This is a genomic window from Pontibacter ummariensis, assembly GCF_900188175.1.
Taxonomy (GTDB): domain Bacteria; phylum Bacteroidota; class Bacteroidia; order Cytophagales; family Hymenobacteraceae; genus Pontibacter; species Pontibacter ummariensis.
Map to the genome: position 1 here is coordinate 285,968 of NZ_FZOQ01000001.1, position 179,541 is coordinate 465,508.

Sequence of the window (179,541 nt, forward strand, 5' to 3'; positions counted from 1 at the left end):
ACTCATAGGTAAACTGCTTGATCCCCGTCAGGTCGATGTCCTTTAAGAGAATGTAGGACTTGTGGTCGCCTCCGCTCAGGCTGTTGCCCCACCTTGGGAAACCAACATGGGCATCGGCAAAAGCGGTTTGTACCTTCGCGTTGCGCAGGGTGATCACATCCGAGTTCGTCAATGGGCCAACCACTTCCCCGCCCTTGTCGGTGTATGTGGCTGCCAGGGTGTAACGGCCGGCAGGCTCGCCTTTTTTATGCTCGTTAAAGGAGACAGTGCCTTGTGCCGGCAGGGTTGTCTTTTCCTTTTTCTGATCGCCCAGGGAGAGGATGTACTTGACCATTTCCTGTGCGTCCTCGTTGGATATCTGCGGGTGGGCACTCATAACATAGGTTTCGCCCCAGTTACCGCCACCGCCGTCTATGATCTTCTTAGCCAGTGTGGCTACTGCATCTTTCTTCCCTTTGTAGCGCTGTGCGACGGATGTGTACGATGGGCCAACCGAAACCTTGTCCAGCGTGTGACAGGCTTTGCAGTCGCTGCTGGCAATCAGGCTTTCGCCGAGCGAGAAGGAGCCTGCGTCCGTAATCGCCTGATGCCCCATGGCAGGTTCTGTTGTCCTGTTGCCCTGCTGCGGGTTATAGCTGAAATACACTTTCAGGTTTTTGGGGTCTATTTTGCTGTCTTCCTTATCAGATACCACCACCGAATACGGGAGGGGCTTGTTTTCCCAGAAGAAAGACTTGTTGCCGGCCGTGTTGATCGTAACCTGTGGCATGGCATTCCCTACGCTCACTTTCACAGTGTCCGTTGCTACCTGTCCTTTTGTATCGGTTACCCGCAGGATCGCGTTATAGATGCCGTTCTGGGTGTAGGTGTAGGCGGGGCTTGGCTTGGTAGAACCAACAGTCTTGCCGTCGAACAGCCACTCATAGGTCAGTTGATCGTTGTCGTCATAGTCCTGCGAACCACGGCTGCTGAACAGCACTCGCAGTGGTGCCTGCCCCGCTACCTCGCGTATCTCCGGCAAGTCTCTTTCGGAGGTCAGGAACACCCGCTTGTTTATCTCAGCTACGGCAGCGGAATCCGTTATAGTAGCCTTCGCGATGGGGGCTCTGTTGCCTCTGTTGTACGCAATCTTAACAAGGCGGGCATCCTCATTATCTGCGCCGTATACAGAGCCGTACTCCAGCATGTACATCACGCCATCCTTGCCAAAGGCCATGTCGATCGGCCGCCTGAAATCACCGTTCGCTGCCATAAAGGGCTCGGTGCGTACAAAGTTCTCGTTCTCGTCAAAACGGGCCACCATGATCCAGTTGCGCATCCACTCCATCAGGAATAGCGAGCCGTCATAGTATTCGGGGAATTTGTTTTTAGAGGGTGAGTTGGGATCAAAAGTATAAAAGGCACCGGCCATGGCACTTCGTCCGCCCTGTCCCAGTTCCGGGAACTCCTCAGAGGCCGCATAGGGGTACCAGATCATGGCTGGCTCAGCAGGAGGCAGGCTGGTAAGGCCTGTGTTGTTAGGCGAGTTGTTTACCGGAGCCGTTGGGTTGAAGCGCGGACCAGCTGTGCTGGTCGCAAAATCCCATTCCGTATAGGCGTAGTTGTTCCCGATAAAATAAGGCCAGCCATAATTGCCTGGCTTCTTTGCCTGGTTAAACTCGTCATACCCCCTAGGCCCCTGAATGCTGTCCTTGCCTGCATCTGGCCCGATCTCACCCCAGTAGAGCACGGAGGTTTTAGGGTTCACAGCGATGCGATAAGGATTGCGGGTGCCCATCACATAGATCTCCGGGCGGGTTTTCTCCATTCCTTTCGGGAATAGGTTGCCTTCCGGAATGGTGTAAGTGCCATCCGGCTCCGGATGAATGCGCAGGATTTTGCCTTTCAGGTCGTTTGTATTAGAAGCAGCCCGTTGCGCATCCATGCTATAATACTCTTTTCCCGGACGCTCGTCAATCGGCGCATAGCCCTCCGACGGAAAAGGAGTTGTGCTGTCGCCGGTAGAAAGGTACAGGTTGCCTTCTTTGTCCCAGGCAAGGGAGCCGCCATGGTGGGAACCACTGTTTTCCTGTACCGGCACCTGCAACAGTACTTTCTCTGAGGCTAAGTCCAAGGTGTTGTCAGGGTTTACCTTAAAGCGGGAGAGGTTGAAAATGTAAGGCTCTTCCTTTTTAGGAGGGGAGTAGTAGAGGTATATATAGTTGTTGGTGGCGAAATTCGGGTCCAGCGTCACGCCTATTAGCCCGGTGCCTCCTTTTTTTACGACCGGAAACTTATGCATCAGCTTGTTCTGCCCTGTTTTGGTGTTATACACGAACAGGTTGCCGTCCAGCTCAGAATAAAAGATGCGGCCATCATCGGACACAGCCAGTTCCATTGGCACGTTCAGGTCGTTTACCAGAACTGTTTTTACGAAGCGGTTTTGCTCCGGCACTACCTTCGCATAGGCTTTGCTGTAATCCAACGGCTTGCCGTCGCCCATGGCATACTGTATGCCGCCCAGCAAGTGCTTTACAAAAAGCGGCTCGCTGTAGTTCTCGTCCATGTGCCCGCCTCCGGTGTAAAAGGCGCGCCCTCCATCAAACTCGTGGTACCAGGCAATCGGGTGGAAGGCACCGTTTGTACCGCCCTCATAGGTGTTCTCGTCCAGGTTAGCCAGTACTTTCAGGCCCGGGTAGAAGGACCTGTAGCTGTACCACTCGTCCTTGCGTTCCCATTTCTCAGGCAAATCCTTGGTGGCAGGGTGGTCTTTGTCGAGTACCTCCACGGTAGCCGTGCGCTCGCCCGGGTTGAGCGGATGGCTCGAGAAATGCGCTCCCATCAGCTTGTTGTACCATGGCCAGTCATACTCTGTGTCGGCTGCCGCATGCACGCCCATGTAGCCACCGCCGGCCTGAATGTAGCGCTCGAATGCAGCCTCCTGCTCGGGGTTTAACACGTTGCCGGTCGTGCTCAGGAAAATCACCGCCTGGTAGTTGCGTAGGCTGTCATCCACAAAGTAGCTGGCGTTCTTGGTGGTGTCTACCCGGAAGCCGTGCTCTTGCCCTAACTTCTGAATGGCATCGATGCCATAGGGAATGGAGGTATGTTTCCAGCCTTTTGTTTTTGAGAAGACCAGCACCCGTGGTGCTTCGGGTTCGGGAGAAGCTTGCTGTTTAGGGTTAAGGCAGGAGTACGCTCCAAGTGTGATGCCGGAGAGGCACAGCATAGGAAGCACACGCCGCAGCGCTTGTTGTAAATGTATCATAAGGCTCAATTATACTGCTGTTATGAGTGAGTACGCAAGCACAATATAGGAAAGAATAAACTAAAAGGCACAACATGCTTCTGAATTAGTTGCTTGTTTAAGTAGGTTTCTTTATACTTGGTATAGCTTCCTGAACCTTAGATGAAAGGGTTCGTTACAGGTTCTACTTTTGGTTTGAGTAGATACTTACCACGCCTTCTGTTACAAATAAAAAAGCCTCATTAGTTTTTTATGGAAAGACGCATCGCTATTCGAAACATGGCCCTGGTGATGGCTGGCCTTGTCATACTCCCAGGGTGCGACCTTGGCAGCAAAAGAGCAAAGGCACAGACCGTTCAACCCGGTTTCTCACCTGAACAGAATGCTCTTCTGGCAGAGGTCGTTGAAACGATCATCCCCGCTACCGACACACCCGGGGCGAAGGAACTGGGCCTGCATACCTTTGTGCAGCTGATGTTAGTAGACTGCTACGAACAGGAGGTACGGGACAATTTTGTGAAAGGACTGGATACTGTCGGGGCTACCGCCAACAAAGAATTTGGGAAGCCTTTCGCGGCATGCACTGAAGCACAAAGAACCGATATACTGCTCACGTTAGAGCAGTCGGATAAGGAGGAGCAGAAGGCGTTTTATGAGCTAGTAAAAGACCTGACCATTCTCGGTTACACTACTTCCGAGTATGTGATGACGAACCTGACGGAGTACACCCCGATCCCGGGGCATTACTACGGCTGTGTACCAGTTCCCTCTAAAAAAACTGCTTAACCCCATTTCTGTTACTTATGGCCAATTTATCAATAGACGCAGTAAAAGGAATGACCTATGATGCCATCGTGATCGGATCGGGCATCAGTGGGGGCTGGGCAGCCAAAGAGCTGAGCGAAAAAGGCTTGAAGACCTTGGTACTGGAGCGGGGACGTGATGTGCAGCATATCAAAGACTATCCTACCGCCACCAAACACCCCTGGGAACTGGAGCACCGCGGACGGCCATCGCTGGAAGTGCAAAAGGAGTTTATTACCCGGAAAGGCCGGGTAGATGAGGCCACGATGCATTTCTTCGTGAAGGACGCGGAGCAACCCATTGTGCAGGAAAAGCCCTTTATGTGGACGCGGGGCTACCAGGTGGGAGGCAAGTCGCTGACCTGGGCGCGGCAGACCCAGCGCTGGAGCGACTTTGACTTTGAGGGACCTGCCCGGGATGGTTTTGCTATTGACTGGCCTATCCGTTACGCAGACTTGGCACCCTGGTACAGCTATGTCGAAAAGTTTGCCGGTATCTCCGGCAACAGAGATGGTTTGCCGCACCTGCCTGACGGGGAGTTTCTGCCTGCCACAGAGTTGAGTTGCATCGAAACGCACCTCCAGAGCACCATCGCTAAAAACTATAAAGACCGCCAACTAATACAGGGGCGGTGTGCCCATATTACCAGTCCCCAACCTATTCACCTGGAGCAGGGGAGGGCAAAGTGTCAGCACCGCACGCTTTGCAACCGGGGTTGTCCCTTTGGCGGCTACTTCAGCAGCAATGCCTCTACCTTGCCCTGGGCGGCCAAAACAGGCAACATGACGCTGCGCCCCCACTCGGTCGTGCATTCCATTATTTATGATGAGCAGAAAGGAAAGGCAACCGGCGCCCGGGTGGTAGACGCCAACACAAAGGAAATGCTGGAGTTTTATGCGAAGGTGATCTTTGTGAACGGATCTGCACTAAACTCTAACCTGATCTTGCTCAATTCTACCTCCAGTCGCTTTCCGAATGGTCTGGGGAATGACAGTGGCCTGCTGGGCAAGTATATCTCCTGGCATAACTACCGGGGCAAGATTTCTGCCTCTTATGAAGGGCTGCAGGAGATGACCATAGACGGACGTACCCCTAACAATAGCTACATCCCACGCTTCCGAAACTTGTACAAACAGGATACAGATTTCCTGCGCGGCTATGCCACGGGAGTAGGCGGCGGGCGCGGGCCTGCCAGGAGCCGTGACGGCATTGGCGCGAGCCTGAAGGAGAGCCTACTGAACAAGGAGCTGGGCAACTGGTACATCAGTGCCTGGATGCAGGGAGAGGTGATCCCGCGGGAAAGCAACCATGTGCGACTGCATACGACAGAAAAAGATCCGTATGGCATTCCGCAACTCATTACCTCCTGCGACTGGACAGAGAATGACGATAAGATGGTGAAAGATTACCTGGAGCAACTTACTGAGATGTTCACACTAGCTGGCTTCACCAACATTAATGCCGTTGACACGCATTCAGCTCCCGGGGCTGACATACACGAAATGGGGGGTGTACGCATGGGTAAAAGCCCGAAAGATTCTCTGCTGAACAAATGGAACCAGCTGCATGCCTGCGAAAATGTTTTCGTAACAGACGGAGCCTGCATGACCTCCACCTCTACACAAAACCCTTCGCTGACCTACATGGCGCTTACAGCCCGTGCTGCGGATCATTCTGTAAACGAGCTGAATAAGCGCAATATTTGACGTACGCTTCTGCCGGATTTAATGTACTAAAAGAGGTAAATGTTCGGGAGACAGTCCCCTTTGAGGGCAGGGGCCGTATCGTTCTCTTTCTTGTCATCCTATAAAGGAACCTGTTAATTACCTGTAGTCAGCGTATAAGAGCTTTTGTAGGATAACAGGGCAGAGAACCAAGCTAGCCATCAAAGGAAGGAAAGTAGAATCAAGGCAGTACTTAACTTAACTGAATCTATATGAAAAGACTATTGCGCCCACTGTGCTTACTTGGCCTTTCCCTCTTGGGGTTAAACACTACTTTTGCCCAGTCTGGGAAACCGCTTTTTCCGCAAACTCCGGGAATGGCCGCTTATACCTATCGCTTCAGCTTTCCGAAAGGGGTGGAGGCTACCCTGGATACGATTCAGGCGCTGGGCATCACGGAGTTGGAGGTAGGCGTGAATGCCTTTGGCTTAGCACCAGAATCCTTGCGCCAGCTTTTGGATGCACGCGGTATGACAGCTCCTTCGGTAGGGGTAGGCTATGAGCAGATCGTGGAAAACCCGGAAGAGGTAGCGCGTGTAGCCAGGATTCTGGGTGCCAAGTATGTGCAGGTGGCCTGGATACCCCATGAGAAAGATAACTTCACGTTTGAGGATGCGCAGAAAGCCGTGGCAGACTTTAACCGTGTGGGCAAGGTGCTGAAAGAAAACGGGCTCACCTTCAACTACCACACCCACGGCTATGAGATGAAGCCCTACAAGAGAGGAACCCTCTTCGATTACATCGCAGAAAATACCGATCCGAGGTACGTGTCTTTTACCATGGATATGCTGTGGGCTTACCATGGCGGCCAGGACCCTGCAAAACTGCTGCTGAAATACCCGAACCGCTGGACCACGATGCACCTGAAAGACCTGAAGAAAGGCGTGAAAGGAGACTTTACCGGGCTTACCCCGGTTGAGAATGACGTAGCGCTGGGAGAAGGGCAGCTGGATGTGCCGGCAATACTGAAGGCGGCCAAGAAGGTAGGCATCAAGCATTATTTTATCGAAGATGAAAGCCCACGGGTAAACACCCAGGTACCCCGCACCATGGCATACCTGAAAAGCCTGAAGGAATAGGTGCAGCTGGTTGCTGACGGGTAAGTAGAACCTCGATGACCAGAAGGAGTAGTGCAGAGGCACGTGCTTGTTCTTAAACAGATAAGTCCTCACCGAAAAGAAAGGCTCTTTGGTGAAGACTTACCTGTTTTTGGCAAAGAACTGTACAAGCCCTTTTGATAGCGTATGCAGTCGCACCGTGCTATGATTTCTGCCTCTCAGCAGTGGAGGCTGGGGATGCTAAAATTTAAGGTAGCTCTTCGCGTCCTAGCTTGGATGCTGTGGGTTTTGCCCCCTGTCGCCTGGCAGCGGAGCGCCTTCGTGTATCCAGGACCATGCCTTTGATCTGTCGCTGAAATCGTAGTACTTCACTTCGGCGGAAGTAAAGGGCTTGGCAAGGTTCGTGAGCCAGTTGGTCCACCTGCGGCCACCGACAATAGCGACTCTGCTAAAGTCCGTGGCATGGCTGATATCATACCTTATCTCATCCCAAAGGGCCTCAAGGCTGTACTCTTCTACGTCCTGCATTTCGGCATAGACCCTCACTTTGCCATGCTGCCTGATCTTCTCTTCCAGCACAGGCAGCATCACCTGGTAGTCGTTCTTATCTACTTTTCCGGAAATGCGGAACGCAACGATGTCTTCTTTTGATTCTTCTAACACTTGTATCATGGCAGGTAGCGGTATAACTTTTGTTTTATTAGCCATACGCAGCCAGGTTCTATGTGTTCAGGCTATGGTTGCTCCTCTAATCGCTCCAGTTCCTGCGTCAGCACCTGATTAGTGGTCAGGGTAGTGCCATCCTGAAAGCGTATCCGGTAGGCAATACCCGTCAGGCCAGAACGGGAGGCAAGTTCCTCTACAAACCCTTTTGCGGACTTCACTTTTTTTCGATGTTTTCGCCATTTAGACTGCAGGTGGTCTGCCGCCTCCTGTGCCGTATGCTCAAAACCGTTGCGGATAAAGGTTGCCCCTTTCATGTCCCGTACAAACTCAATCAGTCGCTCTACCTTGTCGGCCTCTGAAAGAGAAGCGCTAGAGACGCTACTGCTAACATGGCTTGTATGATGTTGGACCATAGATTTCTGCACAGCCCCCAAGCCGGCTACAAGTAGCACTCCTAGCATCACATATTTTCTCATATCAGCTCTTAATCTTATATACTTTATGGTATGTTTGTACCGTTTTATGATCAAATTTCGCACGCAAGCCTTACCTTGAGCGTTAAAAAGCTCTAACGCCTTTCCTTTACCTCTTAATACGGCACAAGACGACAACATACTTTATGAAAAGAATAGTTTACGCACTTTTCCTGTTGATGCTATGCCAGCAAGCTGTTGCACAGCGCAACATCGAGACCCGCTTAGGGTACAGCTACAATGACCCCTACGAGTTCTCGGACGAGTGGCAATACCTCTCCACGGATATCTACTTATACAATGGCAACCGCTTTACGCGTGTGCTGAATGAATTGGAGCGGGGCGTGAAGCGCAGGAAAAAGAACTATGGCAGTGGACTGGAGCATCTCTTCATTACGGCGCAGCTCAAGAACATGAAGCTTTTTGGGAACGATGAGCTCGTTTACCCCCTCTTTAATTTTTCTATTAACAACGACCGGAAAGAGTATAAGACGCATGTAAGCGATCACCTGGAGGTAGTGCGTGTAATAGACAAAATGCCCTTGGCTTCCTCACAGAGGAGTATTGATGCCGTTATTAGTGCCAAGGCCATCACCAACAGCGAGAGCGACCAGGTCTTTAGCCTGGTGGCTAACCAGTTGGTTAACATCTCTAAGCTGGCCAATCCTTCTACGGCTGTACTGTCGTTGGTTGGGGAGTTCGGGAACCTGCTTAATGCCCGGAGCGGAAAGCGGGAGTATAAGTTCAGTTCCACGATCCGGCTGTACGAGGGGCAGGACTTTGACACGCGCCTGCATTCGGTACGCATATATGTCTTTGTGCCCAGCGATGTGAAGGCCGTGAGCATTAAGCCGGTAAAGCTGGCAGATTACCTGCAGAAGCACCCGAACAGGCTCGACAGAAAGCAGCTGGAGGAGGTGATCGGCTATAAGGACTACCCTTTTATGGTGGTGGCCAACTATAAATCGCTGTATAAGATGGACGTGCTGACAGGCGATGAGGTAACGCAGGAGCTGATCGAGAAGCGAAAGCAGAAGATACAGAATGCCTATGAGCACAAGCTCGTGAACGATGAGACGTATCGGCAGGAGAAGCTGTATGTTGAGTTTCTGCGTGTGTTCGCGGATATGAAGCAAAACCTGAACATCTATCGCCTGAATTACCGCAACAACAGCCCTGAGGTGAACGCCAAGAACCTGTTTGCCATTGTACAGGAGTACAAGCGCCTGAAGGCCACGTGGGATGCCCGCGAGATGGAGTTTAAGGACAACAGCACCTACCAGCACATCTTCAGACCTGAGTATCTAAGTATTTTGAACAATGCAGACCTGTACCTGGAGGGAGACCACAACCTGAAGAACGGAAAGCTGCTGGTAAACACCCTGCGCGACCTGGAAAGCGACTCCAGATCATGGAACACGCCCGAGAAGCGGGAAGCTGCCCTGACGCGGCTTTATGCTGTAGAGCTCCCTAAACCAGAGTTCCTGTCAGCCTCTGTAGAGGGGGAGGCTATCATAAGGCTTATTAAACGGCTGGAGGACCAGCAGTACAATGAGGTATTCGCACCTGAGGTAAAACGGCTGGAAGAGACCGTGGCCACTGATGAAACGCTGTTGCATCGTAACGCTTTGATGGAGAAGGCGACCACCAGCAAGTGCCAGTCCTGCCGCGATAAGGTGCGCGAAACCATTGCAGATTATAACAAACGCTACGAAAGCTTTAAGTTGAAGCAGGCCCTCAAGAAAAAGGAGGAGTTGAACCAGGAGGCAGAACAGACAGTGCTTAAGTACCTGAAGCAGCAGGTGTGCATTCAGAATAACCTGCAAGCCGTTGCCGCCAAGCAGGGCACAGACGCCTACATGAATCGCGTGCACGAGAAGAGCAAGGAGTTCGCCACGACCATCAAAGCGCTGGATGAACTCAACAAGCAGGAACCAGAAGAGGTAAGGCTCCAGAAAGTGCAGGAGTATAATACGAGGCTTGAGCGCCTGATGGGCGAGGTGGCGGGCAACTTTGAGCTGCTCTACAGCCTGGATAAGAGCATCTGCGACTGCGGGGAGGCAAGCTAAAACAGGTGCTACAACCCTCCTGAAACGGCTTTCGTTTCAGGAGGGTATGCAGGAATATATAGATACTTTCCTAGGAAGCGGTGAGGATATAAACTGGTGGCAAATGGCCCTGCGCGCCATCATTGTTTTCTTTGCGGCGCTGTTTATTGTGCGCACCGGGAGCCCCCGCATTTTTGGTAAGAACACTATTTTTGATATTGTCCTGGGTATTATCTATGGTTCTGTGCTGAGCCGGGCCATTACAGGCAATGCTCCTTTCGTGCCTACACTCGTGGCGGCACTTACCCTCGTATTGCTGCACAAAGGCCTGGCAGCTATTTCCTATCACAGCAGTTTTGGGATTGGGAACATGATCAAAGGGCGCCCTATGGTGCTGGTAAAGGATGGGGAAATGCAGAAGAAGGCCATGCGCAGTTCCAGCGTTACCGAAGAAGACCTCCGGGAGGCGCTGCGCAATTCCGGTTGCAGCCCTGATTTAGACTTAATCGAAGTAGCCTACCTGGAGCGAAACGGGGACATCAGCATTGTCACGAAGTCTGATAAGTGAGTTAAAACAAAGCTTTTTCGTAAACCCACTTTTTTAGTTCGTGACGGCCATTCCGGCGCCTTTCCATTGTCAGGATATAATGTTACTTTCACAGTATGAAATACTGCTTAACCTGGCTTCTGTTCTTTATGGGCTTGTATTGCTTCGGGCAGAATAAGACAAACCTGAAGGAGGTAGTGGTGAGACCGGACCATGCGAAAGTAGTATTGGGAACCCACAAGCAGAAGGCAGACTATGGTCATGGAGGAAGCAGGGCATACCCTAACTACCAAACCGCTTTCCTGGTACCCTCGAGCGGGGTAGAGGGGTTTATCGATAGGGTTGGCATCTATATCTACCACAAACATACTTTTCTGGAGCTTTTCAAAAAGCCGAACAAGCTACGGATTTACTTGTATGCAGTAAACGCAAAAGGGCTCCCCGGGGAGTTGCTTTTGCCCCAGCCCATTGTGATACAGCCGGAAAAAAACTCCTACTGGCACTGGGTGGATGTGTCCGGCTACCATCTGACACTGCCGAAAGAAGGCATTTTTGCGGCGGTAGGCTGGCCGCAGGCCCGAAAAGAAGACACGGGGCCTTACGTTGGCATGACAAACGAGTGTGATAACTGCCCTTTTTATGTGTACCGCTTCCTGACAGATGAGCCAACCTGGTTTAAAGTGGAGCCCAGCCAGCACAAGGGGAGAAATGAGGAAGAGAAGTATAACCAGAACCTGATGGTGCGGCTGGAGGTTTCCGTCAAGCAAAAGCCATAGACAGCACCTCTCTATAAACAGAGAAGCCTTTCCCTGCTATAAGGAAAGGCTTCTCTGTTTATGCTATACGGTATAGCTTAGGCCAGTTGCGACTCTAGCTTCTGAGACAGCACATTTTTAGGCACAGCGCCTACTTGCTTGTCTACTACCTCGCCGTTTTTGAAAACAAGCAGGGTAGGGATGCTGCGGATGCCGAACTTGGCGGAGGTATTGGGGTTAGCGTCTACGTCTACTTTACCCACAACAGCTTTCCCTTCGTATTCACCAGCCAATTCTTCTACGATCGGGCCTACCATGCGGCAAGGTCCGCACCACTCTGCCCAAAAGTCTACTAGTACGGGTTTATCTGAATTGATGATCTCATCAAAATTCGCGTCTGTAATTTCTATTGCTTTGTTAGCCATAACTTTAACGATTTGGTTGTGTTAAATTCTGTTTTTAAATATAGTAACAATTATAGGTTTGGCAAATATCTGCCCAAACTCTCCTCTCCTGACAAGCTGTCGTGTAAAAGCCGTTTGTACCTCTAATCATAAACTTATACTTCATACGGCATATCTGCCTACTAGGTGCAAGTTGTTTGTACAAACAAATGTTGTCAATAAAAGTTTCCGAAGCAAGCTGCAGCTTGAAAACTTGGCGAGGGGAGTGGCTGAGCAGGTAAAAGGAAAGGGACAGGGGAAGGGTAGCGTTTCGCCTACTATACTTTGAATAACTCTGTGCTGTTTCGGATTTCTGAGTCCGAAGCCAACCTGAAGCGGACTTCCTAGTCCGGAAGAGCGAAACACGATAAGCAAAAAGAGGTACGCCGCAGCATACCTCTTTTCATACTTTAATCAGCTATAGGACCTAAATCCTGTGTATTCAATAATCCTGTAAATCCTGATCTAGATCAATTTACACTCGCCGAGCCCCAGGTCTTTGATCGAGGTCAGGAACACCTTCGGATCGATTCGGTACTTACGGGAATAGGTGGGCAGGGCTAGCTTCTCTTCCGGCACGTGCAGGGTGATCTCCAGTCTCTTTTGGCCTGGGCTTCCGGCGATAGCTGTTTCCAGTGCATCGGCCAGGTTTGGCGTAAAGTGCTGCAGGTTAATGTTTAGCTGTACCCCCTGCGCCATTTTGTCGGTAATGTCGCCTAATAGCTGTATGTTCTGTGGCTTCAGTTCCCACTGGTCTTCGGACTTATAGCGCAGCTGTACCTTGCCGCGGATAAACAGGTACAAACCGTTCTTCAGGTAGGGAGAGAACTTCACGTAGTCTTCCCCGAAAAGCGCCATCTGCATGGAGGTGTCATAGTCCTCAATGGTAAACAGCGCAAAAGGGTTTCCATTCCGGGCAGTCCGGATCACTACATCCGTCACCATGCCCGCCACATTTACGTCACGGTTCTTATACTCTTCGATCCTGTTTAACGGGCAGGTGCAGTAAGAGTCTATCTCCAGCTTAAACTGGTCGAGCGGGTGACCGGACATGTAGAAGCCTACCACTTCTTTCTCCCGGCGGAGCATTTCGGCCTGTGTCCACACAGGAACCTCTGGAATCTTAGGCAAGGGGGCTGCTACGGCAGCGCTCCCTCCAAACAAGGATTGCTGTGCAGCCTGCTGCTCTGCCTGGTAGTTGTTTCCGTAGCGCACCGCTTTCTCCAGCAAGCTCATGTTTTCGCCTTCTGGTATCTCTATCAGCTGGGCACGGTGATACAACTCCCAGGAATCGAAGGCACCGGCCAGGGCCATGCTTTCAAAAGTCTTCTTGTTTACAGCCCGCAGGTTAATGCGCTTGGCGAAGTCAAAGATATCCTGGTACAGGCCGTTCGCCTCGCGCTCTGAGATGATCGCCTCTACAGCTGCTTCTCCCGTACCTTTTATGGCACCTAAACCAAATCGGATCTGGCCTTTTTCGTTTACGTTAAACTTGAGCAAAGACTCGTTCACGTCCGGCCCTAGTACTTCCACGCTCTGCTTGCGCGCCTCCTCAATAAAGAACGTCACCTTTTTGATGTCGTTCATGTTGTTCGTAAGCACGGCGGCCATGTATTCGGCCGGGTAGTGGGCCTTCAGGTAACCCGTCTGGTAAGCTACTACCGAATAAGCGGCAGAGTGGGAGCGGTTGAAGCCGTACTGGGCAAACTTCTCCATCACGTCGAACACCTCGGAGGCCTTCTTTGCCGGAATGTTGTGCTTTTCAGCGGCACCGGCAATAAACTTCTCGCGCTCCTCGGCCATCTTCTTCATGTCCTTCTTACCCATAGCGCGGCGCAGCAAGTCGGCACCACCCAGCGAGTAACCGGCCAGGATCTGTGCCGTCTGCATGATCTGCTCCTGGTACACCATAATCCCGTAGGAGTACTCCAGGATCGGTTTCAGCAGCTCGTGCGGGTATTCCACTTCCTCTTTCCCGTGCTTTCGGTTAATAAAGTTCGGGATGAACTGCATCGGGCCCGGGCGGTAAAGGGCGTTCATGGCAATCAGGTCTTCGATGTTGGTCGGCTGCAGGTCCTTGAGGTACATGCGCATCCCCTCCGACTCGAACTGGAACGTACCGATGGTGTCCCCGCGCTGGTACAGCTGGTAGGTCTTTTCATCGTCGATCGGAATCTCATCGATGTTGATGTCAATGCCGTGGTTCTTCTTGATCAGCTCCAGCGCATCTTTGATGATGGTCAGGGTCTTCAGGCCCAGAAAGTCCATCTTCAGCATGCCAGCGCTCTCGATCACCTTGCCATCGAACTGCGTTACCAGCAGGTCAGCGTCCTTGGAAGTCGAAACCGGGATGTAGTTGGTGATATCATCCGGAGCAATGATCACACCTGCCGCGTGAATACCGGTGTTTCGTACCGAACCTTCCAGCTTCTCGGCCAGCTTCAGTACAGCAGCCCGGTGGTCGTCTCCTTCCCGGATGGCGGCCAGGTCCAGGTTCTCCATAAACGCTTTGGCCAGCGTAGTGCCCGGCGTATCCGGCACCATCTTGGCCAGCTCGTTGGCATCGGCCAATGGCAAAGAAGTAGAGCGGGCTACGTCTTTAATAGAGGACTTAGCCGCCATGGTACCGAAGGTAATGATCTGGGCTACCTGGGTCTTGCCATACTTCTCCACCACGTAATCGATCACGCGCTGGCGGTTCACGTCGTCGAAGTCAATATCAATATCGGGCATCGACACACGCTCCGGGTTCAGGAATCGCTCGAACAGCAGGTTGTACTTGATCGGGTCGATGTTGGTGATACCGATGCAGTAAGCAACCGCCGAACCGGCTGCTGAACCACGCCCCGGGCCCACGAACACGCCAATGTCGCGGCCACGGTTAATGAAATCCTGCACAATAAGAAAGTAACCGGCAAAGCCCATCGTCTCGATAATGCGCAGCTCGTAGTCCAGGCGTTCCTCTACATCAGGTGTTATTTCGGTGTAGCGCTTTTTGGCTCCCTCGTACGTGAGGTGGCGCAGGAAAGCATCGGGGCCTGCGTGCTCCGGCGGTATCGGGAAGTTAGGCAGCAGGATATCGCGCTTCAGCTTGGGTGGCGTGATCTTGTCTACAATCTCGTTGGTGTTGTCCACTGACTCCGGCACATCCTTGAACAGTTCGTTCATCTCGGCCTGCGTCTTGAAATAGAACTGGTCGTTCGGGAAGCCAAAGCGGGTCTTCGGGCCAGCCTCGTCTATTCGTTGCAGCATCTGGCGCACGCTGGCCTGGTTGCTGTACTTCTGCCGCACGTTCTCCACGGTGTCATAGATCACCTTCTGGTCATCAGACAGGAAGCGGTAATACTTTGTCTGGAAATCCCCCACCGGGGTAGACTGGTCCTCGCCGGTGTTCACACACAACAGGATGTCATGGGCGTTCCAATCGTCCTGGTCCACGTAGTGGGAGTCGTTGGTGCAGATCACCTTCACATCATACTTCTTCGCCCACTTCAGCAGTACCTGGTTGATGTCTTCCTGGCTTTTGCCGGTGCCATCGATGTTTTGCAGGCCGTGGCGCTGTATCTCGATATAGTAGTCCTCTCCGAATACATCCAGCCACCATTTGAAGATCTCCTCAGCCTCTTCCTCGCTTTTCCAGAGAATGGCTTGCGGTACCTCGGCACCTATACAGCAGCTGGTCGCGATCAGCCCCTTGTTATATTTCAGCAACAATTCCTTGTCAATGCGTGGCCATTTGCTGTACATGCCCTCGATGTAGGACATGGAGCAAAGCTTGGCCAGGTTCTGATAGCCTTCCTGGTCCTTGGCAAGCAGCAGCTGGTGATGGCGCACATCTTTTACCTCCTTGCTGAAAGTTTTCTGATGGCGGTCGTTCACCAGGTAAAACTCGCAGCCCACAATCGGCTTCACGTTATACTTGTTCGCTTCGGCCACGAAGTTGAAGGCGGCAAACATGTTCCCGTGGTCGGTCATGGCAACGGCAGGCATGCCATCCGCCTGCGCCTTTTTCATCAAGGCGCTGATGCTGGCTTGCCCGTCGAGCAGGGAGTATTGGGTATGGGTATGTAAATGCGAATAAACAGGCATTTAGGAGAATTATGAATGACGAATGATGAATTTTAGATGACCTTTAAAGTATCAAAGCACTAGCCTTAATAGGTCTTATTGGGATGTTAAAAGTACGCAAATTCAGACGGCTGCCCAAACGAAAAGCAGCTACTGGCATAACAAAAGTATAGGCTGATTAGTCCCTTGCCTGTCGCTGTTTCTGTTGGATAAACTAAAACTCTTAAACTTGAAGCTTACGTAAGTAGGAAGCAGGCGGCGCAGGTGCAGCGAAGAAAGAAAAATGGGAGAAGAAAACGCAGGAAGTAAGTTAAGCAATATGTTCCGGGCCTTGAGCTCGCGCAACTACAAGCTTTTTTTCGTGGGGCAGGGCATCTCCCTGATCGGCACCTGGATGCAACAGGTAGCCCTAAGCTGGCTGGTGTACCGCCTGACGGACTCCGTCTTCCTGCTCGGGGCGGTGACCTTCTCCAGCCAGATCCCTTCTTTCTTACTCGGCCCCTTTGCCGGCGTGCTGGCCGATAAGTTCAACCGTCACAAAGTGCTGCTCGTGACGCAGGCCCTTTCTATGTTGCAGGCAACTACGCTGGCCATATTAGTGCTCACCAACACCATTGCTATCTGGCATGTGCTGGCGCTAAGCGCCTTTCTGGGCATCATCAATGCCTTCGATATTGCCACCCGCCAGGCTTTTGTGATAGAGTTGGTAGAGAAGCGGGACAACATCAGCAATGCCATCGCTCTGAACTCCTCCATGTTCAACATGGCCCGCCTGGTTGGCCCGACCATTGCCGGACTAATCATTGCAGCAGTAGGGGAGGGCATGTGTATCCTGATAAACGCTATTAGCTATCTGGCTGTGATAGGCTCCCTACTGCTCATGCGCCTGAAGCCTTTTGAGCGGGTAGCCCAGGAACGGAAGGTGTGGGAGTCCTTGAAAGACGGCTTTCAGTATGCCTTTGGCTTTCCGCCCATCCGTGCACTGATTATTATTGTTGGCTTGCTGAGCCTTTTTGGGATGCCGTTTACCGTGCTGCTGCCCGTTTTTGCCCGCGATATCCTGCAGGGAGGCGCTAACACATTGGGCTATTTGATGGGGGCCTCGGGGCTGGGTGCCTTGAGCGGAGCTCTCTTTCTGGCCCAGCGGAAGTCGGTGGAGGGGCTGGGCAAAGTGATCATCTTTACGATGCTTTTATTCGGTTTCGCGCTTATCGCTTTTTCCTTTTCCGAAGTGTTGCTGCTGTCGCTGGTGCTCATGCTGTTCAGTGGGTTTGGCATGATCGTAACGATGGCCTCCTGCAATACGCTCTTACAAACGATCGTGGACGATGATAAAAGAGGGCGGGTCATGAGCCTGTATGCGACAGCCTTTATGGGAACAGCGCCCATAGGTAGTATGCTGGCTGGCTCTGTTGCCGAGTACATTGGAGTTGCCTATACCCTGGCGGGCTGTGGCCTGCTCTGTGCTGTAAGCATCATCCCCTTTGCCGTTAACAGGCCGAAGCTGCGCCGCATGGTACAGCCTATCTACGAGCGCCTCGGCATAGTACCCGAGATTGCCACCGGTCTGCAGGCAGCCTCCAGCCTCACAAACCCGAATGAAGAGGAGTAGGAAAAGCAAGCGGGGAAGCGATCACATGTCGCTTCCCCGCTTGTTCCTTGTTCTGATTCAGAGTGTTCGTAAGCTACTTCTTTCTGATCAACAGCTTTTCGCCCACGCTCACAGAAAAGTCAGACTTGTTGTTCCACTCCATGATGTCCTTGATGGTAACACCGTACTTGCGGGAGATCTGGTACATGCTCTCACCTCCAGCTACCGTATGATAGGCGGAACTATTGGCAGGAGATGCGCCAGCCTTGGGTGTGGCGGTTGTTTCAGTGCTTTTTACAGGGGCCGCAGTACCAGCAGGGGCTTTTACGCGCAACTCCTGGCCGAGCTTAATGTTGTTATCCACCAGGCTGTTCCAGGTACGCAGGTCGTCCAGCGTTACATTGTATTTTTTTGAAATCTGGTAGAGGGTTTCGCCTGCAGTAACGGTATGATAAGAGCTGTTTGCGCTGGAGGTAGCAGGAGTTTCTGTTTCCTCCTTTTCTTCCGGCTCCTTCAGCGGTGCTGCAATCACTAACTCCTGTCCCATCTTCAGCGACGCATCGCCCAGGTTATTCCATGCTACCAAATCGTTGATTGTCACGGCGTACATGCGAGAAATACCGTACAGGGTCTCGCCCTGCTTTACCACATGGGTAGTTGCTTTGGTATCGGAAGCCGGTACAGAGCCAGCGGCAGTTGAAGACTTTGCCGTAGAAGTTGGATTGCCGTTAACAGCCGGCCACACATCGTCCTCATACGCTGGCTCCTTTTCTGGTTGTGCCACAGCAGGGGCTTGTTCAGGCTGTGCTTGCTGCGCAGCAGAGGGCTGTGTTTTAGAATCAGGGTAAAGAACGGTCTCTTTCGTTGCTTTAGGAGCAGGCCGTGCAGCAGGTGCCGTTTCGGTTTCTTCGGTTGTTTCCGCTCCTGCTTTTGCTGCTACTACTGTCGTCTCTTTTGGAGTGCTTGTAGCATTAGGTGCTGTACGCGCGGCAGGTGCCGGCGCTGCGGCGGCTGTCTCTTCTTCCTCCTCCTGGTGCTTCAGCTCGCCTTGCCTGTCCCGTTTCAAGCTGTTGATGAACCTGGTAAAGATGTTCTCGCGTGGGGCTTCCTCTTTGTGCTCGTCAGCAGGCTGGCTTTCCTGTGCAGGACTGGCAGAGGTTTTGTTGCTGGCAACACCTTGCTTTTGGCTTAAGTCGCGCACCTCCACCGGCGTAGTGGACGGCCTTCGCTTTTGCAGCCACAGAACGCGTCCTGGCACAGGTACTTCGGAACGGCTCATGCGGTTCTTAAAGAGCAGGTAACCTAGCCGGATGCCATAGTGCTGCGAGATCATTTGCATCGTTTCTCCCGGTTGTACCACATGGTACTCTACCTCGGCACTGGTGTTCTTCTTCTCGATATAATAAGCTGAGCCGGCTACTATCGGATCAAAGTTATGCATGTCGTTGTAGTTCAGGAACCGTCGTGTTGAGATCCCGGCCTGCAAGGCTAACTTATCCTTTGTGTCTCCTTCCCGGGCAATCAGGGCATTAAGCCCGTTCCGCTTCACAAGGGCAGCAGACGCACTTTGTCGGGCTTTAGAGCTGGCAATGGGGCTGCTTGTCGTCTGGGAGGCAAGCAAATCGCCGTCGCTGTTGCCTCTTCGCACAGGTACCAGCACGTAGTAATCCTTATCGGAGGGGATGGAGTTGCCCAGTAACCATTTGTTGTAGCGCTCCAGCTCTGCGTAATCTGTCTTAGTTGCCAGGGCGATATCGGCCAGGCTCTGACCCGGGGTAGCGCGCATCTCCCGGAGTGAAGTAGCCGGAGGAGAGGCCTTTCCTACAAAGCTGTCATAGGCAATCTTGTGGGCAAGGAAGGTCAGCACGTATTCGTGGGACTTTTCCGTCACGTCCATCTTCTTCCCTCCGTTATCCGAGGGCTTCGCATAGCTCTTGGCGCCAGTGTAACCAAGGTAGTAGGAAAGGAGCGAGTTAAACCAGTTGTTATAATAGTTGTTGCTGCGCTTAAAGTAGCGGGCAGCCGCGCGGCTGGCTTCAATAATGTGCCGGCGTTCGTCCACCACGTGGTCCATGCGCAGGCTAAAATCAGAAGCGGCCTCCCGCTTAAACTGCCAGTAGCCCACGGCATTGGAGGTAGACACGGCATCGCCGATCAGGCCGCTTTCCTGCAGGGCAAGGTACTTGTAATCGTCTGGCACGCCTTCTTCCTTAAAAACACGCTCAATTATCGGAAAATAGGCATCCGCCAGGTCTACCTTGATCTTAAAATAGGTCTGGTTGCGGTGCAGGGCATCCACCTTTTTCTGTATTTCCTGCTGAGCCCTGTCTGATATCCGCAAATGGATGTCAGCAAAGTAAATATTATTGGGCACCGTAATGGCCTGTGCAAAAGCCAGCAAGGGTAAAAGCAGGAGGGTAAAAAGGCTTGTAAGGGATTTCCTCATGGGTAAGGGTATTAAGTTTGGCTAACTCAAGTCAGATTGCTCTACTACCTGTTAAATGGAAGACAGGTAAATAGCTCTATGCTAATCAGTTTAAGATAGAATATAGCAGATGCAAAATTAACGCAATTTGCCTCGTATTATAAAACGCTTCGCCAAGTTCCTGCATTATTTTTTACGAGGGAAAAGTCAGCGTAAACTGGCGGAGGGTGGCGTACGCTTAGTATGAGGCGGAGTAGAGTAGGTGTAGTGAAGGAGGCGAGGGCTCCAAGCAAAAAGGAGAGCCTTTTATCGGGCTCTCCTTTTCCTCTGTTATTTCTTGCGGGCTATCATCAGGCCATCGCGCACTGGTAGCAGGATATTCTCTACCCGTTCATCGGCATGTACCTTTTGGTTGAAGTCCAGCACCGCCTGCGTGTCTTCGTCCAACTTACGGCGGTACTTCGCCAGCACCTTGCCGCTCCACAGCACATTGTCGGCAATAAGGTAGCCGCCCGGGTTAATTTTGTCGATCACCAGGTCATAGTAGGCGCCGTAGTTTATCTTATCCGCATCCAAGAATACCAGGTCGAAGCTTGCGGCTATGGTTGGGATAATTTCCAGGGCATTGCCTATATAATATTGAATGCGATCGCCATAACCGGATTCCTGAAAATAGCCCCGCACCCGCTCTTCAAGCTCTTCGTTGATATCAATAGTGTGCAGGGTGCCATCAGGCCGTAGCCCCTCCGCCATGCACAGGGCAGAATAGCCGGTGTATGTACCTACCTCGAGGATCTGTTTTGGCTGGATCATTTTGGCATATAACGATAGCAGCCTGCCCTGCAGGTGGCCGGAGAGCATCCGTGGCTTCAGCACGTTGAGGTGTGTCTGGCGGTTTACCTTGTGCAGCAGCTCGCTTTCGGGGGAGGTGTGCTCTTCGGCGTATTGCAGCAACTCGTCGTCTATAAAGTCCATAAGGTAAATTTAAAATTTGGAGATGAGGAGATTTAAAGAAGATGGCCTTTGTCCTCCTCATTCATAATTCCTGGTTTTTATTTCTTCATTGCGTAGCGCTACGCGGGGACATAATTCAGGAAGCTCAGGTTGTCCTCGCGCAGGGCGTCATTCGCTATGTCCATCAGGTCGCTGGCTGTAATGCTACGGATCTGGTCGAATATCTCATTCAGCGACTCAACTTTTTCCTGGTCCAGGATGCTCTTCCCAATCATCATCATCAGGCCCATGTTGCTTTCCTCGGCCATGGCTAGCTGGCCCATCAGCTGTTCTTTCGCTGTGTGGAGCTGCATGGTGCCCAGGGGCTTCTCACGTAGTTTCTTCAGTTCTTTCAGAACGAGTGAGGTGGTGCGTTTGAGCTGCTTTTTCTCGGTGCCGAAGTAAATGCTCAGCAGTCCGGTATCAATATAGGTGGCGTAATTAGCGTCGATGGTATACACCAGGCCGTGTTTCTCACGCACGGCTAGGTTCAGCCTGGAGTTCATGCCGGGGCCGCCTAGCAGGTTCACCAGCATAAAGAAGGGGATGCGGCGCTCATCCGAAAGGGCATAGGCCGGGCAACCCAGCACACAGTGTGCCTGTGAAATAGGCTTCTCGATCGTCACTGTCTTGGGCGCGTAGTTGCTGAACGTGATACGGCTCCTGTTGCTTTGGATGGGTGGTACATCGCTCAGGTACTTCTCGGCCAGTTTCAGGACCATCTCGAAGGGCAGGTTACTGACAGAGCAGAAAAGCAGGGAGTCGGTCCCTAAGTTACGGTCAATAAAGCTCAGGAAGTTTTGCTTCGTAAAGCTTGATACGCTCTCTTTCGTGCCCAGTATGTTGTTGCCCAGGGGATGACCGTCGAACACCACCGCGTCGAACTCGTCCACGATGGCCTCCTCTGGTGTATCCAGGTACATCGACATTTCTTCCAGAATCACCCCGCGCTCTTTCTCAATCTCCCGTTCCGGGAAAACAGAGCGGAAGGTAATGTCAGTCAGTAATTCAAAGGACTTATCGAAATGCTTGTCCAGCACCGAGCTGTAAAAGCAGACCTTTTCTTTCGTGGTATAAGCATTTAACTCTCCACCCACCGATTCCAGCCTGTTCAGGATATGAAAAGACTTGCGTTTCTCGGTGCCTTTAAAGGCCATGTGCTCCCAGAAGTGGGCCAGGCCCTGCTCCTGTGGCAACTCGTCGCGGCTGCCAATATCCATGATAAAACCACTGTGGGCTATCTTGGTGTGCAGCACCTGCTTGTGTACAATGCGTATTCCGTTAGGTAAAGTATGGATATGATAATCAGGCATTCAATTCTAAAATTAGCCTGCAAAGGTACGGAAAAAGTAGCGGATTATAGCGGAATAGCGTCTGTAGTTGCTACCAGTGGTGTGAGCCGCACAAGGCAGGAGGGAGGCATGTTAGGATTACTGGCCAGCGCTCTCCGGGTTTACCTTCTTGTAATAGAGAATCCCCCATCGTACACGTCCATGCCAAGGATTAAGGTGTCGTTCGCTGTGCTAACAGACTGTGGGAGGGTGTGGGCTGGCTCATTGCCCTCGTAGAAGACAATGTAGGTGGTGGGGCGTTTCGTTAAATCTGAAACAGCCGCTTTCAGCCTGTACTTACCGGCCTGTTTCTTTCCTTCAAAATTACGCACATACCTGTTTTGGCTAAACGTGAGCTTGTTCCCATTGCCTGCCTGGTACACTTGGCTGCTTCCCCAGCCGTTGGAACTGGCTCTCAACTCCCAGGTGCCATAGAGGGCATCGGCAGGCAAAACGTCAAGTTTGTCTCTCTCGCATCCGGTTCCTAAAAGCAGAATAACGGCAAGCAGCGCCAGGTAGAAGTTTCGCATAGGATAAAGCTCTTCTTGTTCTCTACCAGGCCGACCCGCTCCAACAGCAAAGGGTTGCAAGGGTAACTATTTAGCCTTGACGGAGTTGCTTGGGAGTCTGTCTTTTGGCCTTCCGCCTACGTTGATTACAAAGCCCAGTGAGAAGACAGAGTACGCGGCTGTCAGGTTCTCCCGGTTTTTCAGGCCAATGGTAGTGCCGCTCGTGTATTGTAGCTGCACCGAAGGATTAAGGGTGAGGCGGGTATAAAAGATAGGCTCCAGAAAGATGTTGTCCTCTGCCTCCCCCGCTATGTTATTCAGCGTGTAGTCGTGCATGTCTACGTAGCTGGCACGAAGGGCCGTGCCGTAGTTAAGCGGAAACTCCCGACCAAGCAGCGCTAAAGACTTCTTACGCTTGGAGCTAAAATTAACCTGCACAAAGTATTTGTTGAAGTTGGCCTCGTGGCGCATGTAGGTCATCTGGCCGGTTTCCCCGTCTTCCTCCTTATCTGTACGGTCGCTGCTCCCCCCGCCAAAACCAGCATAGACCTCGAGTACACGGTTATCATTTGCACCAAAGGTAGTGAAGTAGCCGCCACCTGCTTCGAGTTGGTTATAGCGCATGTCTCGTTTTCTACGCTCACTGCTCAGCATAGACCCATTCAGCAGTACGCCAAAGTGGTCTGACACGGCATAGGCTGTGTTAAAGGTAATGTTCCCTTTTGGGGTTACGTGGCCCCCGGCGCTTAACTCTCCCTTCTGGGTGAACATCGGCACGTTGGGTACAGCGGGCATGTACATAGAGGTGCCGCAACCTGTCAGGATCAGTGCCAGCAGCAGACTATAATATGTTAAGTTTGAGGGGGGAAAGAAGGAGGTAAAGGGGGTCGTCATAGAGAGGTTCCGGTTCAGCACGGCGCCAACTTAGGGAATGATGGCCCCATTCGCAAGAAAGGGGAGCCTCTTTTTACTAAATTTAAGCCGCAGGACGGACAGGAAAGCGGCGGCATCCGGGAAGCGGCTTTTAACTATCAAGGCTTTGGTGTAATTTTGCATGTTGGAAGAAACAGGGGCATGAACAAAATACTGATCATACAAACGGCTTTTCTGGGCGATGTGGTGCTGGCTACAGCTCTTATCGAAAAGCTGCATGCCTTTTATCCGGAGGCACGCCTGGACTTCCTGCTACGCAAAGGCAATGAGGGGCTGCTAAAGGAGCATCCGCTACTACGGCAGGTGCTCGTCTGGAACAAGCAGGAAGGCAAGTATAAAAGCTTGCTGCGCCTGCTCTCGCAGATACGCGCAGAGAAGTATGACCTGGTGGTGAACGTGCAGCGCTTTGGGGCCACCGGCTTTCTCACTGCCCTCTCCGGTGCCAAAGAAACAGTAGGCTTCGATAAGAACCCTTTCTCCCGTTTGTTTACCCGCCGTTACCCTCACAACATAGAATCAGGTACACACGAGGTAGAGCGCAACGACCTGCTCATCCAAAGTGTAACCAATGCCATTCCTTCCAGGCCAAAGCTTTACCCTGGCCAGACAGACTTTGCCAAAGTAGAGGAACTGAAAAAGGAGCCCTTTATTTGTATGGCACCCACTTCGGTGTGGTTTACAAAGCAGTACCCCCAGGAACAGTGGGTAACCCTGCTCGACAGCCTTGATCCCAAGTATAAGGTCTACCTGATTGGCTCACCGGCGGATAAGGTGTACTGTGATGAGATCATCAGCCTGAGTCAAAACCAAGGGGTAAAGAACCTCTGTGGGCAGCTGAGCCTGTTGCAGTCGGCGGCGCTGATGCGTGATGCTGTACTGAATTATGTCAACGACTCAGGGCCAATGCACCTGGCCTCTGCCCTGAATGCGCCCACCGCTGCTGTTTACTGCTCCACCATCCCTCGCTTTGGTTTTGGCCCGCTGTCTGATTTTGCGCGGATCGTGGAGCGGGAAGAGCCTTTATACTGCCGCCCCTGCGGCTTGCACGGCTATCAGGAATGCCCGGAGGGCCACTTTAAGTGTGCCCGTGATATCCGGAACGAGCAGTTGCTGGAGGTGTTGGAGTTGGCGGAGCGCCGTTAGTTCTGTTGGATGTGGGACTGGTCGCGCTCCATGGATCAAGGTGAAAGGGTGGCGCGCAGGAATAAAAGCTTTGTAGGGCGCTTTTCCGGCAAGGGGCGGTGACGCTGTACTTGCGCAGGCAAGAGGCAGGTAACAAAGATTGTCGAAGTTGCTTATAGCAGCCGCCGGGGCAACACCTGAAGCAGGTTACTAGGTTATGCACACTCCACCGACTGGCTAAGGAGGTTCGAAAGCAAGACCTCCCGCCATTTTAGGATTGAGCAGAGACATAGCTATACCCTCAGTCTTGTAAATGCCTGAATACGAAATGCTGTCCCTTTAGTGCTCCCAGGAGTTTAAACCTCCGGCCAGGTTATAAAACTGCACTTCCGGGTAGCGCTCCTGCAATATCGCTATGGCTTTCTGGCTTCGCACTCCCGACTGACAGTGTACGACCACTTTAGGCTGTAGTTGCAGTGTCGCTAGCTTGTCGCTAAGCTTAGAAAGCGGTACCAGTTCTCCGCCAATATTAAAGTTCTCATACTCCTGCAACTCGCGCACGTCCAGCACCTGTACCTGCTTGTCCTGTGCAAGCCACGCCTTTAGCTCATCTGCCGATATTGTCTGCACCACGGCACAGGTCGCCCCATAACTTGACTGAAGAGCGGTTACTTTATCAGCTTGCGCTGTTCTGGGGAACTTGAAGGATGAGAAGCTAAGCGACAGGGCATCAAACAGCAGCAGTTTGCCAGAGGCCACCTCTCCTATTTCACAGACGATCTTGATTACCTCGTTAGCCTGCAAGGTGCCGACAACGCCCGGAAGCACGCCCAGCACGCCCGCCTCTGCACAATTCGGTATTTCACCAGCACCCGGAGGTTCTGGGAACAGGCAGCGATAGCTTGGGCCGTTCTTATGGTTGAATACAGATAACTGCCCCTCAAAGCGGGAGATGGCCCCAAACACCAGCGGCTTTTGCAATATGGTGCAGGCATCGCTCACGAGGTAGCGCGTTGGGAAGTTGTCCGAACCATCTACGAGCACATCATACAGCTTTACCATGTCCAGCGCATTCTCCGTCGTTATCCCTTCTGGGTGCGCTTTAAAATGTATGTGCGGGTTCTGTTGCGTTAGCTTCTGGATGGCGACCCTTACCTTGGGCTTGCCTACATCTTCCGATGTATATAATATCTGCCGGTGCAGGTTACTCTCGCTCACCACGTCCATGTCGGCGATGCCAATGGTACCTACACCCGCTGCCGTCAGGTACTGCAGGATCGGACATCCCAGCCCGCCGGCCCCAATTACCAGCACCTTTGCCTGCTTCAGCTTTTCCTGCCCTGCCACACCTAGTTCTGGTAATATGACTTGCCTGTTGTAACGCTCCTTTTCTGCTTTGTTTAACATGGACGTTTATTGGTAACTACTTGAATAAAAGAATTAGACTACACACCCTCCGGGATCTGCCTTAGAACCTGTGATAGCCGATGTATTCCCCCAAGTTAACAACATTATTGCGAAAGCGTTCTAGCCCTCCGCCTGTGGTTTGGCGAGATAACGCCTCCTCTTAGAGTCTGAGCGCAAGTATGTAGGTTATGGTTTATACTACTCAGGCCTGCATCCCGCTGTTTGCAAATTGTAAACATTGCACCTGCTACGGTTGTTCGTAGCGGCGAGCCATGCAGCTTAAGACAAGCCCATTGCTGAAGCTGCGTTTTTATGCTATTTTTAAAAACGAAGCAATTAACGAGTCTAACCCAAAATAAAACTACATGAAATACCTCCCCATAAGGCAGGAACTGTTCGTGCGCAACCGCCGCAACTTTATTAAGCACCTCAAGCCTTGCTCTGTTGCCATCTTCAACTCCAACGACGTCATGCCGACAAATGCGGACGGCACCCTGCCTTTCCGGCAGAACAGCGACCTGTTTTACTTATCGGGCATTGATCAGGAGGAGAGTGTACTGGTGCTTTTTCCCCAAGCTAAAGACCAGCGCATGCAGGAGATCCTTTTTGTGCGCGAAACCAACGAGCATGTCCTGACCTGGGAGGGCTATAAGCTCACAAATGAGCAGGCCCGGGAGGTATCCGGGGTACAGACTGTTTACTGGACGCATCAATTTGAGTCGGTGCTTAACGCGCTCATGCTAGAGGCAGAGCACGTGTACCTGAACAGCAATGAGCATCTGCGGGCAGCCACGGAGGTAGAGACCCGCGATTCCCGTTTTATCAAATGGTGCAAAGATCGCTACCCCCTGCATCGGTATGAGCGGAGTGCTCCCATCATGCACCAACTGCGGGCAGTAAAGTCAGCAGAGGAAATTGCCTTGATCCAGCAGGCTTGTGACATTACAGAGAAAGCCTTCCGGCGATTGCTGGGCTTTATCAGGCCGGGGGTGATGGAGTACGAGATTGAGGCGGAACTGTACCATGAATTTCTGAGAAACCGCTCCCGGGGACCTGCTTATGAACCCATCATTGCCTCTGGGGCCAGTGCCTGTATTCTACATTATGTCGAAAACAGCCGGGAATGCAAAGAAGGAGACCTGGTGCTGATGGACTTCGGGGCCGAGTACGCGAACTACGCCTCAGACTTAACACGTACCGTGCCTGTGAACGGCAAGTTCTCCAAACGCCAGCGCGAGGTATACGATTCGGTGCTGCGGGTGATGAAAGCGGCTACCCAAATGCTGGTACCCGGCAACACCCTAGACCAATACCACAAGTTTGTGGGCACCGTGATGGAAAATGAGCTGATCCGGCTCGGCTTACTAAACGAAGGCGATGTGCACAACCAGGATCCGGAGAAGCCACTATACAGGAAGTACTTTATGCACGGCACTTCACATCATCTTGGTTTGGACGTGCACGACGTTGGCAACAAGTACCGCCCTTTTGAGGAGGGCATGGTCTTTACCTGTGAGCCGGGTATCTACATAAAGGAAGAGGGCATCGGTGTGCGCCTGGAGAATGATATCCTGGTGACCAAGAACGGGCCCAAGGACCTGATGCAGCACATCCCCCTTGAAGCAGAGGACATAGAGCGCCTGATGAGGAAGTAGCCAAGCGTCAAGAATGCCGGGCTTCAGACTGCTTCAAAAATTGCCGACAACCTTTTTTGTTGTACTTACTCCAAAAAAGAGGTCTTTGCATCAAAATGTTTTTTCCGTAACAACTTTGTGCTATAGAATCAGTTTGAAATAGGGGAATTTGTACTTCTGCGCCTTGTAGTGCTGTACAAGCAGGTAAAAGTAGTGCAATTTCTGCGGTGGTAACTTTGGTTTAATAGACATAAAGACAAAAGAACTGCCTATGCGTAAACTTTTCCTCCTTTCTCCGCTGTGTGCTCAACATAGTCCCATTCGAGCGGGTATGCCTTTACTTTATGAACATCTAAAAAACTCGATACGAGACATGCCCGTATTGTCATATCAAAATATATTAGGAAGAATCATGCAAACACAATTTACAAAACTTAGTTCAATAGCTTATGCGCTGGCGTTCTTGCTTTTAGCAAGCACGAACCTGTTTGCGCAGAGCTCTGACCAACGCACGAACGTGCAGATATACGGAAGTGCTATACAGTACAGAGGAGACATAAACGACGAAGAGTACGGCGACCTGGAGTGGGGTGGCGGTATCGGGATCAACCGCTACCTGAGCCCTACTTTTGATGCTGGCTTGCACGTTACCTACGGTAGTACAGAAGCGAGCGAGGGCGGGAACATGTTTGATGCCCAGATAGGTACCGCCATGCTGGCCCTTCGATTAAAAATGTATGGTAACATCCTCAAAGAAGATGCCTTTATTGGACCTTACCTGCAAATTGCCGGTGGCGGTGCCTGGGCTAAAACAGATGCCACCCGTATGGATGGCAGCCGGCAGGAAGACTATAAGTTCTTTACGGCAGCGGCAAGAGGTGGTGCGGGCATCCGCTTCCGCTTCTCTGACGCGGTAAGTGCTTTTGTGGAAACGAACTACATGATCATCGGCCAGGATAAGATCGATGGCTATGACACAGGTGACAACGACCGCTTCCTGATGCACAATGTAGGCCTTGGCTTTAATTTAGGTCGAGCTGCTGACGCTGACGGGGACGGTGTTCCGGACCGTCGGGACGACTGCCCGAACACGCCGACGGGCGTGCAGGTGGACAAGCGGGGCTGCCCGATTGACACGGACACGGACGGGGTGCCGGACTACCAGGACGAGTGCCCTACCGAAGCTGGCACGGCGGCGACCAAAGGCTGCCCTGACCGCGACAACGACGGGGTGGCCGACAAGGACGACCGCTGTCCGGACGAGGCGGGCTTAGTGGCCCTGCAGGGATGCCCTGACGCCGACGGCGACGGCGTTGCCGACAACGAGGACCGCTGCCCTGACACCCCTGCCGGTGTGCAGGTGGGGGCCGACGGCTGCCCGCTGGACGCTGACGGCGACGGGGTGCCGGACTACCAGGACATCTGCCCTAACTCGCCGGGCACGCTGGCTACCAAGGGCTGCCCTGAGCTGGACGCCGAGACGCTTCGCCTGATAGACGAGAAGGTGCGCTTCGAGTTCGACCAGGCCCGCGTGCAGGACGCCTACAAGCAGCTGCTCGACAGCATCGTGGTGGCGCTTCAGAAGTACCCGGACCACGTGCTGCTGATCCAGGGGCACGCCGACTACATCGGCTCTGAGGAGTACAACCAGGCCCTGTCGGAGGCCCGCGCCGAGAACGTGAAGGAGTACCTGGTGTCGCAGGGGGTGCAGAACCCAGAGCGCCTGGTGACCCGGGGCTACGGGGAGTCGCGTCCGCTGGTGGAGGTGAACGAGCGGCTGCCCAAGCGCAGGACCGAGCTGCAGCGCAGGATAAACCGAAGGGTGGGCTTCCAGCTCAACACCCCGGACCTGCAGCTGGACATGGAGTAGGCCCGACAAGGGGGAAGATAAGCAGGGGGAGGCGCCCCGGAGAGATCCGGGGCGCCTCTTCCTGTTTTTGAAGGTACTAGCTATGCCGGCAGGACTGCGTCCTTGTAAAAGCAGGACAGTAAGTGTGCCCTTTCTTTTAATTGCTCTAAAAGAGAGTAGCATAAGGAGAGGTAGTTCTGATGGGAGTGATAAGCCAGTAGCACGGCCGGAATGAGCCTTCCTGCAGGACGTTTGAAGTTGCCGGCTAACCTTAGAACTAGGATGAGAGGTGTGGAGGCTATAGAGCGAATTACTTTTTTCTGTTCCCTTATTAGGTGCTGTTGTTGGCTAAACTGTAGCCCTTGTTCAGGTTAAGGTAAAGATGTAAATAAACTCCTATGTTAATATCAGCGTAAGTAAACCACAAGGCGGAAGCTTGCTTCTGGCCAGGCAGTTAAGCCTGTAAAGGGGCGTTTTACAGGCATATTAGAACAAAACGATAGAGCTATGCATACAAAACTACTACGCAACATTGCATTCATGACTGTGCTACTTCTTATGGTAAGTACAGCTTTACGAGCGCAGAATGCAGATCTGCGCAACAACATCCAGGTATTTGGGTCCGCTATTTCCTACAAGGGAGATTTTGGCAGCCAATTTTGGGATAGTTCTGAGAAGGGGGGAGGGGTAGCCTATAACCGTTACCTAAGCCCTGCTTTCGACTTGAGTTTGCAGTTGAGCTATAACTCTCCAGAGCGCAACTATCAGAAGTCCGACTATTTTGAGCATCAGAGCGTAACAGGGCTATTACTCCTTCGGCTTAAAGCTTATGGTCCTATTTTGAAGGAGGACGCTTTTTTCGGACCGTACTTAACTGCTGGTGTAGGCGGTATGTATGCTGATGCGGAGGGGCAGGTCAGCAGACAGCCCTTTAGTGAAAGCTTTGTGACCGCTGTGCTGGCAGGCGGCGCCGGTATACGTCTTAGATTTACGGACAGACTTAGCATCTTTGGAGAAACGAAGTACCTCTTAACCGGTAATGATAAGTTTGACGGCCTAGAAGAAGGCGATAACGAGCAATTCCTGCTGCATGAAGCAGGTATAGGCTATAACCTGGGCCGCGCTGCTGACGCTGACGCTGATGGTGTTCCTGATCGCCGGGACGACTGCCCTAACACGCCGACGGGCGTGCAGGTGGACAAGCGGGGCTGCCCGATTGACACGGACGCAGACGGGGTGCCGGACTACCAGGACGAGTGCCCTACCGAAGCTGGCACGGCGGCCACCAGAGGCTGCCCTGACCGCGACAACGACGGGGTGGCCGACAAGGACGACCGCTGTCCGGACGAGGCGGGCTTAGTGGCCCTGCAGGGATGCCCTGACGCCGACGGCGACGGCGTTGCCGACAACGAGGACCGCTGCCCTGACACCCCTGCCGGCGTGCAGGTGGGGGCCGACGGCTGCCCGCTGGACGCTGACGGCGACGGGGTGCCGGACTACCAGGACATCTGCCCTAACTCGCCGGGCACGCTGGCTACCAAGGGCTGCCCTGAGCTGGACGCCGAGACGCTTCGCCTGATAGACGAGAAGGTGCGCTTCGAGTTCGATCAGGCCCGCGTGCAGGACGCCTACAAGCAGCTGCTCGACAGCATCGTGGTGGCGCTTCAGAAGTACCCGGACCACGTGCTGCTGATCCAGGGGCACGCCGACTACATCGGCTCTGAGGAGTACAACCAGGCCCTGTCGGAGGCCCGCGCCGAGAACGTGAAGGAGTACCTGGTGTCGCAGGGGGTGCAGAACCCAGAGCGCCTGGTGACCCGGGGCTACGGGGAGTCCCGTCCGCTGGTAGAAGTGAACGAGCGGCTGCCCAAGCGCAGAACCGAGCTGCAGCGCAGGATAAACCGAAGGGTGGGCTTCCAGCTCAACACCCCGGACCTGCAGCTGGACATGGAGTAGGCCCGACAAGGGGGAAGATAAGCAGGAAGAGGCGCCTCGGATCTCTCCGGGGCGCCTCTTCCTGTTTTTAGAAAGGCTATGTAGAGATAATCAAAAGGCCTGTTTTCAGTTAAGAAAACAGGCCTTAAATATATGCTCGCTTCGCTAAGAGCTTATCCTTTCTGTGCTAATAAATACAGGACAGCCATGCGTATGGCCACCCCGTTCTCCACTTGGTTGAGGATAATGGAGTGGTGCGAGTCAGCGGCATCCGAGCTTAGCTCTACGCCCCGGTTAATCGGGCCCGGGTGCATCAGCACGATCTCCTTGTCCAGGCTGTCGAGCATTTTCTTGTCGATGCCGTAATATAGCGTGTACTCCCGCAACGATGGGAAGTATTTCATCTGCTGGCGCTCCAGTTGTATGCGCAGCACGTTAGCCACATCGCACCAAGCCAGGGCTTTCCGCACATCTAGTTCCACCTTCACCCCCAACTGCTTGATGTACTTCGGCAGCAAGGTGCTCGGGCCACACACCATCACTTCGGCCCCCTGCTTTTGCAAGGCAAAAATGTTGGATAGGGCCACCCGTGAGTGCAGGATGTCTCCGATGATTACCACCTTCTTGCCCGCTACTTCCCCCAGTCTTTCCCGGATTGAAAAAGAGTCCAGCAGGGCCTGGGTAGGGTGTTCATGGGTCCCGTCTCCGGCATTTACAATATTGGCGGGGATGTGCTTGCTTAAAAAGTGAGGAGCACCCGGGCTGGAATGGCGCATCACGATCATGTCCACCTTCATGGCCAGGATGTTGTTCACCGTGTCGAGCAGGGTTTCCCCTTTCTTCACAGAACTGCTGCTGCTGCTGAAGTTGATCACATCGGCCGAGAGCCGCTTCTCCGCCAGCTCAAATGAGAGCCGTGTGCGGGTGGAGTTCTCGAAGAAAACGTTGGCAATGGTAATGTCGCGCAGCGAGGGCACTTTCTTGATCGGCCTGTTCAGCACGTCTTTAAAATTGTCGGCAGTCTCAAAGATGAGTTGGATGTCCTGCGGGGTAATGTCTTTGATGCCTAACAGGTGCCGGACGCTGAGCTCTTGCATGGGTGAGGTTTATTCTTCGTTTTTGGTAATCAGCCAGATATTGTCTTCCGGGGCTTGCTCTCCTTTCCACTCTACCAGCACGCGCTGGCTTTGCAGGGAGTTTACATGGCGGCCTACATAGGTGGGCTGTATCGGCAGGTGGCGTGAGTACAACCTGTCTATTAGCACCAGTAATTCTACATTGGCTGGCCGGCCATAGGCAATCATGGCATCCAGGGCAGCCCTAACAGAGCGGCCTGTGTATAACACGTCGTCTACCAGAATCACTTTCTTGCCCTCGATCAGAAAATCAATCTTGGTGGCATTGGCCGTTAGCGGCGTGTCTCTTCTGCGAAAATCATCGCGGTGAAACGTGGTGTCGAGGTAGCCGGTAGGAACTTGTTTGCCCAGGATGGAAGCCAGCGTGCTTTGGATGCGTTGCGCCACGAATTTGCCGCGCGGTTGCAGGCCCAGTATAACAGAATCAGAAAAATCGTCGTGGTTCTCGATGAGCTGGTGGGAAAGGCGCATCACCATGATATCGAGGAGCTGGTGGTTTACGATGAGTCTTTTCTGCATAGCCGGAAGTATTAAGTGCAAATATAGAGAGTACTTTGGAAGATGCGAAAATTAAAGTTTAGATGTTAGACGAACTTTTAGGGTCCGTTTCACTGCTGGGCCTTTAGGTGTGGCTGCTGATAAACTGGCTTTAATAAGGTGCGAGTAAATCTTCTCGGGCAGCTAAAAGTGGATCTTGTTCAGGTAAAAGATATTGCGGGTGTCGAGGTTGCTAAACCTAACCCTGTTAAAGCCAAAGGCTACGAAGGTGCCGTCGTACCACTTTATAATGCCGGGGTACTCAGTAGACACAATCTTCCCGCTTTCTTTATAGGGCTGTATCTCCAGTTCTGTTTCCTCGTCGTCAAACTTTTCTTCGTCCATTATGCGGTAGATGATCTTGTCTTCGTCAGGGTAAGCCATTATTACCCTGCCGTCGCGGGTGCGGCCTACCTCCAGGGTATGCACCAGTTCGTAGCTCATCACGTCCTTTAACGGAAAGGTGTTATCCCATAGTAGGATGCCATTCTTGTCGAAACCAAGCGCGACAGCGTGTGTGCGTTTGTAGCCTTCCTCCGGGTTCCTTATGGTTCCCATACGGCCCAGCAGCCTGTGCGTAGCCGCACCGCTTCGGTATTGAGGGTAGTAGGCTTCTGCAGCTAATACGTAGCCGTTAGGCGTGCTGATGAGGTCGTGCAGCAGCAGCCGGTAGTGGTAGCGGGGCTCCTTGCCTGCTTTTAACCGGTCGGCCTCCCGTCGGCGGATGCGGGCTTCCCGGCGCGGTTTCATGTACTTGAGGAAGTTCTGGAGCTGGAGAACGTTATAGAACTCTGCGTCTACCACACGCGAAGCAAGGGGGGCTGTAAAGAAGCCCCGGTTATAGCGAAGGTCCCTTGTGCCGTAGGTGCCAACCAGTAGCTTATCAAGGCTATCGCCGCGGGTAATTTCCGCGTTCAGCAGGCTTTTGTCGTCTTTCTGCAAAATAAAGTAGTTATTCAGCAGTTCTCCGTTCCTGTCGAAGGACTTTACCTGCAGCCTGGAGACCCTGCCGTTTGACTCTGTAAGCACAGCGTCTATCCGGTCATGGGCCGGGTCTGCCAAGAGGTCAGAGAAATAGGACTTATCCCCATAAATGCCGGGCAGGAGTTTCACTTTGCCCGTGGTAGGGTTTAGATGCATCAGTAGCAGCTTGCCGTCGTCCTTGCTTCTCGTGATGAGGAAGTAATTGCCCTGCAGGACCTGAAATTCGTAAAGGGCATCTACGGTCTCTATCTCAAACTCCTTGAACTCCGTCTGGCCTGTTTCCAGGTTAATTCGCACCACGTTATACTCCTGCAGGTCGTCCTTCCCGAAGACCAGGTAGGTGAATGGCTTTTCCGTAAAGTAGCGGAGGTACTCACTGTCCGGCGGGAGGGAGGCGGAGTCGGCCCAGACTTCCTTTAGGACATGATTGTATTTGGTGAAGTAAAAAGTGGCCTGGGTGTCCCAGAGGTTACTGGTTTTGTGGTACACCAGCAGACTGCTGTCGGGGAGGGCCAGCACTTCCACATCATTTTCTTCCGGGTCAAAAGGAAGCTCCAGGCGAACAGGTTGGGAGGGCTCCTGGGCGAGTACCCGGAGCAATATCAACGAAAGAAGGCATGTGAAGAGGTAACGGAATAGGACCATACAATAACAGGGTGTTTTGTTATCGGGTACGGGAAAAAGTAAAATAGCAGCTAAACCTTGTACTTGTTTTAGCTGCTATTCGTTGTTATGGGCGCCTGTTTTTTTGCTTGCCCTTGCTTAGTTGCCAAGGGCAAGCAAAACGTCGAACTCCTCTGCCTTTAAAGGCATTACCGAGAGGCGTGACTGGCGCAACAGGGCTATGTCCTGCAGGCGCTTGTCCTCTTTGATCTGCTGCAGTGTAACAGGCTCTTTAAAGGCGCGGTACGGCACCAGGTCCACGACCACCCATTTGGGGTCATCGGTCGTGGGGTCGGGGTAGGCTGCTTTTTCCACTTTGGCTATGCCAACCACTGCCTTTTCCGACACGCTGTGGTAATACAGTACCAGGTCGCCTGGCTGCATTTGCTGCATGTTGTTGCGCGCCTGGTAGTTGCGTACCCCGTCCCACATCGTGCGGCCGTCCCGCACTAAATCGGCCCAGGCATATTTTTCAGGTTCTGATTTTACTAACCAGTGTTGCATGTAATGTTCTTGTTGTATTGAAAGATAATATGGAGATGCAGGCCTTAACGAAAGCAGGACAGCCTTATTTGTGCTGTCTCTTTTCTGGCTGTTATGCGTACAGGGGATCCTGAAACCAACTCCCTGCCAGCTGTTTCTGTTACGTCTGTGTTACCGGTCCTCCTCCTGGCGTGGCTGAACGCGCTTTACTTTTAGTACGTTATCTCTGATAGAGACAATCTCCACGACAAAGTGCTGCGGAGGATTGCTGCCCGGGTTCATCTGTACCTGAAAACGGTCGTCGTCGAGCTGCTTCCATTGCCCGAATTGTTCTTCTAGCCCATCAGTTGGGGCTATTTCGTAACGCCTGATCACGCCGTTAGGATCCAAGGAGAAGCCGGTACGGCCCCGGGAAGGGGGGAAGTCGAAGGTGTTGGGGCGGTAAACCAGTACACTGTCCTCATCTTCCTCATAGGAGTGCAACCATGTTTTGCCAACTAACTCTGCCTGCAGTTTACTGCTTTTCTTACAGGTGCTGGCCAGCAGCACCAGGCATAGGAGGCAAAGCAACGACGCGTATTTCATACTTACAGATGATTTGTAAGGCTAAGGTAAGCATTTCTTCTCTTATATAGAAACCAGTGAATATAAATGCGGGGCGGCAAGGTTCGGCGGCATTTCCTATCTTTGTAGGTATACGACGCAGAGCTTTGGAAAATAAGAAGATCATAAAACTGTTTAAGCTCTCAGCCGAGCTGATGGAGCTGCACGATGAAAATGCTTTTAAGGTTCGCTCCTACATTAACGCTGTGGGGGCCCTGGAGCAGGTAGAGGAGCCATTGGAAGACATGGAGCAGGCCCAGCTGGAAGGCTTAACGGGGGTCGGAAAGGGAATTGCCTCCAAGATTGTGGCTATCAATACCACAGGTTCGTTTGAGGAGCTGGACCAGTTGTTGGCTGCCACACCGCCAGGCGTGGTAGAAATGCTGCGCATCAAGGGGATAGGCCCTAAAAAAGTGCGTGCTATCTGGAAAGAGCTGGGCACCGAGACGGTGGAGGAGCTACTGGAGGCTTGTGAACAGAACAGGCTCAGCAAGCTGAAGGGCTTTGGCGCGAAAACACAGGAGAACATCAAACAGGCACTGCTCTTTACCCAGCAAAACCGGGGAAAGCTGCTCTTTGCAGAAGCGGAGAGCAGTGCCGCAGAGTTGTTACAGGAGATAAAAAAGGCTTTGCCAGCGGCACCTGTTGAACTGACAGGAGACGTCCGCCGCCTGATGGAGATAGTAGAAGCGCTGCAGCTTGTACTGGGAACAGACAGCCCGGTGGAGGCGCAGGAAGCGCTGAACAAGCTAGAGGTGCTACAGGAAGACGAGAAAGCGGCAGGTCCCTTTGCATGGCGTGGAGTGCACACGCCCAGTGGCCTGAAAACAGAGATCAAACTGGTGCCAACGGCGCGCTTTGCCAATGAGGTGCTGCTGTGTTCTTCAGCACCGGAGCACCTGGCTTTAGCTTACAAAGATAACAAGAGCCTGCTCTCCCTGGCTTGTGGAAAGGGCTATGCCTCCGAAGAGGAGCTGTATAAGGCTGCTGGCATGGCTTACGTGTTGCCGGAGCTGCGCGAGGGTACCACGGAGGTACAGCTGGCCCTGGAGAACAAACTCCCCACTTTACTCGAGCTCTCTGACCTGAAAGGCTCCCTGCATAACCACAGCACCTACTCCGACGGGGCGCATACACTCGAGCAAATGGCCACTTTCTGCCGCGACATGGGCTATCAGTACCTGGGCATCTCCGATCATTCCAAAACGGCCTCCTATGCCGGCGGCTTGCGCGAAGGGGATGTGCTGCGGCAGCAAAAAGAAGTTGATGAGCTAAACAAACAGCTGGCCCCTTTCAGAATATTTAAGGGAATTGAGTCGGATATCCTGGGCGACGGCTCACTGGACTACGATGCCGATATTCTCGCTACTTTCGATTTCATTGTCGCCTCTATCCACAGCAGCCTGAACATGGACGAGAAAAAGGCCACTACCCGCCTGATCACCGCCATCGAGAACCCCTACACCACCATGTTGGGTCACCCGACAGGACGTCTGCTCTTGCGCCGGGAGGGTTACCCAATCAACCACCGGATGGTGATAGACGCCTGTGCGGCCAACAATGTCATTATCGAGATCAATGCTAACCCCTGGCGCCTGGACCTGGACTGGCGTTGGGTGCAATATGCTCTGGAAAAGGGCGTGATGCTGAGTATCAACCCGGATGCGCACCATACCAGTGGTTATGATGACATGCGCTATGGGGTACTGGTAGGCCGAAAGGGGGGGCTGACAAAGGAGATGACCTTTAATGCCAAACCGGTGGAGGAGGTTGAAAAGTACTTCAGGGAGCGAAAGGAAAAGATCTAACAGGAAAGCCGCTCCGAACAAGTACAGGCCGCCACCGTAGCACAAGCAGGCACCCACGGAAGAATAGAAAGATGTAATGCCCAAAATTCTCATAATCCGATTCTCCTCTATAGGGGACATCGTCTTAACAACGCCTGTGATACGCTGCATTAAGCAGCAGCTAGCTGATGCCACCGTGCATTACGTCACCAAGCCAGCGTTCCGGAGCATATTGGAACAAAACCCTTATGTAGACAAGGTACACGTGCTGAGCGGTAGCCTGAAGACCTTGATACAGGAACTCAAGGATGAGCAGTTCGACTATGTGGTGGACCTGCATAATAACCTGCGCTCGCGTGTAATCAGGGCCCGTGTAGGCAGCCCCGGCAAAAGCTTTTACAAGCTGAACTACGAGAAGTGGCTGATGGTGAACTTTAAGTTGAACCGCCTGCCGGACGTGCACATTGTGCAGCGCTACCTGGACGCCGCTGTCAGCCTGGGGGTAAAGGACGACGGAGAGGGCCTGGACTATTTTATCCCTGCCCGAGACGAAGTAGACCTGCAGACCCTGCCAGCGCCTTTCCGACAGGGCTATGCAGCCTTTGCGATTGGTGCCCAGCACTACACGAAACGCCTTCCTACAGAGCGCATTATCGAACTCTGTGAGCGCCTCCAGCAGCCGGTTATCCTGCTGGGAGGGAAGGAGGATATTGCCACCGGAGCGGAAATAGCGGCTCACTTTGAGGCCCGTACAACGAGCAACGAACAACGAATGACGGTCTACAACGCCTGCGGGAAGTACAACTTAAACGGTTCTGCCTCCCTGGTACGGCAGGCCGACTTTGTTGTGAGCCATGATACAGGGCTGATGCATATTGCCGCTGCCTTTCAAAAAGATGTTATCAGCATCTGGGGCAACACTATTCCGGAGTTTGGCATGTACCCCTTCCGCACAAACTATAAGGTGTTGGAGGTGCATGGGCTAAGCTGCAGGCCTTGCTCTAAGATCGGGTATAAGAAGTGCCCGAAAGGCCATTTTAAATGCATGCGTGATATACCGTTTATAAACCTGACTTTCGAAAATGCCAAAGTATAACCTGACATGGGAGCCCAGCGATGCAGCCCTTTTAGAGGCCCTGGTGCTAGCTACTGGAGGAGAGGGCGGAGCACCGCTACTGGAAGTGCTGTTGATGGCTGACGCCCTGGATGGGAACGTCCTGACGCAAAAAGAAGTGGAGCAGGGCCTGGAAAAGCTGATGGCCATACAGTATGTGCAAATAACAAAGAACAAACTGTTGCTTTCGCCGCAGTTCATGCAAGACTACACGGCCATAGAGGGAGCCGAAAACGAACAGGAAGCCTTGTTTAAGCTGCTGAAGACAAAGCCGCTGGCACCCGAAAGCCTGGACGAGCCCAAGATCCTGCTCAAGAAGTATAAACTCAAGAACTATTACCAACAGTACCTGGAACAGTTTGGCGGAAATAATTGATCCGGAGATTAGTTAACCTGGAGATAAAGGAGTGGGTCTTTTATAAAGCACAAATGCCGCTGATGATCAGCGGCATTTGTGCTTTATAGTCTCAGCCAAGCTATTTCGCTTGGCTCATCTCCACCTTAAGAAATCTTCTCAAACCCCAGATAAGGGTGCAGTACCTTTGGCATGTTAATGCCGTCAAGAGTTTGGTTGTTCTCCAAAATGGCGGCTACAATGCGCGGTAAAGCCAAAGCACTGCCATTCAGCGTATGCAGCAGCTGCGTTTTTCCTGACTCGTTCTTGTAACGGAGCTTCAGGCGATTAGCCTGGTAGGTCTCAAAGTTAGAGGCAGAGCTTACCTCCAGCCAGCGGCCCTGTGCAGCGGAGTATACTTCCATGTCAAAAGTAAGGGAGGCTGTAAAGCTCATATCGCCACCGCAGAGGCGCAGCACACGGTAAGGGAGCTCTAGCTTTTGCAGCAGGCCCTGTATGTGGTCGCTCATTTCCTCCAGCGCCTGGTAAGACTTCTCCGGTAGCGTTACCTGTACAATTTCCACCTTATCGAACTGGTGCAGGCGGTTTAGGCCCCTAACATCAGCCCCCCACGAGCCAGCCTCTCTCCTAAAGCAAGGCGTGTGGCCCGTGTTTTTAATCGGCAGCTGCTCTACGGGTACAATGGTATCGCGGTAAATGTTCGTGATGGGCACCTCCGCTGTAGGGATCAGGTACAGGTTATCGGCTGTGGCATGATACATCTGCCCGTCTTTGTCGGGGAGCTGCCCGGTACCATAGCCAGAGGTCTCGTTTACCAAGATCGGCGGCTGCACTTCCATGTATCCGGCGGCAATGGCCTCGTCCAAAAAGAAGTTAATGAGGGCGCGCTGTAGCCGGGCGCCCTGCTTTTTGTACACAGGAAAACCAGCACCGGTAATTTTATTGCCCAACTCAAAGTCGATGATGTCGTACTTCTGGATCAGTTCCCAGTGAGGCAGGGCGCCTTCGTGCAAATCCGGAATTTCACCGTTTTGGAGTACTACTTCGTTGTCTTCCGCCGTTCTGCCTGCGGGTACGCTCTCGTGCGGCAGGTTCGGGAGTTTGTATAAAGCTTGCTGTATCTGGGCCTCGGTAGTGGATAATAGCTCAGCTAATGCCTTTGTTTTCTGCTTCAGTTCGGCTGTTTCAGTCTTGTATGCTTCGGCCTTCTCTCTTTCTCCGCTTTTCATCAAGGAGCCAATAGCTTTGGCCATTGTGTTGGCCTGGCGCTGCAATTCGTCGTGCTCGTTTTGTACCTGGCGGCGCTGCTGGTCGAGCTCCAGCAGAGCGGCTACTTCTTCGGCCGCATTTTTGTAGTTTTTCTTGTTCAAACCGGCAATTACCTGATCGGTTTGCTCTCTTAAAACTGTTAGCTGTAGCATAGTTAGGTGTTAAGTATACCTACAAAAATATACTTTTTTGAGTAGTTAGACCCATTTACGAAATATTTTGGCCAAATACTGAAACTTTTTTTATAAAATGCTCCGTAATATTTGTTAATTAATGGGCATTGCAATAACATTGCGGTACAATTGAAGAGGAAGCCTTTCCTATGCTTCTCTGACTCTTTCGCAACCTATTCTATTTTTCCTGATTTACTAAGTCTCTCGCTGCGTTCGCTTAAGCGCAACCTGGCAAATGTAATAAAACTACCATACCACCATTTATGTACAACATTGAAGAATTGAAAGATAAACTTCTTTCAGAGCTCAAGGAAATTGCTGAAAACCTGGGAGTTAAGAATTTTAAGAAACTCAGCAAGCAAGACCTTGTCTACAAGATACTTGACCAGCAAGCTGTTACCCCTCCTGAGAAATTACCTAGAAAATCCAAATCAACTGCCCGAGAAGCGATAAGTAGCGACGCTGCTACTTCTGATAGTACAACTGTGATGGAAGAGAAGACGACAGCGGCCCCTGCCAAAGCAGACAGAAAATCTTCCCGCGAAGCTGGTCGCAACGAAGATCGCGCTAAAACTACTGTTGAAACACCAATCAAAGAAGCTTCTCCGGTAAAGGACCATGGTCCGCAGTCGCAACCACGCGAGCGCACGCGCCGCAGCAACGACAACCGCGAGAGCAGAGACGACAGAAGCTACAGCCGTAACGACCGTAGTGACCGCAGCGAAGCCAGAGAGCGAAGCAGCGAAGTCAGAGAACGAAATGAGAGCCGGGAAGACAACAGAGAAAGCCGCCAGGACCGCAGCGATAGCAGCCGAAACGACAATAACAACGCGCGTCGTAGCAATCAGCAGCAGGTTAGTAGCAATAATTTCAAAGAGTTTGACGGCATTATCCTAAACGAGGGAGTGTTGGAGCTAATGCAGGATGGGTATGGTTTCTTGCGCTCTACACACTATAACTACCTCGCCAGTCCGGATGATATTTATGTGTCACCATCGCAAATCAAGCTTTTTGGCTTAAAGACAGGCGACACCGTGAAAGGGCAGATCCGTCCTCCAAAAGAAGGAGAGAAATATTTTGCCCTCTTAAAAGTAGAAACCGTAAACGGCCGTACCACAGAGGAAATACGTGACCGTATTCCGTTCCAGCACCTGACGCCACTCTTCCCGGAAGAGCGCCTGAAACTGACCACAAGACCCAGCCAACTGTCAACCCGTATTTTGGACCTGTTTGCCCCTATCGGTAAAGGGCAGCGTGGTATGATTGTGGCGCAGCCGAAAACAGGTAAAACTGTGCTGTTGAAGGAGATCGCGAATGCTATCACCGAAAACCACCCGGAGGTATACCTGATGATCCTGCTGATCGATGAACGCCCGGAGGAGGTAACGGACATGGCCCGCAGCGTAAAAGCAGAGGTAATTGCCTCTACCTTCGACGAAACGGCTGATCGCCACGTGAAGGTGTCCAGCATTGTACTGGATAAGGCGAAGCGCATGGTGGAGTGCGGACATGACGTTGTGATCCTGCTGGACTCCATTACCCGTCTGGCCCGTGCCTATAACACGGTGGTGCCGTCTTCTGGTAAGATCTTGTCTGGTGGTGTGGATGCCAACGCCCTGCACAAGCCGAAGCGTTTCTTCGGTGCAGCCCGTAACGTGGAGAACGGCGGTTCCCTTACCATCATCGCCACTGCTTTGATTGACACTGGTTCTAAGATGGACGAAGTGATTTTCGAGGAATTTAAGGGTACAGGTAACATGGAGCTTCAGCTGGATCGTAAGCTGGCGAACAGACGCACCTATCCAGCGATTGACGTGCCTGCTTCTGGTACGCGTCGCGAGGACCTGCTGATGGACAGAGACGAACTGAACCGTATCTGGATCCTGCGCAAGTTCATGTCCGATATGAACTCGATCGAGGCGATGGAGTTCCTGAAAGACAAGATGAAGGGCACCAAGAGCAACGAGGAGTTCCTGATCTCGATGAATGGTTAACACATTCAGATATCTTAAAAAAGGGGAGCCTGCCGGAACAAGTGTTCGGCAGGCTCCCCTTTTTTTATAACAAGCTGTTTTAACTGCTTATTGCCAAAAGCTGTATGCGGGCTGGGTAAAGAGGTAAAAGGTATAGGTCGTGACAAAGCCGAATAGGATATGGGCAAAGATCAGGGTAACCAGGTAGGTCTTTAGTTTGATAAGCGGCGGCTTGGGATGCACCATAAAAAACAAGTACCAGGCAAACATGCCGATAATACTATGGCCTACTCCGAAAAGGAGGGCCCAGGAGGCGGTGAGGGCACCCACACCCGAGTCCCACAAGGCCAGGTACATGGTGGCGAAGAAAACACCCACGGCATAATGTGCAACAGTACCTACGGCTTTGGTACTGACGGCGTCGGAGAGGCTACCATTGGGCTGTGTGCGGAAGAGTAGCATGGTACCCAGTATTTTGATGGCCTTCATCACACGGTGTGTGGCGTAGGAGAGTAAGTATAGGAAAGCGGACATGGCGGCAGTGCCGGCAATTCCTGCTAGTACGGCAATAAGAAATTTCATAGGCTACTTTAAAGTTTACCCTATATACGATAGCTGGCATATTGGTTTTTAACAAGTGCCGTCCGGAGGCTGCATGAAGCCGTTACAGAAATGCTTGCACGACGATCATCAGCACAAAGGCCAGACTGATACAGAGGGACGAGACCCTGTTCATTAGCATGGTATTATCGTAATTCACTGCCCGCAGGTCTTTCTGTGCCCTCAGCACCCAACGGATGAAAAAGTATAGAATTGGAGCCGTGCATACCAAAAAGATAAAGACGTTACGTGCCTGGCCATTTGCCAGGTACAGCCAAAGCAGCAGGGCAGTACCGGCACCAAGACTGGCGGCAGCAAAAAAGTAGGTGCCCTTTATCCCCAGTAACAGGCTAAGGGTGCGGTCGCCCCGTCGGCTGTCCTCCTGGTGCTGGTAGATCTGTGTAAGAGGGTAGGAGCCGCACAGCAAAAGCGTGCTCACCAGGGCAAACCAAACGTTAGGGGCTCGTAGTACCTGGGCTAAGCTTAGCCCCAGGCCCACCTGCACCATAAAGTAGGTAAAAGCCCCCTGGAAAAAGGTGACGACAAAAGTGCTCGGCAAGGGGTACTTCTTCAGGCGGATGCCATCATAGCTATAGGCTTTTGAGATGAGCAGGTAAATGGCCACCAGTGCACCAAACAAGGGCGACAGCAGCAGGCCCAGGGCTACCGCCAGCGTATCAAAAAGCAGGACCAGGTGCATGAGCTGCCGTGTGACTCTGGGAGGATGCTTCAGCCCTCCAATGCTTCCCTCGTCCCGGTCGTAATAAGAGTTATACCCATTGCTGGCGGGGTATACCAAGAGGTGCAGGATCAGAAAGGTAAGCACTGCCCGCCACATTCCAAAGCCGGTTACCGTACTTAAGGCAAACCAGAACACAGGCATCAGGTAGAGCGAGAAGGGAATTCGCATTAGCACAAGAGCGCTCCGGTAGCTCTTTGCTTTGTCTGTTAGGATAGTATGGGGTGCTGTTTGTTGCATGGTTCCGTGTTAAGATGTTCCCTTTTCCGGGTAACCAATGAGATAAATAACATGCTTCCCAAACCGGCTTCCTGCTTTCCCGGCGCGCCAGGTGTAATTAGGCGCCTTTACGTTCTCTGCCATTTGTTGGAGCATTCGTGGAGGGTATATGCGCAGCAAGGAAACCGAGCCGTCCCAGATGATACCGATCGGAATCAAAGGTATGAGGTAGGTGAAAAAGAGCCGACTGGGCTTAAAAGGCCGGATAAAGGGCGTAACCAGGATGATGACTACCGGGAAGGAAAGCCATAGCATCAGTAACTCAAGCCAGCTCTTGCTGCTCCCCTCGAAAATGCCAATAGCCGCCCTTTTGTCTGCAGTGTCTTGTAGGATGGCTTGGGCTGTTCTTGGCGGGAAATGGTGAAAGGAGGAGAAAATAGTGCGCACGCCTTTTAGCGAATCAGGAGCAGCGGTGGCATCTACAGATACAGGCAGGTAGTCAATCATCCCTTTCGACTTTGCCTGCAGGTACTGGTAAGCTTCCAGATTGGGATATAGGTCAGTAAGCGTCACCTGAACTGGGGTGCCCACGCGTTTGCTAAGGTCTTCCCGGACCTTAGCAATGCCTCCCCCAGCCCCGGAGCACAGGTCCGTGATCTGATATTGCTGCGTACGCTCCAGCAGTTCCTGTAACAGGGGAAGGGCCGCTTCATAGGCCTCCAGCTTCGTGATCATGAACCGCAGAAAATCCAGCATGCCCTGTCGGATAACATGGGGGAACCATCGCTGGTCTTCTAGCTCAAAAAGTTGGAGACGGATGTTCAATGGCGGCTTTTTTTGACTCTTACTATGCCGCAGCTCCAAAGGTTGTCGCAGGTGTTTGTGCGCCTGATGTTTACACCATAGCGCCAGCTCCCACTTTAAACCCGTCCCCGGCATTGCTGAACAGCTGCCAATACGCTGCCGGATTCCCTGGATCGGGGGTGACGTGTAGCACGCTGTGGTTTGCAAAACGTATAACAAAGCCCTGGTCTGGCAGCAAGTCAACCTGCTCTACGACTAAGGCTGCCCCCTCGTTAATCAATTCCATCAGGCGCTGGTCGCGTAGGTTAGCGCCGGGCACCTTCCAGTCGAACTTAGGGGAGGGGAGGCCTGCTTCCCGCTTGCGCATAAAAACCTCGTTGTGCTTGATAGCAGTGCCATCTGCTTGCGCCAATTGCCAGGGGCAGTTCACGGCCAGGGTCAGCTCTCCTACATCCAGGATCAGTCCCTGCGGGGTTCTGTAATGCGTTTTACCGAAGTGGAAGTACTGTGTCTGCTCGTTTCGGGTGGTCTTGGTAAGGGGCAAACCTTTAATTCTGTCGAATGCCTGCTGTTGTGTGTCTTGCATCTGTAAAAGGCCGGTTGCTTGTACAAAAAACAAAGATAGGCAGGGCTGCGGACAGTTTGTGCTTTCGGAGAGCCCTTCCCGATTTTTATACCTGATAATCTTGGAAGTTGTGCACAAAAAGTATCTTTGTAATCGTTTTGTTTGAACCGTGAACGGGAATTTAAAGGAGAAGTCCGTTGTTTGATGGCAATGCTAAAAGAGCAAGAGAAAATACAGGAGCCAAAGAATACAGTCTATAAAAGCATCGCACGCTTTGTATGGAAAGGGTTCTTTCTGGGTGTCGCGCTGGTGATGGGCTACCTACTGAGCGTGGAGTACAATGTGCTGTACCTTTTTGGAGCCTCCCCGAGCTTAGACAAGCTGGAGAACCCGCGTAACGACCAGGCTTCCGAGCTGTACACCTCGGACGGGGTACAGATTGGCAAGTACTTCCGTGAGAACCGTAGCCCTGTATCCTATGCCAACATGTCGCCCATGCTAGTCAAAGCCTTGGTGGCAACAGAAGACATTCGTTTTTACGAACACGCCGGTATTGACCCGGAAGCCATTATGTCGGCTGTTTACGGTAGCCTGCAGGGCGATGCCCGCGGCGCGAGCACCATTACACAGCAGCTAGCCAAAAACCTTTACAAAACCCGCACAAACGAGTCTAAAGGAGTGTTGGGCCATGTGCCGGGTGTCAACATTGTCATTTCTAAAACAAAGGAGTGGCTCACGGCCATTAAGCTGGAGCAGCGTTACACCAAAGAGGAGATACTGGCCATGTACCTGAACACGGTGGACTTCGGGTCCAACTCCTTCGGCATAAAGGTAGCTGCCAAAACTTTCTTCAACACCTCCCCGGATAGTCTTAAAACAGAACAGGCAGCCGTGTTGGTGGGCCTGCTAAAAGCCCCCACCTATTACAGCCCCCGGTTTAACCCGGAAAACGCCACGCGCCGCCGTAATACCGTGCTGTCACAAATGGCCAAGTATAACTACCTGACGGCTGCCCAGGCCGACTCTCTGAGCCAGATTCCTCTGGTATTGGACTACAAGGTGGAAAACCACTACGACGGCCCTGCTACCTATTTCAGGGGGGCTGTGGCCGAGTACCTGGAGGAGTGGTGTAAGCAGAACGGCTACGACCTGTATCGCGATGGCCTGAAAATCTATACCACCATCGACTCCAGGATGCAGCGCCATGCCGAGGAGGCCATGGAGGAGCAGATGCGCGCACTGCAGCGCCGCTTTAATGCGCATTGGGAGGGCAAGAACCCCTGGGTGGATGAGAAAGACCAGGAGATACCGGGCTTTATTGAGGAAACCATCAAGCGCACGGCCTATTACCAGCGCCTGAAGGAAAAGTACGGGGAGGATACCAAAGCCATTAACCGCGAGCTGAACACCCCGCGTGAGATGATGGTGTTTACCTGGGACAACGACTCGCTGGAGAAGAAAGTGACGATGACTCCTCTGGATTCCCTGGCTTATTACAAGCACTTTCTGCATGGCGGCATGATGACGATGGACCCTTTCTCCGGCCATATCAAGGCATGGGTGGGAGGCATCAACTTCAAGTACTTTAAGTATGACCACGTAAAGCAGGCGCGCCGGCAGCCAGGCTCTACCTTTAAGCCTTTTGTATATGTGGCTGCCATCGATAACGGCTACGCCCCCTGTGATAAGATCGTGGACAAGCGCATTACGATCAACTATGTAGAGAAAGGGGAAAAGAAGAGCTGGTCGCCTACCAATGCCGATTGGGAGTATACGGGAGCCCCAATGACGCTGCGCCGTGCCATGGGTAAATCCGTGAACTCTGTAACGGCACAACTCACAGAGCGCATCGGCTGGGAGACCGTAGTGGACTATGCACACAAGCTGGGGATAGAAAGTCCTTTACAGGCTGTGCCTTCTATAGGCTTAGGGCCAAGCGATGTCTCTATTTTTGAGATGGTAGGCGCTTATAGCACGTTTCCGAATCATGGCTTCCATACCGAGCCGATGTTCATCACCCGTATTGAGGACCGCAACGGAAACCTGATTCACCTGTTCGTGCCGAAGCAAAAGAAAGTACTGAGCGAAGAAACGGCTTTCCTGATGGTGCATATGCTAAAGGGAGGAATGGAAGAGCCAGGAGGCACGTCGCAGGCGCTTTGGGAGTATGACCTGTGGAAGAACGGGAACGAGATAGGCGGTAAGACAGGAACTACCTCCAATCACTCTGATGGCTGGTATGTGGGGGTGACAAAAGACCTGGTAACGGGGGTTTGGGTAGGGGGTGAGGACCGTAGCATTCACTTCCGTAACTCCCAGCTAGGGGAGGGCTCTAAGACGGCCCTGCCCATGTACGGCATTTACATGGAGAAGATCTACCAGGACAAGTCCCTGGGCTACACGATGGGCCGCTTTCCAGGGCCAAGTGTAGACATTAGCAAAGAGTACAAGTGCACGACTGTGCTTCCCAGATCAACCATGCCGGACTCAACAGAAATAGACTCTGTGCTGGAACTTCTGAATATGGGAGATATCCTGTAGCTTTTACACGTTAATAAAAAGAGAGGCGCTTGCTGAAACAGCAAGGGCCTCTCTTTTTATTAATTTAGATTTTGCCTAATCTTCTTTTTCGTAAAAGGATTCCAGGGCCTCTTCCAGGTAGTTGTATTCAAAGGTAAAGCCCGTATGGATGAGCTTATTGGCACTAACACGTTGGCTGGCTAGTATGACCTCGCTCATTTCCCCCATCATCCAGTTAATAGCAAAGGCGGGTACCTTGGGTAATACTAGGGGTCTTTTCATCGCTTCCGCGAGTTCCCTGGTAAACTCCTTGTTTGTAACGGGATGCGGTGAAACTGCATTATACACACCTTCAAACTGTGGGTCTTCAATAGCTTTAACAAAGAGGCGGCACACGTCATCAATGTGTATCCAGGACATGTACTGCTTTCCGGAGCCAAGCGGTGCGCCAGCCATCATCTTAACGGGTTTGGCCATTTGTGGCAGTGCTCCTCCCTTGTCGCTGAGCACTATGCCGAGGCGAAAGATTACGGTGCGGATATTTAGGTCGTGTACTTGCCAGACAGCTGCTTCCCAGGCTTTGCAGACCTCTGCCAGAAAATCATCAGCATAGGTACTCTCTTCAGACATCAGCTGGTCACCGGAGTCACCGTAAATGCCAATGGCAGACGCCGAAATAAAGCCTTTTACGTGGTGGTTAGCATCTTTCAGGGATCTATAAAGAAGCGAGGCCGTCTCTACACGGCTGTTGATGATTTCTTTCTTGCGTTCATCTGTCCACTTCTCCTCTGCCACGCTGGCCCCCGCCAGGTTAATGACATAATCTGCATAGGTGATGGCGTTCTCATCGATGCTGCCCTCTTTTACATCCCACTTAAAGGTCTTATAAGTAGAAACTTTATCGGGATTGCGACTCAGGTGCGCCACCTCGTACCCTTGGTCTATGAGCATCTCGGAGAGACGCATTCCAATCAGTCCTGACCCACCTGTGATAAGTATTTTGCTTGACATAGTGATTCTTAAGCATTTAGCGCAATAAGGTCCCCTATACGTAATCTTTATATATTATAGTTTCTTAATATTACGCAGGAGCCAGTTAAGCAGGTTTTCAGGTAAAGGTGGTGTGGTTGCGAGGGGTGTTACTTTGTGCGGATATGGCCGAGAAACTCACTGCGGAAGTGCTCCTGCTCAAAAAGACCGCTATACTCTGCTGTTACGGTGCTGCTGCTAACATCGTTGACGCCACGGCTCATAACACACAGGTGATCAGCCTCAATCAGTACGGCAACATTCTCTGTTTTAAGAGCTTGCTTCAGTTCGTTTGCGATCTGCATCGTCATACGCTCCTGCACTTGCGGCCGGCGTGCGAAGTACTGCACAATACGGTTCAGTTTGGATAGCCCAATCACGTGCTCGTTCGGGATATAGGCTACATGGGCTTTCCCGATAATAGGGACAAAGTGATGCTCGCAGGAGGAGTAGATGGTGATGTCCCGCTCCACAAGCATTTTATGGTACTTGTACTTGTTCTCAAAGCGACGCGCCACAGGCTTGTTGTCCGGGTGCAGGCCGTTGAAGATTTCTTTCACGTACATTTTGGCCACCCGGTGCGGTGTCCCCTTCAGGCTGTCGTCTGTCAGGTCAAGACCCAGGGTATGCATGATCTCATGAAAGTGCCCTTCAATTATCTTTATCTTTTCCTCGTCTGTCAGGTCGAAGGCATCAGCACGCAGGGGCGTTTCCAGTGAGCTCATCACATGGTCGTCCATTGCTTCTTCCTCGTTGTCTATGTTGTGGTTATCCATTGTATTCCACGAAGTTTCTCTCAGTTTCATAAAGTGTTACAGCTAGTTCGTAGTCGGGGCTTACTTTTGCACGGAGCTTTTCCCATATAACGACGGCAATATTCTCGGCAGTAGGGTTCAGGTTTCGGAACTCCTCTGTATCGAGGTTCAGGTTCTTATGGTCAAACTTGCCGATGACCTCCTCTTTTACCAGGTCACTGAGCTTTTTCATGTCGTACACGTAGCCGGTCTCCGGGTCCACGCGGCCAGTGAGCTTCACAACCAGCTCATAGTTGTGGCCGTGGTAGTTCGGGTTGTTGCAGAGGCCAAACACCTGTTGGTTCCGTTCATCAGTCCAGGCAGCGTGATGTAACCTATGTGCGGCATTAAAGTGCTCCTTTCGGCAAACAGTTACTCTCATAGTGTTTTCAACAACTACTGTTGTACAAATGTTCGCTAAGCAAAACCATCCGGAACTGCGAAAGCTATAAGTTTGCAAAGTTAGCGGAGCAAGTCCTAAAGCCAAACCAATTCTGCGGTAAATTAATTCGTCCGCAGGCTGTCTTTCTCAACGCTAACCCTTATTTTAGTACTTGTCTTGTATTATAATAGTACAATAAATAATTATAAATGCCAAATTTTATATTTGAATCTGCCAAAAGGTTAGTGCTCGTTTTGTTTTTGTTGTTTACTGGCGTCTGCCAAGCGCAATCCATCGAAATAAGAGAGAAAGAGCAGGAGGTAAATGGAGTAAAAAGACGGGGGCAGCAACTCGTGGTACAGCTTGACCATAAGACAGTAGAAAAGGCGTGGAAAGAGCACTTGCAGGGGATGGGGAAGGTCAAGACCAGCCGTGGGGTTTTTACGGTAGAAGGGGCGGCTATCAGCGCAGTTTCTGAAGAGCCACTGCAGATAATTTCCACCGTAAACAGCGATGCCTTAGGCAGCTATGTATGGTGGAGCTTGGATACAGGCTTAACCTATGTGGGCAAGAGTACCACGCCTGCCGCTTATGCCGCCGCTGAGGACTTGCTGAGGGGCTTTGCCAAAAAGCTGTACCGGGACGATGTGCTGCGCCAGATAAATGAAGCAGAAGAGGTGTTGCGTGCCACTAAAGCCGAGCAGGAGCGTGTGGTAAAAGAGGCGAACAGTATTCAGGCAAGCATAGAGAAGAACAGGCAGCACAAACTGGAACTGGAGGCAGCGCTACAGCGAAATGCGGAGGAATTAAAGCAACTGGAGCAAAACGTGCAGCACAATGCCAGGCAGCAGGAGCTAAGCCGCCAGCGGGTGCAGGAAATGGAGCAAGCTGTGGAGGCCGTGAGGGCGAAGCTGTCAGAGATAAAGTAGTGCCTTCGTCATACACAAGCAGAAGGCCACTGCATCAAGAGTGCGGTGGCCTTTTGCTTGTAGAGCCTTTTATAGCTTCATCCAGCGTTGTATCTCTTTATCGGCAAACCTCTCATCGCGCCACCCCACAAACTTCGTGCTGGCACCAGGAGAGGAATGGGTAAACCAGGTCGCCAGGATAGTCTTTACGCCAGAGTAATCAGCCGATAAGCTGGCATAGTTCGTTGCCTGGATCTGCCGTTCGCTTGGGCGTGCCGGTACAGCCACAACAATATGCTGCAACTCCCCGGCAGTTTCGAGCTGCAACAGGCCAACCGGTACAACTTCTACCACCGCCCCTGTCTCTAGTCGCTCCGAGAGTACCAGTATTTCCAGGCCTTTCCCGCTTTTGTTTATTTCCGTGGAAGGGATAAAACCAAGGTTAGCGGGGTAGGGTAGGAAAGGCACTACCCGGTCCAGTCCAGCGTCCTGGTCTCGTACAAACTCCTGTTTCTCCTGGTTGTACACCAGCTTGTGGTTGTTGCCAGCCGGCGTCTCAATCACGGCCTGGAGTTGCTTAGTGGGGGTATAGGTGGGTAATGCTGTGTAGTCTGTTTTGCAGGCATAGAGCAGGACTGCCAGCAGGAGCAAGCATAAGGATTTTAAGAGGTGCATGGGCTCTGGTTGTTGCTGAGTTACAAAGATAAACAGCTGGTGCCGACAGGAAAAATAAGGAACAGCTTGTGTTAAGGAGAAAGCATAAAAAAAGGAGCCAATGGTGTCGGCTCCTTTTTTTATAAAAACTATGGAAAATTTATGAAAACAGGTATTCTTATCTTCTTTCTTTGATACGAGCAGCCTTACCCTGCAGTCCTCTCAGATAGTACAGTCTGGCTCTTCTTACTCTACCTTTTCTCACTAGCTCAATTTTCTCGATAGATGGAGAAAGAAGCGGGAAGATACGCTCTAAGCCGATTTGGTTAGATACTTTTCTTACAGTGAAAGTCTCACCGTTAGTGTTCACGTTTTTACGCTGAATCACTACGCCCTGGAACTGCTGAACACGCTCTTTGTTACCCTCACGGATTCTTACGTGTACGTTGATCGTGTCGCCTGCCTGGAAAGCTGGGATTCCAGCGCGCTTGTCAGTGGTTTCCTGCTCTATGAATTTAATTAGTTCGCTCATGATGGCTATGTTTCTAAAGTATCTTCTTCAAATTTCGGACTGCAAAGATATGTAAATATTTATTACATAAGAACATTTGAAGAAAAAAAATATAAAATTCAGTTACGTGCTCCTCTCTGTTCCAGGAGGAAAAAATACTTTGTTTTGCTTACTCGTCTAACAGGTCAGGACGCCGTTGCCGGGTGCGTTCCACCGCCTGCTCAAAACGCCACTCCTCTATCTTCGGGTTGTTCCCCGAAAGCAGGATGTCAGGCACCTTCATGCCCTTATACTCTGCCGGCCGCGTGTACACCGGGGGCGCCAATAGTCCATCCTGAAAGGAGTCCGTTAGGGCTGAGGACTCATCGTTCAGCACCCCGGGGATGATCCGGATAATAGCGTCTGCCAATACCGCTGCGCCTAGTTCGCCTCCCGAGAGCACATAATCGCCGATGCTGATCTCGTGCGTCACGAAATGTTGCCGTACGCGCTCATCCACCCCTTTATAATGGCCGCAGAGAATGATCACATTCTGCAGCAGGGAGAACTGGTTCGCTATCTTCTGGTTCAGGGTTTGCCCATCCGGCGTCATGTAAATGATTGCATCGTATGCCCGGTCGGCCCTTAGCTCTGTAATCAACTTATCGATCGGCTCAATCATCATCACCATGCCAGCACCTCCGCCAAAGGCATAGTCGTCTATCTGACCGTGCTTGTTGATCGCGTACTTGCGCAGGTCGTGGATGTGTACCTCCACCAGGCCTTTTTGCTGGGCACGCTTTAAAATGGAATGGCTGAATGGGCTGGTCAGAAGTTCCGGCTGGCAGCTGATAATGTCAAAACGCATTACTGGTCCTCCTCCGAGTTATCCTCGTCATCGGCTTCGTCGGGGCTGGTAGGTTGGGTGTATACGTCAAGCAGACCCTCTGGCAGGTTGACATGCAGTTGCTTTGCCTCGTGGTCGGCGCGTAGAAAGATCTCGTCAATTACAGGTATCAACATCTCCTGGTCCATGTAGTCCATGGCCATAAGCTGTTGTTGCGGCAGGTCGTAGAACTCTTTCACAGTGCCAAGCTGGCCGTGGTGCTCATCTACTACCGTATAGCCGATCACCTCATGGAAGTAGAACTGATCTTCCTCCAGTTCCGGTAACTCGTCTAGTGGCAGGTACAGGGAAACACCGCGCAGGGCCTCGGCCTGTTCGATCGTTTTAACGTCCTCAAAGGTAATGATGAACCTACTCTCCTTAATAGGAGTCATAGACGTTATAAAAAAAGGAACCAGTCTCCCTTTTTGCTCAAGGAAAACTGATTCCAGTTCTTCATAATCTTCGGGATAGTCTACGTCAAAGAACGCAACAACTTGCCCCCTGGTGCCATGGGTCTTGACGATATAGCCTAATAAGAAGCTGTCATCAATTGTCATGGCCAAAAGATTTAGGCTTGTTCTTCAGTAGACTCGCCACCTTCAGCCGTAGCCTCAGGAGCCTCCTCTGCAGGAGCGTTAGCGGCAGCTAAAGCAGCATCACGCTGGCGGATTGCCTCAGCACGCGCCTCTCTTACTTTTGTCTCAGCCTCAAAAGCAGCTTTACGCTTCGCTTCTTTGTCTGTAGCCAGGCTCTGACGCTTGCTCTCGATCTTCGCCTCTTTTGCCTGCTTCCACTCTGCGAAACGGGCATCAGCAGTCTCCTGAGAGATAGCGCCTTTGTTAACGCCTACCTGCAGGTGCTTCTTGTAAAGCACGCCTTTGTAAGTAAGCATCGCCTTTACAGTATCAGTTGGCTGAGCGCCGTTCATTACCCACTGGAATGCCTTCTCTTCGTCGAAGTAGATAGACGCCGGGTTCGTGTTCGGGTTGTAAGTACCCAGTTTCTCGATGAACTTACCATCACGTGGTGCTCTTGCATCAGCTACTACGATATCATAGATAGCTGCTTTCTTGCGGCCTCTGCGGGCCAGTCGGATTTTTACTGCCATTTTATATAAAGTAAATTAAGTCGGTGGATCCCGTCCACCAGTTTAGAACCGCAAAGGTACGGTTATTATTTGTGTTATTACAAAACTTTGTGAGAATAAGTTTGCGCTACGCGCCAGTATCTCAGTACGGTAGGCTGCAAGCGCTTGTGGTGCAAAAGCTGCAGCAGGCCAAAAAGAAAAAGCCCTCCGCGGCGGGAGGGCTTTTTTTGTTATTTAGGCGGCAGCCTTTGCTCTATGCTTCGGTTCGGCCTTTGCTTCTTTCAGCTTGATGATGCTGAGTTTGTTCAGCGTCCAGATCACGGGCCAGGTAGGGTCTACTTCCCACCACTTCACGCCGAAGTTCACGCGGTTCGGGAGTTTGTGGTGGTTATTCTGGAACAGTTCTCCGCCTGTCAGGAAATCAAAGAACAGGGAGTTTCTGGACTTGTCGTTGTTATCGAAGTTCTGGTAGCCGTACTTATGGCCGCTCCAGTTCACGATAGCCCCGTGTACCGGACCCATCAGGAAGTGAATAGGCAACAGCAGGAACATCCACCACTGGGTAGCGAAGGCAATGTAGAACAGCACATAGAAAACGCCCCATCCGATTCTGGAGTAATAAGAATCGCCTACCTTTTCGATTGTTTCCCATACCGGGTAATTGCCTTCGAAACGGCTCTCTGTTTCCACGCGCTTGTTCAGCACGTCGTTGTAAATTTCTTTGGTCTTCCACATCATCGTGAAAGCGTTGTTGGAGAAGTGCGGTGAATGCGGATCTTTCTCTGTGTCTGAGAAAGCGTGGTGCATGCGGTGCAAAATGGCATAAGCACGTGGCGACAGGAAGGAAGAGCCTTGTGCGATGTAAGTGAGCAGGTAAAATGCCTTTTCCCAGAAAGGGTTCATGGTGAACATTTTGTGGGCGGCATAACGGTGCAGGTAAAATGTCTGTACGAAAAGCGACAGGTACCAGTGCACTACGAAAAAGATTAGAATTGCCATTAACGTAAGTAAAGATGATTATTAGTTGAGCCTCTTTTGTGGGGTATTGGCTATAACCGTACCACGGATTTCGCAAAGCTACAATACGAATTGTAAGTAAAATAGAGAAGCAGGGGTAAAAGTTCAGAAAAATGACAAAAATCATTTTTCTGCTATACTAATGGGAGAGCCGCAACGAGCATGGCTAGAGCTGTTAAGGCCCAGGCTGCTAACCCTCTCCCGGGCTTCTTTTCTACTGTCAGGCGAGATAGCCAGCTCCCAGCGAATCGAGCAGAGGGATAGAGCCGACGGGGAAGAATTCATCCAGTTACTTTAGACCCGAAACCAAAAGGTATTGGTAGGTTCTTGTGCAGTGGTTGCTAATGATAAGCCGGCCGGACCCGACGCATCACCCATCTTCAGTGCGTAGCGCAGCAGGACGTAGATCGGCAGGCTAGCGGATAAAAAGAAACAGGACCGGTACTACAGCCTTTTGGGGCAGCCATAGCAACGTGACTACTGCTCCCGGAAGAAGCGAAGCTCTATCTGAACGGAGCCCAAACGGCGGTGTCTGGCGGAAGGGCGCTTACTGTTACCGGGGTCTTAAGGGTGGGGTGCTCAAACTGCAGTTGCCGTGCATGCAGGGCGATGCTCTTATCGGGTAGGGGCTGTGCGGCGCCATACTTGAGGTCGCCCAGGATCGGGCAACGCATAGAAGCCAATTGTACGCGTATCTGGTGCGAACGTCCGGTGATTGGGTTTACCTCCAGGAGGTATTTGCCCGCGTGCTTGTTCAGGAGCCTGTAATGCAACTCAGAGCGCTGCCCGCTTTTGTTCTCTTTGGCAAAGGCCTTGGTCTGGTTCTTGGCACTGTCCTTTACGAGCCAGTGTACGAGTGTGCCCTGCTCTTGCTGTGGCTGGTTCTGTACCACAGCCCAGTAAGTCTTTTTTGTTTTCTTGCTTCGGAAGAGTTCATTCAAACGGCGCAGTGCCTTAGAGGTCTTGGCGAGTAACACTACCCCGCTGACGGGGCGGTCTAGCCGGTGCACAACGCCTATGAATACGTTGCCCGGCTTGTTGTACTTCTGTTTGAGGTAGGCTTTGGCCAGGTCTGCCAATGTGGTGTCACCTGTCTCGTCGCCATGCACCAGCAGTCCGGCAGGTTTGTTAACGGCCAGTATATGGTTATCCTCAAACAGAACATCTAACATGGGAAGGATGAAAGCTACATTAAGAAGGATGAGTTAACAGAAATCGCAGTGTGCCTATCTGTAACTCATCCTCCACAACGGATTGTAAAAATTAGTAGGCTTCTTTGTCGTTGGGGAAATCCTGGCTTTTGACGTCCTTCACGTAGTTTGTGACCGCATCGGTCATCACGCTGTGCAGGTCGGCATAGCGGCGCAGGAAGCGGGGCTTAAACTCTTTGTTGATCCCCAGCATGTCGTGTACCACCAATACCTGCCCGTCCACGTGTGGGCCGGCGCCAATACCGATAATGGGGATGTGCAGCTTTTCTGCCACCTGTTTGGCCAGGTCCGAGGGAATCTTTTCCAGGACGATGGCAAAACAGCCGAGTTCCTGCAGGAGTTGGGCGTCGTCCAGCAGCTTCTGGGCTTCGGCTTCTTCCTTGGCGCGCACCGTATAGGTGCCGAACTTGTAGATAGACTGTGGTGTAAGGCCCAGGTGGCCCATTACCGGCACACCAGCACTCAGGATGCGGGTAACAGACTCTTTGATCTCTGCTCCTCCCTCCAATTTTACCCCATGTGCCCCGGATTCTTTCATGATGCGGATAGCCGAGCGAATTGCTTCAGAAGAGTTGCCCTGGTAGGAGCCAAAAGGCAGGTCCACGACTACAAAGGCCCTGTTTACGCCGCGCACCACCGAAGAGGCGTGGTAGATCATCTGGTCGAGGGTAATAGGCAGGGTGGTTTCGTGTCCGGCCATTACGTTAGAGGCAGAGTCTCCCACCAGCAACACATCCACACCTGCGGCATCCAGAATCGTGGCCATGGAGTAATCGTAGGCAGTAAGCATTGATATCTTCTCCCCGCGGTCCTTCATGTTCTGCAACTGGTGCGTGGTTATCTTTTTTACGTCGCTTTTATGAACAGACATAGTTGAATCAATGGTTAGGATGTAAAGCTATAAAATCTGAAACAAAAACAGCCACATTTTACTGTGGCTGCTCTTTTAGTATCTGTTAAACCCGGATCTGTTCCTGGTCAGGCGCAGGTCACGCAACAGGGCCGATCTGGCGTTGATGGTGATGTTGTAGCCCCGCTGGAAACCGAACGGAATCCAGCCGATGCTCATGTCCCAGCAGTGTAAATCGCGGTAGATGTTTATACTGGCGTAGGATATGTTGTTGGCCGTAACGTTATAAGTACCGTTGTAGGTAAGCTTCCACTTTTCGGTAAGGCTCAGGGAGCCGTTTATGCCAAAGGTGTTGTCGAATCTATCCGGCTGTAGCCCTTCCCCGCGTGTATAGTACATCGTGTAATCCAGGGACAGGGTCCACGGAATTTTAAAGTCCACGTACTCGGGTAGTAAAGGGTCCAGGTCTGGTCCTAAGTCTGGTAAATTACTTGGGAGTGAGTTTTCGGTACGTCGGGCTTCCGGGTTAAGGCTGGTGCGCAGGTTCAGGTTCGCGTTTGTGAGCCTGGCCACCTTTAGTTTCGAAAAGTCAAACATGTACTCGTCTATTCTCTTGCCCTCAGCGTCTACCTTATAAGGGTCAAAAGTGGAGCTGAACGTTACCCCCACTATTTTAAAGAGCTGGGTGTTCATGCTCAGTCGGATGGGAGCCAGCTTAAAGCTTTCTGCCGCAAAGTTGTACCCGGAGCTGATCCTGAGGTTATCGATCAGGCTGATTTTTTCAAACTTATTTTCGGCTGAGTCGGCTTTCGAGCGTACTTTCATCTCCAGGTTGTTGTCGATGCTAAAGTTGAGAGAACTGCTCAGGCCTGTGCCGGGCAATCCTGTCCTAAAGCGCCCTAGTCGTTGATATATGGGTCTGTTCTCCAGGTCTATCCCTGTTAGTACGTCCTGGTACAGCCCGAATCTGGCATCCCCGAAGTCTGGGCGGTAGCTATAGGAAATGCTTGGCCGCATCAGGTGACGGATCGCCTCTATCTTTTTGCCTTTAAAGTACATGGTACCATAAATGGTGGTGTTTAGAGAGGCACTGGCACTGTACTGGTACACCCGGCCAAAGTTCGTCGTGTCCACGTCCACCCGTTGCGAGTCCGGGTTAAAACTGTAAGAGAACTTCTCATCGTACCAGGCCTCGCTGTAGTTAACCCCCGGCGTAAAGTTAAAGTAGCGGAACAGCTTGTAATTACCGAGGCCAATGCTGAAGTTATGGTCTGCCGTCCGGCGTCCGTTTTCCCAAAGTTCCTGCAAGTTGTCCAGGTTCAGCGCCAGGGTGTCGCCTGTGGTTTCACCGATGATGTTTACGCCGGAGAGCCGGCGTGCTGACACCAGGTTGGATATCTCGTTGCGGGCGCGCAGGTTATACCCCACGGTAAAGTTCTCGTACCATTTCCCGGTGGACGGAGCATCTGAAAAGAGCTCGTAGAGGCTCACGGTGGTCATGGAGAAGTTCAGGTCGGGCAACACAAAGTTCATTACCCCGGTTTGCGTACTCTGGGCCTGGCTTGCCTTTAGGGTGTAGCTAAAAGGCGAGTTTGGGATCGTTTTCTGGTAGGTAACGTTGGAGTTGAACGTAGGCGACAGATAGTTGGCCGAATTGGTATAGTTCAAACGTTGGTGCAATTGGCTACCGGCGTTTACGCTCGCAGAGAAAGTGCCTCTGCCCGGTTTCCTCACCGGCGTATGCGACCAGTTAATCCAGAAAGTCCTTCTCGAAGGTGGCAGCTCGAAGCCGCTCTCAGTAGACCTGGCCCGGGCTACGTCTGCCTCATCGTTCTTAAAGTAGTCATAGGTAAGGCCCAGGCGGCCCCGGTAGGCATAGCGCTTTACGTAGTCAGTGCTGGCATCTATGTTATAACCACCCAAAGAGTAAATGTCCCCCTGGATCAGGGTGCCCATGTAGTCGTTCCAGGCAAAATAGTATCCTATGTCGTTCAGGTAAAAACCCCGAGAGTTCTCCCCGAAGCTCGGCACTTTTATACCTGATGCCCTTTTACTCATAGGCGTGGGGAAGAGGCCGAACAGGAAGCCTACCGGCAGGGGGATGTCCCCGATCACCAGGTTAAAAGGCCCGGACAGTACTTTGTCGTTCGGGATGGCCTTAATCCTGTCGGCGTTGATATAAAAGTGTGGGTGCTCCAGGTTACAGGTGGTGTACTTGTTATGGAGCCCGAAGAACTCATTCTCCTCGTTTCTTTTTACGATGGCTGAGTGTATAAAACCTTCTCCCTGTTGCGTTACTACTTCGGAGATACGCCCTCTTTTCGTTTTATAGTTGTAGGCAATATTCTTGGCGGCATAGTTTTGGCCTCCGTCCGCAAAGACCGGCACACCGATCTCCTTTCCGGTTGAGTCCGTGCGTGAGGCAGCCGTTAGGGTGTTTTTGTCATAATCGATCTCGATATAGGCGGCCTCTAAGGACATGGTGCCATAATTGATTTTGGCGTCCCCGTACAGGTGCACCACCTTCCGGTCCACCTCAAATTGGATGGAATCTTTGGCAGAATACTTAATAGTTGTCTCGATATCGCCTTTGGGTGCAGCAAGTGTGATAGAATCAGGTGCCGCGGCGGCAGTGTCTTGCGCAGTGCCAGGGGCACGAGAAAAGCCTTGGCCGGTTGCTAGCAACGGTGAGAAAACAACGATCTGCAGGAGCAGTAAAAAAATGAAAATGTGGCGCAAATCTTCAGACTTCCCTAAAAGTTTACTTATTTTGTACAAAGTTATCGTTTAACTTTTAACTAACGAAAGTTGTGAAAAATATTGTTGCTGTTTCGTTTCTGGCTGTCGTTTTGTTGCTATGCTCCTCCAGTAAACTGGAGCTTAAGAAGGAGTACAGGGTACGCACAGTAGTAATTGATGCCGGGCATGGTGGAAAGGATGTAGGGTGTAACGGTAAGTTTTCGCATGAAGCTGACGTGGCCCTGAAACTCGCCCTGCAGGTAGGGTCGCTCATTGAGCAGAACCTGCCCGACGTAAAGGTGGTCTACACCCGTAAAGACGACCACTTTGTGGAATTGATAGACCGGGCCGGAATCGCCAACAAGAACAACGCAGACCTTTTTATTTCCATACACCTTAATGCCGGCCCTGCCGCAGCAGCCGGCACTGAGACTTACACGATGGGCTTGCACACTTCGGAGGGCAACCTGCGCGTAGCCAAGCGTGAAAACGCGGTTATCCTGCACGAAGACAACTACCAGGATAAGTACAACGGCTTTGACCCTAACTCCCCGCAGAGCCACATTCTGTTTGCCCTGCACCAGAGCGCTTACCTCGACAACAGCTTGCGCTTTGCCGACAAGGTTGAAAAAGAGTTCAAAAACCGTGTGGGCCGTCACAGTCGCGGCGTCAAGCAGGCTGGCTTCCTGGTACTCTGGAAGTCCTACATGCCCAGCGTGCTGATCGAGTGCGGGTTCTTGACAAATCCTGCGGAAGAGAAATTTCTTAACGATAAAACCGGCCAAACGTATATGGCATCAGGTATATATCGCGCCTTCAAAGAGTACAAGCAAGAGTTGGAGGCCATGAACTAATGCAATCAGACCTTCTTACGTGACGATTTCCAAAGAAATTAAAGTAGCCCTGCTGGGTATTGTAGCGGCCGTTGTTCTCTACTTCGGCTTTATGTTTCTGAAAGGGTCGGATATCTTCTCCGACACCGACACTTACTATGTGCTTTATGATGATGTAGACGGGCTTACCATTTCTAACCCTGTCATTCTAAACGGTATACAGGTAGGCGCGGTGCAGGACGTACGGCTGCTGCCGGAGGAGGGCAACCAAATCATGGTGGAACTAAGCGTGATGGAAGACCTACTTGTCGGCGATTCCACGATTGCCGCCCTGGCAAACTCCGACCTGTTGGGGGGAAAGGCCATTACGCTTTACCTGGGTAACAACACAGAACTGTACGACGGAGGAGAAACCCTCATACCCTATAAAGAGAGCAGTATTACAGAACTTATCTCAAGCAAGTCTGTGCCTGTGATCGACAAGGTAGACACGACACTGGCCCGGGTTAATAACCTGCTGGATAACGAATCCAGGGAAGACATACATGCCATTCTGGAGAACTCTAGGCAGACCACTGCGGCCGTGGCTGAAATATTGCAAAATAACCAGCGTGAAATCAGACTGATTACAAGTAACCTAGCTGCCCTGACGGCCTCGCTGCAACAAACGCAGCGTAATGTAAACAGGTTAACGCAGAACCTGGCACAGATCACCGATACCCTCAAGGCAGCGGAAATCAATCAGTTAATTGCCAACGCAAACGATGCGGCGGCAGAATTAGAGGCAGCAGCTACGAAAATCAACGCCGGGCAGGGATCTTTGGGAATGCTCCTGAACGACGAGGGGCTGTATGAGAACCTCAACCGCTCCACCCGTTCTTTAGACCTGCTGCTGCGCGACATACAGGCCTATCCAAAGCGCTATGTACAGTTCTCGCTGTTTGGCCGCAAAGACAAGTACAAAGTAGATGAGACCGGGCGCGTGGTGTCGCTGGAGGAAGTGAAGGAGATACAGGAAGAGCATCCGGGGGAGTTTCGCACGGTGCCGGACACGGTATATGTGCCCGTGCCAGAAACGCGCCTTCAGCAGGGTACGCCGCGTGCCAAAGCAAGGGCCGTCCCGGTAAAAGCAAACTAAGCCTATGTAATTAGAACTATGTTAATCCGCTTATCTGGCGGATTTTCTTTTGTCTGACTATACTACAAATCAAATTAGCCTGCATGGATATCGAATTCAACAAAAATGAAGACGCATTAAAGCAGCTAACGTACCAGCTGGAAACAAGATTAAAGAAAGTGCACCAGGGAGGAGGCCAGAAGCGCATCCAGAAGGAGCACGACAAGGGTAAGATGACGGCGCGTGAGCGCATCGACTACCTGCTGGACGAAGGCACAGAGTTTCTGGAGATAGGAGCCTTTGCCGGGGAGGGCATGTACGAGGAAGTGGGCGGTTGCCCGAGTGGCGGTGTGGTAACTGGCATCGGCTACATTAAGGGGCGCCAATGTGTGGTGGTTGCCAACGATGCCACCGTGAAGGCCGGCGCCTGGTTTCCGATCACCGCCAAGAAGAACCTGCGCGCCCAGGAGATCTCCATCGAGAACAAGCTGCCGATCGTGTACCTGGTCGACAGCGCGGGCGTGTTCCTGCCCATGCAGGACGAGATCTTCCCGGACAAGGAGCACTTCGGCCGCATGTTTCGCAACAACGCCGTGATGAGTTCCATGGGCATTGTGCAGATTGCCGCGATCATGGGGAGTTGCGTGGCGGGTGGTGCTTACCTGCCTATCATGAGCGATGAGGCCCTGATCGTGGAAGGAACAGGCTCTGTTTTCCTGGCCGGCTCGTACCTGGTAAAGTCCGCCATCGGCGAGACGATCGACAACGAGACCTTAGGAGGTGCCACCACCCATTCCGAGATTTCCGGTGTGACGGACTACAAGTGCAAAGACGATAAAGAGGCGCTGGACCACATACGCAACATGTTTGATAAGATGGGCGACAAGCCGAAAGCGGGCTTTAACCGTGCGGCCCCAACAGCCCCTAAATTAAACGAGAAGGAAATCTACGGGCTCTTACCGGCTGACAGGGTGAAGCCCTACGACATGATGGACCTTATCTTGCGCCTTGTGGATAACTCAGAGTTTGAGCCTTACAAAGACCTGTACGGGCAGACCCTTATCTGTGGCCTTGCCCGCATCGATGGCTGGTCAGTAGGCATTGTGGCCAACCAGCGCAAGATCGTGAAAAGCAAGAAAGGCGAAATGCAGATGGGCGGGGTGATCTACTCCGACTCTGCCGATAAGGCTGCCCGCTTTATCATGAACTGCAACCAAAAGAAAATTCCGCTGGTGTTCCTGCAGGACGTATCTGGCTTTATGGTGGGCAGTAAGTCGGAGCATGGGGGCATTATAAAGGACGGAGCCAAAATGGTGAGTGCCATGTCAAACTCTGTGGTTCCTAAATTCACCGTTATTGTGGGTAACAGTTATGGGGCGGGTAATTACGCCATGTGTGGCAAAGCTTATGACCCGCGCCTGATTTATGCCTGGCCAACAGCGCAACTCGCTGTAATGAGTGGGGCTGCGGCTGCCAAAACCCTGCTGCAGATACAAGTGTCCTCACTTAAAGCCAAAGGGGAGGAGATAACTCCGGAGGCAGAGGCAGAATTGCTGGAGCGCATCACCAACAAATATAACGAAGAACTCTCCCCTTACTATGCGGCGGCACGTTTATGGGTAGATGGCATCATCGACCCACTGGAAACACGCAAGGTTATTTCGATGGGGATAGAGGCGGCAAACCATGCGCCTATCGAAAAGCCTTATAACGTAGGGGTAATACAGACGTAAGAAAATAAAGGATAGGAAGTTAAGCCAGAGCACACAAGTTGCTGCGCGTGCTGCTGGTTAAGTGAAGCACTGGCTGTGCTGGCTTAGAACTCCTGATGACAGATATACGAGGAATATCGTGACGAAGAAAGAAATAAAGGCGCTGATCTCTCTTCTGGAGGACGAGGATCGGGAGGTAGCGTCGCATATAGAGCAGAAGATCGTATCGTTAGGGGAGGGAATTATTCCTTTCCTAGAGGAGGAATGGGAAGAAACACTGGATTCTGACCTGCAGAAAAAGATTGAGGACCTGATACACAACCTGCAGTTTGAGGGGCTGATGTCCAGGCTGGTTGCCTGGAAAGAGAATGGCGCAGAGAACTTGCTGGAAGGCATGTGGCTGGTAAACTCTTACCTGTACCCCGACGTGGAGTTCAGCACCATTACGAAGGAAATAGACCAGCTGTACTTTGAGGCCTGGCGGCACATGAAGACGGAGATGCACCCTTATGACCAGGTTAAGTCGCTGAATAACGTGCTTTTCCGGGAGAAGCGCTTCTCGGCTAACACCAAGAACTTCCACTCCCCGGCTAACTCTATGCTGCACCTGGTGCTGGAAAGCAAGCGCGGTAACCCGCTAACCCTTTGCGTTATTTACCTGATCCTGGCGCAACGTCTGGAGATGCCGGTATATGGCGTGAACCTGCCCAACCTGTTTATCCTGACGTACAAGCTGGACGGGCTGCAATTCTACATCAACGTGTATAACAAAGGGCTTATTCTCTCCAAAGCTGATATCGACAACTACATTCTGCAGCTTAACCTTAACCCGATTGATATCTTTTATGAGCCTTGCTCTAATCTGGATATAATAAAACGGGCACTCCGGAACCTGGCTTTCTCTTTTGAGAAAATGGATGATATGGAAAAGTCCACAGAAGTGATAAAGTTGCTGACCGCTATCTCGGATGATGATATCCCGCTGACGCGGTAAGCAATCAAGGAAAACAAATAGGGCGGCTCTTCAGAGCCGCCCTATTTGTTTTCCTTGATTGCTTATGCTTGCTTAATATCTTTTGATCAAGCAACCGGTAGCCCGCTTATCCATGGGGGTAACGGCTTTGTTGGCCAGCATCTCGTCGATCACGTTCTTCAGGTAGTAATTCTTCACGCTGCTCTCTACCTGCGGATTATCGTCTATGGCACCCTTGTATTTAAGGATAAACTCACCGTTGTTATTGTGCAGTACAAATACTTCCGGTGTTTTCGTAGCACCGAACTTTGCGCTTAGTTTCTGCCCCTGGTCTGCCAGGTACGGGAAGCTGTAGTTCTTGGATGCCATTCCCTCCAACGTTTCGCTGCCGTCTCCCAGGCCTGGGTTTATAAAAATAAACTGCACGCCTCTATTGGCGTAATTGCTTGCCAGGGTTACCAGGCGGTTTTCATACAGCTTAGCATAGGGGCAATGGTTATTGGTAAACACCAGCACCACGGTTTTGGCATTAGCAAAATCGCTGAGGGAGGTACTGGCGTTATTGCTGCCCTGTAAAGAGAAGTCCGCTACTTTGTCGCCCAACTGGTAACCGCCGGTTTGGGCAAAAGCGCTGGCCGTGAGTAAGAAAGCTGTGGCAAGAGAAGCTAAATATTTCATATAGCTATAGTTTGTTGTCTTAAGGGTTAAGAGGCGCTGTCGATACAGTAGGTGAGTACGTGCCCTTGTACCGTTTCGTGATGAATCTGGTACAATTTAGAAAAATTTTCCGTGTGCACTTGCCCTTGCAGGATATCTAGGCCTACCAGGGGCTTTACGGAGAGGTTTTCCTTGAGCGCCAGTTGCTTCCGGCTATACATCTTATACAACGTTTCCTTAGCGCTCCAGTACAGGCAGGTTGTCGCTTCTTCGGAGGCGGTATACCCTTTTTCCTCTTCTGTTAAAAACCGGTCGGCTACACGGAGAGCCTTTGGAGATATTTGTTCAATATCTATGCCAACCTCATGCGTATCGGAGAGGATAACAGCGGCAAGTTGCGGGGCATGCGAAATAGAGACAAAGAGATTGTGACCGGGGAAGAAGGGCTTGCCGAGCTCATCCCGGTCGAGCAAAACGGGGGCTTCCGTAAAATGCTGCAGCAGTTGGTATACCAGTACCCTGCTTCCCAGCCATTCCTGCTGCCGCTTGGGGTGCATCTTGCCCATGACCTGCAGGCGAGTGGCTACATGTGAGGGCAAGCGTTGCAGCAGCTCGTCTGGGGGCTCCTGCAACTGCCATAAACCGAGCACGGTATGAGGGGACAGGTGTCGTACGTGAAGCAGTGGCATAGGCAGTTGTTCGGGCTAGGTGGGGTTTTACGGGTAAAGGCAGCGCTTTTAGCTGTGTTTGTTGTAAATTTAGCTAAAATTTAAAATATAGTTGAAGCGTGGCGTATGGCCAGTAAAGTACAAGTACAAAAAGTAGCAACCCTCACCGGTCATCGGGACAGCGTGTACAGCTTGTCTCCCTCGGCAGAAGAGCAGGTGGTGTTGTCCGCTGCCGGCGATGGCATGGTGGTAGCCTGGAATCTGCAGGACCCGGAGAATGGTGAACTGGTGGCACGCGTCACCACCTCCGTCTATGCCTTGTGCTATGTCCCGGACCGCAAGCTGTTGCTGATTGGCCAGAACCAGGAAGGACTGCAGGTGATCGACTTGCAGAGCAAACAGATACGGAAGTCGGTGCCCCTGCCAAAAACAGCTGTTTTCGACATTGCCTATGCCGCAGCGTTGCAGAAAGTGTTTGTCGCGCTGGGAAGCGGTGCTATCTGTGTTCTGGACGGAGAAAACTTCGAACTGCAAACCATTATCCGGAAGACGGACCAAAGTGCCCGTTGCCTGGCCTATAACCAGGCGAGTGGGGAGTTAGCCGTGGGCTACAGCGATAATACCATCCGCATTTTTGACGCGGGCACCCTTCAGCTGAAGCACGAGTTGCAGTCCCACACAAACTCGGTATTTACCGTGGTTTATTCCCCAGACGGAAAGCTGCTGTTATCCGGCGGACGCGATGCGCACCTGCGGGTATGGGAAGTAGAGAAAGACTACCACGAGCGGGGCTATCTGATCGCCCACATGTACACCATCAACCACATCACCTATAGCCCCGACGGAAATTACTTTGCTACCTGTAGCATGGATAAGTCCATTAAAATCTGGGACGCCAGCACCTTTAAATTGCTGAAAGTGATCGACAAAGTACGCAATGCCAGCCACGGTACTTCGGTGAACAAATTATTTTGGTCGGCTCATCAGAATCAGTTAGTTTCGTGTAGTGATGACCGCACCATTTCGGTATGGGATATTAATTTAGGTTAGTTATGAAGATTACACCATTAGAGATCAGGCAAAAAACGTTTGAGAAAGCTTTCAGGGGACTAGACAAGGATGAGGTAAACGCATTTTTGCTGACCCTCTCACAGCAGTGGGAAAAGCTATTGGACGAGAATAAGGATCTGCGCATGAAGCTGGACGCTGCCCACCGGGAAACCCAGAAGTTGCGTGAGGTGGAGTCTTCTTTATACAAAACCCTGAAAACCGCCGAGGACACAGGTAGCAGCATCGTAGAGCAAGCCAATAAGTCGGCTGAGTTGAAGGTGCGCGAAGCCGAATTAAAGGCAGAGCAGGTATTGAACCAGGCACGTAACGAGGCCCGCCAGGTGCTGGAAGAGGCCATGAAGCAGTCTGAGAAAGTGGTAGCCCAAATGCAGCAGGAAGTGAAAGTGCTGGAGCAGGACTACCAGCGCATGGAAAGCTACCTCGATACCATGGTGCGCGACCTGCGGAACCTGGCAAATGAGGCACTGGAAAAAGCGGAAAAGACCTCTGCAAAACCTAAAGCCGGTACAAAGAGTATCCTTTCAAGAGCAGCCGATGTAAAAGTGGAAAGCGGCGAGCTGCTAAAAAGCTTGAAAGATATGACGACAACAACAAACAACCATACAAGCCCTCAGCTACCTGAGCCAACTATTGCCAGCGCTCCTGCTGTGGCGGCAATTAGCCCGGACCCTTTTGGTGATCCTGCGCCAGATGTAACACAGCCGCAGCCAGAGGTACCAAGCCCAGCAGAACCGATGGTGCCTGGCGTTCCCTCACCAGAGATAGAGCAACCAGAGCCGGATTATCCCGGACGCATCCCCGGGCCGGGTATTGAGCAACCAATTCCCGATGTAGAGCCAGTGCAGCCGGACAAGCCAGAAATTCAGCCACCGCTTACAGAGCCGTCGCGTAACAGTTATGCAAACAACGGCGCTGCCGTGAAGCAGGGCAGCGGTTCTTTCTTTGACGAGATAAGCTAAAGGCAGATGGGGCAGATTGCACTGGAAGGCCTGGAGTTTTTCGCCTTCCATGGCTATTACGACGAAGAGCAGAAGATCGGGAATAAGTACGGCATTGATCTGTTCATCAACACAGACTTGCGCCGGGCCGCCGAAAGCGACGACCTGCACGAGACCGTAAACTATGAGGTGCTGTACGACCTGGTGCTGCGGGAAATGAAGGAGCCTGCCCGCCTGTTGGAGCACCTGGGGCACCGCATCATCGATAAGGTGTATGAGAAATTTCCGTTTGTGCAATCTGTGAAGGTGAAAGTGTACAAGTACAACCCGCCACTAGGGGGCATTTGTAAATGGGCAAAGGTTACCTTGGAAGAAGCGAGGTAGTGAACATATATTGTTATAACAAAAGCAGCTGGTTCTGATAGAAGGGCCAGCTGCTTTTGTTTAACGTTACCCCGAACTTAGGAAACTGTTACTATACTCCTGGCTAGCGCAAGCATCCGCTTTTGTCAGGGGCTGAAATTTATAAAGGCAAAACAAAGCACAAGCGGACAATTGCGCCAGGGAAGCGCAGAGAAAACAAGTCCGGCTTATACCAATTTCAACAGCTCAGTGGCGGCGGCGAAAGCTGATTTTTGGCCTCCCTTTACTTCCTCGGCTATATCGGATAGATGTTGTTTTACTTGTGGGTGGGCATAAAAGTGCTCTTCCAGTCCCTGGCGGACGGCCTCATACATCCACTGCAGGTTTTGGTCGCGGCGCTTCTTCTCAAAATAACCGTTGCCCTGGGTGAGCTTCAGGTAATCAGCAATCGTTTTCCAAATGGTATCGAGGCCGCTGTGCTGCAGCGCAGAGCAAATGCTGACCCGGGGTACCCATCCAGAAGCAGATAAAGGGTATAGATGCAAGGCGTTCTGGTATTCGGCTCGGGCTGCTTTAGCCTTGTCAATGTTACTGCTATCAGCCTTCGTGATGGCGATGGCATCGGCCATTTCCATGATACCGCGCTTAATGCCCTGCAATTCATCGCCTGCACCAGCCAGCATCAGCAACAGAAAGAAATCTACCATGGCATGCACCGCTGTTTCCGATTGTCCTACGCCCACCGTTTCCACAAAAATGACATCGAAGCCGGCCGCCTCACACAGGATAATGCTCTCGCGGGTGCTACGGGTAACACCGCCTAAAGACCTGCCTGCCGGAGAAGGACGGATAAAGGCCTGAGGGTTGGTAGAGAGGAGCTCCATGCGTGTTTTATCGCCGAGTATGCTCCCACCGGAACGCTGGCTGGTGGGGTCAATGGCAAGCACCGCCAGTTTCTTTCCTGCTTCCTGGATCAGGTAATTTCCGAAGGCTTCGATAAACGTGCTTTTGCCAACGCCCGGTACACCCGTAATGCCGATGCGTACAGACTTGCCAGCATGAGGTAAGATCCGGTTTATCACCTCTTGTGCCAGTTCCTGGTCAGCAGGCAGGCGGCTCTCCACAAGGGTAATGGTCCGGCTGAGCATGACGCGATCGCCAGCCAGTATGCCTTCTACGTACTTCTCAGGACTAAATCGCTTGGCCAATGGGGTATAGGGGTTAGCTTTGGAACTGTTCTCTCCTACAAAATTAAGACTTATAGGTTGCCATGCTAACTTCTATTATCAGCAGGTAAAATGCATTCGTGCATACAGAAGAGCTCCAGCCCTTGAATCAGGGGTGGAGCTATCCAGGTATTGGGTGTGCTTCTGCTACTGGCCAAGGCCCTGCGGGAAGTTCGGAAGGCCTAAGTCGCTTCGCTGCTTGCCTAGGTGGAAGCCATCATCTACATAATTAACAGCCGCCCCCTTCGCATTCGGATTGTTGATAACGCCCAGGTAGTAGTTATCCTGGCGGGCAACGTAGATCTTACCGTCTGGCCCTAACTGCAGTGCGCCTATTCGTGGGCTTTTGGAGGTGCCAATCACGGTCGCCGACTTGGCGATGGCATCGGCATTGCCCGCCTTTAAATCGAACTGAACAATTTGGGCCTTCCCGCCGCCAGTGCCGTTGGCGGTACCGTATAGCTTGGTGCCATCCGGGGAGAACAGAACACCATAAGCCTCCTCAAAGCCTTTTAGCAGGACAGGGTCAGAAACTTTACCGGTGCTGCGGTCAAAGTTCAGGATCTCAAAGTTACTGTCGGCATCCCACAGCGCAGCGGCCAGCCTCGTGCCATCCGGAGAAGGAACAAGGTAACCGATGGCTTTGCGGTTGGCCCCCCCATGCACCGTCCCGACCATACTCAAAACAGGTCTTACTTCCACACCCTGCTCATTCACCAGAAAGGCCATGTAGCCATTGCTGTTCCAGCGATGGGCAAGCACCCACCAGTCCCGGCCATTGCTGTGGCGCACGGCTGTGAGCTTTTCAGTGGCAGGGGCAATCATAAAGTTATTGCGCGAGACAATATCCCCTTTACCTTCCTGCTTGCCCATGTCCACCACGGAATAGCGCAGCCCATTCGACTGTGCCTGAATATCTGTGGTAAAGATGTAGTAGATGTTATTGCTACCGGGCTTGGGAAGTATAAGTGCTGACTGTGTGGAAGACTTGCCCCCCATCAGGCCATTGCCGTTTGGCATTACCCGGTGGTCCCCGTTCCAGACGGTAATGCCGTTTGTGTAAAGCAGCAGGTTGCCCGCCGCATCAGACATGGTGGCGCTTCCTTCCTCGGTGAACAGCCGGCTGTTGGCGGCAACAGCGCTATCACCTTTAAAGATGATACCAGCACCTTTGCCAAAGTACCAGTTGCTTTTCTCGCCTTGCGCCTGGGCTGCGATACTGCTAAAGGTAAGGAGAACTACTGCCGCTAAGTGTCTTAGTTTGGTCATAGGGTGTACGATTTTTGCTACTAACGGAACTTTTACAAACCTAGTGCCAAGGAGAAGGACGGGAATTTATTTCTGCATAGAAAGGGAGAAGACAGCTAACGGAGAGATACTAATATAACCGGCCTTTGCTCTGGTTTGGTGCAGGTGCAAAAAAAGAGGCGCAACCACATGCGCCTCTGCAATTCCGTTGGGGGATATAATAAGGGGTTATTCCTGCACTTCCAGTTCCAGCTCTTCCAAGGACATGTCGAGCAGTTCGGGGTGCAGGGAAATCAGTTTCAGGAGTACACCATTGGTCCATCCAAAACCGTCCTGGTTCGGGTACTCGCCGCCACCAGCCTCCAAGTCCATGTTTACTACATTATACTTCTCCATCAGCTTGCCGGTATTGTGGAATACCTCCTCGTTCTTCTCTACCCAGCGCTGGGTGATTTCATCGGCTAGTTGGTCGTACTTATAGTTGCGCAGGGCCTGAATACTCATCCACTGCAGGGGAGCCCAACCATTGGGAGCATCCCATTGCTGCCCTGTGCGGTTGAGGGTGGTAACCAGGCCTCCTGGTTTTAGAAAGTCTTCCTCCAGCTTACGGGCTACGGCAGCAGCCTGCTTCTTCTTGGCCATGTTAAAATACAGCGGGAAAACCGAGGCCAGCGTAGGGATGTTCGTTGTTGTGCCTTTTACAAAATTATAATCATAGAAAAAGTCTTCTTCCTCATTCCAGTTATATTTCAGCAGGGCCTTGCGGCGGGCTTTTGCCAGCTTTTTATACCGTTTTGCCTCAGCCTCGTTGCCTTCCAGCGCTGCCATCTCCGCTAAGGTAAGTTCCACGTGATAGAGCAGCGCGTTCAGATCTACCGGGATGAGATCAGTAGTTTGGATAGTGCTCAGGTTTTCTTCGTCAGCAAACCAGCGACTACTAAAGTCCCAGCCAGACTCTGCGGCTGCCCGAATATTACGGTACACGTCCTCTGGCTTTCGTCCCGATGCCTCTGCCAGTTCCACGTCCTCCCGGTACGACTCCGGTCTGGGCTCCGGCTGGTCGTCCCAGTAGCGGTTCAGAATGCTGCCGTCCGGCAGGCGTACCACGCGGCGGTGTGTGGGGTTCGCAGCCGACACCTGCTCGGCTCCGTCCATCCAAAAGGCATATTCCTTGCGCAGGGCAGGGGCGTAGGTTTTAAGTACCTCTTTACCCTTTTGCTGTGCGAGTATCTGGAGCATGAGGGCATAGAAAGGCGGTTGTGAGCGGCTGAGGTAATAGGTCCGGTTGCCATTGGGAATATGGCCCGTCGTGTTGATCAGGTGCGTGAAGTTATCGACCATGCTTTGGATCAGGTCTGTCTCACCGCTTGCCTGCAGGCCGAGCATCGTGAAGAAGCTGTCCCAGTAGTAGATCTCCCGGAAACGCCCTCCCGGTACAATATACTGCTTCGGCAACGGGATCAGCGATCCGCCACCGGCACCGGGGTCCCTAGTAAGCAGGGGCCACAAGCGCTCTACGTGCTGTATTACGGAGAGAGAGGTATCGGTGGTAAAACCGGAGGCAGGCTCTGGAGGCAATTTAAAGTTGGCCGTCACAAAGGCCTTTAATTCAAAGCCAGGCTGGTTTCGCTGTTGCCTGTATGCCTGTAGGATCTCTTGGGGTGGTGCCAGTGGTGTGGCATCCGGAAACGTTTTGGAGTCAGGGAAAATCCGCTGCATCTGTACTTGTTCAAACAGCTCTCCTAAATCCTGTTCCGGCCGGTACAGCTCCTGTGCCCGCAGTGGCTGTATAACGAAGGTAAAAGGTAAAAGTAGCAGAAGGAAAAATGTTAGGGTACTAAAGGTATTTTTGTTCTGTCGCCTCATATAGCATTGCTTTTGGTGTTAACTCACCTATGCAATACGGAAGCCAAGCGACAAGTATACTACCTGTAGGGGAAGCGCACAAACGAAACCTGCCCCATGGCATCCTTTTCGTATTTGGCTACAGTATAATCTTGAAATTCTGCTTCGTAGTTTGTTTCACCGGGGTATACCTGTGTAGGGGCTGGGCCACTCTTCAGAAAGAAAAACACTTTGGTATTACCGTACTTCGTGTGAGGCATGTAATCCCCGTAAGCCTGCATCTGCTGCCACAGGGTATCCTCCACGGTAACGGCATAGACACGGGTAATGGGTCCTGTGTTATTCTCGTTGCGATACATGGCTACTTCCTTGAAGTTCCCATCCAGGTCATCTACGCTGGGTAAAGAAAAGGTGTCATAGATGAACCAGGCGACAAGGGCAATGGAGAGGGCGATAAGGAGGTGTTTTAGTTTCATAAATAGGGTGAAGAAAAAAGCATTAGCGCGTATAAAACCACTTGGAGAACGCAAAGTTTAAGATGTCTCGCTAACTTGGGTGTCAAAGCAGGACTGGAGCCACGCCACTCACCGCTTTTGCTGATTGCATACTGGTGCCAGAAAGCGAAAAGCTACAGCTTATCTGGTTCAGCTATAGCTTTTCGCTTGGTTCTGATTCTTAACTGCGCTACGCCTCCACCTGCTTGATCAGCTTCTCCAGGATATTTTGGGCGGCCACAGAGATGATGGTACCGGGACCGAAGACGCCCACCGCGCCGGCTTTGAACAGGAAGTCATAGTCTTGTGCCGGAATCACACCACCGACAATTACCAGGATGTCTTCCCGGTCTAACTTACGTAGTTCTTCGATCAGTTGCGGGACCAGCGTTTTGTGGCCGGCAGCCAATGAGGATACCCCTACCACGTGCACGTCGTTCTCGGCGGCCTGCATGGCTACTTCGGCAGGTGTCTGGAACAGCGGGCCAATGTCCACGTCAAAGCCGAGGTCGGCGAAGGAGGTGGCAATTACCTTGGAACCGCGGTCGTGCCCGTCCTGCCCCATTTTGGCAACCATGATACGGGGCCTGCGGCCCTCCAGTTCTTCGAACTTGTCGGCCAGCGCTTTGGCCTGCCTGAAATTCTCGTCGTCGGTTAGTTCTGCGGAATACACACCTGATATGGCTCTAATGGTTGCTCTATGTCTGCCGTACACCTTTTCCAGGGCATCGGATATTTCACCTAGCGTGGCTCTTCTGCGCGCTGCCTCTACCGCCAGTTCCAGCAGGTTACCTACGCCAGACTCAGCTGCGTCGGACAGGGCCTGCAGGGCATTCCGTACGCTGCCTTCGTCCCTGCTCGACCTGATACTTGCCAGGCGGCGCAGCTGAGCCTCTCGAACAGCCGTGTTATCAATGTCCAGGATCTCAATTTCCTGCTCCTGTGCCGGCTTATACTTGTTCACCCCGACGATAATGTCCTTGCCGGAGTCGATACGGGCCTGCTTGCGGGCAGCGGCTTCTTCGATGCGCATTTTGGGCAGGCCAGTCTCAATGGCCTTGGCCATCCCGCCTAACTCTTCTACTTCCTGTATCAGTGTCCAGGCTTTGTGCGCAAGCTCATGCGTTAGCGCCTCTACATAGTAGGAGCCTCCCCAGGGGTCTACCACTTTGGTGATGTTCGTTTCCTGTTGCAGGTAGATTTGCGTGTTGCGCGCTATACGTGCCGAGAAGTCAGTAGGCAAGGCAATGGCCTCGTCCAGCGCATTGGTGTGTAAGCTTTGGCTGCCACCCAAGGCGGCAGCCAAGGCCTCTACGCAGGTTCGGGTCACGTTGTTGAACGGGTCCTGCTCCGTTAAGCTCCAGCCCGAGGTCTGGCAGTGTGTGCGCAGCGCCAGCGACTTTGGGTTCTTCGGGTTGAACTGCTTTATCAGCTTGGCCCACAGCATACGGGCGGCGCGCATCTTGGCGATCTCCATAAAGTGGTTCATGCCGATGGCCCAGAAGAAGGAGAGGCGTGGCGCAAAATCGTCAATGTCCATCCCTGCCTTCAAGCCAGTCCGCACATACTCCAGACCGTCTGCCAAAGTGTAGGCCAACTCAATGTCAGCGGTGGCACCAGCCTCCTGCATGTGATAGCCTGAGATAGAGATGGAGTTGAAGCGCGGCATGTTACGAGACGTGAACTCGAAGATGTCGGCGATGATCTTCATGCTCGGTTCCGGCGGGTAGATATAAGTGTTGCGCACCATGAACTCCTTCAGGATGTCGTTCTGGATGGTGCCACTCAGTTGCTCTGGCATTACACCCTGTTCTTCGGCCGCCACAATATAAAAGGCCATGACCGGCAGTACAGCCCCGTTCATCGTCATAGACACCGACATCTGGTCCAGCGGGATCTGGTCAAAGAGGATCTTCATGTCCTCCACCGAGTCGATGGCTACCCCGGCTTTGCCTACATCACCCACTACCCGTGGGTGGTCGGAATCGTAGCCGCGGTGGGTAGCAAGGTCAAAAGCCACAGAAAGGCCTTTCTGCCCGCCTGCCAGGTTGCGACGGTAGAAAGCATTCGATTCCTCCGCTGTAGAGAAACCGGCGTATTGGCGGATGGTCCACGGCTTTTGCACATACATGGTGCTGTAGGGGCCCCGCAGGTAAGGAGGCAAGCCAGCCGCAAAATCCAGGTGCTCGAAGTTCCAGGCATCCGCGGCGGTGTAAAAGCTTTTTACTTTTATCTGTTCCGGTGTCTTCCACACCTTCGCATCCGCAGGGGCTTTGGGGCCCTTGTCTGCCGCGGCTACTTTGTTTATGTCTATTTTAGAAAAGTCAGGCTTCATAATTTAACTTTGAATGGCTGAATGATAAAATAACTGAATCAGGATAAAGGACGAAAGTGCTATATTCAGTTATTGTTGCCCCTTTCCTCCTGTGTCAGTCGTTTATGCACAAGCTTAAGCAGCGCATTAACATCGCAGTCCTCGAACAGGAATTCGTCATAGCCATGCGTGATCATTTCCTCCTTCAGGTCTTGCGGGTCTTCAGCCAGGATAATCGTCGGCTTGCCTTCGTGGTGACGCAGCTTGGGAGCAAACTCTTTGACATAGGCTCCCTCCGAGGCAGACACCACGACTACTTCTGCAGCGGCATGGGTTAACCTGTCTGCGGCAGTAGCGGCAGACTCATACTGCTGCACCTCTGTTTCGAAACCGGCACAGCTGAAAAACTCCTGTGCAAAGGTGGTCTGTACCTGGCGTTGGGTTGCATCGCCAATAATGGCCACTACCGCGCGTGGGCGACGCTGGCGCTTCCGCAGATGTAACTCTGTGGCCATGCGCATTACCTCGGTTGGGTAAGCAGCACGGGTGGTATTAAAGGAAGAGCTCTGAATCAGTTCTTCCGGGTCAAAGTCCAGCTGCTCGTTAGGGTTCGGGTACTTGTTGGTGCCTACCAGCACATCCTTGCCGGTAGCTACGTTCTTGAACTTCCTGCGGCTCACCTCTGTAATTGAGCTTAGGATAAAGCCACTCGCATAGGCCTTTTCAAATCCACCTTTCGCTTCCACTTCTTTAAACAGGGCCCATGCCTTCTGCGCCAGCTCGTTTGTCAGCGATTCCAGGTAATAGGAACCGGCAGCCGGGTCAATGGCTTTGTCAAGGTAGGCTTCTTCTTTCAGAATAACGGATACATTGCGGGCGATGCGTTCTGAGAATTCATCAGATGGCCGGAAGGTGTTATCAAAAGGGGCAACAGAGAGCGAGTCGCAACCGGCAATAGCTGCTGCCATGGCCTCTGTGGTAGCCCGCAGCATGTTCACGTAAGGGTCCAGCGTAGTTTCATACCAACTGGACGTCGTGCTGTGGATGCGCAACCACGCGGCTAGCTCTGGCTCTGCCTGATACGCCTCTACAATAGTAGCCCAGAGGAGGCGGATGGCCCGCAGCTTAACGATTTCGAAGAAGTAATTGGTGCCGGAGGCCATGTAAAACTGCATGTTGCGCAGCACAGACTCCAACTGCTCCCCAGCTGTAGTCAACCTGTCTGCATAAGCCACAGCTGCGCTCAGTGTATAAGCTACTTCCTGTACAACAGAAGCCCCAATACTGCTGAAGTTGGTGCCGCATACTGTAATGCCGCAAAACGCGGAGCTGTCCTTCGTGAGGTCCAGGAGGCTTGCAACAGCCTTGTTCTCTTCCTTGGTAAGGGCACCTTTGCCCGTCATGGGATCGTAGTTCAGGAAGCCTTTCAGGTTACGGTGTGATGCCTGTTGGGCTTTTAGCTTGTCGTACAACTGCTTTAGGAAAATGTCCGGCTTTTCCTGTAGCGTATAACTGGTCGGGTAGTTTTTTAGGTTTACCTCGCGGACAAGATAGCTGAGGTCAAAAAGATCGACATCCTCTATCACGAAATGAATTCCATCTGCCCCTCTTTTTAGGGCGTCAGTGGCTTTCTCGACGGCATCGTGCCCTTTACCAACTGCCTTAATGCGCTGTACATTCAGCCAACTGTTATTACCTGTTTTCCGGCCTCTTAAAAAAGGAAAGTTGCCCGGCTGTTGCTGTGTGAAGGGAAGGTTGGTAATGTCCTGCCTTATGTAATAAGGCTTTACGTCAATGCCTTCGTAGGTATGCCACGTCAGTTGTTCGAGCGGAGTATCGCGCAGGTCTTTGCGTGCTTTCTGCTCCCATTCAGAGCCGGAGGCAGGGCTGAATTCTGCAAACAGGCGCTGTTGGTTTTGCTGCTCGTCTGTCATCATGCGTTTGTTCTGGTTTCATGTAAAGATAGAGTTTTTAAAGCTTACGATGTAAGCATGGGCAAGGGAGACATCTGCTAAGCTTAATATTTAGTCAATACGGTCCATGTATGCCTGGTACACCCAATACCCAACCATCAGCCAAATAATAACGATAAACGCAGCCATCACATAGTTTGGCTTACGCTTACGTAATTGTTCTCTGGCTTTTTGGCGGTAAAGGCGTAAGACTGGCTCCGGAATAAGTTTGAGCGACAGCCAGATGCCCAGGGGGAGCAGCACCAGGTCATCGAGATAGCCCAGCAACGGAATAAAGTCCGGGATCAGATCGATGGGGCTGAAGGCATAGGCGACCGTTATCACTATGACCACCTTGGCTGCAAAAGGTACACGGGGATCCTTAGAGGCAAGGTACAGCGCATAGATGTCCTCTTTTAGTTTTCGAGCCGTCTCTTTCCATTTCCGAAGCATAGTTTCTTCTACGGAAGAAGGGGAGGGGAAGTAGGGGAGGGACAGGAGCCTTTAAACAGGGCATGTATCTTCATTGTGCAGGAAAATGCCGGCTTGGTGGAAGTAAGGGTGCTCCTTTAATTGGTGACATAACTTATGCTATCTGAGCAACGGACCTAAAAAAGGCGCTGTTAAACAGCGCCTTTTTGTGAATCGTGGTTAAGTTCTCTTAAAGCGGCCCATTCTCTTTTGCTTTCTCCATGGCCTCATACACTACCTGCAGCACGTTCGTACGGGTGTTAAGCTTGCTGAGCTTGTTATTCTCACGCGTAGGATTCACTCGGTTTGAGAGAAAAACATAAACCAAGTTATTCGTCGGGTCGACCCAAGTGTAGGTACCGGTAAAGCCGGAGTGGCCAAAGCTTTCGGCAGGAGCGCTTGGCGCGGAATTACTGTTCTGAGCGCCCGGCTTAGACGGCCGGTCGAAGCCGATGGCGCGGTAGTTGCCCTGGTCACAGTGCTGGCACTTACTGAACTGATGCACGGTATTACCCGCGATATAAAGCTGATTGGCGTAGGTGCCATCATTCAGGTACATTTGCATGAGCTTCGCCAGGTCATTTGCATTGCCAAACAAACCAGCATGCCCGCTTATACCGCCCAGCATGGCCGCGCCTTCGTCATGAACGGTGCCATGTAGCAGTTGCTTGCGGAAATGAGGTTCATGCTCCGTGGGCACAACGCGGGAAAGCGGGTAACGCTTGTAAGGGTTAAAGGTAAGGGTGGTGGCCCCGATCGGCCTGTAGATTTTCTCCTGCAGATAGCTTTCGAAGTCCTGGCCAGTGATGTTGCGCACAACAAGCGGGGCCAGGATGAAGGACAAGTCGCTGTACACGTAGCTTGGCTTTTCGTTTAGTGGAGACTCGGCAATCTGCTTGTAAATTTTGCAGGCATACTTGCGGTGGATGTAGAGGTTGTCCGCCACTTTGATAGGGAAGCGGGCGGAAGAGTCGGCCTTGAAGGTACGCCACTTAAACTTCCCATTCTTGCGGACCGTCTCTTTCCAAAAAGGGATCCAGGCTTTCAGGCGAGCCTGGTGGGTGAGGATATCCCGGTAGTTCAGGTGCTCTTTGTTGGTGCCTTCCATCATGGGCAGGTACTCGCCCAGGGTTTTGTCTACATCAAAACGGCCTTCGCCTGCCAGCTTCATAAAGGCAGCCAGCGAGGTACTGATCTTGGTAACTGAGGCCAGGTCGTAGAGGTCAGTGTTCTGTACCGGCACTTGCGCATCGTAGGTATGGTTGCCGAAAGACTTATAGTAGATTACCTTGCCGTCTTTGGCTACTAGTACCTGTGCCCCTGGCGTGGCCTTTTCCGCAATCGCCTGCGCTATGAGCGAGTCAATGCCCCTCAAATCCTGCGTTTTAAGCCCTACTGCCTCTGGTACCGAGTAGGCCAGGCGCAAACCGCCATGTGTGACTAAGCCATCGCCTATCTTGAACGCATTGCTCACCGTAACCGGTAGCTTCCCTTTCGCACTAAGGCCGCCAAAGATTATCTGGGAGGCTACGTCCTGCGTCAGGTCTGTTTCCTGGTAAGCAGCAATAACGGCATCTGCTTTATCAATGCCTTGGAACTCAGCCAGGCTGTATACATTGCCAAACACACTTACAATAGTAGGCTTGGAGCGGATAAGGTCCTTGATAAAGAGGTTCATCTCCGGCGTTATGCCAAAGGAGGCGCTGCCAGCCTTCAGCTGCAGCTTGTGTACGCCAGCAATCACCAGGTTGTAGCCCTGCAGTTGCTCTTTTAGTTGAAACAGCTCGGCAATGGAAGCATTGGCAGGCAGGTAAAAGTTATCGACTTGGGTATAGCGGGCCAGGTCCTGCTGAAAGGCTGTTTCCTCCTTTGTGCCGATTGCCAGGGCCGCTACCCGTAATGTGTCTAATGTGCGGATGGGCAGTATTTGGTCTTTATTGCGTAGCAGGGTTAGTGAGGCTTCCACCAACTGGCGATTAAGGTAGGCGGCATGCGGGTTATTCAGGTCCTCTACCAGGTGTTCCGTCTCAATGGGCTGCCATTGGTCCAGGCCCACCCATTGTTTGGCAGCCAGTACCTTACGGGCCCGGGCATCTATCTCCTCCTGGGTGATCTCCCCATTTTGTATTGCTTTCTTTACCTCCTCGATGGTGGTCTTCACATCCATCGTGTTCAGCAGGATATCATTCCCGGCCAGCAGCGCTTTCACGTCCACAATGCCCGGCGGGTAAAACTTAGCCACTCCCTGCATGTTCAGTGCGTCCGTAAACACCAGCCCTTTGAAGCCAAGCTCCTTTTTGAGCAGGTCTTCCACGATAGGCTTGGATAAGGTAGAGGCAAGATTCGGCGTATTATCCAGCACAGGGATATTCATGTGGGCCACCATCACACTTCCCAGCCCCCTGTCCATTAGCTCTCTGAAGGGGTAGAGTTCTGTAGAGTCGAGGCGAATGCGGGAGAAGTCGATTAGCGGCAAGCCCAGGTGCGAGTCAACGTTCGTATCGCCGTGGCCGGGGAAGTGTTTGGCGCTCGCCAGCACATGCTGGTCCTGCATACCCCGCATGTAAGCCAGTGATTTGCGGCTTACGTTGTACTTGTTTTCTCCAAAGGAGCGGAAGCCAATAACGGGGTTGTTCGCGTTGTTGTTAATGTCTACGGTAGGGGCAAAGTTTACGTGTACCCCCAGGCGCTTGCACTGGCGGGCTATCTCGGCGCCCATCTCGTAAATCAGCGCTTCATTTTCGATGCCACCTATCGCCATTTGATAAGGAAAGCGCACGGTGCTGTCCAGGCGCATGGCCAGGCCCCACTCTCCGTCGATGGATACCAGCAGGGGTACTTTGCTCTCCCGTTGATAGCGGTTGGTCATCTTTGCCTGCCGTACAGGGCCTCCCTGGAAAAAGATCAAACCACCCACTTTGTAGGTCCGGATCAGGTGACTGATCGAGTCGATGTGCGCCTGGTCCTTGTTGGAGTAGACGGGAATCATGATCAGCTGCGCAATCCGCTCCTCCGGTGTTAGCGTGCTGAATACCGAATCTACCCATTGCTGGTTCGCATTCAGGAAGGGTGGATCTGTAGCAGGATGAAAGGCTTCTGCAGGCTTAGTTGTTGGCTGGTGCCGTTTGGCTTTACCACCCTGTGCCTGCAGGTTGCTGATACTAAATGACATCAGAAGGCTGAACGCGAGGAAGAAGAGGCAATATCTTTTCAAAACAGTCAAGGGTTTGGAAGTAGCAGATAAAGGGTAAGTTAAAAGAAACAGAATATATATCTTTTTATATGCAGGATATTTTTGAATACATGCAAATAAATGCAATATTGTTAAGGCAACCAGAACTACAATAAAAGTAACACTTTATTTTGTGTCTCGCGCTGTTCAGCAACTGCTTTTCAGTGAAGGGGACACGCCTGGTGATCCTCCTGTGGTCTCTGTAGTACAGGGACTTACCGTGTCTTTTAGTCGAAACGTTATTTTCATGAAACGCCTCACTGCTTCTTTTCTTTTACTGACTGGCCTGCTGGCAGCCTCCTGCTCTTCTAACCCCTATGCCTCTACCAACAGGGTGTATAAGAAGCAGGTAAAAGCCTATGCCCGTTCTTTAAAAACACTGCCAGCAAATGGAAAGGGAGAAGAGACAGCACAGCCGGGAGATTATTGGGTAGGCACCACCAACTTTAACATGCGGAAACCGAACTTTGTGATCATTCACCACACGGCGCAGCATTCTACGGGGCAGACCTTAAAGACCTTTACGGAACGCAGAACCCAGGTAAGCGCCCATTACGTGATTGGGCGGGATGGGAAGGTTTACCACATGCTAAGCGATTACCTGCGGGCCTGGCACGGGGGCGCAGGTAAGTGGGGAAACAACACCGACTTAAACTCCTCTTCCATCGGCATAGAGCTGGACAACAACGGAAACGAGCCTTTCTCTGAGGCACAGATAGCAAGCTTGCTGAAGGTCCTGGCCAAGTTAAAAAAGGACCATGGCATCCCAACGGCTAACTTTATCGGGCATGCGGACATTGCGCCCGAGCGTAAAGTAGACCCGAACCCTACCTTCCCCTGGAAAAAGCTGGCGGAGAATGGCTTTGGCCTGTGGTATGATGAAGAGGCGTTGCTGGATAGCGCTGTGGCTTCCAATACAGCTTTTACCCCTGACAGCACGGTATCTACGGCAAATCTTACTATATTAGACAGTACGCTTGTTTCCGGTGTCGTTTCTCCGGATAGCCTTTTCGTTCCTGTTCCTGTGCCTGATCCCATTAAGCCGCAGGAAGCCTTGCGCATTATCGGGTACGACACGCGAAACATGGGGGCAGCTATCCGGGCGTTTAAGCTGCATTTTGTACAGAGCGACACCAGCACCACCTTAACGGCGCGAGACAAGAAAATCCTGTTTAACCTGTATAAGAAATACCTGTAACCTTGCTGAAGATGCGATTAGATGCGCTTGGCAGTAGCCTGATCCGAAAGAGTAACTTCTCATGCTTGCTGCTAAGCCTGGGCCTCTTACTGGTCCTGGGCTGCAGTACACAGCGCCAGGGTTTGGTTGCCACCTCTGCTACCAAGCCCACTCCATTTGGCCCTGCCGACATCGAGCGTAGTGTACAGGCATCGGAAACCTTGCCGCAGCGATTTGTCGGCTTTGCCCTGTATGACCCTGAACTGGGGAAAATGGTCGTGGCGCATAATGCCGATAAGTATTTTGTGCCGGCCTCCAATACCAAACTCTTCACGTTTTATGCCTGCCTCAAAATGCTGGGCGACTCTATCCCGGCTTTGAAGTATGCTGTGCAGGGTGACTCGCTGCTGTTCTGGGGGACTGGCGACCCTACTTTTACCCACATGGACCTGAAGAACTCTTTGGCCTATGATTTCCTGAAGAACAGGCCGGAGAAGCTTTATTATATCGAGGCCCCTTTTGCCAGTACTCCTTTTGCTAAGAACTGGGGCTGGGACGATTATAACTACTATTATCAGCCAGAGCGGAGCGTCTTTCCGGTACACGGCAACATCATCAAGTTTACGCGCCGGCAGGAAGCGCCTTTTAAAACCACGCCTGCTTATTTTAAGCCATTGGTAAAAACAGATACAACGGCCTCCGACCAAAAGCAGGCTTTTGTGCGGGAGTGGCGATCGAACAAGCTTGCTTTCTACCCCAAATACGCCAAAGGAGGCTTTGCCGTGGAGGTGCCTTTTATTACCTCTCCTGAAAACACAGTTGCCCTGTTGGCCGATACCCTGAAGCGGCCTGTGCAGCTGCTAAAAAGAGCGGTGCCAAAAGAGGCGGCTGTTTTCTATGGCCTGCCAGCTGACACCGTTTACAAGCGCATGTTGCAGGTGAGCGACAACCTGCTAGCCGAGCAGCTGATGGCTTTGTGTTCCGGCACGATCTCCGATACCCTGTCGGTGGAGGAGGGGATACGCTACGCCACAGCGCATTATTTAGCAGACCTGCCGGATAAGCCCGTGTGGGTGGACGGTTCAGGCCTGTCTACCATGAACATGTTTACGCCGCGCAGCATCATAGCCCTGTTGCAGAAATTGTTGCAGGAACGGCCGGCAGAAGAGTTATTTCCATTAATGGCTGCTGGCGGCCGGCCGGGTACCTTCCGGAGCATTTACAAGGCCGAGGTGCCCTACGTATTCGGTAAGTCGGGCACCCTTTCGCACGTGCATAACCAGAGTGGTTACCTGATCACCAAAAGTGGTAAACTCTTGCTCTTTAGTTTCATGAACAATAACTACGGTGCTTCGACCTCGGACATTCGCAACGAGATGGTGCGCATCATGACGGAGGTGCATGAAAAGTACTAAGCAAATGACGCGTTCTTCCAACAAGTGGAGGACAACAATGAACTAAGATCTAAACGATAGCTAACCAACTAAACTATGTTAAAACTGACCATCCGCTCCTTTAACCTACCCTTGCGGCATACCTTCACCATCTCCTACGACTCGCGCGATGTGCAGGAGACCCTGATTGTGGAATTGCAACATGGGGAGCACAAAGGCTACGGCGAAGCGACCAGCAATCCATACTATGGCTTTACCATCGAGAACATGACCAATGCCCTGGAAAGTATCCGGGAACAGATCGAGGGAGCCGAGCTGAACAGCCCGGAGGCGTTCTGGGGGCAGATGCAACCCTTGCTAGCCGATAATCCTTTCGCCCTTTGTGCCCTGGACATGGCTGCCAACGACCTGTACGGCAAAATGAAGGGACAGCCCCTGTACCGGATGTGGGGTTTGGAGACCGACCGGATGCCGTTAACAGACTATACCATCGGCATCGATACGGTGGAGAACATGGTGAAAAAGCTGAAAGAGTGCCCATGGCCTATCTACAAGATCAAGCTGGGCACGCCAGATGATGTGCGTATCGTGCAGGAGCTGCGGCGCCATACAGATGCGGTATTCCGTGTGGATGCCAACTGTGCCTGGGGTGTAGAGCAGACCATTGAGAACGCACGGCAGCTAAAGCCCCTGGGAGTGGAGTTTATTGAGCAACCCATGCGGGCTACAGACATGGACGGCATGAAGCAAGTTTATGAGAGAGCTGTGCTGCCGTTGATCGCGGATGAAAGCTGCATTACAGAAGGAGACGTGGCGAAGTGCCACGGACATTTCCACGGGGTAAATATCAAGCTGGTGAAGTGCGGTGGCCTGACACCTGCCCGCCGTATGATTGCCGAGGCCAAAAAGTTAGGCATGAAAGTGATGGTAGGCTGCATGACGGAGTCTACTGTCGGTATCTCAGCTATCGCGCAACTGCTGCCGCTACTGGATTATGTCGACATGGACGGCGCGCTGCTGCTCAGCAAGGACATCGCGACAGGTGTGACCATAGACTATGGCAGAGTTAGCTACAGCACCCTGAACGGAACCGGAACCGAACTGATTGCCTGATGCCTGGTGCCGGCAGCCTTTATACTGACCATTTACCGGGCCGTACCCTGAACCTACAGGGGGAGGAGTACCTCTATTGCAGTGGTACTTCCTACCTCGGCATTGCCGTGAATGAGGAGTTCAGGTCCTGTTTGATGGAGGGCATGGCACGCTACGGGACGAACTATTCCAGCTCCCGCAACTCTAACTTGCAACTGCAGGTGTACGAGGAGGCTGAAAGCTATTTAGCCGCTTACACCGGCGCAGAAATGGCCCTGACCATGTCTTCCGGCTACTTGGCCGGACAGGCACTGGTACAGGTGTTGCAGGGCGAGGGGGCTTTTTTTTATGCACCCGGTACCCATCCGGCCGTGTGGCAAAGTACAGCAGAGGTACCTGGTACAGAACAAAGCTTTGAAGATTGGGTAGCCTGCTTGATACAAGCCTTACCTGATTTGCCGGAGCAGCACGTCTTCCTGGTCTGTAATTCCCTTGACCCGCTACAAGCCAAGGCCTACGCTTTTGATTGGCTCAGCGCCTTACCGAAAGAGAAACAGGTCACCCTCATTGTGGATGACTCGCATGGATTGGGCGTTACCGGAAAGGATGGGGCGGGTATTTGCAGGGACTTAAGCCGTTATGCCAATATCCGGCCTGTCGTTGTAAGCTCACTCGGGAAAGCGCTGGGTGTACCCGCAGGTGTTATTCTGGGAGAGAAGCAGCTTTTGGAACGCGTGAAGACGAGCTCCTTCTTTGGAGGGGCCTCTCCTGCAGTGCCTGCTTACTTGTACGCCTTTCTCTGTTGCGGGAAAGTTTACCAGGAGGCCCGGCAGAAGCTGTACGCCAACATTGCCTGCTTTCTGCAGCACCTGCGTTATCCGGATAGCTTTCGCGCTATTCGGCATTACCCTGTGTTTAGCACGCAGCAAGAAGAGTTGTGCCCGTTCCTGCTGGACAATAAAGTGCTTATCTCCAGCTTCCGCTATCCCACACCTGCTGATGCTCCCATTACCCGGGTCATTCTGAACAGCCAGCATACCCTGCAGGATGTACAGCATCTGGCGCAACTTATTAATAAGTTTGAACAGGTGCCGGAAGCTGGCTAGCTATATATCATAAAAGGCCGCTGAGGGCCATTTTTAACTTAAATTTTAGATCAGGCCTACGGGCTAAAACACACATGGAGGAAATCTCTGCAGACGCACCCTTAATTACCAACGATGCCGTGGTGCTGGGCATACTGGTCATCATCCTGGCCTTCGTTTTCAAAACAGCATCCAGCGAAAGGCCCCTTTTTAAGAAGTTCTACGGCGTAGTCCCTTCGATCCTGCTTTGCTACCTTATTCCCAGTCTTCTGAACTCGTTTGGTATCATCTCCGGTGAGGAGTCTAACCTTTACTTCGTGGCTTCCCGGTACCTGCTGCCAGCTAGTTTGGTGCTGTTCACTGTCAGCCTCGACTTAAAGGAGATCTGGAAGCTACGGCACAAAGCAGGACTCATGTTCATCACCGGCACCATCGGTATCTTGATCGGCGGCCCTTTGGCCATTCTGATCGTCTCTACCTTCGCTCCGGATATTGTAGGAGGCCAGGGACCTGACGCTGTGTGGCGTGGCATGACGACCATTGCCGGCAGTTGGATCGGGGGTGGTGCCAACCAGTTGGCCATGTTCGAGGTCTTCCAGCCTGATCCGAATCTTTTTTCCGCCATGATTGCCGTGGACGTAATTGTGGCCAACGTCTGGATGGCCTTGCTACTGTATGGTGCCGGCAAGTCAGACCAGCTGGATAAGTTCTTTAACGCCGATAGCACCGCGGTCAACAATCTTAAAGATAAGGTAGAGAAGTACAGGCTGAACATCATGCGCCTGCCTACCATGGCCGATACCATGACTGTTGTGGGGGTAGGCCTGGGGGTAACGGGTGTCTCACACTTCTTTTCAGACATGATTGCCCCCTGGATCGCCGAGAATGCTCCTTACCTGGAGCGCTTCAGCCTGACCTCCGATTTCTTTTGGCTGGTGGTAATTGCCACTATTTTCGGCATTTCCCTTTCCTTCACCAGAGCACGGGAATTAGAGGGGGTAGGAGCCTCCCGCATAGGCAGCGTATTCCTCTACATCCTGGTGGCTACCATTGGCATGCAGATGGATGTGAGCGCCATTTTTAGTCAGCCTGGCCTGTTTTTGGTAGGCTTTATTTGGATCATTATTCACATGCTGTTGTTAGTGATAGTGGCGAAGTGGATAAAAGCCCCGTTCTTTTTCCTGGCCGTGGGTAGCGAGGCCAATGTAGGAGGGGCAGCCTCCGCGCCAATCATTGCCAGCGCTTTTCACCCGGCCCTGGCGCCTGTAGGTGTTCTGCTGGCCATTTTCGGCTATGCCATCGGTACCTATACCGCTTATATCTGTGGTATCCTGATGCAGCTGGTGGCCCCGTAGTGGTACCGCTCGCACCGCTTGATTAGTTAATGAAACGTTAGAACCATATAGCTTTACCTATGAAAAAGAGCCCCTTTGTATTCTTACTGGGACTTCTGATAGCCTGTAGTCCAGGGAAAGATGTCAAAACTTCGGCTTCGGCTACAGAGGAAGCCCTACAGCCGCACATAGAGGCCGTTCGGCAGGAGTATGCACCAGATAAACGTGTTGTGCTGTTTCAGGTGGAACCGCACGAGCAGGTGCTTGCCGGGGAAACAAATACACCTGCTGCCAAAGAGGCTTTATTAGCGCGCCTGCAGGAGGCGGGCCTTGCTTTTGTGGATAGCATCCAGGTACTGCCGGAGGTCGAGCTGGAAGGGAAGCACAAAGGGATTATAACCATTTCAGTGGCGAACCTGCGTTCCAAGCCCGGGCACTCCTCAGAATTAGCCACGCAGGCTACCTTAGGCACCCCCGTTAACGTCTGGAAGAAAGAAGGGGGCTGGTACCTGGTGCAAACCCCGGACCAGTACCTGGCTTGGGTAGACGACGGTGGCGTAGCGCTGATGGATGACAAGGACTTTGCTGACTGGCAGCAGGGGGAGAAGCTGATCTATACCCGCCCTTACGGCTTTGCCTATGCCAGTGCCGATGCTTCCGGTGCCACCATGTCGGACATGGTCTATGGCGATGTGGCCGTGCGAAAGAACAAGAAAGGCGACTTTTATGAGGTGTGGTTCCCCGACGGGCGCAGCGGTTTTGTGCTTGCAAACGAGGCAGCAGCTTATAAGGAGTGGGCAGCAGGACGGCAGCCGACAGAAGACAACCTGGTACAGACCAGCAAAGGCCTGCTCGGGCTTCCGTACCTTTGGGGAGGCACTTCCTTTAAAGGGGTAGACTGCAGCGGCTTTACTAAAACGGTGTATTTTATGAATGGCTTAGTGCTCCCACGCGATGCTTCGCAGCAGGTACATGTTGGAGAGCTGGTAGATACTTCTAATGGCTGGGACAACCTACGCCCCGGTGACCTGCTTTTCTTTGGCAGGCCTGCCAAAGACGGGAAACCAGAGCGGGTGGTGCATGTGGGAATGTGGCTCGGGAACAATGAATTCATCCATTCATCCGGGCATGTCCGTATCAGCAGCGTTAATCCTGACGCTGCTAATTATGATGCCTACAACGAGAAGCGTTTTCTGCGAGCTAAGCGCATTGCGCCACAGCAAACCCTTTTGGACTTGCGTACCGCTTCGCTCTACGAGTAAACCAGTTTGGAGGCTGTGGAGCTGTTATCCAGGCAGCAGGTATTGCTAAGGTAAGCCTTCTTTTATTTTTAAATCCTTAGTTAAACAGAATGAAGTAAAGGTTCTAGTCCCGCTGGGACTTTTAATCTGGATTCAATGAGAAACTAAAATCTTACCTGCTCTTGCCTTAGGGCAAGCTCTTGAGCTTTGAAATGGGGAGTTTATTCTTTTGAAGAGATACGATAAACGAGAACGCCCGGGGAGTACTCCCCGGGCGTTCTCGTTTATCGTATCTCTGTTAGAGTAAGCTTGTAGCTCTTATTCTTTTTTCAGGGCTTAACAGCTCAGTGTTTGTCGCTGTTAAGCCTTCCGGAGCCAACTTTAAAGCCCAAACTGCTTACTCAGCAGGAACAGGACCCTCCGAAACCAACGTGCTGGACAGGCGTTTTAACTCTACTTCCGCTGCCTTCGCCTGGTACTTTATATCGATGAGGCGGTTGGCAGCTACCAGTTCGTTCCGCTGCGCTTCTCGCAGTTCAATAGCTGTTAACAGGCCCAGCTTATAGCGCTCCAGGGCAATGGCAGCATTTTCCTGGGCTAGCTTTACGTTAGACTCTTCCAGGCTCAATAACTTGAGGCGGTTTGTGTATTGGCTATAGGCACGGGACAGTTCCGAAAGCAACCGGTTTTGTGTTTGCTGGTAAGCGATGGTGCTTGTTTCCAGTTGCAATTTAGCGTTCTGCGTGAGGCGGTTTACCTCGAATCCATTAAACAGGGGAAGGCTGATGCCAAGTCCATAGCTGAATCCTAGCCTGCGGTTCTCGCTAGTACCTACTATCTCACCAAAGAAAGCCGGTTCCTGTATGTTCCGAACCAACCCATAGCCTCCGTTCACCGAAACAGAAGGGTAACGGAGTGCCCTCGCCGCCCTTAAGTCAAGCAAGGCCAACTCCCGTTCTACCTGAAAGCGCTTTAAAGTAGGATTGGCGGCTACAAGGTCAGGGGCAACTGTTTCGATAAACACATCCTGGTCTACAATGATGGTGTCCACCACCCTAAAGTCCTCTACCGGGTCGCGGGCCAGCAGCTGGTTTAGCGTGATCTTGGCATTCTGCAGCAACTCCTCCTGTAGCAGAAGCTCAGATCGGTCAGCATTGAAGTCTACCTGCGCCCGAAGAATCTCCACTTTTGCGCTAACGCCCACCTCATACTGTGCCTGGGTTACATCGATCCGCTCCTGCGAGATGGCAATAGCCTCTTTAAGCGCCTCTATTTTTTGTGCCTGGCGCACTACCTCATAGTAAGCCGTAATAATGTCGGCCATGGTGGTCTCAACCGTTGACTTTGTCAGGAGGTCTCCGGAGGCTTCCAACGCCTTTAAGCGGTCATAGTTGATAAACATCTGGCCACCGTCAAACACAGTCCAGTTCAGAAACGCTCCTGTGTTCAGGGTGTTGCTCTTGGAGTTGTTCACGATGCGTGGCTCCATCGAGTTGAACTGGTTACGAGTGTCGTTGTTGGCAAAATCACGGTTTAACCGCCCTTGTACGGTAGGCAGAAAGCCGGCATTACCCAAGGTTACATTATTCTCAGCAATGCTTTCCTGACGGTCGGCAATGCGTATGTCGTAGTTGTTCTGTAATCCTATCCGTACTGCCTCTTCCAATGTCAGTAATTCCTGGCTATGGGCCATGCCTGGCAATAGCAAAACTACCCCTGTCAGGAAAAGAGCTGCTGCTTTAAATGAGAACATCAATCCTAATCTCTCGCTTTAAATTTCATGAATAATTTTGTTGTGCAGACGCTTGCTTACACGTATTCCGGTACCTGCTTCAGTTCTTTTTCCTCTTCTTCGTCCTTGTCCGGCATGCGCGATACGTTGGCCTCCGAAGAAGAGAAGTAAGAGTAGACGGCCGGGATAATGTAAAGGGTCAGGCCCGTAGCGAAGATAAGACCTCCTACCACGGCAATACCCATAGAAACCCTGCTTTCTGAACCCGCGCCCAGTGCCAGGGCAATAGGCAGTGTACCCAGGATGGTCGACAAGCTCGTCATCAGGATAGGGCGGAAGCGGGACACGGCGGCGTCTGTTGCAGCCGCCAGTTTCGTTAAGCCGTCCTCTTTGCGCTGGTTGGCAAATTCCACCAGCAGGATGCCGTTCTTCGTTACCAGACCCACCAGCATGATCATACCAATCTGGCTGAAGATGTTCAGGGTTTCGTCGAAGTACCAAAGGCTCAGCAGGGCGCCAGCCAAGGCCAGCGGTACCGTGAACATGATAATCACCGGGTCGCGGAAGCTCTCAAACTGAGCCGACAAGGCCAGGTAGATCAGGCCCAGGGCCAGCAGGAAGGCAAAAAGCAAGCTGCCGGAGCTCTCGTAGAAGTCTCTGGACTGGCCGGTAAGCGAGGTCTGGTAGGTTTCGTCCAGCACGTTATCCGCAATCTTGTCCATGGCCTCAATGCCGTCTCCGATGGTTTTCCCTTTTGCCAGCGAGGCACTGAAAGTTGCTGAGGCAAAACGGTTGAAACGGTAGACTTGTGGTGAGGCATTTTCCTCTTTCAGCTCGATGAGGTTGTCCAGTTGTATCAGCTCTCCGGTGTTGCTTTTTACATACAAACTGCGCAGGTCCAGTGGCTCACTGCGGTTCTCACGGGCTACCTGCCCCAAAATCTGGTACTGCTTACCGCCTTTCACAAAGTAACCGAAACGGGAGCCACTCAGGCCTAACTGCATGGTCTGGGCAATGTCACGTACGTCCACGCCCAAAGACAGGGCTTTTTCGCGGTTAATTTCTACGCGAAGCTCTGGTTTGTTAAACTTCAGGTTAACGTCCACAAAGTTGAAGGTCGGGTCCTGCTGCGCTGCATCCAGGAAAGAAGGGATAATCTCGCGCAGCTTGTCCATGCTCTGTGACTGTACCACGTACTGCACCGGCTGGCCGGACCCTCTGCCACCACCAAGGCCTTTGTCGCCGGCGGCGAAAGCCCGCGCACCAGGTATTTTACCCATCAGGGCTGGCAGGTCATCCACGATCTCTTGCTGTGTCTTGTCTCTTCTGGCCGGCTCTACCAGGCGCAGGCGCACAAAGCCGGAGTTGGACCCGCGGGTCATGGAAACAATGCTTTCGATGCCAGGCACCGAGTCGTTTACCAGCGTGGTCAGCTCACTCATGTAGGCATCCATAAACTCGAAAGAGGAGCCTTCCGGACCTGTGGCCATAATGCGTAGGCCGCTTCTGTCTTCATCAGGCGTTAGTTCCGACTGGAGCGTGGACATCTGCCACCAGATAGCGCCAGCTGAAAGAATGATCAGGATAAAGGCCACCCAGCGCACGCGCATAAAACTCTCCAGGCTGCTGCGGTAACCATCGGTAAGTGCGGCAAAAAACGGCTCTGTTTTGCGGTAAAACCACCCTGGCCTTTCTTTACGCTTGAGCATGCGCGATGACATCATCGGCGTGAGGGTAAGCGACACGAAAGACGAGATAATAACCGAACCGGCTACCACAATGCCGAATTCACGGAACAAGCGGCCGGTGGTGTCCTCCAAAAAGGCAACCGGCATAAACACAGCTGCCAGGGCAACGGTGGTAGAGATAATAGCAAAGTAAATTTCATTAGAGCCTTTCTTGGCCGCTTGCATGGGCTCTTCGCCTTTTTCTATCCTCGAGTAAATGTTCTCGAGCATCACGATGGCATCGTCCACCACCAGACCGATGGCCAGCACGATACCGAGGAGTGTGAGTACGTTAATGGAGAAGTCCATTATGTACATGATAAAGAAAGAGCCTATAAGGGACACTGGTATCGCCACTACCGGGATAATGGTAGAGCGCCAGTCGCGCAGGAACAGAAAGATAATAACCACTACCAGGCCAAAGGCCACGTAAATCGTTTCTTCTACCTCTGCGATAGAGGCCTTAATGTACTTTGTGTTGTCAAAGCCAATGATCAGCTCCAGGTCTTCCGGAATGTCTTTCTTAATGAACTCCAGTCGGCGGTAAAACTCGTCTGCGATCTCTACCTGGTTCGAGCCTGGCTGCGGCACCAGCACCACGCCAATCATGGGGATGCCGTTGTAGCGCAATACCGTTTTTTCGTTTTCCGGCGACAGCTGCGCGTACCCTACATCCTTAAAGCGGATGAGGCGGTTTGCATCTTGGCGCACGATCAGGTTGTTAAACTCCTCAGGAGTGGAGACACGGCCCATGGTTCTAACCGAAAGCTCTGTGGTGGCTCCCTCAATGCTGCCGGAAGGCAGTTCCACGTTTTGTCTTGCCAGGGCTTGCTGCACTTCCAGCGGCGTCACCTGTAGCGCGGCTAGTTTATCCGGGTCCATCCAGAGGCGCATGGCATAGCGCTTGTCACCCCAGATCATCACTTCGCTGACGCCCGGTATCGTTTGCAACTGCTCTTTAAACACGTTCAGGCCTATGTCTGAAAGCTCCAGAAGCGAGCGGCTGTCGCTCTTCACCCCGAGCATGATGATCGGGTTTGCATCCGCGTCGGCCTTGGAGATCGTAGGGGGCTCTGCGTCCTCCGGCAGGCGGCGCTGTGCCCGGGAAACACGGTCGCGCACGTCGTTGGCGGCCGCTTCCATGTCCACGCCGAGGTTAAACTCTACCGTAATGTTACTGTTCCCCTCGCTGCTGGTGGAGGTAAGCGTTCTGATACCGGCGATACCATTGATCGACTCCTCCAGCGGCTCTGTGATCTCCGACTCAATGGTCTCAGCGTTGGCCCCTGTGTAGGAGGTGGAAACGTTTACAATAGGAGGGTCTACGCTGGGGTACTCCCGCACGCCCAGGTAGGTAATACCGATAACCCCGAACACAATGATCGTGATACTCATCACGATCGCCAGCACCGGGCGTTTTATACTGATGGATGATAAACTCATGTTATGTTAGCATCTAATGTTAGAATCCAGGTATTCAGAATTCAAATTCGCCTTTGCTTCTGGTCGCCGTCACAAAGCTCTGATGTCCTAAGCTTATTGCTGGCTTTCGGGCCTGAAGTCTTAAAGCACATCATCCGCCGTTTTTATCTTGCGGATGCTGAGGTCAGAGCCGGGGCGTACCTGTAGGATACCCGCCTGGATAAGGGTGTCGCCAGGTGCGATACCTTCCATGATCTGAATCATGGTTTCGGAACGCTGGCCAATTTTTACCATTTGTGGTACGGCCTTGCCACCCTTCACCAAAAAAATCTTATGGCCTGTCGCTTCCGGGATGATGGCCTCCGTTGGGATAAGGATGGCGTCGTCCACGTCTTTTAAGGTTAGGTTTACCTTCACAAAGGCGCCGGGTCTTACTTCCTGGTTCTGGTTGTCGTACAGGGCACGCACCTGCAGGGTACGGGTGGTAGGGTCTATGTTCGGCTGAATGGCATAAATGCGGGCTTCATAGGTTTCCGGGCTGCCTTCTACCGTAAAGCTAATCCTGTCGCCCTCTTTTACCTCCTGGCTGTAACGACCTGGTATGGAGAAGTCGATCTTGACTGGGCTGATGTCTACCAGCCGGGCAATAGGGGTGGTGGCAGACACGTAGCTGCCCTCGCTTACCTGGCGCAGGCCGATCACCCCGTCAAAAGGAGCGCGTACATAGGCCTTGGCGATGCTGGCTTTCAGGGCCTGGATATCGGCCGTGGCTGTTGCCAGCTGGTTGCTTACCTGGTCATACTCCTGCGCGCTGATATACTCTTTCTCCAGCAGGGTGCGCTGGCGCTCCTCCATGTCGCGGTACAGCTGTTGGTTAGACTCCAGCTTTTTCAACTGCGCGCGCATCTCGGCGTCGTTTACCGTTAACAGTAGCTGTCCTTCACGCACGCGGCTGCCTTCCTCAAAATTAATGGCCGTCACGCGTCCGGCTATCTCACTGCGGAGCTCCACGTCCTCGTTTGGGATCACGGTGCCCGTCGTGCTAATCTTGTTCTGGTAAGCTGTAGGAGACACCACATAGGCATCTATGGCTACTTTTTGGGCCAGCGGGCCACCCGGGCCTACCTTTTGTTCCTCCTTTCCGGAGAAGGCTTTACTTGCGATCAGGTAAGCCACTACAGCCGCAGCGACAAGAATCAGTAAGGTTTTTACAGTTTTATTCATTTGTGTTTAAACACAGGTTTAGGTATCTCTCGTATTTTATGAAATTAGGCCCAGCGCGTCATCAACTAAAAAAAGGGTCACAGAACTCTAAAATTACGGCCTTTGTAGGTTAGTTTAAAAGTAAAACCCGCCAATATCTACAAACACAGGCTATCATAAGACAAACAACCTTTTAAGAGGTTTAAACCGTAGATAAATTTTTTTAGAGCATGGCAGAAAAAGCAGACAAGAAGAACTTTTTTGAGGATGTGTATGAGGTGGTGCGCCTGATACCTAAAGGACGGGTAACGTCATATGGTTCCATTGCCAGTTACTTAGGCTCTAAAGGGTCGGCGCGAATGGTGGGCTGGGCGCTGATTGCCTCTCACCCGCATTCCAAAATTCCGACACACCGCGTCGTGAACAGGGTGGGCATGCTAACCGGCAAACAGCATTTTGACGAGCCCAATGCCATGCAGGAACGGCTGGAGCAGGAGGGGATAAAAGTGGAAAACAACCAGGTGGTGGATTTCGAGAAGCTGTTCTGGGACCCTGCTAAGGAATTACTATAAAAAACACTCCCTGCGCCTACCCGAGAAACGGAAGCACAGGGAGTGGTGGCTTAAATAATGGCTTGAACAGCTATAAGCCAGCAGTGCGTTGCGGGGTGTAGTAGTCCTGCGATCTGATCAGGTAATTCCCCTTTTCATCGATGGTGCGGACAATCTTCAGCAGATTACCCTCTGGCAGGAAGAGGTACACATACTGCGTAACAAACTTTCCCTTAAGGTCTTCGGGCTGGTCTGTCTTTGCAGGCGTAAAGGTTAAGGCATTAAACTCGGGGTGCCACTGGCCTATCAGCAGCAATGAGTTTTTACCTGTTTCGTCACTTTGGATCAGTTCAAAGTGTCCTTTCTCAGGGGAGAATCCGAGGAAGCTCTCCCGGTGCATTACGCTACCGTCTGTTTGTGCCACATCAGATTTTTCGTGCACATAGCTTCCCTGGTAGGCACGGCTGAACACGGCCTCACCCTCTTCCTCTACAAAGGTCTGGCTTTCCGGTTGCCACACGTAATGCGTTACCAGCCAATTGCCGGCAATGCTGCGAAGCAGGCGATAGGCCTCGGTAGAGGAGAGGGGATTGTTTTCTTGTGCCTGCGTAGCAGGGGCGGCCAATACCAGCAGCACCGCTGCCAGTAGGGAGGTAATTACTTTTTTCATAGTTTTATTTTTAAATGGTGTCGGAATATACTCTTGCCCTACAGGTCTAATGCCTTGAAGAACAGTATAAAGATAAGCCTAAAGGCAGGAAGGTTGCTTGGCTTTTAGACGAGGTGTAAAAAAAGTTAGCCTTACCCTAGTTTTGTTTGTACTAATGGAGAAGGAGCCGCGAGGCTTTATCGACGAAATGGCTGGGCCAAAAGCCGTTGATGGCTTCGCAGTTGCAACTGAGGAGGCCGTGGTGGCAGGTGGTCTAAAAGGGATGGAAACCAGGTGGCTGCTAATTGCATAAGTTGTAGCTTTGTAAGATGGAAGTGAAGTTGAGCACGACAAGCACCCTGAACGCGGGCACCACCTGGAGCCTGCCGGAGGTGCGCAATGTTACCCAGAACCGCCTGCTGCTGCACCTGTTCTTCTGGACGGTGTACGTGGTCTTCTTTGGGCTGCTGTACGGCAGCTACATCGACGACTACTACAATGCCTTTATGGTGGAGCTGGTGGAGCTGCCTTTTAAAATGGGACTGGTGTACTTTAACATGTATTACCTGATGCCGCGCTACCTCCTGCAGAAGCGTTACCTCGAGTTTGTCGTGTACCTGCTTTTGCTGATGGGGCTGATTGCCGCACTGATGCAGTTTGTGCTACTGCCCTTTCTGATACACCCGCTGTTCTGCCCCACCACCTGCACCGAAAATAACCTGACGTTTTACCGCTTTACCAAGAACATCGTCAACATCAACTATGTGGTGGCGATTACGGCGGTAATAGCACTGCTGAAGAACTGGTACAACCACCAGCAGGCAGCCCGCAACCTGACGCAGGACAAGCTGGAGGCGGAGCTAAAGTTTTTGAAGGCGCAGATCCACCCGCATTTCCTGTTCAACACCCTCAATAGCCTGTACTCCCTTACCCTGAAAAAGTCCGACAACGCACCGGAGGTCGTGCTGAAGCTGTCGAGCCTGATGGACTACATGCTGTATGAGGCCAATGCCGCCCAGGTGCCTTTGGAGAAGGAGCTAGAGTACATCCGGAACTATATTGCCCTGGAGAAAGTGCGTTATGGCGAGCGGGTGGATGTGCAGTTTAACGTGACAGGAAGCGTTGCCGGGAAAAAGGTGGCTCCTATGCTGCTGCTGCCTTTCGTGGAGAATGCCTTTAAACATGGGGTAAGCACCGAGACGCAGAATGCCTGGATCCGGATTGATGTGAAAGTGCAGGGCGAGCAGCTGGTCTTGCTCGTGGAGAACTGCAAGTGCGGCGAACGTGCCAGCAGCAACGACCGTGACATGGCTTCTGGTATTGGCCTGAAGAACCTGCAGCGCCGCCTGGAGTTGCTGTATGAGGGCCGCTTTGCCCTGGAGATAGAAGACGAGCCAGACAGTTATGCGGCCAGACTGGAGTTGAACCTGGCAACTAACTGAGGGAAGAATGGGGTGGGATATATGATCACAAGCTAAATTCGTTATGCTTATAACCTTTGAACTGTCTTTTGCCTAAAATAAACCCTTATGAAGTTACGATGCATGATCGTGGACGATGAGCCACTGGCCCTGGATGTGCTGGAAACCTTTATTCAGCGCCTGGATAACCTGGAGCTGGTATGCCGCTGCAACAATGCAGTGGAGGCCTATAGTTGCCTGCAGCAGGAGCACATCGACCTGGTGTTCCTGGATATCCAGATGCCCAAGCTCACCGGCATAGACTTTCTGAAGTCGCTGGTGCACCCACCGAAGGTGATCTTTACCACGGCCTACCGCGATTATGCTTTAGAAGGCTATGAGCTGAATGTGGTGGACTACCTGTTAAAGCCAATCGCCTTCGAACGATTTTTAAAGGCTGTATCAAAAGTAACACCGCAGGAGTATGCACTCCCAGTTCCTGCTTCTTTACCTGTTGCTGCGCCCGCTGCTAACCAAAGTGGGCCGGACTACAGGGAGGCGTTTATCTTTTTGAAAGCGGACAAGAAGATGGTGAAGGTGATGCTGCACGATATCCTGTACATTGAGAGTTTAAAGGACTACATCCGGGTGAAGATGGAGACGAAGGAGATTATTTCGTACCAGAAAATATCCTTCCTGGAAGAAAAGCTGCCGACAGACAAGTTCCTGCGCATTCACAGGTCTTTTATTGTGGCTCTTGATAAAATACAGGCTTTCTCGGCCTCTGCCGTTGACATTGGCAAAAGCGAAATCCCGATCGGGCGCTTTTATAAGAATGAGGTGCTACAGGTGCTGAACCAGAACAACCTGCTGGAGGCTTAGCGCTCTCTGGCTCTGCGTATAAGTAAAAGGCCCTTCTGCTGTCAGGAGGGCCTTTTGTCATTCTATAGCTTCTCTAAGTTTGTCCGGGTACGCTCGCTGTGCTGCAGGTTGCCTGTGTTTACGGTACTGGCAGGTTCAAACATCAGTACCTCAGCCTCCTCATTCGCCACCGGCTTGTGTTCTACGCCACGCGGCACGATGGTAAATTCTCCCGGGTTTAGTGTCAGCACCTTGTCGCGCAGGTGCAGCTCGAACTGGCCTTTCACGACCAGAAAGAACTCATCTTCATGCTCGTGATGATGCCACTCGAAAGGCCCCAGGAACTTAGCGATCTTGACCTGCTGGCCGTTTAGCTCGCCCACGATGCGTGGGTTCCAGTGGTCTTTGATGAGGTTAAACTTGTCGGCCAGGTTTACTTTTTCTATCTCTTCGCTTTTCATTTTAATGCTTTTTGGAAACAGTTTCTTTGTAATCTCGTTTTTATTTGGACTTAGTCTAAATAGTATTTAGCTTTGTGACATAACAGATGCAGCCACAGCTAAGTTAGAACACAAGATGGAAACAGCCACGCATATAGCAGAAATTTATAAGTCCGGAATAGGGGCGGTATACCAGTGCGACCGTCGAAACCGTCTGATAGTTAAGTTTGCCGGTACTGTAACCGCGCTAAAAGTGGATGCTTTCCTGCGCCTGCAAAGAGTAGTGGCGGGTATAGACCTAGAGGCCATGGCTGCCAGTACAGAACGCTCTTCTGATGTGGAGATTGTTTCTGTCTGTGGTTGCGAGCGCTGTTATGTTCTGACACTGCCTGAGCTGTGTGCTTTTAAGGAGTTGCTGGAGGGAGCTCGCTTCGCGCTGGAGCTGAACAGACTACTGGGCGAGTGCCTGGATGCCGCGCTGGCTTGATAGAATAGCCCGGAAGCATGATACACCTGAAGCACAGCTAATCTGCTGTGCTTTTTTAATTTAGACTACTTCCATATTTCAGTAGGCCTTATGCTCTCTAAAACAAATTTGCATAGATTGGGTATGAAATAAGAGGCGCAATCTGTTTGCGCATTAGATCGAGACATTAAAACCCTACTACATATGAAGGATTTATTGAGACTTAGAACATCCCTTTCCGAGGAAATTGAGAAAATACTGAACGACCAGATAAAAATGGAGGCTGAGGCTTCTGCCATGTACCTCTCTATGTCGAGCTGGTGCGATCGCAATGGCTATGATAACAGCGGTGCCTACTTTAAAAAGCAGTCTGACGAAGAGCGGGAGCATATGCTGCGCCTTTTCAAATTCGTGTCAGACATGGGAGGACGCGCTGTATCACCAGACGTAACGAACATACAGGTGGAGTTTGAGTCGTTCCGGAGCGTGTTTGAGCAGGCCCTGCAGCAGGAGATCGCAGTAACGCAATCATTCAACCGCATGGCAGACAAGTGCCAGAAGGCGAAGGACTACGTAACGTTCACGTTCCTGCAGTGGTTCCTGCAAGAGCAGATAGAAGAAGAGTATGTAGCCCGTCGTGCGCTGGAGCTGTTCGAAGTGATTGGGGAGGAAGGCACCGGCCGCTACGAAATCGATAAGCGGGTGTCGAAGATCACCTATGAGAAGACGTACGAAGAGTAGCAGCTATCTAAATAAAGCTGAAAAGCCTTTGGATAAACTCCAAAGGCTTTTTTTATGTGGTTACTTTCCGTTTGGGCTGGAAGCAAGAACGTGTTCACTGAAGGCCTCTCTGGCTTTGTTCTCGTCCATCTGGGGCATCCAGGCATTGTCTGGTTGCATGCACACGACAGGGGCAAAATCACAGCGGTCGGTGCAGTCTGTTTTTACGACCTCTACCTGGTCCTTCAGCCCCATCTCTTTGATCATGCTTCTGAAGGCCTTGCTAAGGTCCTTGCCGCCTTTTTTCTTGCACTTGCTGCCGGTGCACACATAGATAACCTTGTCCGGTGTTTTGAAACTCTTACTCATGTAGGGCTAAACAGTATGTTGCTTACTAAAGCCCAAACGTACTAAAATAGTTTCTAGGTACTAGGCGCGGGAAAAATAAAAAGGCTGCCTGCCCAAGGCTTTTCTGGTCGAACTGCTTCTTGCTTATTCTTCAGCTTGTGTGAGGGATGCTTCCTGGTCAGCATTTACAAGCATGAGCTCCCCGTCGCGGCCAGGCTCCACTTCTTTGTATCTTACAACGCCATCCTGGCTCTGGAAGCCCCCCCTGCCAGGAAAACCAGATATACCGTTCGTACCGGCGGTATGCAAGACAATAATGCTGTTCCTGTCCCTTTGCTCATTGTTAAAGATCGGGATAAAGCCACTTGTGCTATAAACGAACATGATGTTGCCGCCGCTACCGCCACTGCCGCCCATGGTAGCATCAGATCCCTTTGTTCCAGGCTTGCCCGGAACTGATACAACCTCTGTTTTAAAGTTACCCTTGGAGTCTTTAACAGTTCGTGTTTCTGTGCGGGGTTCTTCTCCTACATAACCGTTTTTACCATTTGCACCATCACCACCGTTCCCTCCGCGTGTGTCTATCGTAAGACTGCCCAGTTTTTCAAAGCCGAGGACGAGGCTCAGGTCCCCGCCGTTTTCCCCGTTTGTGCCAAACTGCTCTCCCTTGCCAGGTTCGCCGTCTTTTCCTTTAGAGGTTATCAAACACTTTTTACCAACATAGGCTACTTTGGCCTCTAACACACCCTGCTGCCTGGGGGCAAACTGTAGCGTTGCCTTATCGTGTAGGATCAGCGTGTCTACTTTAAGTACATTCTCCGGACCAACAACAAACGTTTCTTTCTTGCTGATTTCAAGTTTTGAAAGGCGCTTTTGCTGTGCCAGGGTGGCATGAACGACTGGCAGCAGGGCCACAACGGTGATCAGTAGTTTTGCTCTCATAAATAGCAGTTATAGTTGGGGTTTATTTGCATTAACTAGCTTAATGGTCCCGTTTTGCTGTGGCTGGTGCCTGGCAGATACGGTATTGCCGGGAATAACGGTAGTGCCAACTTCCCGTGAGCCTGTGTATGAATTGCCGTTTCTTCCTGCTTTACCATGTTTGCCTGCTTCGTACAATATCTCAATAAAGTGTACTTCTTTCTTTTGGCCTGGTCTAGGGTTGTGGTTAAAGTTTAAGGCAAATCTATCTGTACTGTAGGTTAGTATAAGATCACCGCCCTTGCCTCCAGCACCTCCTGGAGATCCAGGTTCTCCAGTGGAGCCCATGCTCGTTTGTATGTTACGCGTAACGCTTGTAAGCCCTCCTTTGCCATCAGGTACTCTTCTGGAGGTTGTTTGGGTACTCGGCATGTTCCAGTTCTTGCCGATGTAGCCGTTTCCGCCGTCTCCACCGCGCGTGTCCAGCGTAAGGCTGCCCAGCGTCATAAAATGAATATCAATTTCCAGGTCGCTCCCGTCTGCTCCATTTGCGCCAGAAAGCACACGGCTTCCATGCTCTCCGCTGGCTCCTTTAGAGGTAATAACACAACCTTCCCCTACATAAGCGATTCGCACGCCCAGTAGCCCTTTCTTAGAAGATGTAAACCGAATGGTAGACGCATCGTGCAGGACAAGGGTGTCCACAATCAAGATGTTCTCCGGCCCTACAGTAAAGGTCTCACTTGCTTATAGCTCAAGCCTGGGGTAAGGCTTGAGCTGGGCACATGCGTGATAGGACAGTACCGCGAGAAAGGTGCCGATAAGTAAGCACAGTTTATTTTGCATAGCAGATGCAGAAACAGGGCGACAGCATATAGCTACTCTAATATAATAAAATAAACTTATAGGTTTAACCCTATTATTAACCTTAGCTTTTATTAACCTTAGCTTTCTTCTTTATCTGTCCCTAAACTAACTTCACTCTTTATTCACTGGTTATAAACTTGTCTAAAGCCGTAGGGGAGGCAAGACCTCTTCGTTGTTGTACAAGCTGCCCTTGCCTAAAGTGAAACCGAACTTTTATAAGTTGTTTTACAGCTGGTAGATGCCCTTTGCCGGGTCCTGCTGTAGTAGCTGTGCTAGTGCCTGGTACAAATCGGGGTGATGGCTGCTGAACGCTTTAGGACGCTCGAAGAAAGACTCTACACAGACGGCAAAGAACTCGTGCTCATCCTGGCAAGCCTGTGGGCGCAGGAACGTTCCGGGTGTTTGTTGTTGCCGCTTCATTTCCTGCTGAGCCAGTTGGTCCCACTGCAGTAAGTGCTGCCTGTCCAGAAAGCTGTGCTCCTGGTTCGAGATCATGTTCTCTAAATGCAGGGCGTGGGCCATCTCGTGCAAGCCCAGATTAAAGCCGTCGCTTGCATTCTGGTAGCCGACCTGAAAATCTTTCCACGACAGAACAATGCAACCGCGCATGTTCACTTCTCCGCTGTGGTAGCGCTTGAACTCAGCAGAGTAATAGCGGTCGGGGTATAGGAGGATGCGGCTGAAGTGGGGCAGGGAGATGGGGGCCAGCCCAAAGGTAACTTGCACGGCGCAGGCGGCTACTCGCACTTGCATGCCTAAGGTTACCTCAAAGTTTTCGCCGCGCGGGATAAATCTTTTCCGGACCAGGAAATTGACCACCCGTTTTTCAAAATCCCGTTTAAGGGGCTGGGGTAAGGAGGCGTAATAAGGCGGTTGTTGACGGCGTAGTTCTTCCACCAAAGGCCTGAGCCGGTACTGCTTTACCCCATACTGTATCAGCTCGATAAGACCGAACACCAGCAGCACCATTAACACCCCCTGTCCCGGGCTTAGCTCAGCTAACTGCAGGGAATGGGGCCGGAAGCTGTACCAGGCACAGAAAGGCGGCAGCCACTGAAAAAGGGGGAGGGGACAGAAGACTAGGCTCAAACTAATTGGGTTTATGCTTCTTAAAGATATAAATTTCCTGTTGTTTGCCCTGTATGGTACGCTTCGATTTGTAACTTGTAGGACACCTAAACCGAAGCTATTTGAAGCTAAGCGTCATCATACCCACTTACCAGGAAGAAGACACGATCGGGCCATTGTTAAAGCACCTGCAGCAACATGTAAGCACAGGCACTGAACTGATCGTGGCGGATGGTGGTAGCAGTGATGCCACGCGTTGTATTGCCGAGGAACATGGGGTACGGGTACTAACTTGTGCACGGAAGGGCAGGGCCCGCCAGATGAACACTGGGGCCGCAGCAAGCACCGGGGATATTCTTTACTTTTTACACGCCGATACTTATCCGCCCCCTGATTTTGAGCAGCAGTTAATGGTAGCAGTAAAGCAAGGCTACGGCAGCGGCTGCTTTAGGCTTCGGTTCGACCTGTCCCACTGGTTCCTGAGCCTGAATGCCTGGTTCACAAGGTTCGACGTAGATGCGGTACGTTTCGGAGACCAGAGCCTTTTTGTGCGGCGGGATATTTTTGAGCAGGTGGGCGGTTTCGACGAACGGCTCCTGCTGTTGGAGGACCAGGAGGTAGTGGGGCGGTTGCGCAAATTAGCGCGTTTCATCGTACTGCCCCAACAGGTAGTGACCTCTGCCCGGAAGTACAAGCAGGTCGGTGTGTATCGTTTGCAGGCAGGCTATTTCCTGATCTACGGCTTGTACCGGTTAGGGGCTTCACAACAACGCTTGGTAAGGGTGTATAAATGGCTGTTATAGGCCTAAAGGCTCTTGACCAATAACCGGTTTTCTAAAAGCCCTTGCCAGACAGCTTTGATTGGTGTTCTTCCGTTAAGCTTTGCGAAGCCTTTTTATGCGTAAGGTAACCATTAACACTAGACATAGTATGGACTTGAGAACTTGTTCTAAAACAGGTACCTTAAGTATCAGCTAAAACAAAAAGACAGTATGATGAAAAAAACACATCTGTTACCTTATTCTGCCGTACTGGCTGGACTGTTGCTTGGCGGTTGTAGTTCGTCTGCAACCAACGAGGGCGATACGTCCGAGACAGTGGAAGTGAACATGGGCCGAGGGTTGGATCTTGCTAACCTGGATACCACTGTAAGTCCTTGTGTCGATTTTTATCAGTATGCCAACGGCGGCTGGATTAAAAACAATCCTATCCCTGCCTCGGAGAGCCGCTGGGGATCCTTCAACGAGCTGGCTGAGAAGAACAATGCCGTACTTCGCAATATTTTAACAGAGGCCGCTTCTAACAGTGCCGCTCCGGAAGGGTCAGCCACGCAGCTGGTCGGCGACTTTTATGCCTCAGGCATAGATTCCGTGGCAACGGACCAGGCGGGGCTGACACCGATAAAGCCTGAGTTAGAAGAAATAGCAGCCGTAAAGAGCACAGCAGACCTGATCAGCACAGTAGCGGACCTGAAGACCAAAGGCGTAAGCGGCTTCTTTAGCATGTATGTGTCGCAGGACGATAAGATCAGTACCCAGTACGCACTGCAGGCTGGGCAGGGGGGACTCGGCTTGCCAGACCGGGATTATTACCTGAAAGAGGATGAGCGTTCTCAGACGATCCGGAAGGAGTACCTGGAGCACCTGCAGAACATGTTCCAACTGCTGGGCAACGATGCGGCGACTGCTCAGAAGAAGGCACGCACCGTGTTTGATATTGAGACAAGCCTGGCTAAGGCCTCACGAACCCGCGTGGCACTCCGCGACCCGTACGCCAATTACAATAAGATGACACTGCAGGAGTTTGCGAATCAGAACCCAAACCTGCGCGTGAGCCAGTTGCTGACAGGAATGGGGGTTCAGGCCGCCAAAGAGATCATTGTGGGGCAGCCGGAGTTCTTCAAGGAACTGAATAGCATGCTAAAAAGCGTGCCCCTGGAGGACTGGAAGACCTATACTACCTGGCATGTGGCCCGTACCATGGCCCCTTATCTGAGCCAGAACTTCGTGGAAGAGAACTTCGACTTTTACGGCAAGGTGCTAAGTGGGGCACAGGAGATGCAGCCGCGCTGGAAGCGGGTGCTGCGTGCCACAGACAGTGCCCTGGGGGAGGCGTTAGGTCAGCTTTACGTGGAAGAGACTTTCTCGCCGGAGGCCAAGCAAAAGGCAATTACGATGGTGAATAACCTGCAGGAGGCCTTTAAAGAGCATGTGGCCGACCTGGACTGGATGAGCGAAGCGACCAAGCAGCGGGCCTTGCAAAAGCTGGAGGCTTTCGCCGTGAAGATCGGTTACCCCGATAAGTGGGAAGACTATCAGGGCCTGGACATCAACCGCGACTCCTATGCCGCTAATGTGATGCGGGCCAGCCAGTTCGCCTTCCGTGATAACATTGGCAAGATCGGAAAGCCGGTAGACCGGGAGGAGTGGTTTATGTCGCCGCCAACGGTTAACGCTTACTATAACCCGACTATGAATGAGATCGTGTTCCCGGCCGGTATCCTGCAGCCACCTTTCTTCGACCCACAGGCCGACGATGCGGTTAACTACGGCGGCATGGGTGCTGTGATCGGGCATGAACTAACACACGGCTTTGATGACCAGGGAGCCAAGTATGACTACGAAGGCAACCTGAAAGACTGGTGGACAGCGCAGGACCTGGAGCAGTTTACGGCCCGTGCCAACGCTGTGGCCGACCAGTACGATCAGTACACCGTGCTGGACAATTTGCATGTAAACGGCAAACTGACGCTGGGCGAGAACATTGCCGACATCGGGGGACTGAACATTGCTTACACCGCATTGCAGAAGGCGCTGGAGAATAAGGACCCGGGTAAGATAGCAGGTCTTACGCCTGAACAGCGCTTCTTCCTGGCCTGGGCGCAGATCTGGCGTGTGAATGCGCGCGATGAGTACCTGAACCAGCAGATTCTGACAGATCCGCACTCACCTGGCCGCTTCCGCACAAACGGTCCGGTGTCTAACATGCCGGAGTTTTACGAAGCTTTTGGCTGCGAATCAAACGACCAAATGTACAGGAAGGAAGAAAACAGAATCAACATCTGGTAAAACTTGACGCTTCCCAAAAAGAAGGCGCGGCAGATTTCTGCCGCGCCTTCTTTTTGGGAAGCGTTTAACTGCTACTCCTTTACGATTTTAATGGTATGCGGAACTACACGCCTAGGCCAGTCCGAAGCATCCACTGGCTCCTGCTCAATTTTTTCTACTACATCCATTCCCTCTATTACCTCACCAAAAACAGTATATTCGGTGTCAAGCCCGGGTTCGCCGCCAAGTTCCAGGTAGGCTTGCTCTTGGGCAGGAGTATAGTCTATGTTGCGTTGGGCCTCGTAGGCGCGTAACTGCTCTTCAAAAACAGGCTCGCCGGTCACGATGTAAAAGTTGTGGGAGGAAGACTCCTTCTCCGGGTTTCGTTCGTCGCCGTATCGGGCCATTGCCAGTGCCCCGCGCTTGTGAATGTACTTCGGGTTAAACTCCTGGGGTATCTTGTACCCTCCCTGGCTCATGGTACGCTCGTCAGAGTCGCCTCCCTGTATGGCAAAATCCTTCACCACCCGGTAGAACTCCCCTTCGTTATAAAAGCCAGCCTTGGTCAGGCGTACGAAGTTAGCCCGGTGCAGGGGCGTTTCTTTATACAGACGTACCTTTATATCACCGTGTCGGGTAGAGATTACCGCTAAGCTATCAGGGTGCTTTTCGGCATAGGCGCTTAGTACCTCTACTGCGTTCTCATAAGTAAGTGGTACAAGGCCTTGTTCTTCTTCCTCTTCTGCCGCCACAGCCTGGTCTTCTTCAGAAGCCTGGTTACAGGACGCTAAGGGCGCCAGACAACTTGCGAGTATAAAGGCACTCAAAAGGGCTCTGTATGAAAACAGTTTGATCATCTTTTCGTGGGTTTACTCTTGTTTCGAATATACAAGGATTCGCCTAAAGATGCTATCCCCTACGGTTACAACAGCTTAGATTAAGTGGTACTCCTTTTAACTATTCTAATACGTGGGAAGTGCCTGTGTTGCAAATAGCGTGTGTTAGCAAAAACCTGCTGCTGTTAAACTTGCTTTTCCGGAGCTGTTCCTTCCCTTGCCCGTGCTCTTTTGTGACTCCTGTTCCTACACCTAACTAGTTTTGCCGGAAGCCTCTGTTATAACAAAAGGCGTGATTGGACTGCTTTGGAAAGCTTTTGAATGAGGTATGATAAAAAATTAATAATATAATTTGCATATATATACATTAATCAATAGATTAGATATGACATCACTTCATTTTATTAAACATTTTTCTCATCACTAAACCTAATCAAGTAGTATGAAGAACACTTTACGTTTAAGAGGCTTAATGCGCTCTGTCCTGTTTGGTGCAGCTATGGCAACAGCTGCCTGCACCTTCACTGCCTGTGACAACGAAGGAGAAACGCTGGCACCAGAGGCCGAAGTACAGGCTGGTAGTCAAAACGGGGCGATCATCCCGGGTAAATACATAATTGTATTTAAGCAAGACGGAAATTTGCGCTTGGATCCGGGAGCTAGCTATGAACAGCGCGTGGACGTGGTTCGTAACGTTGGGAAGGATATACTGGCAGCGAATGGAGTTAAAGATATTAAGATAGAGCAGGCGTACGGCCAGGCGCTGCAGGGTATAGCGGTTAATTTATCCGTAGAGGAGGCGGAAGCCCTCCGGCATGATCCGAAGGTGGCCTACGTAGAGCCGGATCGTATTGTGATGCTTGCCAAGCCAGACAGAGGCGGTGGCGGCGGTTCTACTGGCCAGACTGTGCCATATGGCATTTCCCGCGTAGGATATGCCAGCGGGGCAGGAAAAACTGCTTGGGTCATCGACACCGGCGTTGACCTGAATCACCCGGACCTGAAGGTGGATGCAGGTCGTAGCATGTCTGTGTTCACTTCTGGCAGAGATGCAGGTACTGCCGACGACATGAACGGACACGGATCGCATGTGGCCGGTACCATTGCTGCTAAGAACAACACTACCGGGGTGGTTGGTGTTGCTCATGATGCCACCGTTGTAGCTGTTAAAGTGCTCGATTCCCGTGGCAGCGGCTCATACTCCGGGGTTATTGCCGGTGTGGATTATGTTGCAGCTAACGCTAAATCCGGTGATGTGGCGAACATGAGCCTTGGTGGTCCTGTTTCAGATGCTTTGGATCTAGCCATTACTAAGGCAGCGGACAAGGGTATTAAGTTTGCCCTAGCTGCTGGTAATGAAAGCACAGATGCTAACAACTCGTCTCCAGCACGTGTGAACCACAGCAACGTGTACACCATATCAGCCATGGATGATAAAGATACTTTTGCTTATTTCTCGAACTACGGCAATCCGCCTGTTGACTTCTGTGCTCCCGGCGTAAACATTCAGTCTACCTGGAAAGACGGTGGCTACAACACCATCAGTGGTACTTCAATGGCTTCGCCACATGTAGCAGGCTTGTTGCTATTAGGAAACATAAATGAAGATGGAAAGGTGCTTGGAGACCCTGATGGAAACGCGGATCCGATTGCACACAACTAATTTGTTTGTTTAAGTTTAAAGTGAGCTATACAAGGGGCAGCCAAACGGCTGCCCTTTTATTTTTTCGCCCTTCCTACAATACTTTGCGCATCACATAGTCATTCATCCAGTACGGACCAATAGGAATATCCTCTTCGAGGTGTACTGTGTAACCGCAGCGCTCGTAAAACTGTTTTGCTTTGTTGTACCGGTTCACGTTCAGGTCCAGAACAGCCGCCCCTCTTTTCCGAACTTCCTCTTCCGCTGCTGAAAGTAGTACCTTCCCATAGCCTTTGCCCTGCAGCTCCGTGAGCAGGTAGATTTTGTTGAGCTTGTACACGTGCTCTGTCGCGTCTTTGAGGGAAAATGCGGCAAAGCCAATCGGGGTCTTCTCTTCGAAAAGAAGCAGGAACGTCTGCCCCTCCTGCATCTGCTGCCGTAAGGCTTCCTCCTCATAGATTACCTCAAACATATACTCTACCTGTTCCTGTGACAGAATGCTGCTGTAAGTAGGCGCCCAGATAGACTGGGCTAGTTGGTGGAGGGTAGGGATATCTGCTTCGGTGGCTTGCCGTATACTGTAACTCGTGTTCATAATTCAAAAATAGTGCAGGTGAAAGATACAGACTGGCCGGCAAAAAGCAAGGTTTGCGGGGCCAGCCTTTTGTAAAACAGGAGATATCTTAACTTGCGGGTATCGCAAACTGGATCCTAAAAATAAAGAATGAAAGCAGTCACATTAAAAGAGATTGGAAAACCACTAGAGATAATTGAAAAGGACAAGCCGCAGCCGGGGGAAGGGGAGGTGCTGGTACAGGTAAAGGCCGCTGCCTTGAACCACCGAGACGTCTGGATACAGAAGGGGCAGTATGCCAGCATTAAAGTGCCTGCTGTGCCTGGCTCTGATGGGGCCGGTGTCGTAGTTGAAACAGGCGAAGGAGTAGATGACAGCTGGTTAGGAAAAGAAGTGATCATAGACCCCGCTACCAACTGGGGAGACAACCCGCGGGCACAGGGCCGGGACTTTAAAATACTGGGCATGCCACAGGAGGGCACCTTTGCGGAATATGTGAAGGTACCTGCCACCAACCTGTACGGTAAGCCGGAGCATCTAAGCTTTGAGGAAGCCGCTGCAGTGCCTTTAGGGGGCGTAACAGCCTATCGGGCCCTGTTTACGCGCTGTAACCTGCAGGAAGGGGAGCGCGTGCTTGTAACAGGTGCAGGCGGTGGTGTGGCTTTGTTTGCTGTACAGTTTGCTGTGGCTGCGGGTGCCGAGGTCTGGGTTACCTCCGGCGCTGAGGAGAAAGTAGAGCGGGCAAAGTTGTTGGGCGCGAAGGGAGGCGTTAACTACAAAACAGAGGACTGGGGCAAAAAGCTGAAGGAGCAGGCCGGCGGCTTTGATGTGATGATCGACTCGGCTGGGGGAGAAGGCTTTGCACAACTGGTAAGACTGGCAAACCCGGGCGCGCGCATCGGTATCTACGGCCGCACGGCAGGTACGATCCCCAGCCTGAATCCGGCCGAGATCTTCTGGAAACAGATCTCCATTAACGGCAGCACCATGGGGACAGCGCAGGACTTTGCTGACATGGTACAGTTCATCAGCGATAAAACGCTAAAGCCTGTGATTGATAAGGTGTTTCCGCTGGAGGAGGCAGAAAGAGCTTTCCGCCGCATGGACGAAGGCCAGCAGTTCGGTAAGATCGTGCTGAAGCTGGACTAAGCCAACACGAAACAGGAGGGGGAGCGCCAGATACCTTGTTTACAGGCTGTTGGAACGTTGGGGAGCAAGAAGAAAGATGAGTTAAAAAGTTATGCATGCAGAGGATAAATGCTTATCTTGATGCATCATCTTTAAAGAAAAACAAGCATAATATGGCGACACAAGAAGAATTTGAAAGTGCAGTAGCAAAGTCTCAAACACTGTCGGAACGCCCCAGTAATGATGTGCTGCTACAACTGTACGGCCTGTACAAGCAGGCTACCGAAGGCAACGTGAACACCGAGCGCCCGGGCGGCTTTGACTTTAAGAACATAGCCAAGTGGGATGCCTGGAAGCAGCAGGAAGGCAAAGGCCAGGAAGAGGCCCGTAGCCAGTACGTGCAGCTGGTAAACAAGCTGGCCGCCAGGTAAAAGGAATTTATCAGAAGCGTATGGCAGCCACTTTTACAGTGGCTGCTTTTTTATTTCCGCTTCCAGCGGTAGCCGCAGTTGTAGCAGTGGTACTTACGGCTAAGAAAGGGCACCGGAAAACCTAGGAACAGATAGCTGAGGGAGAAAACCGTTTTATTGTATTTCTCTTCGTTCACGTTATCGGAGCCACAGTTAGGGCACACGATAGCCTCCGGGTGCTCCTGCATGGGCGGGGCCAGCTCAATGCTTTCGTTTAACTCGAACTCACCTTCACCGCCCTGTATGCGGGCCAGGATAGCCTTTGCCTCCTCCACATCCTGCTCCGTTACTTTAAGCTTAACGCCTCCTACAGCCACCGAGTAAAAGGGCTGTGCGCCCACGATGTGTTCATCCCCCAGAAAACACAGAATGCCCTCTGCCTCCAGGCGCCCCTTCAGGATGTGCGCTTCGGTTAGGTCGTTAAAAGCAGCTATGGTAACAAGGCGTTCTGCCATCTGGTACGGGGCTTATTTCTTTGGAGGAAGGTCAAAAGCTTCGGCTTCGTGCTCAAAGTGTCCCTTGTGAGAGCCATCGCAAAAAGGCTTGTTTTGCGAACGGCCGCAGCGGCAGATGGAAACCAGTTCTCTGCCTCCTAGTCCATAGGTGTTCCCATTCTTGTCCACAATTTCAAAGTCGCCCTCTACACGCAGAGAGCCGTTGTTGTTTACCGTGATTTTCGTTTTTGCCATCTTGTCTGTATGAGATCTAAACAAATATACTCATTAAATGGGACAAGTACCCCTTAGGGACGATCAGAGCAGGTGAAATCAAACAAAAAAGGCCCTGGGTCACCAGGGCCTTTTCTTGAAAATAGGTCCAAATTCTAGTTACTGTACACGTAGGTGAAGACTTCACGTTTGCCGGTTGGGGTGTTAACCGTCTGTGTCAGTGGGTAGCCTCGTTCGTCGTAGGTGTAAGCGTAGGCATACTCGTACGTCTTATTGCTACCGCTTACTACCGTAGTTGCGGCAATCAGGTTATTCGGGCTGCTGGCCGTGCCGGGCTCTGCAAACTCATGGAAAGGGTTAATGCTGTTATCGTAGCTGTAAGTGCTTACGGAGAACAGCTTTTCCTCTCCCTTATCGTCAATCACATACTGCTCTTCCTGCGTGTAGTTCCCGTTCGGCAACACGCTGTAGGTGGTGTAAGATTTAGGCGTGGCCTTTTCCTGCTCCTCTCCCTCAAACACCGACTTTTTCTCTAGTTTGTTCTGTGCGTCATAGCTATAGGTGGCATAGCCGGTGTACTCTACCTTGCTGCCATTGTAATAGACCATCTTAGACTTTGTCAGTAAACCGTCGGTATTGTACGTAAAGCTTTGCTCAGACAGCAGGGCGTGGTTGCCTCCTGCATGTGTGGATGTCTTGATGAGCTTTCCTTTGCCGTCACGCTCAAACCGGTCAAAGCTTTCCAGCTCACCTGACTCTTTGTCGTAGTGGTTGATCTGGCTCAGTTGCTTACCTGCAAAGGCGTAAGAAGTTACCTCTGCCGAATCGGCCATGATCTGCGAGATCATTCCCTGCTCGAAATCCGGCTGCGCAATGTCCTGCTCGCTCTTCTCGCAAGAACTGAGCGCTACCACACCACAAAAAAGTATGGCAGGTAAAAATTTTTTGTTTAGTCTCATTTGGCTAAAAGTTGAACTAAATTAAAAAGTGAAATATATACTTGCCTTTACCTGTAATGGGCAAGTTTAGGTGAAAACGCAGCCTTTGTTTTAAAAATTGCACTGGTACAGATAAAAAGAGAGGCGCTCCCTACGGAATGTCTGTGTTTGTGGTTGCAAAGTGTTGATATAAAATGTATTAAATCTTAAGGGTGAGCTTTGATTTTTTTTCGGGAAGGACGAAAGAAATGCCAAAATGTTAAAATATGTATATAGATATGTTTGTGAAGGCTAATTCAGACTGGCGCTTTTTGCAATTTCCAGCAGTTCATCGCCGGCGTCGATGTCGTGGCGTAGCTGTTCCTTAAAATTGATACTAAAGCGAAGGGCCTTTAAGCCTTGTACGCCCTGCAGTTCCTCTATTTCCAGGTGCTCCACGTCCCCTTCGATGTACCCCTCCGACTTCAGAAACTCCAGGTAGCGCTCGTACTCCAGGGCTTCCTTTTGTTGGGTATACACGATAGCCACTTTACCTGGCTGCGTCAGGCGCTCCTCTGTATGGCGCACGGCTGCTTTTTCGACTCTTTTTTTGATGATCTCGTAGCGGATGTTATTGGCGCCGTCTACGTCAAACTTCTTCTCGTCCTGACGGAACCGAATAGAGATAGGCTCGTTGTGCACGAGAACCAGCTGGGTGATTTCGAGGGGCAGCTTTAGGCTGGGGCGCAGCTTGTGTATACGGCGTGCAATCTCACAGGTGAGCATCAGCTGCCACAGCCGCATGTTCTTCAGGTAAATTTGCTCAAAGCTGCCATCATGCAGCAGCGAAGAGCCGATGTAGATGTTGTACTCCAATCCGTCGGTCTTGTACTTCTCGAAATAGTGCGGGAATATCTGCTGCGCTTTCTCTTCTTCGCGCTCCAGAAAACTGGAGATCGTTTCGTTAATCATGAACAGACTCTCCTCGTAGGCCCTGCGCTTGTTATACACGACCCGGTATGGATTATTGATGGCAGAGCGGTAAGCGCTGATAGCGGGTTGTGAGCCCGGGTTCTTTTTGAGGAAATGGTCGAACAGTGCCTCGATCTCGTTGCGAAGGAAGTCCAGGATGGTGCCCTCGTCACCTGAGCTTAGCTCGTTTACGATATTCAGCGAGTACTTGTCTACTTTATAAATCAGTTCGTCGAGAATGGGCAGGGGCAGGGCGTCTTTCACGGCTAGAAGTACCTCCTTGGCTAACACGAGTTGCTCCAGCACGTCGCCCTGTATAGCCAGGTTGCGCTCAATGGCAGACCCCCTTACATCAAAGGCACCGTACAGCGGATATATGTCCTGAAATATAATGGGTTCTATTTCCGGGCTGGAGTTACGCTCCATCCGTTCCAGAAGGTTTGTGGCCGCCTGGGTAAAGCGCCACTCCACTACAGGGTGTATGGCGGTAAACTTTTCTTTGATGATGGTCTGTACGCTGCTGCGCAGCTCGTCCAGGCTTCTGTTAATGGCCAGGGCAAACAGCGGGAGTATTTCTTTTAGCTTGATAGTGGAAAGAGCGTTTAGCTCTCCTGGTATAGGGGAGCCTAATTCCATCAGACCGATGATCCTGCCTTCATACTCAAGGGGAGCAATGATCAGGTTCCGTATGCCCTGGTCCAGCAACTGGCGCTCTATTTTACTCGGATTAGGAAAAACGTGCAGGTCCTCTACCACGATGGTGTGCCCCTTCTGCATGACCGGTTCATAAATAGAGCCATGCAGGTCCGCCAGTTTCAGGTCACACCCGCTTGTCATGATCAGGCCATTCCAGATCTTTCGGGCATAGCTGGTGTCAAACTCGTGCAAGGCAGGGCAGGAAGCGAAGCCCAGCTGAATCCCGGGCAGGCCAAAGAGCACCTGTAGCTTTTGCTGCAGTCCCAGGAAGCCTTCCCGGGTGCTCACAGTGTCTTTGTCCAGGAGGTCGTAGCGCAACGATGAAATTGTCTCCTCGTTTGTAACCTCCGTAAAATCGTAAATGGCAAAACCTGTGAACTCGAAATTGTCCGGAGGTAGTTTTAGCATCCAAAGGTCCAGGTCGTTGTAGCGGTTTATCAGGAAGTTGATCTCCTGCGGCTTTAGCTCTTTGATCTTGGTCTTTGCCTGCACTTCCATAAACTTCAGGTCTATGTCCAGTTTATAATGGCGGGGTAGCCCGGTCAGCTTATCCTTTATCGTGAAGATGAAGGGCTCATCAATAAAGAAGTTGGCATTATAAAACTTGTCCAGGATAATGGTGTACGCCGAGAGTGTTTGCCGGAACAAGAGCGTTTTCAGGTCCAGGTTCAGTTTCTCCGTGTAATTGCCTCCCTCCAGCAACTGCAGTTCCTCCAATTTGGGTGTGGCATAAAAGCTTTGGAAGTGGAAGGGGACAGAGGCGGCCCGCAGGTCGTTCTCCCACAGTGCGTTTGGGAAAATGTCCTCCATCAGGATGTCAACCGTTTCAGCATACTCTTTCAGCAGTGCCAGGTCTTGTATAGAGCCCATTAGCGCCGGTGTACGACGCAGCAAGTCCGCCAGGTCGGCCATGTGCTTGGCGTTGATGCCCGGCTCTTTCTCGATCTTGTTCTCCCAATAGGCAATAAGCGGCGACAGACTGAGTGTGGCTTTGAACGGGAACTTGTCAGCACTCAGAATAATGTCATCGTTATTCGTAATCGAAACAACTGTTTCATGAAAGCTGCCTCTGTGGGTCTTGCTCATAACTTTATGGATGCGTAATCTGCGGAAAGGCCCTGTTTATGAAGAACATGGTCTCCCGCTTGTGTACTTATAACGAAGTTTATACCTAAAAGATGGTGCAATTGGCAGGGCTCGTGTTAAGTTTATGTAACTTGCTTCTGTGCGGATACAAGGGGCATTTGTCTGAAAAAGTATAGCTTACTTTATATATTTGGCATAATTTTTACGGTGAAAGCGTGTTATAGTTAAGCTACTAAAGAACAAAAGAAATGAGCAGAATGTGGAAATGGATGTTGCCGCTGTGCCTGGTGCTGTTAAGTACGGGCTTTGCTGCAGCACAGTCTCAGTTGGAGCGTGACCTGGCGGACCTTCGGGCCTGGATGCAGCGCAGGTCTTCGCAAGCTGACAGCGTGATCCGGCAGGAGTGGCCCAGCGTGAAGCAGGAGTTTAAGGAACTGACCTATAGCCTGGACCGCAACACGAAAAAGATGCCGGCCAAGTCGCAGGAGGAGTACCAGGGCATAAAGCAGCAGTATCAGGAATGGGAGGACCGTAACGAGCGTACCTCCGTGAGCCTGGATGGCGATAAACTGGCGCAGTGGGAGCGCAAGATGACTGGCACCACGCAGATAAGCAGAGTAAAGCCCGTGCACTTGCGCGATGCCTATACACGCCTGCTGGAGTATACACGGGAGCAGCGCCGTGATTGGAGCCTGCGCGACTGGGAGTATGCAGAGTTTGTATTTGGAGAGCTGAATACCCGAAAAGCTGAAGTGTTGGACCTGCTTAGTGGCGGCGACAAGATAAAGATAGCGGCGCTGCAGGTGGAGTTTGCCACCCTGAAGAAAGGCCGTGAGGCCAAAGATGCCTACGAGCACATGCGGGAAGAAAACAGGTAAGTAAAACGCCCTACGTTTAGGATAACAAAAGAGCCCGGGCAGGAACGCATTCCTGCCCGGGCTCTTTTGTTATGTGTCCGCTTATTTTTAGATCGCGTTCTGGCCCTTTGTACCGCCAGACTGGTCTTCGTTCTCGTTACGGCCCTGGTGTGGGCTCTTGTTCTGCTTCTGGTCGCTTAAGTGGCGGTTTTCCTTTTTGTCATTAGGGTCTTTCCCGAATGGATGGCTCTGCTTTTTTGGGTCTTGATTATGTCCTTTTGTCATAGCTCTCTTCTTTATCTTATTGTAACTAAGTGTGTAAATGTTACACCTAAATAAGCCTTGTCACAGGATGGCTTACGTAGGTGCTTTTTTATTAAACGGCAGGGGAAGTCATTGGTTATTAGCTATAAGCACCACTGGAAATACCTTTGCATCCTAAGTAGTTTTACTATAATTTATGTGATGATGCGGGCCTGCCACTTACGTGTTACCTCCTGATTATTACCCCTTTATCCTGCCTGATATTCCATTAAATCACGTTATTGCTCTATATCTAAAGGTTAGAATAAATATATTTTTAAATATTTAAAGAACTTTTTCTAACAATTTGAAGTATATAATCACAAATATATATATTTGCATTGTTTCATATCAATTCTTAAAATCCATAAGGGATAAAGTTAATTGTCACGTACGGCGGTCCTTGTTCCATTAAAAGACGATGTAAAAATTACATACCTATAGTATTGCTATTCTAATACTATTTTGGCCTGCTTGGCCGAATGTTTAGACTTTATTATACAAAACATCGAAAAAAGGATGATTGACATCATCCTTCATGGCTGTGCTGTATTTAGTGGTGCCGAAGCAATAAAAAGTAAACGAACCTTATCATCTATCTAACATAAACTTTAGCTGAATGAATAAACTTTACATCCTGCCGGTTTTACTGCTGTGCTCTTTCTTATCCTTTGGGCAAACCAAAGGCTTGATCTATAAGCCTGCTTCTACGGCGGAGGGCAGGGCTGTACTTGATCCGAATGGAGACGGCTATACCTCTCAAACTTCTGCTGGGTTTAAGACAAACGACCGTGGGGAGAGTGAGATCCGTTACGTTCCTGCCCCGGTCCTGGTGACGGAGCCTGTACAGGATCCGCTACGCGGGCCTGGCTGTGGGTTTACAGACTTAGTGGACTCGGGTGAAGGCGACCCCTTCATGTTTTATTATGACGGTGCCAACTTTTTAGTGCGTTTCCGGCTTAATAAGACCTCGCCTAACTCTAAGGGGTACAGCGTACTGATTGACACGGATCAGAAGTTCGGCTTTAGTGGTGCCAGCCCTGATCCTAATGCGGTGGTTGGTAACCCTGGTTTTGAATTAGAGCTGGTGTTGATGACGAACCACAGTGTGAGCCTCTACGACGTAGATGGTACCACGGCACCTGTGCTTAAGGCCAGCAAAGCCTATGAGTCTCATGGCCAGAAGTCTGTTGCTTTTACCGAAGAATGCGGTGACCAGGACTACTTCTACGATTTTTATATGCCTTGGGCCGAGTTTGGTTTGTCGGCAGACACAAAGATAAGGATGGCGGCACTTAGCGTAATGAATCCGGAGCCGTCGATCGGTAACAACGCTAAGTCAGATGTTGGTGGGGTAGATGATGGAACATATGCCGGTAATTACGACAAGGCTTTCGAGGACCTTATAAACAACTATTATCCCACCTCACCTCAGGATGGTAACGCAGGCGTAAAGCCTAGGAGTCTCTGTCCGACCATTAGTGCCCCTATTTTAGTTACCTCTTCAAGTATTTCTGGTACCTCTACAGAAGCTGTTGGTGCCATTATAACTGTTTTTAAAAACAATACTGCGCTTAGCGCCACGGCAACTGTTACGGCAGGCGGCACGTGGTCTCTTCCTGTTTCAGGGCTTGCGGAAGGTGATGTGATCACTGCCTCGGCCAAGGCACCAGGGAAAGAAGAATCGGAGAGAAACTGTAGCGGGGTACTGGTTACCCAGAACTGTTCTAAACCAACCATGCCGGGTTTGTCTGCCTCAAATGGTAACAGTAATAAATATGTAACCATAAACGTACCGGTAGCAGGTACGGTAACCTTATATTTAGGGAGTGAAGTGTTGGTGTCAAAAGCAGTAGCTGCTGGCACCTATTATTATTGCCCTACTGCCGGAAGTAACCTGCTGTCAACTAGTAACTCTTGTAATGGTGGTAACAACCTGGCGGCAGGCGTGTACCGCGCTACCATTACTGTAGGAGGCTGTACTTCTAACTCAGCGTTTCTCTGCGTAAACACAACCTCTACTTCAGCTGCCCCTACGGTTAACAGTCCTATTACGACGGTATCCAGCTTTATTACCGGTAAGGCCACCCCTAACGCCCAGATTATATTAAAGGTGAACGGAGCCGAGGTAGCACAGGTAATAACAGACGCATCGGGCAATTGGTCTGCACCAGCGGCCTCACTGAACTTAAAAGCTGGCGATGAGGTAACAGCCTTTGCATTGGAAGCAGGTAAATGCCAGTCTGTGGATTCAACACCAGTAACAGTAATCATGCTGCGTTCTCTGGCGCCAGTTATTACGGGTACATACTGCGGAGCTACTAGTAACGTAACAGGTGCCTCCTCAGAGGCTGCCGGAACAACCATTACTTTATATGTAAATGGTGCAGTCGCCGGAACAACTACTACCAATGCTAACGGAAGCTGGGCTATCGCTACTGGTAGTCTTGCGGCTGGTACAAAGCTTACTGCAACGGCTACTGCGCCGGGTAAATCAGAGAGTCCTTTATCTGCTGAAGTTCTTGTTAAGAACGTTTCGAGCAGCGCCAGCATCACGATCAGTGCCTCGATAGATCCTGCCACCTCAGAAAAGTACATCCTGGAGAACGCAACCGTAATCTCCGGAACTGGTCCAGGCGAAGCCGGTATCGTCCGGTTATATGTAGATGGTGCCTTCATCGGTTCTGCTACACTGGTAGGAGGAGCCTGGTCTGTAGAGCAGAAAGACTTTCAGAACGATTTCTTCCTCTATGCGGGAGCGAACTTAACGGCCACCTTTACAGCAGAGGGCGCTTGCGAAAGTGATCCAACTCCTGCTGTGATCATTCGTTGCGTGCCCCCGGCAGAAAAAGAAATTGCCCCGACAAGCCTGACGCTATGCTCCGGTGAAACACCGGAGGTAACTGTAAAAGCATCGGAGGCACTCGTTATCTATACACTATATAATGGTACCGTTGCCATCAGTTCTCAGTTAGGCACAGGCGGCGACCTGGTATTAAAGGCTATTTCCCCGTTAACAACCACTACTGTTACCACTGTAAACTTAACAGTGGTTGCCAGGAAAATGTCTTACGTGGAGAGCGTTACCTGCGAGCAGACTTTGTCTGAGGTAGCGGTTACTTTAAATCCGAAAATTGAAAACAATACAGTTGCCCTGCCTGGTGGTGTGACTGAATTCTGTGGGGCTACGAACGTTGGTACCATCACAGGCTCAAGCCCGTCTGGTGGCAACGGGGAGTATACCTACCAGTGGCAAATCAGTGCCGACAACACTACCTGGGCAGACATTACAGGCGACACAGACGCCACAAAGAAGGACTATAACCCTGGCCTGGTGTCAACCACTACATATTTTAGAAGAAAAGCATTTAGTGGAGGATGCACTGACGCAGCTGCCCCGGCATCCATCATGGTTAAGATTAACGATACGGATGTAGAGAACTCCATTACCTATAACGGTACTTCTTCTTTCTGCGACAGCGGAGATCCTTCCGAGCTAGCAGGTAACGAGGATGCCTCTTTCGTAAGTTACCAATGGCAGCGCAGCCTGGACGGAACCAACTTTGAAAACATAGAGGGCGCGACCACAGCGAAATACGATCCCGCTGCACTCACGCAACCGACTACTTTCAGAAGGGTAACTAACAACGGTACCTGCGACAGCTATAGCAACGAGATAAAAATAGAGGTTTATCCGGCAGTAGCGAACAACAAGCTGATAGCCCCGGCAACAATTACCTTCTGCGGGCCTGCTTCTGTTGGCGAAATAGAAGGATCCATGCCTACTGAAGGAGACAATTCCTACACCTTTAAGTGGCAGCAGAGTACGGACAATGGTGTAAGCTTTACTGACATCTCGCCGGCCGTAACCACGCAGCATTACACGCCTGGAACGGTAGCTACCACGACGTATTTCAGAAGACTGGTGACAAGCGGCCCTTGTGTGGACGTGGCAAGCGATGTGGTAAAGATCACGGTTATATCCCTCGCAAAGACAACCATCAGCACCGACGAGAACAGCTTGGTAGCAGACGGCTCTAGCAGCACAACGGTACGCGTACAGCTAAAAGATGACTTCGAGACAAACGTTGTGATGGATGCCTGCGAACTTAACCTGACTACGGATAAGGGAACAATCACAGGCATTGCTTATGCTGGCGATGGCGCTTATACAGCTACTTTAACAGCCGGCACAGCAGCAGGTCTTGCCACCATTACAGGTACAGTAAATGGTGCTGCTATCACCGATGATGCGGAAGTAACTTTTGTGCCTGCCTTAAACCTGGCAACAACCACTGTTACTGCGAATCCAAGTATGCTCTATGCTGATGGTACCAGTACCTCTCTGGCTACAGTAGCCTTTAAAGACTATGCCGGAAATCCGATTACGGTGGATGCTTCGAAAGTGGTCTTGGAACTGGACGGAGTTCCAGTAACGACAGAAAATAAAGGGAACGGCGTATTTACTGCAATTGTACCAGCCCAAACTGCCCCTACTACTGTTGTGGTAACGGCTAAGCATGATGGTGTAAAAGTAAACGATGAGGCTATGGTGCTGTTTGAAACGGTGCCGGTGGTATTGCCAACGTTAAGCCTGGCAAACTCAACAGTTACTGTAAGTCCAGCACAAGTAAATGCTGACGGTGTTAGTACTGCTACAGCAGCAGTGCAGTTCAGATCAACCCTTGGCGAGAACATGACTGTGGAAGAAGAGAAAGTACAGTTGCTTTTAGACAACACAGCTGTTGCTTTCACAAACAAGGGCAACGGCTTGTTTGAGGCAGTGGTTCCAGCGAGAGTAGCGGCCGCGGTAGTAGAGGTAAGCGCCAAGTACGAGGGAGCCTTGCTGAGCAGCACAGCATCTGTGGAGTTCGTGCCGGTTGTGAACCTGGCGGCAACCGAGGTGACGGCCTCTCCGGAGGTGGTGAACGCGGACGGATCTGCCACGGCTACTGCCCGTGTTGCTTTCAAGGACCACGCGGGCAACCCGATCGCCGTGGACGCTGCCGACGTAGAGCTTCTGCTGGACAACGTAGCAGTAACAGCACAGGAAGCAGCAGCCGGCGTGTTTACGGCCACGGTTCCGGCCCGCACTGCAGCCGCTACGGTAACCATCACCGCCACTTACAAAGGAGCAACGCTGAGCGACAACGCCACGGTTGAGTTCGTTCCAACGCTGAACTTTGCGGGTACTGTTGTTACGGCTAGCCCGGAGCAGGTGAGCGCAGACGGGGTAAGCACCTCAACGGCCACCGTTAGCTTCAGGGACTATGCCGGCAACGCCATCGCCGTGGACGCCGCTGAGCTAGAGATCCTGCTGGACGGGGTAGCCGTTGCTTTCACCCCTGGTTCGGCCGGCGTATACACCGCCACTGTTCCGGCCAGAACGGCGGCAGGCACCGTGACCGTGACAGTTAGTTACAACAACACACTCGCTGCAGACAAGGCGGAAGTGGAGTTCGTGCCGGTGGCGAACCTGGCGGGCACAGTAGTGACGGCCTCTCCGGAGGTGGTGAACGCGGACGGGGTAAGCACCTCGACGGCCAGGGTGGAGTTCAAGGACTACGCAGGCAATGCGATAGCGGTAGAGGCCTCTAAGGTGGAGATACTGTTAGACGGAGAGACCGCACAAGTAACAGAAGTGTCAGCAGGAGCTTACACAGCCACAGTGCCAGCCAGAACCAAGGCCGGAACGGTGGTGGTAACAGCCAGCTATGACAATAACACTGTAACAGATGAGGCTGCCGTAACCTTTGTATCAGCCCTTAACCTTGCTGCAACAGAGGTAACAGCTTTCCCAGCCACTGTAAACGCGGATGGCGTGAGTACATCGCTTGCCCAGGTGGCCTTTAAGGACCATGCAGGAAACGGCATCTCGGTTGACGCAGCAAAAGTAAGGCTGCTGGTCGATGGGGTGGCCCTGGCAGACCTCCAGGACAAAGGAAACGGAGTGTTCACGGCGACAGTGCCAGCGAGAACTGTAGCCGGTAAAGCAGAAGTAACAGCTAACTACAACACTACTCCTGTAGCCGACAAGGCAGAAGTGGAATTCATTCCGGCGTTGAATCTATTGGCAACAACAGTGGTGGCTAGTCCCGAGCAGGTAAATGCCGATGGAGTTAGTACTGCTACGGCAACCATAACTTTTAGAGATTATGCAAACGAGGCTATTGAAGTAAACGCCGCGAAAGTAGAGATACTATTAAATGGTACGGCTGTAGTTTTCACTCCGGGGACAACAGGAGTTTATACAGCCACGGTGCCAGCCCGTACGGCAGCAGGCACGGTGACAGTAACAGTGGCGTATGACAATGTCCTGGTTGCGGACAACGCTACTGTAGAGTTCATCTCAACAGTAAACCTGGCCGCAACAGAGGTAACAGTTTCGCCGGAAAGAGTAAGCGCTGACGGAGTTGCCACAGCTACTGCAAGGGTCGTGTTTAAAGACTATGCAGGTAACAGCATAGCAACAGACGCTTCTAACGTGGCGCTGTTATTAGACGGAATCGCCGTAGAAGCAACAGCCAAGGGCGACGGCGTGTTCGAGGCCACAGTTCCGGCCAGAACAGTAGCTGCGACGGTAGAGGTGACAGCCAGATACGAGGGCGAGCCTGTAGGGGCTCAGCCTACAGTTGAGTTCGTTCCAGTGGTAAACCTGGCGGGCACAGTAGTGACGGCCTCGCCGGAGGTAGTGAGCGCGGACGGGGTAAGCACATCGACAGCCAGGGTAGCGTTCAAGGACTACGCAGGCAACCCGATCGCGGTGGACGCTGCGAAAGTGGAGATACTGTTGGACGGAGAGGCTGTACAAGTAACGGAGGTGTCTGCCGGCGTTTACACAGCGGTAGTTGAAGGTAGAACCTCAGCGGCAGTTGTGGAAGTGGCAGCGAGATATGAGGGAACGGCGCTGACAGACAAAGCGGAGGTTGAGTTTGTCCCTGTGGTGAATCTGGCGGCTACGGAGGTAAGCGCTTCGCCTACCATCGTTAACGCTGACGGCGTGAGCACCTCCACGGCAACCGTTACCTTTAGAGATTACGCAGGGAAAGGCATCTCGGTAGAAGCCTCCAAAGTGGAACTGCTATTAGACGGAGTGGGAGTTAACCTAACACCAAGTGGAACGGGAGTATTTGAGGCAGTGGTTCCAGCGAGAGTAGCGGCCGCGGTAGTAGAGGTAAGCGCCAAGTACGAGGGAGCCTTGCTGAGCAGCACAGCCTCTGTGGAGTTCGTGCCGGTGGTGAACCTGGCGGCAACCGAGGTGACGGCCTCTCCGGAGGTGGTGAACGCGGACGGATCTGCCACGGCTACTGCCCGTGTTGCTTTCAAGGACTACGCGGGCAACCCGATCGCCGTGGACGCTGCCGACGTAGAGCTTCTGCTGGATAACGTAGCAGTAACAGCACAGGAAGCAGCAGCCGGCGTGTTTACGGCCACGGTTCCGGCCCGCACTGCAGCCGCTACGGTAACCATCACCGCCACTTACAAAGGAGCAACGCTGAGCGACAACGCCACGGTTGAGTTCGTTCCAACGCTGAACTTTGCGGGTACTGTTGTTACGGCTAGCCCGGAGCAGGTGAGCGCAGACGGGGTAAGCACCTCAACGGCCACCGTTAGCTTCAGGGACTATGCCGGCAACGCCATCGCCGTGGACGCTGCTGAGTTAGAGATCCTGCTGGACGGGGTAGCCGTTGCTTTCACCCCTGGTTCGGCCGGCGTATACACCGCCACTGTTCCGGCCAGAACGGCGGCAGGCACCGTGACCGTGACAGTTAGTTACAACAACACACTTGCTGCAGACAAGGCGGAAGTGGAGTTCGTGCCAGTGCTAGACCTGCGACTTGCTACAGTTACAGCCAACCCAACTACAGTAGTAGCTGACGGAGTAAGCGTGTCTGTGATCACAGTGCAGTTAAAAGATGCAGACGGTAACAATTTCGCGACAAACCTTCCTGTTTCCATCACCAGCAGTTTCGGAGCACTAAGTGCTGTAACTAATAATGGAAATGGCAACTACAGTGCTACACTTAGTTCTGCTGCAATAGGTAAAGCTACCATTGTGGCGCAGGTAGGAACTGAGCAGCTGTCTCCTAAGCCAGAGGTAACCTTTGTTGCAGGTAGTGCAAGCGAGGCAAATACTACCATCATCGCCTCGAAATCTTCTATCCCTGCAGATGGCGTAAGTACTTCAATCATTACCGTGACCTTGTTTGATGCACAAGGCCATCGAATCAGAACCGGGGGCCACACAGTTACACTGGCAACTACCTTAGGTACACTGGGTGCCATTACCGACCATAACAACGGTACGTACACAGCGGTGCTCTCCTCAGGGGTAACAAGCGGAACAGCAGTAGTAAGTGGTACGGTAAATGGAGTCGCCATCAACAGCACGGCAAGCGTCAACTTTACGACACTGCCAGTTGCAAACGAGGCACCAATAGCGGTTAACGACACTTACACAGTAAATAACCACGAGAAGCTAACTGGTAACGTGCTTCTGAACGACAGCGACCCAGATGGTGACCCATTAGCGGTGAAACTGGCGCTGGTACGCCAGCCGATCTTTGGAAGCGTGATCATGAAGGCCGACGGTAGCTTTACCTACACACCTAACAAAGGATACAGAGGAGAAGACAGCTTCGTGTATGAAGTGTGTGACAATGGCGATCCGGCTAAGTGTGCACAGGCAACGGTTACTATCCAGGTGAAGCAAGGTCAGCTGTTTATACCGGAAGGCTTCTCGCCAGACTGGGATGGTGTAAACGATGTGTTCGTGCTCTACGGTGCAGAAGAGTATAAGGTATCGCTGAAAGTGTTTAACCGATGGGGAGACATTGTATACGAGAACGACCACTACCAGAACGATTGGGACGGTACAGCTAATAAAGGTCTTGTGATCGGAGACAAGCTTCCGGAAGGTACTTACTTCTACGTGATCGATCTGAACAACGGAGAGAAACCAAGAAGACACTCCCTCATCATTAGAAGAAAATAAATAACAGATAGCACAGCTGGCAGGAAGCAGAAGCGCCCTGCCAGCTACTGCTAATAAAACTTTATACCTTATGAAAAATCTTTTACGCAAGATTAGCCTGTTTGCTGGAATTCTGATGATGGTGTCAGGAGCCGCCTTCGCGCAGCAAGAGGCCATGTACTCCCAGTATATGTTCAATGGACTGGTGTTGAACCCCGCTTATGCCGGAAGCCACGAAGGTCTTAGCGTGGCAGCGCTTTACCGCAACCAGTGGGTAGGGGTAGAGGGGGCACCTGTTTCGCAGTCTTTGTCAGTGCACGCTCCGCTGAAGAAAGACAATGTAGCACTTGGTCTGTCTATTGTGAATGACCGGATCGGCGTTACCAACACCCTGAGCATGAACGGTATCTACGCCTTCCGCATCGAAATGGAGTCAGGTGTGCTGTCGATGGGATTGCAGGCAGGGCTTGCCAGATTGCAAGCCGATTACACTAAAGTTGCGCTAAACCCTCAGGGGGCACCAGATGTTCAGTTCAGCGAGGTGCAAAACTACCTCATGTTTAACTTTGGTAACGGCGTTTACTATTACAGCGACAAGTTTTATGCGGGTGTGTCTTCACCTAATCTGTTCAGAACCAGGCTAGCTGGTGGCGACTTCAGAAGCAAGACAACTGGCGAAGAGGAGGAGGGCTCTCTGCCGCAGCACGCTCGCCACTTTTTCCTAAGCACAGGGTATACGTTTAACCTTAGCGAGCATGTGCAGGTAAAACCGTCGACCCTTATAAAAGTAGCCCAAGGTGCACCGGTGCAGTTCGACATCAACACCAATGTGTGGCTGAACGATTTCTTTGGTGTTGGGGCTTCTTACCGTTCCAACAACACCCTGATAGGTTTAGCAGAGGTTAAGGTGGGCAAACAGTTTAGAGTAGGCTATGCCTATGACCATTCCGTGTCTGATATAAGCCAATACACGGCTAACACCCACGAAGTAATGCTGCGTTTTGATATGCTCCCGAGAGCAAAGGGAGAGGTTCCTGAGAAGCTGTACTAAGGGTAGGCGGAGCCGGTGGGCGAGGTCGCAAATTGTTGGCAAAGAGCTGAAGTGTTGATAACCCGGTGGGGAACTTGTCTATAAACAACTGCCGGGGAGTGGCTAAAAGCTTGTATTTTTGCCACTCATTTTATACAACCACAGATTACCATGCATATTGCGATCGTCGGCAACATTGGGGCTGGCAAAACCACCCTGGCCACTAAGCTGTCTCAGCACTTTAAGTGGGACTTGTACCTGGAGGCAGTGGAGAACAACCCTTACCTGAAGGATTTTTATGAGGATATGGAGCGATGGGCTTTTCACCTGCAGGTGTTTTTCCTGAACAGCCGCTTTAACCAGGTGCAGCAGATTCAGAGCAGCAGCCGGAGCGTGATACAGGACCGTACGATTTATGAGGATGCCCATATCTTTGCCAAGAACCTGCATCAGTCCAATCTCATGAGTACGCGCGACTATGAGAACTACCTGGCCCTGTTTCAGTCTATGATCAGCATGGTGAAGGCTCCGGATCTAATGATCTACCTGAAAGCGGACCTGCCCAAGCTGATTGGCCAGATCGAAAAGCGTAACCGCGATTACGAAAGCAGTATCAGCATTAACTACCTGCGTAACCTGAACGAGCACTATAATACCTGGATGAGCACTTACAACCAGGGCAAATTGCTGACGATTGATGTGAACAGCCTGGATTTTGTTGCTAACCCGGAGGATTTGGGTACGATCATTGAAAAGATACAGGGAGAACTATTCGGCCTGTTTTAAACGGTACTACGACATGATGAAAGGCAGCGCTGCTACATAAGCAGCGCTGCCTTTTTTTATAACCTACCCTGCTGCTGTGCCCCCACAGCGTTCCCATAACTGTGCCTTTCTCAATAGCTGTTCGCGTCTTTTGCTTTAGATAGGCGGGTAGTGCCTGTTCTCTTTGTTCTTGTTGTTTAGATTGGATGAAAAAATTAAATAAAAAGTTAATATAATGCAATATAATCTTTTGTTTATATATAAAAGTCTTTAACTTTGATATTGTAATAGATTAATATTGAATATCAATCAAAACCAAACAACATAAAACTAAAATGGTAAAACTGACAAAAACGCTCAGCCTAGGCCTCTGCGCCCTTATGTTCCTGTTCTCCTGCTCGAAAGAAATGGAGGAGGTAAGCCCTTCGGCTACTTTAAATGATACGGCTACTGATGCAGCTAAAAACGCTACTCTTACGGAACCTAATCCTTTCACCTTTTCCGCTATTAGCACCAATGACAATGGCAAAACCTGGTATTTCACTGTTACAAATAATGGTGACAGCAATAGTGGCCCAAACAAAGTATTGCTTGGGCTGCTTGATTGTGAACTAAAACCCATTATGCTCTCTACTGCTAACGTGGTGGCATTATCATTGCAGCCATTAGATGGCAATCCCAAGGCTTTGGACCTTTCATTTGACAAAGGCCTCTGTAAAGATGCAATAACATCTAGTTCCGTTAGCTTTACAGGTCTTGGGAATGGCCTGCGAGGTGGTGAAACATTAACTTTTATTCTTACCCTTAATTCTGCTGTTCAAGTAACTAGCGCGAAGGTTGGTCTTCAAATAGCCAATAACTGCTTATCAGCCACATTAAATGGTCCTGGCTGTCAGGAAGAAGAAACATACTGTGGTTTAGGCCAGGGATATTTTCATGATCCCAAAAAATGGCCTGTACAAGAAGTAACAATCGGGGGAGAGACTTATTCAGTTGATGATGCGGTTACTTTGATGACTAGTGATAAGAAATATGGCGGCAAAGAGAATGGCAAAGGAGGAATTGAGGTTTCTAAGAAAGCTTTCTCTCAAGGTGTTACACTGCTTTTAAACTACAAGCTGGGTAATATTCCTGAAACAGTGCTTGCTGAAGAACTAGCAGATATCGAAGCGTTTTTGGCCACTTTAGATAAGTTATTAGTTGATAACCTTACTGCTAGTGATAAAAATGATCCATTGGCTGTTGCTGCTAATGATGCTGCAGGAAGAATAGGTGATTGGATGGATGTAAATAACTGTGAAGAAGAAAACTAGAGAGTAGTAGTAGTTAATTTATTTACAAAAGAGATGGAGTTAGGATGCTTCATCTCTTTCTTTTTATTAGGGGTTTACGCAAATGATATGCAAGGCTTCTTAAAAAAAGGTTGTGTTGTAGCTCATTACATAGCTTAATATTCAAATTTCCCCACGTCCCAAATTTTATTATCTTCCCTATCAAACCAAACGAATAAACATGAGACCACGCCATATCCTATTTGCCTCGGCACTAGCAGCGGCTACTTTTAGCTGCACGACCAAAACGACAGAAGATGAAACGACTGCAACGGCCGTGCAGGCAGATGACAGCCTGCAGCAGAAGCTGGACATGTACACCAACGTGCGCCTGACCTCTGACCTGAGCAAGCTTACGGAGAAGGAGAAGCAGATGATTCCGCTGTTAATAGAAGCCGCCGATATCATGAATGGCCTGTTCTGGTATGAGGCGTATGGCAAAAGCGATTCACTTCTGGCTGCCCTGGATAGTGACCCGGCAAAGCGCTTTGTGAACATTAACTATGGCCCTTGGGACCGCCTGAATAATAATGAGCCTTTTATTGCCGGGGTAGGACCTAAGCCGGAGGGAGCGAACTTCTACCCGGAGGACATGACGAAGGAGGAGTTTGAACAGGCCAACCTGCCAGACAAAGCCAGTCAGTACACCTTCCTGCGCCGCGACGAGAGTGGAAAGCTGATCACGGTGCCCTACCACGTGCAGTTTAAGGAGGAAGTAACGCGGGCGGCAGACCTCTTACGGCAGGCGGCTAACCTGGCCGAGGAGCCAGGGCTGAAAAAGTACCTGAACCTGCGGGCAGAGGCGCTGCTTACTGACAACTACCAGCCAAGCGACCTGGCCTGGATGGACATGAAGAACAACACCATTGACGTGGTGATAGGGCCGATAGAAACTTACGAGGACAAGCTGTTCGGCTATAAGGCAGCGCATGAAGCGTACGTGCTGGTAAAAGACCAGGAGTGGAGCGAGCGCCTGGCAAAATACGCTGCTTTTCTGCCGGAGCTACAACGCGGCTTGCCCGTGGCTGGCAAGTACAAAACCGAGACACCGGGTACAGACTCTGACCTGAACGCCTATGATGTGGTGTATTATGCTGGTGACAGTAATGCCGGTAGCAAGACCATCGCCATCAACCTGCCGAATGATGAAGAGGTGCAACTGAAAAAGGGTACCCGCAGGCTGCAGCTCAAAAACGCCATGCGTGCCAAGTTCGATAAGATCATGGAACCTATCGCGGAGGAGCTCATTGTGGAGGACCAGCAGGAAAACGTTACGTTTGATGCTTTTTTTGCCAACACCATGTTCCATGAGGTAGCCCACGGGCTGGGTATTAAGAACACGGTGAACGGAAAGGGAACTGTGCGTGAAGCCCTGAAAGAGCATGCCTCTGCCCTGGAGGAGGGAAAAGCCGACATCCTGGGCTTGTACATGATCACGCAGTTGCACGAGAAAGGCGAACTGGAAGGAGACCTGGAGGATTACTATACCACCTTCCTGGCGGGCATCTTCCGTTCGGTTCGCTTTGGGGCCGCCAGTGCACATGGCCAAGCCAACATGGTGCGCTTCAACTTCTTTAAAGAGAACGGAGCCTTTGAGCGCGACGAGGCTACAGGCAAGTACCGGGTAAACTACGAGAAGATGCGCGAGGCCATGAACAAGCTGTCTGAGAAGATCCTGACCTTACAGGGGGAAGGTGACTATGCGGGGGTAGGGGAACTGCTGGAAAAGCAAGGGCAGGTTAGCCCGCAGCTGCAGGCAGACCTCGACCGCCTGGCCCAAGCCAACATACCTGTGGACATTGTGTTTGAGCAGGGGGTAGACGTACTGGGGCTTTAGAAGGAGTAGCTGCGTTTAACAGAAAGAACAGATTCAGCGGCTTGTTTTTGCAAAATTATCAGGAATAGACAATAAGGCTGCCGAAAAGATAAGTAATGGCGTGTAAAAGCACTTATTTCTTAGTAAAGGGGCAACACATTTTTGGTGTAGCCCCTTTATTTTTTAGCAGGTACTGATGCTTTACCTGTTGTTATGAAGCTGCTGTTATAGAACCTAAAACTTAAGTGCTCGCATAGGAGTATGTTAGGGATGGTAATTAATTATGCGTCAATATTTTAAGAGAGAAACCAGCAATGAAAAGCTTTTATGAATTTAACAGAAATAGTCTGCAGGAGCGTCTGGAGCAATATAAACTGTATCCCGAAATGGCACTGTTCCATATAGCCCTACGCGAGGAGATGGGAGAGGAAGAGTACCAGGCGTTTTACTGCGCAGAAAGGGAAGCCCAGAAACTTGGTGCTCCGTTGTTATATCAAAATGTGAGAGAATGGACGGCTGCCTGAGAGTTTGCTTTAGCTTGTTTAAAAGCAGAAAAGGCCATTGACGCGCTCAATTGCCTTTTCTGCTTTTAAAGGCCCTTCTATTCTATAACTGTTGCAGTACTAATGCTGCCCCTTCTTCTCCAACCAGCGAACCAATGGCAATCCCCATGCCGCTCAGTCGTATAGAGCAGCTAATCCGCTCGGATACCTTTTGAACAATAGTGGTCTTCTCAGCCCCCATGCCCATGATGCCGCTCCACCGGTGGGCTACCTCAAACGGTGTATCCGGAAGGATAATTTGGCGCAGCAGTTCCTCCAGCCTTTGCTGTACCACTGCGGTAAGGCCAAACTCAGTTGTTTCCTCTGCTTTGATGTCTAGGTTCCGGCCGCCGCCAAAAAGTACCCGGTTGCCGACGTTCCGGAAGTAATAGTAGCCTTTATCGTAGTGAAACGTGCCTTTTAGCTTAAGGCCTGGAATCGGTTCGGTGATGAGCACCTGGGCCCGGGCAGGGACGATAGAAAGCTGCGGCAGGAGCTTACGGGCAAAGCCGTTTGTCGCTACCAGGGCGGCGCGCGCTTCAATCGTAAGCCCTTGTGCCGTAGTAGCCGCTATTCCCTTCCCGTTGTCCTGTAGCTGCAAGACCTCGATACCGTTTAAGACCAGCACCCCCTCTGCCTGTACTTTCTGCGTGAGCGCCAGGATCATCCTGCCTGTGTCGATCTGGCCTTCGGCGATACTCTCTATCAAACGTTTAACCCCTTTAAAGCCAAAACTGGCGATCTTTTCATCGGCAGGCCGATACACGTTTGGCTCGCCCATGATCTTTTCCAGTTGCTTGTTCAGATAGGGGAGGGCTTCCTGGCACTGTTCGTATAGTTCATGCTGGTGTGGCTCAAACAGTTCGTAACCTCCCCAGCGGTGATAGTCGATGGCCTGGTCGCCCAGGTTCTGACGTAAACGCTGTAAGCCTTTCCAACGGCGTGCTACCTGCTGAAAGACGGCTTCCTCTGAAAGGTGGGCCAGGTCTTCCAATAACTCTGAGGGGCTGCCGAAGCAGGCAAAGCCGGCATTCTTAGAACTGGCACCTGTAGGAAGCAGGCCCCGCTCCACCACCATCACTTTCAGCTTTGGCTGGGTCTTTTTAAGGTGTAGCGCAGCATTGAGGCCTACAATGCCACTGCCTACAATAAGTACATCAATGTTGCTGAAATAGCTGTCGCGCTCCCAGTAGCTTAACTGCATGCTTAATCGTCTTGTCGGGTGTACTCGTGCTTGTAGTTGCGGGCCGTTGCCTCATCCATTAGTTCAAAGTGGGTAAGCATGATCTCTCTTTCCCCGCGGTTCAGCCCCCTGACAAAAACACCTGCAGGTGTTTCATAAACAGAGTAGTTATGCTTGCCGAAAGGGTAGAGGTTGTTGCTCTTAAGGGTAGTAGCGTTCGTCAGGTCCACCTGCTGCCCACCGGTAGTAGTTACAATAAACTTATGCTTGTTCGTCATAGGTGCAATCTAGTAAAATTCGACTTAAAATGGCGCTCACTTCCTCTGCCCGGTTCATGACCATCAGATGTTCCCCGCCTTTTATCTTGATGATATCGGGCCTGTCATACAGGGGGAGTACCAGGTCAGCAGTGCCGTGCAGTTGCACAAGGCCCGGTACTACTTTCGCTTGTTGCCAGTTCAGCAGCTGTGTAAGTGCCCAACGCAGGAACAGCTCGTCCATGTCGAGGATCACACGCTTCAGCAGTTTCTTCTCAGGCCTAGTGTGCGCCCCGAAAAAAGGGGGAGCAAGCGGATAGCCGCTTTGCATTAGCCTGAAGGGCACCCGCTTTTGTAATTTCAGCTTTCCTGCCATACGGTAATACCAGGGCAGGGCGTGGCGGGTGGCTAAGCTGGAGATAAGGATAAGTTTCCGGGGCTTCAGAACCTTGGCCAGTTCAATGGCTACTATACCACCAAAAGAAAGGCCTATCAGGATGGGGGCCGGGTCCTGGATCTGCACCCGGAGCCGCTGCACAAAAGAAGACAAGGGTTCATTCACATCCGTTGGGGCTATCCAATGTACATGTTGCTGCGCCAGGTACCTGGGCAGTTTCAGGAACTGAAACATGCGCCAGTCGGCTCCTAAGCCGCTGATAAAGTAGATCGTGCTCATAGCTAGCCTATACGTGATATGGCGGGAGTATTTTAAAAACTGCTCATGCAGAAGGGACAGACTTTAACGGAGTCCTAAACGATAAAAGCCATAATGCCTCTTTGGGGCGTGTAGCAGGGAAAACGGCCATTCTCTGTTAATCTTATTTTCGGGCTTGTTCGCGGAAGAAATACACCAGTTGGTATAAAAGGGTAGTAAAGCATGCAACAGTACTTTGCTATGCATAGTACTGTATAGTATATTTGCAATAACAAAATGATGTAAAACATATAAATGATAAAGCTATGAAAATCTTAATTGTTCTTTTCGCCTCTTTTTTTGGTTTTGGTTTAGCTGTGCAGGAAACAGTAAGTGTAGATAAGCCAGCAGAAGTAATAACAGTAAAGTCAAACGTTCCTGCAACAGAAGTGGAGCGACCCGTTATGGACGTGATGCTGGATACAGTGGAAATATCCGTAGTAGCGCCTGCTGCCATTGCTGCAAAGTAAAAGGCAGCTGAGGATAGGGCATTTGCTACTAATCCTCAGCTGCCGGCTGGCAGCGCTTATCTTTGCCTGCATAAATGGCAGGCCTTCAGGTCACCCCAATGCTAAAAAGCTCTCCTGGAGCTTTGCAGCAAGTTGTTGTTACAGGAGCCTGATTTCTTGCGGCAGCTGCCATTAACTTGCTTCGCCAGAGGCCTTACAGGCAAGCAGCCACTCCTCGGCAGCGCTTCTGTCCTGAAAGTTGTACGTCTGCAAGTCTGGGATGCTACGGGTATAAAGGTCCCTGGCCGACAGCATGCTAAACATGTTATTGGAGTAGACATGGGCAACACAGCGAAGCCCGGCCTTTACTGCTTTAGGGAACCACTCAAACTCCAGCCAGTCGTTGGCCTCTGACCAATCGCCTGTAGCTCCCGTCTTATCGTTCAGCAACTTGGGGCTGTCTGAGTTACGCAAAAGTGCCAGATAAACTTTAGAAGCCGTGATCACATCATCCGCGGTAAGATGCCCCGACCACTTCGCCTCTATATATCCAGGGTGAAGCATGATGGTAACAAAGGTACCGCCTCCCAGGTCCGTAAGCAGTACTGGATCCGGCCAGGCGGCTATCAGGTCACTAAATTCTGTGTAATAGGTTTCCATGCATGCGCGCGTAAGTGGAAGAGTCGCCTTAATGCAATTATTAGGTGAGGTTTGCAAGACTTGTACGGGTGTTGGGGCAAAAAGGAGGCGCCAAGGGGAGATAATCTGTACAACACACCCTCCATGAACCGGAATAGGCAGCGTCACGCGTCAGTAAAGGAGAGTCTAAGCTTCAGGGTACCAGAGAAGACTTGTTTCAGAAATAAAATAACTTAAATAGATAAGGCAGGTTAGCGCCAGGAGCTAGTCCAGCACGCGAACGGCCTTCGCATACCCTTCCATAGGGGACTCCAGAATACCCTCCTCAAACCAAATATGTACTTCACTGCCTACCCTTACCTGTGCCAGGGGCAGTTCCTCTCCTGTTGCATTTTCGAGTAAGGTGTTTTCATCTATCCTGATAATAGCCGCCGGGTAGTCTGCTGCAATGCCTTCCATGGCCTTTACTTGTACTGTTGCCAGGATGGCATCAATTTTAGCAGACCGCTCGACCTCGGAGACACTGCCGTGCACATCCGGAAGGGTGGTAGGGATGCGTTTCGGTTCATCTCCTCCGCAAGCGCAGGCTAACAGGAGGAGTATCAGGTACCAATAAGATATTTTTATAGGCTTTGTAATCATTCGTTTTATAAGGTGGGAGTTTCCTCATTTGTGGCCAGGGTGAGCAGGGTGCCTTGCCCGCTCATTTGGTCTTGCTGCCCTCTTAATGCTTTGGCGTTTGTGATTTAAACCAAATGATACCAATAATAAGGGCAATCGCTAGTACAATTAACAACATCAGAGTCATAAGCTTTCTTTTTTTTAGAGTTAAGGTGTTGAGTATTGTACTAAATAAAAAGCCCTCATGTTGCAACGCGTTACAACATGAGGGGGCCTGGTACAAACTAAGTTGTCCTTTTCTCAGGCCACGCGCAAAAACGAGTCGCCTTGCAGTGCCTTGCGAATGCGGGGCTCTGCTTCGTAATAAGACAGAAAATCACCACGACGGCAAACCTTAGCCTGAGGCTCTTGCATGAGTACCACTTTAGCTCGCTTGCCAACCGTTATCACACCAATTCCGCGGCGCTGGCAGGTATCCAGCAGGTGCTGGGCCAGCCCATTTTGGCGAAACGTAAGGCTGCTAATGGAAATGCCCAGCCACTGCTCATTAGCGGGCAGCTTCCTTACCTCGTCTACCATGGCCGTGATCTTGTTTTGAAGATACCGTTTCTCCAGGAGGGAGTGTAGCAGAAAGGTAGTAATAGCAACCAGGACCGGAAGTAGCGTGAAGGCTAGCCAATGACCGAGCTGCAAACCCATATAAACAGTGCCTGCCATAAACAAGGTACCTGTGACATAGCGCAGTTTACTGAGCCCACGTTTTTTGTAGCGCTTGAGCAACATAGCGATGCTTTTAGACGCCCTGGTGTGAAGGGAGGCAGTAAGAACACTCTTATCAGAGTTCATGAAGGAAAAAAGACCATCGGCCACAGCGCCTTCCTTCGTCTTCTCTGCCTTATCAACTGTTAGCGTCTTAATGTCCTGGCGCTTCTGGTAGTACGCGCGCAAGTAATCGTAAGCGAAATCTTCGATGTTGCTTTCTTGTGCAGTCGGCATGTTTCTCAATGTTAGAGGAGACCAGCAGTGTTGTTACAGCAGCAAGCAAAGAGAAGGAGGCTTCCCATACTATCTGTTACAGCAACATCAGTCAGTTCCGAGTTCGAAATTTAGCAAGAAAAATTTGAGTTATTCTTGTACGTTGTCAAAATTATTTAGTTAACCCTGTAAATCATACTGTTAATGGTGTTGTTTTGTTATCAATAATGATTTGGATTTGATGTGGTAACAGAGATCGGTTTGAGCTAAAAAGTTTAATGTATTTTTGTACAGGCAATACCGTTTATTCGGCATTTTTGGGTTGTTTGTACGCCTCAAACGCCTTTCTGTCCAAGGTATTCGGGGTGGTCTGTTATTGCTCAGCTTAATTTTCTAGATTTACAAAATGACTCCATCTCTGGAGAAGTTATTGCCTGTTATAAACGTTTCATTGTTACTTATGCTAAAATACTTAAGGAGTAGCTCTGGTATCTTGTGCCTGTTGGCGCTGCTCTTCACCTGTGGTGTAACACAAGCTCAGGCTCCTGTACGGTCTTCCTCTGGTCAGGTCCTGCAAGGCCTGAAAAAGCTGAATGTATTGGGGAGCGCCTTGTATGTTGCGGCTCACCCTGATGATGAGAATACCCGGCTGATCGCCTACCTCTCGAATGAGAAGCTCTATAATACCGGCTATCTGGCCGTAACGCGGGGTGACGGGGGGCAGAACCTGATCGGGCCGGAGATACGCGAGGAGCTGGGGTTAATCCGGACACAGGAGCTGCTGCAGGCGCGACGGACAGACGGTGGACGGCAGTTCTTTACGCGGGCGAATGACTTCGGCTACTCCAAAGATCCGGAGGAAACCTTTACGATCTGGGACAAGGAGCAGGTATTGGCCGACATGGTGTATGTGATACGCAAGTTCAGGCCGGACGTAATGATTACGCGCTTTCCGCCGGACGAGCGGGCCGGACACGGACACCATACGGCCTCCGCCATTTTAGCCGAAGAAGCTTTTACCGCAGCGGCTGATCCCAAGCGCTTCCCGGAGCAGCTGAAGTACGTGGACGTGTGGCAACCGAAACGCTTGCTGTGGAACACCGGGGTATGGTCTTTTAAGAGCCAGGAGGAGTTCGAAAAGCATGGGAAGGAGCTTCTTAAAGTGGATGTAGGGGGCTATAATCCGCTCCTGGGCAAGTCTTACGGGGAGATCGCCGCTGAGAGCCGCAGCATGCACAAAAGCCAGGGCTTTGGCGCCACTGGCGCAAGGGGCACTAGCATCGAGTACCTGCAGCACACGAAAGGGGATAAAGCCGAAGCTTCCCTGTTCGAGGGGATACCCACCAGCTGGAGCCGGGTAAAGGGAGGAGAAAAGGTTGGCAAGCTGATCCAGAAAGCTATTGATACCTACCGGCCTGCCGAGCCCGCCGCTGTTGTACCTACCCTGATTACAGCTAAAAAGGAATTAGACAAGCTGCCGGACAGCTATTGGAAGCGCGTGAAGCAGGAAGAGTTGCAGGACGTGATGCAGGCGGCCATGGGGCTGTACCTGGAGGTAACCGCCAACGATTTTGCCGCGACTCCGGGCCAGCCCGTAAAACTAAACGTTGAAGCGATAAACCGCTCCGCAGTACCGGTTACGCTCCGTAAAGTAAGGTATTCCTTCTCTTCTGCCGATACAACCTTAAATAAGCCCTTGCAGAACAACGAGCCGATAAAATACAGTGCGACCAGAGTGCTCCCGAACGGTAGCGAGTCTTCTCAGCCTTACTGGTTGCGCCGTAAAGGAACCCTGGGCATGTTTGCCGTGGAGAGCCAGCAGGAGGTAGGCATGCCGGAGAATGCGCCTGCCGTACAGGCTACTTTTGACCTGACTGTCGCTGGGGAGCCGCTACAGGTAAAAGTGCCAGTTGTGTACAAGCGTACTGACCCGGTGGAGGGGGAGGTGTACCGGCCCTTTGTCATAACCCCCCCCGTGTTTGTGAACGTGGCGGAGCATGTGTATGTGTTCGCCAGCCAGGAACCAAAGCAGGTGCAGGTATTGGTGAAAGCGGGCAAGGCAAACTTAAATGGTACCCTGAAACTTCAGCTGCCGCAGGGATGGCGCTCTGTGCCAGCTGCTGTACCCTTTACTCTTCCAACGAAGGGGGCCGAACTCCCTGTAACGTTTACGGTGTACCCCCCACAGGAGCAGCAGGAAGCGGAACTAAAGGCCGTGGCTGTAGTAGAGGGCAAAGAGTATCAGCACGGCTTAAAAGTGATCAGCTACAGTCATATTCCGGCACAGGTAACCTTTCCGGATGCAACGGCCAAAATCGTGAAACTGGACCTGCAGAAGAAAGGGCAGAAAATAGGCTATCTGATGGGGGCAGGCGATGATATCCCGACAAGCCTGCAACAGATCGGCTACGATGTTACCCTTCTGCAGGACGAAGACATGCGGCTGAACAAGTTGCAGCAGTTTGATGCCATCATCCTGGGTGTACGGGCCTATAACACTGTAGACCGTTTGAAGTTTTACCAGCCTACCCTGCTGGAGTACGTGAAGCAGGGCGGCAACCTGATCGTGCAGTACAATACCAACCATAGCTTGGTGTTGCCCAATGTCGGGCCTTACCCGCTGCAACTCTCCCGCGACCGGGTGACTGTGGAGGACGCCGAAGTGCGCTTTCTGGAGCCGAATCACCCTGTGCTGAACACGCCTAACAAGATCACCCGAAAGGACTTTGAGGGTTGGGTCCAGGAGCGAGGCTTGTACTTCCCGAACGAGTGGAGCGAGGAATACCAGGCCATCCTCTCCTCAAACGACCCCGGTGAGCCGGCCCGCAAAGGAGGACTTCTGGTTGCCCCATATGGCAAAGGAAACTACATTTATACTGGGTATTCCTGGTTCAGAGAGCTGCCTGCCGGTGTGCCCGGTGCTTACCGCCTCTTTGCCAACCTGATCTCCTTGGGTAAAAATACGCCAGGAGGGGGCACAGACGCGCAATCACACTCCAATAAGTAAATAACAGCAGGAAAGGCCGAGCTTCTTTACCTTTCCTGCTTTCCAACCAACCCTTACTATGAAAGACACTGATCACCCTGTCGATACGGAAGAACCTATCGAGAAACCACCTATTTTTAATAGCTGGGCCGGCATGTATTGGCTGGTACTGGGCAACCTCGCCTTCTTGATTATCTTGTTCTACGCCATCACCGAGATCTACGAATGAGCTTACTGGATTGGGTTGTGTTGTTTGGCACACTAGGGTTTATCGTGGCCTATGGCGTGTGGCGAACGCGGGGTAGCAAAGACATAGAAGACTACCTGAAAGGGGACAACACCATGAAGTGGTGGACCATTGGCCTGTCCATTATGGCGACACAGGCCAGTGCCATTACCTTTCTGTCTACCCCGGGGCAGGCGTATGAGGATGGCATGCGCTTCATTCAATTCTATTTTGGCTTGCCGATCGCCATGGTCATCATCTCCATCACGGTCGTCCCTATCTTCTACCGGCTGAACGTGTACACGGCCTATGAGTTCTTGGAGAACCGCTTTGATTTGAAAACACGGTCTTTGGCGGCCCTGCTTTTCCTGGTGCAGCGCGGCTTGGCAGCCGGCATCACGATCTATGCCCCCGCCATCATTCTTTCCACTATGCTGGGCTGGAGCCTGAATATTACCATCCTGGTCATTGGCTTACTTGTTATCATCTACACCGTAAGCGGCGGCACGAAAGCAGTGAGTATCACACAGAAGCAACAGATGGCTGTGATGATGGGCGGGATGATTATTGCCGGCTTGGTGGTGGTGTCTTACCTGCCGGATTATGTAGAGTTCGGCGATGCCGTGGCGGTGGCAGGTAAAATGGGGAAGATGAACGTGGTTGACTTTTCCATTGATTGGAATGACCGCTATAACTTCTGGTCTGGTATTACAGGCGGTCTGTTTCTGGCGCTTTCCTACTTTGGTACCGACCAGAGCCAGGTGGCCCGTTACCTGGGGGGGAAGTCGATCGCGGAGAGCCGCTTGGGCTTGCTGTTCAACGGGCTGCTCAAAATTCCAATGCAGTTCCTCATCCTGTTTATCGGGGTAATGGTATTCGTGTTTTACCAGTTTAACCAGCCACCCGTATTCTTTAATGAGGCTGCTAAAAGTAAAGTGTACGCCACGCCTTATGCCGATAACCTGCGGGAGCTGGAGGTGAAGTACGAAGACATCTTTGAGCAGAAGCAGGAGGCAGTGCAGGGGCTGGTAAGGGCCCTAAAGGCAGACGATGATGCCCTGGTGGCTGATGCAGAGAGAGAGGTGGAGGCGCTAGCAGTGGCGGCCAAGGCGGTACGGGAGGAGGTGAAAGGGGTAATCAAAACGGCCACACCGGAAGCGGAGACAAAGGACACAGATTATGTCTTCATCTCCTTCATCATAAAGTACCTGCCTTCCGGCCTGGTCGGGCTTTTACTGGCGGTTATCTTCTCTGCAGCCATGTCGTCATCTTCCTCAGAGTTGTATGCCCTGGCCTCTACGTCTGTCGTGGATATCTACAAGCGCTCCATGCAGCAGAGAGCGTCAGAGGAGCATTACCTGCGCGCCTCCAAGCTCTTTACTGTTGGATGGGGGATCGTAGCTATTCTCTTCGCGATGTTCGCCTCCCTGATGGATAACCTGATCGAGGCAGTGAACATAGTAGGCTCCATCTTCTATGGTACCATCCTCGGTATCTTTCTTGTCGCTTTCTACTTTAAATCTATTCGAGGTAATGCTGTTTTCTGGGCAGCTGTAATTGCCGAGTTGGTTGTGCTGTACTGCCACTTCTACACGGACCTGGCTTTCCTGTGGTTCAATGTGATTGGTTGCCTCTGTGTGGTTGTGATCAGCTTTCTGTTGCAGGGGTTAGTGGGAAGGAAGAAGCTGTAGGGATAGGCATTGCGACGCTTAGATGAAAAGTCTTTCCAATGAAACCACCCCTTCCCCTCCTTATCTAAGAAGGGGAAGGGGGGCATCGCTTTTACAGTCCTTATGAAGACAAGCCTATGAGGCAGAAGTGAATAGTTAAAAGTTATCTCGGTTTCTGCGCTGCCACAATGTAAACCAGGCTACCTCCTGCCGAGACATATTCCTCGTTTTGCAGTTTCTGCTTAAGGGTAATTTTGTTGTAGAGCAGGGTTTGCCAGTAGGCGTCGAACTTATCTTTGGTCCCGCCACCGGCCAGGTAGTAGTTCAGGTTGTCCTGGTAATCGTAGCCCATGGCCTCTGTTTCGATCCATTGCATCATCTGTTCCACGCGGAGCATTTTCTCTTGTGTATCGTAAGGCGGGATGATGGAGAGGGCTTTGTCTGAGATCCACACCTTAATGTCTTGCAGGCCGGCCTTCAGGAAGAGGTCCGGTACTACATCCCCCAATGAGTTGAAGCCTTCGCCTAGCTGCTTCTTGCCCTTCTCGATGCGCAGCTTTATCTCCAGCACATCCAGCATGCTTTCTACGTTATAGTCTGTTTCGCCATAGCGGTCGAACATCAGGTTTGGCACCAGGTTGTTGGGTTCCAAGGCCAGGACCCAGCCCCCTGGCTTGGTAACGCGGATCATCTCCTGAATCACGCGTTGCGGGTTTTTTACGTGGATCAGCAGGGTCTGGCACAGGGTAATGTCGGCCAGGTTATCGGGTAGCGGTATTTCGGTGGCATTCCCCACCCGGAACTCGTAATCGATATTTTGGTGCTGGTACATGCTCTGGGCACGCTGCCGGGCCTCCTCAATATGCCCCGGTTCGTAGTCGACCCCATACACTTTCGCGCCTGCGGGCAGGTACTTGGAGAATTTAAAGCCCATCATGCCTTTCCCACAGCCTATGTCTACGAGTGTTTGGCAGTAGTCAATGTAAAGGCGCTGAGCCAGCAGCTCCAGGTAGTCCTCATTCCACCAATATTCCCGGGCCGGGCCCAGGTGCTCTTCGGAGTGTTTCTTCTCTTCGTTCGTATCCAACAGTCTCTCTCGTTAATGAATGATAAAAAAAGCCTCCGGGGTACTCCCAGAGGCTTTATACGTTAATATAAGGAGCGAAGCATTATTTTGCTTTCTTCCACTCGGCAATGGCTTTCTCGTTCAGGGCAACGTAGTCCTGGTTTCCTTCTTTCTGAGCGACTTCCTTAGACTTCTCAGCAGTTTTGATGGCCTGCTTGTAGTCTTTCATTTTCGCCTCGATCTTAGCCTGTGTGTGCAGGTTCCAGAACTTAGGGTCTGTCTGGTTGGCCTTTTTCATCCACTCCAGTGCCTGCTTCAGGTCGCGGTTGGTCTGGAAGTAATAGTTGGCAGCAGCGGCATACAAGCCCGGATTGGCGTTGGCATTGTTGAGGACCTGCTCCTGTATCTGGCTCATCACTTTGCTGTCTACATCCGTTTTCACGGTGAAAGGAACAATCGTATTATCCCAAAGCAGCTCTACGTCCGTTGCATCAGCTGTTAGGTTGGTAAAGTTAATGGTGAAAGACTCTACCTCGCGCGGGTTCTGCTGTGGCTTTACCTTAAAGCGCACCAGGTCCTCCTCTGGCTTGTAGTCCTGTCCGCCATCTCCCCAATGCTTTGTGTTTTTGTGGATGATCACTGTCCACTCGTCCTTGCCCGGGATGGTGTAGAGTGCGTATTCCCCAGCAGGAACCTTGTTCCCCTCGATGGTCACGTCCTCCGAAAACTTGATCTTGGTGGAGGCGTTCGCTCCGGTACGCCAAAGCCTGCCGTAAGGCACCAGGTCACCGAAAATCTCGCGTCCTTTCATAGACGGGCGAGAGTAATCAACGGACACGGTGGATAAGCCAACAGCCTGCTCTACTTTCTGAGAGGGGCTTGGGGCAGGCATCTTGATGCCTTGCGCAAAAGACGTGCTGGCTCCAAGCATAAGGGCTGCTGAGAGCGCAAAGCCAATAATGGTTTTCTTCATGGGTTTATCTTTAGAATAAAGATGGTACGATGTAAAAATACGAATTATATCAAGATTTAAAGGCCTGTTGTTGAGCTGTATTTTACTTTCAGCCCCTTAAAAGCTGTAGCCCACACTGAAGCCGAACCGGGGGATCAGGGGAGTACCCGGTGTTCTGCCGGTATTGCTCTCTGGCGAGATGAAAGGGGTAAGGGCTACCCGCACTAACAGGCCTCCCTCCGGCTTCTGATAGCGAAACCCTATTCTTCCAAAGTACATGTTTCGTAACAGGTCAACATCATCGGTAAAACGGCGGGTATAGCCCAAGCCAAACTCGAAGTGTTTTCTCTCTCGTCCCAACAAGGCGATAGCTTCCACCGGCACTATAGGATACACGCCGGTGTCGTCTTCCAGAATGAACAAGTTGGTACCTATCCCTGCGCGTAGCCCCGCTTTCAGTAGCCCTTGTTGATAAAGAATGCGCTCGTAGTTGATGGAGTAGGTGTCGCTGTTGCCTGCTACCTCTAAATACACGGCATTTTCAGTGCTGAAGCCCTGGGCGAACAGTTGAAAAGGGAGTAGCAGCACCAGAAGAAAGAAAAGGCGATAAAGCTTTTTGTACAGCATGTTGGGGTTGGTACGTAAGACACTTGTTCAATTAAATCAGCTACTGCTTACGTAATATAAGAATAAGTATATAGTATAAACAGAAAAATCCTGCCAGAGGCGGTACTGGCAGGATTTTCTTCTCTTATATGCTGTCTTTAAGTCAGCTCAAACTGTAGCTTCAGCAGGTTGGCATAAATTCCCTCCGGGTTTAACGAGAGCATGTCGTGGGAGCCTGCCTCCACAATTTCCCCGCCGTCGATCACCAGGATCTTGTCTACTTTTCGGATCGTAGCCAGGCGGTGGGCAATTACGATGGTGGTACGGCCCTTCATCAGCTCGTCCATGGCCTGCTGTACCAACTGCTCTGATTCGGAGTCGAGGGCACTGGTGGCCTCATCCAGGATCAGGATCGCTGGGTTCTTCAGGATGGCACGGGCAATGGCGATGCGCTGGCGCTGGCCTCCGGATAGCTTAATACCCCGCTCACCCACGAGCGTGTCGAGCCCCTCAGGGAAGGAAGTGATAAAGTTATAGGCATTCGCTTTCTTTGCCGCTTCTATCACTTCGGCTTCAGTGGCATCCGGGCGGCCATAGGCGATGTTCTCCCGGATAGAGCCGCCAAAAAGCAGCACTTCCTGCGGCACAATCCCAATGTTCCCGCGAAGTGTGCTCAGGTTCATTTCCCGGATGTCAGTTCCGTCTACGACAATGCTGCCACTTGCCACCTCGTAAAAGCGCATCAGGAGCTGCACTATGGTTGACTTGCCTGCGCCGCTTGGGCCCACCAGGGCGATCTTTTCGCCGGCTCTTACAGTAAAGTTAATATCGCGCAGCACTTGCAGGTCTGGGCGGGTAGGGTAGGAGAAAGCCACCTGACGGTAGGCAATGTCTCCGTGTACCTTGGGTACCCTCGTTCCTGCCGTGGTTTCTTTGGCAGATGGTTCTTCCGGCTCCTGTAAAATCTCCAGGATACGCTCCGTGGCTCCCAAAGAGGCTTGCACTTTGCCGTACAGTTCTCCCAGGCCCCCTACCGAGGCACCGATAAAGACGGTGTACAGCACAAAGGAGATAAGGCCTCCCGGTTCAATATCACCGTTCGCTACCAGGGTAGCACCGTACCAGATCACGAGGATGATGCCGCCGAACAGGCCGATGATAATAAAGGTGATAAAGGCACCCCGGTAGTAGGCGGCAGACAGGGCTGTGCGTACGGCTTTGCTCAGGGTAGTCTTGTACCGGGCCACCTCAAAGAGCTCGTTGGTGAAAGCCTTCACCGTATGGATCGCCTGTAAGGTTTCTTCTACAATAATGTTTGTGTTGGCCAGTTCATCCTGTGTCTTTTTAGACAAGCCCTTGATCTTGCGTCCAAACACCAGGGCCAGCGCAACCAACACCGGAAAGGTGGCCAGCATGAACAGTGATAGCTTGATGGAGGTCCACATGATCACAGCGATGCCAACCAGCAGGGTCGTTACCTGCCGGAACAGCTCTGCCAGTGTAATGGACATGGCGTCCTGTACCTGCGCCACATCTGTGGTAATACGGCTGGTAACCTCGCCCACGCGTCTTTTCTCGAAGAAGGAGACAGGCAGTTGCATAAACTTGCTGTACAGGTCGCGCCGGATATCGGCTACGGCGTTCTCGCTGACCTGCGCAAAAAAGTACACCCTGAAGAAGGAGAAAATACCCTGCAGCAGGATCACAGCAAAAAGCCCGATGGCGATCATGTTAATATCTTCCAGTAGCCCGTCAGCATTGCCTGTAGAGGAATCAAAGAGCTCCCCCACCAAGTAAGGGAAGGCCATGAAGGTGAGGCTGGAGAAGACCAGGAATATTAAGCCTGCTATAAACTTATACTTGTAGGGGAGGACGTAGCTAAAGACCTTGAGGCCGCGGCGAAAGCTTTCCTTACTGATTTTCTTCCTGCCTTCTTTTTCCTGCTCTCCGCTTAGCCCAAATCCGCGTTTTGCCATTAATGAAATATTCTTGTCTGTTGTTTTCGGGCAGCTTTTGCATTTCCGATGCTCTTGCTGCTAGCGTGCTGTGGCTATAACAGTATTTCTCTCTTAATGATGCCACAGCCATGCAAAATCTTACAAAGGTAAAGAATCCGGAGGATAAAATGCTTAAGACCCACGGAGATGTTGCTGGGAGCAGGCGTGTTTTAAATCCAATGGCAGTAAGTTAGACCTGCACCTCTTTCTGGGCCAGTTCCAGTTGGTCTATTCTACCGGAAGAAAGAGCCATTAAACCGGTGAATGTCAGAAAGCCGTTTAGGATGAGCACTTCAAAGCCAAACTCATAACCCCAGAACCAGTCGGCGGAATTGTAGCTGATGATGTAGGTGAGGATGGGGGCCACCACGCAAACTGCCGGCACAAAGCGGTCGCGGACAGCGCGTTTGGTATACAAGCCGAAGGCATAAAGGCCAAGCAAGGGGCCATAGGTATAGCCTGCCACCACGAACACCGCTGTGATCACGTTCTGGTTATTCAAAACATCAAAGGCAATGATTACCAGTACCATCACTACCGAAATGCAGAAGTGCACGATGTAGCGCATGCGGACCCGCTCATGTTCACTTTTGTGCTTGAAATCGAGAAAGTCCACGCAAAAAGAAGTGGTAAGGGCGGTGAGGGCCGAGTCGGCAGAGGCGTAGGTAATGGCGATGATGCCCAGGATGAACACAATGCCCACTACCTGCGGAAAGTAACCAAGTGCCAGGAAAGGGAACACATCGTCACCTTTCTCGGGTAGGGTAATGCCTTTGGCCCCGGCATAAATGTAAAGCAAAGCGCCAAGCGACAGGAACAGGATGTTGACAAACACGAGGATGATGCTGAACCAGAACATGTTTTTCTGGGCTTCGCCGATGTTTTTACAGCTTAGGTTCTTCTGCATCATGTCCTGGTCCAGGCCGGTCATCACAATTGCGATAAAGGCCCCGGAGAGGAACTGCTTCAGAAAGTACTTGTCGTCCCGCACGTCCCAATAAAACACTTTTGAATAGTCACTGGCCTTAATGGTCTCCACCATGCCCTGAAAGCCAACATTCAACTCGTCTGAAATAAGCCAAATGCTGGTAATAACCGCCAACAGCATGGCTGTTGTCTGAAACGTGTCGGTCCAGATAATGGTCTTCATGCCTCCCCGGAAAGTGTACACCCAAATAAGCAGGATGGTGATGATGACAGAAACTGCAAAGGGGATGCCCAGGTCGTTAAAGACAGCCAGTTGCAGTACCCCTGCTACCAGGAACAGGCGGATGGAGGCTCCCAGGGTGCGGGAGAGTAGGAAAAAGGCCGCTCCGGTTTTGTAGGACCAGTAGCCAAAGCGCTGTTCCAGGTACGTGTAAATGGAGACGAGGTTAAGCCGGTAATAGAGCGGCATCAGCACTGTGGCGATCACAAAGTAGCCCACCAGATAGCCCAGCACCACCTGCAGGTACGAGAACTGCGCTTTCTCCACCATGCCGGGTATCGACACAAAGGTAACGCCCGACAGCGAGGTGCCGATCATACCAAAGGCCACCACATACCAGGGAGACTGCCGGTTGGCCAGGAAGAACGTTTCCGAGTCCGTGTTCCTGCTGGTGAGGTAAGAGATGAAGATAAGGATGCAGAAGTAACCTACTATCAGACCTATGATTAGGGTAGAAGACATAATGTGCAGTTTGTGAACTTAAGGCTTAAGCCGGGACCACAAATATAGCAAATTATGGGGCCACACACCCGTTCCGGAAAAGGGCTACAGCAGTATAGGTTCCCCGATGGCAGGGAACTTCAGGCCTTGCAGCATGCCGCCGGCTGCTATCTGCTCCAGCAGGCGAACGGGTTCACCCGGTGGCTCGTCCGATAAATCGAAGGTACCATAGTGCATGGGGATAAAGGTGCCGCCGCGGAGCAGGTTATACGCTTTTACGGCCTCATGCGGGTCCATGTGGCTCCTGTGCATAAGAAAGGCAGGCTTGTAAGCCCCTACCGGCATGATGCAGACATCCATCGGCCCGAACAGTTCCTCTATTTCCTCAAAATGAGGACCTATGGCAGTATCTCCCGCAAAGTAGAGGGTCAGGTTCGGAGTCTTTAGCACAAAGCTTCCCCACAGGATCTTGTTCATGTCAAAGGGGCCCCTGCGGTGCCAGTGGCGGGCGGGCATGTAATACACCTCAACCTGCTCCGGAACGAGGTCAAACTTCTGGAACCATCCGGCCTCCTGGTAAGGCAGATGCTTATTGATACTTCTCAGGATCCTGCCTGCTCGTAAGGGAGCCAGCGCTTTGACCTGCGGATTATTTTGGAATATTGTTTGGACAGACTTTTTATCCAGGTGGTCGCGGTGTGCATGGGAGAGCAGCAGAAAGTCAATGTTTCGAAGCGCTTCCGGCTCACAGGGCAGGCTTACCCGGCGTTTGATCATGGGCAGGTCGTACAGAACCGGGTCTGTCAGAAAAGTAACGCCGCCTAACCGGATAAGAAAGCTGGCATGCCCCAGCCACACTACCATGTCTAGGTCAGAACCGATAAAGGCCGAATCCTTTTTTACCGGCGGTGTGTAATCGTCGTGCTTCTTCTGCTCGCGCTGCGGGTTGGGCGTCAGCTGCCAACGCAGCACCTTACTAAGGGGTGGATTATACAACTCATCGCCATTGGCAAAGCGGCCATTTATGGTTTTGTTGCCCCGGTAGTCCTGCTTGATGGTTTCTAGGCGATCATTCTTTATATGACGTATCTGCTGGTTGTCTTGCTCCAATGCTTTCTTTGTTTGATGCTGCTATTATAACCCCTATTATACTTGTAAGGTTAACAAGATTGTTATGCAAGCCTAATTAACAAGACCAAAAGCACAAAAAAAACGCTTCTCCGTTTAGGGAAGAAGCGTTCTCAGTATCTATCGTTTGCCTAGTACCAGAGGCTGCCTGGGCCGTAACTGCCAAATCCAGGATTGTAAAAAGGACTTGCGAAGGGAGAAGCGCCTTCTGAGTAGCGTACCCCGCCTGTTACCGAGAAATTCTCAGTGATCTTATACGTCGCCCTGAAGTCGGCACCAAAGCGGCCCGGGCTGTACAGGTTATAGCCCAGGTTCTGTGTAGGCATATTGGAGAAGTCTTTCCAGATGTTGCCGCTCAGGATCAGCCTGTCGCTTGCCAGGTAGTCCACGCCAACGCTGGCCAGATAGTGGCTACCGCCGTTGTTACGGTAAAGTACAGTGGTGCCCTCCGGTGAAGTCACCGAGGTGTTGTAGTTCGACACGTTCATGTAAGTCAGGCTGGCATTTACCCGGAACCGGTTATTTACCTGGTAGCGCACAGACGGCTCTACATAGGTCGCGTTTCCGAAGCCATTGCTGAAGCTGGCACCCATTGAAAGGTTATAGCTCAGTTTTGGGCCTGCCCAGGAAGGCTTTTCCTTTGCTGTTGCTTCTGCCTCAGGTGCTGTCGCCATCACGGAAGCAGGGCTTGCCGAAATGGCTGGCACAGGGGCTGCATCCAGGCTGGGCTTTGTGTCCTGTGCCACGGCCTGGCCTGTGGACCAAAGCAGACTGACTGCTAGTATTGTTCTAAAGATGTTTTTCACGTGAAATGGCTGTTGTGTGTCGCTTTAACTAAGTTACGTGTAACCTTGTTCAAAAGCAACAGATTGTCTGTTATCTACTCTGCAGAACGTACTTTTAGGCACATTGTTGTCTGTACCTTAGATGACAGCCTTGGAACCCAGCCAGGCCTGGCGGTAACGCTCCATCTCGGGGGTGAGCTGCTTTCCGATGCTCTCATAGGGCACCACCTCCAAGGTCGGCACTTCATCCAGTACAATGGTCGCCTCACGGGTTTCCCCGAGTCGATTAAAGGTAATGGGCAGGCTATCGCCCGGCTTATGGGCACGCAGTACTTTCTTCAGGTCTTTCTCTGTCCGGATCTTCTGCCCATCCAGGGTTAGGATAATATCGGTGCGGTCGAGGCCGGCTTCGTATGCGGCAGAGTTAACCAGGGTGCCCGATGCAAGTGCAGCCCCTTCTTTCCCGAAGTTCAGGGCTACCATGCCAATCGTAGCCTCTCCTGGCTTGGCCTTACGAAGCTCTAAGCCCGCCTTGGCTAGCAATGGGGCAAAATCCGGTAACTGGGAGCCATAAATGCTGTTACGAAAGAAGGAGGATGCCCAGGTTTTGTCGCCGGATACCTCCGCCAGGGTTTCCTCCAGGTCAGCGAGGGTATAGGGTTTTTCCGGAGCACCGTACTTGCGCCAGAGCGCCTGCATGTAGTCGTCCAGCGTTTTGTCGTACTGCTGGCGCAGGATCATATCCAGTGCCAGACCGGTCATGCTACCATAGGTGTAGTAGGAGACAAAGGTATTGTGGCGGTTTACAGGGTCTACGGAACGGGCAGCATCCACAAAGGGCGCCTGCATGCTCATTTCTGCCAGGCTGTGGTACTGGCGACCAGGTGAGAGCAGTACGTAGTTCAGGTCTCCGGCGAGGTCGGAAGCGTACTTCTTGATGTCGAAAATACCGCTGCGGGCCATGGTCATGTCGCCATAGTAGCTGGTGAAGCCTTCTGCCAGCCACAGGGCATCCGACATGTTGGCCTCCTGAAAGTTAAAGGGCTCCAGGGCTTTCGGGCGGATGCGCTCTACGTTCCAGGCGTGAAACTTCTCGTGCGACACGGTGTTGAGCAGGCTGCTCATGGCGGCAGACAACGGCCGGGAGCTCGTGAGGATAGTAGAGTTACGGTGCTCCATCCCGTCACCCACGGCTTGCGGCATGTAGCAGGCAACAAAAGTATAACGGCCGAAGTCGTAGTCTGGCAACTGACCGTATACGGCACGCTGTTCTGCCACTATCTTTTTAGTCTTGGCCACATACTCCTGAAACTGAGCGTCGGTGCCTGGGTGGTGCATCGCCACCTGGATGGTTTTGGTCTTGCCATTCTCGTTTACCGTCCATTCTGCCAGATCGAAGTCGCTCAGCTCCGTGGGACTGTCCATCAGGTACTGGAAGTTGGGGGCGTAGTAGGTATTTCCCTGCTCTTTCTTTAACTGTGTCGCTACTTTCCAGTTCTTCCCTTCCGGTATCTGAAAAGTCACGTACGCAGGTGCCTTTTCAAAGCCCTTGGCATACATCAGGGTGGCAGGCATGTTCAGGTGGGCGTGTGTTTCGTCCACCCCGGCATAAGTGCCATCCGGATGATCGGCAAACAGGGTATAGCTGATATTCACCGTGCCGTTATGGTCGATCACGTCCCACTCACTGGTATTGGGGCGGAAGATCTGCAGGGGCTTTCCTTGCGCATCGGTGGCCCGCACATTGTACACGTTTTTGGCAAACTCGTGTATGGCATAGCGGCCAGGGGAGGTGCGGGGCATGAGTACCTTTAGGGTGTCAGAGGTGACATCAGAGAAGGTGGCTTGTATCTCTGCCTCGTGGTGCACTGCGTTCGGGAACGACAATCTGTAGCCTACCTTTTGCTGGGCTAAAACCGGCTGGCTCACCAGGGCTACTGCAAGGCCTAACAGGCTGTATAGGGTATGTTTCATTCGTAATGATTCAGGAGTTTATAGTTCAACCTTTAAATATAGCACTTGTCTTGCTGAGGAGCAATTAGCTGGGGGAGCCCCTGTGCAGCAGGTTTGCTGCCAATATAGTGCCAGCAGGTAACAGCGGAGGACAAAGCTAAGCCGCCAGTTCTCTGGAGAAAACCTTGGCCTGGATCATGCCCTTGAAAAAGGCAAAGCTTTGCTTCTCCTGAAAGCCCAGGGCCTTGAAGTGGGTGGAATAGTCCGGCAGCTCACTGGCTTTGACATTACTCAACGCTCCGAAGAAGGTGTACATACCCCAGATGAGGAACTGCTGCCAGGTGGGAGGAGGCTGTTTGAGTGGCCAGAAGTCTGCGAAGAGCCAGAGGCCATGGGGAGGCAGGGCGTTCGCCAGGGTAGCCATTAAACGATGCAGTCGCCGGGGCGGAAACAGGTCCAGCAGAAAAGGAGTGATGATGGCATCGAACTGCTCCTGCGGCTGCAGGGCTTGCTCTGTGCCAATGCGGAAGGACACCTGACTTTGGTGGGAACCCCTGAACTGCCTATACCGCTGCTGCGCACGGCGCACCATGGCGGGGGCGGCATCCAAGTACAAGATGTCAAGTAGCTTTTGGGTGCGCAGGAGTTGCTCCAGTATCCAGCCGCTGCCCCCGCCGATAACTAATACCCGTCCTTGCGGTGGGAGGTAGGGGAGCAGGGCAAGCTGTACTTGCTCCAGGCTGTTGCCATACACCAGGCGGGCCAGCGGGTCATAAAAGAAGGCGACACGGTCGAAGCCGCTATCGGGTAGCGCAGGCAAAGTAAAAGTAATTGGGTTGATGTTGCCGCTAAGTTACGGATTACCGGACATAGTGCTGGTCCAGCATGCCGCGTAACTTCTGGAAGACATAGTCCACGAGCTGCTGCCGTACTTTGTCTGGCTCTCCTTCAAACACCTCCCGGAACTCTTCGGCCTTGCCATCATAGAGTATAGAAACGAACATGGTGCCAACCGGCTTTTGTGGCGTCTCAGAGGCTCCTTCGTTCGCCAGCCCTGTTGTAGCAACGCTGACACTCGCATCCAGCTGCTTTTTAAGGCCCATCACCATCTCGTTTGTTACCTGCTGCGACTCGGCCGTATACAGGTCCAGGGTTTCCTGCTTTACACCCAGGAGCTTCATTTTTACCTCCGGCTGGTAAGCCACAATGCTGCCCATAAACACATCGCTGCTTCCCGTGGCCTTCACAAACTCCGAGGCCAGCATGCCTCCTGAAATACTCTCTGCAAATGCCACCGTCAGTCCCTTGTCTTTCAGGTCTAACATCAGTTTCGTCAGCTCTTCCTGCTTCATTGTTTTCTTTCGTTTTTAATTTAGGGCAGTGCTTCTCTTACTGTTTTTGCACTTGTGGGGTTATCTGCCCAGCGGGTAAGACTCCAGCACCGTGTAGATGGGGTGAGGCGCAGCAAGCTCTGACTGCCAGAGGGCTATTTCTGAAACAGGTAGGAGCAAGGGCTTTTCTGAGTTAAGGGTCGGCAAGCCTTTCGGGGCAGGCTTGTCTTTACGGAAGCGGGCGAGTGTGACGTGCGGTATCGCTTTCTGTTTGGCGGGAGGCTGTTCGGCCAAGGCTTGCGTCAGGTCATGACTTAGCGCTTCAAACTGGGGGTGGGGTGCAAAACGAGCCCAGACCAGCCGTGGATGGGCGGGCTTAGGGCCCGGCTCGGTTCTCTCAAAAGTAAGTGTGAAGGGGGCATGCTGCCGCACTACCTGTTGTATCTTGTGCTTAATGCCGGATAACTGCTGTACCGGGGCGTTTCCGATAAAGTAGAGGGTCAGGTGTAGGTTTTGCGCGGGCACCAAACGGATGGCTGGGTCCTGAAACTGTAATAACTGCCCTTGCAGCTCCGTTTTTAGATCCTGGGGTAAAACTGCCGCGGTAAATAACCTGATGGTGTCTTTCATAGTTCTAATATATAGCTCTTGTAGCGGCTACTCTTTTGGAGAGGCGCTACAAGGATTTTATAGCTTTTTGTATTTGTACTGCAGACCTAACAAATAGAAATGATAAAACAGATTTATAAAAAGGTGCTGGCTTCCACAGCTCTGTTTACGGTAGAGCTGCTGTTTATATGGTTTTTGTTCCTTGTTTGTGTTACGGTGTTTCTGTATATCAGCTCAGAGATACTGGAGGGGGACAAGCTAGCGCTGGACGATGCTGCCTTCGATTTTGCTGCCAGTGTTGGTAGCCCCGGCTTTGAGTCGTTTATCAAGGTGATCACTTTCTTTGCCTCCAAGTACTTTTTAATACCTGCCGCCTTGCTGTTGATCGCCTTTTTCCTGTTTGTGAGGCGGCACAAGTGGTACTCCATCAAAGTGCCTGTCGTGGCTTTGGGCAGTATCACGCTTAATGTTATCCTGAAGTTCTTCTTCGACAGGCCCCGCCCGCTTATGCCTTTGGTGGAGGCATCCGGGCTCAGCTTCCCCAGTGGGCACTCGATGGTTGCTGCCTCCTTTTACGGCTTGCTCATTTACCTGATCTGGAAAAACGTGCGGCCACCGGCCTGGCGTAACACCCTCGTTGCTTTTCTGGTGATTTTTGTTTTGCTCATCGGTTTTAGCCGGATTTACCTGCGCGTGCACTATGCAACCGATGTGCTGGCGGGCTTTTCCGCTGGCTTTCTGTGGGTTGTGATTGGGATTTCGGTGCTGCGTAGAATTGAAATGGTTTCGAAAAAGGAATTGGACCCTATTGTGGAAGAGGAGCCGGCAACAAAGTAGATATTTTTTTGCGAACAGGTATTGCAAATAAAAAACTAGCTGTTACCTTTGCAATCCCAACAGACGATAAGGGTTAAAGGGTTTGGGATACTAATTAAATAGTGAGTTCGCGCACGTGGCGGAACTGGTAGACGTGCAGGTCTCAGAAGCCTGTGCCTTCGGGCGTGGGAGTTCGACTCTCCCCGTGCGCACTATCCCACAAAAGGCTGATCTTCGGATCAGCCTTTGTGCATTTATACGCCTCTGATAAGCGTTAACGGCTTGCATGCACGCTTTTCGTTGGAGCTTCCGGGACATGCTGTAACGTTACCCAAGCCAGAGAGACACATAAACCAAGCAGTAAGCGAAATTGACAGAAAGTGTTGTAGCAGTTATGTTTAGGAAAAGCTATATTTAGGCTACGCTAAACCTAACCAACCTTTATGAAGTCAACTCTACTGCTGAAGCTATGGCTCATCTTACTTGTCTGCTGCTTCACTGCCTGTCGTAACTCCTCCTCCAGCATAGAAGGAGCCAGCCCAACAGTTGAGCCGGTAAGCAGTTCTGCGCCCCCTGTCAAGGTGTACCTGGTGCGCCATGCCGAGAAAGACATCAGCAATCCGTCGGACGAAGACCCGGGGCTAACTCCGCAGGGGCAACACAGGGCCGAAGCGTTACAAGCGCTGTTGGAGGGGCAGGAAGTGGATGCGCTCTACGCGACCAAGTATCAGCGCACTAAAAACACGTTGAAGCCTTTGGCAGATGCCCGTCAGCTGGAAATACGGCAGTACGAGGCCCATGACTTTAAGGGATTGAAGCAACAGCTACTGGAAAACCACAGCGGGGAAACCGTTGTAGTGGCAGGTCATTCTAATACATTGCTCCCTATTATTGAGGCGCTGGGCGCTAAACGCCCTGTGCCCGATGTCTCAGACGCACAGTACGACTACCTCTTTACGGTTACCGTCACACCAGAGGGTACGGCTACGGTAGAAACAGACCATTACGGCACCGCAAACCGCTAAGCCCGAGAGGTATGCGCCAGCTTTGTTTCGGCTATCTGCTGGAGCGTTTCTAAAGCCTAACCCAGGCTTTGCTTCCAGGTGCTGTCGCCTTTCTTGTTAGACTTCTTGATGACGGACAGGCTGCCATTGGTTTCCAGGATAATAGCTTCTATCTGCTCCAGGTTCTCGAGCTTTTTGCTTCTGGCGGCTGCCAGCATCTCTGCCTTGCGCACCCGCTTCTTTTTCATTTCCCGTTCCAGGAACTGGCCCTGGTAATACAGCAGGGAGGGCTGCCCTGCGACTACGCGGGCAAACTTCTGAGACCGGGTCTCCAGCCAACTGACGATGTATTGCAGGCTAACCAGCAGGCAAAATGTAACGAGTGCCTCTGCCAATGAGACCTGTTTGGCGGTAAGAATACGTCCGTAGGCCGAGCCCATCGCTACCGTGATGATAAAGTCGAAGGCATTCATGCTAAGCAGGGTCCGTTTGCCTGAGGCGCGCAGGAGTATGATAATGCCTATGTACGTCAGGGTTCCCACAGCCACAATGCGTAGCAACGGCTCATAACCGTTCCAGAGAAAAACTATCTTATCCATTCTGGCTCTGTTTAATAGGAGGCCAATACCAGGCGTCGTTTTGAATGAGGCCCAGTAGCAGCTTGCGCCTGTCTTTTAACTCCTCCAGCTTGTTATGAAACTTTTGTTCTTCCACCACCGGCAGTCCCTTTTCTTTCAAACTCCTGAACTTCGGAACAGGGGGGAGGTCATCCGAGGCAGAAATAAACGCGGCACGCAAGGTGTTTAAGTAACTTCTGATAGACTGTCTGGTGGATTTAAGAATGGTTTGTGCCGGTTGGTTCTCTTCTTTTATGCCATGTTCTATGATGGTGAGGGCCTCATCCAGAATAACGACAGCAACCGCGTTGGCTTTAGAGGGTTGAGCTGCGTGGTAATAGTGGAGGATAGGGTAGGCCAGGTGCTGCTCGCTGAGGGTGGAGAGAAGCGAGGAGAAGGTGTTTAGCTGCAACTCGATGGCTCCAAAGTCCTTGCCAGTCCACTGGTCGATCACAAACTCCTCTGAACTGCTGGCAATGCTGGTTACCTGAGCAGCAAAAGCGCGTTTTGTTACCAGTGCCGAGAGTACCTGCAGCACATAAGTCACGGATAGGGTTACCATCGTCATGCCACCGAAGGCAATGAGTGAACTGAGGAACTGCCAGGTATCGGAGGTCGGGGCAAAGTCTCCATTGCCTACTGTAAACATGGTGTAGGCCACATACCACATGTGCCCTATAAAATCAGGTACAGTCTTGTCACTGGTATCATTTAGGGAACCGGGAGCCGAATAAAAGATCAGGCTCCAGCCAATCCAGATCATTATGATCCAGACAAGGATAGTCGTCGTCAGAATTGTCGGGCCGGCCAGGCTCAGCGTCCTGTGGTTCCGTTGTGGTATAATAGCCCGCATGCCGCGCCATATCCAGGTGGTAAGGCGACCGGTTAAAGGTGCTGAGCCCCCATCAACCCAAATGGTTGTCCAGAGCCCTTCTAGGAATGCCCAAAAGGTTATGATGATACCTAAAATCAGGTAAAAATAGTCCATGGTGTATTGTTAATGGCTATAAAAAAGGAACAAGCGGAAGACCTACTGGTGATAAAAGCTGTGGAAGCAGAGCAGGGGCTGCGGCGTGTTTTTGTTTCTGGCACGCTCAAACAGCAACGTGCCGGCACCTAGGCTACGCGCACAGCAGCGTTCGGACCTCCCTAAGGTGATTACCTTATTCAGGGAAATAGGGTTGTACTGTTCGGTTGAACTAGCTGTAAGAGCCCTTAATTATGTAAGACTGGCCAGCTTGTAAGAAAGAAGAGGTTTATCTGATGGTCACTTGAGAGTTCGTCACCCTGTCATGAAACCATCTGTTAACGTTGCCAGAGGTGCCGGTTAGGAAGCGCATGAGCATCATTAGAGCAGATACAGGCCTGGCAACATACCGGGTGCTAGTGACTTTAAAGCCAAGGCGCTCACCCGTGGTGTGAGTCACACGCAGGTTCATGAGGTACTTTCCCAAAGTAGCCTGGCAGGAACAGCTTTCGGCACCGGCAAAGTACAACCAGCCAAGTAGCAGGTAGAGAAGGCGCTCGGGCTTCAGGAGCAAGGCTTCTTCGTCGCTGCTAAAGGTGAGAAAGTCCACTACCCCTATCAGGATGAGGATCAGGAGCATGTCCAGGGCAAAGGCCGCCAGCCTTGCCTCCATGCTTGCCAGCACCGCTTCTCTCTTTACCTGGGTTTGGGTATACGTAGCCTCCTGCATAAGATAAAGTATAGGTAGAGTCTTAACAGAGTCTCTTATACTTTATATTCCGGAGTTAGTTACAGCAGCTCAACAGGTAAGCTTCCTGTTGTTCATCGTGTTAGGCCCTGAGCGGGGAAGGGGTAGGGCTGTTTTGCAGCAACAGCTTGGCTAGGCCTGGCCAAGTTTTGATATGTGCAAGCCTTTTATAGCCTTGTGGTATTACAGAGATAGATGTAGGTAGAGGGGTAGCGTTCGTTCGTGTTGAAGAGGCTTAGGAGGAAGGGTGCTTTAGTACAAGCGTATGTGCCAGCAGATCGTGTAGCGCCTGCTTTTTAGGTGTGAAGGCTGCCAAGAGGTAGCCAAGCAGCAGTGTCAGGCCAGAAAGCAGCTTGCTGAAGTAGCGGCCCGTAGCCTTGGTAAACGACAGGCGGTAACCTTCGGTGTCGGTCACGAAAATGCCTCGTATTAATTTCCCTGGCGTAGCCTGGTAAACAGAACTTTGGAATCCTGCATAGTAAATCCAGCCAACAAAGATGCTAACCAGGTGTAACCTCAGACGCGTTTCCAGGTCATTGGGCTCTGGTAATAGCGGCAGGCCCAGGAGGGGCATGAGCAATATGGCGATTAGCGCCGTAAGCAGGCTGTCGATAAGCAGGGCTAAAAGGCGATCCCAGAAGCTGGCATAGGGAAGAGACACAGGAGCTCTGCCGCCTTCCTTTGTATAAAACTCCATTGTTGTAAAGCTGTAAAAGCCGATGATACAACATCTGGCGCATATCTACAACAAAAAAGAGCTGCTCGGTCTTAGACCGGCAGCTCTTTTTCAATGTTTTGTGTGCTTAGGACTTCACCGCTGGCGTGAAGCGCTCTACTTTGTTCTCGTTTGGCTCCAGGCTCATCAGGTACTTGTACACGGCACGGAGGTCTTCTTCCTTCATCCCGGCGTACATGCTCCAGGGCATAATGGTATTTGGTGCGCCAGGAGCTACTTTGCCTGGCTCCAGGTTCATTTTAAAGCGCTGCACGAAAGCGTCCTCGGTCCAGCTTCCGATGCCTGTTTCGGTATCCGGTGTGATGTTGGCCGAGCGTAGCACGGAACCGTCCGGGTTTGCAAACTCCATGCCGCCAGCCAGGTACTTGCCCTCTACCGGAGCGCCCTGCTCTTGCGGGGTGTGGCAGTCGCTACAAGAAGCAATGGTTACCAGGTACTTTCCGCGGGCCAACTCGTCATTCAAAGCTGTTTGCTGCAGTGCTGGTGCGCTTTCGTTTGTAGGCATGGTGCGCAGGATCAGGTTCATCGGGAAGTCCGGTTCTGACCTAGGAACCTTGTGCTTGATTGGTGCCAGTGTGCGGATATACGCAATGATGGCATAAGCGTCCTCTGTCGTCATCTGGCTATAGGCCCTGTAGGGCATTACAGGGAACAGCGGCTCGCCGTCTTTGCTGACACCTTTCGTCATGGCACGGTAAACCTCTCCGTCCGTCCAGCTGCCGATCCCGGTTTCTTTATCAGAGGAGATGTTGCGGGCGTAGAAGGTTCCCGGGAAACCCATGGAGTGGTCAAACTTGTCGCCGCCCTTTCCTTCTGTGCCGGGTACTAAGGGGCCCGAGAAGCGCGAAAAGTCGCGGGTCGAATGGCAATCAATACACACGGTTACGTGGTTGGCAAGGTACTCTCCACGTTTTACAAGGGTGGGTGTTTTTTCTATCGTGATAACTGGGGCAGCATCAACGTTAGGGAAGGCATACTGCAGGTAAATCACACCAGCAGCTATAACCGCCACTAATGCGACAACCACGTAGCCCGCAATCTTAAAAGCTTTTTTCATAATCGTATGTTGGGTTTAGTTTTTTGCAGTTGGTGTTAAACGGTATAGGTTTGGGTTTGGTACAAAATATAGGGTTAAATATATAAAAAATGTAACTTAAACCAAAGGTAGTATTGCGTTGTTTCTATATATTTTTCGTAGGCACACACACCGGATAGGTAAACAGCATAAAAAAAGCCGCAGGCCTTATGCCTGCAGCTTTTGTAGCGGTACATGCTGTGCTCAGCTTTTGAAATGAAGGGTAAATCTGTTCTTCCGAGCCGAGCCTGTATTTTTACCGCACATTACCTGGAAGCTCCTGCGGGCTTGGTGTTCCCTGCGGGAGATAAAGCGAAATGGGCTTGCGGTCAGGCAAGCTCAGCAGTTTAAGGCGTTGCCAAGCTGTTCCATTACCCGGGGCTCGCCCCACAGCCTTTCACCAGTCAGTAAGTTCATGTAGGAGATAATCTCAGAGCATATTTCATCGTTCATCTGGCTCTTGTACAAACGGATGACCTGCTCCTTGTCTATCGTGCAGTTCTGCAGGCCATCTACCTGGCTCATCAGCTTTACATCCAGTTTGTCTTCCAGCTTTCTCACATGAAGCTCTATTTCTTTGGGTGTGATGCGGTAAGCATAAGGCAAGTCTTCATAGAACAGTACGTCGAACTTCTTATACAGCTCCAGCACCGCCTCACGACAGATCGCATGGTCGATGTGGTTGCCAATACCTAAGGGGCATAACAGGAGTCCCTCCACGTTTGCAACCAGGTAGCTTTTGATCTCCTCCACCAAGGTGAGCTCGTTCTCCACAAAAGGACCCGGCTGTAACACATACCCATTTCGCAGGGGGGCGTCAAGCAGCGCGAGGTTGGTTATGTTGAGTGCAGAGTTAAACACTTTGTTAAACGCCATGTCCTCCTGCGCCCTTAAAAGGCTCACTTCTTTTACACCGCCCGGTACAAATACCGCTGTCCACTTAGTAACTGTAAAGCAATTAATAATAGTTACGGGGAGCTTACTGGAGACAAACCTCGCTATATGAAGGGACAAGCCATAGGCAGCATCATCAATGTGGGGTGATAAAATATTTATTTTCAAACTCAAACAGGGGAACTGGAAAGTTGTAAAGGATTGCTAACCGGTGTTTTCTTTGAAATAATATAGGGCGGCACCACCAGGTAATGAATCGGGAGCCTGGCATAGCAGTTCAGGGTGTCTGTCAGGGTCTCCACAATAGTCTCGTTTTTGCCGTTAAAAGAGGTATTGGTGATAATGCCCACGCCTGTCTTCTCTTTAAAGCTTTTTATAAGCTCATAAATAAACGGGTTGTCTTCCTCGCTTACGGTTTGTATCCTGGCGCTGAAGTCATTATGCTCGATGGTGGGGAATTTGTTTTTGTAGGCATCCCGCAGGTAAGCGGTGAAGAGCATAAAGGGGGATCTCCCATCGAAGTGGAAATACTTGTTTACATCCTCCTGCAGCACAAAGGGGGCAATTGGGCGGAACCACTCTCTGCCTTTCACAAAGGTATTGATCCAGAACTTGTGTACGGCATAGCGCGTGTCGGCCACAATACTGCGGTTTCCTAAAGCCCTGGGGCCAAACTCGCTGTTGCTTTGGTAAACGCAAAGAATCTCCCCCTTCACCAGGTGGTTCGCGCATTCTTCCAGTATATCATCCGGCTTATGCAGGCTTAGGCCAGGGTAGTCTGCTAACAGCTTGGTTACCTCCTCTATGTTCACATCCGGCCCCAGGTAGTCGGTTCGCCAGTTAAACGCGTTTTGCAGCTTAAAGTACTCCATGGCCCCATATATGGCACAGCCTACCGAAGTGCCCCCGTCGTGCGGGGCAGGGGGGATAAACAGGTTGTAGCCCTGCTCCAGCACTTTGCTGTTGGCTACGCAGTTTAAGGCACAGCCTCCGGCGTAGGCGATATCCTTTGTACCGGTCTTTTCGCTTAGCCAGTCCGCTATCTTTATTAAGGCTTTCTCAAATACATCCTGGCCCCTGGCTGCCAGATCTGCTTTTTCCTGAAACGTCTTTTGGTCTTGCTTGTAAGCGTAGTCCCATGACTTGAACATCTCCCGCCACGCGTCCGGTATCAGCGCCGCGCCTTCCTCTACTATTAGCTCCGGTAAATCCAGTTTACTGGGGTCGCCATACGCGGCCAGGCCCATCACTTTGCCTTCGCTGCCCTCGCCCTCGAAAAAGCACTCCGTTAGCTTATAGTAAAAGTTGCCAAGGCCATTGGGTTCTTCCGGGTTGCGGTCGTGCAGTTGCTTCTGGATACACTTCACCTCGCCGTCCTTGCAATAATAGTAGGAGGCCACCTCAAAGAGCCCTGTTTTTCCCTTACCCGGGTAGTCGTATTTGATGTGCTCCACGGGGCTGCCTACGGAGTCGATGATCATCACGGCACATTCCTTAAAGCCGGAGGGCGGCCAGGCACTGTACAGGTGGGAAAGGTGGTGTGAGATCTCGATAATCCGGCTGTTGGGGGTGAAGTCCAGTTCCGTGCGGAGCTCTTCGTGGTACTGCTCTTTCTTTTGTATTTCCTCATCGGCAGACCAGCACTCCACTACCAGGTCATAAGGCCGGTTAACTGCGGGAACATGTTCTTTATAAAGGCCTATATCTTTCAGGCGTCCCCAGTGATGCTTTCGCTTCGATAATCGTTCTTTGTGGATCGACATGACGTGGCGTCCGCCCTCGAAGATGCTGATGCTGGCATCCTGCGTTCTGTTAATGCCTAAAATAGATGGTAAGGCCATATAAGTTTTTCCTAAATTTTTATTCGCTGATCAAAACCTTGTTTTTAAAGCGGATTTCTATTTCAAAAGGTTTTAGGAGTGGGCATTACAGTAGGCACACGTACGTATTCAGTCGTTTCTGTTAAAAGGTGTGAGAAACACTGCTGACTGCTGTTAGATGGCTTACAAGAGTAGCTAACCCTGGAAGCGAAAAGGCCTGTCGCGCTAGAAAAAATCAGTATTTGTTGGTAGCTACTGATGCCACGCGGACTGTTGCTAATCTGTGCCGTTTCAGCTGGGTGGCCCGCCAGGCTTTTAGGTAGGGACACTTTTCTCCAATGACTTTCTGTCCCATTGCCCTAACTCAGCAGCTGCCTCGTAGGTAGAGCGGAGGAACGCTAGCAGCGTGGACGAAGGATCCTGCGCCTGTTGTACAGCTTCATATGGAAGGATAAACTCTCCCAGTTCCTGGTGGTAATACGCTTTGTCGGGTTGCACGCTGGCTCTTTCAAAACCTTCCGGGGCAGGATAAATATAGGAGTAAAAGGCGGCGAAGGGTACCGCTTCATTACCAGGCCAGAAACCACAGCTGCACACTTCATGGGAGTACGCTTCCTGAGCAACCCAATCCGGGAGGTGGGGGACGCCACCGGGGTGCTGCGGTGCCTCCCGACCTGAGAAGCGTGACACGGCCAGGTCAAAGCTTCCCCAGAAGAAGTGCACCGGGCTGCATTTCCCCTTAAACTCAGCCCTGAATTGTGAGAGAACATCTTGTGCTTGAAGCAGTGCCTGGTGTAAAGCTGCTGCGTGTTCTGGGGTGTATGTCGCGTGGATATGGTCCTGATCAAAAGGGATCACTTCTTCCATCTCATTCGGGATCAGGTTTATGTTTGCCTCGATCTTAAGTTCGCGAAGAGAGCCCATAACTTTCGCATAGAAGTCTGCCACCGACAGGCCTTCCAGCCTGAAAGAGCGTACCTGCCCTTCACTGGTCTTGATCTCTAGCTGATGCCGGATAAAATTAAAGTCGGCCTGGAAATGCTGTTCGTCATCGGGTATGTCTGCGGTCGTCAGGCCAGTGGGGGTTACAAACAGCGTTATATGCCAGGAATGGTTGATCCACGGCTGTTTGGCGAGCTTAATTTTGCCTATGATCTGCGTCCACAGATGTAGCGTTTTGTAAGTCTCTTTTGCCTCGGCATAGGAGAGAGTAGGCCATGAAGTTTTCATAGTTAATGGACATATATAGCTTTTTGTGCGTTTGATGTGGTCGTAGTTCTAGCGATTGCAGCGGAGCGTATGTGTACTTAGACCTTTTACGATTTATTCAACTTTGACGCTGGAATAGGGGGGCATAATTAGAGGCTACCGGTGCAATGCGGTAAAAAGCAAAGCCGGGCATATCCGCTTGTGTTCGGACATGCCCGGCTTTGCACCTATATGGAGGGAAGAAGGAGTTTATACCAACTCTGGTGTTCTGTCTTCTTCTGAAGGCTTCTCCGTAAGGGCAGGAATCGTACTTTCGACCAGTCCTGTTTCTGGCTGCGGGTTAAACTCGCCTTCCCATTTGGCCACTACGGCGGTAGCCAGGCAGTTACCCGTTACGTTGATGGAGGTACGGGCCATGTCCATGAGTTCGTCGATGCCCAGGATGGCAAATACAGGCCACACCGGTAAGTTAAAGGAGGCGACGGTACCAAGCAGGATCACCAAAGAGGCGCGCGGTACGCCTGCCACGCCTTTGCTGGTCAGCATCAGGGTAAACACCATCACCAATTGCTGCTCTAGGCTCAAGTCTATGCCGGCAGCCTGCGCTACAAACACAGAAGCGAGTGCCAGATAGAGGGTCGTGCCGTCGAGGTTAAAGCTATAGCCTGTCGGCATCACAAAGGCAACGATTTTACGGGGTACGCCCAGCTTTTCCATCTCTTCCATAGCGCGCGGCAGCGCAGCTTCCGAACTCGTGGTGGCGAAGGCGATAGACACCGGGCCGGACACCGCTTTCAGGAAGCGTTTGATCGGAATGCCGGCAATAAGGGCCACTGGCAGCAGTACCAGCAGCACAAAGGCCAGCAGGGCCACGTACAGGGTCGCCAGCAACTGGAACAGGTTTAGTAGAATGCCAAAGCCCATATGCCCCACCGTGTAAGCAATAGCAGCCCCGACACCAACCGGGGCAAAGTACATGATGATGTTCGTAAACTTGAACATAGTCTCCGAAAGGCTCTCGCAGAAATCCAGCATCGGCTTGCGCTTTTTCTCACTTACCATGGCCAGGCCGATGGCAAACAGCACGCTAAACACTACAATCTGTAACACCTGGCCCTCCACCACAGATTTGGCAATGTTTTCAGGGAATACATGTAGAATGATATCTGAGGTACTTTGGGCCGGAACAGCTGCGATTTCCTCCTGGCTTTGCGCGATACCCGCATCAATACCCTCGCCGGCCTTACTGATGTTGATAGCCGCCAGGCCGATAAACAGGGCCAGGGTAGTCACGATCTCGAAATAAACGATGGCTTTCCAGCCCATGCTGCCTACCTGTTTCAGATTGGAGTGCCCTGCTATGCCCACCACCAGCGTAGCGAAGATAAGGGGTGCGATAATGGTTTTGATGAGCTTGAGGAAGACCTTGCTCAGCACGTTCAGGTTCGTGGCAAAGGTCGGGAAGTCATAGCCTATCTCAGCGCCGACCACCATGCTGATCAGGATCCAGGTGGTAAGGGTCCGCTTTTGCAGGCCGTAGAGCAGCAGAACGCTGATGCCTGCCCAGCGCACGGCTGTCAGCACCTCTGCCGGCAAGGAAATAAAGCTGTACTGCTGCAGTACAGTAAGGATGGCGGCTAGCGTAATACAGACCAGCGTTGCCAAGGGCAATAAAGACTTTTTCATGTATAAAACAATAATAGAAACCGGCTGCCGGTCAGGACAACCACTAAAAAAAAGCCTTTGTAGTAAATGCGTCTGTATAACCTAATTTGATAGTATTTGCCGACAGGGCACACCTACAATAGCTTAGCAAATATAATGGCTTAAAGCACACCGGCAAATAGGCGGCACACGATCCCAAAATATATTCTTATGCTTGCTCGAAAAGCCTGCAGGGTAAACTTTCTGCCTCGTATGTAGTAGAGGGGAGTACAGTAGGCAAAACTTTATTTTAGTGCAACTTATTTAAGCTTCTTACTTTAACACCTGCTTTAAATGTATGCTGACCTGGCGCATCGAAGTCCTACACCTTAAGTTAACCCATCCCTGGAAGACGGCCCGCCATGCCAGCGAGGAAAAGTTAAATTTTCTGCTACAGGTGTCGGATGGCCGCTACAATGGCTTTGGAGAGGCGGCCCCTAGCATTCGCTATGGCGAAACCCCGGAATTACTCCTGCAGCAGTATCAGGTACTGTTAATGGCTGGCCTGCCCTCCGTTAAAAGCATGGAAGACCTCCTGCAACTCTTGCTGGAGCATCCGCCTGTAAACGCCCTGCGCTTTGCCATAGAGTCAGCTTACCTGCACTATTACTGCCAGTTAAAAGGAATTGCCGTGCACCAGTTGCTAGGGCAGCCTGCACCGCGACAGCAGGTAACCTGTTGCACGCTGCCCACCGTAGCGCCAGGCAAGGTGCGGGAGTTTATACAAGCGCATCAGCTGGACCGCTTCCGAAGCCTAAAGGTGAAAGTGAGTCCGGAGCAGGGGGCGGAACTGGTAGAGGAAGTGCTGTTAGCTATAGAGCGCCCCCTGGTGCTGGATGGGAACGAGAGTTGGCGGGACCCGGACGAGCTTCTTGTTTTTCTGAACTCCCTGGACACCGGACGCGTGCTTTTTATGGAGCAGCCCATGCCGGCAGGGCATGTGTCAGAATATGCCCACATGAAAGACAGCAGCCCCATCCCGCTGGTGGCAGACGAATCCATGACCGATGCAGCAGACTTCGAGCTCTTGCAAACCCAGTTTCAGGGGGTGAACATAAAACTGATGAAGGCTGGTGGCTACCTGAACACAGTACGTCTCTTGCAGGAAGCACGGAAGCACGGCCTGATGGTGATGCTGGGTAGCATGGTCGAGACCTCGCTGGGTGCCTGGTCGGCTATGCAATTAAGCAGTGCCTTTGATTTTGTGAACCTGGACGGTTTCCTGCTACTCGAGCGGGAGCCTTTTAATCTTGTGCGGGAACAGGGCGGCGTGCTCTATCAGAAGTAAAGGAACAGGCCGGCCACTCCACAGCTTGTAACTCTCCCGAAAGCTTCTTATGTTTTCATCTCTTTTTTAGGAGGATAAGGAAACAAATTTGAAAAAATATTGTTGTTGTGTTTGTACATTAAATGTATGTACATATATTTGCCACAGCATTTGATAGTAGCCTTTAGACATGAAGATAGAAGAAGAAATTAAACAACCTACTTTCAAAAGTGAGTACCATAAGGCCTATATCAATATGGTGTATACGTCCGGATGGTTGCAACAAGATCAGGCGGCTAAGTTCAAGCCTTTCGGGGTAACGCTACAGCAGTACAACGTGCTGCGCATTTTGCGGGGGCAGCACCCGAAGCCGGCTACCATCAGCCTTCTGATAGAGCGCATGCTGGATAAGACCTCCAACGCATCCAGGATCGTGGATAAGCTGGAGGCCAAGGAGTTGGTGACGCGAAAGCAGTGCCCTTCGGACCGTCGCACCGTAGATGTGCTGATCACAGAAAAAGGGCTCGAACTGTTAAAGCAAATGGACCCGATGGAAGCCGGGGAGGGAGCCGGTATCCGGAACCTGACAGAGGAGGAGGCTGAGCAGCTGAATGCCTTGCTGGATAAAATCAGAAACAAATAACAAACAAAGCCACATACCTTTTTATTAAACAAATGAAGAAGTACGCAATTCTTGCTTCTCTTGCTGGTGCGCTGATGGTTTCAGCCTATGCCGGTAACACGACCAACAACACTTCTACAAAAGCTGCCGCGGCGGTAGAAGCCCCTGCTAAAGCGCGTGCTTATACCGTGGACGTAGCGAAGAGCAACGTGAAGTGGCACGCCAAAAAAGTAACCGGCGAGCACATGGGTAACATTGCCCTGCACCACGGACAAATGCTGTTAAGCGGGAATAAAGTGGTGGGCGGCACTTTCGCCATCGACATGAACTCCATTACTTGTACTGATATTACGGATGCGGAGTACAACGGGAAGCTGATCGGCCACCTGAAATCAGACGATTTCTTTAGCGTGGGCAAGCACCCTATGGCAACCTTCAAGATCAACAGCGTGAAACCTGTTGCTAATGCGGCTGTCGGTAAGCCAAACTATACCGTTAGTGGCGACCTGACCATCAAAGGCATTACAAAGCCAATCAGCTTCCCTGCCACCATCACGGTTAAAAATGGTGTGGCCACTGCGAAAGCCGATGTTACCATAGACCGCGCTAAGTTTGACGTGCGTTACGGTTCCAACAGCTTCTTCGAAGGCTTGGGCGACAAAGCCATCTCTGATGACTTCGTGGTATCACTGGATGTGACAGCCAAGCAGTAATTGATCCTTATAGCATGTCCGCTCCGATTTCAGGAGCGGACCTATCTTATGTAATCTTAACTAGTAACACATAAACTCAAAAAGCATGAAAAAGACAGCAATTTATGCCTCATTTGCCGCAGCCCTTTTGTTTACCGCCTGTGGTGGCGAGACAGAGGCCGTTGAAGAAACAAACGTTGTAGCCGCAGAGGCTCCAGAAGAAGTTGCTGCTGAAGGCGAGGTTTACACTATTGTAGAGGAGCAGAGCAACGTGAAGTGGCACGGTGAGAAAGTAACCGGAGAGCATGATGGTGAAATCGAACTGGAAAGCGGACAACTGCTTGTAGCGGGCGACCAACTAACAGGCGGTACGATCGTGATCGATATGACGACGATCACCAACACTGACCTTACGGCTGAAGAGGATAATGCCAAGTTGGTAGGCCACCTGAAGTCTGACGACTTCTTCGGCGTGGAGAAGTACCCAACAGCTAAGTTCGAGATCACAAGCGCATCTCCTATTGCAGATGCCGCTGCCGGCGAGGCAAACTATAACGTTGTGGGTAACCTCACTATCAAAGATAAAACAGAAGTAGTTAGCTTTCCTGCCGTGGTAACTGTTGCCAATGGCACTGTAAACGCGCAGGCTGATGTGACGGTAGACCGCTCTAAGTTTGATGTGCGCTATGGCTCAGAAAGCTTCTTTGGCGAGTTGGGCGACAAAGCCATCTCTGATGAGTTTGTCGTAACATTTGATGTAACTGCCCAGCAGTAGCAATCGCTTAACTTATATAGAAAGCTCCGCTCTTTACAGGGCGGAGCTTTTTTCGTTTTAACCCTTGCCACTCTGTCCGCTGCTTATGCCTATCTTTGATAAAATTATGTGCATCATGAAGCTGGTAAAACACACTTGTAACTGTTTAATAGTAGCGCTGTTCCTTTTGGTGATGGGTTGCAGTGAAACAGAGGATACTAAAGCACAGGAAGTCGTGGACGCTGCCCTGGCTGCCCATGGAGGAAGCCAGTTAGACGAAGGAGTGGTGTCCTTTAAATTACGCGACAAGCGCTACCGGGCCTTACGAGACAAGGGTGCTTACCTGTACAGCCGTACCTTTACCAACGACTCAACAGGTGAATTTGTCCACGATGTGCTGCGTAACAGTGGCTTTGAGAGGACTGTCGACAACGAGCCCGTGTCCTTGTCAGCGGAGAAAGAGAAGGCTTATGCGGCTTCGGTTAACTCTGTGATCTATTTCGCGCTGCTGCCGTACTTCCTGAATGACCCAGCTGTGCAGAAGGAGTACTTGGGCGAGGCAACCGTGAAGGGGGAGCCCTACCATAAAGTACGGGTGACCTTTGCAAAAGAGGGTGGGGGCGAAGACTACGAAGATGAGTACGTCTACTGGTTCCACCAGCAGCGCCACACCATGGATTACCTGGCGTACAGTTTTGTAGAAGATGGTGGCGGCACCCGCTTCCGGGAGGCCGTAAACCCGCGCGAAGTTGGCGGTGTGCGCTTTCAGGATTACGTGAACTACACTACGAAGGAAGACTTCCCCTTGCAGAACTACGACAGAGCCTTTGAAGCCGGTAAACTGGAGAAAGTGTCGGATATTGTGTTGGAGGAGGTAAAGGTGGGGGAACTGCCGCAGATGTAGAAAAGGGTTTACGTGAGTCTCCCTTTCAAAGGCTTCCCAGCAACCTGAGCTGTTGATGCTCTTCGTTAGCTTTCGCCTCGCCGGCTGGGCCTTACTTTTCTTCTTGATAAGAAAAACAGAGGGCCCCTACCCCAGACGTGGAGCGCGCATAATAAATAATGAAACTTTAGGCTTGTAAAGCCGTGGACCAGCAGTGCCTACGCTAGCTTAGGCAGAACGCCCAACAACTTCAGAACATAAGCAAACAAACCCCTCAACCTACTCTACCTCAAACTCCTCAGGCAAAACAACAGGCACAGGCTTGCTGCGGCTATGGATTTGTTGCAGAAAGTCATCCAGTTCCGGCTTATACTCCAGGTAGTAGTCCTCGTGGAGGTTCTTTCGGATAAGCTGCATGGTGCGGAGCAACAGGCGGGCGGTAGCCGTGTAGAAGCCCTTGTAATAGCTGTCGAATTGGCCACTAAAGTTGTTGAAGATAAGGCGCAAGGTGTACAGGTGCAGGTCTATCTCTGCTTTTGGCTCTTTCGTGATACGCTTAAAACGGGCTATTTCCTTCAGGGCTTTGCGCAATGCTTTGGTTAGTGCCTTCGTTAGGCTGCGCCCACTGGCATTGATCAGCAGCTCATGTATCTTGTCTGCCGTCTGCTCATAGACCTCCTCCAGGGTGACTTCTTCTAAAAGTTCGTAAGACAGCAGTTCGTAAAGTTCTGCATCCCGGCGGGCTGCCTTTAAGATGATGGCTTCTTTCTCTTTGTCGCTCAGTTGTTTTACAGCCTGTCGAAAAGCGGGGGAGACAGTAGGCATAGGTGCTAGTCAGGAAGGTTTTGCAGGTCCAGCAGGTCTTGCAGGCGTGCAGAAGCCTGCTTGTTCTTTTTCAGGTGGTCCAGACTAATAAAGTTGGCCACGGTGTCACCAAAAGGCATCCGTATTTTATGGTCCCAGCAGTCTCTAAAGTCCACTCCAGCCAGGCCTGTGGCAATAGCGATGCGGTTGGGCGGATAACCCAGCTGTACGACTATCTCAGGAGTGGTCAGGTCCTCCAGGTTTACGTCCCGCTCCAGATATCCAAAAGAGTAGAGCACCTCCAACACCTTAAGGGCATTCTCCTGGGCAGGGTTAATCCAGATGTCGATGTCGCCGGTGTAGCGGGGGTAACCATACAGGGCCACGGCAAAACCACCTGCTATCATGTACTCGGCCTCAATGGCATTTAACTGTTTTACGAACGCTTGAAAATTGTGTGTCAGCTCCATTTGTACTAAAAGGCTGTACTGTGCCCGCAACTGCCCTAGGGCCTCTAAGCGCGCTTTGGCAGGTTGTGAAAGCCAATACATTAGATCGTTGTGGCTGTCCGACAATCTTTTTTTACTAACCGCTCTGCTTGCCGGTTGGGGCAGAGGGGTGCTGACTTCTTTCTTCAAGATTGGTCCGTTTTTAAGGGCTGATAACAAGCAAGCCTACGGAAAAGCAGCAGAAAAGTACGTATGACTGCCGCTTTAACAGCAGCCATACGCAAAACTACGGTTTTATAGGTTGTCTTCAAAGTACTGTGTTACCTTCCGCATCAGGTCTGCCCGGTCCTTGCCTCTCACATTGCGGGGGTGACCGGGGTAAATAAAGTAGTCGAGCAAAATGCCTTCGCCTACGGCCTTCTTCACTAACTGCAGGCTGTGCTGCAGCATATGTGAACGATGTAAAAGGCGGGTTATGATTAGTCTGGTGCTTATAGGGTTCAGCGCAAAGGCAGTGCCTGTTTCAGTTGTTGTGCATGTTCTAGTAACACGGCTAATTAATGGGGAGTATTCAGGAGAGGGAGGAATCATACGAGGCGGGAATTTGTTCTAATCAGTACGCCATACAGTATAGAACCAACCCCTGGGAGTGGGACTGTACATCGGTTTCGGCTTCCTTAAATGCTTAAGATTTCGTAATTTTGTGCTATGAATTGGGATACAGATATTTTGCATAAGGAAGAGGTAGAAGTAGAGGTGCTGGAGGAAAGCACTGACCTGCGTAGCCTGGTCGTGTACAACGATGACGTTAACACCTTCGATCACGTGATCGAAACACTCATTAAAGTATGCGGCCATACGGCGGAACAGGCGGAGCAGTGTACCTTGCTGATACACTACAAAGGGAAGTGTACTGTAAAGATGGGATCTTACGAGGAGTTGGTGGGCATGTGCACCGCCCTGCACGATAAAGACCTGTCGGCGGATATTGAATAAGTTTAAAAGCCTGAATGAATTTTCCGTCGAAACTAATTGAGAACGCCGTAGAGGAGCTCGCCAAGCTACCCGGCGTTGGTAGAAAAACTGCGCTAAGACTAGCGCTACACTTACTAAAAGAAGAATCGGAGGACACGTTTTTGCTGGCAGAGTCGCTGGTGAAGATGCGGACGGAGGTAAAGCACTGCAACCAGTGCCATAATATCTCTGATACAGAAGTGTGCAGTATCTGCGCCAACCCGCTCCGCGACAAGCACTTATTGTGTGTGGTAAGCGATATCCGGGATGTGATCGCCATAGAGAATACTTCGCAGTACAAGGGGCTGTACCACGTGCTGGGCGGTGTTATCTCTCCTCTGGAGGGAGTAGGCCCTTCTGATCTGCATATCGACTCCTTGTTGGAGCGTCTGCCTGACTCAGAGGTGAAAGAGGTGTTGCTGGCTATTAGCCCGACCATGGAAGGAGACACCACAGCCTTTTACCTTACCCGCAAGCTACGTGACTTTGACCTTCGCATTACCACCATTGCCCGCGGAGTGCCCGTGGGGGGTGAACTGGAGTATACAGATGAGGTAACGCTGGGCAGAAGCATTGTAGAGCGGACCGCTTACGGGAAAGTATAGCCCAAACAGTAGATATAGCAAGGCTGTGGTAACCCCACAGCCTTTTTTGTGGGCGCTAGCGGAGGCATAGAAAAGAAGCGAAACAGCAGCAGAATTAGGGCATTAGCATAAACGCTCTGTTGTGCTTGCGTCTTGTTCTAAAACTAGTGCTGTTATTTTAGGAAATTAATAAAATTTATTGTGCTTCTCTGCTGATGTTTCAGATACTTTTCTGGAAAGTCTGTTCCTTTCTAAGTAAATTGCCAGCTTAAAGCGAAACAATATGCAGGATTTAGAAGCAGTAAAGACCGCACTTTCTGACAGAATTCAGGCACTGGCAGAGTCTCAGACGATTGCTATGGCCAAGAAAGCCCGTGAACTGACAGCGCAGGGCTACGACGTGATAAACCTGAGCTTTGGTGAGCCTGACTTTCAGACGCCACAGTACATAAAGGATGCTGCCAAGCAGGCCATAGACGAGGGCTTTACCTTCTACACACCTGTGGCAGGATACCCGGAGCTACGCCAGGAGATCGTGAACAAGTTTAAGCGTGACAACAACCTGGACTACAAGCCAGAAAACATCGTGGTCTCTACTGGGGCGAAGCAGAGTATCGCCAATGCAGTAATGTGCCTTACCAATCCTGGTGATGAGGTGATCATCTTCTCACCTTACTGGGTATCTTACGAGGAGATCGTAAAGCTTGCGGAGGGGGTGCCGGTGCCGATCATGGGCCGCCTTGAGAACGACTACAAGGTAACGGCAGAGCAGTTGGAGAAAGCCATCACCTCTAATACCAAACTGGTGATGTACTCGTCGCCATGCAACCCGACAGGGGCTGTGTTTGACGAGGAGGAGTTGCGAGCTATTGCTGCTGTGCTGGAGAAACACCCGCAGATTTATGTGATCGCGGACGAGATATACGAGTACATCAACTTCGGAGAGAAGCATTTCAGCCTGGCGAGCGTCGCCTCCGTGCGTGACCGTGTAGTTACCGTAAACGGCTTCTCAAAGGGCTATGCCATGACAGGCTGGCGTGTTGGCTATATTGCTGCGCATAAAGAAATTGCGGCTGCCTGCGATAAAATGCAGAGCCAGATAACCTCTGGTACTTCTTCTATTTCGCAAAAAGCAGCAGCTGCCGCTTTAAAAGGTGGCAATGAAACAGCCCTGGAAATGACAGCGGCTTATCGCCGCCGGCGCGATCTGGTGCTGAATCTGATGCAGGAGATACCTGGCTTCAAGACCTATGTACCACAAGGTGCCTTTTATATTTTCCCGGATGTGAGCGAGTACTTCGGCAAGCAGTATGAAGGAAAAACAATAGAGAGCGCCGAGGACCTGAGCATGTTCCTGCTAACAGATGCCAACGTGGCCCTGGTAAGCGGGGAGGCTTTCGGAGCTCCGCAGTGTATCCGTTTCTCTTTCGCTACTTCGGACGAAAAGCTGACCGAGGCGCTTACGCGCATTAAAAATAGCCTGGCTAAACTGCAGTAATGGATTACTCTTTTAGAAGTCTGAAAGACCTCTTTCGTGCCTTCGACGAGCTGAATGTGCTGGTGGTGGGCGACGTAATGATTGACTCTTACCTCTGGGGGAAGTCTACCCGTATCTCACCGGAAGCACCGGTGCCCATTGTAAACGTGCTGAAGCGTGAGATGCGCCTGGGGGGGGCGGCTAACGTGGCCTTGAACGTACAGGCCATGGGGGCTAAGCCTTACCTCTGCTCTGTAATAGGCGACGACAAGGACGGGGCAGACTACCTGCGCCTGATGCAGGAGAAAGGCTTGCCCACCGAAGGCATTCTGCAGAGCACGGAACGGGTAACAACCATTAAGCACCGTATTATTTCCGGCGCGCAGCAACTCCTGCGCGTCGACTCCGAGATTGAGCATAACCTGACAGAAGAGGAAGAGGAGCGCCTGGAGGCAAGCTTTCTACAATTGCTGGATAAGGTAGATGTGGTCATTTTTGAGGACTATGATAAGGGGGTGTTCTCAGAGCGAAACATCCAGCGCTTCCTGCAGCTTAGCAACGAGCGGGGCATTCCGAGTGTGATCGATCCCAAGAAAAAGAATTTCCTGAGTTATGTGGGATGCTCTCTGTTCAAGCCAAATTTGAAGGAGCTGAAGGAGGGGCTTAAAGTGGACTTCTCGGATGAGAACCAGGAGGCCTTTGAGACAGCCGTGGAAGACCTGCAGGAGCGCCTGCAGGTAGAGCAGGTGCTGGTAACGCTTTCTGAGAGAGGAGTGTTTGTGGCAGACGGTGTAGAGAAAACTTACATAGAAGCACACCGGCGCTCTATTTCGGATGTGTCTGGTGCCGGCGATACGGTGATCAGCATTGCGGCTCTGTGCATGGCCCTGAGAACATCTGCACCTTTTATGGCTGGGTTAAGCAACCTGGGTGGTGGCCTTGTTTGTGAACAGGTAGGTGTAGTACCCGTAAACAAGGATCGCTTATTTGACGAGGCCCTGCGTATAGGGCTTTTTGAGACGAATGAACACAGAATCGCTTAACAGGTTTTTGTATGGCAGTAAGTTGACGGCGTATACCATTATGCGCCGCACAACCTATGTGCTCACACTGCTTTCAATCGGGTTATTACTTTATGCACACGGTGTGGTCGAAGAACCAGCCCGGCTGCGCATTCTCTTTTATGCCATAGATGGTATCCTGTCGATCTTTGTGCTGATTTACTTCCTGCGTATCCTGTATACCTTCGAGCGAGTCAAGTTTCTGAGGCGCACCTGGTTCGAGGGCATTCTGATGGGAATCATCTTCCTGAATGTAGTCTGTACGTACGTCTTCGGATTCCCCATCATTTACAACCTCTTTGAAGGAATAGGAATACCCTTATCGGTGGAGTTCTACAGGGTGATGGTGTCTTTGTACATGCTACTGCTGCTGATCGTAGAGCTACTGGAGACCAAGGTGCATCAGAGGGCCATTCAGCTAAAGCCCTCGATCACATTCCTGCTTAGCTTTGTGCTCCTCATCCTGATAGGGACCGGGCTCTTCATGCTGCCCAAGATGACGAACTCGCCTGAGGGGATAGGTTTTCTGGATGCTCTTTTCATGTCTACGAGTGCTGCCTGTGTAACCGGGTTAGCGGTAGTGGACCCCGGTACCTATTTTACCTTTGCCGGTCAGGTAGTTCTGCTCCTGCTGATACAAATGGGAGGACTAGGCATCCTGACCTTTGCCACCTTTTTTGCCTCCATGATGCGGCAGGGAATAGGGGTAAAACAGCACGTCGCCATGCACGAGCTGCTGGATAGTGAGTCCCTTTTCTCCACGCAAAACCTGGTGCGCCAGCTTATCTTTCTAACACTAACGATAGAAGGGATTGGTGCTGTAGGGTTGTTTGTGACCTGGGGACCAGAGGTAGAATTTACCAGCCTGGGCAGCAAGATATTTTTCTCCGTTTTCCACGCCGTGTCCGCATTCTGTAACGCGGGCTTCTCCCTTTACCCAGAGGGGCTTTATACCTTGCCTGTCAGGTACTCTTACGTGCTGCATTTGGTCATCGTCATGCTGATTATATTCGGGGGCATCGGTTTTCCTACCATCATTGATATTCTGTCGCCAAAGAACATGCGTGCCCGGCTAGCGGCCCCCTGGAAGAACTGGAAGATGCAGACCCGGGTAACGGTGTATACAACAGCTGCTTTGCTGGCCTTAGGAACCATCGGTTTTTTCCTGTTGGAGTACTTTAACACGCTATCGGAAAAAAACTTTGTGGAGGCACTGATTGCGTCCTTCTTTCAGTCAGTTACCACCCGTACTGCCGGCTTTAATACAGTGGATATCTCGGCACTGAATGTGCCAACGCTGTTAATGTTTATCTTCCTGATGTTCATCGGTGCAGCGCCAGGCTCAACAGGCGGCGGTATCAAGGTGACTACTTTCACGGTGATCCTGTTTGCGGTGGCGACAACCATCCGGAACAGGCGGAACATGGAGATTGGTCATCGGACCATTCCGCATGCGGTAGCCTATAAGGCCTTTTCGGTGTTCACGTTTGCTGCTATCATCAACATCACCTTTGTCTTTATCCTGTCGATTACCGATGCACAGTTTGATATTCTGAAACTTGCCTTTGAGCAGGTGTCCGCCTTTGCGACGGTTGGCCTGAGCACGGGGATAACCGCGGGGCTTTCGGATGCCGGTAAGTGTGTGATTATCCTGTCGATGTACCTGGGCAGGGTAGGTACGCTGACACTAGCGCTGGCCCTGAGTACCCGTGCCGTTACCACGGCTTACAAGTACCCGGAAACACAGCTGGCAGTAGGTTAAGGCAGAGGCAGAGGACCCCTGGATAAAGGACGAAAGACCTGGGGACAAGGATTAAAAGTTGACAAAAGAGGATAAGTGCCAAAAAGAGAAGGGCCTGCTATAACTTAGCAGGCCCTTCTCTTTCGTTCCGTATAAGAAGAAGCCCTTGTCTGTCGTCCTTCTTCCTTTGTCTAATAATTAGCTATTTATAGTAGCGCTGTACTCCTTTACCGTTTGTACGAAGCATTTTACTTTCTCCGGATCAGTATCAGGATACACGCCGTGGCCGAGGTTGGCAATATGGCGCTGCGGTCCGAACTCCTTCAGCATTTTAATCGTCTCCTCCTGTATCGTCTCAAAAGAGCTGTACAGCAGGCAAGGGTCCATGTTACCCTGCAGCGTTTTGTTCGGACCTACCTGTTCACGGGCTTTACCTATTTCCATGTTCCAGTCAAGGCCGATTGTCTCACAGTTCAGCTTGCTAAAGTCCTCGAGGGCAAAGAAAGCCCCTTTTGCAAACACCGTAACAGGCACGTTGCGGATGGCATTGCAGATCTCTGAGATGTAAGGCAGTGCAAACTCGCGGTAGTGCGCCGGGGACAGAATACCTGCCCAGGAATCAAACACCTGAATCAAATTCGCCCCGGCCTCCACCTGAGCCTTTAGGTAAGCAATGGTGGTATCGGTGATCATGCGCAGCAACTGGTGCGCCAGCTTCGGGTTGGTGTACAGCATGCCGCGGGCATGAGAGAAGGTTTTAGAACCGCTGCCTTCTACCATGTAAGCCAGTATGGTCCACGGGGCACCGGCAAAGCCAATAAGCGGCACACGGCCGTTTAGCGCTCTTTTCGTTACCCGAATGGCTTCCAGTACATAACCCAGGTGCTCGTGCGGGTCTGCTACGCGCAGTTTCTTGAGGTCCGCCTCGGTGCGTACCGTATTCGGGAAGAGCGGACCGCGCTTTTCTACCATTTCGTAGGTGCAGCCCATGGCCTCCGGCACCACCAGGATGTCGGAGAAAATAATAGCGGCATCTACGTCCAGTATATCAACGGGCTGAATGGTAACCTCAGCAGCTAGCTCAGGTGTTTCCACTAGTTCCTTAAAGCCACTCAGGCTATTGCGTACGGCACGGTACTCCGGTAAAATGCGGCCAGCCTGGCGCATGAGCCACACCGGGGTGCGCTCCACTACTTCGCCTTTGGCGGCTCTAATAAGCAGGTCGTTCTTCAGTTGCATGCTCCAAAGATACTACTTATGTAGCTTAGGGGAAAGCTGTTCCCTTTAATCTATTTTTCTGCCCGGGTGGCTTGGCGGAGACTAGCGTTCGGTGAAAAACAGGGCGGTAAGGGCCGACACGATAAAGTTAACCCCAATCGAAAGCACGATAAAGCCCATAATGCGGGAGAGTGCAGCCAGGCCGGACTTGCCCATGAAGCGGGTAAGCTGGTGCGACGAGCGCAGGATAAGATAAGAGACAGCCGCCAGCAGCAGGATACCTACTAATATAAAGAGCATGTCTAAAACAGACAGGGAGGTAGTGAACAGACCGATGCTGACCGCTATGGAGCCAGGGCCTGAAAGCATGGGCATGGCCAGGGGCGTGAAGGAGATATCGTCTTTCTGCTGGCCTTCCTCTACTACCTCCGGAGATATTTTCTTTTTGTTTGCGCCCGGTGTCAGTAGGTCAAAGCCGGCCTTCATGATCATAAGGCCACCGGCAATGCGCAGGTCGTGGATGCGAATGCCAAAGAAGTTAAGCACGTACTGGCCTGTTAGGAAGAACACGGCCAATATCCCTACCATGTACAGACAAGCTTTAAGCGCCTGCTGGTTTCGCTGTTCCGGCGTGTCGTCCTGGGTTAGTGTAAGGAACACAGGCATAGCTCCGAAAGGGTTTACAACAGTGAACAAGGCAGAGAAAGTAGCCAGTATGATTTCCATGGGTAGCGTGAGGTAACAAACCTGAAGCGTTAAATATAGCCTTTCGTCAATGTAAAACAAAACTTTCGCAGGCCCTGGCATGGCATAAGGAGGCAAAGAGGGAAATTGTTGACCCCAGTAGTCAGGAGACATGCTCGCCCGGAAACAGGCAGCAGTGCAAAAGACTTTTGTGCTACGCCTTTCGTCTCCACGCATAATCCGTATTTTTGAGGAAAGATCAACCCAAAAACTACAAGACATGAAAGGAGAAGTAAAGCTCGGGATACTTGGCGGCGGACAACTGGGCCGTATGCTGATGCAGGCCGGGCTCGATTTTAACCTCTATACCCTCGTACTGGACCCCGATGAGAACGCTCCCTGCAAGGATATCTGCAATGAGTTTTTTGTGGGCAGCTTTCGTGATTTTGATACAGTGTATGAGTTCGGTAAGAACTGTGATATCCTGACTATCGAAATAGAGCACGTGAATGCCGACGCCCTGGAGAAACTGGAGCAGGAAGGGGTAAAGGTTTACCCCGATGCGAAGACAGTGCGCACCATACAGGACAAGGGCCTGCAGAAAGAGTTCTACAAAAAGCACAGCATCCCCACTTCAGATTTTATAATCCTGAAGGACAAGGAAGAACTGCAGCAGAACGTGTCTTTCCTGCCTGCTTTCCAGAAACTGCGCCGGGAAGGGTATGACGGCCGTGGCGTGACGCGCCTCACAAGTGAGGCTGACCTGGGCAAAGGTTTTGAAGAACCATCTGTGCTGGAGAAGCTGGTGGACTTTGAAAAGGAAATCTCTGTTATTGTGGCTCGTAATGCCAGTGGAGAGGTTACTGCGTTTCCTGTGGTAGAGCTCAGTCTCCATCCGGAACATAACCTCGTAGACTCGCTTTTTGCCCCGGCCAACGTGCCCTACAAGTTACAGCGGCTTGCCATTGAGATTGCAACCCGTGTGATTGAGAGCTTTGGCATGGTGGGGATACTGGCTGTGGAAATGTTCCTGACAAAAGACGGGCAGATATTGGTGAACGAAGTTGCGCCTCGTCCGCATAACAGCGGTCATCACACCATAAAAGCGAACTATACCTCACAGTACGAGCAGCACCTGCGGGCAATCCTTAACCTGCCGCTAGGTACAACTGACATTCAGAGTGCAGCGGTGATGCTGAACTTGTTAGGGGAACCAGGTTACGATGGCGAAGCAGCGTACGAGGGCCTGCAGGAGGCGCTGGCTGTGCCAGGGGTCTATATTCACCTGTATGGCAAGAAGTACACGCGCCCGGCCCGTAAAATGGGGCATATCACGGTGCTCGGCGAAAATATAGAAGAAGCACAGCAGCGTGCCGAGCAGATCAAAAATGTTATCAAAGTAAAAGCATAAACATGGCCGACGAAACCACAAACAAGCAGCCCCAGGTAGGGATTATCATGGGTAGCCAGTCCGACTTAAAAGTAATGGATGCCGCTGCCGAGATTCTGGAGACACTGGGAGTACCCTTTGAATTAACCATTGTATCAGCTCACCGCACGCCGCACCGCATGATCGAGTATGCCGAGAATGCGCGTAAGAGAGGCCTGAAGGTCGTTATAGCCGGTGCGGGTGGCGCTGCCCACCTGCCAGGGATGGTCGCTTCGCTTACTACCTTGCCTGTCATTGGCGTACCAGTAAAGTCCAGCAACTCCATTGATGGCTGGGACTCTGTGCTGTCTATCCTGCAGATGCCGGGAGGTATACCAGTCGCCACAGTAGCCTTGAACGGTGCTTTGAATGCCGGAATACTGGCTGCAGAGATTATCGGAACTACGAACGCCGCGGTAGCAGACAAGCTGGAGAAATATAAAGTGAGCCTGAAAGACAAAGTGATGCGCTCGGTAGAAGAACTAAGGAGGGGAGACCGGGACGAGGAGTAGGCTTTTGGCTTTAACTCAAAAGAAAGGGGGCAGCGCTACAGTTGCCCCTTTCTTTTTAAAGGTGTCCATCTGTTTGTAGGCAATACTGGTTTAAAAGAAGATAGAGTCCGAAGCTAAACAGAAAGTTAAAGCTGTTAATGTTAATGCCCAGCTCTACTAATTTAAAAACGCCACTGTCTTACTCACACCTGAGTTTCAGCAAAGAAGTCTTTCTGTTTAAAGGGTAGGTAGAATGGCCGGCACCAGTTGCAAAGCCACTAAGCATATGCCGGGCTGGGTTCGTGCAGGGTGATGTGTTTAGCTTGTATAACGTGAATTCGAGATAAGCTGGTCTAACAAAAAACATGGCTATTCAAGTAGAAAGGGTTGCAAGACACCTAAACCTGAAAAGCCATGAAAACCGT

At 51.5% G+C, this 179,541-nt stretch carries 155 protein-coding genes and 1 tRNA gene (1 of these 156 running past the window's edge); 66 read left to right on the plus strand and 90 right to left on the minus strand.

Features of this window, described 5'->3' with window-relative positions:
* On the minus strand, window positions 1-3,247 hold the 5' portion of the coding sequence (locus CHB92_RS01240) for a ThuA domain-containing protein (RefSeq protein ID WP_089317331.1). It extends 248 nt beyond the left edge of the window; only the first 3,247 of its 3,495 coding nucleotides appear in the window; it begins with the start codon at window positions 3,245-3,247; its stop codon lies off the left edge, out of view.
* Between the two features lie 231 nt (window positions 3,248-3,478).
* On the opposite strand from CHB92_RS01240, the gene CHB92_RS01245 reads away from it, so the two are divergent.
* The 3 genes from CHB92_RS01245 (at window position 3,479) to CHB92_RS01255 (ending at window position 6,833) form a co-directional block, all read left to right on the plus strand.
* On the plus strand, window positions 3,479-4,012 hold the full coding sequence (locus CHB92_RS01245; RefSeq protein ID WP_245842239.1) for a gluconate 2-dehydrogenase subunit 3 family protein: 534 nt from the start codon (window positions 3,479-3,481) through the stop codon (window positions 4,010-4,012).
* A gap of 17 nt (window positions 4,013-4,029) precedes the next feature.
* Window positions 4,030-5,736, plus strand: coding sequence for a GMC oxidoreductase (locus CHB92_RS01250; RefSeq protein ID WP_089317333.1), 1,707 nt, complete (start codon window positions 4,030-4,032; stop codon window positions 5,734-5,736).
* 230 nt (window positions 5,737-5,966) lie between these two features.
* The gene (locus tag CHB92_RS01255) at window positions 5,967-6,833 is read left to right on the plus strand and encodes a sugar phosphate isomerase/epimerase family protein (protein ID WP_089317334.1); all 867 of its coding nucleotides are present in this window, start codon (window positions 5,967-5,969) and stop codon (window positions 6,831-6,833) included.
* Between the two features lie 246 nt (window positions 6,834-7,079).
* Here CHB92_RS01255 and CHB92_RS01260 read toward each other — a convergent pair whose 3' ends face one another.
* Together CHB92_RS01260 and CHB92_RS01265 are read right to left on the minus strand one after the other, a co-directional pair.
* Window positions 7,080-7,484, minus strand: coding sequence for a SpoIIAA family protein (locus tag CHB92_RS01260; RefSeq protein ID WP_089317335.1), 405 nt, complete (start codon window positions 7,482-7,484; stop codon window positions 7,080-7,082).
* A 62-nt stretch (window positions 7,485-7,546) separates the two neighbouring features.
* Complete coding sequence (locus CHB92_RS01265) at window positions 7,547-7,954, minus strand: DUF5329 family protein (protein WP_089317336.1); 408 nt, start codon at window positions 7,952-7,954, stop codon at window positions 7,547-7,549.
* Between the two features lie 143 nt (window positions 7,955-8,097).
* On the opposite strand from CHB92_RS01265, the gene CHB92_RS01270 reads away from it, so the two are divergent.
* From CHB92_RS01270 to CHB92_RS01280, 3 genes are all read left to right on the plus strand, one after another.
* Window positions 8,098-10,020 carry a hypothetical protein gene (locus CHB92_RS01270; RefSeq protein ID WP_089317337.1) on the plus strand — a complete coding sequence of 641 codons (1,923 nt, stop codon included), beginning with the start codon at window positions 8,098-8,100 and terminating at the stop codon, window positions 10,018-10,020.
* A 46-nt stretch (window positions 10,021-10,066) separates the two neighbouring features.
* Entirely contained in the window at window positions 10,067-10,567 is a 501-nt protein-coding gene (locus tag CHB92_RS01275) for a DUF421 domain-containing protein (RefSeq protein ID WP_245842240.1), read from the plus strand.
* A gap of 95 nt (window positions 10,568-10,662) precedes the next feature.
* Window positions 10,663-11,322, plus strand: a complete 660-nt coding sequence (locus CHB92_RS01280) for a hypothetical protein (RefSeq protein ID WP_089317338.1) — start codon at window positions 10,663-10,665, stop codon at window positions 11,320-11,322.
* Window positions 11,323-11,399: 77 nt separating this feature from the next.
* On the opposite strand, the gene trxA is transcribed toward CHB92_RS01280, so the two are convergent.
* Entirely contained in the window at window positions 11,400-11,726 is a 327-nt protein-coding gene (trxA, locus tag CHB92_RS01285; RefSeq protein WP_089317339.1) for a thioredoxin, read from the minus strand.
* Window positions 11,727-12,209: 483 nt separating this feature from the next.
* Window positions 12,210-15,833, minus strand: a complete 3,624-nt coding sequence (gene dnaE / locus CHB92_RS01290) for a DNA polymerase III subunit alpha (RefSeq protein WP_089317340.1) — start codon at window positions 15,831-15,833, stop codon at window positions 12,210-12,212.
* Between the two features lie 262 nt (window positions 15,834-16,095).
* On the opposite strand from dnaE, the gene CHB92_RS01295 reads away from it, so the two are divergent.
* The gene (locus CHB92_RS01295; protein WP_218824218.1) at window positions 16,096-17,424 is read left to right on the plus strand and encodes an MFS transporter; all 1,329 of its coding nucleotides are present in this window, start codon (window positions 16,096-16,098) and stop codon (window positions 17,422-17,424) included.
* Window positions 17,425-17,497: 73 nt separating this feature from the next.
* On the opposite strand, the gene CHB92_RS01300 is transcribed toward CHB92_RS01295, so the two are convergent.
* From CHB92_RS01300 to CHB92_RS01320, 5 genes are all read right to left on the minus strand, one after another.
* Window positions 17,498-19,849, minus strand: a complete 2,352-nt coding sequence (locus CHB92_RS01300; RefSeq protein ID WP_089317341.1) for a LysM peptidoglycan-binding domain-containing protein — start codon at window positions 19,847-19,849, stop codon at window positions 17,498-17,500.
* Between the two features lie 309 nt (window positions 19,850-20,158).
* A complete protein-coding gene (locus tag CHB92_RS01305) occupies window positions 20,159-20,803 on the minus strand; it encodes an O-methyltransferase (protein ID WP_089317342.1) in 645 nt (214 codons plus the stop codon).
* A 98-nt stretch (window positions 20,804-20,901) separates the two neighbouring features.
* On the minus strand, window positions 20,902-22,134 hold the full coding sequence (locus CHB92_RS01310; protein ID WP_089317343.1) for a M16 family metallopeptidase: 1,233 nt from the start codon (window positions 22,132-22,134) through the stop codon (window positions 20,902-20,904).
* Between the two features lie 140 nt (window positions 22,135-22,274).
* A complete protein-coding gene (locus CHB92_RS01315; protein ID WP_089317344.1) occupies window positions 22,275-22,682 on the minus strand; it encodes a hypothetical protein in 408 nt (135 codons plus the stop codon).
* Window positions 22,683-22,748: 66 nt separating this feature from the next.
* Window positions 22,749-23,555 carry a hypothetical protein gene (locus CHB92_RS01320; protein ID WP_089317345.1) on the minus strand — a complete coding sequence of 269 codons (807 nt, stop codon included), beginning with the start codon at window positions 23,553-23,555 and terminating at the stop codon, window positions 22,749-22,751.
* A 180-nt stretch (window positions 23,556-23,735) separates the two neighbouring features.
* On the opposite strand from CHB92_RS01320, the gene CHB92_RS01325 reads away from it, so the two are divergent.
* Window positions 23,736-24,737 carry a glycosyltransferase family 9 protein gene (locus CHB92_RS01325; protein ID WP_089317346.1) on the plus strand — a complete coding sequence of 334 codons (1,002 nt, stop codon included), beginning with the start codon at window positions 23,736-23,738 and terminating at the stop codon, window positions 24,735-24,737.
* Window positions 24,738-25,055: 318 nt separating this feature from the next.
* On the opposite strand, the gene moeB is transcribed toward CHB92_RS01325, so the two are convergent.
* Window positions 25,056-26,123 carry a HesA/MoeB/ThiF family protein gene (moeB, locus tag CHB92_RS01330; RefSeq protein WP_089317347.1) on the minus strand — a complete coding sequence of 356 codons (1,068 nt, stop codon included), beginning with the start codon at window positions 26,121-26,123 and terminating at the stop codon, window positions 25,056-25,058.
* Between the two features lie 365 nt (window positions 26,124-26,488).
* On the opposite strand from moeB, the gene CHB92_RS01335 reads away from it, so the two are divergent.
* The 3 genes from CHB92_RS01335 to CHB92_RS01345 all read left to right on the plus strand — a co-directional run bounded on the left by CHB92_RS01335 (window position 26,489) and on the right by CHB92_RS01345 (window position 31,562).
* On the plus strand, window positions 26,489-27,778 hold the full coding sequence (locus CHB92_RS01335) for an aminopeptidase P N-terminal domain-containing protein (protein WP_089317348.1): 1,290 nt from the start codon (window positions 26,489-26,491) through the stop codon (window positions 27,776-27,778).
* 391 nt (window positions 27,779-28,169) lie between these two features.
* Complete coding sequence (locus CHB92_RS01340) at window positions 28,170-29,627, plus strand: OmpA family protein (RefSeq protein ID WP_179222923.1); 1,458 nt, start codon at window positions 28,170-28,172, stop codon at window positions 29,625-29,627.
* Between the two features lie 486 nt (window positions 29,628-30,113).
* Window positions 30,114-31,562, plus strand: a complete 1,449-nt coding sequence (locus CHB92_RS01345; protein WP_089317350.1) for an OmpA family protein — start codon at window positions 30,114-30,116, stop codon at window positions 31,560-31,562.
* 152 nt (window positions 31,563-31,714) lie between these two features.
* Here CHB92_RS01345 and CHB92_RS01350 read toward each other — a convergent pair whose 3' ends face one another.
* The 5 genes from CHB92_RS01350 to CHB92_RS01370 all read right to left on the minus strand — a co-directional run bounded on the left by CHB92_RS01350 (window position 31,715) and on the right by CHB92_RS01370 (window position 35,929).
* Entirely contained in the window at window positions 31,715-32,638 is a 924-nt protein-coding gene (locus CHB92_RS01350) for an aspartate carbamoyltransferase catalytic subunit (protein ID WP_089317351.1), read from the minus strand.
* Between the two features lie 9 nt (window positions 32,639-32,647).
* Window positions 32,648-33,196 (minus strand): bifunctional pyr operon transcriptional regulator/uracil phosphoribosyltransferase PyrR, encoded by a 549-nt coding sequence (gene pyrR, locus CHB92_RS01355; protein ID WP_089317352.1) that lies wholly within the window; start codon window positions 33,194-33,196, stop codon window positions 32,648-32,650.
* A gap of 162 nt (window positions 33,197-33,358) precedes the next feature.
* A complete protein-coding gene (locus tag CHB92_RS01360; RefSeq protein ID WP_089317353.1) occupies window positions 33,359-34,843 on the minus strand; it encodes a hypothetical protein in 1,485 nt (494 codons plus the stop codon).
* A gap of 117 nt (window positions 34,844-34,960) precedes the next feature.
* A complete protein-coding gene (locus CHB92_RS01365) occupies window positions 34,961-35,365 on the minus strand; it encodes an EVE domain-containing protein (protein ID WP_089317354.1) in 405 nt (134 codons plus the stop codon).
* 150 nt (window positions 35,366-35,515) lie between these two features.
* On the minus strand, window positions 35,516-35,929 hold the full coding sequence (locus tag CHB92_RS01370) for a hypothetical protein (RefSeq protein WP_089317355.1): 414 nt from the start codon (window positions 35,927-35,929) through the stop codon (window positions 35,516-35,518).
* A gap of 125 nt (window positions 35,930-36,054) precedes the next feature.
* Here CHB92_RS01370 and polX point away from each other — a divergent pair, with 125 nt between their 5' ends.
* The 3 genes from polX (at window position 36,055) to CHB92_RS01385 (ending at window position 39,224) form a co-directional block, all read left to right on the plus strand.
* Window positions 36,055-37,755 carry a DNA polymerase/3'-5' exonuclease PolX gene (polX, locus tag CHB92_RS01375; protein WP_089317493.1) on the plus strand — a complete coding sequence of 567 codons (1,701 nt, stop codon included), beginning with the start codon at window positions 36,055-36,057 and terminating at the stop codon, window positions 37,753-37,755.
* Window positions 37,756-37,831: 76 nt separating this feature from the next.
* The gene (locus CHB92_RS01380; protein WP_089317356.1) at window positions 37,832-38,830 is read left to right on the plus strand and encodes a glycosyltransferase family 9 protein; all 999 of its coding nucleotides are present in this window, start codon (window positions 37,832-37,834) and stop codon (window positions 38,828-38,830) included.
* Window positions 38,817-39,224 carry a hypothetical protein gene (locus CHB92_RS01385; protein ID WP_089317357.1) on the plus strand — a complete coding sequence of 136 codons (408 nt, stop codon included), beginning with the start codon at window positions 38,817-38,819 and terminating at the stop codon, window positions 39,222-39,224. Before CHB92_RS01380 ends, CHB92_RS01385 begins: the two co-directional genes overlap by 14 nt.
* A 125-nt stretch (window positions 39,225-39,349) precedes the next feature.
* Here the strand turns inward: CHB92_RS01385 and serS are convergent, their stop codons facing one another.
* Window positions 39,350-40,624, minus strand: coding sequence for a serine--tRNA ligase (gene serS / locus CHB92_RS01390; RefSeq protein ID WP_089317358.1), 1,275 nt, complete (start codon window positions 40,622-40,624; stop codon window positions 39,350-39,352).
* Between the two features lie 284 nt (window positions 40,625-40,908).
* Here serS and rho point away from each other — a divergent pair, with 284 nt between their 5' ends.
* Window positions 40,909-42,639, plus strand: a complete 1,731-nt coding sequence (rho, locus tag CHB92_RS01395; protein WP_089317359.1) for a transcription termination factor Rho — start codon at window positions 40,909-40,911, stop codon at window positions 42,637-42,639.
* 87 nt (window positions 42,640-42,726) lie between these two features.
* Here rho and CHB92_RS01400 read toward each other — a convergent pair whose 3' ends face one another.
* The 4 genes from CHB92_RS01400 to CHB92_RS01415 all read right to left on the minus strand — a co-directional run bounded on the left by CHB92_RS01400 (window position 42,727) and on the right by CHB92_RS01415 (window position 45,566).
* Window positions 42,727-43,200 carry a hypothetical protein gene (locus CHB92_RS01400; protein ID WP_089317360.1) on the minus strand — a complete coding sequence of 158 codons (474 nt, stop codon included), beginning with the start codon at window positions 43,198-43,200 and terminating at the stop codon, window positions 42,727-42,729.
* A gap of 82 nt (window positions 43,201-43,282) precedes the next feature.
* Complete coding sequence (locus CHB92_RS01405; RefSeq protein WP_089317361.1) at window positions 43,283-44,197, minus strand: UbiA family prenyltransferase; 915 nt, start codon at window positions 44,195-44,197, stop codon at window positions 43,283-43,285.
* 9 nt (window positions 44,198-44,206) lie between these two features.
* Window positions 44,207-45,001 (minus strand): class I SAM-dependent methyltransferase, encoded by a 795-nt coding sequence (locus tag CHB92_RS01410; RefSeq protein WP_144266249.1) that lies wholly within the window; start codon window positions 44,999-45,001, stop codon window positions 44,207-44,209.
* A 70-nt stretch (window positions 45,002-45,071) separates the two neighbouring features.
* Window positions 45,072-45,566 (minus strand): hypothetical protein, encoded by a 495-nt coding sequence (locus CHB92_RS01415; protein ID WP_089317494.1) that lies wholly within the window; start codon window positions 45,564-45,566, stop codon window positions 45,072-45,074.
* A 183-nt stretch (window positions 45,567-45,749) separates the two neighbouring features.
* Here CHB92_RS01415 and CHB92_RS01420 point away from each other — a divergent pair, with 183 nt between their 5' ends.
* Entirely contained in the window at window positions 45,750-48,086 is a 2,337-nt protein-coding gene (locus CHB92_RS01420; RefSeq protein WP_089317363.1) for a penicillin-binding protein 1A, read from the plus strand.
* A gap of 75 nt (window positions 48,087-48,161) precedes the next feature.
* Here CHB92_RS01420 and CHB92_RS01425 read toward each other — a convergent pair whose 3' ends face one another.
* The 3 genes from CHB92_RS01425 to CHB92_RS01435 form a co-directional block, all read right to left on the minus strand.
* On the minus strand, window positions 48,162-49,076 hold the full coding sequence (locus CHB92_RS01425) for a TIGR01777 family oxidoreductase (protein WP_089317364.1): 915 nt from the start codon (window positions 49,074-49,076) through the stop codon (window positions 48,162-48,164).
* A 128-nt stretch (window positions 49,077-49,204) separates the two neighbouring features.
* Window positions 49,205-49,900, minus strand: a complete 696-nt coding sequence (gene folE / locus CHB92_RS01430) for a GTP cyclohydrolase I FolE (RefSeq protein ID WP_245842241.1) — start codon at window positions 49,898-49,900, stop codon at window positions 49,205-49,207.
* Window positions 49,863-50,270: a 6-pyruvoyl trahydropterin synthase family protein gene (locus CHB92_RS01435; RefSeq protein ID WP_089317366.1), complete on the minus strand. Its 408-nt coding sequence runs from the start codon at window positions 50,268-50,270 to the stop codon at window positions 49,863-49,865. The genes folE and CHB92_RS01435 overlap by 38 nt, the downstream gene beginning before the upstream one ends.
* A 209-nt stretch (window positions 50,271-50,479) precedes the next feature.
* Here CHB92_RS01435 and CHB92_RS01440 point away from each other — a divergent pair, with 209 nt between their 5' ends.
* A complete protein-coding gene (locus CHB92_RS01440) occupies window positions 50,480-51,199 on the plus strand; it encodes a DNA repair ATPase (RefSeq protein ID WP_089317367.1) in 720 nt (239 codons plus the stop codon).
* A gap of 69 nt (window positions 51,200-51,268) precedes the next feature.
* On the opposite strand, the gene CHB92_RS01445 is transcribed toward CHB92_RS01440, so the two are convergent.
* The 9 genes from CHB92_RS01445 to CHB92_RS01485 form a co-directional block, all read right to left on the minus strand.
* Window positions 51,269-51,853, minus strand: coding sequence for an inorganic diphosphatase (locus CHB92_RS01445; RefSeq protein WP_089317368.1), 585 nt, complete (start codon window positions 51,851-51,853; stop codon window positions 51,269-51,271).
* A gap of 157 nt (window positions 51,854-52,010) precedes the next feature.
* Complete coding sequence (gene rplS / locus CHB92_RS01450; RefSeq protein WP_089317369.1) at window positions 52,011-52,364, minus strand: 50S ribosomal protein L19; 354 nt, start codon at window positions 52,362-52,364, stop codon at window positions 52,011-52,013.
* Window positions 52,365-52,512: 148 nt separating this feature from the next.
* Window positions 52,513-53,190, minus strand: coding sequence for a tRNA (guanosine(37)-N1)-methyltransferase TrmD (gene trmD / locus CHB92_RS01455; RefSeq protein WP_089317370.1), 678 nt, complete (start codon window positions 53,188-53,190; stop codon window positions 52,513-52,515).
* Entirely contained in the window at window positions 53,190-53,768 is a 579-nt protein-coding gene (gene rimM / locus CHB92_RS01460) for a ribosome maturation factor RimM (RefSeq protein WP_089317371.1), read from the minus strand. Before rimM ends, trmD begins: the two co-directional genes overlap by 1 nt.
* 11 nt (window positions 53,769-53,779) lie before the next feature.
* Window positions 53,780-54,319, minus strand: coding sequence for a 30S ribosomal protein S16 (locus CHB92_RS01465; RefSeq protein WP_089317372.1), 540 nt, complete (start codon window positions 54,317-54,319; stop codon window positions 53,780-53,782).
* Window positions 54,320-54,532: 213 nt separating this feature from the next.
* Window positions 54,533-55,297, minus strand: coding sequence for an acyl-CoA desaturase (locus CHB92_RS01470; protein WP_089317373.1), 765 nt, complete (start codon window positions 55,295-55,297; stop codon window positions 54,533-54,535).
* Window positions 55,298-55,818: 521 nt separating this feature from the next.
* Window positions 55,819-56,487: an RluA family pseudouridine synthase gene (locus CHB92_RS01475; protein ID WP_089317374.1), complete on the minus strand. Its 669-nt coding sequence runs from the start codon at window positions 56,485-56,487 to the stop codon at window positions 55,819-55,821.
* 91 nt (window positions 56,488-56,578) lie between these two features.
* The gene (gene panB / locus CHB92_RS01480) at window positions 56,579-57,397 is read right to left on the minus strand and encodes a 3-methyl-2-oxobutanoate hydroxymethyltransferase (RefSeq protein WP_089317375.1); all 819 of its coding nucleotides are present in this window, start codon (window positions 57,395-57,397) and stop codon (window positions 56,579-56,581) included.
* Between the two features lie 75 nt (window positions 57,398-57,472).
* Window positions 57,473-60,115, minus strand: coding sequence for a putative LPS assembly protein LptD (locus tag CHB92_RS01485; protein ID WP_106219045.1), 2,643 nt, complete (start codon window positions 60,113-60,115; stop codon window positions 57,473-57,475).
* A 71-nt stretch (window positions 60,116-60,186) separates the two neighbouring features.
* Between CHB92_RS01485 and CHB92_RS01490 the strand changes: the two genes are divergently transcribed.
* From CHB92_RS01490 to CHB92_RS01505, 4 genes are all read left to right on the plus strand, one after another.
* Window positions 60,187-60,969, plus strand: coding sequence for an N-acetylmuramoyl-L-alanine amidase family protein (locus CHB92_RS01490; RefSeq protein ID WP_089317377.1), 783 nt, complete (start codon window positions 60,187-60,189; stop codon window positions 60,967-60,969).
* 19 nt (window positions 60,970-60,988) lie between these two features.
* Window positions 60,989-62,086 (plus strand): MlaD family protein, encoded by a 1,098-nt coding sequence (locus CHB92_RS01495; protein WP_089317378.1) that lies wholly within the window; start codon window positions 60,989-60,991, stop codon window positions 62,084-62,086.
* Between the two features lie 83 nt (window positions 62,087-62,169).
* Window positions 62,170-63,798, plus strand: coding sequence for an acyl-CoA carboxylase subunit beta (locus CHB92_RS01500; RefSeq protein ID WP_089317379.1), 1,629 nt, complete (start codon window positions 62,170-62,172; stop codon window positions 63,796-63,798).
* 118 nt (window positions 63,799-63,916) lie between these two features.
* The gene (locus tag CHB92_RS01505; protein ID WP_089317380.1) at window positions 63,917-64,771 is read left to right on the plus strand and encodes a transglutaminase-like domain-containing protein; all 855 of its coding nucleotides are present in this window, start codon (window positions 63,917-63,919) and stop codon (window positions 64,769-64,771) included.
* Between the two features lie 72 nt (window positions 64,772-64,843).
* Here the strand turns inward: CHB92_RS01505 and CHB92_RS01510 are convergent, their stop codons facing one another.
* Window positions 64,844-65,428: a thioredoxin family protein gene (locus CHB92_RS01510; protein ID WP_089317381.1), complete on the minus strand. Its 585-nt coding sequence runs from the start codon at window positions 65,426-65,428 to the stop codon at window positions 64,844-64,846.
* Between the two features lie 26 nt (window positions 65,429-65,454).
* Window positions 65,455-66,096, minus strand: coding sequence for a 4'-phosphopantetheinyl transferase family protein (locus tag CHB92_RS01515; protein ID WP_089317382.1), 642 nt, complete (start codon window positions 66,094-66,096; stop codon window positions 65,455-65,457).
* Between the two features lie 105 nt (window positions 66,097-66,201).
* Between CHB92_RS01515 and CHB92_RS01520 the strand changes: the two genes are divergently transcribed.
* The 3 genes from CHB92_RS01520 to folB are packed head-to-tail and all read left to right on the plus strand — an operon-like array spanning window position 66,202 to window position 68,468.
* Window positions 66,202-67,125 (plus strand): WD40 repeat domain-containing protein, encoded by a 924-nt coding sequence (locus CHB92_RS01520; protein ID WP_089317383.1) that lies wholly within the window; start codon window positions 66,202-66,204, stop codon window positions 67,123-67,125.
* A 2-nt stretch (window positions 67,126-67,127) separates the two neighbouring features.
* Entirely contained in the window at window positions 67,128-68,105 is a 978-nt protein-coding gene (locus tag CHB92_RS01525) for a DivIVA domain-containing protein (RefSeq protein WP_089317384.1), read from the plus strand.
* 6 nt (window positions 68,106-68,111) lie between these two features.
* Window positions 68,112-68,468, plus strand: a complete 357-nt coding sequence (folB, locus tag CHB92_RS01530; protein WP_089317385.1) for a dihydroneopterin aldolase — start codon at window positions 68,112-68,114, stop codon at window positions 68,466-68,468.
* A 206-nt stretch (window positions 68,469-68,674) separates the two neighbouring features.
* Here folB and meaB read toward each other — a convergent pair whose 3' ends face one another.
* The 8 genes from meaB to CHB92_RS01570 form a co-directional block, all read right to left on the minus strand.
* Window positions 68,675-69,655 carry a methylmalonyl Co-A mutase-associated GTPase MeaB gene (gene meaB, locus CHB92_RS01535; RefSeq protein ID WP_089317386.1) on the minus strand — a complete coding sequence of 327 codons (981 nt, stop codon included), beginning with the start codon at window positions 69,653-69,655 and terminating at the stop codon, window positions 68,675-68,677.
* A 165-nt stretch (window positions 69,656-69,820) separates the two neighbouring features.
* Entirely contained in the window at window positions 69,821-70,942 is a 1,122-nt protein-coding gene (locus CHB92_RS01540) for a YncE family protein (RefSeq protein WP_089317387.1), read from the minus strand.
* A 207-nt stretch (window positions 70,943-71,149) separates the two neighbouring features.
* Complete coding sequence (treF, locus tag CHB92_RS01545; protein ID WP_089317388.1) at window positions 71,150-72,787, minus strand: alpha,alpha-trehalase TreF; 1,638 nt, start codon at window positions 72,785-72,787, stop codon at window positions 71,150-71,152.
* Window positions 72,788-72,846: 59 nt separating this feature from the next.
* Window positions 72,847-73,242: a hypothetical protein gene (locus CHB92_RS01550; RefSeq protein ID WP_089317495.1), complete on the minus strand. Its 396-nt coding sequence runs from the start codon at window positions 73,240-73,242 to the stop codon at window positions 72,847-72,849.
* Window positions 73,243-73,450: 208 nt separating this feature from the next.
* Entirely contained in the window at window positions 73,451-75,595 is a 2,145-nt protein-coding gene (gene scpA / locus CHB92_RS01555; protein WP_089317389.1) for a methylmalonyl-CoA mutase, read from the minus strand.
* Between the two features lie 65 nt (window positions 75,596-75,660).
* Window positions 75,661-77,511 (minus strand): methylmalonyl-CoA mutase family protein, encoded by a 1,851-nt coding sequence (locus CHB92_RS01560; RefSeq protein ID WP_245842242.1) that lies wholly within the window; start codon window positions 77,509-77,511, stop codon window positions 75,661-75,663.
* Window positions 77,512-77,598: 87 nt separating this feature from the next.
* On the minus strand, window positions 77,599-77,979 hold the full coding sequence (locus CHB92_RS01565) for a YkvA family protein (RefSeq protein WP_089317391.1): 381 nt from the start codon (window positions 77,977-77,979) through the stop codon (window positions 77,599-77,601).
* 208 nt (window positions 77,980-78,187) lie between these two features.
* Window positions 78,188-81,169, minus strand: coding sequence for a glycoside hydrolase family 3 N-terminal domain-containing protein (locus tag CHB92_RS01570; RefSeq protein WP_089317392.1), 2,982 nt, complete (start codon window positions 81,167-81,169; stop codon window positions 78,188-78,190).
* 307 nt (window positions 81,170-81,476) lie between these two features.
* Here CHB92_RS01570 and CHB92_RS01575 point away from each other — a divergent pair, with 307 nt between their 5' ends.
* The 6 genes from CHB92_RS01575 to CHB92_RS01600 all read left to right on the plus strand — a co-directional run bounded on the left by CHB92_RS01575 (window position 81,477) and on the right by CHB92_RS01600 (window position 88,573).
* The gene (locus CHB92_RS01575; protein WP_089317393.1) at window positions 81,477-82,427 is read left to right on the plus strand and encodes an N-acetylmuramoyl-L-alanine amidase; all 951 of its coding nucleotides are present in this window, start codon (window positions 81,477-81,479) and stop codon (window positions 82,425-82,427) included.
* Between the two features lie 11 nt (window positions 82,428-82,438).
* Window positions 82,439-83,821: a D-alanyl-D-alanine carboxypeptidase gene (locus CHB92_RS01580; protein WP_089317496.1), complete on the plus strand. Its 1,383-nt coding sequence runs from the start codon at window positions 82,439-82,441 to the stop codon at window positions 83,819-83,821.
* 75 nt (window positions 83,822-83,896) lie between these two features.
* A complete protein-coding gene (locus CHB92_RS01585) occupies window positions 83,897-84,913 on the plus strand; it encodes a dipeptide epimerase (RefSeq protein ID WP_089317394.1) in 1,017 nt (338 codons plus the stop codon).
* Window positions 84,913-85,998, plus strand: coding sequence for an aminotransferase class I/II-fold pyridoxal phosphate-dependent enzyme (locus tag CHB92_RS01590; RefSeq protein WP_089317395.1), 1,086 nt, complete (start codon window positions 84,913-84,915; stop codon window positions 85,996-85,998). Before CHB92_RS01585 ends, CHB92_RS01590 begins: the two co-directional genes overlap by 1 nt.
* A 74-nt stretch (window positions 85,999-86,072) precedes the next feature.
* Complete coding sequence (locus CHB92_RS01595) at window positions 86,073-87,332, plus strand: DUF819 family protein (protein ID WP_089317396.1); 1,260 nt, start codon at window positions 86,073-86,075, stop codon at window positions 87,330-87,332.
* A 59-nt stretch (window positions 87,333-87,391) separates the two neighbouring features.
* Complete coding sequence (locus CHB92_RS01600; protein WP_089317397.1) at window positions 87,392-88,573, plus strand: C40 family peptidase; 1,182 nt, start codon at window positions 87,392-87,394, stop codon at window positions 88,571-88,573.
* A 376-nt stretch (window positions 88,574-88,949) separates the two neighbouring features.
* On the opposite strand, the gene CHB92_RS01605 is transcribed toward CHB92_RS01600, so the two are convergent.
* From CHB92_RS01605 to CHB92_RS01615, 3 genes are all read right to left on the minus strand, one after another.
* Window positions 88,950-90,305: a TolC family protein gene (locus tag CHB92_RS01605; RefSeq protein ID WP_089317398.1), complete on the minus strand. Its 1,356-nt coding sequence runs from the start codon at window positions 90,303-90,305 to the stop codon at window positions 88,950-88,952.
* A gap of 56 nt (window positions 90,306-90,361) precedes the next feature.
* Window positions 90,362-93,454, minus strand: a complete 3,093-nt coding sequence (locus CHB92_RS01610; RefSeq protein WP_089317399.1) for an efflux RND transporter permease subunit — start codon at window positions 93,452-93,454, stop codon at window positions 90,362-90,364.
* Between the two features lie 120 nt (window positions 93,455-93,574).
* Window positions 93,575-94,657 (minus strand): efflux RND transporter periplasmic adaptor subunit, encoded by a 1,083-nt coding sequence (locus CHB92_RS01615; RefSeq protein ID WP_089317400.1) that lies wholly within the window; start codon window positions 94,655-94,657, stop codon window positions 93,575-93,577.
* Between the two features lie 209 nt (window positions 94,658-94,866).
* On the opposite strand from CHB92_RS01615, the gene CHB92_RS01620 reads away from it, so the two are divergent.
* Window positions 94,867-95,208, plus strand: a complete 342-nt coding sequence (locus CHB92_RS01620; RefSeq protein ID WP_089317401.1) for an MGMT family protein — start codon at window positions 94,867-94,869, stop codon at window positions 95,206-95,208.
* A 70-nt stretch (window positions 95,209-95,278) separates the two neighbouring features.
* Here CHB92_RS01620 and CHB92_RS01625 read toward each other — a convergent pair whose 3' ends face one another.
* Window positions 95,279-95,857: a DUF1579 family protein gene (locus tag CHB92_RS01625; protein WP_089317402.1), complete on the minus strand. Its 579-nt coding sequence runs from the start codon at window positions 95,855-95,857 to the stop codon at window positions 95,279-95,281.
* A 308-nt stretch (window positions 95,858-96,165) separates the two neighbouring features.
* Here CHB92_RS01625 and CHB92_RS01630 point away from each other — a divergent pair, with 308 nt between their 5' ends.
* Window positions 96,166-97,278 (plus strand): sensor histidine kinase, encoded by a 1,113-nt coding sequence (locus tag CHB92_RS01630; protein WP_089317403.1) that lies wholly within the window; start codon window positions 96,166-96,168, stop codon window positions 97,276-97,278.
* An 87-nt stretch (window positions 97,279-97,365) separates the two neighbouring features.
* A complete protein-coding gene (locus tag CHB92_RS01635) occupies window positions 97,366-98,118 on the plus strand; it encodes a LytR/AlgR family response regulator transcription factor (protein WP_089317404.1) in 753 nt (250 codons plus the stop codon).
* 62 nt (window positions 98,119-98,180) lie between these two features.
* Here the strand turns inward: CHB92_RS01635 and CHB92_RS01640 are convergent, their stop codons facing one another.
* The gene (locus CHB92_RS01640) at window positions 98,181-98,558 is read right to left on the minus strand and encodes a cupin domain-containing protein (protein WP_089317405.1); all 378 of its coding nucleotides are present in this window, start codon (window positions 98,556-98,558) and stop codon (window positions 98,181-98,183) included.
* A gap of 115 nt (window positions 98,559-98,673) precedes the next feature.
* Here CHB92_RS01640 and CHB92_RS01645 point away from each other — a divergent pair, with 115 nt between their 5' ends.
* Entirely contained in the window at window positions 98,674-99,024 is a 351-nt protein-coding gene (locus tag CHB92_RS01645) for a hypothetical protein (RefSeq protein WP_089317406.1), read from the plus strand.
* Between the two features lie 183 nt (window positions 99,025-99,207).
* Complete coding sequence (locus tag CHB92_RS01650; RefSeq protein ID WP_089317407.1) at window positions 99,208-99,744, plus strand: ferritin; 537 nt, start codon at window positions 99,208-99,210, stop codon at window positions 99,742-99,744.
* A gap of 60 nt (window positions 99,745-99,804) precedes the next feature.
* Here CHB92_RS01650 and CHB92_RS01655 read toward each other — a convergent pair whose 3' ends face one another.
* The 4 genes from CHB92_RS01655 to CHB92_RS01670 all read right to left on the minus strand — a co-directional run bounded on the left by CHB92_RS01655 (window position 99,805) and on the right by CHB92_RS01670 (window position 102,948).
* On the minus strand, window positions 99,805-100,092 hold the full coding sequence (locus CHB92_RS01655) for a (2Fe-2S) ferredoxin domain-containing protein (RefSeq protein WP_089317408.1): 288 nt from the start codon (window positions 100,090-100,092) through the stop codon (window positions 99,805-99,807).
* A gap of 123 nt (window positions 100,093-100,215) precedes the next feature.
* The gene (locus CHB92_RS01660; RefSeq protein ID WP_089317409.1) at window positions 100,216-101,013 is read right to left on the minus strand and encodes a hypothetical protein; all 798 of its coding nucleotides are present in this window, start codon (window positions 101,011-101,013) and stop codon (window positions 100,216-100,218) included.
* 9 nt (window positions 101,014-101,022) lie between these two features.
* A complete protein-coding gene (locus CHB92_RS01665) occupies window positions 101,023-101,697 on the minus strand; it encodes a hypothetical protein (protein ID WP_144266250.1) in 675 nt (224 codons plus the stop codon).
* Window positions 101,698-102,084: 387 nt separating this feature from the next.
* Window positions 102,085-102,948 carry a zinc-dependent peptidase gene (locus CHB92_RS01670; protein WP_089317411.1) on the minus strand — a complete coding sequence of 288 codons (864 nt, stop codon included), beginning with the start codon at window positions 102,946-102,948 and terminating at the stop codon, window positions 102,085-102,087.
* A gap of 101 nt (window positions 102,949-103,049) precedes the next feature.
* Here CHB92_RS01670 and CHB92_RS01675 point away from each other — a divergent pair, with 101 nt between their 5' ends.
* Window positions 103,050-103,730, plus strand: coding sequence for a TIGR04283 family arsenosugar biosynthesis glycosyltransferase (locus CHB92_RS01675; RefSeq protein WP_089317412.1), 681 nt, complete (start codon window positions 103,050-103,052; stop codon window positions 103,728-103,730).
* A gap of 189 nt (window positions 103,731-103,919) precedes the next feature.
* On the plus strand, window positions 103,920-105,995 hold the full coding sequence (locus CHB92_RS01680) for a M13 family metallopeptidase (RefSeq protein WP_089317413.1): 2,076 nt from the start codon (window positions 103,920-103,922) through the stop codon (window positions 105,993-105,995).
* Between the two features lie 71 nt (window positions 105,996-106,066).
* Here the strand turns inward: CHB92_RS01680 and CHB92_RS01685 are convergent, their stop codons facing one another.
* A complete protein-coding gene (locus CHB92_RS01685; protein ID WP_089317414.1) occupies window positions 106,067-106,831 on the minus strand; it encodes a peptidylprolyl isomerase in 765 nt (254 codons plus the stop codon).
* A gap of 421 nt (window positions 106,832-107,252) precedes the next feature.
* Between CHB92_RS01685 and CHB92_RS01690 the strand changes: the two genes are divergently transcribed.
* Window positions 107,253-108,473, plus strand: coding sequence for a S8 family peptidase (locus CHB92_RS01690; protein WP_089317415.1), 1,221 nt, complete (start codon window positions 107,253-107,255; stop codon window positions 108,471-108,473).
* Window positions 108,474-108,546: 73 nt separating this feature from the next.
* On the opposite strand, the gene CHB92_RS01695 is transcribed toward CHB92_RS01690, so the two are convergent.
* A complete protein-coding gene (locus CHB92_RS01695; protein WP_089317416.1) occupies window positions 108,547-109,047 on the minus strand; it encodes a GNAT family N-acetyltransferase in 501 nt (166 codons plus the stop codon).
* A 129-nt stretch (window positions 109,048-109,176) separates the two neighbouring features.
* On the opposite strand from CHB92_RS01695, the gene CHB92_RS01700 reads away from it, so the two are divergent.
* Window positions 109,177-110,175: a zinc-binding dehydrogenase gene (locus CHB92_RS01700; protein ID WP_089317417.1), complete on the plus strand. Its 999-nt coding sequence runs from the start codon at window positions 109,177-109,179 to the stop codon at window positions 110,173-110,175.
* Between the two features lie 152 nt (window positions 110,176-110,327).
* Window positions 110,328-110,585: an acyl-CoA-binding protein gene (locus CHB92_RS01705; RefSeq protein ID WP_089317418.1), complete on the plus strand. Its 258-nt coding sequence runs from the start codon at window positions 110,328-110,330 to the stop codon at window positions 110,583-110,585.
* A 50-nt stretch (window positions 110,586-110,635) separates the two neighbouring features.
* On the opposite strand, the gene CHB92_RS01710 is transcribed toward CHB92_RS01705, so the two are convergent.
* From CHB92_RS01710 to CHB92_RS01725, 4 genes are all read right to left on the minus strand, one after another.
* Entirely contained in the window at window positions 110,636-111,079 is a 444-nt protein-coding gene (locus CHB92_RS01710) for a putative signal transducing protein (protein WP_089317419.1), read from the minus strand.
* Window positions 111,080-111,091: 12 nt separating this feature from the next.
* Window positions 111,092-111,313, minus strand: a complete 222-nt coding sequence (locus CHB92_RS01715) for a CDGSH iron-sulfur domain-containing protein (protein ID WP_089317420.1) — start codon at window positions 111,311-111,313, stop codon at window positions 111,092-111,094.
* A 134-nt stretch (window positions 111,314-111,447) separates the two neighbouring features.
* A complete protein-coding gene (locus CHB92_RS01720; protein ID WP_106219047.1) occupies window positions 111,448-112,251 on the minus strand; it encodes a hypothetical protein in 804 nt (267 codons plus the stop codon).
* A gap of 270 nt (window positions 112,252-112,521) precedes the next feature.
* A complete protein-coding gene (locus tag CHB92_RS01725) occupies window positions 112,522-114,963 on the minus strand; it encodes a GAF domain-containing protein (protein WP_089317422.1) in 2,442 nt (813 codons plus the stop codon).
* 248 nt (window positions 114,964-115,211) lie between these two features.
* Between CHB92_RS01725 and CHB92_RS01730 the strand changes: the two genes are divergently transcribed.
* A complete protein-coding gene (locus CHB92_RS01730; RefSeq protein WP_144266251.1) occupies window positions 115,212-115,841 on the plus strand; it encodes a hypothetical protein in 630 nt (209 codons plus the stop codon).
* Between the two features lie 87 nt (window positions 115,842-115,928).
* On the opposite strand, the gene CHB92_RS25685 is transcribed toward CHB92_RS01730, so the two are convergent.
* Window positions 115,929-116,105, minus strand: coding sequence for a hypothetical protein (locus CHB92_RS25685; RefSeq protein WP_179222924.1), 177 nt, complete (start codon window positions 116,103-116,105; stop codon window positions 115,929-115,931).
* Between the two features lie 637 nt (window positions 116,106-116,742).
* Here CHB92_RS25685 and CHB92_RS01735 point away from each other — a divergent pair.
* The 6 genes from CHB92_RS01735 (at window position 116,743) to CHB92_RS01760 (ending at window position 130,563) form a co-directional block, all read left to right on the plus strand.
* Window positions 116,743-125,118, plus strand: coding sequence for an invasin domain 3-containing protein (locus tag CHB92_RS01735; protein WP_089317424.1), 8,376 nt, complete (start codon window positions 116,743-116,745; stop codon window positions 125,116-125,118).
* Window positions 125,119-125,188: 70 nt separating this feature from the next.
* Window positions 125,189-126,148, plus strand: a complete 960-nt coding sequence (locus CHB92_RS01740) for a PorP/SprF family type IX secretion system membrane protein (RefSeq protein ID WP_089317425.1) — start codon at window positions 125,189-125,191, stop codon at window positions 126,146-126,148.
* 150 nt (window positions 126,149-126,298) lie between these two features.
* A complete protein-coding gene (locus CHB92_RS01745; protein WP_089317426.1) occupies window positions 126,299-126,913 on the plus strand; it encodes a deoxynucleoside kinase in 615 nt (204 codons plus the stop codon).
* A 314-nt stretch (window positions 126,914-127,227) separates the two neighbouring features.
* A complete protein-coding gene (locus tag CHB92_RS01750) occupies window positions 127,228-128,205 on the plus strand; it encodes a hypothetical protein (protein ID WP_089317427.1) in 978 nt (325 codons plus the stop codon).
* A gap of 199 nt (window positions 128,206-128,404) precedes the next feature.
* Complete coding sequence (locus CHB92_RS01755) at window positions 128,405-130,060, plus strand: dipeptidyl-peptidase 3 family protein (RefSeq protein ID WP_089317428.1); 1,656 nt, start codon at window positions 128,405-128,407, stop codon at window positions 130,058-130,060.
* Between the two features lie 293 nt (window positions 130,061-130,353).
* Window positions 130,354-130,563, plus strand: a complete 210-nt coding sequence (locus tag CHB92_RS01760) for a hypothetical protein (protein WP_089317429.1) — start codon at window positions 130,354-130,356, stop codon at window positions 130,561-130,563.
* Between the two features lie 82 nt (window positions 130,564-130,645).
* Here CHB92_RS01760 and CHB92_RS01765 read toward each other — a convergent pair whose 3' ends face one another.
* Genes CHB92_RS01765 through CHB92_RS01775 form a run of 3 tightly spaced genes read right to left on the minus strand, consistent with a single transcriptional unit; the run spans window position 130,646 to window position 132,697 of the window.
* Window positions 130,646-131,785, minus strand: a complete 1,140-nt coding sequence (locus CHB92_RS01765) for an NAD(P)/FAD-dependent oxidoreductase (protein ID WP_089317430.1) — start codon at window positions 131,783-131,785, stop codon at window positions 130,646-130,648.
* Window positions 131,786-131,787: 2 nt separating this feature from the next.
* Entirely contained in the window at window positions 131,788-132,042 is a 255-nt protein-coding gene (locus CHB92_RS01770; RefSeq protein ID WP_089317431.1) for a hypothetical protein, read from the minus strand.
* On the minus strand, window positions 132,026-132,697 hold the full coding sequence (locus CHB92_RS01775) for an alpha/beta hydrolase (RefSeq protein WP_089317432.1): 672 nt from the start codon (window positions 132,695-132,697) through the stop codon (window positions 132,026-132,028). Before CHB92_RS01775 ends, CHB92_RS01770 begins: the two co-directional genes overlap by 17 nt.
* Window positions 132,698-132,981: 284 nt before the next feature.
* On the opposite strand from CHB92_RS01775, the gene CHB92_RS01780 reads away from it, so the two are divergent.
* The gene (locus CHB92_RS01780) at window positions 132,982-133,185 is read left to right on the plus strand and encodes a hypothetical protein (protein ID WP_089317433.1); all 204 of its coding nucleotides are present in this window, start codon (window positions 132,982-132,984) and stop codon (window positions 133,183-133,185) included.
* 171 nt (window positions 133,186-133,356) lie between these two features.
* Here CHB92_RS01780 and CHB92_RS01785 read toward each other — a convergent pair whose 3' ends face one another.
* From CHB92_RS01785 to CHB92_RS01795, 3 genes are all read right to left on the minus strand, one after another.
* Window positions 133,357-133,824: an STAS/SEC14 domain-containing protein gene (locus CHB92_RS01785; RefSeq protein ID WP_245842243.1), complete on the minus strand. Its 468-nt coding sequence runs from the start codon at window positions 133,822-133,824 to the stop codon at window positions 133,357-133,359.
* Window positions 133,825-134,067: 243 nt separating this feature from the next.
* A complete protein-coding gene (locus CHB92_RS01790) occupies window positions 134,068-134,445 on the minus strand; it encodes a hypothetical protein (RefSeq protein WP_089317434.1) in 378 nt (125 codons plus the stop codon).
* A 279-nt stretch (window positions 134,446-134,724) separates the two neighbouring features.
* The gene (locus CHB92_RS01795) at window positions 134,725-135,420 is read right to left on the minus strand and encodes a hypothetical protein (protein ID WP_089317435.1); all 696 of its coding nucleotides are present in this window, start codon (window positions 135,418-135,420) and stop codon (window positions 134,725-134,727) included.
* A gap of 439 nt (window positions 135,421-135,859) precedes the next feature.
* Between CHB92_RS01795 and CHB92_RS01800 the strand changes: the two genes are divergently transcribed.
* The 3 genes from CHB92_RS01800 to CHB92_RS01805 are packed head-to-tail and all read left to right on the plus strand — an operon-like array spanning window position 135,860 to window position 140,302.
* On the plus strand, window positions 135,860-138,406 hold the full coding sequence (locus CHB92_RS01800; protein ID WP_089317436.1) for a PIG-L family deacetylase: 2,547 nt from the start codon (window positions 135,860-135,862) through the stop codon (window positions 138,404-138,406).
* A 58-nt stretch (window positions 138,407-138,464) separates the two neighbouring features.
* Entirely contained in the window at window positions 138,465-138,614 is a 150-nt protein-coding gene (locus CHB92_RS25690; RefSeq protein ID WP_179222925.1) for a hypothetical protein, read from the plus strand.
* A complete protein-coding gene (locus CHB92_RS01805; protein WP_089317437.1) occupies window positions 138,611-140,302 on the plus strand; it encodes a sodium:solute symporter in 1,692 nt (563 codons plus the stop codon). The genes CHB92_RS25690 and CHB92_RS01805 overlap by 4 nt, the downstream gene beginning before the upstream one ends.
* 142 nt (window positions 140,303-140,444) lie before the next feature.
* On the opposite strand, the gene CHB92_RS01810 is transcribed toward CHB92_RS01805, so the two are convergent.
* The 11 genes from CHB92_RS01810 to thpR all read right to left on the minus strand — a co-directional run bounded on the left by CHB92_RS01810 (window position 140,445) and on the right by thpR (window position 152,377).
* A complete protein-coding gene (locus CHB92_RS01810; protein ID WP_245842244.1) occupies window positions 140,445-141,368 on the minus strand; it encodes a class I SAM-dependent methyltransferase in 924 nt (307 codons plus the stop codon).
* An 82-nt stretch (window positions 141,369-141,450) separates the two neighbouring features.
* A complete protein-coding gene (locus CHB92_RS01815) occupies window positions 141,451-142,320 on the minus strand; it encodes a DUF2911 domain-containing protein (protein ID WP_089317439.1) in 870 nt (289 codons plus the stop codon).
* Between the two features lie 96 nt (window positions 142,321-142,416).
* The gene (locus CHB92_RS01820) at window positions 142,417-142,926 is read right to left on the minus strand and encodes a hypothetical protein (protein WP_245842245.1); all 510 of its coding nucleotides are present in this window, start codon (window positions 142,924-142,926) and stop codon (window positions 142,417-142,419) included.
* Window positions 142,927-143,063: 137 nt separating this feature from the next.
* The gene (locus CHB92_RS01825; protein ID WP_089317440.1) at window positions 143,064-144,881 is read right to left on the minus strand and encodes an ABC transporter ATP-binding protein; all 1,818 of its coding nucleotides are present in this window, start codon (window positions 144,879-144,881) and stop codon (window positions 143,064-143,066) included.
* Between the two features lie 211 nt (window positions 144,882-145,092).
* On the minus strand, window positions 145,093-146,571 hold the full coding sequence (locus CHB92_RS01830) for a sodium:solute symporter (RefSeq protein WP_089317441.1): 1,479 nt from the start codon (window positions 146,569-146,571) through the stop codon (window positions 145,093-145,095).
* An 84-nt stretch (window positions 146,572-146,655) separates the two neighbouring features.
* The gene (locus CHB92_RS01835; protein ID WP_089317442.1) at window positions 146,656-147,660 is read right to left on the minus strand and encodes an MBL fold metallo-hydrolase; all 1,005 of its coding nucleotides are present in this window, start codon (window positions 147,658-147,660) and stop codon (window positions 146,656-146,658) included.
* 149 nt (window positions 147,661-147,809) lie between these two features.
* Window positions 147,810-148,484 (minus strand): hypothetical protein, encoded by a 675-nt coding sequence (locus tag CHB92_RS01840; RefSeq protein WP_245842246.1) that lies wholly within the window; start codon window positions 148,482-148,484, stop codon window positions 147,810-147,812.
* A 117-nt stretch (window positions 148,485-148,601) separates the two neighbouring features.
* A complete protein-coding gene (locus CHB92_RS01845; protein WP_089317443.1) occupies window positions 148,602-150,437 on the minus strand; it encodes a M61 family metallopeptidase in 1,836 nt (611 codons plus the stop codon).
* Window positions 150,438-150,573: 136 nt separating this feature from the next.
* Window positions 150,574-151,236: a class I SAM-dependent methyltransferase gene (locus CHB92_RS01850; RefSeq protein WP_089317444.1), complete on the minus strand. Its 663-nt coding sequence runs from the start codon at window positions 151,234-151,236 to the stop codon at window positions 150,574-150,576.
* Window positions 151,237-151,276: 40 nt separating this feature from the next.
* Window positions 151,277-151,768: a CinA family protein gene (locus CHB92_RS01855; protein WP_089317445.1), complete on the minus strand. Its 492-nt coding sequence runs from the start codon at window positions 151,766-151,768 to the stop codon at window positions 151,277-151,279.
* Window positions 151,769-151,828: 60 nt separating this feature from the next.
* Window positions 151,829-152,377, minus strand: coding sequence for an RNA 2',3'-cyclic phosphodiesterase (gene thpR / locus CHB92_RS01860; protein WP_089317446.1), 549 nt, complete (start codon window positions 152,375-152,377; stop codon window positions 151,829-151,831).
* 99 nt (window positions 152,378-152,476) lie between these two features.
* Between thpR and CHB92_RS01865 the strand changes: the two genes are divergently transcribed.
* The 3 genes from CHB92_RS01865 (at window position 152,477) to CHB92_RS01875 (ending at window position 154,197) form a co-directional block, all read left to right on the plus strand.
* Window positions 152,477-153,193 (plus strand): phosphatase PAP2 family protein, encoded by a 717-nt coding sequence (locus CHB92_RS01865; RefSeq protein ID WP_089317447.1) that lies wholly within the window; start codon window positions 152,477-152,479, stop codon window positions 153,191-153,193.
* Window positions 153,194-153,302: 109 nt separating this feature from the next.
* Window positions 153,303-153,384: transfer RNA gene (locus CHB92_RS01870), tRNA-Leu, on the plus strand.
* Between the two features lie 231 nt (window positions 153,385-153,615).
* The gene (locus CHB92_RS01875; protein ID WP_089317448.1) at window positions 153,616-154,197 is read left to right on the plus strand and encodes a SixA phosphatase family protein; all 582 of its coding nucleotides are present in this window, start codon (window positions 153,616-153,618) and stop codon (window positions 154,195-154,197) included.
* Window positions 154,198-154,253: 56 nt separating this feature from the next.
* Here CHB92_RS01875 and CHB92_RS01880 read toward each other — a convergent pair whose 3' ends face one another.
* The 9 genes from CHB92_RS01880 to CHB92_RS01920 form a co-directional block, all read right to left on the minus strand.
* Window positions 154,254-154,775: a DUF421 domain-containing protein gene (locus tag CHB92_RS01880; RefSeq protein WP_089317449.1), complete on the minus strand. Its 522-nt coding sequence runs from the start codon at window positions 154,773-154,775 to the stop codon at window positions 154,254-154,256.
* On the minus strand, window positions 154,768-155,781 hold the full coding sequence (locus tag CHB92_RS01885; protein ID WP_089317450.1) for a potassium channel family protein: 1,014 nt from the start codon (window positions 155,779-155,781) through the stop codon (window positions 154,768-154,770). Before CHB92_RS01885 ends, CHB92_RS01880 begins: the two co-directional genes overlap by 8 nt.
* 268 nt (window positions 155,782-156,049) lie before the next feature.
* Window positions 156,050-156,490 carry an RDD family protein gene (locus tag CHB92_RS01890; protein WP_245842247.1) on the minus strand — a complete coding sequence of 147 codons (441 nt, stop codon included), beginning with the start codon at window positions 156,488-156,490 and terminating at the stop codon, window positions 156,050-156,052.
* A 253-nt stretch (window positions 156,491-156,743) separates the two neighbouring features.
* Window positions 156,744-157,205: an RDD family protein gene (locus tag CHB92_RS01895; protein ID WP_089317451.1), complete on the minus strand. Its 462-nt coding sequence runs from the start codon at window positions 157,203-157,205 to the stop codon at window positions 156,744-156,746.
* A 106-nt stretch (window positions 157,206-157,311) separates the two neighbouring features.
* Window positions 157,312-158,301, minus strand: a complete 990-nt coding sequence (locus tag CHB92_RS01900) for a cytochrome c (protein WP_089317452.1) — start codon at window positions 158,299-158,301, stop codon at window positions 157,312-157,314.
* A gap of 357 nt (window positions 158,302-158,658) precedes the next feature.
* Complete coding sequence (locus tag CHB92_RS01905; protein WP_089317453.1) at window positions 158,659-159,387, minus strand: PIG-L family deacetylase; 729 nt, start codon at window positions 159,385-159,387, stop codon at window positions 158,659-158,661.
* Window positions 159,384-161,054, minus strand: coding sequence for a carbamoyltransferase C-terminal domain-containing protein (locus CHB92_RS01910; RefSeq protein ID WP_089317454.1), 1,671 nt, complete (start codon window positions 161,052-161,054; stop codon window positions 159,384-159,386). The genes CHB92_RS01905 and CHB92_RS01910 overlap by 4 nt, the downstream gene beginning before the upstream one ends.
* A gap of 294 nt (window positions 161,055-161,348) precedes the next feature.
* On the minus strand, window positions 161,349-162,263 hold the full coding sequence (locus CHB92_RS26065; RefSeq protein WP_089317455.1) for a DUF5996 family protein: 915 nt from the start codon (window positions 162,261-162,263) through the stop codon (window positions 161,349-161,351).
* Between the two features lie 228 nt (window positions 162,264-162,491).
* The gene (locus CHB92_RS01920) at window positions 162,492-163,928 is read right to left on the minus strand and encodes a dicarboxylate/amino acid:cation symporter (protein ID WP_089317456.1); all 1,437 of its coding nucleotides are present in this window, start codon (window positions 163,926-163,928) and stop codon (window positions 162,492-162,494) included.
* Between the two features lie 316 nt (window positions 163,929-164,244).
* Between CHB92_RS01920 and CHB92_RS01925 the strand changes: the two genes are divergently transcribed.
* The 5 genes from CHB92_RS01925 to CHB92_RS01945 all read left to right on the plus strand — a co-directional run bounded on the left by CHB92_RS01925 (window position 164,245) and on the right by CHB92_RS01945 (window position 168,185).
* Entirely contained in the window at window positions 164,245-165,234 is a 990-nt protein-coding gene (locus CHB92_RS01925) for an enolase C-terminal domain-like protein (RefSeq protein ID WP_089317457.1), read from the plus strand.
* Between the two features lie 169 nt (window positions 165,235-165,403).
* Complete coding sequence (locus tag CHB92_RS01930; RefSeq protein ID WP_089317458.1) at window positions 165,404-165,856, plus strand: MarR family winged helix-turn-helix transcriptional regulator; 453 nt, start codon at window positions 165,404-165,406, stop codon at window positions 165,854-165,856.
* A gap of 32 nt (window positions 165,857-165,888) precedes the next feature.
* On the plus strand, window positions 165,889-166,548 hold the full coding sequence (locus CHB92_RS01935; RefSeq protein WP_089317459.1) for a YceI family protein: 660 nt from the start codon (window positions 165,889-165,891) through the stop codon (window positions 166,546-166,548).
* Window positions 166,549-166,633: 85 nt separating this feature from the next.
* Window positions 166,634-167,302: a YceI family protein gene (locus CHB92_RS01940; protein WP_089317460.1), complete on the plus strand. Its 669-nt coding sequence runs from the start codon at window positions 166,634-166,636 to the stop codon at window positions 167,300-167,302.
* A 115-nt stretch (window positions 167,303-167,417) separates the two neighbouring features.
* Window positions 167,418-168,185, plus strand: coding sequence for a DUF6503 family protein (locus tag CHB92_RS01945; protein WP_089317501.1), 768 nt, complete (start codon window positions 167,418-167,420; stop codon window positions 168,183-168,185).
* A 258-nt stretch (window positions 168,186-168,443) separates the two neighbouring features.
* Here the strand turns inward: CHB92_RS01945 and CHB92_RS01950 are convergent, their stop codons facing one another.
* From CHB92_RS01950 to CHB92_RS25695, 3 genes are all read right to left on the minus strand, one after another.
* The gene (locus CHB92_RS01950) at window positions 168,444-168,989 is read right to left on the minus strand and encodes a hypothetical protein (RefSeq protein WP_089317461.1); all 546 of its coding nucleotides are present in this window, start codon (window positions 168,987-168,989) and stop codon (window positions 168,444-168,446) included.
* A 5-nt stretch (window positions 168,990-168,994) separates the two neighbouring features.
* A complete protein-coding gene (locus CHB92_RS01955; protein ID WP_089317502.1) occupies window positions 168,995-169,438 on the minus strand; it encodes a nucleotidyltransferase domain-containing protein in 444 nt (147 codons plus the stop codon).
* A 273-nt stretch (window positions 169,439-169,711) separates the two neighbouring features.
* The gene (locus CHB92_RS25695; RefSeq protein ID WP_179222927.1) at window positions 169,712-169,867 is read right to left on the minus strand and encodes a hypothetical protein; all 156 of its coding nucleotides are present in this window, start codon (window positions 169,865-169,867) and stop codon (window positions 169,712-169,714) included.
* A gap of 258 nt (window positions 169,868-170,125) precedes the next feature.
* Here CHB92_RS25695 and CHB92_RS01960 point away from each other — a divergent pair, with 258 nt between their 5' ends.
* The 5 genes from CHB92_RS01960 to CHB92_RS01980 all read left to right on the plus strand — a co-directional run bounded on the left by CHB92_RS01960 (window position 170,126) and on the right by CHB92_RS01980 (window position 175,315).
* Entirely contained in the window at window positions 170,126-170,413 is a 288-nt protein-coding gene (locus CHB92_RS01960) for an ATP-dependent Clp protease adaptor ClpS (RefSeq protein WP_089317462.1), read from the plus strand.
* Window positions 170,414-170,427: 14 nt separating this feature from the next.
* Window positions 170,428-171,036 (plus strand): recombination mediator RecR, encoded by a 609-nt coding sequence (gene recR, locus CHB92_RS01965; RefSeq protein WP_089317463.1) that lies wholly within the window; start codon window positions 170,428-170,430, stop codon window positions 171,034-171,036.
* Between the two features lie 262 nt (window positions 171,037-171,298).
* A complete protein-coding gene (locus CHB92_RS01970; protein WP_089317464.1) occupies window positions 171,299-172,513 on the plus strand; it encodes a pyridoxal phosphate-dependent aminotransferase in 1,215 nt (404 codons plus the stop codon).
* Window positions 172,513-173,535, plus strand: a complete 1,023-nt coding sequence (locus CHB92_RS01975; RefSeq protein WP_089317465.1) for a bifunctional heptose 7-phosphate kinase/heptose 1-phosphate adenyltransferase — start codon at window positions 172,513-172,515, stop codon at window positions 173,533-173,535. The genes CHB92_RS01970 and CHB92_RS01975 overlap by 1 nt, the downstream gene beginning before the upstream one ends.
* On the plus strand, window positions 173,516-175,315 hold the full coding sequence (locus CHB92_RS01980) for a TrkH family potassium uptake protein (protein ID WP_089317466.1): 1,800 nt from the start codon (window positions 173,516-173,518) through the stop codon (window positions 175,313-175,315). The genes CHB92_RS01975 and CHB92_RS01980 overlap by 20 nt, the downstream gene beginning before the upstream one ends.
* Window positions 175,316-175,492: 177 nt before the next feature.
* Here CHB92_RS01980 and hemE read toward each other — a convergent pair whose 3' ends face one another.
* On the minus strand, window positions 175,493-176,533 hold the full coding sequence (gene hemE / locus CHB92_RS01985) for a uroporphyrinogen decarboxylase (RefSeq protein ID WP_089317467.1): 1,041 nt from the start codon (window positions 176,531-176,533) through the stop codon (window positions 175,493-175,495).
* An 81-nt stretch (window positions 176,534-176,614) separates the two neighbouring features.
* Window positions 176,615-177,238: a MarC family NAAT transporter gene (locus CHB92_RS01990; RefSeq protein WP_089317503.1), complete on the minus strand. Its 624-nt coding sequence runs from the start codon at window positions 177,236-177,238 to the stop codon at window positions 176,615-176,617.
* A 238-nt stretch (window positions 177,239-177,476) separates the two neighbouring features.
* On the opposite strand from CHB92_RS01990, the gene CHB92_RS01995 reads away from it, so the two are divergent.
* Both CHB92_RS01995 and purE read left to right on the plus strand, forming a co-directional pair.
* On the plus strand, window positions 177,477-178,607 hold the full coding sequence (locus tag CHB92_RS01995; RefSeq protein ID WP_089317468.1) for a 5-(carboxyamino)imidazole ribonucleotide synthase: 1,131 nt from the start codon (window positions 177,477-177,479) through the stop codon (window positions 178,605-178,607).
* Window positions 178,608-178,609: 2 nt separating this feature from the next.
* Window positions 178,610-179,137 (plus strand): 5-(carboxyamino)imidazole ribonucleotide mutase, encoded by a 528-nt coding sequence (gene purE / locus CHB92_RS02000; protein ID WP_089317469.1) that lies wholly within the window; start codon window positions 178,610-178,612, stop codon window positions 179,135-179,137.
* The last annotated feature ends 404 nt before the right edge of the window (window positions 179,138-179,541 follow it).

Coding starts and splice junctions, on each gene's coding strand:
- CHB92_RS01245 (WP_245842239.1), top strand. CDS start 3,479: ATGGAAAGACGCATCGCTATTCGAAACATGGCCCTGGTGATGGCTGGC.
- CHB92_RS01250 (WP_089317333.1), top strand. CDS start 4,030: ATGGCCAATTTATCAATAGACGCAGTAAAAGGAATGACCTATGATGCC.
- CHB92_RS01255 (WP_089317334.1), top strand. CDS start 5,967: ATGAAAAGACTATTGCGCCCACTGTGCTTACTTGGCCTTTCCCTCTTG.
- CHB92_RS01260 (WP_089317335.1), bottom strand. CDS start 7,484: ATGATACAAGTGTTAGAAGAATCAAAAGAAGACATCGTTGCGTTCCGC.
- CHB92_RS01265 (WP_089317336.1), bottom strand. CDS start 7,954: ATGAGAAAATATGTGATGCTAGGAGTGCTACTTGTAGCCGGCTTGGGG.
- CHB92_RS01270 (WP_089317337.1), top strand. CDS start 8,098: ATGAAAAGAATAGTTTACGCACTTTTCCTGTTGATGCTATGCCAGCAA.
- CHB92_RS01275 (WP_245842240.1), top strand. CDS start 10,067: ATGCAGGAATATATAGATACTTTCCTAGGAAGCGGTGAGGATATAAAC.
- CHB92_RS01280 (WP_089317338.1), top strand. CDS start 10,663: ATGAAATACTGCTTAACCTGGCTTCTGTTCTTTATGGGCTTGTATTGC.
- trxA (WP_089317339.1), bottom strand. CDS start 11,726: ATGGCTAACAAAGCAATAGAAATTACAGACGCGAATTTTGATGAGATC.
- dnaE (WP_089317340.1), bottom strand. CDS start 15,833: ATGCCTGTTTATTCGCATTTACATACCCATACCCAATACTCCCTGCTC.
- CHB92_RS01295 (WP_218824218.1), top strand. CDS start 16,096: ATGGGAGAAGAAAACGCAGGAAGTAAGTTAAGCAATATGTTCCGGGCC.
- CHB92_RS01300 (WP_089317341.1), bottom strand. CDS start 19,849: ATGAGGAAATCCCTTACAAGCCTTTTTACCCTCCTGCTTTTACCCTTG.
- CHB92_RS01305 (WP_089317342.1), bottom strand. CDS start 20,803: ATGGACTTTATAGACGACGAGTTGCTGCAATACGCCGAAGAGCACACC.
- CHB92_RS01310 (WP_089317343.1), bottom strand. CDS start 22,134: ATGCCTGATTATCATATCCATACTTTACCTAACGGAATACGCATTGTA.
- CHB92_RS01315 (WP_089317344.1), bottom strand. CDS start 22,682: ATGCGAAACTTCTACCTGGCGCTGCTTGCCGTTATTCTGCTTTTAGGA.
- CHB92_RS01320 (WP_089317345.1), bottom strand. CDS start 23,555: ATGACGACCCCCTTTACCTCCTTCTTTCCCCCCTCAAACTTAACATAT.
- CHB92_RS01325 (WP_089317346.1), top strand. CDS start 23,736: ATGAACAAAATACTGATCATACAAACGGCTTTTCTGGGCGATGTGGTG.
- moeB (WP_089317347.1), bottom strand. CDS start 26,123: ATGTTAAACAAAGCAGAAAAGGAGCGTTACAACAGGCAAGTCATATTA.
- CHB92_RS01335 (WP_089317348.1), top strand. CDS start 26,489: ATGAAATACCTCCCCATAAGGCAGGAACTGTTCGTGCGCAACCGCCGC.
- CHB92_RS01340 (WP_179222923.1), top strand. CDS start 28,170: ATGCAAACACAATTTACAAAACTTAGTTCAATAGCTTATGCGCTGGCG.
- CHB92_RS01345 (WP_089317350.1), top strand. CDS start 30,114: ATGCATACAAAACTACTACGCAACATTGCATTCATGACTGTGCTACTT.
- CHB92_RS01350 (WP_089317351.1), bottom strand. CDS start 32,638: ATGCAAGAGCTCAGCGTCCGGCACCTGTTAGGCATCAAAGACATTACC.
- pyrR (WP_089317352.1), bottom strand. CDS start 33,196: ATGCAGAAAAGACTCATCGTAAACCACCAGCTCCTCGATATCATGGTG.
- CHB92_RS01360 (WP_089317353.1), bottom strand. CDS start 34,843: ATGGTCCTATTCCGTTACCTCTTCACATGCCTTCTTTCGTTGATATTG.
- CHB92_RS01365 (WP_089317354.1), bottom strand. CDS start 35,365: ATGCAACACTGGTTAGTAAAATCAGAACCTGAAAAATATGCCTGGGCC.
- CHB92_RS01370 (WP_089317355.1), bottom strand. CDS start 35,929: ATGAAATACGCGTCGTTGCTTTGCCTCCTATGCCTGGTGCTGCTGGCC.
- CHB92_RS01380 (WP_089317356.1), top strand. CDS start 37,832: ATGCCCAAAATTCTCATAATCCGATTCTCCTCTATAGGGGACATCGTC.
- CHB92_RS01385 (WP_089317357.1), top strand. CDS start 38,817: ATGCCAAAGTATAACCTGACATGGGAGCCCAGCGATGCAGCCCTTTTA.
- serS (WP_089317358.1), bottom strand. CDS start 40,624: ATGCTACAGCTAACAGTTTTAAGAGAGCAAACCGATCAGGTAATTGCC.
- rho (WP_089317359.1), top strand. CDS start 40,909: ATGTACAACATTGAAGAATTGAAAGATAAACTTCTTTCAGAGCTCAAG.
- CHB92_RS01400 (WP_089317360.1), bottom strand. CDS start 43,200: ATGAAATTTCTTATTGCCGTACTAGCAGGAATTGCCGGCACTGCCGCC.
- CHB92_RS01405 (WP_089317361.1), bottom strand. CDS start 44,197: ATGCAACAAACAGCACCCCATACTATCCTAACAGACAAAGCAAAGAGC.
- CHB92_RS01415 (WP_089317494.1), bottom strand. CDS start 45,566: ATGCAAGACACACAACAGCAGGCATTCGACAGAATTAAAGGTTTGCCC.
- CHB92_RS01420 (WP_089317363.1), top strand. CDS start 45,750: ATGGCAATGCTAAAAGAGCAAGAGAAAATACAGGAGCCAAAGAATACA.
- CHB92_RS01425 (WP_089317364.1), bottom strand. CDS start 49,076: ATGTCAAGCAAAATACTTATCACAGGTGGGTCAGGACTGATTGGAATG.
- folE (WP_245842241.1), bottom strand. CDS start 49,900: ATGAAACTGAGAGAAACTTCGTGGAATACAATGGATAACCACAACATA.
- CHB92_RS01435 (WP_089317366.1), bottom strand. CDS start 50,270: ATGAGAGTAACTGTTTGCCGAAAGGAGCACTTTAATGCCGCACATAGG.
- CHB92_RS01440 (WP_089317367.1), top strand. CDS start 50,480: ATGCCAAATTTTATATTTGAATCTGCCAAAAGGTTAGTGCTCGTTTTG.
- CHB92_RS01445 (WP_089317368.1), bottom strand. CDS start 51,853: ATGCACCTCTTAAAATCCTTATGCTTGCTCCTGCTGGCAGTCCTGCTC.
- rplS (WP_089317369.1), bottom strand. CDS start 52,364: ATGAGCGAACTAATTAAATTCATAGAGCAGGAAACCACTGACAAGCGC.
- trmD (WP_089317370.1), bottom strand. CDS start 53,190: ATGCGTTTTGACATTATCAGCTGCCAGCCGGAACTTCTGACCAGCCCA.
- rimM (WP_089317371.1), bottom strand. CDS start 53,768: ATGACAATTGATGACAGCTTCTTATTAGGCTATATCGTCAAGACCCAT.
- CHB92_RS01465 (WP_089317372.1), bottom strand. CDS start 54,319: ATGGCAGTAAAAATCCGACTGGCCCGCAGAGGCCGCAAGAAAGCAGCT.
- CHB92_RS01470 (WP_089317373.1), bottom strand. CDS start 55,297: ATGGCAATTCTAATCTTTTTCGTAGTGCACTGGTACCTGTCGCTTTTC.
- CHB92_RS01475 (WP_089317374.1), bottom strand. CDS start 56,487: ATGTTAGATGTTCTGTTTGAGGATAACCATATACTGGCCGTTAACAAA.
- panB (WP_089317375.1), bottom strand. CDS start 57,397: ATGTCTGTTCATAAAAGCGACGTAAAAAAGATAACCACGCACCAGTTG.
- CHB92_RS01500 (WP_089317379.1), top strand. CDS start 62,170: ATGGATATCGAATTCAACAAAAATGAAGACGCATTAAAGCAGCTAACG.
- CHB92_RS01510 (WP_089317381.1), bottom strand. CDS start 65,428: ATGAAATATTTAGCTTCTCTTGCCACAGCTTTCTTACTCACGGCCAGC.
- CHB92_RS01515 (WP_089317382.1), bottom strand. CDS start 66,096: ATGCCACTGCTTCACGTACGACACCTGTCCCCTCATACCGTGCTCGGT.
- CHB92_RS01520 (WP_089317383.1), top strand. CDS start 66,202: ATGGCCAGTAAAGTACAAGTACAAAAAGTAGCAACCCTCACCGGTCAT.
- CHB92_RS01525 (WP_089317384.1), top strand. CDS start 67,128: ATGAAGATTACACCATTAGAGATCAGGCAAAAAACGTTTGAGAAAGCT.
- folB (WP_089317385.1), top strand. CDS start 68,112: ATGGGGCAGATTGCACTGGAAGGCCTGGAGTTTTTCGCCTTCCATGGC.
- CHB92_RS01540 (WP_089317387.1), bottom strand. CDS start 70,942: ATGACCAAACTAAGACACTTAGCGGCAGTAGTTCTCCTTACCTTTAGC.
- treF (WP_089317388.1), bottom strand. CDS start 72,787: ATGAGGCGACAGAACAAAAATACCTTTAGTACCCTAACATTTTTCCTT.
- CHB92_RS01550 (WP_089317495.1), bottom strand. CDS start 73,242: ATGAAACTAAAACACCTCCTTATCGCCCTCTCCATTGCCCTTGTCGCC.
- scpA (WP_089317389.1), bottom strand. CDS start 75,595: ATGAAGCCTGACTTTTCTAAAATAGACATAAACAAAGTAGCCGCGGCA.
- CHB92_RS01560 (WP_245842242.1), bottom strand. CDS start 77,511: ATGATGACAGACGAGCAGCAAAACCAACAGCGCCTGTTTGCAGAATTC.
- CHB92_RS01565 (WP_089317391.1), bottom strand. CDS start 77,979: ATGCTTCGGAAATGGAAAGAGACGGCTCGAAAACTAAAAGAGGACATC.
- CHB92_RS01570 (WP_089317392.1), bottom strand. CDS start 81,169: ATGTCATTTAGTATCAGCAACCTGCAGGCACAGGGTGGTAAAGCCAAA.
- CHB92_RS01575 (WP_089317393.1), top strand. CDS start 81,477: ATGAAACGCCTCACTGCTTCTTTTCTTTTACTGACTGGCCTGCTGGCA.
- CHB92_RS01580 (WP_089317496.1), top strand. CDS start 82,439: ATGCGATTAGATGCGCTTGGCAGTAGCCTGATCCGAAAGAGTAACTTC.
- CHB92_RS01585 (WP_089317394.1), top strand. CDS start 83,897: ATGTTAAAACTGACCATCCGCTCCTTTAACCTACCCTTGCGGCATACC.
- CHB92_RS01590 (WP_089317395.1), top strand. CDS start 84,913: ATGCCTGGTGCCGGCAGCCTTTATACTGACCATTTACCGGGCCGTACC.
- CHB92_RS01595 (WP_089317396.1), top strand. CDS start 86,073: ATGGAGGAAATCTCTGCAGACGCACCCTTAATTACCAACGATGCCGTG.
- CHB92_RS01600 (WP_089317397.1), top strand. CDS start 87,392: ATGAAAAAGAGCCCCTTTGTATTCTTACTGGGACTTCTGATAGCCTGT.
- CHB92_RS01605 (WP_089317398.1), bottom strand. CDS start 90,305: ATGTTCTCATTTAAAGCAGCAGCTCTTTTCCTGACAGGGGTAGTTTTG.
- CHB92_RS01610 (WP_089317399.1), bottom strand. CDS start 93,454: ATGAGTTTATCATCCATCAGTATAAAACGCCCGGTGCTGGCGATCGTG.
- CHB92_RS01615 (WP_089317400.1), bottom strand. CDS start 94,657: ATGAATAAAACTGTAAAAACCTTACTGATTCTTGTCGCTGCGGCTGTA.
- CHB92_RS01620 (WP_089317401.1), top strand. CDS start 94,867: ATGGCAGAAAAAGCAGACAAGAAGAACTTTTTTGAGGATGTGTATGAG.
- CHB92_RS01625 (WP_089317402.1), bottom strand. CDS start 95,857: ATGAAAAAAGTAATTACCTCCCTACTGGCAGCGGTGCTGCTGGTATTG.
- CHB92_RS01630 (WP_089317403.1), top strand. CDS start 96,166: ATGGAAGTGAAGTTGAGCACGACAAGCACCCTGAACGCGGGCACCACC.
- CHB92_RS01635 (WP_089317404.1), top strand. CDS start 97,366: ATGAAGTTACGATGCATGATCGTGGACGATGAGCCACTGGCCCTGGAT.
- CHB92_RS01640 (WP_089317405.1), bottom strand. CDS start 98,558: ATGAAAAGCGAAGAGATAGAAAAAGTAAACCTGGCCGACAAGTTTAAC.
- CHB92_RS01645 (WP_089317406.1), top strand. CDS start 98,674: ATGGAAACAGCCACGCATATAGCAGAAATTTATAAGTCCGGAATAGGG.
- CHB92_RS01650 (WP_089317407.1), top strand. CDS start 99,208: ATGAAGGATTTATTGAGACTTAGAACATCCCTTTCCGAGGAAATTGAG.
- CHB92_RS01655 (WP_089317408.1), bottom strand. CDS start 100,092: ATGAGTAAGAGTTTCAAAACACCGGACAAGGTTATCTATGTGTGCACC.
- CHB92_RS01660 (WP_089317409.1), bottom strand. CDS start 101,013: ATGAGAGCAAAACTACTGATCACCGTTGTGGCCCTGCTGCCAGTCGTT.
- CHB92_RS01680 (WP_089317413.1), top strand. CDS start 103,920: ATGATGAAAAAAACACATCTGTTACCTTATTCTGCCGTACTGGCTGGA.
- CHB92_RS01685 (WP_089317414.1), bottom strand. CDS start 106,831: ATGATCAAACTGTTTTCATACAGAGCCCTTTTGAGTGCCTTTATACTC.
- CHB92_RS01690 (WP_089317415.1), top strand. CDS start 107,253: ATGAAGAACACTTTACGTTTAAGAGGCTTAATGCGCTCTGTCCTGTTT.
- CHB92_RS01695 (WP_089317416.1), bottom strand. CDS start 109,047: ATGAACACGAGTTACAGTATACGGCAAGCCACCGAAGCAGATATCCCT.
- CHB92_RS01700 (WP_089317417.1), top strand. CDS start 109,177: ATGAAAGCAGTCACATTAAAAGAGATTGGAAAACCACTAGAGATAATT.
- CHB92_RS01705 (WP_089317418.1), top strand. CDS start 110,328: ATGGCGACACAAGAAGAATTTGAAAGTGCAGTAGCAAAGTCTCAAACA.
- CHB92_RS01710 (WP_089317419.1), bottom strand. CDS start 111,079: ATGGCAGAACGCCTTGTTACCATAGCTGCTTTTAACGACCTAACCGAA.
- CHB92_RS01715 (WP_089317420.1), bottom strand. CDS start 111,313: ATGGCAAAAACGAAAATCACGGTAAACAACAACGGCTCTCTGCGTGTA.
- CHB92_RS01720 (WP_106219047.1), bottom strand. CDS start 112,251: ATGAGACTAAACAAAAAATTTTTACCTGCCATACTTTTTTGTGGTGTG.
- CHB92_RS01725 (WP_089317422.1), bottom strand. CDS start 114,963: ATGAGCAAGACCCACAGAGGCAGCTTTCATGAAACAGTTGTTTCGATT.
- CHB92_RS01730 (WP_144266251.1), top strand. CDS start 115,212: ATGAGCAGAATGTGGAAATGGATGTTGCCGCTGTGCCTGGTGCTGTTA.
- CHB92_RS25685 (WP_179222924.1), bottom strand. CDS start 116,105: ATGACAAAAGGACATAATCAAGACCCAAAAAAGCAGAGCCATCCATTC.
- CHB92_RS01735 (WP_089317424.1), top strand. CDS start 116,743: ATGAATAAACTTTACATCCTGCCGGTTTTACTGCTGTGCTCTTTCTTA.
- CHB92_RS01740 (WP_089317425.1), top strand. CDS start 125,189: ATGAAAAATCTTTTACGCAAGATTAGCCTGTTTGCTGGAATTCTGATG.
- CHB92_RS01745 (WP_089317426.1), top strand. CDS start 126,299: ATGCATATTGCGATCGTCGGCAACATTGGGGCTGGCAAAACCACCCTG.
- CHB92_RS01750 (WP_089317427.1), top strand. CDS start 127,228: ATGGTAAAACTGACAAAAACGCTCAGCCTAGGCCTCTGCGCCCTTATG.
- CHB92_RS01755 (WP_089317428.1), top strand. CDS start 128,405: ATGAGACCACGCCATATCCTATTTGCCTCGGCACTAGCAGCGGCTACT.
- CHB92_RS01760 (WP_089317429.1), top strand. CDS start 130,354: ATGAAAAGCTTTTATGAATTTAACAGAAATAGTCTGCAGGAGCGTCTG.
- CHB92_RS01765 (WP_089317430.1), bottom strand. CDS start 131,785: ATGCAGTTAAGCTACTGGGAGCGCGACAGCTATTTCAGCAACATTGAT.
- CHB92_RS01770 (WP_089317431.1), bottom strand. CDS start 132,042: ATGACGAACAAGCATAAGTTTATTGTAACTACTACCGGTGGGCAGCAG.
- CHB92_RS01775 (WP_089317432.1), bottom strand. CDS start 132,697: ATGAGCACGATCTACTTTATCAGCGGCTTAGGAGCCGACTGGCGCATG.
- CHB92_RS01780 (WP_089317433.1), top strand. CDS start 132,982: ATGAAAATCTTAATTGTTCTTTTCGCCTCTTTTTTTGGTTTTGGTTTA.
- CHB92_RS01785 (WP_245842243.1), bottom strand. CDS start 133,824: ATGGAAACCTATTACACAGAATTTAGTGACCTGATAGCCGCCTGGCCG.
- CHB92_RS01790 (WP_089317434.1), bottom strand. CDS start 134,445: ATGATTACAAAGCCTATAAAAATATCTTATTGGTACCTGATACTCCTC.
- CHB92_RS01795 (WP_089317435.1), bottom strand. CDS start 135,420: ATGCCGACTGCACAAGAAAGCAACATCGAAGATTTCGCTTACGATTAC.
- CHB92_RS01800 (WP_089317436.1), top strand. CDS start 135,860: ATGCTAAAATACTTAAGGAGTAGCTCTGGTATCTTGTGCCTGTTGGCG.
- CHB92_RS25690 (WP_179222925.1), top strand. CDS start 138,465: ATGAAAGACACTGATCACCCTGTCGATACGGAAGAACCTATCGAGAAA.
- CHB92_RS01805 (WP_089317437.1), top strand. CDS start 138,611: ATGAGCTTACTGGATTGGGTTGTGTTGTTTGGCACACTAGGGTTTATC.
- CHB92_RS01815 (WP_089317439.1), bottom strand. CDS start 142,320: ATGAAGAAAACCATTATTGGCTTTGCGCTCTCAGCAGCCCTTATGCTT.
- CHB92_RS01820 (WP_245842245.1), bottom strand. CDS start 142,926: ATGCTGTACAAAAAGCTTTATCGCCTTTTCTTTCTTCTGGTGCTGCTA.
- CHB92_RS01825 (WP_089317440.1), bottom strand. CDS start 144,881: ATGGCAAAACGCGGATTTGGGCTAAGCGGAGAGCAGGAAAAAGAAGGC.
- CHB92_RS01830 (WP_089317441.1), bottom strand. CDS start 146,571: ATGTCTTCTACCCTAATCATAGGTCTGATAGTAGGTTACTTCTGCATC.
- CHB92_RS01845 (WP_089317443.1), bottom strand. CDS start 150,437: ATGAAACATACCCTATACAGCCTGTTAGGCCTTGCAGTAGCCCTGGTG.
- CHB92_RS01855 (WP_089317445.1), bottom strand. CDS start 151,768: ATGAAGCAGGAAGAGCTGACGAAACTGATGTTAGACCTGAAAGACAAG.
- thpR (WP_089317446.1), bottom strand. CDS start 152,377: ATGAAAGACACCATCAGGTTATTTACCGCGGCAGTTTTACCCCAGGAT.
- CHB92_RS01865 (WP_089317447.1), top strand. CDS start 152,477: ATGATAAAACAGATTTATAAAAAGGTGCTGGCTTCCACAGCTCTGTTT.
- CHB92_RS01875 (WP_089317448.1), top strand. CDS start 153,616: ATGAAGTCAACTCTACTGCTGAAGCTATGGCTCATCTTACTTGTCTGC.
- CHB92_RS01880 (WP_089317449.1), bottom strand. CDS start 154,775: ATGGATAAGATAGTTTTTCTCTGGAACGGTTATGAGCCGTTGCTACGC.
- CHB92_RS01885 (WP_089317450.1), bottom strand. CDS start 155,781: ATGGACTATTTTTACCTGATTTTAGGTATCATCATAACCTTTTGGGCA.
- CHB92_RS01890 (WP_245842247.1), bottom strand. CDS start 156,490: ATGCAGGAGGCTACGTATACCCAAACCCAGGTAAAGAGAGAAGCGGTG.
- CHB92_RS01895 (WP_089317451.1), bottom strand. CDS start 157,205: ATGGAGTTTTATACAAAGGAAGGCGGCAGAGCTCCTGTGTCTCTTCCC.
- CHB92_RS01900 (WP_089317452.1), bottom strand. CDS start 158,301: ATGAAAAAAGCTTTTAAGATTGCGGGCTACGTGGTTGTCGCATTAGTG.
- CHB92_RS01910 (WP_089317454.1), bottom strand. CDS start 161,054: ATGGCCTTACCATCTATTTTAGGCATTAACAGAACGCAGGATGCCAGC.
- CHB92_RS26065 (WP_089317455.1), bottom strand. CDS start 162,263: ATGAAAACTTCATGGCCTACTCTCTCCTATGCCGAGGCAAAAGAGACT.
- CHB92_RS01920 (WP_089317456.1), bottom strand. CDS start 163,928: ATGAAAAAGTCTTTATTGCCCTTGGCAACGCTGGTCTGTATTACGCTA.
- CHB92_RS01925 (WP_089317457.1), top strand. CDS start 164,245: ATGCTGACCTGGCGCATCGAAGTCCTACACCTTAAGTTAACCCATCCC.
- CHB92_RS01930 (WP_089317458.1), top strand. CDS start 165,404: ATGAAGATAGAAGAAGAAATTAAACAACCTACTTTCAAAAGTGAGTAC.
- CHB92_RS01935 (WP_089317459.1), top strand. CDS start 165,889: ATGAAGAAGTACGCAATTCTTGCTTCTCTTGCTGGTGCGCTGATGGTT.
- CHB92_RS01940 (WP_089317460.1), top strand. CDS start 166,634: ATGAAAAAGACAGCAATTTATGCCTCATTTGCCGCAGCCCTTTTGTTT.
- CHB92_RS01945 (WP_089317501.1), top strand. CDS start 167,418: ATGAAGCTGGTAAAACACACTTGTAACTGTTTAATAGTAGCGCTGTTC.
- CHB92_RS01950 (WP_089317461.1), bottom strand. CDS start 168,989: ATGCCTACTGTCTCCCCCGCTTTTCGACAGGCTGTAAAACAACTGAGC.
- CHB92_RS01955 (WP_089317502.1), bottom strand. CDS start 169,438: ATGGAGCTGACACACAATTTTCAAGCGTTCGTAAAACAGTTAAATGCC.
- CHB92_RS25695 (WP_179222927.1), bottom strand. CDS start 169,867: ATGCTGCAGCACAGCCTGCAGTTAGTGAAGAAGGCCGTAGGCGAAGGC.
- CHB92_RS01960 (WP_089317462.1), top strand. CDS start 170,126: ATGAATTGGGATACAGATATTTTGCATAAGGAAGAGGTAGAAGTAGAG.
- recR (WP_089317463.1), top strand. CDS start 170,428: ATGAATTTTCCGTCGAAACTAATTGAGAACGCCGTAGAGGAGCTCGCC.
- CHB92_RS01970 (WP_089317464.1), top strand. CDS start 171,299: ATGCAGGATTTAGAAGCAGTAAAGACCGCACTTTCTGACAGAATTCAG.
- CHB92_RS01975 (WP_089317465.1), top strand. CDS start 172,513: ATGGATTACTCTTTTAGAAGTCTGAAAGACCTCTTTCGTGCCTTCGAC.
- CHB92_RS01980 (WP_089317466.1), top strand. CDS start 173,516: ATGAACACAGAATCGCTTAACAGGTTTTTGTATGGCAGTAAGTTGACG.
- hemE (WP_089317467.1), bottom strand. CDS start 176,533: ATGCAACTGAAGAACGACCTGCTTATTAGAGCCGCCAAAGGCGAAGTA.
- CHB92_RS01990 (WP_089317503.1), bottom strand. CDS start 177,238: ATGGAAATCATACTGGCTACTTTCTCTGCCTTGTTCACTGTTGTAAAC.
- CHB92_RS01995 (WP_089317468.1), top strand. CDS start 177,477: ATGAAAGGAGAAGTAAAGCTCGGGATACTTGGCGGCGGACAACTGGGC.
- purE (WP_089317469.1), top strand. CDS start 178,610: ATGGCCGACGAAACCACAAACAAGCAGCCCCAGGTAGGGATTATCATG.